We start from the raw sequence: 224,897 nt of genomic DNA on the forward strand, positions 1-224,897 counted from the left end.
ATTCCGTTTTCTAGTACATTTCCTCTTACAGATAATACGGAGCAAGAGGAATCAATCATATCTGCAACAGGGAGCAGATCTTGTTCTGTACCTCCTGTACCATGCAACAGCAATAAAGTCGGTTTCGTCTCGTCCGTCCCTTTTTTAAAAATATGTTTCACGTATATCCACTCCTTTTAAATATCTCGAATTAAAGATAATTTTATTATAAGAACTTTCGAAGCATTTGTAAAGGAACCACTGTCAAAGAAATACCTGTATGTTTTGCTGGCAGTATCACATAATACTGAATAACTTCATATAGCCATTGCTCATATGCAGCTAGGTATTTAATTCGTTTGACTTAGAACGGGGAAAGAAATATTCCACTTTTAGCTAAGTGCTCCCGTCAAAAGGTGGATAATGATTAAAACTCACCCGTCCTCCGTCGTATAAAAAGTGCCCTAGTCTGATAAATTAGTTAATTTTTGCTTTATTTCGTTACTTTCAACAGATATCAGCATTTATACCCGAACGTGCTAAATCGTATTTCGTATACGTGTTATAACAACTTTTTTCTATGAGAAACAGAACGTAAAATACCAGCTTGTTTTTTCATAAAGGGGAACAAAGCCCCGAATGGTGCTTTATACGACTTTATTTGACAAACACAAATTTATGGGTAAACTAAGTTCAGATGATTGTATTTCACTTCGTTTCAGTTTAATAAAAAAACGAAGCATCTGCGAGTAAGCAAAAAATAACTGCGTAAAGAGCTATTTATGTCAATCATCTTATACCCTAAAAACTTACCTGCACTTGAATAATAGCCTTTATAAAACTTAGCGCGTCAGCTTGTGAACGTTAATACTTTATCATCCATCTCTCTGTTAAAAGATTGAATGGGCCAACAAACTTTAGCATTCTTTACATAATGACCTTGTAAAGACGAAGAATGTAGCTATGTGTGAACATGGAATTATTACTTAGTGGAGTGAACCAACATGAGGAAATTTATTTTAGCCTTTTTAGTCGTTGTTTTAATTGTAATGCTAGGAGTTACCTATGTATTAAAGCAATTTCAGCAAACGGCTGATTTATCTTACTCGAAACTGCAGTCGGTTCAAAGTACGGTAGTCTATGACAAAAATGACCGTAAGATTGACGAATTGTATAAAACCGTTCCCCGTCAAAATGTTTCGAGCAATGAAATTCCCGATTATGTAAAAATGGCGTTTGTTGCAACGGAAGACCGTCGTTTTTACAAGCATTTTGGGATTGATTTACAAGGTATTGGTCGCGCCCTTTTTACGAACATTGTAACAATGAGTAAAGCTGAAGGCGCAAGTACCATTACGCAGCAGTTAGCAAGAAATCTGTATTTATCTAGTGATAAGACCATTAAACGTAAAGTAGATGAAATGTTTCTATCGCTAGGCTTAGAAAGACAATTTACAAAAGATCAAATCTTGGAATTATATTTAAATCAAATTTATTTCGGAAGCGGTGTATATGGTATTGGTGCAGCTTCTCAGCTTTATTTTAATAAGCCTGTATCAGATTTAACCGTAGGCGAAGCTGCGCTTTTAGCAGGACTGCCAAAAGCGCCGAGTACGTATTCACCAAGCAATAGTACAGAAAAAGCGACAGCCCGCCGAAACGTTGTATTAAAACTGATGCATGACCAAAACGTTATTAGTGACACGCAGTATCAGCAAGCACTAAACGAACGTGTTGTAAAGCCAAGCATTCCGGTCAAAAAAGCAAACCAAAATCAGGCCTTTATTGACTACGTCATCAAAGAAGCTGCTCAGCAGTACGGCGTATCAGCGGATGATCTTTATGAAGGCGGCTATGCGATTTACACAGATTTTGATCCTAATTTACAGGAATCGATTAATAACTCTGTAGCAAATCATACGTTCCGAGATGATGACATCAACAGCAAAGTAGAAGTAGGAATCTCAGCTGTTAATCCTAAAACGGGCGCCATTTCGGCTATGTATGGAGGACGCAGCTATGAACGGAACGGTTTGAACCGCGCTACTAGCGGCTATCAGCTTGGATCAGCTATTAAGCCGTTAGCCGTATATGGTCCTGCGTTAGAAACTGGAGACTATACGCCAACTTCACTGTTAAGTGATGAACGCCAGGACTTTGGCGGCGGATACAGTCCTAAAAATGCAAATGGACAATATCAAGACCATGTTACAATGCGCCAAGCGCTTACTCGTTCGCTTAACGTTCCAGCCGTTTGGCTTTTAAATGAAATAGGCACTCGCACAAGTGCAAAATTCATGGAAAAAGCTGGGCTTCCTCTTGAAGATGACGATAAGTCAAAATTAGGACTTGCTCTTGGGGGAACGACAACAACGTTCTCTCCCCTTCAGTTAGCACAAGGATACACGACTTTTGCTAACAAAGGCATTATGACTAAACCATACGCGATTCGAAAACTCGAGATGCGCGGCGGTGCAGTGAAGAAGCCGGACATTCAGACAGAGCGAGTAATGAGTGAAGAAAATGCAGATACGATGACATCCATGCTCCAAGATGTTATTGAAAAAAGCTATGGAACAGGTGTTAACGCTCGTTCTTCACGAGATGCTGCAGGTAAAACCGGTACAACCAATGATGACAAAGATGCTTGGTTTGTCGGGTATACCGATGATGCAGTCGTCTCTATCCACGCTGGCTTTGATAACGCCAATTCTACGCAAAAAACGAAATACTTATCAGGCGGCGGCGGACAAGATCCTGCTACACTCTTTAGTTCGATTATGAATAATTGGTAACCAAAAAACCTCCAACTTCACTGTTGGAGGTTTTTTTAAGATAAATGCGTTTTATGCTTAAGTGAAAAAAAGGAAACGTTAATGACTTTGCAAATCGTTACATAATGCAGAACGGTCAAGACAACCACGCCACAGTTCATCCCGATAATAATTCCCTGCATGCCAATATTTGTTTGTGATCCTAAGAAAAACATCAGGGAAAAAGATACAATATGAGACCAAATCGTATGATAAAAAGCATCTTTTACATAGCCAAGGCCAATTAAATAAGCTTGAAGCGGGACGGCAAAGAAGTGAAAAAGAAAATACGGCCATAAAGCCTTTAGATAGTACACGGCTTCTGTAGAATGAAAAAACAAGTTGGTAAGCGGCTCAGCAAAGAAATACATCGCCACTATAGACGGAATCCCATATAAAAATGTCATTTGCATACTTTGAGTCAAAAGTCTTTGAAGCTGTTCTTCCTGATTTTTCGCATGAGCTTCAGATACAGCGGGTATTAGTGCTACTAAAAGAGAATGAGCAAAGAAAGCCGGAAAAAAGCCGATCGACATCGCTACCCCTGTTAGCATACCAAAATGCTGCGTTGCCCCGGTTAAAGTCATTCCAGATAAAACGAGCGCGTGTTTGATTAAAAACGGCTGAATAGCATTGCATACCGCATTAAATAAACGCAGTCCTGTGGTCGGAAGTGAGACGCCTAACAGCTTTTTCCGAATCTCACTTGGAGAAAGCAGAGGTCTGTGCCCTCTTGATAAAACACTTATCTGAGTAACATACGTGATAAAAAAATAAAGCAAAATAACAGCTTCGGTCCCAATTAGCGTACAAATCGCAATAAACAGTGACATTTTAACATCTGTGAAAGCAAACATTTGAAAAACAACAAATAAAATCGTTAGCTGAAAGGCTTTGCGGATAAAATTAGAAACAGCGATAGTCGTCATATTATTTTTACCCGTAAAATATCCACGAAGCACCGCTGAAAATGAAACAACCGGAATGAAACATAGTACAACCCATTTTAAGTAAGGATGATAGTGACTAAAAAATGGAAAGGCTGCTAATACGGCCAGTGTAATAAAAAAGATTCCCAAGCTCACAGCAGTAGCAAAAATGGTGGCATGCTTCATCATATGCTGATGTTCTTTGCGATGATGTTCAGCAAGAAATTTAGAAATAGAAATAGGCAGTTCTAAGTTAGCTACGGTGGCAATAAGAAAAATGATAGGAAGAACAGTCATGTACATGCCCATGCCTTCCCTTCCTAATTCTCTAGCAAGTACCATATTTACAAGAAATTCAATTAACTCTCCTGCAAAGGCAGCACCTGCTAGAATAAACGTTCCTTTCAAAAAAGTGTTCATCTCGTTATCTCCTCTATTTCCCGTCCTTTTTCATCACTACCTCTTCTCTCTATGTATATGACAAGCTCGATACGAATTATTTGTCTAATTGTATTTTTCGGTGTACAAGTTCTTGTATAATGTTCAACCTATGTGAAAAAAAACCGTTATATACCTTTTTTACATAGGAAATTCATTCATTTCTTATATTTTGGCTCTTGAAACTTGCATAGAGAAAACAGGAGACCCAATGAGCCTGCTGATTGCTAACGGGAATAGAGCATGTTGTTTTAATGTAACAAATTCACATATTAGTTAAGCGTCTTTATTCACCATTTCCTGTGTATGCACTTCTTTTTTTGATACCGAGGCGTTTTTGCCTAGTACAACCGAAAAGACAACAATTATTGCTATAGCAAGAGTAAAAAGTGTAATTGATTCGCCTAGAAATAGAGCTGCAAACAGAATCATTAAAAATGGCTGTAAATATTGAACCTGGCTAACTCTGGCTATTCCCCCCATAGCCATCCCGCTGTACCAAGCAACGTATGCTAAAAATTGACTAACTACTGAGAGATAAATCAAACTAACCCACGCTTGTAAAGGCGCATGAAGCATTTCAGCTGTAATGCTTAGTCCCACTGGAATCATAAAAAATGGCGCACCGATGATAATGGCCCAAGCAATTACTTGCCAGCTGCCTAATGCTCTTGCTAACACCCCTCCTTCTGCGTAGCTCAGTCCAAGTATCAGCACCGCTGCTAGTAAAGCTGCATCGGCAAACTGCAGTTGACCAAATCCGAGGTGAAGAGCATACACGATAACAGCTGCCGAACCGATTATACTTGAGATCCAGAATTTTAAAGAAGGACGTTCACCTGCTCTAAACATAGCAAAACCGGCTGTGGCTAATGGTAAAAGAGCGAGTTCAACCGCTCCGTGAGAAACAGGCAATGATTTCATTGCCCAAGAAGTGAGCAGAGGAAACCCTAAAACTGCGCCTAAAGCGACGATCAGCAGACTTTTAAATTGACGAAGAGAAGGAAATTTTTCTTTTCGTACAATCAATATCACTGCTACTAAAATAGCAGCTACAGCTGTTCTTCCTAAACCGGCGACTGTCGTTCCGAAATACTCGACTGCAATGCTTGTAGAAGGAAGGGTTAAGCTAAAACAGATAACGCCTACTAATCCCAACAATACGCCCATTTTCTCTCTAGTTTCTTTTTGCATCTTACCCTACCCCTATCTTTTTATTTTTCAGAACTGTACCATTTTTCTAAAAAAAGTTCTGATATAATTAAAAGGATAGCGCAGGACAACTACTAAAATAAATCATTCTTTTACCTATCTGTACGGGTACAAATTAAAGGAGCAGGACCTATGAGTTTGAAATATCTAAAAATTATGGAAGAAATTAAGCTTGGCCTAGCAAATGGATCACTTATTGCAGGTGGTAAACTCCCTTCTGTTCGCCGACTATCCCAACATTTTTCGTGCAGCAAGAATACCGTTATCAAAGCGTACAGTGAACTAGAAAAAGAGCATTTAATTTATTCTGTTCCTAAAAGCGGCTACTACGTTGTGGCAGAATTTCAACATAGGACGAATGAAAATGAAGTGATTGATTTCTTGTCTGCTGGTCCAGATAAAAACGTTATGCCTTATCTTGAATTTCAGCATTGTATAAACCAAGCGATTGAACACTACAAAGAAGAGCTTTTTACATACTCTGATCAACAAGGCTCTTACTCATTACGGGTACAGTTAGTGAAACACTTGCAGAACCTACAGGTGTTCACTCAAGCTGAAAGGTTAGTTGTTGTATCCGGGTCTCAGCAAGCTCTTCACTTATTAGTTTCTATGCCATTTCCAAATGGAAAAAATAATATCCTGATTGAACAGCCCACTTATTTCGGTTTTATCGAGTCTCTTACGCTGCACCAAGCTACTACTTTTGGGATCGAGCTATCGATGGAAGGGATTGACCTTGATCGTTTGGAGTACATTTTTCGAAATAATGACATAAAATTTTTCTATATTATTCCAAGGTTTCACAATCCTCTTGGGCATTGTTATACAAATTTTGAGAAGAAAAAAATCGTGGAGCTAGCCGAAAAATACGATGTATATATAGTGGAAGATGACTTTTTGGGTGACCTTGATCCCGATACAAAATCAGATCCTTTATTTTCTTTTAATCCTTCTGGACGAGTCATTTACATTAAAAGCTTTTCGAAAATCTTTCTTCCTGGGTTACGCATTGCTGCTATCGTGCTTCCTTCGTTAATGAATAGCAACTTTTTACGATATAAATTCAGTTCAGATTTTAATAGTTCAGCGCTTTCTCAAGGTGCTCTTGAAATTTATTTAAAAAGCGGCATGTTTACTAGTCATCTTAAAAAGATAAAAGAGGTATACCATACCAAAATGCAAACCCTTGTAGAAGCATGTGATTCATTGCTACCGGCTCATACACATTTTTCTAAACCAACTTCAGGATTCTATTTATCCGTTAGTTTACCTGAGAATGTGACAGCAAAACAGATCGTTCACATGCTAAACGAGCAGCACATATATGTTGATGATGCTTCTAGATTTTTTTTACCAGAATACAAACGAGACGCTCTTCTCCGATTAAGCATCTCACAAGTAAATACGAATACTATCAAACGAGGCATTGAACAGCTGGCTCAGTGCATTACTTTAATTGATGATAGAAAAAATCATCCTATTCCAAATAACCTTTTCCCCTTGTAGAATGGGAATTTAATGGACATACTAAACGAAAAGAAGCCAAGGAATTAGAATCCTTGACTTCTTTCATTTAACCGTAACGGTTATAAGAGGCATGTTATGCGTCCCTTTTGCAGAAACATGTGATTGCACGGTATATGTGCCAGGCTCAGAGAAAGATGTTTGTATCTCGTATACACCTTCTCCTACTTGTTTAGGCTTTAACATCTTCCCTTTCCCTTCGCCATCTTTTTTCTCTATTTCAAATTCAATCATTTCAACATCATCATTTTTCACTTTTTCGTCTCCATATGTAACTTCGGCTTTGTAGTTACCGCTTTCATTTTTCTGTAACGCCTCTGGGCCTTGAAGATTTACGTCCAACGGTTTTGGTTGCTCAGCATTTTTGCTTTGAGCAGGTTCCTGACCACAGGCCGTTAAAAGTAAACAAAGACTGATTATAGATATACTTATTCTTTTTTTCATGTATTCATCTCCTTTTTAAACCCTTTGTTTAACTATAACGCGTATTGCAAAGAAAAAAATGAATTTTTCTAAAAAAGAAGGATTTTTAAAGATTTTTTAAGAAAAAAGTTCATACTGATACTAACTATTTTTTTCCAAGGAGGAAGAAAATGAATTCAGCTAAATCTCCAGCTAAAAAATCATGGCTACAGACATTAATCAAAAATAAAAGTGAGCGCAAAAAAGTGATCTTTATCTTTACTATCTCTTTTTTACTAGTTGTAGCAGGGCTTATTTACATCCCTATTTATAAACATTCCCTTCCGCTTGATTCTAAAATATATGAAGGGAATTTTAAAGAGCTTGGTTCAATCGCACGAATTGGTTTCTTTGCAGCTTTAGCCATTTATCCTATTTTTTTATTATTAAAATGGAAACCGTTATCGCACATAAAAAAAGGAAATTTTGAGTTAAAACCGCTTATCCAATTTTTAGCCAAGTACGTTCGTCAGTGGCACGTGCCCATTGCTCTTATATCAACTGCCTTGATTATTTTACATGGTTATATGGCTTTAATAAAAGGATTTCAAGCAAATTTTACGTACTTTTCAGGAATTATTACGATGGCTGTTCTAGCTTGTTTACTCGTGATGGGCGTGAAGCGCTATAAGCGTACAGATAAAAAGTGGCATCTTAAATTTGCTATTTCCTTTTTGATTTTGTTTATGATTCACGCTACCTTTTCATAACTTGCCATTGTTTAAAGTTTTTTTATATAGGGTACAGTTCACAATGAATACATGATATGTATCACTATACGTTTTACATCACTTAGGAGGTATAAACATGGCAAGAGTGTTAGCTGTATTATCAAGCGGATACGAAGAGAAAGATTATCACACAGGTTGGTGGGCAGAAGAATTATTTGCTCCGCTGCAAAAGCTTGAGGACGCAGGGCACACCGTTGATTTAGCCTCGCCTTTTGGAGGTAAGCCGGAAGTAGACGTTCGAAGTATTTCAGAAGACTTTGATCCAGACGGAACGTATAAGAAATTATATGAATCAGGAAGAGCGGATCAGACAATGAAACTTGAAGAAGTAGATGCTGAGAACTATGACGTTATCTTAGTAGTAGGCGGCCACGGCGCTATGTTTGACTTAGCAAAAAATGTGGACTTGCATGCACTTATGAACAAAGTGTACGACAACGGAGGTATTTTAGCAGCTGAGTGTCACGGACCTTCTGTTTTTGCTTTCTTGAAAGGATCCGATGATGAACTGTTAATTAAAGGACTAGACGTAACCGGTTATCCTGATGAAATTGAACCGGAAGAAGTACTTCCCTTTTTACCATACAGTTTAGAACAAGAACTTCGTGAAGTGGCTAACTACATCCCTGAGATGGATAAAAAAGCATATGCCGTTTGGGCAAATGATCAAATTGTCACAAGCCGAGATCCTTTTTCTTCTGAATTAATGGGTGATGAATTAGTTAAAAAGCTAAATAAATAAACTAAAAAAAGACTGCTTGAAAGCAGTCTTTTTTTGTTTGTTCTATAGGGATGTTTGAAACTGCTGCTCTACCAAACGCCGGTAAAAAGAATGAGAGGCTAACAGCTCTTTATGCGTTCCGCTTCCTGTAACCTGCCCTTCCTCTATTACAACAATTTGGTCCGCATTAATGACCGTAGATAGACGATGGGCAATGACGAGTGATGTGCGTTCTTTCATTACCGTTTCCAATGACTCTTGCACAAGCTTTTCTGATTCGGAGTCCAAGCTAGCTGTCGCTTCGTCCAGTAGTAAAAACTGGGGATTGCGTAACAGCGCTCGGGCAATTGCAATACGCTGTCGCTGTCCTCCTGAGAGATTAATACCTCTTTCTCCAATCATTGTTTCATATTGAGCTTCAAAGGACTGAATGAAATGATGAGCATTCGCTAACTTCGCTGCTTCTTCTATTTCTTCATCCGTCACATGCCTCTCTAATCCGTAAATGAGATTTTCTCGAATTGTTCCCGCTAAAATCGGAGAATCCTGCTGAACATAGCTAAACAGGTGACGCCACGAACGTAAGTTGACGTTTTGACTGTCTGTTCCATCCAAGAATATGTGCCCCGATGAAGGCTCATAAAAGCGTTCGATAAGCGAAAAAACAGTAGATTTTCCAGCTCCGCTAGGTCCAACAAAAGCGGTAACTTCTCCTTTTTTAGCAGAAAATGAAACCTCCTGCAATACTGGTTTATCTTCATATTGAAAAGCAACTTTATCGAACCTTAAACTCCCTACCTGTTCAAGCACTTCTCCATTTTCATAGTTCTCTTCTTTCTCAGCTAATATATCAAAGATTCTTTCTGAAGCTCCTTTGGTTTGCTGAAAGCTCGTAACAAATCGGGTAAGTGAACCAACCGGAACCATAATTTGAAAAAGGTAAAGAACAAAAGCCACCAGCTCTCCTGCAGTGATAAATCCCTCACTCACCCGGTATGCACCAAACCCGACGATGGCAATCATAACAGCGGTCATCACCGTGCTAATAATCGGGGTAATGATGGCTTCAATTTTAGCTCTCTTGACACCGAAGAGGTAGAGTGACTGAAACGATTGTAAGCCGGAATCAACTTCTTTTTTCTCTGAACCGGATACTTTAATCAAGCGGATTTCACTCAGCATTTGAGCTAAAAAAGCCGTAAGCTTGGACATTTTATCCTGCTGCTCACGTGAAATTTTATGTATTTTTCGCGCTAGCGGCATAACGAGTAGAAACATAACGGGAATAACCGCTAGTAAAATGAGCGTCATCGGTACATCAAGCGTAAATAAAATAACAACGGCAATAATAATAGATAAAATATTTTTTACAAAGTCAATCATTTCTGTTGACAATAAATTCATCACAATGGTTGTATCATTTGTAATGCGGCTTACCATTTCACCTGAACGGTTCTGGTCGTAAAATGAAACCGGAAGCTTTATGAGCTTGTTCCACACTTTATGTCTGAGTTCTTTTACAACACCTTGCCCTACTTGAGCAAGGAGATAAAGAGATACTGCGCTTGTTACCATTTGAGCAGCAAATAAACCAAGGAGTCCTGCTATAAGCTGCGGTGAAACGCCCGCTGCAATTTTCTCCATCACTTCTTTAATGACAAGAGGAATAGAAAGAGACGCTCCGGTATTAATTAAGGCCAGTATAAACGAAATGAGTAGCTTTCCTGTCGGAGGGTTCGTTAGCAACCATAATTTTTTAAATGAAAAATGAATTCCTTTTTGCGTATTCATCTTAGTTCCTTTCTAATTCTTTTAATAGGTGGTATACACACTGTAGGCAGACACCACACACTTTACCTTCAAAGTTCTATCTTATTTTACACCATTTCCTTTCTCAACCTGAACTTCTAAGCTTTTACCTATTTTTCAAACTCGTCTATACGAAAATGACAAGCAGGTCATATACTATGGTACACGGAATTCTTTTACTAGATGAGAGGTTGAATAAGAATGTCTGTTTATATTAAATCTATTTCTATTGGAACCATTTCTGGTGGTATCGTTATTTTTGGAAATGCAGGGAATATATCACCTTCAAGCGGCTCTACATCCGGATCTGGCTCTACTTCTAATTCTCAAATGCCGATGCCTCCTTCTCCGGGAAAAGGCCCGAGAGATAACACAGCTTTTAATGGCTAATAAAAAAACAGTGAGATATTTCTCACTGTTTTTAGACTTGAATACTTGTCATCATCGCAATATAAAAAGCAAAAACAAACAAACCCGCACTTAATACGCTAAGCCATACTGTCTTTTTGTAAAAACAAATAAGTAAATACACAAAAAACAGCAGTGCGACAAATAAGAATAGAATTCCTACAACCGTTACGTGAAACGTTAGAGGGAGCGTCACTTGTTTCCCATAGATAAACGGAAGAATCGATGAATCCATTGCCATATGACTTATATTAGTTGGCGGCGATTGCGTCACCATGATAGCTGTAAATAAAAAAATGATAAGCAAAATAATGCTTTCTGCTCGAATCCACATCACGGGCTTATATTCTGGATGTTTTATCGCTTTTTTCATAAGAAAACCATTGATGACGGCAAATGCAAGCAGTGGAATAATCGTAATATGCTTTAGTAAAAGAGACTGCCCGTAATCTGTAGCCCATGAATTTACATAGTTGGACAGCCCCATGATAATGACCATCGAAATGAACCCGCTTAATGAAAGAAGCACAAAACAAGCAATTGCAAAAGGAGTAAACCAGCTTAAGAAACTTTTCCAATTGGAGGTTTCTTTTGAAAAAGCGGCAACAATCAGAACCACTCCTCCCCACAGTCCAACTGCTAAAATATGAAGGGAATGAGAAAGCATCCCACTAAGCGCAGAAACGGATGCTGCGTGACTTGCATAGGCAATTCCTCCAACCAACGCCACAGTCAGCAATGTATACATATGAGGGTGACTCTCTATTGAAACAGCAACCATGCATAAAACAGCAATCAGCACAACAAAGATCCAGGCGTGTCCCGTTCTTGTTTCCAATAATACAAGACGAACTGTTTCACCTAACCCTCTTATTTTTGAAAAAGATAAAATAATCTCAAGCGAATTTCCAACCGAAAAAATAGCGACAGCCGCTGCACTTGCAAGTAGCCATCGCTTTGATAATAAAATTGTTGGCTTTTTTGTAAGCGGCACATATTGCAGTACGGCAAATCCTAATAATAAGGAAAGACCTACGTATGTGAACCACTCAAAAACAGGCAACAAAATACTCATCTTTTTAAGCCTTTTTCTTTCTGAAGATTAAGAGTAATGCTCCAACCACCACTACAATAGCAATAATCATGATAACAAAAAACGATGAAGAATCATTGTTCTCTGTTTTTTCATCATTTGCTACTGCACTTTTTTGGTGTTGTTCAGATTGCGTGGCTCCTTGCTTTTTTTCACTATCTTTTCCGGCTGCTTGAGTATTCTCTTCTTTCGCTTCATCTTTCACATCTACTTTAAAAGCAATGGAATCCTTCATTACATGACCATCTTCCCCTACAATTTCCCAGTTCACTGTGTAAGATCCGTTTTCAAGAGGCTGATCGACAGAAGCTATTAAATCATGACCCTCTACTTTTTGCGATGCAAGTGAAATTTTTTGTCCATCTTTTGTAACGGTTACAGTACTGATTTTCTCGATGTGTGTTTCAAAGGTCAATTTAATTTCTTTTAGAGGAGCTGTAACAGTTGCACCATTTTCAGGCACTGTTGTTTGCACATGTGTATGAGCAAAACTAACGGTCGGAACAGCTAAAAAGCATGCTAAAAGTAAACCTATTATTTTTTTCATATTTATGACTCCCTATCTCTTTTTTCTTTTTTCATCATATCCAAAAATGCTTTTATGTAGACGTTTCCGAACACGATCTATTTTCCTAGTAAGTGTACTCCTTTTTTACTCAGTCTCACAATAACTATTACCAATTCGTTATAAAATGTTCACAAATCCTAGGGAAGGTGCCGCCGCAATTTTTTGAATATTCTTTCAGACTATCCTTGAATATAGTAAAATAGTTAAATAAGATGGCTGACTTTTTTCTAGCTTAAAATCCCATACAGAAAGGATAGAAACAATGAAAAAGTATACATGCCCTTGCTGTGGTTATCAATCGTTAGACAGTGATGGTGACTATGATATTTGTGAGATATGTTTTTGGGAAGACGATCCGTACCAAAAGCTGAATGCCAACGAATTAGGAGCCAACTCTATTTCTTTAATAGAAGCTCAGGAAAATTTTATAGTTTATGGAGCGTGTAATAAAGAAAGCTTACAGCACGTGAGAAAGCCTTCTGTTCAAGATGTAAAAGATTTCAACTGGAAACCTATTATAAGTCACGAGTAGCGAAACTAGTTTATAAAAAAAGAATGCTTGCGAAAGCATTCTTTTTTGGATTCAGTAAGAAGTGGAAACAAACGTAGAAAGCACATTTGTAAACCTACAAAAAGTTTGAGTTTTAGACGAAGCTCTTCCTTTTGAAGTGAATGAATGAAACATAGCACTTCGCAGCGGTTGGCTAATCTCTAATTGAATACTTTTCCCGGTACGATTTTTATTTGCAATATTTCCAGGGTTAATGCCTGCAATCTCATCGTGCCCTTTTGTAATCAGTTCCGCCGGAAATCCATTTTGATTTAATAATTGCGTTAATTTTTTTGCACGCTCCCGATCAGTTCCCCCCACAAAAATATGTTTTTCGTTCCCAGAATACCCGTGAAGAGATAAAACATTATCATACTTGCTTACCATCTTACGCGCTGTGGGCTCATCAAAATGAGTGCTTGTGAGGTGCAGGTCTCGTGACCCTTTCGACTTTAACGATTCGAATAGGTAAAGAGCATTTTGTTTGCCAAGCTCTTGGGCAATTTCGCTTGTCCCCCCTTCAATTCCTCCACCGTGTGGAGCAAAGATAAGGACAGGGCTTTTCGTTTCTTTGGTCGTCACTTTATAGCTAGCTGAAGACTCGTGCTGTGAGAGCTGCTTGAAATTTTGATATTTATCAGTTGACGCACTAGATGTATCTTGAAAAGGTGAAATGAATAAAACGAATAGACAGATACATAAGGTAGAGAAACTTACTAAACGATAGCTTTTCAATTTGTACTCCTGCTTTCTATTGTGTAATAAGACCTAAAACATTAGAATCCTAAAAAATCCAAAAATAATATCTATAGTAGTCTTATTTACTTATCGTTACAAATTATAATTTATTTAATAGTTCTTAATGCTCATTTATAATATTTAAAAAAACTTCAGCGCATATCCACTGAAGTTTTTTTACTTTTTTTGTTTTTATTTATTTAAAGCAAGCGCCAAACTAATTTTATCCAGCCAAAGAAGGCGATCCATAAAGGTATGCTCAAAGATGTTCCCCACGCTAAACCAATTAAGAAGTTTCCTCTTTCAATCATACAAACCACTCCTTATGAACATTGTAGGTGAACAAGTACAATTCTATACCTTAACTATAACAGAAAGCGCTTTCATTTAATAGTCACTTACACGTTTTTAGTGCTATATTCATACAGAAAACCGGATTTCAAGTAGATAAAGGGCGATATATAAGAAAATGAATAATTACAAGGGGTAAAAGTATAATAAACTACTTTAAAAAAAAGAAGCCTTCTTTGAAGGCTTCTTTTCTAGGTGTTTTTTATTGTTCGCCGCTGCGCTGCAAGCGATTCTCAATAAATAGGCGCTCAACAAATTTATTTAGCTGGGCTTGATACAAACGGCGCTCATCTAGCGTTTTTGCGTCTTGTATTTGCTGTTTAAAGCGTTTGATTTGCTGTCTTTGTTCAACCGTTACATGATGAGAAAGAAGCATAGGTCCCCCTCCATTTCACTAACGTTTGAATTAAGTAAACCAAGGTTTACCAAAACAAACAACAAACCTGTTAGCTTCCCTTACATAAATTTTTTACTCAGCCTCTTTAGCCCCAACTAATGCTAAACCTGGACCGTACGGCGTTGTATGAACATCTAACATTAATTCATTTGTATAAGGCACAATAGAAGCTTCCATTGCTACTTGTACTCCGTCGACTTCATACATTTCATCATTTTCAAAAGGCTCTTCAAAAGCTAACCCAATATTAGGGATTTCACAGCTAATTCCTTTGAAATACAAGCGAATTCCTGTTATCTCCTGCTCTTCAAGTATATTGTTAATTAATTGTTTTGCTTCTGGTGTAATATGCATGACTAACCCTTCTTCCTTTCAATACTCTTGCTCTATCCTATCATATCTTTAGAGTTTTTAAAGAGAAGAACTGCAATTTAAAAGCATTCTTAATTATTATTTAATAATAATTATAAAAAAGTATTGATTTTAATTTGATATTTGATATAATATAAACATAAGATAACAACAACTCATTAGGAGGCTATTAACTATGAATTTAGAAAACGTATTGAACCAACAAATTGCTGATTTTAACGTATTGTATACGAAGCTACATCGCTTTCACTGGTATGTAAAAGGGCCTCAATTTTTTACGCTTCATGAAAAATTTGAAGAATTCTATAATGAGACGGCGGACTATATAGATGAATATGCAGAACGATTACTAGCCATTGGAGGAAGCCCAATTGCTACAATGAAGCAATTTTTACAAGCAGCTACTCTTTCTGAAGATGGAAACGAGCAAACGAGTGAAGAAATGGTAGAAACCTTAATTAATGACTATATGCTACTTGTTAAAAACTTAAAAAATGCAGTTGAAAAAGCTGAAGCAGCACACGATCACGTAACAGCTGACTTATTCATTGGAACAATCGGCAACATTGAAAAACATATTTGGATGCTAAAAGCTGCTTTACCTGTAAAAACATCCGTAAACGCATAAAAAGAGCCTAACCGGCTCTTTTTTACGTTTGTTGATTTACTTTTTTTTGTCTTTGCAGCCACATAAAAAAAGACATATCATCGTGAATGTCGTCTTCTAGCACAGCCTTATAGACATGATCACTCGTATAATAGCGATTATATCCGCTTTGCTGCATGAAAAATAAAATGCATTCCCGCTTCTTTTCAGTGAGAAGTGATTTTAATAACTCTTGTTTCTCAACTTTGTCCTTCACGATATTTTCTGGAAGCACGGAAATATCAAGCTTCCACTCTTCTCCCTTCTGAATCATATACACACTCCACTGATACTTATCTTTTTCATTAGCAAATATCATCTTATAAGGGTTAAAACGCTTTGTAAGCTGATACCCCATGTGAAAAATAGATTCTTCATCCATTTCATCATTTCCTACGTAAAAATTAATGATGCGATTTGTCATGACATTTAACTCAAAACTCTCCCCTGAGAGAGGACAACCATATTCTCTTAACAGATCCAATAAATGATTGGATACCACCAGTTGATTTGCTTCGTGCTTTAATTCACTTGAGTATGACAGCAGCTCATTCATGTTTTTTGATTCCCCTATCTATAGATCGTGAATTGTTATTGATATTCGCTTTTTTTTCATAAAACCCTTTCACTTTTACCTTTTAATTAAAATAACTAGATGTAAATTAAGTTATGTAGGGCAACATTTTATGAATAAATCAAGTTTGAGTATAAAACCTGAAGAATTTTAAAGACTATAGTCGATACCGATTTTAAGGAGGACTTAGTATGAATAATCACGAACTTCCTACAAACATGCAAACTGGAGCTGTACCCCCACAATTGAACCATGGAGGGCATGAACTATTTGACGTTCATGAAACACTTGCCGGCTCGATTAACGTAATGGATCAGTTTATGATGTTTAGGAAATATGTAAAAGAACAAGAGCTGCTTGATATCATTGATCGGCAATATCAGTTTATTTTAAATGAATATAATTTAATCGTAGAAGCTTTTTCTACTGGTCAAAAGCCGGTCGGTTCTACACATGTATATAACATGAAGCAGTCTCATACCTTTGTTTATGGCTTAAAGCCTTCGCAGCCTAAAAAGCCGAATCAGTCCGTTGAGGAAATTAATGAAAAAGGCATATCAGGTCATATGCTAGGTCTAGTTAAGTCTCAAGCATCTCTTTTAACCATGACCGCTTTAGAAATAACAAATCCTGTTGTTCGCCGAATATTCGGAGACAGTGTTCCTAATTGGATTGAAATGGCTTATGAAATTTCTCTTTATCAAAATAAACACCATTATTATCAAGTCCCGCAGCTTGCAAAAGAAGATATGCAGCAAATGATCACAAGTTTTGCAAAAGCCACTGCCTCTCCTCAGATGCCTAATAACCATAAGCTGCATTAATTAAAAAGAGGCTGGGACAAAAGTATTTTAATTAAAGGAAGATCCGAACGAATTTGATCCTTAATCAAGAACCAAATTCGTTCGGATTTTTTCATTGGTATGGTGAATATAGGTTTAATGTTAATATATTTAGAGTTGCTTCTAGCTGTTGATGGGAGGGAAAGCGTAGCCTTGCACGGAAATCAACAGCAGTGTAACCAAACGATCCATACTAGATCATTTACTCAGTTTATTCGTCTTTAGATTGTATTGATTTTGTTATGTTTCAATCTCGTTTTGTGCATATATTTCAGAAAATGACAAAAAACTATGCATTTTGAATTATTTTCTGAATATTTGTAGTATTTTGATTAATTATGTATTATAATACAATTAACTAATAGAAAGGAGTGAGAGATGCATCATATATACTCGGATTACAGTTAAAGGAGGTGTCATAACACGCTCGCAATACGTTTGCTAAAAGTCAGTTGAACTGTAGAACCGATATGTGATAGACCATGATGGTAAAGTTAAGATTAATTCCCCTAAATGAACATGTAACATAATAAACTGCTTCTTTTTCTTTTATAAAGATAGAAGCAGTTTTTTTATGTGCGTTTTTCTTTTCCGGATTTAATACATGTTTTCTCCACTTTGGCTAACACTTAAGATATACATTTACGTACAAGGTGGTGAATTTGATGATCGCCGTAAAATTACTATTAGTCGCAGTTTTAATTGCATTAACTGCTTTTTTTGTAGCGACAGAATTCGCTATTGTAAAAGTAAGAAGTTCAAAAATCAACCAGCTTCTAGAAGAAGGAAATAAAAAAGCTGTATCTGCCAAACACGTTATTACGCATCTAGATGAATATCTATCCGCTTGTCAGCTTGGTATCACCATCACGGCTCTCGGGCTTGGTTGGCTTGGTGAACCGACGCTAGATCGGTTGCTTCACCCTCTTTTTACTACCTTCCATACGAATGAACCGCTTGCTGGTATTTTATCTTTTGTCATTGCATTTGTTGTTATTACTTTTTTACATGTTGTCTTGGGGGAATTAGCTCCTAAAACGTTTGCTATTCAAATGGCTGAACAAATTACGCTGAACTTTGCAAAACCGATTATCGTGTTTTACAAACTTATGTATCCGTTCATTAAAATATTAAACGGATCAGCTCGTATGTTGACCAAGATTTTTGGTATAACGATGATTTCAGAAAATGAAGCTGCTCATAGTGAAGAAGAGCTTCGCATTTTGTTATCTGAGAGCTTCGAAGGCGGTGAAATCAATCAATCCGAATATCGATATATGAGCAAAATTTTTGATTTTGATGATCGTTTAGCTAAAGAAGTAATGGTCCCTCGTACGGAAATTGTGAGTGCTTCCAAAGACGACGTCGTAGAGGTTTTTTTGCAAATCGCAAATGTCGAAAAATATACGCGCTATCCAATTGTTGAAGATGGGGATAAAGATAAAGTAATCGGTCTCGTTAATATTAAAGAAATTTATAATGATATTGTATTCAACGAAAAAGACGGCACCAATACGTTAGAGTCATACGTCAAGCCTATTTTTAAAGTAATTGAAACCGTACCCATTCATGACTTGCTTGTAAAGATGCAAAAAGAACGTATTCAAATGGCTATTCTTTTTGATGAGTATGGCGGAACCGCTGGGCTTGTCACAGTAGAAGATATTATTGAAGAAATTGTGGGAGAAATTCGAGATGAGTTTGATACGGACGAAATTCCTTATGTACAAAAAATTAAAGACGATCATTATATTCTTGACGGAAAAATGCTCATTAGCCAAGTAAATGATTTACTCGGCACAGATATTAGCGACGAAGAAGTAGATACCATTGCCGGGTGGGTGTTAACCGAAAAGTTTGATGTGACCAAAAATGATATCATTCAGCATGAGCAATTTTACTTTAAAGTTCTGATTATAGAGGATTTTCACATTAAGTATATAGAAGTAAAAAAAAGAAAGAAGAAAGAAAAAAAGGATGATCATCATTAATCATCCTTTTTATTTATTCAAAATCCCTTTTACCAATCGTCTCCTCCATCAAAAAAATCTCCATCCAACAGATCCTCCCCGGCTTCTTCAATATCTTCTCCAATTTCACCAAGCGCCGAGTCTTCAAACATATCATCCATCAAATTCTCAATGAGCAGCCCGCCTAACATACCGGCTGCAAAGCCTCCCATTGCTCCTCCTAGCCCGCTCATACGTGGGTGGTGTGAATGCTGATCATAGTGAGAAGGCTTATAATATTCATAGTCTCGAGGATTTTCCATCATCTCTTCCATCGCTTCTTCCAGCAAACGAGCGATAGTGGATGGCTGGCTTAGTTCATCATTTGTAAAAAAGAGTTCATTTTTTATTTCCCTCTCTCGGCCGAAAGAAGGCAAATCTAGCTCCAATAGCACGCGGATACCTTCTCGTTCAATGGCTACCTCAAACTCAACCTCATTTACATATCCCTTTAAGAAGTCTGTAGGAAAAAATGCAAATTCTTGTTTGTATCCGTTAAATTTTCCTGAATGATGTTTTTCTCTAAACCCAAGTGCTTCAAAGCCCTCTACTAGCTGATATAAGCTTTTTGGAGCTTTAATGCGCACCGGGTCCCGGTCTGTTGAGTCAACTCCCCCTTCAATATCTAAGTGTGTCTTAAAGAAATAGCTAACGTTGCTCGCAGAGATTGGAAGATCCAATGGTAAATGATATGTAAATGGAATTTCTTTTTTCTCGCCTTCATTAATTGTAAATGAAGAAGCTGCGCGCAGGCTTTCCACACGATGTGTATGCATTTGACCGCTTTTCAATTGAACTTCAAGCCAAAATTCAACATCAATTAAATTAATATGTTGCTGAACGTTTCCACCTTGGATGACAATAGCTCCTTCAATTACATGACCGAGCGTATAGGCCGTTTCATTTAATCGTAAATCCACTTTGGCAGCTCCAACTCCAATTTTAGCAAACATTTTTTTAAACATTTTTTTTCCTCCTCCAAAATGCTCTTACTATATATACGAAGTATACCGTTTATAAGTTTCAACTTACAAAAAAAGAACTCAATTTCTTGAGTTCTTTCTGCTAAATCAACGCTTCATTTTAATTCAATTATTTATTAAATTAAAACACCCAGCCCCAACAGCAGCGACGTCTTTTACAACCACCGTGATTACCGCCGTGGTTACCGCCATGACCTCCGCCATGACAACCACCGTGATTACCGCCGTGACCTCCGCCATGGTTTCCACCGTGATTACCGCCGTGGTTGCCGCCGTGGTTTCCGCCGTGACCTCCGCCATGACAGCCATGATCTCCGCCATGGTTACCATCGTGACCTCCGCCATGGTTTCCACCATGATGGCATTTTTTATGTCCAGAACGATGATCATCATCATGTTTAGGACAATGATCGTTATGCTTATAATCGTTATGACAGCATTTTCCTTCATGGCTACTCTTTGGATCGTAGCCAGAAGTTTTGTAATAATACTGATTAGAACACCAGCAACACTTCTTTTTATTGTTGTAACTCACATAAACCATCCTTATCTATAAATAAGATTTATATAGGCAATTTTATACCTATATATAAATAGATTATGTAAACTAGTACAAGGAAGTGCATTGCTGTGGGCCATGACCTAAGCCTGTTTTTAGGAGTATGTACGGGGCAGATAAGACAAGAAAAAAAAGCCATCTAGAGATGGCTTTTTTTATATTTGATTTTTCACTTTACTTGCGCTTTCTGCATAAAACTCTAGAATTTCTCTTCTTCTCACAATTCCAATAAATACACCTTGATCATCCGTTACAGGAACAAAATTTTGGTCAATTGCCTTTGAAAGGATGTTTTGAACTTCATCATATATAGCAACTGGGTTATAATCTTGATAGCGGTCAATCTCTGTTAATTTAATATTTTCCGTATCTTGAAAGCGATAGTCTCCTAGGCTTTTTAACTTCCAAAGAAGATCTCCTTCAGTAAGAACGCCCACATATTTACCATCATCGTCAACCAGCGGAACTGTAGAATAGCGATGATACTCCATTTTTTCAAGAGCCTGCCTTAACGTGGATTGAATATTTAGTGTTACAACATCACTTTTTGGTACTAAGAAAAATGCAATATTCATTTTTTAATCTCCTTTTCCTTACCCGCTCATCTTACAATTTCTATTTATTTTTTCAGTTTTCGGCTTATTTTAATGTTTTAATCATACAAAATGCAGCTCGCAGTTATCTTACATTTACAACTATAAGCTGTCAATCCTAAGCTATGTAATTTTGGCTTCTTATTTTCTTTATTACAGTACCCGTTTTCTAAATAATCAAATCCTAATTTTTAGAAAAACACGTCTAGTTAAAATAATGGTTCCTGCAGCTGCTTCTTTATACTAATAAGGGCCGGAAGAGCTACTTTCAGCTCTTCTTCTCTGCGATAAGAACGCAACTGAACCTCATTATATGCTCTGTTTATACTTTTTGACTCATGAAAAAGTCCCACATGATTCGACTAGCGTTGGGGCCTTTAGGATCTGTATAGCTGCCCGCTGAATTTCCCCCTGACCATGCATGCCCCATTCCATTGATAATATATTTATCAATAGCCAATTCTCCCTTACTGCTTTCGTAGCGATATGTTGTATAATCCCGTCCAAAGAGAATTTTTTCTTCTCTCGTTTTAACCGGGCTATCTTGAATCCATCCATCTATTCTTCCGTTATAAGCAAGATTATTAGTTGTAATCCACTGGTGAACCACTTGATCTGCATTGGCTACATTTACCGTAGAATCAGCGTTACCATGAAATACAATGAGCGGCAGTGGCTTTGCCCGTTTTCCCATTTGCTGATAAGCAATTCTCCCTTGTTTAACGGGGGAAGGACCTTTACTGGCCATGACAGAATACGCATTAAATACGTTAAGAGCCGCCTGATATTCGATACCTGCTGACACACCTATTCCAGCAAACAGTTCTGGATACGTTACCCCCATAACGATGCTCATTGCTCCTCCTGCTGACAGACCGGCAATAAACACTTTATTTTTCTGAATAAAGTGCATGTTTTGGACTTTTTTTACAATCCCTGCAATAATAGCTGGCTCGCCAAACCCTCTAATTTGATGAAGAGGTTCAAACCAATTCCAGCATTTATTCATATTTGAGTTAGAAGACTGCTGTGGATATACGACAATAAATTCCTTTTCGTCGGCGAGCTCATTCATTTGGGTGCCTATCGCAAAATCATCTGCATTTTGTGTACATCCATGCAGCATAACCATTAGTGGGTAAGATTTTAAAATATGATAGGATTTAGGTAAATAGACCTTGAATTTTTTTCCTTTATGAGTATATGTTTTAAATGATTCAGATGACGCTTCTTGTTGTTCACTTGAAGACACAAGCGTTGACGTATTTATAACATTAGGTAGTGAACCCAACATGGTACCCCTCCTCTTTTTGTCAACGTTTTCATTTTTCTTCCCAATTACGTCCTGTATTACAATACTACATATTATTTCGTTTTTTTGCACGTTCTACATACTCTAAGAGTACAACTTGTGTTGGTTTAAGCCGTTTTTTATGTTCTTGAAATTTGGGATTTTTTTGCTATATATATACTTTATTACTATATATGAAAATTGTCACTATAATCATGAAAAAAGGACAAACATGCCGTTTGCCCTTTTATTTGGACCTTGATGTTTAAATACCCTTTGCCGAATTAAGCCTCTATACTTTTATTATATGATGCTCCCTATCATTTATATGAATTTATTGCTCTTCATGTTTAAATCTGTAACCTTTACTATTTCATACTTTGCTTTTTATTCACCAAGTTTATCGTAGCAAACGGCAAGCTGCAGGTGCGGACGCCACGTTGAAAAAGAAGAATCTTGAAGATCAAATGTTTTCGTTTAACCTCTTCTTCGTTCTTAACAATCATACAAAGGCTGATTGTAATCGCTTTTTTCCCCTCCTTTTGCTTAAATAGGTATAGCAAAGAGATGCTATTAGAGTAGATTCCTTTATTTTGCATACATTTTTTAGAAAACTATGGTAAAAATAAGGCTTATCATATGGAGGTGAATAAATTGGCAAATATCCCAAAGGATACTGAGCCCTACTGGCGCGATTATTTAAAGTTTCCAACATACCCATCTCTTTCAGAAAATCGAAAAGTTGATGTAGTAGTAGTAGGAGGCGGTATTAGCGGTATTACAACAGCTTATTTATTACAAAAAGAAGGACTGAACGTGGCGTTAATTGAAGCTGATAATATTTTAAATGGTACAACCGGTCACACAACAGCAAAGATTACAGCTCAGCATGACGTTATTTACGACGAGCTGCTTTCACACATTGGCGAAGAGAAAACGCTGCTTTATTATAAAGCAAACGAACAGGCTCTGCAGTTTATGAAAGACTTAATTCAAACCGAAAATATCGACTGCGACTTTTCCGTACAAGATGCTTACCTGTACGGAGAAACGCTGGAGTTTGATCATCGAGTTCGTAAAGAGTTTAGAGCCTATCAGCGACTACATATTCCATGTGAATTTGCAACAGAGATTCCTTTTAATTTTGATATCAGAGCAGCAGCTATTATGAAAGATCAAGCTCAGTTTCATCCGTTAAAATATCTGCTTCATTTAGTAAAAAAATTCACAGAAAGCGGCGGATTGATTTTTGAAAACACCGTAGCAACGGATGTAGAAGAAAGCACGTCGCCCACCGTTGTCACAAGAGACGGACATCGAATTTCTTGCAAATATGTAGTGGCGTGTTCACACTTTCCATTTTATGATGGGGCGGGCTTTTACTATACGCGCATGTATGCCAAACGTTCGTATGTACTAGCAGCAAAAGTTGAACAAGCTTACCCTGGAGGCATGTATTTAAGTGCTGATCAGCCTACTCATTCGCTGCGTTCAACAAAAGTTGACGGAGAAGAACTCATCTTAATTGGTGGAGAAGGCCACAAAGCTGGACAAGGAATTAATACTATGTTCCACTATGAGTCCCTTCAGAGGTTCGCCGAAGAAAATTTTACTGTTCAACATTTTCGTTACAAATGGTCTGCACAAGATTTATTTACGCTTGATAAAATTCCATATATCGGTCCCATTAAAGAAAGCAAGCCGAATATCTTTATTGCCACCGGATTTAAAAAATGGGGGATGACTCATAGCACCATTGCAGCACATATTATTCGAGATGCAATAACCGGAAAAGACAACCCATATGCAGAGTTGTATAATCCGTCTCGTTTTTATGCGGACCCTAGTCTTAAGCATTTCTTTCGTCAAAATCTTGATGTGGCTGAACACTTTATTACCGGTAAGTTTTCAATGCCTGAAAAAGGACTGGATCAGCTTCAAAATGATGAAGGGTCGGTCGTATATGTAAACAGCAAACGTACGGGGGCTTATAAAGATCCTCAAGGGAAGCTTCACTGCGTCGATACTACATGCACGCACTTAGGATGTGAAGTAAATTGGAACGCTGGTGACCGCACGTGGGACTGCCCTTGTCACGGTTCTCGTTTCTCTTACGACGGATCTGTGGTAGAAGGCCCTGCTAAAAAGCCGCTTACACCAGTGGATGTCAATTCAAGCGATAAAAAAAGCACGCCGTAGGGCATGCTTTTTTTATCATTATCAATGGATTCACATTTGAGTTTACTCTTTACATCCTTCTTTTCTAAAGTATCGATTATACACCAAAACCATTGCATAAATGACTAAAAAAGAAAACGTAAAGATAATTAACCTTCCAGATTCAGGGACATGATCAAGATAGTCTGTTTCAAAAAACATAACAAACATCAAAAATGGCAATAGAAACAAAAACCAAATAAAATCTCGATCCATAAACATTTTTATAAAAAATAAAATGGCCCCGATGTAGACAATCATCAAAAACATAATCATTCACCAAATTCTATTTAATACTAGAGGTGTTGTAATGATTATATCGGATTTCTCCGGCGAAATATAGAGTCATTGGTTTTAATTTTATAAATTCCTTATAACTTTCAAACTGCTATTTTAACATAATAAGGGAATTTACTGCTGTAAAGACTCTAAGTGAGCAAAAAACTGCGGGTAAGAGACGGATACCGCGTCACGATTTTCAATAATTGTTTCCCCTTCTGCAATACAAGAGGCAACAGCGAGCATCATACCGATACGGTGATCTCCGTGGCTGTTTACATTTGCCCCATGAAGTTTTGTACCTCCGTGAATAATCATTCCATCTTCCGTTGCTTCAATGTTAGCTCCCATTTTGGTTAACTCATTCACTACCGTATCAATACGGTTTGTTTCTTTGACTTTTAACTCTGCAGCATCTTTAATAACCGTGATTCCTTCTGCTTGTGTGGCAGCTAGTGCAATAATTGGGATTTCGTCAATTAGGCGTGGAATTAAGTCTCCTCCTACTTCTGTACCTTTTAAGTGAGAAGCTTCTACAACTAAATCTGCATAGGGTTCCGCTGTTTCTTTTGTTTCTTTGACTGTCTCGATCGAAGCGCCCATATTTGAAAGCACATCTAAAATACCCGTTCGAGTCGGATTCATCCCAACTTTTTGAATTTCAATGCGGCTGTTTGCAATAATAGCCCCCGCTACTAAAAAGAATGCAGCTGACGAAATATCACCAGGCACTTCTACATGCGTTCCTCTTAACGTTTGACCGCCTTCAATTGAAACGGTTAAGCCTTCTTCTTCCACTTTAACACCAAACGCCTCTAGCATACGTTCTGTATGATCACGCGATTTCGCCGGTTCCGTTACAGAAGTTGTTCCTTCCGCCTGCAGTCCAGCAAGTAAAATAGCTGATTTTACTTGTGCGCTTGCAACGGGAGATGTATAGTGTATACCTTTTGCTTTCCCACCTCGAATAACAAGCGGTGTAAAATTAGCGTCTTTTCGGCCGTCTAAATGAATATTCATATCACGAAGTGGACCAGTCACACGCTTCATGGGGCGTTTGGCAATGGATTCGTCTCCAATTAACGTTGAATGAAAGGGTGTATTTGCTAAAATCCCCATCATGAGACGAATCGTGGTGCCCGAATTTCCGACATCTAAAATATCAGATGGCTCTTTTAGAGCTTGTATACCTTTTCCTTTTACCACAACGCTTTGTTCATCAATCATCTGAATATCTACACCTAGTTTTTGAAAGCAGCAAATGGTGCTAAGGCAGTCGTCTCCTGGCAAAAATCCGTTAATCGTTGTGGTTCCTTCTGCGATTGAACCAAACATAACGGAACGGTGAGAAATGGATTTATCTCCTGGAATTTGAATCGTTCCTCGTAAAGCTTTTACTGTCACAATCTGTCTCTCCTTTTATGCGTGAAGCGAATCACGAAATTCTTTGGCATCTGAAAAGTAATCAAATAACTCGTGTCCGTCACCTTTTTCTACTAATAGTTTTACTTGTTCCATTTCTTTCATCCAGTCATCAAGCAATGTTAAAAGCATAGAACGGTTTTGTTTTAATATGTCTCTCCACATATGAGGATTGCTTGAAGCAATTCTGGTAATATCTCGAAAACCGCCTGCCGCCATTTCTGTGACAAGATGATTATTTGCTGAATATCCTTTGACTTGTCTTACAAGACTGGTCGCAATCACATGAGGTAAATGACTGACAACTCCAGTGATTTGGTCATGAGTAGCTGCATCAAGCGGTACAAATTGTGCACCTGTAGGCTCTAGCAAATGCATAAGCGCATCTATTTTTTCTTTTTGCTCATTTTCAAACGGCGTTAAAACATAGCGCGCCGAACAAAATAAATCCGCTCGTGCATTGACTGCACCGCTCGTATGAGAACCAGCCATCGGATGCCCGCCAATAAATGAAATACGTTTCTTATTCAGCGCTTGGGCTGCTTTCATAATTTCACCTTTGGTACTTCCGACATCCGTTACGATAACCGTTTCTTTAAGCTTCCAAGTAGAAAGGTCGTGTATCCATGCTGTCGTGTACTCTACTGGAGTAGCAAGCACGATATAATCTGCTTGGGCTGCTTCTGTTTTTATATCTTCAGCTACATAATCAACGATACCTAGCTGGTTGGCTAATTGTACTTCATTTGTATTGATATCAGCTCCAACGACCGTGACGTGACGATGCTTCTTCATAGCTAGCGCTAATGATCCTCCAATAAGGCCGACGCCAATAAGTAATACACGTGTTTTCACCTTTCATTCTCCTCTATTCATTAAAATTGCTTTGCGTATTCTTCATGTTTTTTTACGTTTTCTTGAATTAACTGAATTCGATCTGCCCCAAATTGCTCGATAATAGCAGATGCTAGTTCCCAAGCAATCACTGATTCTGCTACAACCGCTGCCGCCGGTACTGCACAGCTGTCTGAGCGTTCAATACTTGCAGCAAATGGCTCTTTTGTATCAATATCTACACTTTGCAGCGGCTTGTATAAGGTAGGAATAGGTTTCATGACGCCTCGCACCACAATCGGCATCCCTGTTGTCATGCCTCCTTCTAAACCTCCTGCATTGTTCGTTTTACGCGTATAGCCGTTTTGTTCATCCCATAGAATTTCATCATGGACTTCACTTCCCGGTCTGCGAGCTGCTTCAAAGCCTACGCCGATTTCAACGCCTTTAAACGCGTTAATGCTCATAATAGCAGCAGCTAGCTTTGAATCTAACTTACGATCATAGTGCACGTAACTTCCCACTGCAGTAGGCATTCCTTCTACTACTACTTCCACTACGCCACCAATGCTGTCTCCATTTTCTTTTGCATCATCGATTGCTTTCATCATCTTCTGTCCCGCTTCTTCATCTAAGCAGCGAACAGGTGACGCTTCTGTTTTTTCCTGAAGTTCTGTTAGGGACTCATATGCCGTTTTTTCAGCTTTCACACCGCCGATTTCAAGCACGTGACACGCAATATTTACGCCTACAGCTTTTAGTACTTGTTTGGCAACTGCGCCTGTGGCTACTCGTACCGTCGTTTCACGAGCAGATGAACGTTCCAATACGTTTCGCATATCTCTGTGACTGTATTTAATCGCTCCATTTAAATCCGCATGACCTGGACGAGGTTTTGTAATTTGTCGCTTTACTTCTTCATCATGATCAACTGGATCAGCACCCATAATATTTCTCCAGTGAGTAAAATCTTTGTTTTCAACGACTAAAGCAATGGGTGAACCAAGCGTCTCACCGTGGCGAACCCCGCCTTTAATCTGAACTTGATCTTTTTCAATCTGCATGCGGCGTCCGCGCCCATGTCCCTTTTGTCTTCTCGCTAAATCTTCATTAATATGTTCGGCTGTTAATTCAAGCCCTGCCGGTACTCCTTCAATAATCGCTGTTAATTGAGGTCCGTGCGATTCTCCTGCTGTTAAATATCTCATATTATCGATTCCTTTCTGTTATAAAAAATAAAAAACTCGCCCCTACGTCGTAGGGACGAGTTTTTCTCGCGATACCACCCTAGTTGCAAACATTGCTTGCCACCTCGAATTGTTAACGATCCGCTGACCGCTCTGTAAAAGAGTACTCAAAGAGTGTAATTCGCTCACATTTTTGTACTGACTTCCACCAACCGTCAGCTCTCTGAGACAGGGAAATGTTTGCTACTAGTTTCTTATCACTGTATCACTATGAAATTAAGATAATTTTACTGCTGCACCTTTTAATTCTTCCATGAATTTGTGGAATTCAGGAATGTTCATTTGCTGTGCTGAATCTGATAGTGCTACTGCTGGGTCTGGATGAACTTCTGCCATTACAGCATCTGCGCCGATAGCAATCGCTGCTTTTGCACATGGTAATAGTAAGTCTTTGCGTCCTGTTGAATGCGTTACGTCTACTACAACTGGTAAATGCGTTTCTTTTTTCAAGATTGGAACAGCTGAGATATCTAATGTGTTGCGTGTTGCACGCTCGTATGTGCGGATACCGCGTTCACAAAGAATAATGTTTCCATTTCCGCGAGACATAATGTATTCAGCGGCGTTAATGAATTCTTCAATTGTTGCTGCCAATCCACGTTTTAAAAGAATCGGTTTGTCTACAGAACCTGCAGCTTTTAATAGCTCGAAGTTTTGCATGTTACGTGCACCAATTTGAATCACATCTACGTAATCTAGAGCCGTTTCAATATCTTGAGGAGAAACAATTTCACTGATAATTGATAGGCCTAGCTCATCTCCTACTTGACGTAAGATTTTTAACCCTTCCACTCCAAGACCTTGGAAATCGTAAGGTGATGTACGTGGTTTGAACGCTCCGCCGCGCATTAATGTAATGCCTTGTTCTTTAAGCGCTAAGCCCACTTCTTTTACTTGTTCGTAGCTTTCTACTGCACATGGTCCCATTACAAATTCTAAGTTTCCAGGACCTACTTTTGTACCGTTGATGTCAACGATTGTATCTTCAGATTTCTTTTTGCGAGATACAAGAAGTGCTTTACGGTGATCGTCTTCTTGAAGCTCTAAGCTTGCTTTGAAAATTTCTTTGAAAATATGCTGAATTGTTGAAGCTTCGAATGGCCCATTATGGTTAGCTAAGATTTGATCTAACGATTTACGTTCACGAACTGGATCAAAGCGATTCACACCTTGTGTACCTTTTACTTTTCCGATTTCTTGTGCGATTTCACCGCGTTTGTTTAATAATTCTAAAATTTCTAAATTTATTTCGTCGATTTGTCCTCGTAATTGTTCTAGTGATTTTGTCATTTTAAAAATCCTCCTTTGATTTTATAACCTTGAACGGATCTTCTGAATTAGTTTGTATTTAAAAATCCGTTTTACACCTACACAGCCGCTTATGCGGATATACAAAAAGTCCCTACTGATTGTATCAGTAGGGACGAATTGATCGCGGTACCACCCTAATTGCAAGCATTGCTTGCCTCTTCATTAAGATAACGGCTATTGCCGCTTTTGACTATCGCCAAAAGAAAGCTCCAAGAATGTAATTCGCAATCTCTTTTGTACTGATTCGCACCAACCATCAGCTCTCTGTTACAGGGAAGATTTTGCTACTATGCTCTTTTCATCGCTTGTAATGGATATAAAATTATAATGGACCGAAATACAAAAAGTCCCTACTCACCCTTAAGATTTTTCTTAAGAGTCAGTAGGGACGAAAATTCGCGGTACCACCCTAGTTGCAAGCATTTTGCTTGCCTCTTCATTAAAATAACGGCCAGGCCGTCTTTTCCTACTCGGAAAAGATGCTCAAGGAATGTACTTCGAAAAAATCTGTGTTCTGACTCGCAGCAACCGTCAGCTCTCTGATACAGGGAAATTTTTTCTACTAGTGCTCCTATCAACGCTCAGTATTGACTATGTATGTGTACTTGGATAATCAGTTCCGATCGTTTGAAACTGTTTGTCGCTTCCAAGTTGTGTGTAATGTTGTGTGATGTTGATTTGTATTATGAATGGTTTTTTTATCTTCGTCAACACTTTTTATTAATTTTTTTATTTTTTAAAAACCATTGCTCCTGCAAACCCATCTCTATCAAGAGTTTTGTCACTTTAATTTTTTTCAAACACGTATTCCATTTCAGAGTCATATTCAATAAATCCGTGTTTTTGATACAAGCTTTTTCCTGCGGATGAAGCGCTTAACCATATTCGATTCACACCACTTTTTTGGCAGTACTGCATCAAATGCTTTAAAATTGCTGAAGAATAGCCTTGTTTTCGGTAATCAAAAGCTTTATACATGTTCATAACATATGCTTCTTTTCCTTGGAGGTTACTCGGTGAAGGCGGACGTATAAAAAAGACGATGCTTCCTGCTGATACAACTTCTCCATCGGCTTTTAAAATAGCCGTATAATTAATTATTTGGGTTATTTATATTTGCAGTAAAATATTCTTCTGTCGCTTTTTGAAACAGCTTCTCACTCCCATTTAATTCTCCCAGTTCTTTCATGAGCAACATTCGCAGGTTAACCAGATCCTGAACGTTTTCTAACACCGCTTTTTCAACCATCGCTCTCCCTCTTTTCGTCTCTTTTACAAAAAAAAACTCTCATCATTCGAGAGCTTCATTCACGCAAGAAAAACAGCTCCGTATACGAGTGCTCCGACAATAACGAACGCTGGATGCACGCGCAATTTTTCTAATAAAAGAAAGCTGGCTGCTACTAAAAATAAAGTTTGCCATATACCTGAATCACCGTATGAATTCATAAAAAATTCATATGCCATCAAGCCCAGTAAAATGGCGATAACGGGACGAATGTAGTTCGTCATTTTCTTAACATTTGGCGAATCTTTATACTTAAATAATATTCGAAGTAAAATAACTAAAAGTAAAACCGACGGAGCAATCGTTGCAAAAAGAGCAACCACCGAGCCCAAAATCCCTGCCTGCTGATATCCGATAAACCCCGCCATTTTTGTTGCAATCGGACCGGGCAGCGCATTTCCAATTGCTAGCATTTCACTAAACTCTTTGACCGTAAGCCAATGGTAGTGATCCACGACTTCTTTTTGAATAAGCGGAATCGACGCAGGTCCGCCTCCATAGCCTAAAATATTTGAAACAAAAAACGCCATAAATAGCTGAATATAAATCATACCGATTCCCTCTTTTGCTTGTGTTCAGCACTTTCGCCTTTTTTTCCTTTTCGTTTTAGCGGAATCCAAGCTGCTGCCATAAGAACAATAATAATGACCGCTGGATGGATATGGGCAAATTCCATTAGCCCTAAACTAATAATCAGTAAGATAATAGCTGGCGTCCACCCCAGACCAGACGTTGATTTTTTAAAAAAGTCCCACGTCATAACCGCGAGCATAACTCCTACTACAGGAACAACTGCTTTGGTCATGCCCATAACCCACGGCTGATCTTTAAATTGCGTTAAAGTTGTTAACAGCAATACCATTAAAAAAACGGTTGGAATAACGGCTGCAAATAAAGCTGTCCCGAGACCCAAAATACCGCCGACTCGATAGCCGATGTATCCAGCCAGCTTTGTAGCAATAGGCCCAGGCAGCGTATTGGCGATTGCTAATAAATCGCCAAATTCATCGTCATCCATCCACTTGTACGTATCGACCACTTCTTTTTTCACGAGGGGAATAGCTGAAGGTCCTCCTCCGTAGCCGAGCATACCTGAGCGAAAAAACGCTATAAAAATATCTAATTGTCGCATTTCTCGCGCTCCTTTCTCTGTGATCTAATAAGCAACGACCGCTCCGTCCGTTCGCGCTTCTGTGCCACCGTATAATACACCTGTTTGTTTATCTCTTAAAATAATCTGTCCTCTTCCAAACGTATGTCTGCTCGTAGCCACATGAATATCATGCCCTTTACGTTCTAATGCTTCTACAATATGTGAAGGCATTTCTTTTTCCACAAGAACCTTTTTATGCTCAATCCACTGCCATCTTGGTGCATCTAAAGCTGCCTGAGGATTTAGATGGAAATCGATCATATTCATGACGACTTGCACATGTCCTTGAGGTTGCATAAATTTGCCCATTACACCGAATGGACCTACAGCGCTTTTATTCTTTGTTAAAAATCCAGGAATAATGGTATGGTAGGTTCGTTTTCCAGGCTCTAATCGGTTATGGTGCTGTGGGTCTAACGAAAAATTATGCCCGCGGTTTTGCAGGCATATGCCCGTATTAGGCACGACAAGTCCTGAACCAAAATCCATGTAATTACTTTGAATGAATGATACCATGTTTCCTTCTCCATCAGCTGTCGCTAAATAGATCGTACCGCTATGAGACGGCTGTCCGGCTTCGGGAACAAGTGCTTTTTCCCCAATCAGCTCTCTTCGCTTATTTGCATAAGAATCATTCAACAAATCTTCAACTGCTACTGTCATTTTATCAGCATCTGTAATGAATTTTTGTCCATCTGCAAACGCTAGCTTCATCGCTTCAATTTGCTTGTGGTATGTATCGACAGAATCTTTGGCATCAAATGAAAAGCCTTTTAGCGTATTTAAAGCTAAAAGTGCAATAAGGCCTTGGCCGTTGGGTGGAATTTCCCACACATCGTATCCTCGGTAAGAAGTTGAAATTGGCTTCACCCACTCTGCTTTAAAAGCTGCTAAATCTTCTTTTGCTAAAAATCCACCGTATTTTTTCGAAAAAGCTGCTATTTTATCAGCTAAGTCCCCTCTGTAAAAAGACTCTCCGTTCGTTTCGGCAATTTCCAGCAGCGTCGCAGCGTGATCTGGTGATCGCCATATTTCCCCTACTTTAGGAGCAGATCCATTGTTGGTAAACGTCTCAAACCAGTGCTTATATTCGTCACCTTTTAACGCGTGTGTAAATCGTTCAAACGCTCGTTCCCAATTGTACCCTAAAATTGGGGAGATTGGGAACCCTTCTTGCGCATAAGAAATAGCAGGCTGCAGCACTTCTTTTAGCGACAGCCGGCCAAAGCGTTTTGACAGCTCCGCCCACGCGCTCGGAGCACCTGGAACCGTAACAGGAACAAAACCGCGAGCCGGCATCTCTTTTATCCCCATGGCACGCAGAGCCTCAATAGAGATAGAAGCAGGAGCAGGACCGCTCGCGTTGAGTCCGTATAGCTCTTCATTTATCCACACGAGAGCAAATGCGTCTCCGCCAATTCCATTTGACGTAGGCTCTACAACCGTTAAACAAGCTGCGGAGGCAATAGCAGCATCTACCGCATTGCCTCCTTTTTTCAACATTTCAAGACCCGCCTGAGCGGCAAGAGGCTGACTAGTTGCTACCATTCCGTTTTTTCCAAACGTACACGTACGCTGCGATGCATAGGGGTGTGTAAAAAAGTATTCGCTCATAGAAAATCTCCTCTTTTCTTTATATGATGAATAAAACGAATCTTTACAGACTAGACAACGCTACTTCTTCCTCGTAAACTTCTAATACTGCTTGCAAAGCAGAACCTGCATTCACGCTTGCCCCGTTTCGAATAAGCACTGCTTCAAGACCAGCCAATGTAAATAGAACGTTGTCTTTTCGACAGCTGTATCCCATTGTACCGATACGCCATATTTTTCCGTGCATCGGCCCAAAAGAACTTGCAATTTCAATCCCAAATTGTTCAAGAAGCGTAGAACGAACTGCCTCTCCGTCAATCCCTAGTGGAATTAACACACACGTAACGGTTGGAACTTTTGAATTCTCATCGCCGAATAAAGATAATCCCATTGCTTTAATACCAGCTACAAGTGCTTTTTCGTGAAGGCGGTGCCTTGCAAACCTTTCCTCTAACCCTTCTTCTAAAATAATGCGCAGCCCTTCTCTTAAAGCATAGAGCATGGAAGTTGCTTCCGTGTGATGATTTAGCCTGCGCTCACTCCAATAGTCTTGAAGCTGACTTAAATCAAAATAGTTGCTGATAATATTAGGACGCAGACGAACAGTTTGAGCATCCGCTTTTGTTGCGATTCCTTTTTCAACTTTTTTACGTTCCATAATAATTTTTTCAATACGATCATTGTACGTAATAGGTGCCATGCCCGACGGAACAGATAAACACTTTTGCGTACCTGCAATCAATGCGTCGATGTTCCATTCATCTACTTTTACATCCGTACCGCCAATAGTAGCTACTGCGTCGACAATAAATAAGACATCTTGGTCGCGACATGCAGCACCAATTTCTTTAAGAGGCTGAATTCTCCCTGTAGACGTTTCACCATGAACCATTGCAACAATTTTCGGATTTACTTTTTTTATTTCACGGATAACTGTTTCAGGGTCAAACACTTCTCCCCATTCGCATTCAATATTGTGTACATCAGCTCCGTAGCGCTCGGCAATTTCCGTTAATAAATAGCCGAAGCGGCCGAAAATCGGGACGAACACTTTATCGCCAGGCTCAACTACACTTGCAAGAACTGCTTCAATCCCGGCTCTAGACGTTCCATCAACGGGAAAGGCCCATTTGTTTTTAGTTTGAAATAGTTCACGAAGCATTTCCATCGTTTCATTCATAATGCGCGTAAATGCGGGGTCAAACTGACCTAAAATAGGCGTTCCTAATGCTCTTAATACGCGTGGATCTGCTTCTACGGGTCCAGGTGTCATAATCGTACGCGGGGGTGTATGAAGCTGTTTTGTTATGGTCATATCAAATTCCTCCTAGTAGGCAAGCTTATATAATAGTTCTATTAAGACCTTTACTCCTTTTTCTAACTGTTCTCCTTTAGTGAATTCCTTTGGGGAATGGCTGATTCCATCTTGGCTCGGTACGAATAGCAAACATGTGGGAACTCTTCGCCCGAATACTTGCGAGTCGTGTCCTGCACCGCTTACTAATTCTCGGGAGGAGATATTCTTTTCCGAGGAAATAATTTTGGAAAGTTCAGATAATTCTTCGCTCATGGCGACAGGTTTTTCATCCATCCAGCAGTCGATATTTACTTCTAAGTGCCCTGCCGTTCGCTTTATAATCTCCTTCATTTCTCGTTCCGCTTCTTGCAAAACTTTATACTCATGATGTCTTATATCTACCGTGAATTCTACATATCCCGGTATTACATTCGGTACATTTGGAGTGATTGTCATCTTACCAACCGTTACATATAAAGAATGCTGATATCTCTCACTTAATTCAATAAATTCTTTAGCAAGCTTGCAGCTCGCATAAAATGCATCTTTCCGGACGTTCATTGGCGTTGTGCCCGCATGGTTACTTTCGCCTTTAACAGATACTGTAAATCGTTTCTGCCCGACGATACTAGAAACAATTCCGATATCACAATGGGACATTTCAAGCTGCTTTCCTTGCTCAATATGCAGTTCAATAAAAGAAGCGATGTCCGTACGGTATGGCTCACTATGAAGGCCTTCGCCGAATTTGAGATGTTTCATTGCGTCCTCCAGCTTAACCCCTTCTTTATTTATAACATGTTTTGCATCACTTTTGCTGTGTAATCCATTCATATTACCCGATCCCCAGTACGTAAGCGGAAACCTGCTACCTTCTTCTTCACAAAGTGATACGACCTCTAAGGTTTTTGTAGGGGTACCGTAATGTTCGTGTAGGTACTGCAAAGCAATGATACCAGCCACAACACCAAACGCCCCGTCATATTTTCCTCCGTTTATCACAGTGTCGATATGTGATCCTGTTAAAATAACTTGTTTTTCTGGACTCGTTCCTTGCAGACGTCCAAATAAATTTCCTACATCATCGTAATACGTCTTAAGGTGAAGTGTTTTCATTTTTTCTTCTAATGCTTTTTGAGCTGCATTCCACTGTTTCGTATATAAAAGCCTGGTGACGCCTTCTTTTCCATCTAATCCAAACTGTGACAACCAGCTGATGTTTTCTTCGATTTGCTGACAAAGCTTAGATTTCCCCGTCATATCTGCGACCATTGCTATCCCTCCTGCTATCTTCATTTTAAAAAAATGACTGATTGTTTTCATTAACACTTTCTACAATGATTTGGTGTTTTTTTGGCTACTATCACTAAATATGAAAAGTCTTATATACGTCACTTTTTCTAACATTATATGTTATTTATTTTATCTTACAGGATTAAATACACTTCTTCATTAACAATTTATACATTTTTTTCTGAAAATTTTATTTATTTTAACTAAACTTTCTTATAAAATAAAAGATAGATAAAGATACGCGCAGGGAAATGTGAGAATTTTTAACAAAAGGAGTAATGAATAATGGAACTACAAACTCTTTTACGCATTCCAATTTATGAGAAAGCATCTGTAGTAGCCGGGCAAAAAGGAGTCACCCGCAAAGTACATAACGTCAATATGATGGACGCACCCGATATTTTATCTTTTTTAAAAGAAGGAGAGTTTTTAATTACAACGGGTTATCACTTCAAAGAACATGAAGAAAGCTTAGCAAAACTTGTAGAAGGAATGGCTAAAAAGAAATGTGCAGGATTGGCCATAAAAACGAAGCGCTTTTTCGAACACGTGCCTGCTTCTATTTGTCAGCTAGCTGATGAACTTCACTTTCCGATCATTGACTTCCAAACAGACGAAACGTTAGGCGCGGTTATTAACGAATCTCTCAGCTTTATTTTAGATAAAAAAACAGCCGAGCTTCAGCAAGCGATGGTCACACATCAGCTATTTTCCTCGTACATCTTACAAGGAAAAGGCATTGAGAAAATTATGCAGTCCATTCAAACGTTATGCAATGCTCACGTTGCCCTTTTTGATACCCATGGCCATGAACTCTTTTATACAAACAGACGCGAACCTTTTTCACTCCCGATGGAAGAAGCGGTAGCAGGCGCTAAGCAGCTGTTTTTACGAACGTCGAAATATACAACCTTTTCCTTTTTACACACCAAAAAAACCGTTACGCTTTTTCCGATTGCTACTCATACAAGAAAGTACAGTTATTTACTTATTGAACACCAAGTTTCTTTATCCGATTCAGAGCTTCTAACGATTGAACAAGCGACAAACGTTTTATCTTTCGAAATGATGAGACAGCAGGCTTTGTATGAAGCTGAACGGCGACGAAAAAACGATTTTTTCAATCAGCTTGTTAACAATTATTATAAAACGCTTGAAGATGCTTCCTTTCAAGCACAGATAATGGGCTTATCAGCAGGAAACAGCTATATTTGCGCCGTTGGGAAAATCCACTCTACATTCACGCCTTACAGCGATGATGATATGATCTATGAGCTCCTTCAATATGAGTTATCAGCAGATCATACAGAGGCCGTTTTGTTTTTCTATGACAATCTTTATATTCTTTTGTTTACGCCTCATTCTCAACCTATGATTATAGAATGCTTGCATCGCTTGCAGGAAGCTGTTTACCGTCACTACGATAAGCGAATGTCATTTGGAATTGGAAACCAAAGCCAATCCCTACTTACAATCGCTGACTCATATAAAGAAGCTGTTGAAGCTCTTGAAACCATCCATTTTAAAGATCAGTCGAAGCTTATTCAATTTTATCAGCCAAAACAGTTTAAAGAACTGCTGAGGTTGCTTCCAGCAAACGATTTACAGGATTACTATTCTCAAACATTAGAAGGTTTGCTGCAGTATGATAAGAAAGATCGCTCCATCTTACTTGACACGCTTGAAACATATCTAAATTCCAATTGCCAAATCTCAGAGACTGCTAAGCAGTTATTCGTTCACCGGAACACAGTGATCTATCGAATCGAAAAATGCGAAGAGTTGTTAAAAAGACCTATTCACACGTCGGAGGAAACCCTTCGGCTGCGCGTAGCTTTTCAAATTTTTTCTCTTGTGCATGCTAATTAAGTATAACTACAATAAAAAACGCCTGAGTGGATACTCAAGCGTTTTTTATTGTAGTGCATATTATTTATTTCGCTTTTAATTTAGACTGTACTGATTGTAATTTCCCAGCCATGGTATGATTTTCTTTATCACGGCGATCATCAATTCGTAAATTTGTACATACGCGCTGAATACCATTTTCAAAAGGTACTTCATGCATCTCTTGAACAATTTTTAGCAGCGTGCTTAATTCCCCTTCAATCAATGTATTCATAGGGGTTAATTGATATGTAATTTCATCTTCATGCTTGGCCAACACTTTTTGAATATCAGCTACGTACTGACTCACGCTTGGCGTTTCCGTACCTACCGGAATAATAGTTACATCTACAATAGCCATGTTATACACTCCTTTTATTTGTTCCCTAGTTATCATACCAAATCGCGCAAAAATTTCCTACTTTTACGTTTATGGTGCATAGAAAAAAGGAATAGTTCTACAACTACTCCTTTTTGTTACACTCTTATAGGTAACGCTTTGCTCCTAAGTAACGTTTTGACCAGTAAGAGTTGCTTAGCGATGTGATTGTTACACCTGTTGAAGAACCTGCATGCATGAATTGACCGTTTCCGATATAAATTCCAGCATGACTAGCTCCTGGTTGGTACGTTTCAAAGAAAACGATATCGCCAGGCTGAGGTGAACTTACACGCGTACCAGTTTGATAGATGCTAGCAACTGTACGAGGAAGACTTACACCTACTGCATTGCGATATACATAGTTAAGGTAACCACTGCAATCAAATCCTCCAGGCGCAGCTCCGCCCCAAACATAAGGTGTTCCCATAAAACGTTTACCGTATGAAATAACTTTTGAAGCTGAGCTTGAGCTTGTGCTGCTTCCTGTTGATGTTGAAGGTTTTGAGCTGCTAGAGCTGCTTGAATTTAATTTATTCAACGTATCTGGACCCGCTTCTCCGTCTACTAATAAACCATTTGCACGTTGAAATGATTTTACTGCACTTGTTGTAATTGAGCCAAAGTAGCCTGTTACACCAGCTGAGAAGTAACCTTTATTTTTTAGTTTTTGCTGAAGGCTGCTTACTGCTGAACCTTTCATACCTTGACGTAAAATAGTTGAGCTGCTAGAGCTAGAACCGCCAGTTGAAGCGCTAGAACCGCCATTTTTTAATTTACTTAACGTAGCTGGACCCGCAATTCCGTCCACAGACAGTCCGTTTGCACGTTGAAATGCCATTACTGCATTTTTTGTAATTGAACCGAAGTATTGAGTCGTAGTTCCTTTAAAATAGCCTTTATTCTTTAGCTGTTGCTGTAAAGATTGTACGTTTGGTCCAGTTGAACCAACGCGCAGCAATGAACTTGAGCTAATTGATGAACTTGATGAGCTTCCGCTTCCTAGCAGCTTATTAAATGTAGATGGACCTGCAATACCATCTGCAGATAAACCATTTGCACGCTGAAACGACTTTACTGCGCTAGTCGTGATTGAACCGTAATAGTTTGTTGTTGTACCGTATGTAAAATAACCTTTGTTTTTTAATTTTTGCTGTAATTCTTTCACATCTGAATTACTTGTTCCTGGGTGTAGCGTAGCATCTCCTAAAGCAGCTTCACTAATTGTAGGTACTACTGTTAAAGATCCACATAACGCTAACGAATATATCAACTTTTTCATAAAAAAAGGTTCCTCCAATGCCATAATCTACTAATCTATAAGACGTTTACATTGTAACAACACATTATTACAAAATAACATCACTAATATTACATTTATGTTACAGGAAACGACAGTAGCGCAGCTGTATGGTGTATATTGTCGTAGTTTCTTGTCGTTCAACACTTAATAAGTTCGACAAAAAAGCTAATATATTCCAATATTATTCCTTTTCCTACACTAATAATAGGTACAAAATCACCCGTAACATTATCTTTATATTTCAAAAAAAACAATTTATTTTTTTTTGAAATATGAAACTTTTTTAAAATTTATTCGTTTAGCGAATTTGCTACCCTCTTTAGTAAAACAGCTTTTCTTCTAAAAATTTATATTATTTCCATATTAATGAATAAAAAAGCGAAGGCTGAAAAAATAGTCTTGTTTATGTTTTAAACAAGGAGGATTATTTTATGAGCCATAAAGGCATTCATGGTACAAATGTTAGCGGATCAGGTGACTCGGAAGACAAACGCTATACAGCCGGAGAAAACGAGCAAACGCTTACTACGCGTCAAGGTCACCCCATTCGTGATAACCAAAATTCTCGAACGGTAGGCAACAGAGGACCTGCTACTCTTGAAAATTACCAGCTGATTGAAAAACTTTCGCATTTTGATCGTGAACGTATACCAGAACGTGCTGTTCATGCCCGAGGAACGGGAGCTCACGGGTATTTTGAAACGTACGGAAAGCTTGGTGACGAGCCCGTTGAAAAATACACCCGCGCAAAAGTTTTTTCAGGAGCAGGCAAACAGACGCCCGTTTTTGTCAGATTTTCTACCGTAACTCATGGAAAGGACTCTCCAGAAACAATGCGAGACCCAAGGGGGTTTGCTGTAAAGTTCTACACAGAAGACGGAAACTGGGACTTAGTAGGAAATAACCTTAAAATATTTTTTATCCGCGATGCTATTAAATTCCCTGATTTGATTCATGCTTTTAAGCCCGATCCTGTGACAAATCGTCAAGATACCGAGCGTATTTTTGATTTTATTTCTCACAACCCTGAGGCTATGCATATGATTACTTTTTTATTTTCACCTTGGGGAATACCTGCTAACTATCGGCAAATGCAAGGTTCCGGTGTTAATACATATAAGTGGATAAACAAAGATGGCGATGCGTTTCTTGTGAAATACCATTGGGAACCAAAACAAGGAATTAAAAATTTGACCCAAAAGCAAGCAGAAGAAATTCAAGCTAAAAATATCAGTCATGCCACTCAAGACTTGTATGAAGCAATTGAGAGCGGCAACTACCCCGAGTGGGAACTTTGTATACAAATCATGGAAGATGGAGAGCATCCTGAACTGGATTTTGATCCGCTTGATGACACGAAAATTTGGCCGGAGGATCAGTTTCCATTTCTTCCAGTGGGTAAAATGGTCCTAGATAAAAATCCAAGCAACGTATTTGCTGAAACGGAGCAAGTCGCATTTGGTACGGGTGTGCTTGTAGATGGGCTAGATTTTTCTGATGATAAAATGCTGCAAGGGAGAACGTTTTCTTATTCCGACACGCAGCGTCACCGGGTGGGAATCAACTACTTGCAGCTGCCTATTAATGCACCGAAAAAACATGTAGCAACAAATCAACGCGACGGTCAAATGGCCTATCATGTAGATGCTGCTCCAGGTCAGAACCCGCATGTGAATTACGAGCCTTCTTCTCTTGGAGGTCTTCAAGAAGCGCATGACCATCCAAAACCTCATCAGCCTTATGTTGAAGGTAATGTAAAAAAAGAAAAAATTGATCGTACAAATGACTTTAAGCAAGCTGGTGAACGCTATCGTTTACTAGAGGACTGGGAACGTGATGAGCTTATTCAAAATTTAGTAGACGGCTTAAAATGTTGTCACCATACAGTTCAAACAAAGATGATTGAGCTTTTAACTCAATGTGATTTTGACTACGGCAATCGAGTAGCAAATGGCATCGGTCTTCTGATGCATGATGATGGTTCTTTAGAAATTGAAATGGGAGCAGAAATGACTCCTACATACGGGAAATTGCCAAAAGAAGGCGGTTCACCATTAGGAAGCAACAAAGCTGCTGATGCGGTAGAAGAAGCTAATGAAAAAGGAAATGATGCTCATCCTTATTAACAAAAAACATCCTGCAGCGACAGCAGGATGTTTTTTGGGTTAAACGCTTATGACCAAGTAACGGCAAACACGTGGTAGTCATTTTTTAACTGTGGCGCATCAATGGGTGTCCCGTGCTGATATCCTTGTTTAACTCTTTTAGGATGTAAGGGTTGAACCCACTCTTTCACTTGCTGTTTTGTACCATTTGCTAAAATATATACACAATCAGAAAATGCCCCGTCATTGTTTGGACTATCAACTTTTAGTACTTCCACTAACACATCTTGGACACACGTTTTTCTCTGAATACACATAAGCGTATGGTAGATGATATCAGCGGACACATCGTTATTTAAACGAAAGCCCACCTTTTTTTGTTCAAAAAAAGACGAGAATGAGACGATTGGTAATGTCTTTTTTTGTTCATACGCTTGAGATAAAATCTTGACAAGAACTTCTCCACTCAAGATGATCCCTCTTTCTAAAAAACGCTTCATCACAACATATGTGAGCATTGATTATGCTCATAGGATAATATATTATCATAGTTTAATTCTGTGGTGTTAGTCTTTTTTGGGGTTTTTACACTGGGAATTATCCCCGCTTATTTCTTGCGTTTCCCTGACGTTCTCGCTACTAGCAAAAGAATTATTAATAAAATAAATACCCCTGCTCCTACAAACATATCATACAAGAAATCAAGCATCATACTCCTCCTCTTCCTTCAAAAAAAACGCTGTTAAAACCAAGCGTTTTAACAGCGTTTTTTCGTTAGATAAAGCCTAGCATATTAATAAATACAATGATAATTAAAACAGGTGCGATATATCGAATGGCAAGAAGCCATAAAGAGAACCAGCGCTTCACATTCGTTGAACCGTGCTTAAATTCTTCAATTAGTACATCTTTTTTCATTTTCCAAGGAACAAAGATGGCAATTAAAAGAGCACCGAGTGGCATAAGGATATTACTTACAAGAAAATCGAAAGCGTCAAAGATGCTTTTTCCAAAGATCGATACGTCACTTAATAAACCATACGATAGCGCTGAAGGTATTCCTACCACGAAGATTAGCAAGCCCGAAATCCAAGATAGCTTTATACGCTTCTGCTGCTCTCCTTTGGCTAATGAAGCGACAATAATTTCTAACATCGAAAACGCAGATGTCAAAGTAGCAAACAAAAATAGCGCCAAAAAGAAAGTTTGAAACACAATTCCGAACGGAAGCTGTTCAAATATAGAAGGTAATACGATAAATAAAAGACCTGGTCCTTCCGTGGGTTTTACACCCATTGAGAAAACCGCAGGGAAAATTGCCAGTCCTGCTAGTAAAGAAATCAAAATATTTAACGCTGAAATTGAAATAGCCGATTTTGGCAAGTTTTGCTGCTTAGATAGATACGAACTGTACGTAACCATAACTGAAACGCCTACGCTAAGCGAAAAGAATGCTTGTCCCATCGCAAACAAAATGGTTTGGGAGGTAAGCTTTGAAAAATCTGGATACAAAAAGAAAGATACGCCTTCCATCGCCCCGTCTAATGTTAAAGAACGAATAATGATAATAATAAATAAAATAAAGAGAGCAGGCATTAAAATTTTGTTTGCTTTTTCAATACCATTTTGAATGCCTCTTGCTACTACAACAATTGTTAAAAGAAGAAAAACAAATTGAGAGATAACAGCACTTGTTGGATTAGCAATGGTCGAGTTAAATAAACTCCCGTAGTCACTTACTCCATTCAGCTGACCCGTGACGCTTGCAAAAATATATTGTAAAATCCATCCCCCTACTACACTATAGAATGATAATAAAATAAAACATGTGATCACACCTAAATACCCGATTCCTTTCCATAGAGAACCGGGAGCAACTGCATCATAAGCACGAATTGCTTCTTTTTGTGTATGTCTACCTAGTACAAATTCAGCAAGCAAAAGCGGCAAACCAATAATTGCTGTAAACAAGATAAACAGTAAAAAAAAGGCCCCTCCTCCGCTTGTTCCGGCTACATAAGGCAGTTTCCAAATGGCTCCGATTCCAATTGCTGAACCGGCAGATGCCAAGATAAAGCCGAGTTTTGATGTCCATTGTTCGTTTTGACTCATTTTTTCTCACCATTTTTCTTTATTTATTCTGATTTGTCATACTATATCACACAACCCTTCTGTCGAAAAGGGTTTTTGTTGTTTTAACCCCCATCATGTGTTATGAATAGTATGTAGGTTTCCTTATTTATTTTCGTAACTAAAAAAAGTTTGACAGTTAGAGGTACAAAAAATGACAAATCAGCAAGTAATACAGCAGCAATTTTTAGATAAGTTCCTTGACTTTATCTTAGTAAAATGTCCAAACTGCGAACTATGTGCGCGAGTTGTAAAACTGGATAAAAAATTGAGCGGGTCAACGCACTCATGCACGTGTCCTCACTGCGGCTATCTAGATGTCATCAACGCTGATAGCCAAGGACCGTTAGAACTTTCTGAAGCAGTAGATCCTTTTTTTCAGCTTCCGCTTTACTTAGAAACAATATGCCCTGAACGTCGACTTTGGGCTTATAACTTAGATCACCTTCAGTATATTGAATCTTATATTGAAGTTAAAACATGCGGGGCTTGTTTCGACGAGCTGTCGGTTGAACACTCATTGCCAGATTGGGTAATTCATAAGCAGGAAGAAGCATTAAGCGAAATTCAACGTTTAAAAGACACGGTCTTTTGCACATTCAAATGAAGATAGAAAAGAAACGTTGCCGAAGAGGCAACGTTTCTTTTCTTACGAAGAACTTTCTTCGGTAAGTTTTCTTCGATAGTCCCCGGCCTTGTCGAACTCTTTTGCGGTGCCGACGAAAAAGTAGGTTACCGTATGATTTTTGTTACCTTGAGTCGTTCCATGAATCATCTTCCCCTGCTTCAATTGCTTTCGCTCTCCATTTTTATTTACATAGAAATATTTATTTCTTGCCCAGCCGCCGCCGCTTAAAAGCGTTTTGGTTTTTCCAACTCCCTGGTCATTTACTTTAAATACAGTGTAGTCTCCTTCTGTCTTGCTGGGATTTCCGTTATCTTTATCGTATTCGACCACAACCCATCCTTTGTACCCTTCTGGTATAAGGAAAATGCTCGGTTGAGACGTTTCATCTGGGCGTCCACATCCAGCTGCGATTATAATCATTAAGCACAAAATGAGCCACCTTTTCACTTTTTTCAACTCCTTTCTCAATAAAAGACGTGCCTCTATACTGCTTTTAGTTTTTGTTGAAGGTAAGATTATATTCTTTTTGCATCCCTCAATTTTTCCCAGTTCACCCAATCAAATATGCTATATTTACGTATTGTTTGTTACATACTATTAGCAGGCTTTTACAATTTACATGGGAGGATAACAAAAATGAGCTATGTTTTTTTATTTATTTTGCTCTTTGTCATTCCGCTTTACACACAGCAAAAAATTGTTCGTGCCGACCGTGAAAATACACGTACATTATTACTAAGTGAACACGAGCAATCTGGACATAAAAAAAGCGATTCCCCGTAAAACAGGAATCGCCTTCTTTTAATATGTTAAGCTTCCGGCCACAATAAGGCCGACGGCAACCGACGCTGCAAAAAGAGTTACTCCAACCGCTACATTTCCTTCTTCTACTTTTTTGGCTAGGCTCGTTTTAGGCGTCATGATAAATTCAATAATCCAATATGCCACTACTTGAGTAATGATACCTACTACTCCCCAAAGAGTTGCATCTAACAAATTTAAGCTGTTGCTCCATACAGTAAAAATGACAATAGCAAGCCCAATTCCTTTTCCCCATAACTTCAAAGCGACCGCCACATTGCCTTTTTTTATGAGTTCACGGTCATTAAATTTTGTTGTTAATTCAAATACCATAACTCCGATAAATAATAGCCCTAACCCTACCGCTACGTGAGATAAAAAACTCCCTATACTAGCCCAATCAATCCATTGTGTCATTTTTATTCCCCTTTTCATTTTAATCCAATCGGCAAATAATACGATTCGTTATCTGTAATTTGATTTCCAGCTCGGATTCCTACTGCGCTTGCTTTTCCATTCAATAAAAAGCATCCGTACATGATATGAGCCTCTATTGCTTGCGTTTGCGTGTTCATTTTTGCAGTTGGCAAATGAATAAACTGTTGATACACAGCAGTGTATTCTTGATATGTCTTATGCTGATCTTCTTCTATTTTGATTCCATATTCATTATAAATTTCAACGGTATCTCCCTCACGACCAAAAGATGGTTTCTTCACAAATGCTTGTTTTCTTTCAATAAATGTATCTTCTTCTAAATACGTTGGTAAAAAGTACGTTTCAATGATGTGATGCTCTTCTTTAGTGAAGAAAGGATGATGTTGTTCATGCAAAGCCCAAATGAGTGCTTGCACGGCTTTGGACTGCAGCAAAAATGCAGAAGGCGGATTGATTATGGCTACTTGTTTTTGCTGTGCCAATGTTAAAAGCATGTGTCCGACTTTTTCATGCGTGCTCGGATCTTCATCTTCAATTAAATGTTCAAGCGGATAAGTTTGGCGATAGAGTACGTCTATTTTTTGTCCATATTGATCATATACGCCCGCTTCTATATATTCACCTTCTTCAACTGTAGAGGAAGGGACAATTCGAAGCTGCGATAATGGAACGTATGTAGCATCTACATCGGCTAGCTTCATTAAATAAAGAGTCGTTAGCTTATCTTCTTCATGTGTATCATGAGAAGAAAAAACGACGTTTGGATAGTTCGTTCTATCGAGCTCGTTATAAGCTTCAAAAATGGCGTGTTTTAATGCTAAAGCAAGCTTTTTTTCTTCAAGCTTATTAGGGTTTTGTACTTGAAAATGACGACAGACTAACTCATTTACATGAAATAATTCTTTAATGAACGTAGGCGTATCCGCATTTAGTTCTAAAAGCTTGATTTGATCAGTCGTAACAGCAAAATCAAGGCGCGAAATCACACTTTCTGTTTCCATCGTTTTCAGTCGTAGGTACGGGAGACTGTCTTTTGGAAATCCTAAAGAAAAAAGCGTCTGATCATCTAACGAACGAAGTAAAGGTGCAGTTTTAAAAAATAATTCCCCAATTTGATTTGCAGCTTCTTTAATAGAATCAATGATATGAGAAGACTCTATATGTACGTCATAAAGAGCATACTCTGTTCCGTATAAATCGTGCCAAAAATCTTCAATTTCTTTATAAAACATTTCTCGCTTTTCTTTATGCATTACCCGCCAAAACCGCCTTTAGAGCCGCTCCCAATTCCAGATTTATACGAGCTGCTTGATTTAAATGATTTATAGGCCGATGATGAGATCAACTGTTTTTTAGAGCCGTAGTAGCGGCCTCCGTGATAATATGAGCCGCTGTGCGAGGAAGAAGAATCTGAACAGTAGTACGTTTGGGTATCTTCATCCCATTTCCACCTGTCACACGATTTATCTTTCGGTTTAGCCGGTCTTGCCTGATCAGTTGAACCACAGGCAACGAGCGATGTCATTAAAGCTGTGGTCAAAACCCCGGCCATCATTTTTTTTGTTTTTGACATTACGCCTTCCCCCCTTCATACGTTACGCCTGTTTTTGTTACATATAAACTGTACACGCTGCGATCTTCATCAATTTCCGCAGAGTCTCTTTCCCATTCCCATCCATTGTAGTATGTATAAACTGTTCCGATATAGCTTAATACGTCCAAATGCGTATAAAATGAAGAGACGAATAAAATCGGGTGTCCTCGAAGAGAATTTAGTTCGCGGACTTCTAACGTAATCTCTCTGTTATCATCTTCGACTTGCTCTTTCGGTCCATGTTCATGTTCTTTTACATAAATAATATGTATATCCTCTTCAACTGCAGATGAAGTTTGTTTATACGTTACTCCTTCTTTAACAAAAAATTCGCATTCTCTTCTTGCTAAAATTTGTTCAAGTTCAATAGATTGATAGTGATAAATAGATACAAACGTATCATCAGGGTTTAGCAGTCGGTATTCTAACTTTCCCATTGTACAACTCCTTTTGTGACTTTTTTGTGAACGTTCTTTAATAAATACGCACAGATTTTCAAAAAGTTTCAATTTTTCTCATATAAAAAGGCTTAGCTTTAAATAAGCTAAACCTTTATTTTTTTATTACATCTGTCACAACTTCATAACCGCCTGTGTATGGGTCGAATACATATTCAAGCATGCCATTTCCACGATTGACTTTAAATAGATAACGGTATTTTTTAGGGCTGTCTTTTGCTGGATATACGTATTTTCCTTTTTGGAACTGACTTAGCAAGAGCTGTTCTCTTTGCGCAAGCATTTTTTTTGCTTCATTATAACCATACAGCGGGAGATTTTTGGCATAGAGAACCGGTACGAATACAAGCACAACGACTGAAATCGTAATAAGCCCTTGTTTAAACCACCGCATAAATCTCTTTGGATTTCGCGAAAGTAACATCGTTATGACAATTACTATTAACAAAGGAACAATATATACTTGAACATACGGAATGTTTGCAAATACAGGTCGATTAATCAATAAGACAATTACTTCGATAGCTGCTACTAATACTAAAATAAAATAGACCACTTACTCTTCACACCTCGACGATTCAATGAATTTTATATGTGTTAGAAAGTATTCCCACTCATGAATGAACTCGTCTATTGTATCACAAGACGCAAAAAAAATATCTACGCTCGTCTATTTTACGGAATTCAGATAATAAAAGAGATTAAGACATAACGAAATCACCCCAATCTAAAGACGAACAAATGGGATAAATGCGCTAGTATGGATCCCTTGTTACACCGCTGTTGATTTCCATGCAAGGCTTCGCTTTCCGCGGGCGGCCGCTAAGCCTCCTCGCTTTCGCTCCTACGGGGTCTCATCTGTGCCGGAGTCTTCGCCTTGCCCTCCAATCAACAGCTAGAAGCCACTACATACATGAAACCTACACTCACCCTAACCATAAAAAAATCTGAACGCATTTGATTCTCCATCAAGAATCAAACACGTTCAGATCTTCCTTTAACTAAGCTACTTTTATTCCATCCTCTTTATTACGAAACTTCTACGTTTCGATTTTGATTATATTTTTTTCCTTGTAACAGTGAGTAAATGATCGCTGCTGCCCACACAATAAGTATGAATGCATATACAGCTATCTGAGTTGAGCTGCTTGATACCCATGTATTTAAGAGTGTTCGAGCATTTGTTAAAATGATAAACCCACCAACAAGTGAACCAAGCAAGTGAGCTGGGATAATACGAACAAACCATGCAGCAATCGGAGCTGCGATAATTCCGCCAATCATAAGGGCGCCTACCCAGAACCAGTTTACCTGCTCCCAGCCAAGAGAAATTAAAAAGCCAAGTGTAGCCGAGACGGCAATAGCAAATTCACTTGTATCCACGGTTCCGACGACTTTCCGTGCTGTTGTGCCTTTTTTAGCTAGCAATACAGGCGTTGCTATCGGCCCCCAGCCGCCGCCGCCTGTAGCATCAGCAAATCCAGCAATTAATCCCAACGGAATGGACTGCTTCGTCGATAAAGGTTTGGTGCTCTTTTCTTCATTTGTTTTAAACGTAAATAAAAAACGAAATAACACATAAACTCCTAGGAGCAATAAGAATGTTGAAACGTAAGGCCTTACTGCATCTCCAGGTAAATTACTTAGAAAGCAGGCTCCTACAAAAGCTCCGATGGAACCTGGAATAATTAGTTTTAACACCATCGATTTATCTACGTTTCCAAATTTAATATGCGAAACACCAGAAGCTGCTGTTGTTACAACTTCTGCTAAGTGAACAGATGCGGAAGCCACAGCTGGTGCAATTCCAAACGTTAAAAGTAGCGTAGTTGATGTCACCCCGTATGCCATTCCGAGTGATCCATCAATTAACTGAGCTAAAAAGCCAATAAGTGCAAACGTAATTAACTTTTTCATGTTGTCCCTCCACTTTCATCTTCTGTTAGAAAGCACAAAAAGGCCTCCAACAGTTGTTTGCTAGAAGCCTTCGGTATGTCCGATCAGCTGTCCGTTTTATGAATAAGTTGTTTATATTGTAATCCTAACTATTCCTAGAAGTCAACTGTGTTTTTAGTTTTTTCTTTTAGTCTATGTATACTGCTTGGTTATAGTATCAGTAAAATAAAATTCTTCTTGTTAAGTCAACAACATAAAAACGACCGCTCACTTAATAAGGGCGGTCGTTTTTATGCATGTCTTTCCAATGAGCCAGCACTTCAGGAGGCAAACTCACATCTTTATCTAATGACGTCACATCCATAGAAGTGGGCTCATCGCTATTTATCACTTTTTCTACCCAATCTGGCTGTACGACTAATGCTTGTTCAATCGTAATTAAATCCAGACCTTGCTCAAAAGCTTCTGCTACTTCTGTTGCCGTAAGTCCTCCTGTACCCACAAGAGGGACCTGGTGATTGACGTGCTTAATAATCGAAGAAAGCAGTGAACGATTTTCTTCACTACTTAAGGTAGGTTCATGCAAAGCACTGATATGTAAATAATCAATTTCTGTACGAACAAGACGATCAATCCACTCAAATGTATCTTCCACTTTATTTCCTAAATAGCCTTTTTCTTTGGGCGCTAATGTATACCCCACAATAAATGGTTTGCCCGCATGTGCTGCTCGACGCGTCACTTCACGAATAACTTCAAGTGCAAAAGTGAAGCGGTTTTCTGCGCTTCCTCCATAAGAATCACTTCGTTCATTGGCTTGCCTTGATATAAACTGCTGCAGTAAACATTCATTTCCTCCGTCAATTTCTACTCCATCAAACCCTGCTTCCATAGCTCTTGTGGTAGCTTCGCCAAACGCTTGAACAATATAAGTTATATCGCGCTCGGTCATTTGAACAGGCTTTTTGCCTTTACGTTTGTGAGGCTTTTCACTCGGGCTAATTGCTTGCCACTTATTTTCCATTTCTACGCATTTTCTTCCCCCGTGCGATAGTTGAAGAATCGCTTTAGCTCCTCTTCTATGAACGATTTGAGTCAATTGATGAAGCTTTCGTATTACCTGATCACGATGAATGCCGATTTGGCCATGTGCTACTTGGCCATTTTCTGTGATAAATGCGGGGCCGATAATTACCGTACTGACGCCCCCTACTCGTTTTTCGTAAAAAGTCAGATCGATATCGGATATTTCCCCGTTTTCCCGTGAAGCGTATGTGAGTATAGGTCCCATTGCTAATCGGTTTTTCATCTCAAGAGCATCAACAAATTTAAAATGTTTGAATAATTTTTCATAGGCCGTCTTCAATTGGTTCACACCTTTTTTCCTTTAGCTTGCCCATCTATAGGCGGAGTAGACATAGGCATAAAAAAAAGAAATACCTTTATTGGCATTTCTTTTTACGTTGTTTTTCTTATTTTTTTGACGGGATAAAATACAAATTCGCTTTTTCCGACAATCCGTTTCTCATCAATAAGACCTAGACCATTGCGGCTATCCATACTGTACAGACGGTTGTCACCCATTACAAATACTTCGTTTTTTGGTATTTGAACGGGTTCAAAATCTCCTGTAAGCTCCATATCCATGTTGTTGGCAATTTGACGATTCGTTTTTAAATAAGGTTCACTTACTTTTTTATCATCAATATAAAGCTGATCTTTTTTCATTTCGATTTTTTCACCTGGCAGACCGATTACTCTTTTTACATAATGCTTATTCTTAGCCTCATCTTTAATAATCACAATATCTCCGCGGCGAATATCATGGAGCGAATACGACAGTTTATTCACAAACAAACGCTCTCCGTTATGCAGCGTTGGGTTCATTGAAGCGCCTTCTACAATATACGGAGAAAATAAAAATGCGCGAATCATAAATACTAGAGCGATAGCGAAGATAATAGTTTTGAATATGCTGCGTAATTGATCGCTTTTTGTTTTTTCCGTAGTCAATATACCTTGTCTCCTTTGTACAGCTCACTTTTCTTATGTAAAAAAGCAAGAAACCTCTTACTTTAACACTTATTCTAACTTAACCATAGAAAGAACTGAAATCAAATGTTTTATGTTATGTAAAAAAAGAACCTCTAACAAATGTTAGAGGCTTACATTACGCAAGTTTCGTCTTTACATCTCTTATTATAACATTAATTATATAAAAAGAGACTACCTTTTATGTAAAAATTATGTTTTTTACGCAAACTTAACTAAACCTTCACATTTAGAGGCGTTTCTCCATGTATAAAAAGTTGAGAGATACAATACTCTATAATCTCTCTTCGCCGCACGAGTCCAATAAAAATATTTTGATCATCTACAACTGGTACAAAATTTTGTTCAGACGCGCGTGACAAAATACTTTCCATTTCATCATTAATGGTGATAGGTTCATAATCGCGATGCCTTGGGACCTCTTCAATTCGTAGGTGTTCTAGCTCATGAAGTTCTATATGTTCTAGGCTTTTTAGCTTCCATAGCAAGTCTCCTTCTGCCAAAGTCCCTACATATTCTCCTTTTTGGTTAATGAGAGGTACAGAAGAGTAGCGATGATACTCCATTTTCTCCAATGCTTGACGGATAGTTGACTGTGTCGATAGTGTAACGACTTCTTTTTTAGGGAGTAAAAAGAACGCAATATTCACTCATATTCTCCTTTTATTATACATCCATTTTATTGTTATTGCTTTGCTGAATCTGAAACAATATGAATGTCGATGTTATGAGTCTGTCTCATAATCGTATTCACAATAGACCCTTTTCGAATCTCTTCCCACCTTGTCCTCGCTGATTGCCCTAGTAAGATTTGAGTAACACGATACTGCTTGGCTACGTTCACAATCACTGCAGCTGGTTTTTGCTTTTTAGCTTCTTCAACAATTAGCGATGCGTGAAAGCGATCAGCAAATTCCTGCCACTCTTTGATTTGTGCTTTTTGCCTTTCAGTTTGCTCGCCTGTAAAAACATGAAGCAGCAGTAAATCTGCTTTCAATCGGTTCGCCATTCTCCAGCCTCGTCGAATTAATTTTTCAGCTGTTTCACTGTATTGAATGCATACTAAAATGCGTTCACAAATACCTGTTACGCCAATTTCATGCGCATGAATCAGCTTGCCGTCCACTTCATCCGCTACTTCTCTGAGCGTTAATTCACGAAGTGCATGGAGATTTGCGAGCTTAAAAAAAGACTGCAGGCTTTGTTCAATTTTATGGACTTCGTATATTTTTCCTTCACGAAGACGCTTTTGCAGCTGTTCCGGTGTGACATCGACAAGCTGAATTTCATCTGCTTGCTGAATAAATAAATCTGGCACTGTTTCACGAACTTTTACCTGGGTAATAGCATATACAAGATCATGCACACTTTCCATATGCTGGATATTCATTGCTGACATGACTGAAATGCCTTGGTTGAGCAGGTAAGAAACATCTTCAAAACGTTTTTTGTTGCGGCTTGTCGGAATATTTGTATGAGCGAGTTCATCGATAAGAACAACTTTTGGCCGCCTTCTTACAATCGCCAGCAAATCAAGCTCTTGTAATTCTTTTCCTTTATAAAAAACGGTTTCTCTTTGGATTACTTCTAGATTTCCGATCATCGCCTCAGTCTCATTCCTGCCGTGTGGTTCTACATATCCAACTACGACATCTACGCCTTCTTTGACTAAATCGTGCGCATCTTGAAGCATTTTATACGTCTTTCCTACTCCCGGCGCCGCACCGATGTAGAGTTTAAGCTTTCCGCTCTTCTGATCATGAAGTTCACGCAATAGTTCTTCCGGGGTTTTTCTTCGAAAGTATGGATGAGCTTCTTTTTCCTTCATTGTTCGGGCCCCTTTATCACACTCGCTTCAGTACGCGAAGCGAGTGCATGTAATTAGCGTTCTTGTTGAACAGCTAAATTTAGCTCTACTACATTTACCCGTTTTTCACCAAAAGCTCCTTGCTGAGTATGTTCTTTGATCAGCTCTTTTAGCGTGTTGGTGTTAATGTGCGCTGCTTTTGCTATGCGCTCTACTTGTGCATATGCAGCTTGTGGAGTAATATCCGGGTCGAGTCCAGAAGCCGAATTTGTGACGGCATCAATTGGAATTCCGCCTTTTGGTACCTCATTTTCTTTTTTCCACGCCGCTACTGATTTCTCGATATGGTCCGTAAGATCTTTATTTGAAGGTGCTAAATTCAACGAGCCAGACCCTGCCCCGTTATAATCAATACTAGAGACTCTGCCATGAAAAAATGCATTGCTTGTAAACTGCTGCCCAATCAGCTTAGAACCGATAACTTGATGCTTGTTTGAATAGATTAAGCTGCCATTTGCTTTACTTGGAATAGTCATCTGAGCAATGCCTGTCATCACAACAGGATAAATAAGACCACAAAGAATTATCATCATAATTGTTAAGCGAACAATTATGCTTCCCGTTCGTTCTGTTTGTATCATCGTTTCTTCTCCTCTACATTACAAATGAAAGTATAAAGTCAATCGCTTTAATCCCAATGAATGGAACCAACACCCCACCTAACCCGTAAATGAACAAATTTTTTCGCAGCAGGGCGTTAGAACTCATCGGCTTATACGCAATTCCCTTCATGGCTAAGGGAATTAACAGCGGGATAATTACCGCATTAAAAATAAGCGCTGACAATACGGCAGATAGAGGTGAATTCAGCTTCATTACGTTAAGAGCCTCCATTTGCGGAATCGCCAAGGTAAACATCGCTGGAATAATAGCGAAATATTTAGCAATATCGTTTGCGATACTGAATGTAGTTAAGGCACCCCTTGTCATTAATAGCTGTTTTCCAATTGAAACGACTTCAATGATTTTAGTGGGATCAGAATCTAAGTCCACCATATTTGCTGCTTCTTTAGCAGCTGAGGTTCCGCTGTTCATTGCTAAGCCAACATCAGCTTGAGCAAGTGCAGGGGCATCGTTTGTTCCGTCACCTGTCATGGCAACTAGCTTTCCTTGCTGCTGTTCGTATTTAATCACTTGAATCTTGTCTTCTGGCTTGCATTCCGCAATAAATTCATCTACTCCAGCTTCTTTTGCAATGGTTGCTGCGGTTAGCGGATTATCTCCTGTACACATAACTGTTTTAATGCCCATTTTACGAAGTTCATCAAAGCGTTCTTTCATTCCTGGTTTTACCGTGTCTTTTAAATAAATCAAGCCATAAATTTTATCATCAGCGGCGACGGCAAGCGGCGTGCCACCAGCTCCTGCAATTTCGTTTGCTTTTTGCTGTAAATCAGAGGGAACCTTCCCCCCATTTGACTCTACCCATGTCGTGACGGCGTCCACTGCCCCTTTTCGTACAGATACATCCTGTAAGTCAATGCCGCTCATTCGCGTTTCAGCTTTGAATTCAACAAACGTTCCTTCGGTTTTTCTAAGATCATCCACTCCGATGCGAGTTTGAATAAAATCAACAACTGAGCGCCCTTCTGGTGTTTCGTCATAAAGAGAAGAAAAAAACGCCCATTTGTAAAGTTCACGTTCGTCTATGCCTTCTACAGTCGTTAATTGATGAGCCATTCGGTTTCCAAACGTAATGGTGCCGGTTTTATCTAAAATAATTGTGTTGATGTCACCAGCTGCTTCTACTGCTTTTCCTGACATAGCAATCACGTTAAACTGCGTGACTCGGTCCATCCCAGCAATTCCAATGGCCGATAATAATCCTCCAATTGTCGTAGGAATGAGACAGACGAGCAGTGAAATTAAAATAGCCGTGTCGAGTTGAAAATGTAAGTAGTTTGTAAATACAGGAAGCGTCACAACAACTAGTAAGAAAATAATCGTCAGACTTGTTAAAACCGTATTTAGCGCAATTTCATTTGGCGTTTTTTGACGCTCTGCTCCTTCAACAAGCAAAATCATTTTATCTAAAAACGATTCACCTTGCTCACACGTAATTTTGATTGTAATTTCATCGCTGACAACTCTTGTACCTCCAGTTACAGAGTTAAAATCCCCGCCTGCTTCTTTCATAACAGGTGCCGATTCACCGGTAATGGCCGATTCATCAACAGATGCCAGTCCTTTAATGATTTCTCCATCTCCAGGAATCATTTCGCCTTGTGAAACGACGACGATATCCCCCTTTTTTAGTTGCGATGCCGAAACTTGTATCATCTGCCCGTTTTGAAGTTTATTAGCTGTAATATCACCTTTAGATTGCTTTAACGAGTTTGCCTGTGCTTTTCCACGTCCTTCTGCTAATGCTTCTGCAAAATTAGCAAAAACAATTGTAAAAAATAACACGAGGGATACGGCAATATTAAAGCCTGCGCTTACTGTACTTTCGCCGAAAAGATCTGGAATAATAGCTAAAAAAAGCGTAATAACAAACCCGATTTCTACTACGAACATGATAGGGTTTTTTATCATCGTTCTTGGGCTTAGCTTGATAAAAGCCTGCTTTACTGATTGAATAAAAATCGATGAAGTTTGTTTATCTACAGAACCTTGAATGTGGCTGTTACGATCCAATTCAAGATTATTTGTAAAATTCCGTTTATTCATTATAATCCTCCGCTTTCTTGATTACAGTGTCAAATACTCAGCAACCGGCCCAAGTACAAGCACTGGGAAAAACGTAAGTGCCCCTATAATAACGGTAGTTCCAATTAAAATGCCGCTAAATAAAGACGTATCCGTTTTAAATGTCCCAGGTGTTTCAGGAACAAGCTGCTTAGATGCTAGTGAGCTCGATACCGCCAGCATCGTAATTAGTCCGAAGTAGCGTCCAATATACATAACAATTCCCGTAGACATATTCCAAAACGGAGTTGCGTCACCGAGTCCTTCAAAACCGGATCCATTATTTGCTGCTGACGACGTAAATTCATACAGTGCCTGACTTAACCCGTGAAAGCCTGGATTTGATATACCTTCCATTCCTAAATGAGTAGTGAGCGCTACGGCTGTTCCTCCTAAAATTAGCAGCGGCTGCAGGATAAGCGTCACGGCAATGAGTTTCATTTCTTTTCCTTCAATTTTTTTACCTACGTATTCAGGCGTTCTTCCAACCATTAAACCAGATAAAAATACGGCGATGATGACATACATCATGACATTCATAAATCCTGCTCCGACCCCGCCAAATACGGTATTTAACATCATATTTCCAAGCGTTAATAACCCGGTAAGAGGCGTAAGGGTATCGTGCATGGCATTGACTGCGCCTGTTTCACTCGCTGTCGTCACGATGGCGTACAGAGTTGACATGCCGACACCAAAACGAACTTCTTTCCCTTCCATATAACCGCTCACTTCATTTAAATGAAAAGCATCAAGTCTAGGGTTGCCGCCCCACTCTGTTACAAACGCTGTACTTAAGATAACAATAAACAGCATACTCATCGATATAAACAAGATGCGACCTTGTTTACGCTGTCCGATCATTTTTCCGTACGTAAAAGGAAGCGCTGTTGGCAATAAAAGCATAAGGACGATTTGTAATACATTGCTCCACGCATTAGGATTTTCAAATGGATGAGCTGAATTGACACCAAAAAATCCCCCTCCATTGTTACCTAGCTCTTTAATTGAAAGAAAAGAAGCAACTGGCCCCCTTGCTATTTGCTGTGATGCCCCTTCTAATGTATGGGCAGTCACAGTCCCGCTTAGCGTTTGAGGGACACCTAAAAACGCAAATAAAATGCCTGTTATAAAAGCGATAGGAAGTAAAATACGCGTAATTGATTTTACAAAATCAACAAAAAAGTTTCCCATTTCCTTTCCTGCTAGCCCTCGAATAAAAGCGTTTGCTACTGCAAGTGCTGTTGCTGGTGCAGCAAACATCATAAATACAACGGCGGCCATCTGCGAGAAATAGGACAAACCTGATTCACCGCTGTAGTGCTGCAAGTTCGTATTTGTCATAAAACTAATGGCCGTGTTAAAAGCAAGGGCCGGATCCATTCCTTTAATGTGGCTTGGGTTAAGCGGCAGTACCCCTTGAAACCGGAAGATAAGATATACCACAAAAATCATAAACGTGTTCGCCAAAACGAGAGCAAGTGCATATTGCTTCCACGTCTGATTATGCCCTTTAATTCCTGCCGCTTTAAACATCACCGTTTCTATCTTTCCTACCAAGCTAGTGTTTTTATCGTTTGAAAACACATTCGCTATATAAATGCCTACGGGCTTTGCAATAAGCGCTACAAAAACAAGCAGCAGCGCAACTGATAGTAGAAAAATCCCCACGTTTTATTCCTCCGCTTATTAAAATTGTTCTGGATTTAACAATACATATACTAAATAAATTAAAACGAGAACTGAAATACCTAACAAAATGAACGACATGTTCACTTCTCCTCTCTTTCGTCTACTACATGAGACGACCAGCAAATAATTCCGTACATAGCAGCTGTTAATAGAGCAAGCGTTCCAAGCATGATCATATCCAAGTTGCTCCCTCCTAACTGTTTCTTACCACCAATGATAGTCTAAGTTTAGTGACTGTTTCTGTGCGTAAAGCATCACGTCCAAGTGAGCTAGCTGCGAAAGGTTATCTTTGATTGTTTAATCCTCACGTATTGTTGATCTCCTTTTAAAAGCCCTACTATATCCTCTTCAAGGTGCAGACATAACCTGCTCTCCTATTTTCCCCATTAAAAAAACCGCAGAAGAGAGTCCTCTTCCGCGGTTTAATGCACGACAAATAAGCCGTGATCGACACGAATTTTTTTACTCCCAAAACGCTTACGGAGTTAGCTGTCGGATTCGGGTTATGGAAGTAACCCTACTCAGTTAAGAGATTCACCCCTAGTACATACGTACAAAATATTGGGTCCCCCGCTCATAATTGATTAAGCGTATATTTGTTATTTAATTTTTAGACTTAATTATGTTTTTTACTGCTGCGTTTAAAACTTTGATTAGCTAACGTAGACAAATAGCGGTTTGCTAGATCAAAAGATTGCTGATCGCATATTGCTCGATATTCAATCATTTGAATCATTTGCTTAGGTAAATGCATGTTGACGCTCCTTTCGCCTATATTTTGAAAGGAACGCGCTATCCGCTATTATAGAAAACGGCCACGATTACACCATCCTCTCTCTTAACGCTTACGAAGTTAGCTGACGGGTTCGGGTCAAGAAAGTAACCCTACTCAATTATGAGATTCACCCCTAATAATTGGGTCCTCCGCTCTTTCCCTCTCTTTCAGGAAAGACTCAGCGTTTCACTGTGGAACGTTTCATGAGAGTAATCTTACTCCTGTTAAAATTTACTGTCAACAACATTTTTTGAAATTTTAAAAGCTTTATTTTTTTATGTGTATTCATTATTTTAAAATAATAGATTCGAAGAAAAAAAGGTTGTAATATAACTAAATGTATCCCATCTAAAGACGAACAAATGAGATACATGAGCTGAACCGCTTGTGACGCTGCAGTTGATTTTCATGCAAGACTTCGCTTTCCGCGGGCGGCCGCTGAGCCTCCTCGTCGCTTGCGCTCCTGCGGGGTCTCATCCCTGCCGCTTTTCCCGCAGGAGTCTTCTTCTTGCCCTCCAATCAACTGCTAGAAGGATCTGAACAGGTGAAACCTACGTTCACTCTAACAAAAAAAACGAACCACCAATCAAACATGTTGATCAATGGTTCGTTTTTCACTTCGGCTAAAATACGTTTGTCCCAGCCTCTTTTTTTAGATCATTTTCTCAATTTCATTTACAAGAATTGAAATGGCATCCGTTTTTGTTGCTTCACGCATTGTACGCTTCATCGTACTTGCCTGCTGCTGAAGCTCATTTACTTCACGCAAAAACAATTCTTTTGTTAACTGTTCTTCTTCCACAACCATACAGTAGCCTTTTTTCTTAAAGGACTGTGCATTTAAAATTTGGTCTCCTCGACTTTGTGCTTTTGATAAAGGAATAATCATCATCGGTTTATGAAGGGCTAAAAACTCAAAGATGGCATTTGATCCGCCGCGTGTAATCACATAATCAGTCGCCGCTAGAACATCTGGAAGCTGTTCATTTACATATTCTAACTGACGGTAGCCCGGCTCTTTTTCAAGGCTTGTATCAACATTGCCTTTTCCGCATAGGTGTACAATTTGAAATTTCTTTTGCAGTTCAGGCAAAGACTCTCGAACAATTTCGTTGATGCGGCGTGCTCCTAAACTTCCGCCCATAATGGTTAAAATTGGGCGCTTATCATAAAAGCGAAGCCAGCTTTCCCCGTTCGCTGCGCTTCCGCTAAATAGCTCTTTTCGAATAGGTGAACCAACAACCTGCACTTTTTCTTTTGGAAAATAGTTTGCAGCTTCATCAAAAGAAGTGAAAATTTTAGTGGCAAATTTCTGCGCAATTTTATTTGCCAGTCCCGGTGTTAAATCACTTTCATGAATGAACACGGGAATGTTTAGCGATTTAGCAGCCATTACAACAGGAACTGTGACAAAACCGCCTTTTGAAAACACAAGAGAAGGCTTTAACTTTTTCAGCACGCGACGTGCATCGCCAACTCCTTTTGCTACTCGAAATACATCTTTTACATTTTCCATATCTACGTAGCGACGCAGCTTCCCGCTTGAAATCGCATGATATGAAACGTTTAATTTTGTAATTAATTCTTTCTCAATACCATTGTGAGAACCGACATAATGGATATCCCATTTTTCACTGTCTAATTCTTTCATAATGGCAATGTTTGGTGTTACGTGTCCAGCTGTTCCGCCTCCGGTAAAAACGATAACTTGCTTACTCATTTTTTCTTCCTCTCTTTACTTCACTTAATCGATCTGTTTTGACATCAATTTTTATCTGATCTTTTTAGCATGCAATCTGACATGTAAAACGATGGTTTTATTATAGCATTTTTCTTTTTACATATGTATGATAAGGCGTATAAAAGCATGCTATACTTTTCGTAAGGAGTGATTGTAATGAACAAACCTGTACCTGCGGTAAAAGGTGATACAGTAGATTCAGAAACGCGCTGCACGCACTATCATACTGATAAAGATATTATTGCAATAAAATTTTATTGCTGTAATACATATTATCCATGCTATCAATGTCATAACGGACATGCTGATCACGACATTAAAAGGTGGCCAAAAGCTATGTTTAATGAAAAAGCTATTCTTTGCGGAGTATGCAAACATGAGCTATCAATTAATGAATATTTGGCCTGTAACTCGACTTGCCCTCACTGCCGTTCTTCCTTTAATCCCGGATGCAGCCTGCATGGACACATTTATTTTGAACAAAAAAGCTGAACGACACATCGTTCAGCTTTTAAAATAACTGCTCATCTATATTTATAATGGAAGGAATCAGCCCTGGAAATAATTCCTCAAGCTCTTCTAAACGCAGGGAATAATAGTGCTGCGTACCTTCTATACGTAGTTTGATAATTCCAGCTTCGCGAAGTACTTTAATATGATGTGATAGCGTTGATTTTGACACATTTAATTTTTGATAATACGAACAGGTCTGCTCCTTTCTTGTCGCTAAACACTGTACAATTCGCAGCCGGTTAGGATCACTCAACGCGTGTAAAATAGGCGTTAATTTAATTTCAGATTTCGGTGGTTGATAAGGTTTTCTCATGCTTAAAATATAACATAGCTTCTTTTGTGTATCAATGTTCGATAACTTTCGAACTAAATTCCTTGCACTGTTATTTAATCGGTGTTATAGTTTCATTGTTCGATGATATTCGAACTTATCTTCATTTTAATGATAAATTGAATGAAAGATCAAAAACAAAACAAATAATATAAAGCACCATCATTATTAAAGGAGGAATCATCAATGATTCATTTACAAGCTTCAATGAAAGTTAATCCAGAAAAAAGAGAAGAATTTTTAGAAAACGTACAAGAACTTATTAAGCATTCTTTACAAGAAGAAGGAAACAGCAACTATCAGCTATTTGAAGATGCTTTTACACCTAACACATTTATGATGATTGAAGAGTGGAAAAGCGAAGAAGCAATTCAAGCACACAATAAATCAGCTCACTTCCAAAGCTTTGTAGCATTTGCTCAAACTGGAGTACTTGTAGCACCTTTAGATGTAAAAACATTACAAGGTTAATAAAAACTTCGTTGAAAGGATGACGCATCATGAATGAAGCAATTCGTACAATTCAAGATCATCGTTCTATCCGTCAGTATACAGACGAAACGGTAAGCGACGAGCATTTAGATACTATTATTCAATCTGCTCAGTCAGCCGCTTCTTCTATTAATGGACAGCAAGTGACTATTATTAGCGTCCAAGATAAAGAAAAGAAGAAAAAACTTTCAGAGCTTGCCGGCAACCAAGCGTGGATTGACCAAGCTCCTCTATTTTTAATCTTTTGTGCAGATTTTAATCGTGCTAAGATTGCAGCTGAACTTAACGATGCCCCTCTTGGCGTAACCGATGGGCTTGAATCAATTTTAGTCGGGGCAACCGATGCTGGAATTTCTTTAGAAGCCGCAACAGTTGCAGCAGAATCACTCGGTTTAGGTACAGTCCCAATCGGAGGAATTCGCAGAAAGCCGCTAGAAGTCATTGAACTGCTAGATTTACCGGAATACGTATTCCCAGTAAGCGGCCTTGTGGTTGGACATCCGGCAGATCATTCTGCGAAAAAGCCTCGATTGCCACAAGCTGCTGTGCACCATCGTGAAAGCTATAATCACGACTTAAAGTCATTGATTCAAGACTATGATGCTGAAATGGCAGAGTATATGAAAAAGAGAACAAACGGTGCTGATGACCGCAACTGGTCACAAACTGTATCAGCTATTTATAAAACCATTTATTATCCAGAAGTTCGAGCGATGCTTGAAAAACAAGGATTTAAATTCGAATAACCAAAAGCTGCGATGAACATCGCAGCTTTTTTATCTAATTTAACAGCGTGCTGAATAGACTAAAAGTAATACTCAATAAATGAGGTGTTTGTATGGAGTTTATTTTAATTTGTAATTTTCTTTTAGGTGCAACCGCAGCGTTTTTATTGGTACCGGCTTTTACAAAAAAGCACGCCCTTCTCGTGACTTTGCTGTCTCTCCTTTTCCTCCTTTCAATTGTCCCGACTTTTCTTCTCGCTAATCCACATATCGGCGTTTTACCTTGGGCTATTCGAGACGGTCTTCTATTGTTCGCCGCTTTACTTTTCTTTTATTTAACCTTCACTTTAAACAGATGGAAAACGCTTTTGTTTTTTCTTCTATTTTTACTGTCGATTGCTCCTCTTGGCTACGTCGTATATGATGACTTCACGCATACGTATATAGATGCCAATATTGGGCTTGGCCTAGGCTTTTTATTGACATGGCTCTTAACAGCTCTGTACAATATTTTGGCTATTCTTCGATTTTTTCGTCAGAAATCTCAGTAAACACGTCAAAAGTTAACAAACAAACGAATAGTTGATTTTATTTAGTATACGCTAACAACTGCACAGTCCTTCTCTTTACATAAAGCTGTGTATACTAAAAAAGGAGTGATACTTGATGAAACGACTATTCGTAATGGTAGCAGTGATTGCATTCTTGGCCCTTAGCCGCATGTTAGTATTTGCTGCTGAAACACCTCCTGCTGCAGATGAGCGAACAGCTCAAAATGCAGAAGTTCGCATCGTTCATGCTTCACCGGATGCTCCGGCTGTAGACATTTTTGTGGATGACAAAGCTTTAGTAGAAGGAGCAAAGTTTAAAGATGTCTCCAACTCCCTGCCTTTGTCAGCTGGCTCTCATAAAGTAGAAGTATACGAAGCGAAGACAAAAGGAACAAAAGATTCCATCATCGAAGCTACCCTTGTTGTAGACGGTGGAAAATCGTATACAGTAGCCGCTGTAAATAAAGCAGAAAATCTTGAACTACAGGCTTTCACGAATAATAAGCAAGGAATGGATGGAAAGGCAAGCTTACGTGTTGCTCATTTATCTCCTGATGCTCCTGCGGTAAACGTAGGTCCTAAAGGTGCTGCTCCTTTATTTAAAGATCTGTCTTTTAAAAGCATTTCAGGTTATCAAATAGTAAATCCGGGTTCGTATGATCTATCTGTTTCCACAGCAGATGGAAAAGAAATACTAAGTCTTCCTGGAACAAATCTTCAAAGCGGTAAAAACTATACGGTTCTCGCAGTAAATACTGCTGACAAGCTTGAGACCATTGTTTTACAAGATAATTAATTAAAAAAACGTCATTTCAATTGAAATGACGTTTTTTATAGACTGCGCTGAATGAATTCCTCTTTTTTGTACTCATAGGTAGAAATATCGTTCCACAGTCGTTTTGAAAGCTCGTATTTCATACCTTCATATTTTTTTCTAGCACGTTCGCTCGAGCGTAACTGCTCCCTGAAATTAATTCGTTCATTCCAGTAAGGTGATTCACTGACCGTTACGTATACATGACTTCTTCTGGCATCATGTGGAATGAGCCTACGGGCATTTTTAGCTGTCATAATTGGAGGGTAGTGTGCAGCTGGAACGCCTTCTTTTAATAAGACAAACATCTCTTTTTCTGCTACATATACGTGAGATTTATTTTTTAATATAGCGCGCACTTCATTTATGTCTTCTTCGCGTTTGACTCCGATTAAAATATCAACGATTGGCGAACCTGCCAATCCTGGAACGGACGTGCTTCCAATATGTTCGATGTCTACTGAAAAATCTTTTAGTGTATTAAGCAACGCTTCTTTTTCCATTTGATACAAAAGCGACCACTTTGTTTCATACTGAACAATCTTTCGCATATCAGTTTCCACCCTTTCACTTTTTTATACTGTACCATGTTTCAAAGTAAAAAGAAAGAATTTTCTAACTATTCACTTTTAGTTTATGCTACGAGCTTTACAGCATATAGACAGGCTTTGTATTATTTTATATATTTTTGTTATTTTTATTCTAAATGTTTCATAATTGTGGATGTTTCCTCCTCCAAAAGATAGATACGCTTTTATCTGCTATCTCTCCTCTATCATATTCACATCCGGCTGCTTTATACTATTTTACATTTTTTCTAGTATAAAACATGTCCTCAAAATGTCGATAAACAAAGGACTAAATGCCTTTAATATCTCTAAATTCCATCTTTAACATAATTATATTTTACATTAATGTAAAATTTTATCGGTAAGGATGGCAGATAGTTCAAATTCATTATACAATTGAATTTCGACATATAGTATGATGGATAATATCGGTATTATGAGATAATAGTAGATTTCACTCAAAATTTTGGACTATTTGCCGATATATGCTTTGTATACCAATAAACTTATGTTGAAATTTGTAATTTGCAAGGAGGAAAAAATGAATAAAAAACATGTCATGTACACAGCCGTTTCTTCTGTTCTTTTAAGCTCTTCATTGCTTTTGCATTCGATTGATGCAGATGCAGCTGAATCGGCCAAAGTAACTGCTACATCGTTAAATGTACGTGCAACGCCTAGTACAAGCGGTGCCATCGTTGGAAAAATAACGAAGGGAAACACCGTTGATATAGTAGATGAAAGCAAAGGATGGGCTAAAATTACCTATAACGGTAAAGAAGCTTGGATTTCATCTCAATACATAAACAAAACGCAATCAAACAGTACGTCCACGGCAAATTCGACATCCAAGTCAGCAGTCGTTAATGCCAGTTCATTGAACGTTCGCTCTTCTGCAAGCACAAGCGCGTCCATCGTAACGAACTTACCGCGTAATTCAAAAGTAACGGTGTTAAAAGAAAGCGGATCTTGGTCTCAGATTAAAACGGCATCGGGTCAAACAGGCTGGGTAGCGAGTCAGTACTTACAAGCAGGCTCTGGTTCTTCTGCGCCAGCTAAAGATTCTGGGTCCACGTCATCCAAGTCAGCGGTCGTTAACGCTAGCTCATTAAACGTTCGTTCTTCTGCAAGCACAGGCGCGTCCATCGTAACGAACTTATCGCGCAATTCAAAAGTAACGGTGTTAAAAGAAAGCGGATCTTGGTCTCAGATTAAAACGGCATCGGGTCAAACAGGCTGGGTGGCAAGTCAGTATTTAAAAGCTGATTCTGGACAGTCTTCACAACCAGCCCAGTCGATTCAAATTACAAAAGCTTCAAATTTGCGCAGTCAGCCGAGCTTAAGTGCGGGAATTATTCGTGTAGCAAAAGCAGGTGAAAGATTCAAAAAAGTAAGCGAAACGAATGACTGGGTGCAAATTCAGTACTCTGCAAGTCAAACAGCATGGGTCTCAAAAGGGTTAACAGCTGCGGCTGGTTCTACAACTTCAGCTAGTTCGCCTTCCCCATCTGCTTCTTTAAAAGATAAAATCATTGTAGTAGACGCTGGGCACGGCGGATATGACCCTGGGACTTCAGGAGGATCATCAATTGAGAAGAATCTAGCGTTAACAACAGCAAAACTTGTTGCAAGCCGCTTAGCTAATGCTGGAGCAAATGTATTTATGACGCGTTCAAACGATACTTTTATTTCACTGAGCGGACGGGTGAATGTTAGTGAAGCAAAGCATGCAGATGCATTTATCAGCATTCACTATAACGCTTCTACTTCATCTTCTGCAAACGGCATCGCATCATTTTATTACAGTGAATCCAAAGATAAAGAATTAGCAAAATACATTCAAGAAAGCATGGCTGAAAACGCGCCTTCTATGAAGGATATGGGGGTTCGTTTTGGAGATTATTATGTTACTCGAGAAAACAACCAGCGTGCTGTACTTCTTGAATTAGGCTTTTTATCAAATGCTCACGATGAGCAAATTGTTTCTTCTAACGCGTATCAGCAGCAAATATCTACAGGTATTTACCAAGGAATTGCTCGATATTTTGCAGCTAATAAATAATAAAAGCCCTCATTATGAGGGCTTTTATACTACCAGCTTGCTTTTTTAACACCTGGAATTTGTCCTTTGTAGGCCAATTCCCTAAAAGCGATGCGTGACATTTCAAATTTTCTAAGATAGCCTCGCGGACGACCGGTAACGCGACAGCGACTATTTAAGCGCGTCGGTGAAGAATCTCTAGGCAATTTTTTTAACGCTTCGTAATCTCCTTTTTCCTTCAGCTCTTGGCGTAATTGCGCATACTTCGCTACCATCTCTTGACGCTTTTGTTCTTTTACAACTTTTGATTTTTTAGCCAAACTCTTTGTCATCCTTTCGTTTTATTAATTTTTTATTTGAAATACGTAATCATTACGATTTAATTATTTTGAGCAAGTTACTTTTAAAATTTAATCATATTTTCTTCATTCTTTCAACTTATTTGCTTCCACGCTTACATGCAGCCTACCCCAAGCTGCTGCATAAACATAAATAAAATTGTATGTCAAATGTAATTAATTCCTTCATCTCCTATATCATACAAAGAGCCCTACATATTCCATATTGTAGGAGGATTTGTATTTACAGATAATATTTCAATAATATTACAGTTCATTTACATATTAATAACTTCGACAAATTTAGCGGTTATCTAGTATATAATCATCTTAGAAATTCCAAAAATAATATTTTGCGTACTCAATAAAATATAAAAGTAAAGGTGATTAAAAAATGAAATCGACTGGTATTGTAAGAAAAGTAGATGATTTAGGTCGTATCGTAATTCCTAAAGAGTTAAGACGTGTTCTTGAAATAGATGTAAAAGATCCTGTTGAAATTTTTGTTGAAACAGATCGAATTATTTTGAAGAAATATGAGCCGAACGGTGCTTGTGCGATTACTGGCGAAGTATCTTCTGACAACGTAACAATCGCAGATGGCAAATTAACTTTAAGCCGCGAAGGTATGGAGTTATTACTTGAAGAGTTAAAACAACGTAATTTCTAATAATAAGAAAAGCAGCTGCTCACATGCAGCTGTTTTTCTTTTTGTTAAAGTTTTTTCTTCGCTTTCTGATTTTCAGATGCTATACTCAGAAGCGAAATACATAATAAAGGAGCCTTTCATCATGACAGTTGAACAAATTACCCATCACTTTTTAGCACATCGAAACGTAACTAATGAATTAATCAACAAAATTGAAGCAGGTCACTACGAATACAAGCCTGCCCCGACATCTATGTCCGCTTTTGACTTATCTACGCATATTTTAACATCTTTTTATGCATTTGCATCAGTGGTAAAATCCGGTGATTTATCTCCACTTGGACAAAAAGCTGATTTTAGCGGTAAGTCATTATCGGACCTTGCAGCTGAATATACGAAAAAAACAGTAGACGTATTACGCTCACTTAGCGAAGATGATTTAAACAAAACAATTGACGCAACTGCAGCGTTTGGAAGAAAGCTTCCCGGAAGACAACTTTTACAAATGGCCATTGACCATGAAATTCATCATAAAGGAAATTTATACGTCTACGTACGTGAGATGGGTCATACAGATCTTCCTCTATTTGTTCAGTTCGGTTAATAGCTATAAAATAGTTCATGCTTGTAAGCGCCCAAGCTAAAAGTTTGGTGCGCTTTTTCTTTGCAGTTTTCGGCATAATAAGTGAGATATATGGTATAATTCTATCAATAACTTCATATCTACTATTCAAAGCTTGTTTCTTCTTATAAAACGATAGTCATCATCTTTTACAAAGGAGGAATCACTTCATGAGTCAAACTGTTAATCAACAAAAAATTGCTCAAGTGTATCATCTTCCGTTTGTTTCTTCATTTGGAGGAAGTGCTATGAACCTTCTTTCTCCTCAAGCTGGCGAACATATTTTAGATATTGGCTGCGGCACTGGCGAATTTATTTCGCAGCTCAATAAGCTTCATGTCCGTGCAACGGGCATCGATTGCTCTGAAAATATGATTGAACAGGCTCGTCATCAGTACCCAACTCTATCCTTTGAACAGTTAAATGCCCTTAACCTTCCTTATTACGAACAATTTGACGCAGTTTTTTCCAATGCAACTTTACACGACATCCGTCCCCCTCACCTTGTCATTAAAAACATTTACAATGCTTTAAAACCAAATGGCCGATTTGTAGCAGAATTTTGGGGAAAAGGAAACATGGACGAAATTTTCACAGAAATCATTCGTCAATTTAAAACGTTTGATATCCCGTATAATGATGAAGATTTCCCATGGTACTTTCCTTCTGTAGCTGAATATTCTTCTCTTTTGGAATCACAGAATTTTCAAGTCACCACGGCTATCCACTACAGCCGTCCCTTCTTGTTAAAAGGGGAAAACGGCTTGCGTAATTGGCTGGAAACAAATGCAGCCCCTCTTTTTGCTCACGTGACGACAGAAACAAAAAATGTCCTCATTACGCGCTTAGAAAATCGAATGCAAGACAAACTATTTCAAAATGGATCTTGGCTAGCAGAAGCTAAACATATACGTGTACATGCTGTAAAACGAGATTAAAAAATGGACGTGATTCTATTCACGTCCATTTTCGTTAAAGTGCAGCCAATATCCTTTTCCTCGAATCACTTCGATTTCTAAATACGTTCCTATTTTTTTACGAACCCGGTAAATCAGCGCATTCAGCTCTTCCGCTGCTACTAGAATTTCTCCATTTGACTCTACTCGTTCAGGCCAAACGCTTTTTTTTAATGCTTCTTTTGAAACAAATTGATTGTTGTATTCTAGAAGATAAGCTAAGCACGCGTATTCTTTATCTGACAGAATATACGTTTCCTCTTTTACTTTTACTTTCTGCAAAATTGGATCTAATGTGTAAAATGGCTTATTTATTTGTTTTAGCAAAGGTCCTAAATCGAGGGTTGCATCCATATCATCATTTCTAAATACTAAAGCTGCCTCCTCATTTGCTAAGGTAATGACATCCTGCTCTTTCAATAAACGAGGGGTTCCAGGCTGTAACTCTTCTCCGTTTACTTTAGTCCCGTGTTTACTAAACAAGTCTGTAATGAAAAATGCATTGCTTTCGTACGTTACTTCAAAATGCTTGCGTGAAATGTAAGCACTTTGAAAGGCCAGATAAGGCTCCCATTCTTCACTGCTTCGTCCGATAATACAGGCTTTATCTTTTGGAATAGGCACGGAAGCTCCTTCATAAAAAGGAGCACCGTTCCGAATAATCAACATACCGTTCATTGTTTGCTCACACTCTTTTTTTAAAATTTTCTGACTCTTATCATGTAATTATAACACTCACATTTATTGAGATTTCTTCCAACTTTGGATAACATCATAGTATAGTCAGTTATATGATAAAGGTTGTTGTCATGTAAGTAAACCTTTAGAGCAGTCCTTTTCTAACTGGAAAAATACGTATTCTTTGCCCTGCTGTAACGGGGATACAATTTTTTTGTAAAATAATTTGATTTTTAGTAACTTTGACATATGTCCTCTCTTTTTAAAGCAGAGTAAAATAGGAAAATACGTGAAATATTTACATAATGGAGGAAGACCAATGGGACGTTTGCCAAAAGATAGAGAAATTCAAGCGATTAAACGACGCGTTGCACTGGTATTGTTAATTATTGGATCATTTATTTTAACAGGTGCTAGCTTTAGCATTTATTGGTTTATGATGTTAAAAATATAAGATTTTTTTATAAAATAAAGAAAAAAGACATGGTTTTGTTCCCATGTCTTTTTTAGGTTTATTCTTTCTCAGACACTCCCGCAGATTGAAACGTGGCCATATTGGCAATCATCAGTGAAGCTGAGTGCAGCAGCGGAAATGTAACAGCAGCTCCACTTCCCTCACCTAACCGAAGATTGAGATTGAGAAGCGGTTTCTTGCCAAGAAGCTTCATTGCACACGAATGACCTTGTTCAACAGATTGGTGACTAGCAAACATATAGTCTCTTGCTTGTGTATTGATTTCTGTCGCTAGAAGGGCTGCAACTGTACAAATAAAACCATCTACTAAAATAGGAATACGGTGAGCAGCTGCCGCCAACATAGCACCTGTCATCCCGGCAATTTCAAGGCCCCCTATTTTACTAATAATATCAATCGGATCCTGAGGGTTAATGTGCCTGTTTTGCAGCGCTTCTTCAATCACGTTCACTTTGTGGCGCAGTTGTTCGTCAGAAATTCCTGTGCCCATTCCTGCAAGCTTAGAGACTTTTTCTCCTGTCAATACAGCTAAAATAGCCGTGCTTGACGTAGTATTTCCGATGCCCATTTCTCCTACAATCAAACATTTAATTCCTTGGGCAATAAGCTCTTCAGCTTCTTCATATCCGACTTGAACAGCCAATTCTGCCTCACTGCGCGTCATCGCGTCTTCTTTATAAAAACTTGCCGTGCCCAGCTTCACTTTGCGTTGTACAAGGTCCTTATGGGAAAGGTCAGAAGCAATGCCGATGTCAATCAGTTTGAACTGGGCATCTATTTGCTGACTAAACACGTTAATAGCTGCTCCTCCCTGCAAAAAATTCAGCGCCATTTGTGCCGTTACGTCTTGCGGATAAGCTGAAACTCCTTCTTTTACAATTCCATGATCGCCTGCAAAAACGAGGACTCCCGGCGGCGTGACTGTCGGAAAAACTTCCCCGGTCATGGCCGCTAATTCAACTGCTATTTCTTCGAGTCTTCCAAGGCTTCCTATTGGTTTGGTTAATGTATCAATATAGCGTGCCGCTTTTTCACCAGCGCTTGTTTGAAGCGCTGGAATATAAACGTTTATCATATGTACAGCTCCTTTATTTCAGCAAATGTCTACCGTTTAATTTAACAGGATTTTGTTTATTCTGGCTAGTCTTTTTTAAAGTAGATAATTGGATAGAGTTCCCAAGACTTAGTTATACTAGTAAGAGTTGCGTATAGGCAGTATTTTGAAAGGAAAGATTTTATGACAACGAAACAGCACAAAAAGGAAAAGGCAGGTCGGCTCATTTATCGCTACATTATGATGTTAATTGGGGCTTCCCTGGCTGCCGTTTCTATCGAATTATTTTTAGTCCCAAATTCCGTAATTGACGGCGGTATTATCGGTATTTCTCTAATTTTAGTTTACTTAACGAAATTGCCGTTCAGTCTTCTTATCATCATCTTTAATCTCCCTTTTTTATATAGTGGATACAAACAAATTGGTCGTAACTTCTGCTTTTCATCTATGTTTGCAGTTGTTGCTTTATCCATTGTAGAATCTCAATTGCACCATGTTCCAGCTGTAACATCTGAACCGCTTCTTGCTACTGTATTTGGCGGGCTGCTGTTAGGAGCAGGTGTAGGAACGGTCATTCGTCACGGCGGAGCGTTAGATGGAACTGAGATTTTAGGTATTTTATTAACAAAAAAAATCCCGTTTTCTGTGGGCGAATTTGTGATGTTTTTAAATATCTTCATTTTTGCTTGGGCAGGGTTTGTGCTAGGTTGGGAACAGGCCATGTACTCTATCCTTACGTACTATATTGCTTCTAAAACAATCGATGCGATTATTCAAGGGCTTGATGAAACAAAAGCAGCTTTTATTGTTTCAAATCACTATGAAGAGCTATCAGACGCTATTACGCATCGTCTAGGCCGCGGCGTGACGAAGCTGTATGGTAAAGGTGGATTTGAAGGTACAGAAAAAGAAGTCATATACGTAGTTGTGACGCGTTTAGAAATTACCAAGCTTAAGACCATTATTTCCGAAATTGATCCGCATGCATTTACAACCATTATGGATACCCAAGAAGCGCATGGCGGTAAATTCAAATCAGCCATCCACTAACTTATACATAAGCGTGGATTTCTCTGAGCATGCTAATAGCTGACTACCCGTAAAGGAGCTCACCACAATGAAAGAACAAATGTCCAACTTATTTCACCAATTAAAACAGTCGGTTTCCGATGTATCTGATAAGTTATATGACAAAGTACATACGCTGCAATCATCACCAGGAGTGAGTGTGTTTGAACTGTATGAATGGATTAAAGAAAATCCAAGCACAAGCGTACAAAAGCAAACGCTGCTCGGGATTTCGTACTCTTTCTATACACTCCACGCAGACGGCGTTTTTTTCTATATGGAAACGAAATATGATTATTTACTTTACATGACTATTTATAGTCCAACACGTCATTATTTCACCTATCATTCTTACAGAGATTCTTTATCAACCGTGACTCCCTTGACGTTTCCTATTACTAAATAATAAAAAGCTCCTCAATCGAGGAGCTTTCTTTATATGGTTATCTTCCTTTTCGGACTTTAAAGATAAACAGCGCAAGTAAAAAACCGCTCGTCGCAGTTACTATTTTCCACGCGTTTAAGATTGGATTTTTTTTCAAGGTCCTGCTCCTTCCTTGCGGCTATACTAAAAATAGGATGGCCGCCTTTCAAACAGCTAGTCCAACTTCTCCCTACTATTGATACGATCATCTAACATATAGCCCACCGACATTTTCATCAATTTCACTTTTCATACTATAACATATTTTTGCCATTTAGTAGAAGTCTTAAAAGTAAAAGCTGCACTTCTCTTAAAAAAAACGGTATTGAATCCCTGCATTTTCTTTACCGTTCATTTTGTGATAAAGGTTTTGAGCAACTTTATTTTCACTGCTGCACTCAGCGGTCATACCTGCAAACTCATACTTTTGAGAATAGGCAAGGCAGATCTTAAACAAACGTTCACCAATTTTATTTCCTCTGTTTAAAGGAGATACGTACAAGTCTTTTAAGACGGCTGTTTCTTTAAAATAATAGGTGTTCCACGATACGTACACCGTCGCAAAACCTACTAGTTTCCCTTCCAATTCAGCAACAAACTGGATACCGTAGGAAGGATTATTCAATAAGCGCTTAATATGTAAAGTTAAAGCTTTCCGGGAAGGGTCAGGCTGCTCACAGAATTTTACTATATATTCTTGCATTAACGTAGCCAGTCGCTCTCGATCAGTTTCAACCGCTTGTCGAATGACAACCATTTAATCACTCCTTTTAGCTCAACGCTCTTAACATAATTCGATAGCCATACTTTTTTTCCTTTCGTTTTCGTGAAAAGCTTCCTACTTTTACAAAAGGGGTATTTAAAAAACAACCTTATACAGCTTATGCTTGAGGGAGGAAAATGCGGTGTTTCTAAAAAAAAGGTTGCACAAAGCAACCTTTCTTAGCCATAAAGCGCATAATTTCGTAAGAATAAACCTACACAGCCGCTGATTACAACCAGTCCTCCTGCTGTTAGAAACGCCGCCGTCACATTTAGCGAAGCAACAGCTCCAAGCAGCAGCACCGAAAGCCCAAACGTCACATATGAAACGCTCAGCGTAGCGGAAAGTACCTTAGAAAGCTTTTCTAAAGGAACGGCCGTTTGTGTAAGCGTGTAAGAACACGTAGCGCTTATTTGAAGGGCAATGCCAATAGCAAAACTAAGTAAAAGTGAAAGAAAAGGAGCAGACATCACTCCGAACAACAATGTAAAGAAACCTGATAAAAGGCTGCCTAGTGTTACGATATGATAAAGACTTTTCTCTTGTTCAACTGAAATCTTCAACAAAATGAAACCTCCAAGAACCGTTCCAACAAAAAAACTGCTGTTGATATAGCCCCACCAAGCTTCATTTTTATTTAATATCTCTTTCACAAACACGTAGACAATAGCTGATGCCCAAACGCCGGCAGCCATCCCCTCTAAAACCTCCATGACTAATAAAACCCGCAGGCGCGGATAATGCCAAATTAGCTTCCATCCCTCTTTTAACCCTTGTTTTTGCTTCGTTTTAGAAGAATGAACGTTAATGCGAATGGCCTGCATGAATACGAGTGACAAACTGTATAACGAAAATGACAGCCATAAAAGGCCAGTAGCATCCCAGCTAATGATCAGAAAGCTTCCAAGCGGATAGGCTGCAATTTGAATCGTTTGATCCGTGACATTAAACATACTGTTCCATTTTAACAGCTTCTCTTTATCTACTAAATGAGGAAGCATAGAGCTTTGAACCGGAGCTGCCCACCCATCGAAAAAAGCAATAAGCGCCACGCAGCACAGCATGCTGATAAGCGACATATGCCACAAGAAAAACATAGACAAAACACTGGTTTTTAACAGCTGAGACACAACAAGAATACGCTTAGCCCTGTAGCGATCTATAAGAAAAGGCACAGTAAAACTGCTCAAAAACTTAGCAGTCGTAATGGTAAACGGAATGCATGAAAGGAGCACAGGAGAACTATTTTGAGCGTAAAGAATGCTGATTAACGCAACAATATATAATACATCTGCTAAATTGGCTTGGCTTTGACCAAACCATAAAAAAAGTACGGAACGATTTTTCACGACAATCCCTCTTTCTTTTTAGTATGACTGAAAAGAAAGAGAATCCTACACGTAATCAACCCCTTTATATAGCGGCTTGCTCTTATCGACTTATTACAATCGTATGCTTTTTACAGAATACAACTTTTTTATATATTAAAAAATACAAACAGTTAAACAGTATTGTAAAAAATCAAGAAATTGTCGTGAAAACGAAGTTAGATTAACTATAGGATATCAGAGTTATAGAATCAATACTTTTTACATAATTTTCTTTTTTCTTCTTCTTCTTTACTTCTAAATAACCTAAGCTTGCCATATACATAGATGGACGAGTACTCCTATTAAAATTTAACGTATAGGGTGAGGAATATTTTTTCGAGAGTGGTTTCGATTTGCTGTGGCAGCTTATTAATTGGACTAGGGCTAAACGGATTTATTGCTCCGTATCACTTACTAGACGGTGGACTTATAGGATTTGGGCTTATCGTATATTATGTGTTTGGAACTCCTATCGGAATGTCCATTTTCTTTTTGAACGTACCTGTCTATTTATATGCTTTTTTTCGTCATCGTCAAAACTTTTTTTATGGAAGTATAGGTTTATTTGTTTCTTTTTTTATGACAGAATGGCTGTCTATTCTCGAAGGCACGCTGGAGCTTCCTTTGCTCTTTAGCTCATTGCTTGGAGGCGCACTCGTAGGAATGGGAATAGGACTGATGCTTCGCTACGGCATCAGTTCGGACGGGCTTGATTTAATTGCCATTATTGTATCGGAAAAATGGAAAATCAATATAGGAATAACCATTTTTATCTTAGACAGTACGATTATGATAGTGGGCTTACATATTATCGGATTTACTGCTTTTTGCTACTCCATGCTTGTTATTACGATGAGCAGCATAATGATTATGCTCTTTACTTCTCCGCGATGGCTGTCTTCATAAAAAAACGCTGGAAGTTCCAGCGTTTTTTTATCTGTTTCCTACTATCATATTTATGTGATTGGGGAGAACCGTAATCGTTGAAGGTGTTGTCGTTTCTTTTTCTCCATCACAATCTACCGTTTTTTCAGGAGTGGTTTCGATATGGACTTCTTTTGCACGAAAATGCATAAGGTTGCTTTCAGGATTAAGCTGTTCCTCATCAGGGCTTGTTTGTAACCATGCCATAACCGGCTCGATTCCCATTTCTTTAATAACGAATACATCTAATAATCCGTCTTGAAATGAGCTGTTTCCTAGCATAGCGCGAGTTCCTCCTAAAAAAGGACCGTTTCCAATTAACACCATAACAGCTTCTCCTTCATAGGAAGCTTTTTCGCTCGTCATTTTTAATTGAAAAGGCTCTGCTTGATTTAAAGTTCTACCTACGCTCATGTAGTAAGAGAGCTTACCAAATTTCTCTTTATTTTCTTCTAAAATATTTTCAGATACATCAGCTACGAGGCCGATTCCCCAAAAGTTTAAAAAATAATCTTCGCCATGTTTTCCAACATCCACTGCCTCCGTCTGCTTTTCTATAATTTGCTCCACTGCTTTTAAAGGATTTTGATTCATTCCAATTGCACGCGAAAAGTCGTTGCACGTTCCTCCAGGTAAAATAGCAAATACAGGACGTTGCTGCAGCGGAGCAAGAGCATTGATGAGTTCATAAATTGTCCCGTCTCCTCCTGCTCCAATAATGACATCCGCTTTGCCTTCCAATTTTCTTACCAGATCGGCACCATCTCCAGGTTGCTCCGTTTTATATAAAGTAACCGTCTCAAATGCTGTGTTTAACCGATCACATATAAAGTCAATTTCATTTACTAATTTTTTGTTTCCTGCGTTTGGATTCAAAATCACTGCTGCCTTCATCTTTCTCTCTCCTCTATTCATATCATCCGTTTCACCTTTTTTCCCTTTCTTTTAAAAAAACAAACCTTTTCAAATATGAACGTTTTATGAAACCATTCCAATAGTACTTTTTTTACTTTCAAAACCTGCTATAATAATTTTCGGACTTGTATTAACAAAAGATGGTTATTGAGAGGAGCTTTCTATACGTGTCAATAAAATGCATGACGCAGCTATTTGCAAGTTGTTTTGTTTTTTTACTTTCCTCAGTCGCTACTTGGTATAACGGCTCTTCGATGCTTGAAGGACCTTTATCAGCTAGTTTGACCGGAGGGCTAACAAAGTCCTCGGCGGTTCATCACTATTCTCACATCGATTATTTGTTATATACAATTAAATTCCACCCTCAGTTTCCAATTATGATGATGGTGAGCGGAATTTATTTGATTGTATTACTATCTATTATTGGCTTCAAAAAGCGGTATGGGTTGATTAGCTCCTGCTGTTTATGTATCACAGCTCTCTTATGCTACAGCAGCTATAAACTTTCACATACCCCTACCGAAGGTGAGCATGCCATGATTACCTCTAGCTTAGCTGCAGCAAGTTTATGCTTAGCAGTCGGATTATTCTATTTATTAAAGCGATTTTATTCTCAAGAGGAATATATTTAACCATATGAAAAAAACGTCGGATCTACCGACGTTTTTTATGTGAAATCAAGTTTATTATCATTGATTTTGTTCAACTGGCGTATAACCTATATACGCAGACTGAGGTCGGTAAATACGATTATTTTCTGACTGCTCTACGACATGAGCTGTCCAGCCAACTACACGGCTTGCTGTGAAGGTTGGAGTGAATAGTTCAGACGGAAGCTCAACCGCTTTCATAACCGCTGCAGCGAAATATTCTACATTAGTATAAATGCCTCTACCCGGCTTGTATTCATTTAGTAATTCAATGGTTTTATCTTCAATTTTAACAATTAAGTCAAATAGCCCGTTGTCTCCTGAGATTTGTTTTGATACTTCTTTTAATGCTTCTGCTCTTGGATCATGTGTACGATAAACGCGATGACCAAATCCCATAATTTTCTCTTTATTATCTAATTTTTTACGAACCCAAGGCTCAATATTCTCTTCATTTCCAATTTCATCAAACATGGTAATAACACCAGAAGGAGCTCCTCCGTGAAGCGGACCTTTCATCGCGCCAATTGCTCCGCAAATAGCTGAAACCATGTCAGATTCGGTAGATGAAATAACGCGTGATGAGAAGGTTGAGGCGTTCATCCCATGTTCAATTGTCAAAACAAAATATGCGTTCAGCGCAGTAACCAAACTTTGATCTGGAATTTCTCCATTAATCATGTATAAATAGTTTGCTACATGATCCAAATGCTCGTTAGGCTCTACTACTTCTAAATCATTCATTTTACGATACCAATAGGCAATAATGGTAGGTGTTACCGATGTAATCGCAAGCGCCTGCTCTTTTGTCGGTGGCCAGCTGTATGAAGGGTCTCCTAATGCTGATATACATGTGCGAAGCGCGCTCATCACTTCTGTATCTTTTGGCAAACAGTCCATTAACGCAACAATATTAGCCGGAAGCGTACGATGAGTCACCATTTTTTGTTTAAATGCTTTTAACTCATCATGATTTGGCAGTGTGCCGTTCCAAATTAAATAAGAAACTTCTTCAAAAGAATAATTGATCGCCAAATCTTTCGCCCAATATCCGCGATAAATCAGCTGACCTTTCTCTCCATCAACATGCCCTACTTTTGTTTCAGCTGCAACGATTCCTTCTAATCCTTTAACGTATGCCATCTCAATCACTCCCCCAATTATTTTTAACAAACTGGCCCTTTTTTCTATGTACGGCTCGTTTGCAGAATGAATAGACTCACCTTAGTGGTGCACTATACCATTTTATTCCTCTTTCTTAATTGTCAGAACAGTATACAAAGTGAACATTTCAACACGTGTTATTTCTGCGCTTGCGGCTTTGTTTTACGGGAGAAAAAAATATTTTTCTAGGATTTTCTTCGAGGATGCTTTTTTTGTTAACGCTTACAAATATGCGGGTTTCTAACGTATTTAGAGGAATTTGATGTACTATTTTTAGATGAATCACTATTCACTTCCTTATGTAAGAGTTTACATTTATTTGAATCATAAGTAAAATAGATAAATAGAATAAATAGTATGAAAACTAAGAATACTAGTGAGGAGAATTTATGGATATTCGAGAACTGCAACATTTCATGGAAGTAGTTAATCAAAAAAGTTTCACGAAAGCAGCAGCTGCAATTCACTTGTCTCAGCCAGCATTAAGTAAAATTGTAAAAAAACTAGAAGAAGAACTCGGCGTAGATCTTTTTGATCGCTCTACTCGAAAGCTGACGTTAACCGATGCAGGACAGATTGTGTATGGGCAAAGCCAAAAGCTGGTATCCACTCTTCACGAGCTGCATGCTCTGTTAGATGATTTACGGAATCTGCCTACAGGAGATATTAAAGTAGGAATTCCTCCTTTAGTAGGGACTGTTGTTTTCCCAATGATTGCAAAAAACTTTACATCAAAACATCCTCAGGTGAAATTAGAGCTTGTGGAGCTTGGCGCAAAGCGAATTGTCGAACTTGTAGAAAACGAACAAGTAGACCTTGGCATTATCGTGTTGCCTATTCAAAACCCTCTTTTTCACGTCTATCCGTTTATTGAAGAAGAGTTTAATTTATACATTCATCATGGGCATCCGCTGGCAGCTAAATCAATCGTTGCTTTGAGCGAGCTGAGAGAAGAGCCATTTGTCCTGTTCAGCAAAGATTTTTCTCTTCATGATCGCATTATTCACGAGTGCATTCAAGCTGGTTTTCATCCGAAAATAGCGTATGAAAGTTCGCAATGGGATTTGATTATTGAACTAGTCGCTTCTGAATTAGGTATTGCAATTTTACCAAAGTCCGTGTTTCCGAAGATCAATAACCCTTTTATTAAAAGTATTCCAATTGCCGCACCTACTCCAATGTGGGAGCTCGGCATCATTTTGAAAAAAGATCGCTATATGTCATATGCTACACGAGAACTTTTATCCTTCCTAGTAGACCAAGACATCATTTTGCCGTCTCATACGATGTCAGCAAACTCTTAACAAAAAAGCCTCTTCTTTCATTAGGAAGAGGCTTTTAGTCATCTTTAATATCTTCTTCAATCCTTTTTGTCATCCGATTGACTAAAAACAAGTCAGCAAATGGCGACTTGTTTTACAGCTGCTTTTTGAATAGCACACCTTTTTTAAAATGTACTCCCAAAGCTTCACGATTGGCCATAAACACTCCTATTAAAATAAGAAGGCCTCCGCCAATAATAGAAGGCGTGATAGCTTCATTTAAGACTACATAACCGATTAACACCGCGATTAAAGGAGATACATACAACCAAGTAGATGGAAAAACCGGATTTGTTTGAGCTATTAGCCAATAATATAAGCCGTGTCCAGCAATTGAACCAACAAAAATTAAATATACAATAGACCATACTGCGTTCCAAGGCATAATAGTGGAAACATGGATCTGCTCTGTACATAAAGATAGCACCAGTAGAAATATTCCCCCGTAAAACATTTGAATACCGTTAATTAAAAATGGTGACACTTCTTTTAGTTCATTTAACAAAGCTTTCGAATAATTGCTGCCTATGCCGTAAAATACCTCTCCTACTATGATAATGATACACCCTAACGTCCACGAATAAGACATAGTGGCTGTAACATTTGGAAGTGAAATGCAAATAACACCGGTAAAAGCCAGAAGCAAAGCGAATAACTGCTCTTTTTTTAATTCCATTTTTCTTTGCATCACTTGAATAAGCAATATCATCATTGGGCCAGTAGCAGATAAAACAGCTGCAAGACCCGATGTCACATGTTGTTCTGCCCAATAGAGTGTTGAAAATGTCATAAAGGTCAAACAAAACCCTACCATCATCACTTTTTTTGAAAATAATAACGAGCGTCGAACGTCTTTTTTATATGCAAAGTACGAGATTACTAATATTCCTGCTAAAAGAAAGCGAGTTCCAGCTGAGAAAAGTGGAGGCATTCCTGCTTCAATCCCTAATTTAATAGTTAAGAATGTCGTGCCGAAAATAAAACAGATAAGTACGTAATTAATAATAATCATATATCTTCCTCCTTTAAACATGCCACGAGTATAAAAGAAAGGAAGTATAACAGTAAAACCTTGACTATAACAGTTGCTGTTTTTCCAGTTGCGCCCATGCTTATTTTGAGGTTAACTAAAGAAAAAGAATAGTTAGGTGACACAATGAGATTTAATGTACATAAAAAATCTTCTACCCCCATTTATCAGCAAATCTATGAGCAGATTCGTTATCGCATCCAAACGAGCATGATAAAACCTGGTGATCAGCTCCCTTCTTTACGCAAGCTATCACAAGAGTTAGAAATAAGCTTATTAACGGTACGAAAATCGTATCAGCTCTTACAAAAATCAGGATTAATCGTAATACAGTCAGGAAAAGGAGCTTTTGTTAAAGGGGTTACTAAATGTTCTTCCAAGGTATTAAATAATTTTTCATGGCAAGATGAATTAAACGTAAATATCACGCGCTCTCAGTATAGCTTAAATCGTGATCGTAAATATTATGATTTCTCTCAGGCTATTCTTTTCCCTCGTCTCCTTCCTAATCAGTTTTTAGCGCAAGAAATGCAAAGTCTGTTACGTACCAATGAGCTTGTTTTAGCCACATACGGTCCAATTCAAGGAGATCGTGAGCTTCGCATAGAGCTTTCTTCTTATTTACAGAGAGAGCAAGGAATAAAAGCTGATCCTCATGAAATTATGATTACAAGTGGCGCTCAGCAAGGTATTGATTTAATTGCTCAAACGCTTTTAAAGCCAGGGGATACGGTTATAGTAGAGAGTCCATGCTACGGAGCTGCAATTGATGTCTTCACCAATAAAGGTGTTAACGTCATTTCAATTGAACTAGATGAAGAAGGAATACAATCTGATTTAGTAGAAGAAGTCTGCAAAAAAATAAAGCCTTCGCTTTTGTACGTGAACCCTTCTTTTCAAAACCCTACAGGTATACTAATGAGCAGACAGCGCCGCAAAGAACTAGTTGATTTGGCCGAATTGTATCACTTTTTTATTGTTGAAGATGATTCGTTTGGAGAGATTTATTTCGATGATATATCGGTGCCTCCACCGATCAAAACGTTTGATAAAAATGGGCATGTTTTGTTCTTGAAGGGGTTTAGTAAAACTTTGGCTCCAGGACTTCGAATTGGATTACTTTATGCACAAGGTTCTGTATTTGATTGGCTATATGCGGTTAAAGCACTGATGGATATTGGTAGTCCCTTGCTAACTCAAAAAGCCGTGCTAGCTTTTTTACGCACTGAGCGAATGAAACATCACATGGAAAAACTGAGGACCGCTTTGCAACTGAGAAGAGATCATGCAAGCGACCTGCTTTCGTCTCTTTCCGAATCCGTTCAATTCCAAGTTCCTAAAGGAGGATTCAACTTATGGTTAAAACTGCCTCAAAAAGTAAACACATTTGGGTTATTAAAAAAAGCCCAGGAGCACAATATCTGCTTTTTACCTGGTGAAGCTTGTTTTGTTCACAAACCGCTTCATGCTTACATTCGAATAAGCTATTCCCTCCTTAGTGATACTGATTTGAACACAGGACTTCAACGTCTTAACGCCATTCTTTCAGCTGAAATATAAAAAGATTCTTTAATAGATGTTTAATTGTAAGAAAAGAAGTGTATACAGAAAGAGGAGAAGAAAGTTATTCTTTCTTCTCCTCCACCCTTTTAACTCACATTTTTATTCACAGCAATAATTTCACTGAGGTTATTCATATAAATAATTTGATCACCAAACGTTCTATTTTTCAAAGCAGCCGTATGGTGCGGCTTCATGCCAATAATATAGCATGTGATACCCATGAGGTAGAAGGACTGCATAAAGCCTGCAAAAGCTTGAATTCCTTCGGTCGTTAATATATCTAGTCCCCCAAAGTCAAATAGAAGCGTGGTGTAATTTCCTTCATGCGCAAAGTTTTGCAAAATGGACGTATTTTCAGCTACAAGAGCTGTATCTAAGTCCCCAAAAAGAGGTATAAGTCCTACTTTAGAGGATAATTTAATAAAAGAAGCGGACAACTGCTTAATTTTTTGTAACGATTTTTCAAGACGTTCTTTTTGTTCAAGTAGTTCAAAATCTGTATCTGCTAATCGTTTCCGATGGTCTTGGACAAGGTTTGTCAGCTCTTGGATACGTTCATCTTGGCGAATACAAACTAAGTGACCTACATCACCATCCCATTGAATTAAGCATTCAAACAGTGAATAAGGTGAATCATTGGTTTGCACCACAAGTTCTACTTTCTGAATAGCCTGCCCTCGACTTTGGACAAGCGTTTGCTCATCATGAGGTTCGTCTACCGACAGTTCTCTAGAATCTTTTTGACGCAAGCTTAAAAATTTTCTCGCCTTTTCTTGACTGAATACATCTACAAGATCTAAAAAATTAGCTGAAGGCTTAAATAAATGACCTGATTGTTGCGACCATTCCAAAATATTAAATTCAGTATCCACTAAAAAGTAAGGAATTGGAACATATTCAAGCATCGACATTAACTTCCACTCCTTTGTGATAACTGACTAACCAGTTATTTAGTTGGTGAAGATCCGGAATTAGGCGTGTATGCTCAGAACAGTAAGAACAGAAATCAATTTGAGAAACTAAGCGTCCTCCTACCATTACCGTTGGCCTTGGTTCTAATTTGTCCAAAGTTTTGGTATATTCAGCAAGCCTCTCAATATGATAAGGGATGCTGACAGATAATCCTACCATGTGCGGCTTCCATTCTATAGCCATTTTCTCAGCGTATTCCAGAGGCAGATTGGCCCCTAAAAAGCGAGTATTCCAACCATGTTCCTCAAACAATAAAGCCACCATCTTTAAACCAATAAAGTGCTGTTCTTGTTCCAAACATAGAAGCAGTGCCTTTGGAGCGATGTCTGAAGCGTGTCCCTGAATTTTTTTATAAAAGCGATAGCGAGTTAGCACATAATCACATGTCGTAGTGGCGACATGCTCATCAGCTACAGAAATGATATTTTCTTCCCACATATCTCCAGTTACTCGCATTGCGGTTGTAATTAAATTTTCATAAATATCTAGGCTGTTCTTTCCTTGTTGGAGTTCTTCTAGCACAACTTCCCAAGCGCTGTCTTGATCACCAGCTAATAAATAGCCTACAAATTTTTTTACTTGAGATTTCATTGTTTCACCTCGGTAAACGTAAAGCTTTTAAGAAACTTTGATAAAAGCTTCTCGTCTTTCTTTTTCAAGATCGCCTAAAATGTATACCACTTTTAGACTAACACATGTTGCCAATAGCAACAACCTAAAAATAGAATAATAACTTTTTATTCTACTACAATCAATAAAATATGACTAGCATTTCTCTAAATATTCTCCTTTCCCTTTTATTTATGAAAAACACCTCGGCATTTTTTACCGAGGTGTTTTTCTGGTTGTCATCATTTTGGCTAAAAGAATGTAAGTCTGTAACTGTCTCTTTTATGCATATCTGTTTATTTTCCACTTTCAATAGACTTTTAAACATATGTATTTATGACTCTTCTGCTCCGACCATAATACTGATAAGATAGAGCGCTGTCATAACTGAGCCGATTGTATTCCATATCAAATGAATATATTGGCTGGTCGTCATAAACAAGTATACGCTTAACGACAGCAGCATCGTTCCGAACAAAAAAGACCATTTAAATAATGACAGTGGACGTTTAAACTTTAGATGCAAACAAAAAATAAAAATGAAGCCTACTAGTGCCATCACAAAGAAACTAACATTAAATAAATTGATGGTTATCACATTTGTTCACACTCCCTTTGCCCCTGAAACTATTATAACATATTTTTCCTTATCCTTATTCTCTCTCTACCAGCAAACGCGTCGAAAATTGTTTTTTTGACGTGTTTATGTCACAATATTTTTATAAAAATTCCAAGGAATGAGGGAATGCATTGACTACACCTGAAGCTCAAGATTCAAAATGGTCCATTTTAAATAAAGCCCTTCATAGCTCACAATCTGGTATTATCGTGACAGACCCTTCTTTGCCTGATAACCCAATTATTTACCTCAATCAAGGGTTTTCCCTTATGACCGGCTATAAGGAAGAAGAAGTATTAGGGGAAAATTGCCGTTTTCTACAAGGTCCTCTTACAAACCCGCACCACGTTGATGAAATTCGCAGCGCTATCAGCCGCAATCAGTCAGTCTCTGTCACGCTTGTTAATTATCGAAAAGACGGTTCTTTCTTTCATAATCAGCTAACGATTGACCCGACATATATAGAAGAAGATAAATACTACTTTATCGGTGTTCACAAAGACGTAACAATAGAAATTACAGCCCAGGAACAGCTTCAGCAAGCTTTGGAAGAAGTGGAAAGGCTATCCACCCCTATCGTGCCAATAGAGGAAGGAATCTCTGTTCTTCCATTAATCGGAACGTTAAACGAACGGCGTATAGAAATGCTATTTAATAGCTTCACCTCGCGTAACACAAGCAGCAAAGATCGTTATTTAATCCTAGACGTCTCAGGGTTAGCGCAATTTAATGATTCATTCGGCCGTGATATTCTTAATATTTACAATTGGCTGAAGCTCATGGGAACTCAGCTTGTTTTAACAGGAATTTCTCCTAACATGGCCATACATATGAGCACTATAGAAGATGATATGTCCTTTATTTTAGTCTATCAAAGCATTAAAGATGCCTTACCGAAGCTAAAGCTATAAGCACAAGAAGTGGTTCTTTATGAAAAATAGTTAAAATGCATGAATATGCTAGTTAAAAAATGTTTATTTTTTAATAAATTGGGTTTGAGAGTATACAGTTAGGGAAAACAAGGCGTATAGGAAAATAAATGCGCTTCATAATGGATTTATTTATAAGCATCCTCACTCTAGCTCAGGGGATGCTTTTATGCCTTTATTTATAAATCAATTAGACTATACATATATAAGGAGAGTCTTCATGCATAAAAATCAGGACTTATATCATTTTTTCAAAGAACATTCTCTTCAATTAACTGAAGACTGGTACAATCAGCTCGACGATGAAAATGAGTTCTCTGTCTATTCGAGTAAAAATCCAGCAATTGTGAAAGAACTGAAGCAGCAAAATCAAGATTATTTCCAGCATTTATTTGACGTATTTATAAAGGATGAGGAGTATTTTTTTTCAGATTTTCAGCAGTGGTCGATAGAACTAGCGCGTGATCCAAAGCATTTAAATACGCCTCTTCACTTTATTATTCGAGAATATTTTAATTCACAAAAAATTGCCGTTAATTATTTAAAGAAGTTTATCTCCTTGCATTCGAATGAGGTAAGCGTAGATAAGATATTTATGTGGTATGACATTATTGTTAAAGCTTTTGATCTATCTATTTATATCTTTATTCAAGAATATCATAAAAATACGCAAGAACAGCTGAACGCTCAGAAAGAGTTAATTAATGAATTAAGTTCTCCTGTCATCATGCTTCAAAACAAAGTTGCACTTCTGCCTCTTGTGGGGGATATTGGAACGGTCAAAAGTCAGTTTATTTTAGAAAATACGCTTCAGCAATGCTCGGAAAAAGGCGTTGAACATTTATGTATTGACCTGCTCGGCGTAGCTACGATTGATACGATGATGGCACAGGAGATTTTTAATTTAGTAAAAGCTCTTCGTTTAATTGGTGTGCAAACAATTTTATCTGGAATTCGACCGGAAATTTCTCAAACTGCAATTCGTTTAGGGCTTTCATTTGAACATGTTAAAACTACTTCTTCTCTTGCACAAGCACTTAATTCTATTAGTTAAGCATATGGCTCTCTATTACAGCATAGAGAGCCATATCTATGGCGTTTCAAATTTTACTGGGGTGTAGTAGACACGCCCGATTAACTTTTTTCCTTTGCTATCTTTCCAGTCCGCTACGAGTATATACCGATCACTGCGAGAGGCAGAATCTACTGTAATAGCAGATGTTTTTTTTATGTCCTTTTTTTCTACTATGTTTTCATAAATAGACTGATTGCGAATTTGTTTGTAATAAAGCGCATTAGGTTTTTTACCATCTATTTCAACGGACACTTGACCACCTTGAGAGACGGGAATACTATCTTTCATAACAATTTGTCTAAAATTTTTTCGTTCGCCAAAATCAGCTTCACATTCGGTCCAGCAAAAAAATAAAGGCTTGATGATGGCTTCCTTGCCTTCTGCTATTATTTTTATAGCGGGTGGATAAGGACCTTCAAGCGTTTCAGCTGTAGGAACCTGATATGCGGCTAATGAAAACACACTAAATAGGATAACCACCACTTTTTTCATACTATGTCCTCCCTTTTTGTGAACGTGGTGCACGTAAGTGAATGAGTGCATAGTATACTCTTTCGCCTGCAACCAAAAGATTCCTTTTATAATCAACAAAAAAACAGCTGCCTATTTGTTTAGACAGCTGTTTTGTTCTATTTACTTAGCATGCTTATTTCTTTTTTCATATCTTTTTCTACATATTCCATTAAATCAGATACGTAGGTTTGAAGCGGTTTTGTTGCGTCTTTATGATCATTCATCGTTAATTCATAAATGCTATCGATATTATCAATCATCAGTTCCATATCATCGATGACGCCCGTATGCTTATACATCGTTTTCATCGTAGGATCAAGGGAAGCTAATTCATTATATTCATAGTTTATAGTATTTGAAATATCATCGAGTTCATTGATAAATTGCTTTTTGGTTTTTTTTTCGGCCATAAGCTGATTATACTCTTTAAAAGCAGTTTGAAGGTTTTTCTGAGAGGCAGTCAATACTTTCAGCTGTTCTCGTCCTAAATAATAATCATAAATACTAGTAACAGTAAAATATCCCCCAAATGTGAGCGCGATTCCGACAACCAAACCTATCCAAAACGTGCTCGTTTTAAAAAAATGTTTCATAATGACTCCTTTTATCTGTGTTCTATGTACAACACTAGCTCATGCTGCTGCTTTTTCCTAGGATACACCAAAAACGAAGTGGAAGCTACACTTTTTTAAAAGATTTGTCGAAATTTGTCTCTTTTTCACAAACTGCCGCACATTATGTTCCATCTCTATTTCTCCATCTATATACATCAAATTCGTTAACCGCTGTAAAACCAAGTTTTTCATAGGCTGGCTTTCCTGCACTTGTAGCATGCAAAATACACGTATCCACCTGTTTTTTTGCTCCAGTAAGAACTTCCTTCAAATATGCGGTGGCCAGGCCTTTTCTTCTCATATGTCTAGCTGTAGTGATACAGTACAAACCCGCTGTACCGTCATAAAAAAAGAGAGACCCAGCTACAGCTGGCCGGTTGTGATAAAGGCCCAGATATAACTGATATTGGTCAGTGTGCTGCATAAGCTCCCTAAACCTTTCAAGAAAGTCAGCTTGATATTCTTCTGGTTTTTGATAGCCGTCTATGTATACCGTTATCCATTCTTTCAATTCAGCTTCTGTGTGCACTCGCTTACATTGAAACCCTTCTACTCCTGTATGTACGTATTCTTTTTCTTGAATGTGCTGAATCATTCCGATCCATTTTTCATAAGGAACAAATCCATTTTTATGAAGAACTGGCCCAAGGTTATCATATGAAGATGGACCAACAATCCATAGAGGTTCCTCCCCTTCCGGAGAGCATATCCCTAACGCAGGCTCAATATGACGGGTTCCTGCATATATACCGCGATTGTAAGGAGATGCAGAAATCCATTTAATTTCTGGCGTATCCACCTTCACAGATTTCTTCGTATGCTGAAAATACATCCAGTGCTGAATCAAGTGCTGTTCTACTACATCGCTTTGATTTTTTATTTTCACTTCATGTCTCCTTTCTTTTCTAAACTATGTTCCTTTTTCTATTATATACTAGTTAGTCTATTTTCTATGACTCTATCGCAGTTCTTAAATCCTTTTACAAGTTTATTTTATTTTTTTTGCTATTCTATGAATAGTTTTCTTTTAAGTGGGGTACTAACCTATATAAGCAATACATCATTAAAAAGGAGGATGATATTTATGTCATTTTTATGGGCACTTATTGTAGGTGGTATTATTGGGTGGCTTGCCGGATTAATTACAGGAAGAGACGTTCCGGGAGGTATTATTGGTAACATTATTGCCGGTTTTATCGGTTCTTGGTTAGGTTCAGCTATCTTTGGAAGCTTCGGACCAGTTGTAGGTGGATTCGCTATTATTCCTGCTATTATCGGATCAATCATTTTAGTGTTAATCGTAAGTTTCATTATGAGAAAAATGCGTGGTAATCATAAACATGCCTAATAAATTATTATATTAGAAAAAGAATCTCTGTTGAAAAAGAGGTTCTTTTTTTATATGAAAAATTCTTAAAATTTACTATTTTTAATTTCATAATATTGAAAGATAAACCCATTAATGTTAATTTAACCATAATCACTATAGAAAAAGAGGAATTAATATGCTGCTTTCAACCCACCCAAAAGACAAATCCATGTACCAAATACTAATAGAAGAAATCGAACAGACACGAACGTTAATGATTCAAACGGCTGTCCGTGAAGGAATGACAAGTCCTAACACACTTCAAGTTAGTCGATCATTAGATGCTTTATTAAATAAACTTCAAATTTTCTTCTACCAATAAAAGCCCATGAGTATGTAACCATATCATGGGCTTTTATTTTGTATTAGTCCGCTTGATTAACGTATTCCACTGCTTGGTGAAGGCTACTGAAAGTCGTAATGTCAGCCAAATCTAACCCTAAGTTCACCATCGTCTGAGCAATTTCAGCACGAATCCCGCTTAAAACCACTTGAATTCCTAATAATCTTAAAGCACCGATTACTTTAAAAATTTGGTCCGCTACCATCGTATCAATAATTGGAACCGCGTATAAATCAATAATCAACCAATTTAGCTTGTAGTCGCTGCCGTGTTGAAGCGCATTTTCCATTAAAATTTGAGCGCGATTTGTATCTAAATCGCCAACAAGAGGAATCACGCCAATTTCTTTCGTAATGCGTACCACAGGAATTGAAAGTTCATCAATTGCATAGCGAGCGGATTGAATTTTGTTTGCAAAGTCCGTCATATATGATTTACTAACCCAGTGTACAGCCTTGTCTACTACTACGTTGAAACGAGAAATAACTTGATAGAAGGCATCAAACGTAAACGTCTCAGCTTTTGCTTCTTCTTTAATAATTTCTCCGATAACATTTCGGTAATAGCTGATTTCTTCTAATGCTACATCCAACGGAAGCTGAAGGACAACGAGTAAATTCGCTACTTCTCTTCCCCATTCCTCAAGCACTTCAAAGTTTTTTGTATCATTTGTTGAGACAGAATCAGCATATATTTGAATTAAATGAACGCGCCACGGTTCTAACTGTTGTTGAATATCTTTTTCTTCATATTTTTTTTGTTTTGAGAACTCTTCTTTTTTTTCTAGAATTAAATTCGTAATGTGTTTAAGCTTTTTATCTAATAATAATGACTCCATATTGTTCTCCCGTTAAGAATTTGTTTACTTAAAATGATATCACAAATACCGTTAAAAAAAGTAAAACTAAGGGAAAAAGCTTTAAAAAATGAACCGGATGTCCCCTTTTACGAATAGAATGAGCTAAATTGAATCTAAAACGTACACGAGCTGAACTTCTCTCCTTCATTTTATCGTTACTTTCACAGTGGATTCTCATACATAACTCTTCAATTTAATGTTGGGCTATCTTAGCATATATGATAAATAGATGAAAAAATGTAAAAGGGTTTGCAACAAGCATGTCGCATGACAAAGTGTGTTTTAGGAAAGACTGAAAAGGAATTCCCTATAAAAAGGAGGTTAGGTATATGTCATTTATTTGGACGCTTATTGTTGGAGGACTTATCGGCTGGCTTGCTGGTGCGTTAACGGGACGAGATGTTCCAGGTGGAATTATCGGAAACATCATCGCTGGGTTCATTGGAGCATGGTTAGGCTCTCTAATTTTTGGAGATTTCGGTCCAGAGATTGGCGGATTCGCAATTGTTCCTGCTATTATTGGTGCTGTTATTTTAGTCTTAATTGTGAGCTTTGTTTTACGCAAAATGCGCGGAAATAATAATCATCGACATGCCTGAATAAAAAAGAGAAATCAGCGTCTTGATTTCTCTTTTTCCCTTAATCCTTATAGCAAAATGTTTAACAATGGAGCTACCTGTAAGTGTAATTCTTTATTGCTACATTTAAAAATTGCTGCTTGTCACCTCTCACATTTAATACTTCTACACCCTCATATCAAGCGCGTTAGTAATGAGCAGCTCTGTACCTTCGAGATCATCAAGCATATCGGTGAAGATAGCTTCAATATGAACGGGTGCAGTTTTAGCTTTCATTGGACATTGTTTTATAGTTGCTTTCTATTTGGGCTCTACTAATTCAATAAATGATCTTGCTTGTTTGCCCTTTAACTGTGCGTAGTGTGTATCTGTAGCTAATTCAACGGTTTCGTTTCCTAAGTTGACCCACATCCGATAAGATTGTATCTTTATATCCTTTTTTGTTTCCACCGGTTCAAAGTGAAGAATGTAGTTAGGTTTTCGAATCATTTCAGCTTTTTCTTCTCTCCATGATACATCTTTTAACCACTGCTGTACTTTTTGCACTTGATTTTGGTCTTTCATTTTAACCGCATGGCCATATTGATTATCGGCTATGTATTTTTCGATTACGAGCTTTTGCTCAACAGTACCGCTTGAAGCACTGCTTTGCTGACATCCTGTTATCACCCAACAAATAGCAATGAGAACAACTAATCCAGACCATACTTTTTTCATTTACATCTACCTTTCTTTGTGTAATTGAAATGAGATGTTCTTGCTGAATGATGCTACCAGCTGCTCGTTTTTAAATCTCTTTTTGCATTCTCTTTTCTTCATATAAATCCCTGCTTCATTTGCTCAAAAAAACTGAATCCCCGAAAGGATCCAGTTTTTCGTTACGATTCGACATCTTCTATGACATGAACAGCGCGAATAGCGGCGTTTACTTTTGTATGTTGAATGCGCTCAGTCGTTCAGTAAATGTGTTCATAAAAAAACGGCTTCCTTATGGAAGCCGTTCTATTTACTGACGATCAAACAATGAACTTCCTGCAATACCAGGGTTCGTCATTTCAAATGGATTTAAAATGAGATCTAATTCCTCTTCTGTTAACACATCGTATTGAAGGCAAAGCTCACGAATTGGTTTTCCTGTTAAAATCGCTTCACGCGCAATACGAGATACGACTTCATAGCCTAAGTGAGGGTTAACAGCTGTAATAATCCCTACGCTTTTTTCTACATATTCTTTCATGCGCGTTTCGTTTGCTTCAATTCCTGCTAAACAGTGATCTGTAAAGCTTCTGAAACCGTTGTTCATGATGCTGATTGATTGAAGCAAGTTAAACACAAGCACAGGTTCCATGACGTTAAGCTCCATCTGACCTGCTTCTGAAGCAAGAGAGATCGTTTGGTCATTTCCCATTACTTGAAACGCAATTTGATTGATTAATTCAGCCATAACAGGGTTTACTTTTCCTGGCATGATTGAAGAGCCAGGCTGACGAGCAGGAAGGCTGATTTCTCCTAGACCTGCACGAGGTCCAGATGCCATTAAACGCAGGTCATTTGCAATTTTAGACATATTTGTCATACAGATTTTAAGCGCTGCAGATACTTCTGTATAAGCATCTGTATTTTGAGTAGCGTCCACTAAATGCTCTGCATGCACAAGCGGCAGACCGCTGATATCCGCTAAGTGTTTGACCACATTTTCAATATAGCGAGGATCTGCATTTAAGCCTGTTCCAACAGCTGTCGCCCCCATATTTACTTCATGCAAGTGGTCACGCGTTGCGCTGATACGCTTAATGTCGCGCGCTAAAACACGGCTGTATGCTTCAAACTCTTGACCAAGACGAACGGGTACAGCATCTTGAAGGTGCGTACGGCCCATTTTAATTACATGATCAAATTCTTGCGCTTTTCGTTTAAACACATCATGCATATCATTCATTGTAACAAGAAGTTTATTTAATAAGTTCAGCGTTGAAATATGGATAGCCGTTGGAAATACATCATTTGTTGACTGAGACATATTAACATGGCTGTTAGGACTTAATTTACCATACTCCCCTTTATTATTTCCCATAATTTCAAGAGCACGGTTTGCAATAACTTCATTAGCATTCATATTCATTGATGTTCCTGCTCCGCCTTGAATAGGGTCCACAATAAAGTATTCATGCCACTGACCTGCTAAAATTTCATCAGCTGCTTGCACAATCGCATTTCCAATACCTTCATATAAGCGCTTTGTATCCATATTTGCAAGCGCTGCCGCTTTTTTTACAATAGCAAGCGCTTTAATCATTTCTTCATGTACTTTATAACCCGTAATCGGGAAATTTTCTACGGCACGTGCGGTTTGTACACCGTAGTATACGTCTGCTGGGATTTGTTTTTCTCCTAGAAAATCAGCTTCTGTACGATATCCTGCTGTTTCTTGTTTCATAGCTGTACCTGCTTTCTTTTTAATTAATATCTTCTGCAATCGACGTTTCCATCATCTTTTTAACTTGGTGAGGGTCTTTCGTTTGTCCGAGCACCCACATTAATTTAGGAACAATGGCTTCTGTGTTCATGTTTTTTGAGCGCACGACGCTGTCATGATTAATCATTCGGCCTACTTCATAAATGCCCATGTCTTCTCCTTCTTCAAGACACTGAGTCGTAATGACAACGGATACACCGTGGTTTGTTAACTCAACAAGCTTGGCTAAAATGTTGCGAACTTGAAATGGAATACCTCCACTTCCATAGCTTTCAACAACAACGCCTTGATATACATCCTTTAATCCATCGAAAAATTCAGGTTTAATGCCGGGAAACAGTTTAACAACTGCTACATCCGTACAAAGAGATGTATTAACCGTCAACTCTTCTTTACTAGAGCGAACGGGTTTTGTATATTCCACCGTATTATCATGGATAGACGCCACGTATGGATAATTAATGCTTTCAAATGCATCATAGCTTTTTGTACGAAGCTTGATTGCTCTTGTGCCTTGAATCACACGACCGTCAAAGACTACATAGACTCCGCCTGTTTCTTCACAAGCAAAGCGAATCGCATCTGCAATATTGCGCTTCGCGTCCGTTTTACTAAATGAAATAGGAATTTGAGATCCTGTAATCGCAATTGGTTTTTTAGAATGCTGAAGCATGTAAGAAAGAGCTGCCGATGTGTAGGCCATTGTATCAGTTCCATGGGTGATAACAAAACCATCGTATTCATTATAATGCTCTTCAATCGCTTTTGCCATCTCTATCCAACATTCTGGCTGCATATTTGTACTATCAAGATTCATAAGAGATTTGCTGTCAATTTGACAGTGTTCATTTAAATCAGGTATGTAGCTTAGTAATTGATCTGGCTCCATTCCAGGAACAAGTCCATTTTCACCTTCAAGTGAAGCGACCGTTCCACCAGTTGATAACAATAATAGTTTTTTCAAAACCGACATCCCCTTTGCTTAATTTTTGTAAAAAAACCTGACAATCTATCAAATAAATTATATTCATTTCGCGTACTTCACCTGTAATTATAGTAACCAAAAATCAATAAATCAAGAGAAAAATTATTCGTTTCGCGTACACTTTTCTCTGCAGCAATGATATAATGAATAAAAATGTAAATTAGCTCACGGTTTGATTACAAAGATCTGCGCGCGAGCTGAATGCCTCGGTTTTTTACATACTACACCTACAAAGGAGCGTCATGAATGTTAAGCAGATTAGCTCAACTCAGGAAAGAAAAAAAATGGTCTCTTCAATATACAGCTGACCAGCTTGAAATTGCTAAAAGCACCTACGCAGGATACGAATCTGGCTATCGTCGTCCTTCTCTTGAAGCACTCGTTACAATCGCAGAACTATTTGATACATCAACAGACTACTTGCTAGGTAAGGAAAAGGAACCTCATTCTCTTTCAGATGCACCCATCGAATTAACATCGCCTCAAACTCATACGATTACGGTTGACGGTGCGGAACTATCTCAAGAAGAAATTCAGCAGCTGACGGCTTTTATTCGTGCTAAAAGACAAATTGAAAAAGAAACTGCACCTTCTTCAATTTAAAGAAGATTAGAAGCAGAGTGCTTCTAATCTTCTAGCTGCATTTCTAAATAGCCTACTACTTCTTTTGTTATTTCCTCTTCTGTTTCTTCCACCAGCTCTCCGGTTATCTTGCTGCCTGGGAGCTTCCTCGAAGAACGGATGCCCCAAAACGTGCGTACACAGTGCCAGACAGGAATAAAAAGACCGTCTAAAAACTCATCTTTTTCCAAAATACCCACTTGAATAGTGGCGTGGTAACCGGGCTGAAAAGGATTTTCTCCTTCACGGATCACACCTACAGAAAGCTCCATCCCTTTTTTTTCAAAAGCTTCTTTATATTGTGCATATATTGATTTGAGAAGTTCTTGCATAGATCTTTCAACTGTATGTATATGTTGTTCTAACTGCGGCGTAAATTGTTTTGCGATGTATTCCATCTATCTCCCTCTTCTTTCAGTTCCCTATCCCTTATTTTAGCGATTTTCATTTTATTGTATCATAAGAAAAGCGTTTGTCTGTCTAGCAGAAAACCCCGCTTTTTTACAGAAAAGCGGGGTTCATACATACCTTTACTAGCAATAGCTTACATTGCTTTGTCTTGTTTAGAAGATGATTTTAATTTTTTATTTTTAGTTGGATCTGGCTCATTAGAAGACATGATAATGTTTCCTTCGCCGTTGCACACTTTGCACTTTATAAATCCAAATTTCTTACCGGCTCCTTGGCATTGTGGACAAACATATCGAATTGGCATAAACTGTACCTTCCTTCTTTCTAATTTATACCTGCGCCTTGAAAGCGCCTGTGGCTAGTTTATAGTTTTATTATAAGTTGTACAATCCACCCTATCAAGACGTGCCAAATTGCACATCTTTAATGGTAAGAAATCCTTCCTTTCTAAAATTCACCTGAAAAATGAGTCGATAGACAGGAGAATTTCTTTTCTTGTCAAAAGGCAATACGTCAGAGGAAGTTTCTTATTGGATATAATTAGCGAATGTTTGCGCGGAAAATTTTGCGCTTTTTCGCGAAGTTCAAGGTTACACAACCGTTTTATCTCGAATTTCTTTTGAAATGGTTACGTCTTTCCAAAGCTGTTCGTATTTATAACCCGTTAAACTTTCACAAACCGCTTGCGCTTCAGGAGTAACGTCTTTCGCTCGGCCTCCCTTTTTTCTTCTTTGAATTTCAGCTAATAAGATTTTGTGATTTTCCGGACTTATTTTAAACCATATGGTTGCGATAATTCCAGCGAGAATCAAAATAGCAGGTACAATCATGAACAGCTTTTGTAAGCCGGCTAGCGTAGACGCTGACTGCTCGGCGTTTGGTACATAACCAATATTCTTTAAGGCAACACCAACAAGAAAAATCGCAAGCGCCTGAGAAGATTTTCGAATAAACGACATCAGCCCTGCATACACGCCCTCTCTTCTTTTTGTCGTAATCATTTCATCTACATCTGATACGAACGGCAGTACATTCCATGGAATCATAATCGCTCCAGAATGACCGCTTCCTAAGAAAAATGCTGCTAGATAAATAAGAACTAACGAGCTATCTGTTGTTAGGAAACTGAATAAAACAATGCCCGTTCCCCAAATGATCATGCTGAAGTTATAGGTTAATTTATTTCCTAACTTAATGGCTATGTACGTAACAAGAGGAATAAATAGCACTTGTGTAATTTGCACAAAGCTTAGGGTGTCTGCATAAATAGCTTCGCGCAGCATGTAATAGGCAATAAAATAAAAGAAAAGAGCATTAAATACATCCATTGCAATGTAAGATGCTAAATACATGGCAAGATACACGTTAAACGACTTATTTTTAAATGCACTTCCAAAACTGATGAAAAGCTGCTTGAATTCTAACCAAAATCCGTTTTGCTTTTTTCGTTTCACTACTTCTCCGCTATCCCATGTTCCCTTGTAGACAAAAATCCATGGAAGAGCAAAAAGAAGACCAAAGATAATTCCCATGATTAAATACCCTTGTCCACCTGGAAATTCATCAATGATTCGTTTTGGGAAGAAAGCGCCTAAAAATGAAGCGCCTTGTGAAAAGACCATGCGTATTCCCGTCATTTTCGAACGAATACTATAATCTGTAGTCATTTCTGCTGCTAGCGTATTGTAAGGAACCATGACCATACCAAACGCCGTGTTAAATAAAAGATAGGCTAAGATAAAATAGGTGTATTTGAACATATGCGAGCCTTCAATAGGAATCCACAGCATACTGAACGTGATGGCAACTGGAATGATTCCAAAAAGAAAAAAGACTCTTCTTCGTCCTTTTTTTGTCTGAAGATGATCAGATATGTACCCAATGGTTGGATCTAACAAAGCATCCCACACTTTTCCAAGAGCTACAATCGTTCCTGCTTCTACAGGAGAAAGCCCGACTACATCCGTTAAAAAAACCATAAATAATGTGCCGATAATAAAAAAGGATCCTCCGCCAAACAAATCCCCAAATCCATACGCTACCATATTACGAAAGCGCACTTGTTTTGTTTTCCCTTGCATATGCAGCCCTCCCCCTGAGTAAATAGACTAGCTTCTTTTGTTATTCACTTTTTTCTATTTTACTAAACTACCCCTTGAAAAATAAGGAATATGTCACCTTTTCTACTCAAAAGAATAAGATACTTTTTGATCATATAAATAGAAAAATGACTGGGTAAAACGTTCTTCTTTATACTCTATTATAAGTTGACTTTTTTTTCACAGCTGTTATAATTCAACCCATTGCTTGTTATTCAACTATAAAATGCAAACTTGAACATTTGACATCTGAGCTGTGACGAATAAAATAATAAGTATGAAACCTATTGATATCTTTAAAGCATTATCTAATGAAACTCGATTAAATATATTGGAGTGGTTAAAAGAACCTGAAAAGCATTTTAAAGACAAACAAGCACATTTGCCTAAGGAGGTCAGCAGCAGAGGCGGTGTTTGCGTGGGAGATATTCAGGAAAAAGCTCAGCTGTCTCAGTCTACAGTGTCCAGTTATCTTTCCATGATGCAAAAAGCAGGTTTGTTAGAGTCAATTCGGCACGGTCAATGGACATACTATCGCCGAAATGAAGAAACGCTTCAAGAGCTTTCTTCATTCTTACGAAAAAAACTTTAACGAGTTTTTTTCACTAAGTATATCTATTTTTCTAGATATACAAATATGAAGAAATATTGGAGTGATAAACGTGAAGTTGTTGGTTTATTTGGTTGCGGTTCTAGGCGGCGCTGCTTTAAGTATGGAAGGCGCTATTGCCGGAGAACTCGGAAAAACAGTGGGAAAACTTGAAAGCAGTTATTATATTTTTATCATGGGAACGCTCATTTTAGGTCTGACCACTTTATTTGCTGGAAAGGGAGATTTACCTTACGTCTTAAAAGCGCCTAAGTGGAATTTAACCGGCGGTTTATTAGGTACGGTTTATTTAACAATTCTAGTGATTAGTATCCCCTTTATCGGAATTGGCGTTTCAATGGTTGCTGTTATTGTGGGCCAAATGATTACAAGCATGATCATTGAGCATTTTGGTTGGCTTGGCAGCAGCAAAATTAAAATTAACAAAGAACGCGTAATGGCTATTGTATGTATGGGAATTGCGCTTGTACTTATTTTCTAGGAGGGTTTTACGATGAGTTTAGTGATGGTGATACTTACCCTAATAGGAGGATTAACGCTAAGCGCTCAGTCTTCTATTAACGGCACACTAAGTAAAAAAACAGGTACGTTTGAAACAGCTTTTTTAACCTTTGCGACAGGTGCCATGATTTTAACGATTGTCGTTGTATTCTTTGGTCAAGGAAACATTCTCTCTGTTTTTGATGTCCCTAAATGGCAGCTTACCTGCGCTTTATTCGGAGCATCTTATTTATTTCTAACTGTTTTAGCTGTACCTAAAATTGGTGTAACAGCAGCTAATATCTCAACTGTTATCGGTCAGTTATTTGCAAGTATGATTATTGACCATTTTGGCTGGTTTGGAAGCAAGGAAGTACCCTTTGATCTATCCCGCTGGATTGGTGTAGCATTTATGTTATTAGCTCTTTATTTTATTTTTAAAGGCAATAAGAAAACAGCAGTATAAAATGATCATGAAAATAGCCAAGTGTCCCTATGGAAAGGCGCACTTGGCTATTTTTTGTACGTAAACCGCATTTGAATTTTCAATCAATTATTTAGAACATATTTTATTTAAACTAAATTAATTTTTAATAAGGTAAATTCCACAAAAAATTGTGCATACCTTCCTGTCTTTGTTCAAAAGATAAAGATGCAGATCTAGAAAATCGGCTACATAAACGAACAGGTAAGGTGGGTTTTTTCGTGGGAAAATTTTTATTTTTAGCAGCATTTGTCTTTTTTTGTTTTACGCTTTCCATTTCCGCAGAAGAAAATATACCAGAAGAAAATATAGAATCACACGTAAGTCAGCCTGTTGTAAAAGATTTTATTTATCAATCTCTTGAACCTTGGGTACATCAAGATATTACTTCTCATTATGAGAAGGTTTACGGTAAACAGCATAAAAAAGTAAAAGTTCGCCCGATTAAAAAAGATGATATCGGGATACAAATGGGTGAAATACAGCCCGGTAAAGGCGGTAAGTTCACTCATATTGTGAGGGTGAAAATCTTAAACTTAAAAGTAAAACCTGAGGGAGAAGATGAATTTTTTGCAACGGATACGCTTATTTATAAAGTGAATATCAACGAACTTTCTGCTGAAAATGATGTAGAAAACGTCGTAAAACTACTCGAGTATAAACATCAAGAAAGATAAAGATCCAAAAAGCCAATTCTTCCCCCTTTTGAAGGTATTTATTCCTCTATTCAAAAGGGGCTTTATTATGAAGCGTGTTTTCTCTTCACATTTTTAGGGAATACAACTACCACTTATCCCCTAATTTTTTCATATTGCTAGTGCATAAAGTATGAACTTGATAACTTTTTGTCGGTTTTTATCTATTTCTGTAGGGTTTCCTGTAGGATGAAAAAGAAAGTAAAGCGCTTTAATTACCGTGACAGAAAGGTTGAGGATAGCTGTCCTGCATAACTGGAAATCAATAGGTATTAAGAACTGCATGTAACGACAAAAGTTGACAACCAAAGATTTCAGAATAATAATAATAAAGCAACAACGTTTAAATGAAAGACTTATTTTACATGAAAGGTGTTAGTCAGATGAACAATTTACATCGAAGAATGGGAACATTCGCGTTAACCATGACGGGACTCGGATCAATTATTGGTTCCGGCTGGTTATTTGGAGCGTGGCGAGCAGCTCAAATTGCAGGACCGGCTGCTATTTTATCATGGGTCATTGGAATGGTCGTTATTTTATTTATTGCACTTTCTTACAGTGAATTAGGATCCATGTTTCCCGAAGCCGGCGGGATGGTCAAGTATACGCAGTACTCACACGGTTCGTTTATTGGTTTTATTGCTGCTTGGGCAAACTGGATTGCGATTGTATCCGTTATTCCAGTCGAAGCAGTAGCTTCTGTACAGTATATGAGCTCGTGGCCTTGGGAATGGGCAAAGTGGACAAGCCACCTCGTAGAAAAAGGAACGTTAACTGGCGAAGGATTAGCTATCGCTACTGTGCTATTGATTATTTACTTTTTACTGAATTATTGGACAGTTGGGTTGTTTTCGAAGGCCAACTCGTTAATCACTATTTTTAAAATTGTTATACCGGGACTTACAATTGGAGCACTTTTATTTGTAGGCTTTCACGGCGAGAACTTCACTTCTGGAAGCAGCATCGCACCAAACGGCTGGGCTAGTGTGCTAACAGCTGTTGCTACGTCTGGAATTGTGTTCGCTTTTAACGGCTTTCAAAGCCCCATTAATATGGCTGGAGAAGCAAAGAATCCTGGAAGAGCTATTCCGATTGCGGTGGTAGGCTCAATTTTAGTGGCTACAGTCATTTATTTGCTTCTTCAAATTGCTTTTATCGGGGCAGTAAATCCTTCTGATATTGCGAAGGGATGGAGTCATTTAAATTTTAACTCTCCATTTGCAGATTTAGCCATTGCGCTTAACATTAACTGGCTTGTAATTGTCCTGTATGCAGATGCGTTTGTTTCACCATCCGGAACAGGTATTACGTATACAGCTACTACTGCTCGAATGATTTATGGTATGGAACAAAATAAATATTTGCCAAGTGTTCTAGGACGCCTTCATCCTATTTATGGTGTTCCGCGTCAAGCCATGTTTTTTAACTTAGCTGTTTCTCTTGTCTTTTTGTTTTTATTTCGGGGCTGGGGCGTGCTTGCTGAAATTATTTCAGTCGCTACGCTTATCTCTTACATTACAGGTCCTGTTACGGTTATGACGCTAAGACGAACTGGCAGCGATTTATATCGTCCCCTTCGTTTAAAAGGATTAAGCATTATTGCGCCGCTCGGCTTTATTTTTGCTTCTTTAACGCTATATTGGGCGCGCTGGCCGCTAACTGGACAAGTTTTGTTTATTATTTTAATCGGTCTTCCTATTTATTTTTATTATCAAGCAAAAGCTAAATGGCAAGGCTTTCGCCAGAACTTCAAAGGCGGCGTATGGATGGTTGTATACTTACTGTGTATGATGACTATTTCATGGCTTGGAAGTGAAAAGTTTGGCGGCCTTAATGTCATTAAATACGGATGGGATATGGGAATTATTGTTGTTGTTTCTCTTCTTTTCTACACATGGGCTTTAAGAAGCGGCTTCAAAACGGAGTATTTAGAGAATGGAAGAAAAGTAAATGACGGCTTAAAAGCAGCAGCGGCTGAAACAGCCGCTTCTAAAGAGTCATAACAAAAGCACCTTGCTCATGCAAGGTGCTTTTTAGTGAGCAGTTCTAACTTTTTTCAGCACGTCTTCGATCGTAATTTGATCTAAATGCCTGATTACGCTTTGCTCACTCTCTGTAAAAATGTCGTCCATCACTGTTTGAATGTTTGATTTCACAATACAGTCAGCGTCAGGGTCGCCGCTGCACCAGTGAGGCTTCAGCGTTCCTGTCGATATAACTCGGTAAATCAACCCAAGACTTATTTCAGCAGGACTGCAGCCTAAAGTATAACCGCCACCTAGCCCTTCTTTTGTCCGAACAAAGTTGTTTTTTCTGAGTGTACTCATTATTTTCCGAACCCGTGCAGGATTGGTACAGATGTTATAAGCAATCGATTCACTACTTGCTCGGTGATCTGGTAAATTTGCTAGGAACACTAAGCTGTGCACGGCAATGGTAAATTCACTGTTCATCTTCCATAAACCACCTTTTTTCTTTCTCTACTGTAACGTTAAGTGACACAGTTCGAAAAGTCAAGAGAGCAAGGAGGGAAAGAAGAACTGTAGCTTTATTTATTCACGGTCTTCTTTTTCTATACTTTCTACTTCGTTAGCTGAGTTGATTTCAAGGTATACCGTCTTTTCTTTTAAACTGCCCTTCCCCTCTTTCTCAAAGTCTGCGCTTTTTTGATACGTTTTTTTGCCGTTTGAAACTTTTACCGTTATATGTTTTTTGCTTTCTTCTACGAAAGTACCCACAATTTTACGTTCATTTCCGTCTCGTTCATACACGCCATTTTTGTCTGCTTTTGCTTTTGGAGTTAGTTCAATACTCGTTGCTTCTTGTTTAGCTGCGTTAATTTCAGCTTCCACTTCTTTATTGATCATATCTTTTAGATTTGAGCCTTCCACTTCCATCCCCGAGCTTTTTGGTACTTTAACGAGTTGACCATCTATATTCAGCGTCATTTCTTTTTCGGCGTCTTTTTTTAACGTACCGATCAAGTCAAAATCTTCTTCTTTCCCCTTTTTAATGTCTGGGTCGCTCGAATACTGCTGTAGCTTTGTCAATTCTTGACGGTCTTCAATTGGTTTTTCCTCTGCTTTATGATTATCAGATTTTGTCTTGTTAGCTGGTTCACCTGAACAAGCTGCCGCACTCACAATTATACATAGAGTAATTAAGAACAGGATTCCTTTTGTTAGCTGTTTTTGCATATGTATTCTCCTTTTTTCTTTTTATTTCCACCTTTATACATATGTGAAACAAAAAAGTGAGACATAACTACATCAATCCAATCTAAAGGCCAACAAATTGGATACATGAACTGGACTGCTTGTTACACCGCAGTTGATTTCCGTGCCAGAATTCGCTTTCCTTGGGAGTCTTCGCCTTGCCCTCCAATGAACAGCTAGAAGCAGCTACTACATACAGGAAACCTACGTTCATCCTACCCATGAAAAAATCCGAACGGGTTGGATTCTCTATCAAGAATCCAACCCGTTCGGATTTCCCTTCAACTAAAACACTTTAGTCCTAGCCTCTTTTTAAAGCTGCTGTTGCTTCAGTATATGATTTGCTTCTTCTAAGTAAGTCACATACGCCTGTACTTGTTTATCACCATAATTATCTAGTTCGAACAGCGCTTCTTGTACAAAATTAAAATTATCAATTATATGCTGTGTTTTCATGCCTCGGCTTGTGAGTAAATTGTTTAACCATAAGGCATAGTCCGTAAAAATTTGCAGGTTGTCTAACTTATATGTTGTCTCAAGATACTTCATATGGTAATGATTGTCCTCATGGCATCTTTCTTTGCCGCGCTCTCCGAATTTTTCGAGCAAAGAAGGTTCTAACTCGTAGATTTTCTCCGTTACTCTTTCGACGATCTTATTAACGGGAAGTGAACTCATCGTGCCACCACTTTGTACTGAGAAACTTTTGGGATGACGGCTGCCAGTTCTTGATCAGGGTACTTTTTCTCTAAATCATGAACACGCTTGAAATCTTCGCTTCGTACCCAGCTTAAATAATTCTCTTTTGTATCAAATGTAAGCTGAACGGTGAGCTCCCCTGCTCGCTTATCGTTTTGAAGAAGTAGAAAGTCTACAAATCCTGGAGCCTCGTCGACTGATTTTGAACGATTTTTATAAATTCCAATCACTTCTTCAGCTTTTTCATCCGGTACATTAAATGTTGAAAATACGGTGTACATCTTTGTTCCTCCCTTTATGATACAAAACCTGGGTTCTTTTCTCTTTATTGTACATCATATGGGAGATGAAATGGTGTTACGTTTAGATTTCACTGCGGTTACAGCAGTTCTTTAACATAAAAAGCCCTTTGAAACAGCGTTTCAAAGGGCTTTTTTATCCGTTATTAGTTTTCGATTTTTGTTAATTGTTCTGTATGTGTTTTTACACGTGCTGGATCAATTGTAATGCGGGCAACGCCTGAATCCATTGCCGCTTTTGCTACAGACTCTGCTACAGCTGGCGCTACGCGAGGATCAAATGGTCCAGGGATAACGTAATCTGCGTTTAGCTCTTCTTCTGTAATAAGGGCTGCAATTGCTTCAACGGCAGCTTTTTTCATTTCTTCGTTGATATGAGTAGCGCGAACGTCTAACGCACCGCGGAAAATTCCAGGGAATGCAAGAACGTTATTTACTTGGTTAGGGAAGTCTGAACGACCTGTTCCAATAACAGCCGCTCCTGCTTCTTTTGCAGCATCCGGCTTGATTTCTGGATTAGGATTTGCCATCGCAAAGATAATTGCATCTTCATTCATTGATTTAACCATCTCTTGAGATAATGCATCCGCTGCAGATACACCGATAAATACATCTGCGCCTTTAATTACATCGCTTAGTGTACCGCTTTCTTTGTTTACGTTTGTATAAGAAGCCACTTCAGCTTTCACTTTGTTCATACCTTGAGAGCGGCCTTCATAAATAGCACCTCTTGTATCACACATAATCATGTCACGTACGCCGTAAGAATAAAGCAGCTTTGTAATGGCAATGCCGGCAGCTCCTGCTCCGTTTAAGACGATTTTTAAGTCTTTCATTGATTTATTGACAATTTTAATGCATTTACAAGTCCTGCTACTGTTACGATTGCTGTGCCGTGCTGATCATCATGGAACACAGGAATATCTACTTCTTTTTTCAGGCGCTCTTCAATTTCAAAGCACTGTGGAGCTGCGATATCTTCTAAGTTAATGCCTCCGAATGTGTGAGCCATTAATTTCACAGTTTCCACAATTTTATCTGTATCTGTTGTATCAAGTGTAATTGGGAATGCATCTACGCCTGCAAAGCTTTTAAATAAAATTGCTTTTCCTTCCATAACGGGAAGTGAAGCCGCAGGTCCGATGTTTCCAAGACCAAGAACAGCGGTACCATTTGTCACAACGCCGACCATGTTTCCTTTCATTGTGTAATCATACACCGTTTCTGGATGTTCATGAATTTCTTTACAAGGTTCTGCTACTCCCGGAGAGTAAGCTAAGCTTAAATCTTGAGCGTTTTGAACTTCAACTTTTGATTTAACTTCTAACTTACCTTGTTTTTCTTGATGCATATGTAGTGCTTGATCACGTAGTGACATAATTGTATTCTCTCCTTTTTTTCTATACATTTAAATTTTTTAATGAATTTATTTAACACTTGCTTTTCATCTCCATAATTGTAAGACAACCTGACCGAATAAATTCACTGACAAGTGCCATTATGAAACAAGGAATATAAAAAGTAAACTATCTTGCTTAAACCACTTTTGCGCTTTGTTAATATAAAGTCTAGACGCGGCGGCGACTCATGTTTGTCTCACTTTAAGTTGTCTGATATACAGACAACTTAGAAAGCATACAACCGCTCACTATAGCGCTTTCAAATACGTTTCAGCAAAATCGACGGCTTTAGGCATTGAAAAGAAGTATGCACGTGCTGAACCGACTTTTTCAGCGTTTATTCCTTTTGCTTCAATAAACGCTTCACCTATCTCTTCAAACAGCTCTTCTCGAAACTCTAATTCTTTATACGTCTTCCATACTCGCTTTCCTGCATCCATAACTGGAGATCCTTTTTGAATCACATTTCGATATGGAATACGATATTCTGCTAGATGAAAAGAAGTATTGTTCCCAAACCCGACACCTAATAATAAAACAAAGGCATGTTTTTTGTAAAGCCTTTCAAGAGGAGAATTTTCGCCTAAACTAAATTCAAGGGGATGATCTCTTAAGATGTCTTCGCTGTCCTTTCCCCAAGCAGCGAATGAATACATTGGATGGCTGCTTCTTCTTACGCCAGGGTATGTTCGAAACGTTTCCACAATTTTTCCCATCCCGCTTGTTGGGGTATGGGCTGGATCATATGCAGGCATCGTTTCCCGAATATTTTCCCACCACTCTTTTGGCACAGCCGGATTGCCCCATTCTGATGGATCCGAAAGATCGACCGACTGTGACGGCATAATGATAGTTCCTTCCTCTGTCACTGTCTCCATTAAAGCTTGAACAACGGCTACTGAACCTCCGTTTACCCACCCTAATGAAGATAGCGAAGAATGAACCATGATAGTCATCCCTTTTGTTATGCCTAACCTGCGTAAATCTTCTTTTAATGTGTCTTTCGTTCTAGGATGATCTGTTGCTTGGACAATGTGCTTCATCGTAAGCTCCTTACTTATAGTGCTGCTAGAATGTGTTGCCGAACTCTAGCAATATATGTAAAACTTATGTTTCCATAATAGTAAGAATAACATCAATTGTCAAATTATTTAAAGTAATAGAAAAACTTAGTTTTATTCATATCAGTTATCACACAACTGACTTGTTGGTAAGGTTTACTTCTTTCAACTATCTTACTATAATAACGGCTAATGAAGATTTTTAATAAATTAAAAAGAAGAATATTCCTATAAATAAAAGAAATACTAATGAAGCTATACAATACTTATTTACCTATCACTACTTTCAGGAGGAATGTGTACAATGAGCACATCAAAACTTCCGCCGCTCACGTCCTCGGAGCTTGCTAACTTATGGATGACTTATCAGGAAAAAACGATGATTTTGAGGTTTCTAGAATATTTTCTGGAAGATAAACAAGATTACAAAGAACTTTTTGAGCTGTATTATAGCCGATCTTTAAAAAGCGTAGAGCGAATTAAAGAAATATTTGAGAACGATGGCGCTGTTATCCCAATTGGTTTTACGAAAGATGACGTGAATGTAGGAGTTCCTAAACTATATGACCACATGTTCGAAGTCATGTATATACGCTTAATGTCTCAAATTGAAACAGGACTGTTTGCTTTGCATTCGACCATGTCTTACCGAGAAGATGTCCGAAATTTCTTCGTAGAGGCAACAGCAGAAGCGCAGCACATATACAATCAATCTACTCAGATATTATTAGAAACCGGCGTTATCGCAAAGCCACCTTACGTTTCGATGCCAAAAGAAGTTCGGTTTGTCCACGAACAAAATTATATCGGAGGGTTAAGTTGGCTTAGCGAAAAAAGATCTCTTAATACCATTGAAGTGTCACTTATTCAACATGCTGTTGATACAAATCTTGTAGGAATGCAGCTGATGATTGGTTTTGCTCAAGTGGCCAACAGCAAAGAGGCACAGCAGCATTTTGTCAGGGGTATGAAGCTTTCGAAAAAAATTGAAACAGAACTAGGTGATATTTTACGCCATAGCTACATAGAACCCCCCGCTACTCATGCCGGAAAAGCGACGAATTCAACCGTTCCTCCTTTTTCAGATAAGCTGATGATGTACAATACGAGTCTTTTGAGTACGTTCGGTCTGGGAAGTAATGCTTTAGGAGGAGCCTTTAGTTTAAGAAGTGATTTGCCATTAAAGATGCTCCAGCTTGCAAAAGACATTTACAGTTTGGCGAAAGAAGGCGGCAAAATTATGATTCAAAACGGGTGGCTTGAAGAGCCTCCTCAAATTGAAGATCGCAATCAGTTAACTAAAAAATAGGTTCTTTCTTACAAGAAAGCTAGCTGCTGGACGTGCAGCTAGCTCTATTTGTTTTTTTAGTATACTGTTTTGAATACTACTATGTAACAATTATTTGCGTTATTTAGAAGCTCTTCCTCTTTTCTTCTCAGTCGTTTAGCTCATACTTCTACTTATTTATAACAAAAAAATAAAATAAAAGGGATTTTTTCCAAGCTGCCGAAATCTTTCTATATAAAATAGAAAGGAGAAAAGTATGTTCCCTATTCTTCTTACACCTCGCACTACACTGCGTGAAATAACAGAAGCTGATGCAGATGATATTTTTGACTGCTTCTCTCAAGAGGAAGTTATCAAATATTACGGGCAAGAAAAATTCAAAACTATCCAAGAAGCTTTAGTGCTAATTGATATTTTTGCTGAAAATTACAGAAATCAAAAAGGCATGCGCTGGGGAATTGAACGGCTCGATACGGGTGAATTAATTGGGACAGTTGGATTTAATCAGTGGAACCAAAAGCATAAGCGCGCCGAAATTGGCTATGAGCTCCACCCTCAGCACTGGGGTCACGGCTATGCTTCGGAAGCTGCTTCGGCTGTTATGACTTATGGATTTGATACCCTTCAGCTAGTGCGGATTGGAGCTGTTGTGTTTCTTGAAAACAAAGCATCGCAGCATGTGCTTGAAAAGCTTGGGTTTCAAAAAGAAGGAGTGTTAAAAAACTATATGTATCAAAACGGAAAAGCTCACGATACGTTTGTTTATAGCTCCCTGCCTTCTACATAACAAAAAAAGGATTCTTTTCTTAAAAAGAATCCTTTTTCGTTTTATTTAAATGCTGCATACCCATCATCAGCCATGATGACGCTACCGTTTACAGCTCCCGCTTCTTCTAAGGAAAGCAAATAAACCATATCTGCAATTTGTTTTGGTGTAGTAAGCTCTCTGCTCATCGTTTTAGCTTTCATTCTTTCAATCATACCGTTGTCTTTATAGCCTTGAATAATGGGCGTATCAACAAATCCTGGCGCAATGGCGACGACGCGAATACCGTATTTAGCGAGATCTAGCGCAGCTGATTTTGTCATCATCACAACAGCTCCTTTCGTTGCGTGATAGGCATAGGTACCTGGTGAGGCTAAGAAGCTAAAAATAGATGCCGTATTGATAATGACGCCTTTAATACCTAACTCTCTCATTTTCCTGCCCGCTGCCATAATCCCATATGTAACGCCGTGCTGATTCACATTAATAATACGGTGATATTCTTCTAAGTCTTGATCTAAAATAGATGTAGGGCGTCCAATACCTGCATTGTTAAACATAACATCAATTCGCCCGAAGCGGTTCACAGTTTCTTCAATCAGTGCTTCCACTTCTTCAAACTTTGTGACGTCCGTTTGCACAAATAAAGCGCTGCCTCCAGCTTCTTCAATTTGTTGAAGCGTCTCTTTGCCTTTCCCTTCATCATAATCAGCAATGACCACCGCGTCTCCTTTATGCGCAAACTTTAAAGCAGTCTCTTTACCTATTCCGCTTGCTCCCCCTGTAATAACCGCTATTCGTTTTTGCTGCATGTTCTCCCTCCTTGGAAAAAATTAGTCCCTTTTATATTATAGCATTCTTTTTTTCTACTAGCCTTTTCTATTAAACGCTTTATTGCTAGGAAAATAGTTAATGTAGGCGTAGTTGAACGCCTTTTTTTATAAAAATCAGCGTGTGTACAAGCAGTCTGTCATTTTTTGCATTTACTATAGTGTAAGGAGGTGATGGCTATGCATGAACACACAGGTAATGTATCTATCCCACGTCCTCCGGATGTAGTGACAATTCTGTGGGAGCGAAATCCTTTGGATAGACAAGCTCCTCGTACTGTCGTAGAAGCAACAGTAATCGGCAGCGCAAATCCTTGCGGACGCTTGTTAGCTCAAGGTCAGCGCTACCGAACTGCAGCACATTGTTTACTTGACAACGGCTTTGAACAAATTACTGCTGAAAGATTAGGGGTATTTGGAGTAGCTGTATTTGTTAGAGAATACTAAAATAGAAAAAGGGACCTTTCTGTAAGTTTAGAAAGGTCCTTTCATACGTATTATGCGTGGAAATTCGTGCCGTCTGTTACAGCTTCGATTACTCCAGCGCGGATGACAAAGTCACCAAAGTGCTCGCCTTCTTCTCTCTCTTTTGCATAGCGAGGAAGTAAGACGCGCAGTTCATTTAAAATTTCTTCTTCACTGATATTTTCACGGTACATTTTGCTTAAGCGGCTGCCATCAAATGCTGCTCCAAGATACATATTGTATTTGCCCGGTGCTTTACCAATAAAAGCAATTTCACCTAAAGCAGGACGTGCACAGCCGTTAGGACAGCCCGTCATACGAATCGTGATTTCTTTATCACGAAGGCCGTTTTCATCCACAATTGCTTCGATTTTCTCAAGAAGAACTGGGAGATAACGCTCAGCTTCTGCCATCGCAAGCCCACAAGTTGGAAGCGATACACAAGCTAATGAGCTGCGGCGAAGAGCCGAATAATGCTTGCCGTCAGTTAATCCATATTGTTCGATGAGGTCACTAATTTGCTTTTTCTTTTCAGTTGATACGTTCGCGATAATTAAATTTTGATTGGCCGTTAAACGGAAATCACCGCTATGAACTTTTGCAATTTCACGAAGACCCGTCATAAGCTTATAGTCTTCAAAGTCAGCAATACGTCCACCTTGAACAAAAAGAGTAAAGTGCCATTTTCCTTTTACACCTTTTTCCCAGCCGTAGCGGTCTCCGTTATGATCAAAGTGATAAGATTTTGCTTCGTCTAAGCTCCAGCCCAGACGATTTTCAAGCTCTTCTTTTACCGTTTCTAATCCAAGACGATCAACCGTGTATTTAAAACGCGCATTTTTACGCACAGAGCGGTTTCCATAATCACGTTGAATCGTAATGACTTTTTCAGCTACTTCTAGAATTTGATCAGGTCGACAGAACCCAATCACTTTTGCAAGCTGAGGGTATGTTGCTTTATCTCCGTGCGTCATACCCATACCGCCGCCGATTGCTACGTTAAATCCAACAAGTTTCTCGTCTTCTAAAATGGCAATAAAGCCAAGGTCTTGTGAATACACGTCAATATCGTTAGAAGGTGGAACAGCTACGCCAATTTTGAACTTTCTTGGCAAATAGAGCGGACCATACATTGGTTCTACTTCTTCTTCCACTTCCGGTGTGCTGATCACTTTCTCTTCATCTAGCCAAAGTTCGTGGTACGCTCTTGTACGAGGCAATAAGTAATCACTTAATTTTTTTGACCATTCGAATACTTCAGCGTGTACTTCTGACTGATACGGATTCGGATTGCACATTACGTTACGGTTTACATCTCCGCAAGCTGCAATTGTATCTAATAAAGAAGCATGAATTTCTTGAATCGTTTTCTTCATGTTCCACTTTAAAATTCCGTGCATTTGGAATGCCTGACGAGTTGTCAGCTTTAACGTTCCATTTCCGTATTTTTGTGCTAAATCATCCATCACTAGCCACTGTTCTGGTGTTGAAACACCGCCTGGCGTACGGACGCGAAGCATGAATTGGTAAGCTGGCTCTAGCTTTTGTTTTTGACGTTCATTACGAAGATCTCGGTCATCTTGCAAGTAGCTTCCGTGGAACTTCATCAAACGATTATCGTCTTCAGAAATACCTGAGCTTATGCGGTCTAGCATTGTTTCTCCTAATGTACCCCGCAAATAATTACTTTCATCTTTTATGCGCTCAACGTCACTTGGAGGACCTTCGGGCGCTTTTAAAATTTTGTTTACCATGTTGAAAATCTCCTTTCAATCCTCAGTATACATCACGCTGATAACGTTTTTGTTTCTTCATTTCAGCAAGGTAACCTTCCGCCTGTTCACGGCTCATCTTGCCTTCTGTTTCGATAATTTCAACTAGCGTGTTGTGCACGTCGCGTGCCATATTTGTTTTATCTCCGCACACATAAAAAGATGCGCCTTCTTCTAACCATTGGAATAATTCTTTACTATGTTCGAGCATACGGTTTTGCACGTATACTTTTTCTTCTGTATCGCGTGAAAACGCCACGTCCATTTTTGTCAGTACGCCATCTTTTAACCACTTTTGCCATTCTGTTTGGTAAAGGAAGTCTGTTACGAAGTGCTGATCTCCAAAGAACATCCATGACTTGCCTTTTGCTCCTGTTTCTTCACGCTCTTGCATAAATGAGCGGAACGGAGCCACACCTGTACCAGGTCCTACCATAATAATTGGCGTTTCTTGATCTTGAGGAAGCTTAAAGTTTTTATTGCTTTGAAGGTATACAGGAATCGTATCGCCTGGCTGCAAACGCTCTGAACATAGGACTGAACAAACACCTTTACGCTCGCGTCCATGCGCTTCGTAGCGTACAGCTCCAATTGTTAGATGAACTTCATCAGGGTTTGCTGATAAGCTGCTTGCAATCGAGTAAAGGCGCGCTGGCATTTTACGTAAAATGGCTACAAACTCTTGTGCCGATACGTTCCATGGGCCGAAGTCACGGACTAAGTCAATCACATCACGGCCTTGTGTGTATGCTTTTAACTCCTCGCGATTTTCTACAAGTGCTTTTAACTTATCGTTTCCAGTAAGCTCAGCTGCTTGCTTTAAAAGCGGTTTTGTTAAAATCGTAATTTCAAAATTAGAGATTAGCGCTTCTCTAAGAGGACGCGTTTCTCCTTCTTTATTAACCGTTACACTTTCACTTGCATCCCACTTGAATTCGTTGAGAAGAAGATCAACAAGCTCCGGGTCATTTTCAGGATAAATACCTAAACTGTCTCCTGGTTCATACGTCAAACCTGAACCTTCTAAAGATAGTTCTAAGTGTCGCGTTTCTTTATTTGATCCACGGCCGTTTAAGTTTAAGTTCTCAAGCACTTCTGCTTTAAAAGGATTTGTTCTTGAATACGGTGAGGTTCCTGCAGGAGCTTCCGCTGGAACAGCTGCCGAAGCGCTATGTCCTTTCGCTTCGCTTAATCCGTCAATAACACCTTTAAGCCATTTATTTGCGGGCTCTTCAAAATCTAAATCACAGTCAACGCGCGGATACAGTCTTTCACCGCCAAGTTCTGCTAAGCGCACATCAAATTCTTTTCCTGTTTGACAGAAAAATTCGTATGAGCTGTCTCCAAGCGACAAGACAGAAAAACGGAAATTCTCAAGTTTTGGCGCTCGACGGCCGTGAAGAAATTCATGGAAAGATAGCGCATTATCAGGCGGCTCTCCTTCTCCATGTGTACTTACGACAATTAATAAATTTTCAAGTTTCTTTAAATTATTTGGTTTGAAATCATTCATAGAAGATACAGTTACATTAAAACCTTTTGCTTCAAGCGTTTTGCCTGTATTTTCAGCAAGTCCTTGAGCATTTCCTGTTTGTGATCCGTAAAGAATCGTTACGTCTTTTGAAACTGTCTGCTTCGTTTGAGCAGGCGCTGCTGTAGAAACGTCTGGCGTTCCTTCGGCAGACGTAGATTGAGCTGCTGTTAAATAACCGCTCAACCACATTTTTTGAGCTTCTGTTAATGTCGGCAGAAGGCGATTAAGCAAATCTGCTTGTTCTTGATTAAAAGGGCTGTTTACTACCTTAAGTTGCAACACTGTCCACCTCACAAAAATATATAATTTAAATATGTATGCTTTTACGAATCATCTTCAACAACATTTAATACCTGTGTCTAATTAATCAATGATGTTTCCCTTCATACATTATTATTCCTATAGATTATATCAAATTTAATTATATAAATCATTAGAAAATTCTTATCAAATTCGTCTACCTGCATTTTATCGGAGAAGAATAAATTAGTAAAATACATATAATTGATAACTAGTATTAAGATGATTAATGATTGAAGCTTTAGTTACGTTTTTTATAAACGCGTTTCCTTCCATATTTGTTCATTCTACATCCTTCACATGAATATGAATATTTTGTAATTTTTAGAGAAGTTTTGTAGAAACGGTTTTCTTTCTCATCAGAATGTTACATAATAAATGTAACATTAATCCTTTTAAAAAACACTATACGGAAAAGACAGTATATTCTGAAATTTAGGACAGTTTATAGGTGGGCTAGCAACCTTTTATTCGATCTATTCATACACGTTGGAGAATATAAAGGGAAGCTTGCAGTACATACAATTCCCTTTTGCTCATCTCAAATGAAAGGACTGGCTTTTAAATCAGGTAATCTTTTTTAAGGAGGCTTCTTGAATGTTTTTACGAGAATTAACGAAAAGTGGGACGATAACTGTTTCTTACTATAAAGATGGAACGTTGCAAACGTGCAAAGGCCGCGTGCACAACTTAAATCTCCATCAGCAAATTCTATCCGTAAAAGACGAAAATGAAGCCGTTGTTTCCCTTCAGCTTTCTGATATTAAATCCATTCATTAGTATGTAAAATTAAGGAGGAATTCTCATGTGGAAAGATAATAAGCAAGCGCTTACAGATTTTGTGTCGGAAGATCGGTTTGAACTGAACTTATATTTAACGTATTTGCTTGATCAAATTTCGTATGACACGTCTAAACAATCCCCTTTTCTTCGTAAGCCTAATGAAACAACTAGTTAATATAGAAAAAAGCGCACAAATTTGTGCGCTTTTTTTAATGTGATGGCTCTACTTCAGCAATGCCTTCTTCTGGTTTTTCTTCGGCTTTTTTATTTGAAAGCTTGATCTGCCTTAAGAACAATGTGCATACCGCTCCTAAAATAATAAAAGCTAAGCCCATGAAAAAGACGCTGTGCAATGCGCTCATTAGCGAGGTCTTCAAAATTGGCACAATGCTGTCTGAAAGCGCAGCTGGAATACTCTTTAGCGCTTGGGGGCTAAACAGCATCTGCAGCACACTCTCAGGATTCGTATCAATCGCTTTTTTAAACCCGTCCGCAAAAGCACTTGCTTGAGCAGGCAATGTGTTTAAATATGGAACGAGTTTGTCAGTAAGAAGCGTACCTGATTTTGTATTCATTACCGCTCCTAAGATAGTAATACCGAACGTTCCTCCAATTGAACGGAAAAATTGACTTGATGATGTAACCACACCGAGCTCTTCTTTTGAAAAGCTCTCTTGAAGAGCAAGTGTTAAAATTGGCATCACAAGACCCATTCCTAAACCGATTATGGCCATATAAGAAGTGGCAACAAGCTTGCTAGTGTGAAGGTCTAATGTTGTTAATAAAAAGAACCCTCCTGCCATAATGAGCATACCAGTAACAATTTGAGGCTTGATTCCAACTTTATAAACAAGCTGTCCTCCAATAATACTTGTTACAATCATTGAAATCATCATCGGCGTCATAATGGTACCTGATTCTGAGGCGCTTACTCCAACGATTCCTTGCATAAAGAACGGAACAAATGTAATGGCTCCGAACATGCCAATGCTCATAAAAAAGCCAATGATATTTAAGAGCGTAAACGTTCGGTTCTTAAATAAATACATCGGAAGAATCGGCTCTTTCGCTTTCGTTTCCACAATAATAAAGCTTATAATCCCAACAACAGCCAGTGTAAATAGACTAATAATTTGCCAAGAGTTCCAGTCGTAGTCTTTTCCTCCAAAGCTCAGGGCCAGAAGCAAGCTCACTACTCCGATAACCATTGTGAACATACCGGCTACATCGAATTTAACAGGTCCCGTATGTTTCTTTCCTTGAAGTCCGAGCGCAATAAAAACGGTAGCGAGTATCCCTACCGGCAAGTTGATGTAAAACACCCATTTCCAGTTCAGTGAATCAACAATCCATCCGCCAATTTGTGGACCAATGACAGAAGCAAGACCGTAAATCCCTCCGAATACTCCTTGAAATTTAGCTCGTGCTTTTCCGGTAAATAAATCACCGATTACAATCATTGCCATCGGCATCATGACGCCGCCGCCAATTCCTTGTAATGCACGGAATAAAATAAGCTCTGTCATATTATTTGCCATTCCACATAGAGCAGAAGCAACCATAAAAATAATAAGTCCTGTAACATAAATTACTCTGCGTCCTACTAAATCAGCGAGCTTCCCTGCAATCGGAACAACCGTTGTCGACGTTAACAAATAGGCTGTTGTCAGCCATGTCATCATGCTCAATCCACCAAGGTCTCCTACGATTCTTGGCATAGCTGTTCCGACAATGGTTCCATCAAGTGCAGAAAAGAACATCGCAATAATTAACCCAATTAATAAGAGCGTGCGCTTTGAATTTTTTTGATTTTCCATCGTGTGTCTCTCCTCTTTTTTGTTAATACTGCTTATCTTTATAAGAAGCAGCTGACGTTGCAAGCTTTTTCGTAATAGAAGCCATCATAGAAAGCTCTTCTTCTGTTAAATGCAAAAGATAGCGGTCCATAATGGCTTTTCGACCATTCAGCACATCTTCAAGCTTGCGATGCCCAAACTCCGTTAAGGTAATATCAACGACTCGTCTGTCCTCTTTATTATGTTCTCTTACGACAAAATTGTGTTGTTCAAGACGATCTACTAAAAGAGTCACGGCGCTCGGTTTAACATCCATCAGTTCCGCAATTTGAGAAACCTTGCTGCTCCCTACTTTCTTTAAATAAGAAAGAACAAATAATTGCGTAGGAGTCATCTCATGCTCATTTAGGCTCTCCATCATTTCGGGCTGCATTTTTTCAAATAGCACTTGAAGCGATGAACGAATATCTCCAAGATACTGATTGCTTTTTGTCACATCTATTCCTCCAGGCTTGCTTATTTATTTCATATTATAAATAGTTAATGCTAATTAAATATAAATGCATATAAACTAAAAGTCAATTATTTCTTTTTTAGTATTGACCCTTACGCTGCGTTATATTTTATAGTAGATTTCAGAAGGGAGATGAAAGAATGAACAGAAAAATAAAAGAGGTTGCTGACTTAGTAGGAATCAGCGTCCGCACGCTGCATCACTATGATGAAATCGGGCTATTAAAACCTGATGCCGTTAGTGAATCCGGCTACCGGCTTTATTCACCGGCTAATCTCGATATGCTTCAGCAAATATTATTTTTTAAAGAACTTGGCTTCCCTTTAAAACAAATTCACGAGATTATAACAGACCCGACGTTTAATCGCACAGAAGCATTGATACTGCAAAAAAACATGCTGATTGAAAAACGCAGTCGGCTCGATCAAATGATTTTAACCATTGATAAAACGATTCAATATGAAAAAGGAGCGATTGAAATGAACGAAAAAGAGCGTTTTAAAGGACTGGATTTTTCGCATAACCCATACGAAGAAGAAGCACGGAAGCGCTGGGGAAATCAGCGGGTAGATGAAGCGAATGAAAAAGTAAAAAGCTTCTCACAAGAAGAACAGCAGCACATGTCAAACAAATGGGAAAGTATCTACACTCACTTAGCTTCGCTTCGTGATCTGTCACCATCCTCTACAGAAGCTCAAAAAGCTATTGCGACATGGTATCAATTTTTAAATGAGAACTTTGGAACGTATTCATTAGAAGCCTTTAAAGGTCTTGGAGAAATGTATGTGCAAGATGAGCGATTTACAACTAACATTGACCGCTATGGAAAAGGATTGGCCAAATTTATGAACGAGGCGATGAGTGTATTTGCGGACGCTAAAAAACAATAAACAAAAAGAGAGTGAGATATAACTATATCAATTCAATCTAAAGACGAACCATTGGCATACATGATCTGAACTTCTTGTTTCGCCGCTGTTGATTTCCGTCCAAGGCTTCGCTTTCCGCGGGCGGGCGCTGAGTCTCCAACCAACCGCTAGAAGCACCTACCTATATGAAGCCTATGTTCATCACCACAATAAAAAAATCCGAACGATTCATCGTTCGGATTTTCATTCACTTAACATACTTTTGTCCCAGCCTCTTTTTATAAGTGAAGACCCATAAGCATTGTATTATAGTACACGCCATTTATATAGGTGTCTTTTTCTTTTAATCCTTCTGTTTGAAACCCTAGCTGCCTGTATAAAGAAATAGCTCTTTGATTATCTTCTCGCGTCACAAGTTCGATTTTTTTTGTTTGTTTATTCGTATGTGCCCATTCAATCAGCTGTCTGCCTAACCCTAGCCCGCTATAAGATTTCTCTACTACAATACCGAGGGTCCCCACATGCTTATTACGCGGGTTTTGGGAGGAGGTGATGGATGCAATACTAATGATTTTCTCTTCTTTTTCAGCCACAACTATAAGAGAATTTTGCTCTTGTTTTACAGAAGATAAAAACAGTTCGTACTCTGAAAGAGGTGTAAGAAACTCACCTTCTCCTCCTACCCGGTTGTAAAAAGCAATCATTTTCTCTGCGTCTTTTGGTGCTGCTTCTCGAATACTGACGCCTATACCGTTCTTTAATGTACGTAAACTCATATACCTATCTTCCTTTTGGTTATTCTTGTTTGCTTAGCCCAATTTTAGCGCTGTTTTTCTCTCCACTGATCTAACCACATGCGATTTCCTAAAGCCGTAAAATCATTTTCGTCGGCGTAGCGTTCAATGACGGAAAGCGCGTTGTCCTCAAGCATTGGTGAATAGCTCATGATTTCTAAAATATGATGTGCAGCCCATAGATCAATTCGATAAGTAGGATTCGTCAGCAGTGTTGCAAACTCAAACAGCATGCCTGGATAATATAAATGAATGAGCTGCGCAATTTTTTTCATATCTTCTGCAGCTCGGTTGCCTTTTTTTACAGATTTTTTATCTCGATAATCGATTTCATAATGAATTTTTGCGCTTTTTTGATAAAGATCAACTAGCGTTTCATACGTACGGTGTTTACGCATTTCTCATCTTCCTTTGCTTCTAGATTTCCTCGTTTGAAGATGCTATAGTTCATTTTTAGGTTTCATATATTCAAATAAATGCAGCAAAAATATGATACTTCCGCCAATACACATCACAAAACTTAACGTAGCAGGATACTGAATAAAGAAACCGACAACACCAAAAATCAGCATAGCAAGCGCTCCTATCATCATAAACAGATGATAAGCCGGTGTATTTTCTTCATTATTCATACATAACTCCTTTTCACTATTTTTTTAAGTTATTAAAAAGATATGATACTTCTTTTGGACTATGATCTTTTATTTTGCTGCCGCTTTATTTCTTTAGCTTAGCACGAAGTAACGTGAGAAGGCCTCCTCCAAACATGACGCCACCCACAATTTGATACAGATGTATGTAGCTTTTTACCGTTTCAAGATACAGATCTGTGTCTGCGTTCCCTTTACTTTCTAGCCATTTTTGACCCATGGCCTGCCCTGTTGCAACGCTTTTCAACAAAACGACCAGGCCTCCAAGCATGACAACAGCGGCGATAATAAGCTGCACCTTTTCTTTGTCATCTAGCATTTTTTTGAGCTCATCTGCCATATATATCTCTCCCATCCTTACCTTGTTATGTATCTACTTGTTTGTAATCATGCTGTTTTTCTCTATTATAACTCTCAACTTGGTCATTATAACACGGTTTTGCCCTGTCTTTAGTCTTACTTTTCATAAATTAAGCCTTTTTGGGTGATACTATCTTTGAAACACAGGCGTCTTTAACATCCTTTCATCATTTTTAAAGGGTTACTAATTGAGGTTGATACATGCTTATATTTTTAGGGATTTTTTTACTTTGTGCAGCTGTTTGTTTAGTAGAAATACCTTATTTAAAAAAAGTGAACAGTAAAAAAGAAAAGCAAATTTTTTGGAGTTTGTTCATAGTAAGTATTTTAATTGTTAGTTTAAAATACGGCGGTGTGGAGATCCCTAACCCTGGAGACGGCATTGCTTTTTTATTAAAACCTTTTAGTGATTTTTTGTTCAGTCTGTTGAAATAAAAGGAAGTGAACAACGTGCATAGTCAGATGAATTTATCCGCAGCACAGTTTCGAATACTCGTCATCTTTTATAGTTTAGGCGACACCATTTTAGTCGTGCCTGGAAGCTTAACGGCTGATTCTAAACAAGAGGCATGGATTCCAGCTATTTTAGGCGTAGGTGTAGGCGTTTTTCTTGTATGGATGTATATCAAACTTTCTAGCCTTTATCCTAATAAAACGCTCATAGAACTAAACGAAGCCATTTTAGGCAAGTGGCTAGGAAAGTTTATCTCTCTTTTATTTGTCGCTTCTACTCTTCTTTTTTGCAGTCAAGTTTTGTTTTACGTGGGCTCGTTTCTAACAACTCGCATTATTATTCAAACACCTATGCTTGCTGTTCATATTTTGTTTATGGGAATTGTGATTGTCGGCGTTCGGCTTGGCATTGAAACGATTGCCCGCTGTGCTGAAATTCTCTTTCCTTGGTTTGTTATTCCGTTCTTAATCTTAGTTTTTTCGATCTTCCCTCAAATTCATTATGAGAATTTGCAGCCTTTGTTAGAGGTAGGCGTTAAGCCTATTATCAGATCTATTCTGGTATTTACAAGTATTACTTCTCTCACTTTTATTGTATTGCTAACCGTTTTCCCTGCTCACGTAGCGGAACCAGATCAGCGAAACCGCGCTTTTTTTACGGGAAGCTTAATCGGCGGAGGCATTATGATTATTGTCTTATTGCTTGGCATTCTTGTACTTGGAAATACGTATACACGTATTGCTTTATATCCAAGCTATGAGCTTGCAAGACGGATCGAAGTTGCGGATTTTCTAAAAAACATTGAAGTAATTATGGCTATTATGTGGTTTTTATCTCTTTATTTTAAAACGTCTCTCTACTATTATGCGACCGTTTCTGGACTCGCTCAAATTCTTGAATTAAAAAACTACCGAATTTTAACTCTTCCGCTAGGTATTATTGCCGTTACATTTTCACTTATCGTGTATCCAAGCATTCCATATGAACAAACGTGGGACAGAGATACGTGGATTCCGTACAGTCTATTATTTGGACTATTTTACCCTCTTGGATTATTAATTGTTGGTAAAATTCGCGTAAAACATTCTGCGTCTTTATCGAAATAAAAAGAAATTGAGACATAACGAAATCCATCCAATCTATAGATGAACCAATTGGATAAATGAGCTGGACTGCTTGTTACACCGCTGTTGATTTCCGTGCAAGACTTCGCTTTCCGCGGGCGGCCGGTGAGCCTCCTCGTCTCGTATGCTCCTGCGGGGTCTCATCCCTTCTGCTTTTCCCGCAGGAGTCTTCGCCTTGCCCTCCCAATCAACAGCTAGAAGGAGCCACATACATGAAACCTAGGTTCATCCTACCAATAAAAAAATCCGAACGATTCATCGTTCGGATCTTCCCTCAACGAAACTACTTTGTTTCAGCCTCTTTTAAAAGAACACGGTTATGCTCACTAATCCATTCCACAGCATATGTAAAATCATAGATGGGAAAATAGATTTTGTTCGATAATAAATAATGGCAAAAACAAGTCCCATGACGGTAGCTGTAATCGGAAAGCCAATATGTAAAAGACCGAATACAAGAGCGGAAACGAAAATGCCTACAAGCACGTGGTGGCGTTTGGTTAAGAAACCACACAAAACACCCCTATAAAGCAGCTCTTCTTTAATAGGCGTGATAACTGCTACACTTATAAAAAATATCCAGCTCGAAAGCAGCGTTTGATTAAAACTGCCTTGATTTAAATCTTTTTGCTGCTGATCTGCGCTTTCTACGTTTAAAAATGAAAGCATCACGTACTGCACCGCGGCTACAATTAAAAAGCCTACCACAATATATACATACGTTTTTCTTTCTTTTAATACTGAGACGTTCCACATAGGCTTTAAAAATCTGCGCACAGGCCTGTACAGCACCGCAACGCCTAGAAAAAACGCCGCGTCTACCAGCAGAGCATATGGTCCTTTTAATAAAATTCCCGTCATATTTGAACCCGTAACTTCATCGTAAATAGCTACTCCAATTCCGGCTATAATCTGCAGACCAAAGCCTAACACGATAAATAGAAGCAGCGTGAAGTAAGTAAACTCTTTTTTCTTTTTAGGGTTTAAAACCGGTTCTGAATTTGTTGATAACGTACTCAAAATAGCAACCTCCAAAAATGATTCTTTCTCTCTAGTGCTCTCAAAATTCTACCATAACCTCCGCTTAATGATGTTATTTTTTAGGAAAAAAGTTATATTTTTTCACATTTTATACACAAAGGTAGGGTTTTAAAAGATAAATGCGCTAGCCAAATTAGTTGTCAACTTCCTTATATTTGATTACGCTTGAAGAAATCTTACCGAAAGTGAAGTGAAAAAATGGCAAACATTTTAATGATCAATTTTCCCGCTGAAGGTCACGTAAACCCAACGCTTGGAATGGTAAAAGCTTTTTCAGACCGAGGTGATACCGTTCATTACATTACGGCCGAGCGTTTTAAAGAGCGTCTTGAAAACGCCGGGGCTATCGTACACACTCACCGGGACTTATTAAGCGGTGTATCCATCAAGCCTGAAACTCCTCAAGGAATCAACGCTTTTTTAAATATCCACATCCAAACGTCTTTAGATACGCTGAAGCTTGTTCATACATTATCAAAAAAAATTGACTTTGACTTTGTGTTTTACGACAAGTTTGGAGCAGGCGAATTAGTACGTGATTATTTGCGAATTCCCGGGATTGTATCATCTGCTTCCTTTTTAATGCCAAAAGAACGCTTAGCAATGATGCCTCTGCATCCGGATTCAGGCGTTCCATTTAAACCTGACGAAAAAGCTCAGTACGGGCTCAGCTTGCTAAAAAATCAGTTTGGCGTAGAACCTAAAAATCTGCTTCAATTTATGAACAATGAAGGCGAATTAACGGTCGTATATACAAGCCGCTTTTTTCAGCCGCTTCATGAACATTTTGATGACTCCTGTTTATTTATTGGGCCAAGTTTTCCAAAGCGACACAGCTCTCATGATTTTCCGTTAGAAAAGCTAAAAGACGAGAAAGTTCTTTATATTTCAATGGGAACGGTACTTCATGACGTAGAAGGCTTTTTCAACCTTTGCATCGACGCATTTAGCGACTTTGATGGAAAAGTTGTGATTGCAGCAGGAGACCGAGCTGATTTTAAAAAGATAAAAAAAGCACCAGAGCATTTTATTATTTCGCCCTATGTTCCCCAGCTTGACGTGTTAAAAGAAGCGGACGTTTTTATCACGCACGGAGGCATGAACAGTGTAAACGAAGGGATTCATTTTAACGTACCATTAGTCGTTTTACCTCATGGCAAAGATCAGCCGCTCGTTGCTCAAAGGCTCGTGGAACTAAACGCCGGGTATCGCTTAGCAAAAGAAACAGTAAATGCTTCTCTTTTAAGGAGTGCCGTTGACGAAGTTGTCCGCGACGCTCGCTATAAAAAAGGGATTAAAGAAATCAACGCAAGTTTCCAGCAGGCATCTGGCCCGGCTGCAGCAGCCGAAAAAATTGTCAATTACGTAGTAAAGCAACATTCATAAAGAAAAGGTGCACATCTGTGCACCTTTTTTTCATTAAAACAGCTATGTACAAACTGTATATACGCCAATGATTAGCAAACTGACGGCTAAAAAACTTATGAATACAAATCCATATGACTAAAATAATCGAAAATATGATTTAAATCTGTAATCTTTATGCTATGAGTGCTGTAAGCAACGATTATTTCAGCCAGCATAAGAACGAATAAAATGGCCAATAGCACCTTAACAAGCGGAAATTGTCGGAACTGAGGAGAAAAAAGCAGCTTACTGACTGTATACAAAAACAGCAGGATAAAGTAGATCATCATGGCATTTGTCGCCTGAAGGGGCACATTCCAGACAAATATGTACACGCTGAATGTCAAAATTAAAATAAACGACATTTCTTTCCCGCTAAAAAAATCACTCATTGCGTAACACCTTTTCTTGTTCATGAATGAATAAGAAATTATAAACTCACGAAACATTAACATTATTTTTACAACAGTATACACGATTTTCCTCTTGATTTCTATATACCGATGTATATATGGAGCTGCTTTTAGCGGATTGGCGTCATGTTTTTGCATGTAATAGGTTATAGTAACAGGGAAAGGCTCATAAAGGAGGTTTAGATAATATGGAAAACACAAATGAATTTGTTCAAAAGCTGAACGATAATCAAGAAAAGCAGCGTAAAAATAAGCAGGGTCAAGCTACTGGACATCCTGAGAAAAAACTTCCTAACAAACAGCATTAATGTTGTAAAAGTTGGCTGTAAAGACAGCCGGCTTTTTTTCTGGACTTTTTTCGGAAGTCGAAATGTTTGAAGATAAAACAAATCCCCTGTTACAATAAACTGAACCCGCTGCACAAACGTTCGCAGCTATACTTTCCTCTTAAGGAGCTGAATATAAAATGAGTAAATTTGAAAAATTATTCCAACCAACAAACATTGAAGCATTTAATTTACACACTCGTACAGCAATGGCACCGATGACAAGATGCTTTGCTGATCCACAGACAGGCGTAGTCGGTCAGGACGTTGTAGACTACTACCGCCGCCGCGCAAAGGATGGTATTGGCTTAATTATTAGTGAAGGAATTGTTATCAGCGAACGCGCAAAAGGAAATCCTGGCGTTCCGGGTATCTATACACAGGAACAAATTAATTCATGGAAGCCTGTAACGGAAGCTGTTCATGAAGAAGGCGGCACGATTATCGCTCAAATTTGGCACGTTGGCCGCTTGAGTCATTCCGGGTTAATCAATGGGCATAAGCCTCAGGCCCCTTCCGCTATTGCAGCACAAGGCCAAGTGCCTCGTTTCCGCAAGCCCTACGAAGAGCCTGAAGAAATGTCAAAAGAAGATATTAAAGAAGTTGTAGGACAGTACGCTCAAGCAGCTAAAAATGCCATTGAAGCAGGCTTTGACGGCGTTGAAATTCACGGTGCTCACGGATATTTAATTGATCAGTTTAATTCGGACTGGTCTAATAAACGCACTGATGAATATGGAGGCGATCTTGCACAGCGATTAACGTTCATGAAAGAAGTGATTTCTTCTGTTATTGAGGCCATTGGAAAAGAACGCGTTGTGATTCGCTTCTCTCCTCATAAGCTTGATAAACCAGACTACCGCTGGGATGATACTGAAAAAGCCATTCAAACGTATACAGAAGCATTTAAAGAAACAGGAATCGAGGTCATCCATCCGTCTATGCTGGATTTTTATGAAGATGTTCAAAACGGTCAAAACCTTTATAAAATTACGCGTAAGTACTGGGATGGACCGATTATCGGCGTAGGTGATTTAACGCCTGAATCAGCTGAAAAAGCGCTTCAAGCCGGCTGGATCGACGTAGCTGCTATTGGCCGCCCGCTAATTTCAAATCCTGATTATTTACAGCGCATCAAAAACGGAGATGCTCTTGTCGAATACGATGCTAAAAAACATTTACCAGAGCTTATCTAAAAAAAAGCGCTCCTTCCGGAGCGCTTTTTTTATTGGTTTACGTATGCCTGAACTTCTTGTTTCCAAATAGCATAGCCTTGGCCTTTTAAATGAAGACCATCAACCGTGAAATTACTTTTTAACTGATTATGTCTAGATACTTTCGAATACAGATCAATGTAAGAATCATTGTGTTTCTTAGCTAGACGCTCTAAATAGTTATTTAATGCGATAACATCTTTATTGTCCACTGCGTCGCCGCATTTTTTATTGTTCACGGGCAGTACACTTTGAATATAGACTTTTGTATTCGGTGATTCTTTATGAATACGTTCAAGAATTTCAGCGTAATTGGCTTTGGTTTTTTTTACAGATTTTTGCTCATTTAAATCGTTAATGCCGATCATTAAGAAAATCTTTTTTGGCTTAGCATCTGTAATACTTTTTAGACGATGCAATACCCCTTCTGTTGTATCATCGGCTACGCCTCGATTGACAATCTGCTTATTATGAAAAAGTTCGCTCCATTCAGAGCGCTGGGTAATGCTATCACCGAGAAATACGATTGACTCTTTAGGAATACTTAATTGCTTGAACAAAGTGGTCCGTTCAATGTAATAAGGATTATCTCTATAGCTTTGCTTAGACGAATCCTTAGATGACAGCGGATTTTTCATCGCGCTGTTGCTTGTTGCATAAAAAGCAAAAACACCTATGAAAAGGACATTTAAAATAATGGAACTGATAAATACAACTTTCTTTGTTGAACTCACGAAAACGACACTCCTGTACTTTGTATGTTTTTTAGATAACTCTATGATGATATAGTAAAGCTTCCTGTTAACACTCTTTTCCCTCCATACAAGACATTTAATCATTTTTTGTAAATAATGATTTTACATAAAAAAGAAGCGGCGCTCGAAAGCGCCGCTTCTTTTTCTATAATATAAGGGGTTAAAACGTACTTTTATTATAACATATAGTTTATGGTCATATTTTCCTCTATTAGAAAATAGTTCTTATGTCGTTTCTTTTTCCAGCTGTTTTTCTCTTTTTACTTGCTTTGCGAAGAAGAGTTCGTATACCACTGGAATAATAATTAAGGTAAGAAGGGTAGATGACGTAAGCCCTCCGATTACCGTGATAGCTAAGCCTTTTGAAATCAGCGTTCCGCTTGACGTAGTAAGCGCCAGCGGAATTAATGCAGCAATGGTAGCAAACGCCGTCATTAAAATTGGACGCAAGCGCGTTTTCCCAGCTTCAATAAGGGCTTCACGGATCGTCATCCCTTTTTGTTCGCGATTTTGGGTAATTCGATCTACAAGTACAATCGCGTTTGTTGTAACGATTCCAATCAGCATTAAGAATCCAATCATGACGCTGACAGACAGCGGTTCTTTTGCAAGTACTAGACCAACTAACGAACCGATTGGCACAAAAATGAGTGACGATAAAATGATAAATGGAATACGCGCTTTTCCAAACGTAACGAGCATCGTTAAATACACAAGGCCGATTGCTGTTAAAATGGCTAGACCAAGAGATTGGAAGATTTCGACGGTCTCGTCGCTTCCTCCTCCTCCGTCCAAGCTCACATCTTTTGGCAAGTCTAACTTTTTCACTCCATTTACAACATCTTTGGTCACAGCTTGAATATCATCGCCTTTGATGTCTGCTTCTACTCGCGCAAATACTTTGCCGTCGAGCTTTTGAATAGAAGTGAATGTATCAATTGTACGAACGTCAGCGATATCTTTTACTAATACAGGCCCTCTCTCTGTAAACACTTGCAGGTCTTTAATTTCTTTTACTGAGGCAAGGTCTTTATCGTACGAAAGCTGAACGGCTCGTTTTGTATTATCTAATTTTAAGTCTCCAACGGATACCGGTTTGGTTTGATCAGAGATCGTACCGAGCAGCTGAAATCCAGATACCCCGTACTCTGCGGCTTTATCAGGATCTACCTCTACTACAAGCTGCTTTTGCTTATCTGAGAAGTTATTTGTTACATATTTAAGACGTTTGTCTTTGTTTAAGTGGTTTTCCACTTGCTTAGCTGCCTTTTGCAAGTCATCTAAATTAGAAGAATATAAATCAACCGTCACGTTATTATTTGTAGGCGGCCCTCCTGTTGATGCTTCTTGCACATTAACCGTTGCTTTAGGTGATTCTTCTTTCGTAATGCTTTCCATTTTCTTTTGAACTTTATCAATAAACGTATCGACATTCACGCCTTCTTTTACGTTCAAGAAATAGCCAACCTGGTTCGGGCGTTTTACACCTGTTGAAAAGTCGCGTGATCCAACTTCTGTGGTCACATCTGAAATTTCGTTTTGATCCGCAAACATCTTTTCAATTTTTAAAGATACATCGTTTGTTTTTTCAAGTGATGTAGATGCCGGTAATTGAACGTTGGCCTGAAGCATTTTTTGTTCTTCATTTGGAATAAACGTAAAGCCAAGTAAAGGAACAAGCGCAAATGACCCAAACAGTAAAATAAAGGATAAAATTAAAATTTTGATTTTATGATTAAGTGACCATGCAATCGCTTTTGCATATCCGCGCTGCAGCTTTCCTTCTTTTTCTTCAGGCGGTACTTTTTTAAATGCAAACTTTGCTAGAATCGGCACGATTGTAATCGCTACAAGAAGAGATGCTAACAGTGAAAAAACAACTGTTAAGGCAAACGGCAAGAAGAACTCTCCTGTAATTCCTCCTACAAAGCCGATTGGCAAGAATACGACAACCGTTGTAATTGTAGACGAGGTAATAGCTTTTAAAATCTCTTTTGTGGACGATTCGACAAGCTCATTGCTCATGCCTTCTTCTGAACGGCGAACGCGTCTGAAAATGTTTTCAATAACAACAATACTGTCATCCACTACGCGCCCAACGGCTACAGCCATTCCGCCTAGTGTCATAATGTTAAGCGAAATATCAAGCTGGTTTAAGAAAATAGCTGATACTAACAGCGATAATGGAATCGATATAATCGCAATGATCGTGGCACGGAAGTTACGCAAGAAAATCAGCACGGCGAGTGACGCAAATAATGCCCCGAGCAATCCTTCGCGTACTAATGTTTCAACAGACTTTTCAATGCCGTCAGCTGAGTCAAAGCCGATTGCGTAGTCTAACTGATCATCATATTTTTTCAAAATTTTCATCGTTTCGCTGGCCACTTCAACCGTATTAGCATCTTGTTTTTTTGTGATGGCCATCGACAGTGCATCTTTGCCGTCATAGCGCGTATATTCGCCTTGTTCTGTTACGGCTTCGACTTTGGCAATATCGCCAAGCTTCACAGGCTTTGCTTCAGGATTCATCGTGGATTTCAGCTGGATTTTCTTTAATGCATCGATCGTCGCAACTTTTTCTTCTACTCGCACTGGAATTTGAAGCTCTTTTCCGTTTAATGTTCCTGCTGGGAATGAAACAGCTTTTTGATTAATTTGTTCTTTCATCCCATCAAGCGTTAAGCCAGCTTGAGCTGCTTTTTCTTTATCGACCGTAATTTGTAAAAGGTCCTCTTTCACGCCGCCAACTGAGACGGAGTTAATACCTTGAATTTTATTCAACTCAGGAATCACTTCATCGTTTAATACTTTTTCAAGATTTGCATCATCTTTCGCAAACAGTGAAATGTTGAAAATCGGGAATGAACCAAATGAAAAACGGTTTACGTCTACATTTGATGACTCTGGTAAATCTAATTCTTTTATCGACGAGTTAATTTGCTGTTCAACTTTATCTAAATCCGTATTAAACGGGAATTCTAAATTAATAATACCGACGTTTTCATACGATACGCTTTGTACGCTTTTAACGCCTTCAATTCCTTTCACTTGGTCTTCGATTTTCGACGTGACGCTTTCATTTACGTCATCAGGAGAAGCCCCGGGATACGTTGCTTCAATGGACAGCTGCGGAAATTCGATATTCGGCAGTAAATCAATTTTTAGTTTTGAAAATGAATATAGCCCCGCTAAAATAAGTAAAAATGAAACGATTGACACAGCTACCGCATTTTTTAAACTAAATCTCGTCAAAAAATTCATCTTTTTCCTCCGTTACGTAACTAAGTTATTTGAGAAGCCTTCATCCTTTAATAGCTGCAGACCCGGTTTATTTTTTTTAAACAATTTTAGAGTACCCGTGGGTCAGTTTTAGGCAAAAAAACCTCACCTCCTTTCATGTGCTGATGAACTGTCTATACAAACTGAAATTTGATGGTCGCACGCTCCCCCTGGCAGTGAGATAAAGGAAAAGCCGTCTTGACCATATAAATCCCAACCTTCAAAAAACGAGCTGTCGTGAAACATATCTAGCGCATACCCATTAGAAAACGTAATTCGAAGTATACCGATATCTTCATACCACTGTATAGAGATAATGTGCTGGCCAAGCAGCAGCGCTTCGACTTGCTGACGCTGCTCGGCAGAATGTAGCGATTTCCAGTCCGCTTGACCAAGCAAGATGTTGCGTTTGTTTTTTAGTCTCCATGGACATTCTGCCACAAGTCCACCTTTACTAAATCCAAGAGAAAACGGCAGGGTATTGTCTGTGTTAACCTTGGTAACGGTTTGTTCTTGAAAATATGAAAAGTTAATTACTGTGCTGCTGTTATTCATCATATCCCTCCATTATCAACCAGTACCGATGAGTCATTTTTGGGTCTCAAAATAGCAGCCTTCAATGTATAAGTTCACAATGAACTCCGCATAGTTCATGATATCTTCTTCTGTTATATCATCATCGGAAACGATATCCATCCTATACCCATTTAACATGCTGCAAAACGCTTTTGAGTGTAAAAAAGCATTTTTTATTTTCTGCTCTTCAATCAATTTAGCAACAAGCCCGTGATAATCCTCAAAAAATTGATGAAGACGCCCCATCATTTCTGGCATTTGGTGAGGGGCTTGCCAAAAAGAGTCCGGATATTTTTTAGTTTCGTAAAAAAAGAGCAGGTGATGCTTCGCAACTGAATACAGCTTTTCATGAAACGTTTGGCATTCATCCGTTCTTCGCTTTGCATGATACAAAAACTCATCAAACGAACGATTGTTCACGGCGATATAAAGCGACTCTTTAGACGAAAAGTACAAGTAAAGCGTTCCTTTAGATACACCCGCTAGTTTAGCAATATCAATCATTTTTGCTTCATAGTAACCTTTTGATCCGAACACTTCAAAAGCAGCATCTAAAATTTTCTCTCTCTGCTGTTTTCGGTTTGTCATGGTAAAAAATCCTCTCATACGTTTTCGATACTATACATATAAAATAATTAAAATAACTTGTCAACACGTAGTGTGCTCTTTTATCCATTGCATCACAAGAGTATGTCAGTTTTTCAAACAAAATACTTCTATAGAGCAAATTAAAGCGTTTTCGACTTTTTTGTGACAGATACAAATGATGCTTGTATATGAAGAGCTCGCTATGGTACATTTTTGTCATTGATACAGAAATTTATTCCGTCGTTACGGGAGGAGAAAACATGGTTCTTACATCACCAATCGGTCGCCTGCGTTTAGTAGGCATTTTAGAAGGAATTTCATTTTTACTGCTGCTGGGCATTGCTATGCCGCTAAAATATGCAGCAGGCATACCCGAAGCTGTATCAGTTGTAGGCGCAGCACACGGTGCACTTTTTGTGCTGTACGCTCTTGCAGTCGTTCATGTGAAATTCGCGCATAAATGGTCAATCGGCCGCTCTTTATTTGCATTTCTTATGTCGGTTATTCCGTTTGGTCCTTTTATTTTAGAGCGCCAGCTGAAAAAAGAACAGTAAAAGAAAAGAACGTCACGGACATCATGTTTCCATGACGTTCTTTTTCCTTACTGTTCCGCACTGTTTTCGCTAAAGTGGTCAATCGTTTTCCACCACTTCAGTGAGTGAGGTTTTAATAACATTCCAATTTCTTCTGGGCTAATTTGCTGATCTATAATCATTTCATGCATTGCTTGAAAGAGTCCCGTTGTAACCGCTTCTTTCACATCAGATTCACCTTCTATATACAGCTGTTCAATCGCTTCAAACACATCCGGTTCACGTTCGAGCTGGCCGTTATATTCAAGAGAGATCAAATGACCCGCTACTCGGCTTAATTCATGCTGCAGCTCCTCTTTATCGTTGAGGTCGATTTCTTCGCTTGGCTCAAAAGATGGGCAAGCTTCTTTTAGTAATGGAATAACATTTTGTTTTGTAATCATATCTAAATTCCCTGCCTTTGCATGTGTGACAAATTCTCTATTCTCTACCCTTTTCTCTTTTTCTATAAACTTGTTTTACAAAACTTTTCCGTTTTCTACAACTACTTCTCCTTTTTTCACTACGCAGTCAATATGATTTAAGCCATACTGATATTGAAGGGTTCGATAACTAGAGACATTAAAAATCGCTAAGTCAGCCTGTTTTCCGGCTTCAATACTCCCAATCTTATCTCCTTGATTAATAGCATGAGCTGCGTTAATAGTTGTGGCTACAAGCACTTCTTCAGGACTCATGTTCATATTCATACATGCCAGGTTCATCACAAATTGCTGTGAAGTCGTTGGAGATGAACCTGGATTGCAGTCTGTAGAAAGAGTAACCGGAACTCCTAAGTCGATCATTTTTCTAGCATCTGGCCACTTCATTCCAACAAATAAGGAATTCCCGGGTAAGAGTGTGGCTACGATCCGTTTTTCAGCCAGTTTCTTTAATCCTTCATCAGAAGCATACAAAAGATAATCTGCTGATATCGCTCCTACCTCTGCTGCGAGCTCCGCTCCTCTGCAGTATTCAAAGGGGTCGGCATGTATTTTAGGAAGCATGCCATATCTTTTCCCCGCTTCGAGTATTTCTTGGCATTGTTTGAATGAAAAAGCATTTGGAAGGCATACAGCATCATTAAATGCTGCGAGCTTATAAGAAGAAATTTGAGGAATCATTTCGTGAATAAGTAAATTGACGTATTTCTGCGTATCTCTTTTATATGCAAAAGGTACCACGTGTGCTCCTAAAAAGGTACTTACCACATCAACTGCGTGTGTATCATTCAGCATTTTAGCGATTTGCAGCTGCTTTAGTTCTGTTTCTAGTTCTAAGCCATACCCGCTTTTCACTTCTATAGTTGTGACTCCGTGAGCTAGAAAAGACGTAAGACGCTCATAGCTCTGCTGATAAATTCGGTACGCATACTCTTCCTGTGTTTGAACGACAGTGGAGTGAATACCTCCACCTTCTTCTAATAAATCCAAGTAAGAAGTTGGCCTTTCAAACCGCCTATAAAATTCTTCTTCACGCGAGCCAGCGTACACAGCGTGTGTATGGGGATCAATCAGACCCGGAGTTACAATTTTATGTGAAGCATCAATAATCGTTGCTTCATTCCTTTCCCTTTCATATTTTTGTTCTAGCTCTTTTGTTGTACCTACGGTCACAATTTGATCTCCTTCTATCCAGACTGAGCCATTTTCAATCACCGTCAAGTTTCTCATTTCTTTTCCAGCTAAAGGACCTTTATTTTCTTTGGCTGTTACAACTTGCGAAGCATTTTTAATCCATAGCGCTTTTTTTGACATCGCTGAATTTCCCCCTTTTCTAGCGTGTACCACGTTTTGGGGCTCATGTTTACCGTAAACTCATTTAGATTCACCTACACATTTCGCACCTCTGCCTTCTTTCTTGTAGGTAGAAATTTGAAAAAGTATGTCCATGGTCTGAAAAGCGTGTTTTTAAGTCTTTAAAGCTAGATAACTTATACTTTTTTCAATTATATACGCTTTTAGACCCTTCTTTTCTCCGTTTTCTTACTTATTGATTCTCATTTTATACAAATATATCCTTATATACTAAATCTTTTATCACATGTATTTTATAAACATCACGGCGTGTTCCCCTCAACAGGATAAATAATAGATTTCTAGGAAGAGAACGTTTATAATATTCTTTGAAGTTTTACTTTTAGAAAGATTCACTAATGGAGGAAGAAATATGATTGTCAACTATAAAAACCAAGCAACCGGTCATCGCATGAATAACGGCTGGAATCTTTTCTATGCGTCAAACTTAACGATGTGGCGCAAAGATGAAAAGTATTTGCTTTTAGATGAAAACCAAGATGTAGTGATGATCTTTGGCTTTAAAAAAGACGAAATCATTCTAGATAAATTGCAAACGTGGGGCTATACATTTGGTGTCCATCCAGAGAAAAAACAAATTTCCTGCTTGCAGCGTCAAGAAGAAATTGGTGAATAAAAAGAGGGCTGAATTTCTTCAGCCCTCTTTTTTATTAATGGGTTTGTTGAAACATAGCGCTCAGCTGTTTTTTTTCAGATGGTTTGACAACATAATACCATGTACCATCTACCATTTGTCCTTCTCCTTTTACCGTTACCGTTTCGAAGTCAGGCCGGCCATTCTTAATGACGTTATACATCGTAAATGCATCGCTGACATCAATATTCGTTCGAATATGCTTCTTTGCAAGCGTGAGGAGACTTGGAATATTTTTCACCGTTGACATGCCCATTCCTTTATCTAATAGAGCTTCCACTACCTGGCGCTGGCGATTATTTCTTCCTAAATCTCCTTTTGGATCTTCGTGTCTCATCCGCACATAGGCAAGAGCTTTTTCGCCGTTCAACGCATTTTCTCCTTCAGGAAAGATAAATGAATCAAACACAAAAGGAAACGGGTTATTAACGTTCACTCCGCCAAGTTCATCTACTACATCTTTAAAGCCTTTCATATTTACTTTCACGTAATAATCGACATCGATATCTAAGAAGTTCTCAACCGTGCGCACGGTTAAAGGAATGCCTCCGTATCGATAAGCATGATTAATTTTCTCATCCGTTCCTTTTCCATCAATGTGCACGCGCGTATCTCTAGGGATCGGCATAACTTTTGCTTTATTGTGGCTCGTATCTAAGTTGACCACCATTAATACATCTGAGCGGCCTGTATCTCCTGGCCTTTCATCTACGCCCATAACCAGTACATTAAACGAGTGAGGCTGCTCTTTAGCAGATGTTTGATGTTGATAGACAATTCCAAATCCAGCGGTTCCTAAAAGCAAAATACATGCCGCTAAGATCCCTATTTTGTATTTTTTCATTCATACGGTCTCCTTTACACATCACTTACTCTCTATATGCCTTAATGAATGAAAATTTATACCTTTTTAGGGGAATTTAAGCACACGTCAAAAAAGCCTGCTTGTTGGGAAGCTGGCTTTTCACTAGTAGATTTTAGCTTGATTTTTGATGCACATCACGCTGTGCCCATTCACTTTCTAACATACTCATTTCAATTAAGCTCCAGTACTGTCCATCTACAAGCCGAACATCTCGAAGAAGGCCTTCGCGTGTAAAGCCAATTCGTTCATAGGACTGAATTGCCCGCTCGTTAAAATCAAAGACGCCGAGCGAAATTCGATGAAGACCCAGTTCTTCAAAACCGAAAGCTAACACTTTTTCAAACATGTGCGAGCAAAGCCCTTTTCCTCTATACTTTTCACCAAGCAGCACTCGGCCAATTCTTCCTGTTTTATGATAATAATCAATATGAGCCAGAGAAATATGCCCAATAAGCTGTTCATTTTCATCTATGACGGAAAAAGCATAGGTAGAAGCACCATCTTCATTTGCATATCGAATGTAGTGTTTTAACTGCCTAGGAGTAAGCGGAAAAGAAAAGCTAGAGCCGCTCCATTGCACCATAAATGACTCGGAGGGAATCCAATCCATTAGCTGTTTAAAGTCTTTTTTGGAGAACGATCGTAGAGCTATCACATAATTCTCCCCCTTATTATTTCTGACTTTTCTAAATATATTACATTTATCATAATAAACTGTCAACTGTCTATGTAAAAAAAAGCCATCATTTCGATGACTTATAGCTGTAATGCTTTTCTGAGAAGAGTTAAATCATGAGTAAATTCAAAAAAATAGGTTCTATTTTCATTGTCAAATACCATCATGATTGGCTTTTGATTCGGCTCAAGAACAAAAATAACTTCACTTGCCAGCGTGTTGACCGCACTATTTTCAATTTTCACGGCTGGATCAAGAGGTACTTTAACAAGATAGCCTTTTTTAGGAAGCGGACTTGCCTTTTTATATAAACCAGTAATGGACGCAATACTTTTTTCAGCTTCTTTTTGAACACTTGGAGGTTTGAGCGTTGAACGAACGACTTTGCCCGTTTCAATTTGAAATACCTCTACTTTTGGCTGTTCAGCACTTACTGCCTGCGGAAAAATAAAAGCAGCGAATACGACACATACAGCAACCCATTTTCGTATCATTTTTAGCACCTCTTTCCATTGTGGATGAGATGGAGATAAGAATGGTCGTCTCTTCTTATACTATGACCTATTTATATATATTTATTTCACTAAATGAATGCCTATACTTCCATGTTTTTGTCATGTTCTCAGAACTTCCTCTATACACTACTAATAAGGACACGCTGTATGAGGTGATAAGATGTCGTGGTTTGAAGCATTTATTTTGGGAATCATTCAAGGGCTTACAGAATTTTTACCGATAAGCAGCACGGGGCATTTGTATTTAGGGCGTCACTTATTTGGCTTAGACGATGCAGGATTGTATTTAGATACGATGCTGCATATGGGCACTCTGCTTGCTGTGTTTGTATTTTATAAGCGTGAGCTATGGCATATTATTCGTCATCCGTTTAGCAAGCTTACAGGGCTTTTAGTGATAGGAACGATTCCTGCAGTTGCAATTGGTCTTTTGTTCAAAGACTATTTTGACAGCATTTCTAAATCTGGCTTAACGATCGGCTGGGAATTTCTTGCGACGGGACTGCTGTTATGGTTTGGTGATTCCGTAAAAAATGGCTATAAAAAAATGGATCATATTTCATACGGAGATGCCTTTTTTATCGGCTCGTTTCAAGCAGCTGCTATATTCCCTGCTGTGTCCCGATCGGGCTTAACGATGGTAGCTGCGTTAATGCGAAAATTAGATCGTGAAACAGCCGCTTATTTTTCCTTTTTATTGTCGACTCCGGCCATTTGCGGAGCGGTGTTACTTCAGTTAAAAGATGTAGTCACAGGTGAAGTCGAGCAGCTTTCCGTTTTCTTTTTATTCGTCGCCACCCTTTCATCTGCTTTATTCGGTTATGTAGCGGTAAAATGGATGATCAATTATTTAAAGCATCATTCATTAAAAACGTTTGCGATTTACGTTTGGATATTAGGTGCAGTCGTGCTGGTTTGTCAGTTTACGGGGGTGTTTTAAGATGAAGGTAAAAGTCCGGACGCTTTTTTTAGTATTGTTTTTTTCAGGCATTTTAGTCGTGACAAGCTATGTTGATAACAATTCCCAGCATTCGTTTGACAGCTTATCTCACCTTTCCCTTGATGGAGGAGCTGTTGAAACCTCTGCTGATGAAGACGAAGCCGAACAACTAAATATGTCAGTCAAAGAAGTTCATGTTAAAACAGAAAAAAGAGGCGGATACCGAATTGAAGTGTATGAACAAGTAAATGTTTATAGAGATGATAAAGGAAAAGTAGTAAAAAAAGTTCCCACGGGAGAATATCAAACGTTGAAATATAAACTGAATGAAAAAAAATAAACCACTTACCGAAGTAAGTGGTTTTATTTTTAATGGTTAAAGTGAGCTGCAAGAATCCACAGGGTACCAACAACGATACAAAGTGCAATAAAGAAACTGTAAAGAATATTTGCAACCTGTACTTTACCATTTTCACTTTCAGTCATGTGCATGAACATTACTAGCTGCATTGCTGCTTGTAGTAACGCTAGGATCATGATAAGAGTCATCGTAATGCTTCTTGATAGATCAGCTAGCACTACTAAACCAAGCGCTGCGAATGTTAAGGCTAGTGAAAGGATAAGCCCAAATACATGACTAAGCGGAAAACCTGCTTTTTGGCCTTGTTTATTTTCCATGTCTTATCCCACCAATCCGTTCAAGTATACAAGCGTGAAGATGAAGATCCATACAACATCAAGGAAATGCCAGTATAAACCGATAATAAATACTTTACGAGCAGTAACAGGTGTTAATCCTCGTCTTACTAACTGAATAATAATACTGATTGCCCAGAATACACCGACTGTTACGTGAAGACCGTGCGTTCCAAGAAGTGTAAAGAACCCTGATAAGAAGGCGCTTGTTTGCATTGTTGCACCTTCGTGAACTGCGTACATGTAAAACTCACGAATTTCGTAGAAAAGGAATCCTCCACCAAGGACAAGCGTAATAACAAACCAAACTAAAAGTCCTTTTAAATCATTATTACGCATTTTAAAGATGGCAATTCCCATCGTGAAACTACTGAATAGTAGTAACAGCGTTTCGATCATAAAATCTTTAACAACGAACAGTTCTTCTGCAGTAGGGCCACCCGCTGTACGCATATGGTACGTTAAGTACGTTACGAACAGCGTAGAGAACAACGCGATCTCGGCACCTAAGAAAATCCAGAATCCAAGGATATTCAGGCGACTTTGTTCTTCTTGGTATTCTAACGGCAATGATTTATCTAAATGTCCTGCCATTATTTGTCACCCCCTGTAATTCCTTCAACCTTCTTAATTTCATCTACTTTTACATAGAAGCCCGGATCATAATCAAATGAACGAGCAAGCATACAAGCAAAGATACCTGCTAAGCCTAAGATTGCCATTGGCATCCATTCAAATACTAAGCCAAATCCACCGATAAACCAGAAAATACCTGAGATAAACGGCACGCCAGAGTTGCTTGGTAAGTGAATTGGTTTTAAGTCTTCTGCTTTAATTTCTGTTTCATTACGTTTTTTCATGTGCCAGAATGCATCCATTTCTTTCACATGAGGAATTACTGCAAAGTTGTAAGCTTGAACTGGTGATTTAGTCCACCACTCAAGTGTACGACCATCCCAAGGATCGTTTGCAGTGTCGCGTTTGTTTTTCCATGCACTGTATAATAAGTTAACTACTAATACGAAGAAGCCAAGACCCATTAAGAATGCACCGATTGTTGAAACTAAGTTTAGTCCGTTCCAGCCAAGGTTGTCTGCATAAGTTTGCATACGACGAGTCATACCGTCTAAACCTAGGAAGAATTGTGGGAAGAAACATACGTTAAATCCAACAACAAAAATCCAGAATGAAATTTTTCCTAATTTTTCGTTCAACGTGTGACCGAAAATCTTTGGATACCAGAAGTATAAACCTGCGAAACAGCCAAACACTGTACCAGAGATTAATACATAGTGGAAGTGAGCGATTAGGAAGTAACTGTTATGATATTGATAATCGGCTGATGCCATCGCAAGCATAACCCCTGTTACCCCACCGATTACGAAGTTTGGAATAAACGCTAATGACCAAAGCATCGCAGTCGTAAATTTGATACGGCCTTTATACATTGTAAAGAGCCAGTTAAAGATTTTAACTCCGGTTGGTACGGCAATTAACATCGTTGTAATTGAGAAGAACGAGTTAACTGACGGTGAGTTACCCATTGTAAAGAAGTGATGCACCCATACAAGGTAACTTAAGAATGCGATACCGACCATTGATACAACCATTGCTTTATAACCGAATAAGTTCTTACGAGAATGTGTACTGATAACTTCTGAGAAGACACCGAAGACCGGTAAAATAACGATATATACTTCAGGGTGACCCCAAATCCAGAATAAGTTAGCCCACATCATTGGAAGACCGCCGTTAGCCATTGTAAAGAAGGCTGTTCCGAATACACGGTCAAGTGTCATAAGTGCAAGCGCTACTGTTAATACAGGGAACGCGAAAATGATAATAATTGATGTGATGAAGATTGACCAAGTAAACATTGGCATTTTCATCATTGTCATGCCAGGAGCACGCATTTTTAAAATTGTTACAAAGAAGTTGATACCAGTCATTAATGTACCAGCACCAGCAATCTGTAGTGAAACGGCATAGAAGTTATTCCCGATGCCCTCACTGAATTCTTTACCTGCAAGCGGGAAGTAACTTGTCCAACCTGCATCAGGAGCTCCTCCGATTACGAAAGAAAGGTTAAATAGCATTGCTCCCATAAAGAATGTCCAGAAACTAATTGCGTTTAAGAACGGATATGCTACGTCACGCGCACCAATTTGTAATGGAACGATTACGTTCATTAGTCCGATAATAAATGGCATTGCCATGAATAAGATCATGATAACACCGTGAGCCGTGAAGACTCCGTTGTAGTGATGTTCATCTAAAATGTTCATACCCGGGAATGCAAGCTGCATACGCATCATGATTCCATCAATTCCGCCGCGGAAAAGCATTAATACAGCTGAAAGGATGTACATGACACCGAGTCTTTTATGGTCAACTGTTGTTAACCATTCTGTCCATAACCATTTCCATTTCTTGAAATATGTTAAGACAAAAACGATACCGATGACCGTCATAGCGATTGCTGCATCAGCAGCGTAAATCATAGGTTCGCCAGTGACGAAAAATTCATCTAGCTTCATTATGTCTTCCCCCAATCATTACGTTATTTAGTGTAATAAATGAATGTTATTCATGATTTGAGTGATCCATGTTTTCCATTTCTTCATTACTCGTTTTTTCATCTTCTTTCATCTTGCTGTGATCATGTCCTGTACCACGTTCTAGCTCTTTGCCAGGAATGTATACATCTTTTGCATGGTCAATCCATTTTAAATGTGTACCGTTGTAAGTTTGACGACCAACAACGCCTGGGCTTAGGATTTGATCATATTTCTTTTCAGTCAATTTACCAGCTGTTCCTTTTACATCACTAACCCACTCTTTGAAGTCTTTGTCCGTTTGAGCTTGAACTTCGAACTGCATTTGAGTGAAATGTTCACCAGAGAAGTTAGCACTACGTCCCATATAAGAACCAGGCTTATCAGCTTCTAAGTATAATGGCATTGACATGTTGTTCATCGAATATTTTTGTCCGCCAAGTTCTGGTACCCAGAATGAGTTCATAGGTCCTTGAGCTGTTAACTCAAATTTCACTGGCGTATCTGCTGGAATGTTTACGTAGTTAACCGTCTCGATATTTTGTTCCGGATAACTGAAAATCCATTTCCAGTTTGCAGATGTAACGTGAATCACGATTGGATCTTTATCCTTTGATTCTGCCGGTACTTCTTCTGCAGAATAGATCGCTTTAACAGTTGGCACTGCTAATAGAATTAAGATGATGATTGGGAATGCTGTCCAAATAACCTCCATCTTTAAGTTACCTTCTTGCTCAGGTGGCTCATAGTCCATGTTTTCAGGTTTTTCACGATATTTGACAAGAACAAATATAAAAATAGCAAATACGACAACAACCACGATCAACATCATCCACATAGACCAAATGATTAAATCAGATTGCGTTTTTGCAACAGGACCTTGCGGGTTCAATACAGCAAGCTTTGAACAACCGCTCAAAAATACTAGTGAAAGCGCAGATAGTAAACCTACTAGCTTCCAAAATCCTTTTTTTGGTTTCACTTAAAACTCTCCTTTCTAACAACACATGATGCGAAGCCTATATTGATGAACATTCAAAATGCGCTATCTTTCGCTAGATAACGACATTTTTATACAGACTCTCTTCCCCCTTATTTGTAGGCCACTACTATTGTAATACAAAATGACATTTTTTTCGTCCCTTTTGCTTTATTTTTTTATATTAAAAACATTCTAATATAGTGACTGTACCAATGGGGTTAGAGTGCTTCAACCTTGCGATATTCTATCACATAATTTGGTATGAATAAATGTAAATAAAAGGATTCAGCTCCCATTTCTTAACTATTTCTTTAGGAATAACTGCAAAATTAGCTTTGTATGTTTGCTTCAACATTGATATATCAATACACATCGACATAATTGAATATTTTGTGACAAATTTTCAAAGAAAATGTGACGCCCTGTATGAACCTTATTTTGCCCGTTAATTCCCCTTTACTTTGTAGCAAATATTTGATTTTTTTGCTTAAAATTCTTTCTTTCGAAAATATGAACAAAACGTGAATTTTTTTAAAAAGCTTTTTATTATAGAAAAAAGCTGCGTGTTATTCACGCAGCTCTTGATCCATAAATTCTTTAACCGTGATATCATCCCCTGCTTTATCTAGCAGCGTTGTCGTTGCTGGAAACGGATGTTTAATATGACTCGGTATTTTTTCGTACAGCACAAAATAATCACTTTTTGGGACCGCGGCATCAATTGTATATGTATCGTGCACCAAAGCCGCCTTTACTCGCTCAATTTGTTTACTTCTATTTGTTCCTGTAAACAGCGCATATGTCCCTTTATTTGTATGGATATCATCATAATCCACTAAATTGCTCATTTTGGTACTGACTTCAATACGCAGGCGTTTGTTCCATCCTTGCTTCAATACGGCCATTCCTTCTTTATCACCAGGTATGGAGAATAAGGCTATGTATGTATTAGAGTGATCAACCCGTTTAAAATCTTGCAGCGTAATCCTTGCAGAACCATCAATACTTTCTTTATGCTCCCAATTCCGCAAATGCTGCTGCACACTTGCAGCATTGTTTTCAATCGGATATCGAATCATCTCATACGCAACAATTACAACCGCTATACAAATGAACAGAAATAGCAACCGCTTTATCTTTCGCACATCTATTCACCTTCCTTAGCTTACTCCCCTTTTATGTAATTGCCTAAATTATAACTTCCTATTAAACCTCTGTCTATGCACTAGGAGAACTACGTTTTTTTTTACCACAAAAGGGATTTTTCAAACCTTTTGTCATAAAAATACGCTAAAAGACTCAGTAGCTGTTGAACCAAAAGAAACCGATCCCTGCCCCCCTTCTTATCTTCATAACAAAAAAAGATACCCATTTTGACACAGGTATCTTTTAGCTTATATATCACAGCTTTCCAAAAGGAAACCCTATAAAGGGTCATTTGCTGTTCTTTTTATTACACACATCTTTCCGCACACATGTATCCTTTGACCTGATACCCATGTTTTTTGAGCTGCCGAATGCTTAAATTTCGGGAAATGCTGTCAGGAACAATTACGACCACTTCTTTATATGGAATTTCTGCATGCTGTCTCTCTAAATAAGGAAGCGGAATATGGATTGCTTTTTGACAGGGGTTTTGTTTCATTTCATGAAAATGACGAACATCTACATACGAAATCGTTGTAGAAGCACAGTCGACGGTCGTCACTTTCTTTATTCCTTGCACCGGCACATAGCGTTTATAAAAACTGTAACAAATTAATAAAAGTAAAATACCTATGCTCATATATAGTATCGCCATGTTTTCCTCCCAATTAATTTCTATACCCCTGTATGTATACTATATTCAAATGAAAGAATCAACACAGAAGTACTCTATCTCATTTCTCTCTGAAAGAAAAATGGTCTTTTTACACTTTATTATGAAACCACAATAAAGTGACGAAATCAATCATTATTTATTTTGATTTTTCGAAAGATTTAAATACTAGTAAACAGATCGTTTTTTCTTATTATAATGAAGAAACGCAGAATTTTTATTTTCATCTTCCCTCTTCTTTCCCATTAAAACTGAGATTCGCTTATGAGTAATACATTAGAACCAATGTTGCACAAACGTCAGAAAAATGATTCTAAAAATGAAGGATGCGAGATAGGATAGTATGAACATGTGAAGGGAGAGATATGATGTTTGATTTGTACTATGTTGTATTATTTACAGATCAAGGTGAGGTAGCAGGCACCTGCCCCATCTATATAAGTCCCGAAGAAGACGTTGAAAAAGAACTGTTAAAAAATATCACCTTGCATAAACAAAGGCTGCAGTCAAAAAAAGAAAAAGTTTTTTATTTTGACCGGGATAAAGAGGATATGACAGATTTATCGGATCACTATGCACACATTCTTACATTTACTAACAACGACAGCCAAATTGCAAAATGGCTGGAAGAAGCACATGAAAAGCTGTGCAGAACCGGTGAACTTTTTGTTGAGAACGGTTATTTTCAAAGCGCTTTTATGCAATATATTAATCAAAAAAACAATGTTTTAGAAAATTACTCGTACGAAGTTTGTGAGAAATCCGTAAAATTCGTATATCAAGCAAGAGACTATATTGTGATTGGCTCAGAAAAATACGAGTTAACTTAAAAATGCGATATACACAAAAAAAGGAAAGCTTCGGAAACGAAAGCTTTCCTTTTTTAGATTAATCTCCATCAAGGTTTGCACGACAATTATTATGAGATAAAGATGTACTTTGTGCTTCATGCTGTTTTTTCCCACCCTGCATTGTCATATCTTCTTTTTTCGTTCTCCCTTTAGCGATATGTTTAGTTTTATTTCCTTGGTTTAATGTCATGTTCATTCCCCTTTCTAGTGGATATAGTGTATGAAAATAACTCACACGCCATAAGAGGAAATGATATGAAAAAACCCCTCTTAAATTGAGTGAGCTTTCTGCCTAAAACTGCTTTTCCTTTTATTGCTGAATCCGCATGAAAGGATATTCTCTATTTTAAACGTTCGTTTCTCGTTCCTTAGTAAGCACCAAGCTTTTACGCTCTGAGGATAAATTTTATACACAATAATAAATCGCTGTGTAAAACATCCTTTATCGTCCATATAAATAATTTCAACAGGTCGTTTTGAAGAGTAGCTTTCTTGAAGTAGCTGTCGCATAGAATTCGTTCCTTTAATTCTCAGTTTATCGAACATGCGTTCTATTTTGAAGTGTTTTAAACTGAATAATTCTTTAGCTTTTACAGCTTAAAACGGGGAAAAGAGTGGGGAAAATAATAAAAACCATACAAATATTAGGTAATTGTGATATGGTAAAAGAGATTACTTAAGTTGGGAGAGGTGCATGATGGAAAGTAACATACTTAAATGGATCCCCGTTCCTTACTTTCAATTAAATCAAGAAGGTGAAATCCTTCATTTTTCTAGTCAAGCACATTCTTATTTTTCTTCAGTCTCCAGTCTGTGGAGCATTATTCATAAAGACGACCGGAAACAAGCAATGTGGATGCTGTCACAGCACTCCTCATCTAACCCCATCATCAGGCATTTGCGTTTGAGAACGAGCGATGATACATTTGTGAATTTTAAATGCACGATTCATTGGAAAAATGGTGTAGGGCATTTAGTATGTACCGAAAAGAAAAATGTCAAGGATCCATTAGATGTTGTATTATCTGCTCAATCCTATTTAGAAAACTCGGACAAACGATTAAAAGAGTCGGACAAGGTGTTAAATAATTCAGCAGATTTATTATTTAACCGATTAAAACGCTAATCAAGTGAACAAAGTCTAAGCTATATTCCATTATTTCTATCATTTTTAAAGTCATTAAGAGGCTACCTATAAGGGTGGCTTTTTGTTTTTGGCCTGCATATAAAGTCATTCTCTTTTCGCCCGCACCATTTAGTACAGAGTACATACACTAATAGGCATACTTTCCATATTTATTCTTCCTATATTTATGTTTCGCCCGGAAAAAAATTCCGAATAATCAATAAATGTTTGAACATTTTTTGAAATTGACATATATTATAAACAAACAATCATTTGAATGTTTGAATGAAGGAGGAAATCATGCCAAAAGACCGCTGTGATATTTATTGTTTTAATGAAGAAAAAGTGAATCGTATTAAGCCTGCTATCGATGCTGAAGCTGTTCAAGGTGTTTCTACCCTATTCAAAGCGTTAGGAGATGAAACGAGGCTTAAAATCGTCTTGGCTCTGTATAAAGGCGAGGAGTTATGTGTATGTGACGTCGCCAATATTGTAGGCTCTACAGTTGCGACTGCTTCTCATCACTTAAGACTGCTGCGAAATATAGGAATTGCCAATTATCGCAAAGAAGGAAAGTTAGCTTTTTATTCTTTAAGGGATGCACATATTAAACAAATAATTGATATCATGTTTGCTAAAAAAGAAGACGTAACCATTTAAGTTTTTCTTACCGTATAGGGAGTGGGACACAATGAAACACGAAGATAAAAAAAATCATCAGCATACCGGAAGCTGCTGCAGCGGATCTTCTTCCCCAAAAATTGAAAGCAAGGCCTGCTGCTCCTCTTCTTTGGAAGCCGCATCTACTGAAGAGCCTTCTTCCTGCGGCACAAAGAGTCATGAACACAGTCACAGCTGCTGTTCAGATACAATTGCGTTAACGACCGACAAAGACCAGGATTCTTGCTGCAGTGATCACGATATAGTACCAGGCGACAGTGACATAGAAGAAACGGCTGAATACCGCGTATATGGAATGGATTGTCCTTCCTGCGCTGCGACGATTGAAAAAAGTTTAAAAACATTAAACGATATTCAACACGTAACCCTCAACTATAATACAGGGAAGCTCCAGGTAGCGGCGGCAAGTGAGTCAGCTCTGTCACTCATTCCAAGCTCAGTAGAAAAACTAGGGTTTAACATTGAGCCTATCCAATCAAATAAAAAGATGAAAACGTATTTGATTGAAGGAATGGACTGCGCTGCTTGTGCGAACACGATTGTGAATCATTTAAAAACAGTTCCTGCTGTCAAAGATGTACGCGTTAACTTCTCAACGGGAAAAGCACAAATTGAGCACGATAACGAAGCCGATGACATTATCAAAGAAGTATCTAAAGCTGGTTATACGGCTACTTTAGTAACCAGCAGCAGGCATTCTGTTGAGTCGAGGCATCATAAAGGCAAAAACGGCCCGATTGTTTTTTCGGGTATTCTCATCGCATTAGGTTTTATCGGTTCTCATACAGGAATTGCTTCTTATATGACAACTGTACTGTACGCTATTGCCATGATTGTTAGCGGATATAAGCCGGCTAAAAGTGCTTATTACGGAATCAAAAGCCGTTCTTTAGACATGAATGTTTTAATGACCGTTGCAGCACTTGGAGCAGCTGTTATTGGTGAATGGCTTGAAGGTGCTACGGTCGTTTGGCTATTTGCTTTAGGTGTTGCTCTACAAGCAAGGTCGATTGAACAAACAAGAAACTCGATACGAGGTTTGATGGATTTAGCTCCTTCTGAAGCATGGGTGAAAGAAAACGGCCAGCTGATTAAAAAAGCAGCGGAAGATATTTCAATCGGCACTACGATTGTCGTAAAGCCAGGAGACCGAATTCCGCTAGATGGTGAAATTATAAACGGCGAATCCAGTATCAACCAAGCTCCTATTACAGGTGAATCTATTCCAGTTGATAAAGTAATCGGTGATGCTGTTTATGCAGGCACCATTAACGAAAGCGGATCGTTAGAAATTAAGGTAACAAAACTAGTCGAAGATACGACGATTTCTAAAATCATTCATTTAGTGGAAGAAGCACAGGAGAAAAAAGCGCCTACTCAAGCATTTGTTGATAAATTTGCAACCATTTACACGCCTATCGTCTTTATTTTAGCTTTATTCATTATGGTCATCCCTCCCCTGTTTGATGGTGCATGGAGTGACTGGTTTTACAAGGGGCTTGAATTATTAGTTGTGGCTTGTCCATGTGCGCTAGTCATTTCTACTCCCGTCGCCATTGTATCTGCGATTGGAAACGCGGCGAAAAATGGCGTGCTCATTAAAGGCGGGACGTTTTTAGAAAAAGCTGGTGCAATCAATGCGATTGCTTTTGATAAAACAGGGACGCTGACAGAAGGCAAACCAGCCGTTTCAGAGGTTGTTTCCCTTGCTGCTGAAGAAAATCAGCTTTTAGCAATAACAAAAACGCTTGAAGATTATTCGAATCATCCCATTGCCCGCGCTATCGTGGATTATACAACGGAGAAAAAAGTCGTTTCTTTAGAAGGATCAAATTTTAAAATCCTTACAGGAAAAGGCGTGCAAGCAACAATTCAAGAAACGGTTTATTACGCAGGTAATCCAAAATTATTCTCAGATTTAGGAACACCTCTATCCCACTGCTGGTCTCATATTGAAAAGCTTCAAAACGAAGGTAAAACGATTATTATTGTCGGAACAGCTAAAAGTGTTCTAGGCATTATTAGCGTAGCTGATACCATCAGGCATACAACCGTATCTGCTTTAGAAAGCCTCAAACAAAACGGAATGCAGCAAATTGTGATGTTAACCGGTGATAACGAAGGAACAGCTAAAATGATTGCCTCTCAGTCCGGCGTAGACCGCTATTTCGCCGATTTGCTGCCTGAAGACAAAGTAAAGGCCATACAGCAGCTTCAACATGAAGGGTATCAAACGGCTATGGTTGGAGATGGAATTAATGACGCCCCTGCCCTCGCAACTGCTGATCTTGGTATTGCAATGGGCGGTGCCGGTACCGATACAGCCATGGAAACAGCTGATATTGTCCTGATGGCAGACAATTTAGAAAAGCTTCCTCATACGATGAAGCTAAGCCGCAAAGCATTAGCTGTCATCAAACAAAACATTTGGTTTTCTATTATTGTTAAAGTCATTGCCTTAGCTTTTATCTTCCCAGGGTGGCTTACTTTGTGGATTGCCGTCTTAAGCGATACAGGAGCAGCGCTACTTGTTATTTTAAACAGTCTTCGCTTACTCAAAATGAAAAAATAAATGTAATCCATAAGCTTTCCAGCAGGCATTGGAAAGCTTATTTTCTAGGAGGGTTTGTGTGAATAACCGCTGGAATCAATTTATTTATAAGTGTTGGGCCCCTTTTTATGATGCGTTTTTTAATAACGGGATGTTTTATCGAGCCAGAAAAAAAGTCTTTCAAGACGTCCACTTTACATCTGAACAGCGCATTTTATTTGTAGGTGTTGGAACGGGGGCAGATTTAGCTTTTATTCCTCATGAAGTAAATGTAACAGCCATCGACTATTCCAGTGAAATGCTTCAAAAAGCAAAAGATAAATACAAAAATCCATCTATAACCTTCCACCAAATGGACGCTCAGCAGCTAACATTTTCCTCCCTTTCATTTGATGTGGTTGTAGCAAGCTTAATTCTTAGCGTAGTACCTGATGCGGAGCAAGCTTTAAAAGAAATGACAAGAGTAGTAAAACCTAAGGGAACTATTCTGATTTTTGATAAATTCGAAACCAAAAAGAAATCAGCGGCTTTTCCTAAAAAAATATTTCGCCCTTTCGTAAAATTGCTAGGAACGGATATTGGCCTCTCTTTTGAACATATGTTTGAAGCAAGCCGGGCTAATCTTATTTTGAAGGAAAATTCAAGCGTCATGTTGAAAGGTATGTATCGGAAAATTATTTTACAGAAAGTTGAGGAATGACTTCTAAGGCTGCTTATGTCTTTTTAACATGATGGATGTACATATCATTGTCTATCTTTAACTGAAGAAAGGATGAACGTGTTGATAACGAAATCAAGGTTCATAACGATTGTCCTTGCGACAAGCATGATATCGGGATGCGGAAACGAAAGTAAAGAAAGTTCAGGTAGCAAACGTACAGAAGCAACACAACATGAAGAACAGCAGCAGCACACATTAGGTGATAAACGAGAAGAAACAAAAAATAGTGAAACTCTCCCCTCTTTTTTGAGTGACAAGCCCAAAGACATGCAGCTTATTTATGCAGCCGCTGCTAAGCATCAAACCTTACTAGAAAACATTCCTTGCTACTGCGGATGTGGAGAAGAAGCTAATCATCAAAACAACTACGACTGTTTTATCTTTGAAAACAGAGAAAACGGCTCGGTGACGTGGGATGATCACGGAACAAAATGCGGCGTCTGTTTAGAAATAGCGGCTCAAGCTGTAGTAGACTACAGCAAAGGCAAAAGCATCGAAGACATTCGCCAAGAAATCGATGATAAATATAAGGAAGGCTACGCTACGCCTACTCCCGAGGTATGATGTTTCAGTATAAAAATCAGTAAAAGACTTTGATTTCTTTATTCAAAGTCTTTTTGTCATTTTATTATTGGTTGGTAAAATCTCGTTTGACCTCACCTTTTTAAGTCCTTGTAAAACGCCATAATGTAAAAATAACACATTTGGACGTTTATTTACTGAATTCTCAGGGGATATGCTTTCTAAACCCAAATATAACCATGAGAGGAGAAAAAAACTATGAGTAATTCTGTAGAAACAAATCATTCAGCAAAAGTTGAAGGAGCAATTAATTCTATGAGCGAGGAGAAAAAAGAGGATATTCTCTCTAGCTTCGAAGGATTTAAAAGTTATCTAGGGGACAAGGTCTCAAAAGGTGAAAAGTTAGGGATGAATGAAGAACAGCTGGCTAAAACAGCTCAGAAAGTAGCTGATTACCTTGCTAAGCATGAAGAGCCGCGCAATCGAGAGGAAAACCTGCTTCACGAACTGTGGAAGGTTGGAAATGAAGAACAGCAGCATCACCTTGCCCATATGCTTGTAAGATTGGTTCAATAAGAACAAAGTGACTGTAAATAAAAAAGATGACACGCTGCCGTGTCATCTTTTTTATTTACGGGTATTAAACAGCGGGAATGATAATTTGCTGACCAATTTGTAATTTTGTAGGATCTACGCCGGGGTTTGCATCCTGCAGCTGCTGAACGGTCATGCTATATTTTTTCGCAATGCTATAAAACGTATCTCCTGCTTGTACAGTATACGTAGTAACAGGAAGACCAATTTGCTGACCAATTTGCAGTTTTGTAGGATCTACGCCAGGATTTGCATCCTGCAGCTGCTGAACGGTGATGTTATACTTCTTTGCAATGCTATAAAATGTATCTCCAGATTGAATGGTATAGAATGTAACTTGATTAGAAGGTAAGTTTAAATACTTAGCAATTCCACGCGCGTGCGCTTCTCCCACTTCCCGAAGAAACGTAGCGTTTTTTAATTTTTCAGCGTCGGCTGTCGTATCGATAAACAAGTTTTCTGTTAAAACAGCTGGCATATTTGTTTCACGCAGTACAGCGTAATTAGCCGTTTTTAAACCGCGATCTGCAATCGTTCCAAATTTCCGCATGATTGTTAAAATCTCCGTATGCAGCTCTTTTTGTAAAAGAGAAGATTGACTTCCCTCTTCTGATGGATACCGATACGTTTCAAATCCAGTACCGCTGCCAGCATTGATGTGCATAGAAACAAAAATATCCGCTCCCCATGCATTAGCTCGGTTCGCTCGATCTGATAATGAAACGAACACATCGGTTGAACGAGTTACTTGAACATCTACTGAATAGTTATGTTCTAAATACGCCCGCGCGTGTAGTACAAGCTGCAGCGTAATATCTTTTTCACGCAAATTATTTCCTAAAGCGCCGGAATCTGTACCGCCGTGTCCTGCATCTAGCCATACTTTTTTCATGTGAACCTTTCCTTTCAATCATAATATGAATTAACACCGGCTTTGCCGGATGTTTTATCTCTCATTCTATATATATATGTGATTGGACAAGAAGGGTTCGTCCCCTTAAAACATTCGAGAACATTCACTCAAAAAGCTGGATTTCACTAGCTGCTCTCCGCTGTTTTTAAAGCACAAAATAAAGACGAACAAATGAGATAAATGAGCTAGTATGGATTACTTTTACCACCGCTGTTGATTTCCGTGCAAGGCTTCGCTTTCCGCGGGCGGCCGGTGAGTCTTCGCCTTGCTCTCCAATCAACAGCTAGAAGCAACTACATAGACGAAAGCTATGGTCACCATAGCAAGAAAAAAATCCGAACGAGTTGGATTCTCCATCAAGAATCTCGATTCATCGTTCGGATTTTCCTTCAACTAAACTACTTTTGTCCACGCCTCTTAATAAAGATAAAAAGCAGGTTCACCATCTTATCTCCTGCTATTTCTCACTGAAAGCAATTTTTAAGCCAATAAGCGTAAAGATAGAACCTTGCACAAGATTAAGCCGCTTAGACAGCGCCGGAGATTTTCGCAAAAACTCCCCTACTTTCCCTGCAAATAGACTAATTAACGTAAAAATAATCAGCGCTTGAACTAAAAATACAGCTCCATAAACAAGCATTTGCTGTGTGACGTGTCCGATTGAATGATTAACAAACTGAGGTAAAAGAGCAAGAAAAAAGAGCGAAACTTTTGGATTTAGCAGATTCATAATCACTCCTTTTTTATATAGCACCTTGTACTCAACGGCTTCTTTGTTTTCAACAGCGAGAGCGGAATCTTTTGCTGTAAACGTCTTATAAGCCAGATATAATAAATAAGCTGCTCCAGCGTATTTTACGATAGCAAACGCTAAAGCCGATTGATAGATAACAGCCGATAGACCCAACGTTGCCGCTGCTATATGACCAAGCAAGCCCGTACAAAGCCCAAATGAAGTCGAGATTCCTGCATATTTACCGTTTGATATACTTTGTGCTAAAACAAATAAGTTATCAGGACCAGGCATAACAGTAAGCAAAGCGGCTACGCCTAAAAAAGAAGTGATTGATACGATATCCATATGTCGTTCTCTCCTTGCATGATTTTGTCCACCATTATAGCATTGTTTACTATTTAGTATTCAAAAAATTAAAATTTATCCACAAAAGAAGAGGCTGGGACATAACTAAATCAATCTAATCTAAAGACAAACAAATTGGATACATGAGCTGGACTGCTTGTTACACCGCTGTTGATTTCCGTGCAAGGCTTCGCTTTCCGCGGCCGATGAGCCTCCTCGTCGCTTGCGCTCCTGCGGGGTCTCATCTGTTCCGCTTTTCCCGCAGGAGTCTTCGCCTTGTCCTCCAATCAACTGCTAGAAGCAACTGAAAACATGAAATCTATATTCAACATAACAACAAAAAAACACGAACTACCAATCAAAAAATAATTAATAGTTCGCATTTGACTTCAACTGAAATACTTTTGTCCCAGCCTCATTTTTACTCCTTATTTAATTTGTTTTTCTATGATCTGTTCTTTAGCTGAGGCAGTCTGGGCTTCCGCTGCTTTCATTTCATTATTAACATGGATTGCTTCTTTTAAATACTCGGTTTTGTATCCGCTTTTAAGTGCCCAAGCATAAAAGAAAAGTGCAACAATTGCAATAAGTCCCATGTCCCAACCGTATTTAATAATATTGAGTCCCCCGAATTTTTCACTTCCTATCCAGGAGATTGTCATCATACATAATAAGTAGACAATCATCCAAACGCCAGCTCGGAAGTTTTGACCAAAGCCTTTCCATTTTGATTTTGCTTGGTAATAAAAATAAATTGGCAAACCAATTAAAATAATAAATAATACCTGTCCAGTTAACGGCCATCTTGCCCAGTAAAGAGTAAGTGAAGCAAAAATAAATCCAAGAGGCGCTATTACGTTTAACCCTTTTATACGTAAAGGTCTATAAAGCTCGGTCCCCGTTTTTCTTAACGTCATAGCCGTAATAGGACCGGTTAGATATGAAATTAACGTAGCTACAGAGATAATTTCGGCTAATATTCCCCAGCCTCTAAATAAAAATAAAAAGATGAATGAGACAAATAAATTAAAGAACATTGCCTGACGCGGAACTCCATAAAGCGGATGAACTCGTCCCAGTATATTCGGCAAGTATTTATTTTTTTCCATACCATAAATCATGCGTGACGTGGTAGCTGTATACGTAATACCTGTTCCCGATGGCGATACAAAAGCATCCGCATATAAAACAATAACAAGCCAGTTAATATTTAAGGCAATTGCTAAATCAGCAAACGGCGAATTAAAGTTAAGATGACTCCATCCTTTTACGATTTCTGAAGGATTTACCGCTCCAATAAACGCAATTTGAAGCAATACGTAGATCACGGTCGCAATTAAAATGGATCCTACTACCGCAATAGGAATAGAGCGTCCCGGATTTTTCGCTTCTCCCGCCATATTAATGGGACTTTGAAAACCGTTAAAAGCAAACACAATCCCAGACGTAGCAACAGCTGTCAAAACGCTTGCCCATCCATTTGGAGCAACGCCTCCTGCAGAAGAAAAATTTCCGCCGTGAAATCCTGCGAATAAAAGAGCACCAATTGTAAGCCCTGGAATCACAATCTTAAAAACGGTAATAAGTGAATTAGCTTTCGAAAATAAGCCTACGGTCCAATAATTTAAAAGAAAATAAATGATTAATAGTCCTGTAGCAATAGCCAAACCTTTTCCAGTAAGAATCCCGTTTTCTACTAAACTGCCTGTCCATTTCGCCCACTCCCATGGCCATGAACTCATATACTGAACAGAGGCAACCGCTTCAACAGGAATAACCGATACGATTGCAATCCAGTTTGCCCAAGCCGCAATAAAGCCAAGAAATGAGCCGTGCGAGTATTGCGTATACTTAACCATACCTCCTGCTTCTGGAAACATAGACCCTAGTTCACTGTAAGAAAGAGCTATAAATAAAATAACAACCATTCCAATAATCCAAGAAGCAATTGCTGCGGGGCCTGCAATTTGAGCAGCTCTCCATGCCCCAAACAGCCATCCTGATCCAATAATAGATCCAAGGCCGACCATCATGAGAGAAAACGTTCCCATTTTTCTATGTAAGTTATTCATGTATCTAACACCTTTCTTCTATATTTTCTGAGAAGTGAGTTATTAAGCGCTTTCATTGAATAAAAAAATAAAATTCATTTTGAACTCTAAAAATCCTGCTTAAAAATAATGACCAAAAGCTTTTACATCCATTCACGCGTCCCCCTTCTTCATTTATTATTTGTTATTATATCATCATCAAGTTAAAAAGTACGCGTTTTGAATAAAAAATATTTTTATTTTTAGAATTTTGTACGTTTTCTCAAGTAAAAGTGCGCGATTTGAACACTATCATTAATAAGAGCTGCCTTTCCATTAAAGTGATATACAAACGATCGTGTTGCAATAACCAGAAAAAAAGCAAGATAAAATGAAGCGCTCATTTTACCTTGCTTTTTTAAGTTATTTCACAACAGCTAATACCGTTTCTTTAAAGCTGTTATAAACATACGACCAAAGAGCCGGTTCTTCTTTATATCTTGTTCGTAACGAAGAAAAGACTTCTTTTTGTTTTTCTTCAAACGAAGGATCTTCTTTTGAAGGAAGCGTGGCACGAAGCTCATCGACAATTTGCTGAACTTCAGGAGCACGAGGACCCCATTTTCCCAGTAAATTCCCTTCATTATTAAAAATTAAAATAATCGGAATAGCACGGCCGCCGTTTGTTAAGTGGCGATCAATTAATTCGGTGTCCGCATCTCGCAGTGCAACGCGCACATCGATACCGGCAGCTTCAGCTACTTTACGAATGATTGGGTTAATCATCATCGCATCTCCGCACCAATCTTCAGTAATCGCTAAGAAGTGAAGCTTGTGAGCCTTTAATTTGTCAGCCAGTCCATCTTTAGGAAGCTGAAATTGTTCATAAACAGCTAAACTTTCCTCTTTTAATGTACTCATGTCGTTCATATATGTTTGAATTGATTTTCCTTCTTCAAAATACTGCTGTTCTGTTTTCATGAAAATCCCTCTTTCTTTTTTGTATACGAATAGATGAGATGTAAAAATTCGGTTTACTCTTTTCTATACGCACTACTAGTATAGCTTTTAAGCACAGTGAATCAAAATATAAAAGTCAGCGTGTTCAATTTAATCCCGTTTTTTAGCCTGCGACAGGATTTACAAAACTTCAATTTAAAAACAGCACATTGAGATGTTATAAAAAAAGAGAATGGGGTACATGTACACTATCAATGTAACAAATTTTAAATCTTTGTGAATATTTGAGAATGTTTATTGTGTAACCGTCATCTTTTGATTATGATAATGATATGTTAGCTACTTGACTAAATATGGAGGATGAGGCAAATATGAATCAATCCCCGCATGAAAAGCGAAAAAAACGCAAACAGTTTGTAGAACGTTTAAGGCTAAAAGGAATCAAAATAGAGCTGACAAAACCGCGCTCTCACTTTTCTTCACTATCCTTACTAAAATCATAACTCGTAACCACCTTTTTCTAAAGCGGAACGGTATCGAATTTCAGCTATCTATGCTAAGGCTTACATATCATTTCAAAAAGAACAGCTTCTAAGTGCTGTTCTTTTTTGATACTTATTTATATTTCTGCCTCTGTTAAAAAAAATTATAAACCTTTTTCTTTATTTCCTCCTTTTTCTATCTAGGTCTTTCCACTCCCTTTCATACGGGGTTCTCAAAATCTATAGTTCTATAAATCCCTTAAATTACCACTATATTCAAGGTATATATAATATAAGTATATATTGTAAATTTATAACTCTTCCTATATAATCTTGTAGAAAACGTAAAAAAAAGGAGAAAATTGATGAAAAAACTGGGGGCAATTTTATTATCATTTTTGCTGTTTGTTGGCGTATTTCCAACGTCTTCATTCGCAGCAGCGTCAACATTTGACGCAGATTTCAGCAAGTATTTAAAATCGGTAAGCCAAACGCGAGGCTTTGAAGTAACCAAAGACGACGTTGAATATTCACTTTCACTGTATGACGATAGTCTTGAAAACTACGATACAATCGCAGATTTAGAAGAATTTTTAGGTGAACCAATTGCAGCTGACTTACATAACCTGCAAGATGTGTATGCAGATTTTGACTTAGACAAAACAAGCTTAAATGCGTTATTAAAAGAGAACGGCCAAAGCTTAGACGATTATGTGTACCTAGATGATTTATACGATGATGTCGGCTTCTATCAAGAGGGCGACGACTGGTATGAAGATGATGAGTCATATGACGAAGAGGACACTTCTTACGATGATGAATTAAGCGAAGAAGATTTAACCGGCTTACTATCATTTATGCAGTCTGAATTTGGCTTAACATCTGAAGAACTAGATCGAATCGAAGCACATTTTACATCATTAGAAGATGAGCTTTCAAGTGAAGCAACACTCAACCGCTTAGATCAATTAGGCGAGCGCTTAGCGGCATTCGAAGATTTTGATACAGCAACAGAATTATCTGCTGATCAAATCGCGGAATTAATGTCTATTTATAAAGAGCTGCTATCAATCTTCCATTTAGACGCTAAATTTTCACTTGTACAAGGCGGAAATGAAAAACCGCTTTCTCTTACTGATTTAATCAACTTAGAAGAATTAAAAAATGCAAGTCTAAAAATTTCTCTTTATACGACAGACGGTAAATTTTTAGCAGACATGGTGATCACAGGCGATATGTTCAATTCTGATATCATCACAGACACAGGAAAAGAAGTAGAAAAATCTGCTGAAGCTGTAGCAAAACCAGCTCAAGTGCAAAAACCAGCAGTAGAAAAGAAACAAGAACCAGTAAAGAAACAAACGAACAGCCCTGTACAAAAAACTGTTAAAGGTGCAAAACTTCCGGAAACGGCTTCTAATTATGTAACGAATACATTAATTGGATTAGTACTTGTAGCAGCTGGCTTTGTTCTTTTCCGCAAAGTGAGACGCGCATAAAATGGAACCAAGAAAAACAAGAAGAACAATCAATCGCAAAAAGCGGTTGATTGTTCTTTCCCTTTTAGCCGCCATCATTTGCTTTGGTCTTTGGTTTACGACCACAAACGCCTATAAATTTGCAAGAGGCTATTTGGCATTTAAAACAATGGATACAGAAGAACCAGCCGCAGCTTCAGTTTCTAAAAGCAAGGACTCTTCAACAGCAGACTCTTCTGCTGAAGCTTCTTCTGTTGAATCTAAAAAAGCGGTACACTCTCGTACTGCTAGCTCGGAAAAAAAGCCGAAAGTGTCAAATGTGTCTTACCCGAAACAGCCAAAAATCGGTGATTTAATGGGAGAATTATATATTCCTAAATTAAACGCTAAGCTGCCGATTTATCACGGTACGAATGAAGATGAATTAGAAAAAGGCGTGGGTCATTTTGCAGGAAGCGTGTTGCCTGGTCAAAACGACAATTCTGTTCTATCAGGACATCGCGATACGGTTTTTCGTAAGCTTGGCGATGTGGGTGAAGGCGATTCGCTCGTGGTGAACACGGCAGCAGGCACCTTCACATACAAAGTGAACAAAGTACGAATCGTTGATGCGGATGACCGGACCGTTATTGTGCCAAAGCCTAGAGCCACTTTAACTGTCAGCACCTGTTATCCATTTAACTACGTTGGTTCAGCACCTGAACGCTATATTTTAGTCGCTCACCTTGTGTCATCAACAACAAAATAAAAAAGCTGCCCTTAAAAAGGCAGCTTTTTTTAATGAATAGATTTCATTAGTAAATCAAACCATATTTTCAGCGAAGTCGCCGTAATAACGACCGCTAAGATAACTTGCAGCGACGCTACCTTCGTCTTTTGCCCGACAAAAGCGCCGATCGGAGCTGCTAGTAAGCTTGCTCCAATAATCATAAGCGCCGGAAGCAAAAGGACTTGATGCGTCATTACTTTACCGAATGTTGTTCCCATAGACGAAATAAACGTCACGGCTAATGAGCTTGCAATCGTTACGCGCACAGGAATTTTTAACACGGTAATCATAATAGGAACAAGTAAAAATGCGCCTCCTGCTCCGACAATCCCCCCGCAAATTCCAACTAAAAACGCCAGAGCTGCTGCCAAAGGTTTTGAAAACGTCACTTCGAATGAATCGGCCGCTGGATTATTTTTTTTTGGCATAAACATTAATCCTGCAGCAATTGTGGCCATCACGCCGTAAATGAAATTGATCATTCCTTCTGAAAACGAGTTTGATAGCGTTGAACCAATGAGACTGCCAACTAAGACGCTGATACCCATATATAAAATTAACGGTTTATTCAAATAGCCGCCCTTTTTGTAAGCAAGAGCTCCTGAAACAGAGGCAAACAGCGACTGTACGGCTCCTATACCAGCTACTTCGTGCGCGCTGAATATTCCCACTCCTACAAGAGGCGGAACAAATAGCAACAGCGGGTACAAAACAACTGATCCTCCAATTCCAAGCATACCTGCTAAAAATGACCCGAAAAACCCGAGTGCAAATACCGTTATTAATAGTTGTACATCCATGTTTTTACCACCTGCTTTTATCAATCCAATATCATGTTTGTTATAAAGTATGTATAAATACAACGCCTTATCTCTTCTTCCATTGTATCACTGTATATGCCTCTTTTCTGTAAAAATATTGATAAAAGTACTTTCAATTATTAATTTTTTTAATCATTAAAATCCTATCGACTTTATGCGTTATTTACTTTTAGCTCAAACTTCCTCGTTCTCCCTTCTGTTACTTGTGGTAGAATAAAGAAAAAATAGATGTTAGAACTGCCTACACGCTACGCTTATCTCAGCAGGCCCATCATCACAGGAGGCTTTCGTATGTTTGAATACAAAATTGATGACGAAGTTAGTTTGCATTTGATTGAATCAACTGACGCTTTCCCTTTGCTTTCTCTTATTAACGAGTCAAGACCTTACCTAAAAGAATGGCTCCCATGGGTAGATAGCATGCAAAGTATTGCTGACTATGATGAACTCATCCCTGAATGGAGAGCTCAATACTATAATAACCAAGGGTTCCAGGCCATCATTCGGTACTACGGAGAAATCGCCGGGATGATTGGTTTTCACGGAATTAATTGGGGAAACAAAAGTACAAGTCTCGGCTATTGGATTGGACATGATTTTCAAGGAAAAGGTATTATGACAAGAGCCGTACACGGATGCCTGAACTATGCATTTAATACGTTAAACCTTCATCGAGTCGAAATACGCTGCGGCGTTAATAACGAAAAAAGCAAAGCCATCCCTACGCGTCTAGGTTTTACAGAAGAAGGCATTTGCAGAGAAGGTGAATATCTATATGATCACTACCATGACCTTGTGATTTATGGCATGTTAAAACACGAGTGGAAGCAAGTTCCTTATGCTCCTTGGCTTCTTTCTTAAAAAACAGGATCATTTGTACAAGCTATCGTTTGAACTGGCTATAGTGAAAAGATTAAAAGAGGCTGGGACAACAATATGTTAGTTGAAGGGAAATCCGAACGAGGTTGATTCTTAATGGAGAATCAACCTCGTTCGGATTTTTTAGTTGAAATACTGAAGCTGTTCGCGGCGAAGCTTATCTTTTTGTTTGTCCGAAATCGAGTAGTCGTAGTTATAAATAGCTCCTTCCCAATCTCCATACATTGGATCTGGAAATACGATTAGCTTTTGGCCAAACGCTTCTTTTTGCTCTTCTACAAGCTTATTTCGATCAGTAATGGACTTTTTATCAAAGCCGCTAAAATCAGATAAGTTATCACCAAACAGCAGGACTACATTATGATTCGTCGCTACTTTTTGACGGCGCGTTTCTTTTCCTTCATCTTTTGGACCCGTTAATAGCACATGGTCTTTGGTTGCTTGAGGAATATGTAAATTCTTTAGGTTTTTAATTGTTGCCTCAAGCTGAGAAGTTGTACGGCCTGAAATATAGTAAATATCTACGCCTTTTTGATTCGCATACGTCAAGAAATCAACAGCACCTGGTACTGCTTTCGCTTTTGCTGCTTGCACCCACTCATCCCACTTATAAGGAAATCCTTTGCCGGTTTTGATTGCTGATGCTTGAAATGGACTATTATCAAGTACGGTCTCATCTAAATCCAAAATAATGGCAGGCTTTTTATCGGTACTTTTTGCAAGCGCCTCATCTAAACGAAGCTTTCCTGTATTATAGCCTTGGTAATACAAAGCTTTCATTTCGCCGGATGTTTGGTACCAAGCGTCCGCCATGATTTGCTGTTCAGCTAGGTTTTGAACGGGTTCTTTTTTCTCAGCAGACACTTCTTTTTCCTGCTGAGGGGCACATGCTGTAAGTGAAAAAGCAAGTACAGCCACCCCTGTCAACGCTGATAATTTCTTATTCATTTCGCATCCACTTCCATCTCTACATATTTTCATGCTAATAATATTATATATTACCTTAATTGAACAAAAAATTAATACAAAGACGAATTATATTTTAATTTTTATTATAATCGTTCGTTTTAACTAATGTTTTCTCCCTTTTTTTAACCATTATCCAAATATTTGTTTATACATTTTCCAAAATCCGTTTTTCTCATTCTTTCTTTGTAATCTTTTTTTAGAAACATATTGGTTTATCAATCATTCGCTTCAAAAGAACTTGATAAATCTGAATTATCTAACTTTTAATCTTGTGTTAGATTCTCTCACAAAAGTGCTTTTTTTTGAAAAGATATATAGTAAAATAGATTTTGTGAATTAAAAGACGGTGTTTTCTATCGGAAGTATTGTATAAATATACAAAAGGGGATGGAGATATGAATCACGTAAAACAATGGGGATGGATTACCTTTGGCTGTTTGTGCGTTGCCATCGGAATTCAATTTTTAACCGCTTCTAACCTCGTTATTGGCGGAACAGCAGGACTTGGAATCGTCCTGCAGCATTTAACCGGTATTTCATTTGGGGTATTGTTCTTTATTATCAATTTACCATTTTATTTCATGGCTCTTACGCAAATTGGACTTCAATTTACGATAAAAAGCTTCATCAGCGTTAGCCTGATGTCAGTGATGTCCGATTTATTAGCTGCCAACTTTTCATTTGCGCTTCCATATCCGCTTGTAGCTGCGGTTGTGGGCGGCATTATTGTCGGCATTGGACTGATCTTTTTGTTTCGCCACGGTTCTTCTCTGGGCGGAATCAACATGCTATGCGTGTTTCTTGATAAACGCTTTGGCATTAATCCAGGTAAAACAATGCTTTTGACAGATGTGTTGATTGTAGGCTCTGCAACAGTGGTATTCGGCGTAGTTCAAGTTCTTTATTCGTTAATCGGTATCTTCATCATGACAGGACTGCTTGGACGCTATCACAAACGCTCGCCAATCGAACGAACTGGTGAACATATTGAAGAAGAAGCGAAACAACAAACGGCTTCAACTATGTAAAAAAACCGTGCGGGAATGATCCCGCACGGTTTTTTACGATTATTCTGCTACTTTTACAAGCTGTTTTCCTAAGTTTGCTCCTTCAAATAAACCAAGGAACGCTTCAGGCACATTTTCAAAACCTTCTACAACGTTTTCGCTGTATTTGATTTTTCCTTGCTGCACCCATTCGCCTAACTGCTTAATGCCTTCAGGGAATTTGTCTGCATAGTCGGCTACGATAAAGCCTTTCATTAACGCACTGTTAATTAATAAAGGTGTTTGAACACGTGGTCCAACATCTTGTTTTTCTAAGTTATACAGTGAAATTTGGCCGCAAAGCGGAATGCGCGCAAATTTATTTAATAAGCTAACAACTGCATCTGAAATCTCTCCGCCGACGTTTTCAAAGTAAACATCAACGCCATTAGGACACGCTTCTTCTAACGCTTCTTTCACATTTCCTTTTTTATAATTAATCACTTCATCAAATCCGAGCTCATCTTTTAAATAAGCAATTTTATCTTCAGAACCTGCGATGCCGACAACACGTGCGCCTTTAATTTTAGCGATTTGACCAACAACAGATCCAACAGCACCTGCTGCACCGGAAACGACTACTGTTTCACCTTCTTTTGGCTGACCGATTTCAAGCAGTCCAAAGTAAGCTGTGAGACCAGGCATACCCAGAACGCCGATAGCCGTTGTAATTGGCGCTAGCTCTGGATCAACTTTCTGTAAGTTTTTTGCTTCTGCAGCTGAATAGCGTTTCCAAGGAAGCATACCCGTCACGATATCGCCTTCTTTAAAGCGATCTGATTTTGATTCCGTTACGCGTGCTACAATGCCGCCTGCAAGCGGTGCGTTTAGCTCAAATGGAGGAACATATGATTTTGTATCGTTCATGCGTCCTCTCATATACGGATCAACAGAAAGGTAAAGTGTTTGAACAAGTACCTCGCCTTCTTTCGCTGTAGGCATTTCAATTTTTTCGTATTTAAACGTATCTTTTGTTGGCATTCCCTTTGGGCGTTCTGCTAATAAAATTTGTTCATTCATCGATATCGCTCCTTTTTATTTCTCTGTTTTTTGTAAAATGTGCTAAACTTACCTTTGTTATTTTAAATTATATATTGTGCACAACGCAAAAAATATGATTGTGCAATAACACCGAAGGAGAAAAAGACATGGAGCTAATTCGCTGTAAAGAAGATGTTGTTAAAAAACTAAACGAGTTTGTTGAAGTAACTCCCCCCGTTATTTTGTTTAAAAAAGGCAATATGTATCCGATTAAAATGGATATCAACTACAACTGGATTGCCACGGACGAACAAGGTCATGAGCATATTGTCGCTTCAAACACAAAGAATGTGCAGGACGACTACTGGTTTAACTACCATTTTGACTTATATTAAGGAGTTTCCCGGATTTACTCTTCATAAACGTTATATAAATAAAGTGTTGCATTAGTAAAAACAGCGTGCGAATTCCCACGCTGTTTTTATGTAATAATTAGAGTATCTCAAGCATGTGTTTGAAGCTTTGCTCATGTTCCATTTTCTGCATCGATATCTACTTAAGATTATGTTACAATCACGGTAAAGTAATTTATGATTGATAGAATAAAAGCTAGAGCTTGAAAAATTCGAGGTGGATTATGCAAGGTAAAGTTGTATATAAAGAAGGATTTTCAGTGATAGGCATAGCAAAAAACGGAGAGTATCAAAAAGAGAATCTTTTGAAGCAAATACTTAAAGAAAAAGAAATGATTACCTCTTCAAAAGAACCTCATATGATTACAGGCATTTGCATGGCTCCGAAAAAAGAAAATTATTTTTATATTGCAGGGACAGAAGTGGCTGATACTGCTTGTATTCCAAACGGTATGAGCGTTCATACGTTTCCTTCGTTTACATACCTGCAGTTTAAACACAGAGGTCCCATTACATCGCTTGGGTCGACGTATAACAGCATCTGGAATGAATGGCTGCCGAACTCTCCTTACAGCATGATTGAAGGTCCTGCTCTTGAAATTGTAAATACAGCTATACACAGCAATTTATATAGTGATACATATGAAATGGAGATTTATATCCCCATAAAGCTCGGACAATAAAAAAGGTGAACTTAAGTTCACCTTTTTCCTATTTTTGCAGCTGTTTATATAAATGATAAAGAGTAAAAACGCACTCTGGATGACGCTCTTTATGGTTAAAAAAGCCATGGGGAAACATGAGTGAAAGATTCCCTTTTTCAATTCCGGTCACATACTTGTTTTCCATAAGCGGATATTCTTTCACAACCCAGCGCGCTTCGTCAATAGTAGATGTAACCACTTCACCAAAGTATACGCCCATACACTCTTCGAATTCTTCTTTTGTCATCGAAAAATAGTCAAAACAATTGCTGTCTTCTAGATCATAGTAAAGAAGCTCTAATATTTTCAAGCTTTCATCTGTAAAATCAACGGTGAATTCATCTACCGCTTTGCTTATTTCATGAATGTGATTCATGCACTGTTCGCGCACTTGATGATAGTAATAGCTAGCTTCAAACTGATGTTCACACGTCACTAACGATTCTCCGTATGATGCTGTTAGATCATGATGCTTGTTCATGCTGACACCTCCACGCTAAGCTTATGGAGCAAGTATAACATTAACCAAGCAGCTATTGAGCATCTTCCATTAACAACCTATTCGCGGCAATATTAGGTTCACTTTTTGCTCATTATTCTGCCGTACACAAATCCTCCGCTAACAAGAAGAATGCCGCTAATTAATACGCTGCTTAAAAAGATTTGCGAATGCATCAAGTGATTATACATCATCCACACGCTCATTTCGTCATCTCCTTTTGGCTTTTTTAACTAGTATCCCCGATTTTCTTACCGTACATGCCGGCGTTTTCACTGTTTTTTCATCAAGTTTCTATATAGTTAAAGCCGTGAAGCCAACTATCTTTTTTCATCGTTTTACTCCTTAAAAAGCCTGCTTATGACTCTAAAGCAGGCTTTTTTTATATGGTGAAACAAGTAATTAAGCCGTCTATCCCCACTAATTGTGCATAGTAAGGTATAATTAAAGATAGTTTCACTTTTCTAAAGTGAGAAATACATATGAGGCATCAAAGGAGACATGCAAATGACAGAACTCGAAAAAGCGAAAATTCAGCACCGAAAGCTGTCCAAGGGACAGGTATTTGGAAGGGCCATCGCCATTGCGATCGGTGCGCTGCTCATGGCCACAGGACTTGAAATTTTCCTTGTCCCAAACCACGTTGTCGACGGAGGAATTACCGGTATTTCCATCATGCTTTCGCATCTTACTGGAGTAAATCTAGGAATCTTTCTTTTTGTACTAAATCTTCCGTTTGTATTTATCGGGTACAAGCAAATGGGGAAAACATTTGCCCTTTCCACTATTTTTGGCATACTGGTTGTATCCATCTTAACTTCTATGTTTCATGATGTCCCCGCGTTTACCGCAGACGTTCTTCTTGCTACCGTTTTTGGAGGGATTATTCTCGGAATTGGAATTGGACTCGTAATTCGCTACGGCGGAGCGCTTGACGGTACAGAGATACTTGCCATTTTAATCAGTAAAAAAATTCCGTTTTCTGTAGGAGAAATTGTGATGTTTTTCAACTTCTTCATTTTAGGAGCAGCGGGATTTGTGTTCACGTGGGACCGCGCCATGTATTCCATCCTTGCGTACATCATTGCAGCTAAAGCCATTGATACGGTTGTAGAAGGATTGGAAGAATCAAAATCAGCTTGGATTATTAGTGAATATTCCGACGAAATTGGCGATGCGATTAATGCGCGTCTAGGTCGAGGCGTTACTTATTTGCACGGTGAAGGTGCTTATACGGGCGATGATAAAAAAGTGATTTTCTGCATCATTACGCGCCTTGAAGAATCAAAGCTAAAAACCATTGTTGAAGATTTTGACCCTACTGCCTTTTTAGCCGTTGCGGATATTACCGAAGTCCGCGGCGGACGCTTTAAAAAACGAAACATTCACTAAAAAAAACGCGCAGAAAGCATGATACTTTCTGCGCGCTTTTTTATATAAGAGATACTTTTTGAACCCGCTTAAACCACTCATAACAAAGAAGCACAATTAAACATAAGTCGATTAAATCGCCTCCGTAATACATCAGCATAGCCCCTTGCTGCGCCCCTTCCGCCGAGACGTGCATAGGCGGGTGAGCGTACACATATTTTGATAAAATACCGTGAGCTGCAAGAGCAATTATTAATACGGAAGCTCGGTGCGTAAAACTTTTCTGATGCGGCGAAGGATCGATTGAAATCATCGATACGGTGAATAAATAGCCGGCTAAAAATACGTGAATATGTACAGCGACATGCACGAAAAAAGAGTGATGCATCATGCCATACAGACTTGTTGTATAAAGAATCCAAAGTCCTCCTATGTTAAGAACAGAAGCTGTCACCGGACCGCTGATGAACCAAACAAACCGTCCTTTTAAAAGTTTTGACACTTTTCTGGCTGCCTGAACCGGAAGTGTGCGAAGCAGCAGCGTAAGAGGTGCTCCTAACGCCATTAAAAGCGGAGCTAGCATACCTAAAAGCAAATGCCCAGTCATATGCGCGGTAAAGTCCATATGAGCACGGGCTGCGAGCGGTCCTGCTACAGAAGATATGGCGCATAAAATACCAAGTGTCCAGCTGGACGTCCTATATAATGACCATTTTCTATACGTTGCATTCGAAGACGCTACAGCCCACATGTATAAAAAAAAGGCAGCGACAAAAGGCAGGGCTAATAAAAGCTGAGATAATATTTCATATTTAATCATGATGTGCACCTTGTTTACGTGTAAACCATGTTAAAATGATGCCAATAAGCAGCATCAAACATGCAAGTACATTCCACGTAATGTCGTAAGGTGCAATCTTCACTCCGTATCGGATTTGATGAAGTCCCATAAGCTTATGCTGCACGGTCCCGTCATAAAGCTGAAACGCCCCGGCTCCAAGCAATACTCCTCCTATCCACCTTTTCACCCACCAGCCGCCCCGGCGCCTGAGATCTGCCACCATAAAAAGTGATGCAATTGTAGCGAACCAGCTGAATGCATGAAACAAACCGTCCGACACTAAACCAGCAGCCGTTGTGGACTTATCATAAAAATGATGCCAATGAAGCAGCTGATGAAACACTGCTTCATCAATAAAAGCAACTAACCCTACGCCAAACAAAAAGCCTGACCAGCTATTTCGAGTGCGGTGAACCACGCGCTGATTTGTAGTTGCTTCGTGTTTCTTTTCCATATATATACCTCCCTGCCAGTTCTTTAAGTTTATATCGATTCTAATGAACGTATACCCTATTAAAGAGAAATGAATCTATAATATGGAAAAATAGGAGCTATATCCTAATATCGCTTTCACTATCTTTTCACCATAAAGGTATAGGATAGTATTTGCGAAGCCAATTAGCATATTTTTTCATAGTTTTACTCCTTTTGAAGATCTGCTTCCCCAGAGCAGGTCTTTTTTTATATCCAGTTTCTCTTTTCATCATTTTTTCACCATAAAGGTATAGGATAGTATTTGCGAAGCCAATTAGCATATTTTTTCATAGTTTTACTCCCTTTCTAATGACCTGTTTCCCCAAAGCAGGTCTTTTTTATATCCCGCTTCTCTTTTCATCGTTTTTTCACCATAAAGGTATAGGATAGTACTTGCGAAGCCAATTAGCATATTTTTTTCATAGTTTTACTCCTTTTGAAGATCTGCTTCCCCAGAGCAGGTCTTTTTTTATATCCAGTTTCTCTTTTCATCATTTTTTCACCATAAAGGTATAGGATAGTACTTGCGAAGCCAATTAGCATATTTTTTCATAGTTTTACTCCCTTTCTAATGACCTGTTTCCCCAAAGCAGGTCTTTTTTATATCCCGCTTCTCTTTTCATCGTTTTTTCACCATAAAGGTATAGGATAGTACTTGCGAAGCCAATTAGCATATTTTTTCATAGTTTTACTCCCTTTCTAGTGACCTGTTTCCCCAAAACAGGTCTTTTTTTATTTTTTCTAAAAGCTTCCATCTTTTCACCGTTTTTTCACTTTTCTTTTGTATACTAAGTTTGTCAAAGCAATTTCATCATTTTTCATAAATGACCCCTATTTATTCCCCGCTTTTTGTGAGCGGGGCTTTTTTTATAAGAAAAGCATATTTTTCCCTTATTTTTTAAAAAAGCTTTTCTCTTTTCACCGTTTTTTCACTTTTCTTTTATATACTGTTCTTGTCAAAACAATTTCATCATTTTTCATAGATGTACCCTATTTGCACCCGCTTCTTATAAGCGGGACTTTTTTTGTTTCCATACAAAAAAGCTTAACCCGGAGGTTAAGCTTTTTTCGTCTGCTTGCGAAGAACAAGCATCATAATCGTAATGATGGTAAACGCAATAAACGCTAAAAAAGGAATGGTGATAAACCCAAGCCAGTTAATATATTGACCTGAGCAAGGAACACCGCTTGTACACGTTTCAAATGCTTTAAGAGCCGGTATCTTCTGCAGGCAATAATGATAGCCAGAAAGGGCCATACCAATCACAGAAAACGGCAGGACATATTTGTAGATGAACGTATCATTCCGATACACGGCTACACCTAGCACAATCGCGAGCGGATACATTAAAATTCGCTGATACCAGCAAAGTTCACACGGGATAAAGTGAAGAACTTCACTAAACATCAAGCTTCCAAGCATCGCGATAAGCGCTGTAATCCACCCGAAAACCAAAGACTTGTTCATTATTTGTTCTCCTTAGCCGCATCTTTGACCATTTGATCGAAGTCATCGATTGTTTTTCCTTCGAATTTTTTGCCGCCTACATAAATCGTTGGTGTACCCGTAATGCCTAAGTCGTTGGCTATATTCATGTCTTGATCAAACGCATCTTTTCCTTTTCCGTCTTTAAATGCATTTGCTACTTTTTTCGCATCAGCATCGCTAGATACTTCTTTCAGTGTGGTTTCTAAGTAAGATTCCGTTAAGACATCTTTCTTTTCATCCGCTGCGTTTTGCTTTTTATAAAGAAGTTCATGGAATTTCCAAAATGTATCGTTTCCAAGCTCTTTGTATACCGTCTCGGCAAACTCTGCTGCGCGAGAGGAGTCGTTGTTGATAAACGCATAGTTCATAAAGTAGAACTTCACTTTACCTGTATCTACATAATCTTTTTGAATCAGCGGGAAAAAGGATTCCGTGAAGTTTTTACAAGCCGGGCATTTGTAATCTCCAAACTCTACCACTTCTACCGGAGCTGACTCTTTTCCAAGATACGGCTGATTATCATATGTAAGAGCGGCCTTTTCATCTCCTCCGCCCTTTGACATATTAGAAAGGACGATTAACCCTAAAATACAGACCGCAATAATTCCAATCACCCAAAAAATCCACTTGCTCGAGGACGTTTGCTGATTGGGCGTTACTTTTTTCTTTTTCTTTGCTTTTGACACAATCTCATCTCCTTCTTTTCTTTCTCTCTTACAAACTTACAAAGCTGTTAGAGCTGTAAAAATTAGCGCACACAAAATAAAAAACACGTATAGCGACGTCAGCGTTAAAACAACAGGAGGCTGCATCGGCATTTTCGTTTCCGGATTTAAAATATATTGAATGCGATAATTAACCGACGTATCAGCAAACGATACGTGCGCACACGAAAGACTTGTCTGTCCCGTTTTAACCATTTTTAAAAGTGCGCTGCCGATGTGAGCAGACGTGCCATTTTTCACAATTGCATCTTGATCAGCCAGCACTTCACGCATGACTTTGAAACGTTTATGGCTCCATTTAATAAACGGAATATACCATAATGCAGAAGCAAGCGTGCTTAGTAAAAATGTTTTGAGCGGATCTTTGTTTGCAACGTGTGACTGCTCATGGTAAATAACAGCTTCTAGTTCATTTTCATCAAGCACCGAGAGCAATCCTGTAGACAGAACAATGTGCGGTGTAAACAACCCCATTGTTAATGCAATGGGCTGATCTGTTGTTAAGACTGTTAAATCCTTTCCGTACGCTTTTTGCAGGTGAGCCGTTGTTGTTTCATTTCGCAGCTTCATAATCATTTTACGGACTTTCCGCATTTGAATCACTTGCTTTACAGCTTTAATGAACAGTACAAACATCGTATGAAAAATAACCGCATTCAGCATGTATTCAATAAAAAACAAGCCGAAAAAGTGGGCTACTTTGTTACAAAGTAAAATTAAGTTAAACGATAAATTCCATCCAAACAACAAATGCAGCACATACATGCCCATTTGCATAAGCAACGTCACGGCAATAAAAAAGCACAGGTTAAAAATAAGCTTAGAACGCTTTAGTATTCCTTGATTCATTGATTATTCATCCTTTTTTAACTGTTTGACTTTTGATTCGAGCATGCTTAACAGTGAATCATCGACTTCTTCTAACGCATCAAGCATATGAGTAACAGCAAGCGAGCCAAATTCATCGATCAATTCGTGCGTTAACTCTTTCGACTGAGCATCGATAAATTCCTCTTTAGAAAGAATCGGCTGATACATCGACGTACGTCCTTTTAAACGCTTTTGCAATACGCCTTTTTCCACCAATCGATTCATAACGGTCATAACGGTGTTGAAGTTAACTGCTTTTTCTTTCTCAAGCACGTGCTGCACATCTTTAATGGACATTTCACTTCCGTTCCATAAAGCCGTCATAATTTTTGCTTCAAGCGGGCCAAAAAAGCGATTAAGGCCGGTTTCGTTAAATTTGAATTTTTCAATTTTCATATTTGACACCTCACACTACCAATTGTAGTGTGAGGTGTCAAATCCGTCAACTTTTCCATGACAACTGCCTTACAATTGTCATAATCACTTTTTTACTTCATCGGTTAAATGCTGAATGGATAGCACAACTGTATCGAGCTTGGCTTCGATTCGGTGAAGTAAATAAAGCGTCACCACAACAGGAAAACCAACGTCTGAGACAAGCGTAAACCACTCTGTCATCTTCCTCTCTCCTTTTAAAAAAGTCCTTCGCACCGAAGTGGAAGGACTTTCATTTTTAAATCGTAAATTCGGTTACATTTCGCTCAACAATTTGGGCGCCTTTTCTGGCAACGAGCGCTCCGCCGCTTGAAGTAAAGACATCGCTTGCGATCAGCGCGTTCATTGCTGCTGCAATGGCTGCTGCGTCTAACGTATCTTTTGGTGATTCAATCGATAGGCTTACTGCTTTTTGTGACTCATTCAAAAACTGCATCGTTAAAGTTTTCATACTCTACCTCTTTTCTTATTTTAAAAGTGAAAACGTGACAACTTCGTTGATTTCAACAAGCGGAAGCGACTGCAAGCTGGCGATGGTTTCGCTTGCTGTAATGAGTGCATCTGCAGAACTTCCAGGCTGAATGTCCATATAGGATTTTGTCTTTAAATCGGGTTTTCCATCCTCTTTTATTCCTTGTTCTAATACTAAGCGAAGCTGGCTTGAATGCTGAATTTTTTCTGCCATCTTTTATTCCCCCTTTCACTTTATATATAGAAATTGAAATAGGAAAGAGGGATGATGGAAACATAAAAATTTTTGGTTTATAATGGGAGATAGTCTGAGTTAGAAAGAGGCTTTGGTAATGAGAAAGTGGAGCTTTTTATTTTTTGTTCTAGCATTCATGCATCCAGCTTCAGCACTTGCTGACGAAGGTGCAGATGAAAAAAAGCTTGGTCCGTTTTACTACACGGTTTCTCATGATTATAGTCGAGAAAAATGGGATGTAGGGGTGTTAAACCAGCAAGACAAAACGAACATTCCTGAGACTGATTTGAACGATGAAACGCTAAAATTGTTTCAGCGTACGGTTGATGATTTAGCAGACCTCGCGATTCGATTTGCTGCTATGAGCGTACTGCTTGTATGTTCACTCGTTGTTTTTACGTACTTTCGCATTCAAAAAAAACGCCCTTTTCTCCGCTTGTTTTTTGTTTTTTCAAGCGTTGGCTTTCTATTTTGCGTCTATACATCATTGGAGTTATTTAAAAAAACTGAACAAGCAAAATCTTTATTTTACTTACTATGACTTGAAACCAAAAAAACCAGCCTATTAGCTGGTTTTTTCATGCATTTCTTACGGTTATGTACTTCTGTTCATACGTCATTTCTTCCGTTTGCTTTTGCTGCTCCAAATGGTAATAAGCAGCGCATACTCCTCCTAACCCAGCCAGTGCTAGGACAATTAGAAGTATGGATGTCGCTTTTTTCATTGCTTTTTCTCCCCTTATGTTTAACCCTACCTAGCAACGGCATCCGTAAAAAAGAGTCCCCTTTCTCTTCTTCACTTGCTCATTACTTACGAAAGATATTATCATACTTTTTTTCACTTTTGTCATTTTTTTAGTTATTGTCAAAAAATTGTATATTTTATCCTTGATTTAATGAGTGTTTAAGAAAGTCAATGGACTGGTTTTTTGAAAGGCCAAACGCTGTTACGATATAATCAACGTAGGCAAGAAGCTCCAGATTCTCTCCTAATTTCGTTGTTTTAAATGATCGATTAAATCGATACTGCTTTTTATCTGAAAAGACGAGCCCTTCTTTCTCTAAAAATGCTTGAAACTGCTGATGGGGAAAGTAAAGCACATCGTTTCGAACGTTTTCTAAATCAATCACAATAATCATATCTTCCAGCTCTGCTTTTAATTCCATCATACAATCGATGTATCCGCCGATGCAGCTGATTAAAGATGTGAGAAAAAAGGGTCCATTTATATATTGAAACTGCTCAAAAATTGTCTCATCAATGTAACTTGAAATACTCGACTTTAGTACGTCATGAATTTGTTTTGATTCTTCCATATATGGAATAGGAATATGAAACTTCGCTGATCCGTTATAAAACTGCTCCCACGCAATTGTTTTATCATACGCATCAATCACATCTGTGCTTCGAAAAATGATGGATTCCGCTGAATAAGAGGCTTTAACAAACGGTGTATGCAGCATCACCGTACTCTCGTCATCCAAGCGATAGTGTTTTGGTTCGCTAGACTTGCTTAAAATATATTGTTTTAACCGTTCTTCTTCCATTTGTTCAACTAAATGCAAATCATATAGTGGCAGCACGTACATATTACACATCCCGTAATGAATATAGCTTTTCCCGTGCATAGGCCATTTTCTGTTATAGATAGACAGTTCTTTTGTGCAAAATTCCTCTATTCGCTGCGTTTGATCCTCGGATTTTTGATAGAGTCGATCTAAATGATAGCGATCATCGATTTCCGTAACGGGAGATGTGCCGCTTCCAATTCTTCTGTAAATTTTCCCGTAAGACATGTACGGAGGGTTCGGACCTTCGGGAATCCAAATAACAAAAACACCTTGCCCGGGGTGATCTTCAGGTGATAAAAAACGCGTAACGATACGAGGAATGGGATTGGTGACATCTTTAAGCATATTATTAATAAACAGCTCATATTCCTTGCGCTCAAGCAGGTTAATGGAATGGTCGTCTTCATCTACGCCAAAAATAAGCCACCCTCCTTTTTCATTGGCAAACGAAGCGATGATATTTGGGATTTTCCGTTTGACCGTCGAGCTTACTTCGCGCTTGAACTCAAGCTGATAGCCTTCTTCTAAATGTTTTTCCATCATGCGCTGCACATCTGAAAACTCAACTTCTCCAATTGTTTTTTTCTTTCCGCCTTCGCTTATAAATGGTGAATAAAACGATTCTTCGTTCACTTGTCTTCCCCTCCTCATCACTTCTATTTAACTTATCCATATGATGAGAAGTAAAAAGACAGTCATATTTCTTTGATTTTTTTCAAAAAACAAATTTTTTATCAAACTAATCCTGTTTTATATTATGATAGAAAAAGAGGTGAAGAATATGATCGAAGCAATATTTTTAGACCGAGACGGAACAATTGGCGGCAGTAATGAAATACAATATCCAGGTGATTTTCAGCTGTTCCCCCAAGCAAAGCAAGCGATTATAGACATAAAGAAACAAAACATTCCGCTGTTTTCCTTTACGAATCAGCCCGATATTGCAAAAGGAAAGGTAAAGAAATCACAGTTTATCTCCGAGCTTTTAGCTTTTGGATTTGATGATGTTTACCTTTGTCCTCATGAAGATTCGAACGCCTGTTCGTGCCGAAAACCAAACCCCGGCATGCTGTTAAAAGCAGCCGAGGAGCACAGCTTAAATTTGGCTAACTGCATCGTGATTGGCGACCGGTGGAAAGACCTCGTAGCGGCCAGTGCAGCAGGGGCTCAATGTATTTTAGTGTTAACAGGTGCTGGGCACGACACGTTAAATGCACGGGAAAAATGGGCTGGTGTACAAGCAGCCTTTATTGCAGCCAATATACAGGAAGCTGTTGAATTTATCTTTACATCACTGAGTTCACAGCCGATACTACCGCATTCACATACTCGTTAAACAGCTGATTATCCTGTAATAATTGTTCATACTGCGGAGTGGTTATTTCAAGCTGCAGTCCTTTATGCCGCTGATTACCGTTTGCGATATTTCGAGGTGAAACGCCTTTTAAATGTACGGGCGTTTCACTGATCGGAAAACCTGAGAGTGCATGACGCACCGCTTTTTCTAACTCTTCGTCTCTTCCTCCGATATAAGTCGTGCAGACGTCGCTGTAGGCACCGTGAAGAGAAATCGTGACCGCTGATTTTTTAACAAGGTGACGCGCCATTTCTTCATCGTAGTTCGCAGACGTAACATGCAATTCAAACGGATTTTCTGTTTTCAGCGTTTTAAATACGTACACCGTTGCGTTCAGCTTTTCTGCTATTTTTTCCGCTACTTCTTCTGTCCCAATTTCCATCGTTCCTCCGTGAATAGCAAGCACGACAATTTCTCTCCGGCGAATGACACATTCTATTTCGTAATCAATTCCCGCTCGTTCGCACTGTGATAGTTCTTGAAAACTTTGATACACATCCCTCATCTGTTTCTTCACACCTTTCTTTTATCTTTCATATACCCAGGCTTTATTTTTTCTTTTTCTTCATATAGTAAAGGTAGTAAAGGGATTAACCCCTTGTTTACTCGTTTATTTTTGTTTTTATACTTTATATTTTAGTGTGCACAAAAATTTTTTTTGAAATTCGAAATAAAAGTATTGCCAAACAAACCGTCCAGACGGTAAAGTATTCTAGGGAAAATCAAAAAGGAGGAAATTCATGTGTCTACATTTGATGATATATTGCTTGCAGCTACGCAGGTTGTACAGCGCGACGGCGTTGGAAATTTAACGCTTGAAAAAGTAGCAAAAGAAGCCGGTGTCAGTAAAGGCGGTTTGTTGTATCACTTCTCTTCAAAAGATGAATTGATTAAGCAAATGCTGTATTCAGTCACAAAGAAATATGATGACGGACTAAACGTACAAGTTGAACATGACGATTCTCCTGGCAAATGGAGCCGGGCTTATCTTGCTGAGACGCTTCATGATCTGCAGCGTGAACAAGTGATGAGCGCGGGGTTACTTGCAGGTATTGCAACCAATCCTGAACTCCTGCAACACTTTCAAAAACAATACGAAAAATGGCAGCAGCATATTGAACAAGACGACATTGATCCAGTACTTGCTACCATTGTGCGCTTAGCAGCTGACGGATTATGGTTCAGTCAAATGTTTGGGCTCGCACCCGTGGATCCAGACATGCAAAAACAGATTCAACAACAACTTCGGAAATTAACAGAGGAGGGTTTTCGATGAAAGCCTATTTATTTTTAGCGATTGCCATTAGTTCAGAGTTATTTGGTACATCTATGTTAAAAGCATCAAACGGATTTACAAAATTTTGGCCTAGTCTTGGTGTTTTATTAGGGTTTGGTCTTGCTTTCTATGCGCTTTCCACATCGCTTCAGCACATTCCACTCAGCGTTGCGTATGCCATTTGGTCTGGCGTAGGAACTGCTGTGACAGCTGTGATTGGCGTAGTCATTTGGAAAGAAAGCGGCAGTCTCACGATGGTATTTGGCATCGTATTAATCATTGCAGGAGTCATTCTTTTAAATTTAAAATCAGTGGCTCACTAAAAAAAAGAGCCAGTAAATACTGACTCTTAAGCAAAGGAGGAAAATCGACTGTCTACTTATGAAAGTAGTATGTATCGTTTTCCTTTTTTTATACTCTTTTATAGATTAAACGGATCTAGGAATTTAACAGATGGATATTTGTCCTGGAACAAACGCCATACAAAATCGTTTTCAAACATAAGAACGGAATGCTTATCACGATCTTCTACTAGCATCACGCGAGAATCTAGCATGCGATCTTCAATTGTTGATTTGTCTACCCATTTTGCAATGTTATGAGACATGCGCGTGAATTCAAGATCGACATTGTACTCACCTTTCATGCGATGTTCAAACACTTGGAACTGAAGTTCACCAACTGCTCCTAAAATATAATCTCCAAAGAACGGCGTACGGTAAAGCTGTACGGCTCCTTCTTGTACAAGCTGATTAATCCCTTTTTCAAAGTGCTTAGATTTCATTGCATTTTTCGCACGAACTTTTACAAACAGTTCAGGCGGGAACTTTGGAAGAGCATCAAATTCGAATACTTTTCCCTCTCCTACAATTGTGTCACCAATTTGATACGTGCCTGAATCATATAAGCCAATGATATCTCCTGGATACGCTGTGTCTACTGTTTCACGGCTTGATGCCAAGAACTGATGAGACTGCGCTAGCTTCATTTTGCGGTTCGTTCTTGCTAACGTCACGTTCATTCCACGCTCGAATTTTCCTGAACATACGCGTACGAACGCAATGCGGTCGCGGTGAGCTGGGTTCATATTCGCTTGAATTTTAAAGATGAAACCTGAGAAGTTTTCATCCGTAGGCTGAACGGTGCCATTCGTTGATTCACGAGGCTGCGGCGGTGATGTTAATTGTAAAAATGAATTAAAGAAAGACTGTACACCAAAGTTTGCAATCGCACTTCCGAAGAAAACAGGTGTTAATAGGCCTTGCTTTACTTTTTCAATTGAAAAATCATTACCTGCTTCGTCTAATAGAGATAAATCATCCACTAAGCCTGGTAAATACATTTCATCGACGTGTTTTTTAATTTCATCGTCGATATTTTCACCGTCAAAGTCTGCAAAATATGACTCTTTGTTTCCTTGGTATACTTCAATTTGTTTTGAAAAACGGTCATACGTTCCTTGGAATCGTTTCCCCATGCCAATTGGCCACGTTACAGGGTATGATTCAATACCGAGTACATCTTCAATTTCTTCAAGCAGCTCAAGCGGCTCTTTTCCTTCACGGTCTAATTTATTGATAAACGTTAGGATGGGAATACCGCGCATACGACAAACTTTAAAAAGTTTAAGCGTTTGTGCTTCAATCCCTTTTGTTCCGTCAATAACCATGACCGCACTGTCTACAGCCGTTAAGGTACGATACGTATCCTCACTGAAGTCTTCATGTCCTGGTGTATCCAAGATGTTAATAAAGTGATCTTTATACTCAAACTGCATAACACTTGATGTAACCGAAATCCCACGTTGTTTTTCGATTTCCATCCAGTCAGATGTAGCAAACTTGCCTGATTTTTTTCCTTTAACCGTTCCGGCTGAACGAATCATTCCGCCCAGTAACAGCATTTTTTCTGTTAACGTTGTTTTCCCGGCATCCGGGTGAGAAATAATGGCGAATGTACGACGTGAATCGACCATCGTTTCTTGAAGTTGGTTGCTCATACGTTTTAAAATCCTTTCTGCTCTACAATTCCTATTTTCATCATTTCATTATACGCTTTTTTTATACTGCGTGACTAGTTTTTTTCATATTTGAATACTTCTACAAAATCAAAGAAATCGTCAACAAGGTGTAAAAAGCGAACAAGAAAAGACCCCTTTTATAAAAGGGGCCTTCTCCCAGTTTAGTTTAACGAACGACCAGAGAAATGTTCTGCTGATCGGCTTAAACTTTATAAAAAAAATTACTTTTGAACGTTAGCAGCTTGTGGTCCACGGTTGCCTTCAACGATTTCAAATGTAACTTCTTGACCTTCTTCTAAAGTTTTGAAACCTTCGCCTTGGATAGCAGAGAAATGAACGAATACATCGTCTTGTCCTTCTACTTCGATGAAACCGAAACCTTTTTCAGCGTTGAACCATTTTACTTTACCTTGTAACATATCTCTTTTCCTCCTTGTGTGACAATCCACACATTGTGTATTACTCTATTCCTGCTCTTACAATAAGTCAAGACGAACACTTCGAACTATCCTTACCGAACAAAAATAAGCACCTTTATTGTAACAAATCCTCCAAAAAATTTCAAAGGAATTTGCACATTCTTTTTGTTTGCTTTTTTCCCTTACCTACAGCCTTTCTGCCCCTTTTTAAGCAGCCGAATGTGAACGCATTATCCGCACTTCTTCTTGATGTTTTTTCTTGTATAACGATCTTTTAAATGGATAACGCTATAGAGATAGATCTCTTTCTATTTATGAGAAAGCAGGTGACATCATAACCTATGGAAGACATTCTCACGTCCCTTCTTAGAACCTTTGTTTCTTTTATTATCTTAAGCATTACAACTTTCCTGATTGGAAAACAAATTAACACGCATAATAATCATTTTACATTTGCGATGTCCATCATTATTGGGTCGTTCATCGCAAATATGGGATTTGATTTAAAATTAAAATTTCTGCCGATGTTCGCTTCTTTTGCTTTTCTTGTGGCCATTCATTTTCTTTTAGCATCAACAGCTCTAAAAAGCAGGCGCTTGCGAAAATGGATTACAGGACGCCCGACGGTTATTATGGAAAAAGGAAAGCTTCTTGAAGCAAATATGAAAAAGCCAAATATTCTATTGACGACTTGAATCAGCATTTACGAGAACTAGGTACGTTCAACATTGCTGAAGTAGAATTTGCTGTTTTAGAAGTAAGCGGAAAATTGTCGGTATTAAAGAAAACTGCTTATCAAAACATTGCCAAACAGGACGTTTTGTCTAAGCCGTTTAAAGATATGAATTTACCGGTAGAACTCATCATGGACGGAGAAATTATTCATAAAAATTTAACATCTCAATATACCGAACAGTGGATCAACCTTGAGCTTTCAAATCGTCAGCTTCAGTTGAACCAAGTGCTGTATGCAGTTGTGTCAACAAACGGCATGCTCTATGTAGATGAGTATAAAGATCAGCTGTCCGCTCCTACAGACAGAGAATGAGATTGAGACATAACTAAATTACGCCAATCTAAAGACGGACAATGAGGCGAATGAGTTCGTATGGATCGATTGTGACACCGTTGCTGGTTTCCTTGCAGGGCTTTGCTTTCCGCAGACGGCCGGTGAGCCTCCTCGTTGCTTCCGCTTTTCCGGCAGGAGTCTTCGCCTTGTCCTCCAATCAACAGCTAGAAGCAGCTACATACATAAAACCTATGTTCACCATCACCATGAAAAAATCCGAACAAGTTTGATTCTCCATCAAGAATCAAACTCGTTCGGATAAAATACGTTTGTCCTAGTTTCACTGTGCCATCTCTTCAACGGTTCCTTCTTTTAAGCCGTAGTAGTTCCGTTCAAATCGCTTTATTTCTTGATCATAGCGGCGTACTTTTGCATCGGCTAGCTGGCGGCTTTGTTTTGTTTCTTCAAGCAGCTCGACCTGCTGATTAATTTGAAAAATAGTCGTCGTCAGCTCGTCTTGATAATCATAAATTTCATTTTGAATATCCACGCATACGGGCAAGCGATTTGCTAAAATAAAATCCGTCATTTGCATAAGCACTTTTTTACGCTCTACTTCTTTCACTTTGCTTTTGACGGCTCGTTCTGCAGAACGGAACGTCAGCCTTACTTTAGAGAAGAAGTCACCTTTAATCGAAAGCTTGCGCTGCAGTTCTTCTACATCTTGTTTTAATGATTCATGCTCTTCAATCATTTTTTGAAGCACAAGCCCTCCGTTTAACGATGTGAGCTCCATTTCATCAAGCTGATGGCGGATGGCTGTTTTGAGCGTTTCAATTTGCTTCACCGTCTTTTTCTCCGTAGCGCGGAGCTGCTTAACATACTGCTCTGTTTTATAAATAAAGCTGTCTAACCGTTCACGGTCAAACAGTGACTGCTCTTTCTTTTTCATATAATCTTGATACGCTGTGTGTACAGATGACCACTTGATCAGCAGAGACTGATAATTCAACAGCTCATCCTGATGCTCAAGCTTGTACGTCCACATCAGCTGAACAACTACTAATAACAGCGGTAAAAAAGTTCCAGCTTCTTTGCGTTTTGCAATAATTTCATGACTTTCAAAGCTCGCCATTAAAAACAGCGGCGCATTCATACTAAATAGCAGTGCTGGCGGGTAATTAACGGGAATAAAGATACTCATTACGGTTGCCATAAGGCCTGAAATAGCAGGGTATGCGTGCGGAGGAAGCTGTTTGTATAGATCGATTGTCCCTTTTTTTTGCAGCAGTTTCACAAGCGCTTCCTGCTGATATTCTCCTAATGCATCAATCATTCTTTCCTGATACATGGGGGGCAGCTGTTCAATCCAATTCATCAGCTGCTGCTGAAACACAGCTTGCTGACGATTTGTAGCAATCATGTATTGCGAATCAATTAGATGAAAGAACAGTCGGATTTGATGGCGCATTACGTCTTCTAGCGTATGACAGCGTGCAATTGAAAACAGCTCATTGTATTTAGATACAAGCAAATTTCCAATGTTATCGCTTAACTCGTACAGCTCGCCATTTGTTGTAGCATGAGAAACAGGAAGTTCAAAAAACTTCGCCATTTCAAGCAAAATATGCAGATGCATGTCTACTTCAGGCTGTTTTTCAAGCAATTTCATTTCTTCTACCAATGATGCTTGAAAATCCGTATGCTCCGTTTGCTGATACTGTGCTGACATTTCCGTATAAATGCGGTGGTCACATAACACATAAGCAGCTCTTAGGATATCGCCTTTAGACGTAAGCAACCCATACAATAACTGTTGTCCGTTCATCTTCACACCGTCCTTCATTAAATTTTCTTACTATAGCTTTCTATCATTTTATACTTTTTCTATAAATTCGATGCAATAGTTCAAATTTCCTGTTATCTTTCTTCTTGCTTCCTTAATACAAAGAGTGCCGTCCAACATGACATCAGTGCAGGCGGAATGGTCCAAGTCATATATCGCCACTCACCCGTCACAAGCGCCATAATGAGAAAGATGAGCGGAAAACCTATTAGTACTATGATAACACGTGCTCGGCTTACCGATTTTTTCATAGTGCATCGCCCCTTCTGTTCGTCCCTTATTCCTATAATACCCTTTCGCTTCTATAGCATTAAACACCTTTATAAACCGTTCGTACATTTCTTTGTTTTCTAGACAGTCTATGACATAAGTTTTAAAAAAGAACAGAGGATACCTCTTACTTTGATGAATCTCGTAAGCAGTTTTTATGTTTTGACAAGCTAAATCGAGAAAAATGTGTTATGGTAAAAGAAAATTTCGTTTTTACTACCTACATTGAAACGAAAGGGTTGATCGTATGAACATTTTTTTGATTGGCGCAAGCGGCAGGACCGGACAGGAAGTGATCAAGCAAGCGATTAAAAACGGACATTATGTAAAAGCTTTTGTGCGAAATCCATCTAAGCTTAAGATAGCGCATGCGAACGTACACATCATACAAGGCGACGTGCTTGATTATTATGAAGTATGTCAGGCCATGCGAGGGTGTGATGCAGTAATTTCTTGTCTTGGAACCGAAAATCTAGGGCATTCTACCCTTTTAGTAGAAACGACAAATCTGCTGATTCAATGCATGAACGAAAACGGGATTCAGCGTATCGCCTACACGGCTTCTGCCGGAATCGACGGAGAAATTCCAGGCATGACAGGATGGCTTGCTCAGCGGATTTTAAAAAATGTGCTTCGCGATCATCACGAAGCCGTGAAGCTCTTGAAGATAAGCGGACTCGACTGGACTGTTGCTCGACCAATGGGGTTAACGAGCGGTCCATTAACCACGTATTATCGTATAGGAGAAGCTAGCATACCAGAAAACGGACGCAACATCAGCCGTTCTGACGTCGCTCATTTTCTCCTTCAAGCCGTAGAAAACAACAGGCACATAAAAAAATCACTAAGTCTTTCGTATTAAGTGTTCTAAAGGAGTGTTGATAGTGAACCTATCAAAAATTTTTCTAAAAATAAGTCTTGTACTTTTAATGGCATGCGTCTTTATTGAAGGTAATTTTCAGGTGGCGCTTGGCATCTTTGCTGCTGTTTGCATGCTTGTCATTATTTTTGCTAAGCCTCTTTCAAAATCACTGCTGCCTGCTAATAAAAAAACAGGAAAAAAAGATCGCGAAACGTTAATGATGGTCATTGGTGTCATCGTTTTTATTTCAGGAAGCTTTTTTATTGCGTAGTAGCATTGTAAAGAAAACAGGCTTAAATCCACATTTCCAATCATATAAAGGGCTGTGCTGTAAGTCGAATGTTCGGCTTATGACGCAGCCTTTTTTTGGTTTAATGAGGTCTCTTTTAGCAATAGCTTCTGTCCTTTTATATACATACCATTCCATTATTTAAGCAAATTACCTAACAAACCCTCTTATGCTTTTTTCATCAGCTCACATAATATATGTAGAAGATGTCATAAGACAAGCGTCAAACGATTTGTATCTAGAAAAAGGAGGAAGATAAATGAAATGCCCCCATTGCGCTTATTCTAATCTAGAAGGGGTAAAATTCTGCTTAAATTGCGGCCATGAAATCGTGGACCACGACGAAAACTACAGCATATTCTACTTGTTTGCCCATCGTGTTGATAAAATTCCAAGAAATGAACGTTCGGTTGAACCTAAATTTCGAAATATATTCTCTCGAGTCTTCCGACAGCACAGTGAAATGGAAGCTGAACGGCTTTTTATTGTAGGAACAGGGCTTACGACTCCTAAAATAGAAGAAGTTGTAAATACATGGCCAAAGCCATGGCTTTTTGCAAGGGTCTTTCTTATTGCGCTTGTCGCATACTTAGGGCTATATCTAGGCGTAAGCTTGTTCGAAAACATCAACTTCATACCCGGTCTTATTGTAGTCGGTGCTTTTGCAGTGCCATTTACTACTCTCATTTTCTTTTGGGAAATGAACGCTCCGCAGAATATTGCTATTTACAAAATTGTTTATGTCGTTTTTATTGGCGGAATCCTCTCACTTTTATTAGCACTTGTGTTTTATGATATTCTTGGAAATAACACAAACGTGATCGTGATTGGAATATGTGAGGAACTGGCTAAAGTTATCGCGGTTATTTATTTTGTACGCAATCTTAAATATAGATATATCCTTAACGGACTTCTCTTGGGAGCTGCAATAGGAGCTGGTTTTGCTGCTTTTGAAACCGCTGGCTATGCTTTACGGGCACTTCTTTCCGGCAGCTTTCACATGCTTTATTCTACAATACTTTGGCGCAGTATTTTTGCTCCTGGAGGACATGTAGCTTGGGCTGCCTTGACAGGCGCTGCCGTCTGCATCGTACAAGGAAATAAGAAATTTCAGTGGAGCATGTTGATAAAACCAAAATTTCTCGGTGTATTTTTGCTTGTCGTTTCTATGCACGCTCTTTGGGACTCACCTATACTAGGTATTTTCCCCGCTGGACATACAATTTTAACGGTTATATTATGGATTTTAGTATTCAGTATGATTCGTATTGGGCTAAAAGAAATCGCAGATAAAAAGCTGGAGTTGACCTACTGCAAAGAAAATCCTACACCCTCATAGGAAATGTTCAGCTTGCGTTAAGCTGCTCGTTTTAACCTTTTATTACCTTTATGTTTCATTTTGAAAATTGTTGTTACAAATTGTAAAAAACAGCATTCAAACTACCTGTACATGGTATGATAACCTTAATAACATGAAAGGGTGACTTGGTGGATGAACCTAACTGAAATTAAGCACATGATAGCAAATTTAGTAAATTATAAGGATAGCGACATTACTCATACTCTTGCCAATAGGTTTACACTAAGTTATTCAAAACAATTAAACAGTTTTCAAATCTGTGATATTGAAAACGATATCATTTATCGTTATGAAGAACCAGAAACAACTGCGTTAGCTCTGTTTAATATGATCCATAATCTTCCTGAGGCCATTTATAGACATACTAATTCGTTTGAACAAGTTTAAAGCGGACAAAAAAGCTCATTTAGTAACTAACATGAGCTTTTTTGTAGGTGTCTATCTATTTTAGTTATTTATAACCTTCTTCAAAAGAAGAATATCCTTTTTAATTGCCCGTCTAATTTCTTCAACTTTACAGCGTTTGTATTCTTGTACTAAGCGATAGAGCTCTCTTTTAAATAAAAATTCATCTTGTTGACTACTCATAGCAGAATGCCCCTTATTAGCTTTCTATTACAAGCGATTAAAGAAAGTATTCCCTTTTCTTCTTGTAAAAAACAATTAAATTCGCAAATAGATGTAGAAAAAGCACTTTATCACGCGCTCACAGGAATGGCGAGATGTGCTTTGCGCTGGAAAAATGAAAGAATTTAGCTAAAATAAATAAAAAAAGCATTGACTACTAGCTCTCAGTCAATGTTTTTTTATTTATTTTAGCTTTGTTTAATTAAAGTCGATTCACATACTTTTATGCATTCATGTCTCCTAAACCTGGAGCATGCTCATTTGGCATTTCAGATAAATGAGGGACTGGAAAAGCTTCCGGTGGAGGTGTTACGCTCAAGTCTCCGCCATTTCTGCTTGGCGTCTGCCCTTGGAATATTTCTCCCATTCGATGCGGATCTAACCTAAAATCAAATTGCGTGTTATGATACCCCATCTCGACAAATTTTCTGCATTCAGGATATTTGTTAATATCATAATTTGGTACAGGGAATAGCTTGCCCCAGTCCACCCCTAATGTTTCAAGGGCTTTTGCAAACGCATTTTGATGAGCATTATCTCGAACAATTAAGAAACCTAGCGTTTCTCTTAGCGTCTGGTTAGAACTCATTTCGTATATTCTTGTTTTTTGTAAAACACCGGTTGATTCTAACACGACGTTATTGAGCAAATCAGCTACTAGATTTCCATGATTATAAACCCACGAGCCGTTCCATGGATTCCCGCCCGCATCCACTGGAAGTGAACTTTGAGCGCCCATAATATAGTGATGAGGATTAGCGTGTTTTACAGCTTCATCAAGAGGAGCCTGATCTGAACCTTGACTTCCTACCCCGGCTCCGCCAGATTCATCTAACAATGCATTAATGGTATTTTGAACGAGTTCTACGTGAGCTATTTCTTCTAAAAAAACACCTTTCATTAAATCGCGATACTGCGTTTCTTTTCCTCTAAAGTTAGAGCTTTGAAAAAAATACTGCATCATCGTTCGCATTTCACCAAACTGACCGCCTAATGCTTCTTGAAGTACTTTCGCGGCTGCTGGATCGGGCTTATCCGGTTTAATGCCGTTAATTAATCCTTCTTTATAATAGTACATATGAAACACTCCTTTTATTGACATTGCTTGTTTTTTGAACTAGCTTATGTAGATTTTTGTCCCCTGTATGATTTTTCACTTACAGTACCTGTTTCTTTTTTTCCTAACATATTCCGTGGTGCCATCTTTCTAACATATGCACATACCTACTGTTTCCATATGCGGCTTTTTTATTCTAGATATTAAAAGATAACTTAATTGAAACACGTAGATAACACCCTTTGTTATAAGCAAAAAAAGACCTCTCGAACATATCGAGGGTCTTTCTTTCTTTTATTTAGAGAAAACTTTTTTACGAGTTAAATCATGATGCAACGAAGTATCAGGAATTTCCGGATTGGGAACTTGTCCTTTTGCTACAGGATCTTTGATATATACATATTCACCGCTTCCGTCTGGGGCACTTCCAGTAGCCCACGGTCCCTCTTCTGATTCAGCGCCTTCTGAAAGGTTCCAAAACTCATAAGCTTCTGGCTGTGATTCTTTTTCAGCCTCAGGAGGGAAAGATGCAGGAACAACTACTCCATTTTTTTCTTCTAGTTCGTTTATCGCTTCCATCCACTGATACTGGTGATAGCGATCACGCGCTAGCATTTTTCGGAATGTCGCGCGTACACCTTCATCTTTTGTCATATGGTATAACCTAGCTACTTGAAGTCTGCCTTGGCTTTCTGCATGCAAGTTCGAACGCATGTCTGCTAATAAATTGCCGCTTGCTACGATATATGAACCGTTCCATGGAACTCCATTTGAATTAGTAGGCAAACCACCAAGCCCGCTCACTAATAAATGCTGAGGATTAATTCCTCCCATGATAGCTGCTGTTGCAGGATCTTTCGCAGCTTCTGCTTGATCTTCTGGAGAGGCTCCATCAAGTAATTGACTAATAAGTGAACAAAGCATCTCTACGTGTCCAATTTCTTCTGTACCTATATCCATCAGCATATCTTTATATTTTTCTTCTCCTCGACAGTTAAATCCTTGAAAGAGGTATTGCATCATCACCGTCATTTCACCGAATTGTCCACCTAGTACTTCTTGAATCTGGCGAGCAAGCATCGGATCGGGGCGATCTACTTTGACTTCAAATTGCAGTTCTTTTTGATGACGAAACATGTTAACTCCTCCTTTAATATAATAAATTCCTTTTAGAGATTTTTTCCTCTTTTTTCCGTTCCCTCTCCCTATTCAATTAATCACTAAACTTGTACCTTTTTTCGTCTAGAACGAAAATGGATAAAAACACCTATTAATAAACTTAATTTAATAAGTAGAAAGACACCTAAAGAGAAGGAAATACCTGCACTTTGCTCTTTAGTATTCGTTCAGTTTATAACGTTTTATAGTCACAACCACTGCCAGATAGAAAAATGTTCACTAAAAAATGAGATTGAGACATAACTAATCACTTCAATCTATAGACGAACCAATTGGATAAATGAACTAATATGGATTACGCCGCTGTTAATTTCCGTGCAAGACTTCGCTTTCCGCGGGCGGCCGGTGAGCCTCCTCGTCGCTTCCGCTCCTGCGGGGCTCACCTGTTCCGCTTTTTCCGCAGGAGTCTTCGCCTTTCCCTCCAATCAACAGCTAGAAGCAGCTACAGATATGAAACCTATTTTCTCTCCACAACAATAAAAAAATCCGAATGATTTGATTAATCATTCGGATCTACTTTCAATTAAAATACCTTTGTCCCAGTCTCTCTTTTCTCTATTACTTCTCTATCCCTGCTTTGATTTCTTTAATCATGCCTGCCATTGACTCAAGGCCTCCTCCAGATAAATACCAAAGGCCTGGATCAAGATATACAACGTGATTGTTTTTCACTGCATTGACTTCTTTTACGTACTCATTTTCAACAATTTGTTTAGCGGATGATTTTTCACCAATTGCGGCGCCGCGGTCAACTACGAATAAGTAGTCCGGGTTTTGCTTAACTAAATATTCGTATGCAATGCTTTGACCGTGCTTAGCCGATGGATCTAGGCTGTCGTCTGCTGCTTTGATACCGAATACGTCGTGGATTAATCCGTATTTAGAACCCGGACCAAACGCTGTCATTTTGCTATCATTTGCCATCATTACAAGTCCTTTTTTATCTAGTTTGTCCGCTTGTTTTTTCAAATCTGCAATTTGCTTATCAATCGCTGCTAGCTCTTTTTTCGCTTGATCTTCTTTATCAAAAATTTGTCCTAGTACTTTTGTATTTTCTTTAAATGACTTCATATAGTGCTGGTTGTCTGTATCGATATAGATCGTCGGCGCAATTTTTGAAAATTCATCAAATGAATCTGCTTGGCGGCCTTGAATAATAATTAAGTCTGGCTTTAATTCTGCAATTTTTTCAAAATCAGGTTCTTTTAATCCACCTACATTTGCGTACTTATCATCTTGATATTTTGATAAATACTCAGGGATCGCTTGTTTTGGTAAGCCCGCTACTTCAACCCCTAGTTTATCTAGCGTATCAAGTGCACCCATGCTGAATACTACAACTTTTTTAGGGTTTTTCTCAATTTTAATTCCGTCTTTATTGAACTGATCGGTTACTGTTACCGTCTCTTTTTGCTTACTTTCTCCACCTGTTGTTTCTTTTGCTCCTTGATTACCGCAAGCAGCTACAACAATCGCAGTTAAGACTGCTACAAACATTAATAACACTTTTTTCACTTTCGTCACCTCATGAATAAATTTTATGAAAAATACACGCAAATACGCTGTCCGCCAACCGTTTCGATTGGAATATCCATATCGTATATATCCTTTAATACAGACGTTTGAATGATGGTTTCTGTTGGGCCTTCACGAATCACTTCACCATTTTTAAGCGCCACGATGTAATCCGAATAGACGGACGCAAAATTAATATCGTGAATGACAATCACAATGGTTTTGCCTAAGTCTTCTACGAGACGTTTCAACAGCTTCATAATTTCAACAGAATGCTTCATATCTAAGTTATTGAGCGGTTCATCTAAGAAGATATACTCCGTGTCCTGTGCGATGACCATAGCGATAAAAGCTCGCTGACACTGTCCCCCGCTCAGTTCATCCAAGTATTTATCTTGAATACTTTCAAGCTTCATATAACTCAGCGCCTGATCGACCGCTTGTTCATCGCTTTTTGTTAACCGGCCTTTTGAATAAGGAAACCTTCCAAAATTTACAAGTTCACGTACGCTAAGCCTGATATTCAGCTGATTGGACTGTTTTAAAATGCTCATTTTTTTGGCTAAATCTGAGCTGTCAATATTCTCTATGTTTTTCCCTTCTATTGATATTGATCCTGAGTCGGCTTTAATGAGACGGCTCATAATTGAAAGCAGCGTACTTTTCCCCGCTCCGTTCGGGCCGATAAATGACGTGATTTTCCCTTTTGGAATCACGACGGATGTTTTTTCTAAAACGGTTTTTTCTCCGTATGTTTTACTGACATTTGTTACTTCTACCATGATTTATTCTCCTTTAGCAGCAAATAAATAAAGTAAATTCCGCCGGCAAAGTCAATGATGACGCTCAGCGTGGTGCTGAAGGTGAACACTTTTTCAACGATAAATTCTCCTCCGACGAGGGCTATAACACTAAGCAGCAGTGATCCCATCATTAAATAGGTGTGCTTGTATGTTTTGAACAGCTCTCTCGCAAGGTTCACAACAAGCAGTCCAAGAAAGGTAATCGGCCCAACTAACGCTGTAGCCACTGAGACAAAAATGGCGATTACAATCAGCATTTTTTTGACGAGCCTGTCATAATCAATACCTAAATTTACCGCATGTTCTCTTCCTAGCGACAATACATCAAAAATGGATGTAAAGCGCCACACGTAAATGCCAAGCAGGGTAAATATGACGGCTGCTATGTATAGCAAATCGGTATTAACATTGTTAAAGCTTGCAAATGATTTATCTTGTACAACTTGAAATTCATTCGGATCAATCAGCATTTCCATAAATGAAGACATGCTTTTAAATAACGTGCCGAACACAATTCCAACCAGTAAAATAAAGAAAATATTCTTACCGGCTTTTTTGAACATCAGTATGTAAAGCAAGACCGAAAAGATAATCATCAGCGAAACGCAAAGAAGAAAATTAAGATTTTTGTTCATGATGACAATATTCGTTGAGCCAAAGATGTACACAATAAACGTTTGCAGAAATAAATACAGTGAATCTAGTCCTAGAATACTAGGAGTTAGAATTCGATTATTGGTAATCGTTTGAAAGATAACGGATGAAAACGCAATGGCTCCTCCAGTTAAAACAATCGCGGCAACTTTTTCAATTCTTCGCGGCAGCGTGTACTGCCAATAGCCTAAATCATAGCCAATAAACAGTGCAGCCGATAAAATGGCCAGTGCGGCAAGAATGATGATTTTATATTTGTTATGCATAACGACCTCTCCTTATCAGCATAAAAAGAAAGATCGCACTTCCTATTACACCGACCATTAACCCAATGGAAATTTCATAAGGAAAAATAATGATTCTTCCTAAAATATCACACGCAAGTACGAACACAGCTCCAAGCAGCGCTGTATGAGGCAGACTTTTTCGTAAATGATCTCCACGGTAAATTGATACGATATTTGGAATAATCAATCCTAAAAAAGGAAGCATGCCAACGGTCAAAATCGTAATCGACGTAATAAGCGAAACAATGACTAATCCAATGTTTACGATTTGTTTATATTTCACGCCTAAATTGATTGAAAAGCTTTCTCCCATACCAGCAACCGTGAACTTATCTGCGTAAAGATAAGCAATTATTAAGAGGGGTATACTCAGGTATAAAAGTTCATATCTCCCTTTGACTACTAGCGAAAAGTCGCCTTGCAGCCATGAAGAAAGGTTTTGAATCAAATCGTATTTGTAGGCGATGAAGGTAGCTAAGGAACTTACGATACTACCGAGCATTAAACCGACTAGTGGAATATAAATCGTATCGTTAAATTTAATTCTGTCTAGTATTCTCATAAACAATAGATTGCCCGCAAGTGAGAAAATGAAAGCAATGCTCATTTTTAATAGAGGACTTGCTGAAGCAAATACTAGTAGAGAAATTAATACACCAAGTCTTGCCCAGTCCATCGTTCCTGCAGTCGTTGGAGATACAAACTTATTTCGCGTAATTTGCTGCATAATTAATCCGCAAATGCTAAGGCTCATTCCCGCCATAATAATGCTCAAAAGCCTTGGAAACCGACTGAAAAACAGCGTTTGGCTTTCTTCTTTTGTTAAATGAAACAGATCTACTGCTGACAAATCTTGTACTCCTATAAAAAGAGATGAAACTGCTAGTACAGCAAACACAAGAATTAACTGATAAAACTTCAACTTTCCTTGCTCCTTTCTTTCCGCTAGAAGTCTAGTTATCTCCTCCTCTATCATATGTAAATGATTATCATTATCAATTGACTTTCTTTATCATATCATTATTCTCTAAATAATCAATGGTTTTCTTAAAATTTAAGCAAAAAAATACCTTAACAGATGGATCTGTTAAGGCATTTTAAGGTTCAATTAGACTTAAAAATAGCTATTTCTCTCTTCATATAAAAGAGGATTGAGACATAACTACATCAATCCAATCTAAAGACGAACAATTGGCATACATGATCTGAACTTCTTGTTCTGCCGCTGTTGATTTCCGTGCAAGGCTTGGCTTTCCGCGGGCGGCCGATGAGTTTCCTCGTCGCTTACGCTCCTGCGAGGTCTCACCTATTCCGCTTTTTTCGCAGGAGTCTTCGCCTTACCCTCTAATCAACAGATAGAAGTAACTACGTACATGAAATCTACGTTTACCATAACAACAAAAAATCCGAACCATTAATGACTATTAATGGTTCGGATTTAACTTTAACCAAAATACTTTTGTGGCAGCCTCTTTGTATCAATATTACATATATATGAAATATATGTTTATATTTGAAAGAAATCTACTTATTTTGCAAATACATGGTTTCCGATAACTGCCGTTACTTGCTGCGTTGCAACCCATTGGCTTTCAGCGATTTTCGGATTATAGAAAAACAGCGCATCGTTTTCATGCGGGTTTGCTAACGCTTCGCTTACCGCTCGTTTTGATTCGTCTGATGCAGGCTGATTAATTGCGCCGTTGGCTACTGGTGAAAATTGATATACGCCGTTTCCTAGCTGCTGATAAATAACGTCGTGAATGTTATTTGGGAATTCCGGTGAAGCTACACGGTTTAATACCACAATTGCTACCGCTACTTTTCCTTGGTACGGCTCCCCTTTTGCTTCTGCCTCTACTAATCTTGCTAGTAAATCTTGGTCTTGTGCAGAAACCGATGTAGACGGAGCAGTTTGTGCCGGCGCCGGTGCTTCTCCTTGAAGTTTTAATGTTTGTCCGATGGTAATGATATCACTTTGTAAACCGTTAACAGCTTTTAACTGATCCACAGTCATGCCGTTTTGTGTTGCAATATGATATAACGTTTCGCCTTGTGCTACTGTATGTACAGATGTTGCCGGACTAGCGGCAGGTTGTGCTTGTCCCTGGTCAGGAATCGTTAATGTTTCTCCAACGTAAATCATGTCGTTTTGGCGGTTATTAGCACCTTTCAGCTCATCTACCGTAACCCCATTTTGTTGGCCAAGCCCCCACAAGGTATCTCCTTTTACGACTTTGTGCGAAGCTGCTGCTGATGCTGTTCCTTGACTTGCTAGAAATGCTACAGACGCTGCAGAAGCAACTGCCCATTTTTTTACACGTTTTTTACTCACAAAAACTACCTCCTAAAATTTGAACCTGTTATTACCTTAGCACATAGATTCGCCTTTTCATTAAAAAAAACAGTAACATTTGTTCTAATTGGATTAAGTTTCTTACAGTGCCATTCATTATGTTACAACTTTTACATGCCCCTTAAAGAATATGTAGAAATATGACAATTTCATTGCGAAACGAGCTTTTTATCTGTTTACTTACATTCCTCTTTCTGTAAAAAACTTGATTTTATTATGATTAATCGCAGCGATAAAAAGGAAAACAGCAGTCAAATAGAGAAATAGTGTAACTATTGAGGAATGATTCAACGCTTCTTTGTCAATTTACATTTGTTTATTAATAAAGGAGGTCTATTTGGATGTGTGCAAATAAAATGTATGTGACGTATAACACAGAGAAACCGGCTATTACAATTCAAGGAGCTTTTTATCATACGGGAGGAACGCAGGAAGAGTTTTTGCGGGAATTCAAGTACTGGCTTGAATCTCACGGCTGGTCATTTATGGGCGTAACAAATGAAACGACGATGACAACGGCGAACAAAGAGTTAAAAGAAACGATGGAACAGCATAAAATAGAAGGCAAAAAAGTTCAAAGACTAGAAGATTTATAACGATTGCTTCTATGACCCTTCACACATGTCCAAACGCCAATACGTAAAAAAGCCTTTAGATGAGCTAAAGGCTTTTTTACATTAACGAGAAAGTGCGACCACCTTCTGATTTTCTACTCTCTCTTCAGCAGGCTTTCTCATTTCTTTTTCCGTCCATACGCCAATGCGTTTTTGTCTTTTCCCAAGGGGCTGTTTTTCACATGCATAGCAAATTTCTGAAATATCATCAAAATGAGCTAACGACATCTTTATCCCTCCTTTTCTAAATATACACAGGCAAGTTAGTATGCTTCTTCCCTTATTTTCCAAAGCTAAACTGCTTCCTCTTATATTTAAACAATTTATAAACAAACGGAATAAATAATTTCTACTTCATTATCATTTAGATTGTTTTATTTAGATATAGACGGGTAAACAGAAACTATCCCACCTCACACCCTGAAGTTTGAAACTGTCACGTAAAAAAGCTGCTTTCTATACATTACATGTATAGAAAGCAGCTTTTTTATGTTTTTTTCTTTTACTAGCTGTAAAATCTAAGGATACTCTCAGAAAACGAACGGCTATACTTTTATTGATGCTCTCCTATTCCAAATACTTCTGCTACATGATTTTCTAATTTATGCTTGTAGTGATCAATGTTTGGATGTTTGACTACATCATGAATAGAGTATGTTGGAAGTGGGCTCATACCGACGTACTGATTCATTTTATGCAAATGCATAATGGCTTCGTCTAAACTTTTTCCTTCATAGAAAGCTTCGTCATTGTTAAAAATAGCTTCCGGCGCATTCCATGTAAGAGAAAACATGTATTTTTTTCCCGTTAATAAGCCGCCTCGCCCGTATTGATTTGAGCCTTTAAAGAAAATGTTATCCATATACACGCGATCAATATATTGCTTAAACTTTCCGGGAATGCTGAACCAGTAAATAGGCGTCTGCATAATCACAACATCAGCCCATAGCCACTTTTCAACTTCTTCTTCTACTTCGTAGTCTTTATCAACCACCGTTGTTTTAATGTCAAATTGATCAGCGAGTAAATGCTGCATTTCGTTAAAAATCGTCTGATTTAACTCTCCTTTTGACTTTTTATAATACTCGTGTCCATTAATGATTAATACGTTTTCATGCTGACCTGCTCCTTTCCAAAATCCTTGCTTCTTTATCCTCATATATCTGTATACCCATAAAAACTGCTTACCTATCAGCACCTACTCTTACTTTGAAGTAACATAGGTACCTAGAAGTCCCTTTTTAAACACCCTTATGATTTCCTAAACAAAGAAGAAAACAAGGTCTAATTTACTAATTCTTTAGAAGATGTTTAACTCGCATAAAGCAAATCGTTTTTTAAAATCAGTTCTTTTAACCCAATAAAAAAGACTGGCGAATTAAATTCCGCAAGCCTTTTTTCCTTTTTATTTCGGTTCGCCTACTTCATTTAACGGATAGTAGCGAAACTGCACTTTTCCGATAACTGATTTTTGTGAAATAAAGCCAAATGCTCGTCCATCATGACTTACAGGACGGTTGTCTCCCATGACAAACAGTGAATTTTTCGGCACCTTCACTTTGCCATCAGTTGCAGGCAGCGTTTGAAGCGTAAAATCTTCCGTGAATTTTTCATTAGGTGCAAGAGATTTTTTAGATTCTTTTAAATACGGCTCTTTATAAGCTTTGCCGTTAATATACAGAACGTCGTTTTTCATTTCTACCGTATCTCCTGGCAGTCCAATTACACGTTTAATATAATTTTCATCTGCATCCGGTGCATGAAATACAATCATATCAAAGCGATCAACATCACTGATTTTATTTAAAATGACGCGGTTTGAATCTTCAAACGTTGGATACATCGATTCACCGTGAACCGTAGTTGGCGCAAATAAAAAATGGCGCACTCCCACTACTATAACCAGTGCAATAACAATGGACTTAATCCATGAAAACACTTCTTTTTTTACATTATTTTTGCTCATCTCAAAACATCCCTTACGTCAAAATATACTTTCATCATAGCATCAAATAGAGGGAAAGTATAATAATAACCGAATAATCTTATTTATTAATCACCGTTTGTCACTGTGCCTTGATGGAAAAACAAACGCCACTTTTCTTCTCTTTTTCGCCAAATAGAACTGCGAAGCGTCTTTTTTTCTGCCGTATGGTTCATAAGATGATAGGTAGTTAATACGCAGTCAGAAGACAGTACGTCTACATGAAAATGAGAGATTTCAAATACATCTGGCGAAAGTACATGATTGTTATTGTAATCTTTTCGTTTCCATACCCTGCCTGAACTGCCAAACTCCACGTAATCATCTGCAAGAATGTTTGAAAGCTCTTTAGCAGAGGTTCGTACTTCTGATTTTAAGTGCATGCATTCTAATTCATAAAATATTTGGGTAGCGTTTTCCATTTTTTATTCATCTCCTCTTACGCCTATTATAAAGAAATAATGCGTTATTTTCACACAAACAAACCATACTCATATCCCGTATAGATATGAGTATGGTTTGTTTAGCTGACGCTATAGCGTCTATTCTTACCTGCAATCCAATCGCTAATGATTTTCACCACAAGTCCTATGACAAATACTGTGAGAAATGAATAAAACATTGTGCTTTACTTTTTTACATCCATATCCTCCTAAAACACTTTGTATCTATTTATCGTTTTCTATCCGTCTAGTAAAAATTTTTCGTAAGAGCTATCCTTTTCATCTCAGAACCTATTGACTATTATTTTCATTTCATACAAAATTAACAATTGTGCATGGTTTACATGTTAATACAAGCAAAAAGGTACATATTTTGCAACATTAAAGGAGGAACAACATGAATATTGGTACGATTAAAAGAGAAGCTAAAGCTTCTTTAAAAAATCGCTGGGGACTAGCGATTTTACTGACGGTGGTGACGTACGGAGTATATACGCTTCTACCTATTCCATTTGAAATTGTGGCAAGCGGCGGCTATGAAAATTGGATGAAAGATGAATCTGATTCGGCCTCATGGATTTCAACTGCCTTTGCTATTGTCTTCTCGCCTCTTCTCATGGCAAACTACTGGGCATTTTTAGGTTTGGCGCGAGGCGAATCTGTTCAAGTCGGGCATTTGTTTAAAACATTCCAAGATTTTGGTCTTTACGTTAAGTCGTTAGGGATTTATGTGCTAATGACTCTTTATGTGATGCTGTGGTCACTGCTTTTACTGATTCCTGGAATTATCAAAGCACTGGCATATTCACAAACGTATTTTATTTGTAAAGATAATCCCGCTTACTCGATGAATCAAGCGATTACAGAAAGCCGCAGGTTAATGAATGGTTATAAAGGACAGTACTTCCTGCTGCTGCTAAGCTTTCTTGGGTGGTTTTTATTAAGCATTATCACACTAGGAATCGGCTTTTTATGGTCTATTCCATACCTTTCTGCTTCACTTGCTCATTTTTATGAAAATCTGTTAAACGAACGCTCATCACATGCTGAATAATAAAAAAACCTCTTCGCGATGAAGAGGATTTTTTTCATAAGAACACTGCTTGCATAAGTGAAGCTCCTATGTCATAAAGCTTACTAAGAAACTAGAAGAAAGGCAGGAGCTTATATGTATACCACAAGTGAGATTTGTCAGCAGTTTGGCCAGATTTTAAATGCTAAAAGTAAAGTTAGTCCAACAGGATGCTCAGTGTCGCTTAAAAGGAGCTTTCAAGCTTCTGTTCAAGGGCGGAAAAGCAGCTCTGTTGTTCCTGTTGGTGTATCATTTGAGGCGATAGACGCACAGGGCAACGCGTTAAACTTAGCTGAGATTGCTATTTTACAAGAAGAAATCCCTCGTTTTACAGAAGCTGCTGCTCGGCAAGGTCTTATCGTAAGCGCTTTGCATAACCATTGGCTTTTTACAGAACCGGTCCTTATGTATCTTCATATTCAATCTGTAGAGCCTCCTTTACATTTTGCGAAAAAAATAGCTTTTTGTTTTTCAACGCTCAAAAGTCTTCCCGTTCCGACGAACGAATAATTTATTAAACGCATCTCTCGAGTACACTAGAGCGGTGAGAGATGTTTTTTTGTACCTAATTAATATAGCTAAAGGAAACCTCTTTACCTTTTAAGTAATTAACAAAAGGGCGCTATGTATTTTTGAGAAGCTACATAAAAACAAAAACCCAGCACTTTCCTATAGTGCCGGGTTTCTGCTTTACCTATTTTTCCGTATATCTTTTTCAATTTTCCGCAATGCTTTTTTTGATCCTCGCTGCAGATCATGCTGCTCTTTCCGATCTTTATAGCTAATAAATAACGAATCGAGGTCATAGCCTTCGGGATATAATTCAGCAGCTTTGATTTCAAGAGCTACTCGCTTAACGTTTACTTCAATTAACTCATTCTGATAGAGTACGACTATATTGTTTGTGTTGTCTTTAGACTTATACACAATCGCATGATTTTCATAATCTAACAGTTTTACTCGATCTCCCATTTGATATTCAACACTGTCTTTCTTCTTTTCCTTCAAAACAGTTGGTTTTTTTATTTTATTTTCTCTCACGACTTCTGTATCATACGATTTGCTTTCCATATAGAACTTTGCTTTTTGTAAAATCTCTTCTTCTACCTTCATCTTCTTTGAAATCCAAAGCGCATTGCTTTCTCCAGATGTTCCAATTAACAGTTGATACAGCGGTTCTAATGTTTTACTGTTGAACTGCATCGCGGCATTCATAAAGTCAGGATGAATTTCTGAGAAACGCTTAATTTCTCCGTAATGCGTGGTCGCGACCGTTATGCAGCCCATATGATAAAACTTTTCTAAAATCGCAATCGCAAGTGCAGCTCCTTCATTCGGTTCGGTGCCGCTGCCGATTTCATCGAATAGGAGCAGCGTATTGTTCGTTGCTTTTTGCAAAATAGCCGATATATTCTTCATGTGCGAGGAAAAGGTGCTCAGCGCATTTTCAATACTTTGGTTGTCGCCAATATCGACAAAAATGTGCTCAAACAATGCAATTTCTGTTCCTTCATCAGCTGTAATATGAAATCCTAACATTGTAGCGAGCGTCAGTAGTCCAATCGTTTTTAAGACAACAGTTTTTCCTCCTGCGTTAGGTCCCGTAATAATTAAGCTTCGATAATTCTCGCCAATTTCGAATTGAAGCGGGACAATTTCACCCGTTAACAGCGGGTGATATGCGCCTTTTAAATGGATATATCCATAATCATTAATTTTAGGTTCGATTCCATCTGCCTGTTTACTGTATTTTGCTTTGGCAAACACCATGTCGTATTGGCTAATTAGCTCTAAATTAATATGAATATCAGCTAGCTTCTCTAACACAAATCCTGTTAAAGACGCTAAAATTTGATATTCTTCTACCTCTTCTTCTGCTTTCAAAATCGCTAGCTCTGCATTCAGCTTTGTAATAGATGCAGGCTCTATGAACACTGTTGACCCTTTAGAAGATGTTTCAACAATTGTTCCTCCAACGTGATTTTTATAGGAGGCCTTGATCGGAATCGTATAGCGGTCTCCTTTTTTACTGATGAAGAAGTCTTGAATATACTCTTTGTTTTTACTGTTTCGTAAAAATTCCGCAAGCTGTTCTGAAATCTTAGCTTCCGTTCCTTCCATATGTCTTCTGATACGCTTAAGCTCTTTGCTTGCCGCAGCGTCTACTTTTCCGGCTTTGATGGCAAAATTAATTTCCTCTTCTATATTTGTCAGTTCTTTCATCGAATGGGCATAGGAACTTAAGAGCGAAGCAAAAAATTCTTTATCCACCATATATTGTTTTACTTTTCTGCAGCCTTTTAAAAAATCGGATACGCGCATTAGCTCTTCGGGCTCTAAAATCATGCCTTTTTCAAGCTTTTCGATGACTCTTCCTATACCTGAGACACCCGATAGCGGAAGTGATTTCTCAGCATCTAGAAGTCTTCGTGCTTCTGTTGTTTCTTTGAGTCGGTTTTTTACTGTTTTTAGAGATGTGCTCGGCTGAAGTTTATCCATTAATTGTTTTCCAAGCTCACTTACGCAGTGAGACTTTACGATTTCTTTTAATTCATGATACTGCAATTTTTCAAATGTCATCGTATTCATGGTTTTTCTCCTCACTATGATTTGTCATCACATATGAAGATACCTATTTATTAGAAGGCAATGAAAAAGGTAAACGAAAAAAAGCTGTGGTGATCCCACAGCTTTTTGCGTTCATAAGGTGTCTAGAGCACATATCACAAAAGAAAGCTCTGTAAAAACAGACGCCTCTCTCACGACAAATACTGAACCCTTTATAAAGCATTGTAGGTATCTTCATAGGCAGTGAAATAAATCCATAAGCAAATAAAGGGTACCTTCATTTTTCAAAAATACCCATCTTACTTATTCAATTCATTTCATTCAATTGTTCCTATTTAGATACTACTCCGCTCATAAAAGCACCTCATCTATATTTTTGTTTTCATTGGCTTCTAATTTACACTCTTATCATACTATATGAAAAAGCGTACGTAAAGGAGACAGTAAAAAAGCTCAAGAGCATAACTTGAGCTTTTATGACAAAAGAAAAAAACGAAGCAGCGCCATCATCCCAACTCCGCTAATAACGGTGATGGATAAGCTTTTTGTTTTCAGCGCAATCAGTAAGGTTGGAATGACTACGATAATGACAGGCCAATTAACCTTTACGCTGTCATTCGTTTGAATGATAAAGTTTTCTACAACAAGTGCGGTTAAAATACAAATGGGAATATAGGATAGCCATTTTAATACGGGTTCTGGCAGCGCGATGTTACGTACAACTAAAAACGGAACAATGCGAGGAACTACGGTAACAAGAGCACACCCTAAAATAATGATGAGTGTTGGGTAGTGGATACTCATTTATCCGTCACCACCCCAATTGTCGCTACAATAATCGTTGAAATCAATACAGCCACATGTGAAGGTACGAAAAAAGACAGCACAATCATAATAATCGCCATATAAAGAATCAAACGTAAGTAATGATTAAGCTTTGAAGGTAACACGCTTTCGATTTGTAAAACAAGCAGAGCTAAAAACATAGCGGTTAAGGCAAAATCAAACCCAAAAGCTTCCGGGTTAGATAGCAAATGGCCAAAAATAGCTCCTGCTGTACAGGCGATAATCCAGCTGACGTAAGCCGTTATATTTAATCCGTTCATCCAGCGGTCATTAATTGGCTCACCTTTTGCAATTTTACTTGAAGACACCCCAAATGATTCATCCGTTAGAAGCGCTCCAATTCCAACGTTTTTTAATAACGAATATTTTGTAAATTCAGGCGCGATCGTAGCGCTCAAAAGAAAGTGTCGTAAGTTCACAATGAATGTTGTGAGAATAATAGCTGAAATCGAGCTATTCGCAACCATCAGTGCACAAATAATAAACTGTGCTGCCCCGGCATACACGAGCGCTGATAATAAAGTAACCTCCATAACGGAAAGATGCGAGGACACTCCAACGATCCCGGCAGCAAGCCCTATGCTTATGTAGCCGAGTAGCGTAGGGATACAATCCTTAACCCCTTGTTTGAACGTTAAGTCCACTTTTTCTCTTTGCTGTACTGCTTTTTCTGCAATCACCGTACTCCCTCCTTTTCTGCTATATTATACATCTATACGTTATATTAAACAACGGTATGTTATACTATCTTTATAATAATTAAAGGAGTACAACAATGGACGCGATTCAAGATATTATTGCTAAAAATCTTGTTAAATTACGAAAAAATCGAAATTTGACGCTTGATCAAGTTTCCGAATTAACGGGTGTTAGTAAAGCAATGCTTGCACAAATTGAAAAAGGTAAATCCAGTCCGACGGTTACCACGCTTTGGAAAATCGCCAACGGTCTTCAAGTCTCTTTTTCCGTTTTCATGAAAGAAGACACCCCCGATGTACAGAAAGTAAGCATAAAACAGCTGGATCCTATCACCGACAACAAAGGTGATTATTTAGTGTATTCTTTCTTTCCTTATCACCCGGAAAAAAAGTTTGAAATTTACATCGTCACGTTAAAGCCTGGATGCGTGCACGAAGCGAAAACTCACTTAGGAGATGAATACTTACTTATTAAAGAAGGCGAATTAACGGTTCGTTTTGAAAATGAAGAACATGAATTAGCCTCAGGAGACGCTCTGCATTTTTCAGGAAATACCTCTCACAGCTATATCAATTCTTCTGGAGAAGAAGCAAGCTTTTTTTTGCTCATGCACTACCCCGAATCATAAAAAAAGAGCGTACGGATCATCCGTACGTTCTTTTTTTTAAGCTGCGTGGGCTTGTTCTTTTTTCATTTTTTTGTTTTTCATGTACCCAATGCCTACAACTGCAATGGTTAAGATAACTTGAACAGCGAGATGTAAAGCTGTACTTGGAACAAATCCGCCGATAATTTTATCTTCAACAATCATTTTTCCAGCGGACCATGCAAGCATCGCCGCTCCAGCGTAAATGATAATCGGAAATTTTTCCATTGCTTTCATAATAAAGCTGCTTCCCCAAATAATAATCGGAATTGAAATTAATACACCAATCATAATTGGGACAAATTCGTGAGCTACACCTGCTAGAGCTAATACGTTATCTAATGACATGACCGCATCTGCGATAATGATCGTTTTAACCGCACTCCATACCGTTGCTCCACCTTGAGGATTGTCGCCGTGATCGTGATTGTCCGCTAATAATTTATATGCAATCCATACTAGCATCAAACCGCCCACCGCTCCGATTAATGGAATTTTCAATAAAGGGACAATAATAGCCGCAAATAATAATCGAAGACCAATCGCGCCGCCTGTTCCAATTAAAATCGCTCTTTTTTGTAAATCTTTTGGTACGTTACGAGCCGCCATTGCAATAACAATTGCGTTATCCCCGCTTAAAATTAAATCAAGAAAAATAATTTGCAGCAAACCTTGCACTGATACGCCAATTAGTTCCTCCATAGTTACCTCCACCTTCTCTTTTTATGTAACGTTTCTCCTCTAAATGTCCGAGCCTTTTCCTCCTTTTTTATAATTGAATACAAAAAAGACCCTTACCAAATAAGCGGTAAAGGTCTTGCTAACAACATAATGTCGCCAACAAAGCCGAGAGATAATCTCTGTAATGACGACTTTGCTGTTAAAGCTACTCCCCTTTAGGAGATACGTTCAATTATTTGTTTGTATTTACACCACTTATACTATAGCATCTCCTACATTCTGTCAATCGTTTTTTATTCACTTTCAATTTAGTGAAATTACTGTCGCTTTTCTAGAAATGATGTCGAAAAATGAATATGAAAACCTGTAGTTGTATCCGCTTTCTTATAGTATGATAGATTCAGTTCTATAGTCTTATATTTTGAAGGAGGAAAATAAAAATATGAATAAAAAAGGTATAATATCCCTAGTTTCTGCTGGTTTATTAGCATCAACACTATCCGTTCAGTCTGTTCAAGCAGATACCAACAAAAATGAAAGTGTTTCAAAAAAACTAATAGACCAGCATATGGACAAGCCTCTTCAAAAAAAGAATCTGAATCAACGTGTACTTGATGATTTAAAAAACGATGCAACTCATTCTTTAGAAAAAGCTCCTTCCCTTTCTTCATCTCAGAATTCAAAACAAATGAACAGCTCCTCTTCAAACGATGATCCGCTGTTTGAAAAAGAGCCAAATAACGATTTTAACAAAGCTAATAGTTTGCCAAATGAAAAAACAATCATCGGTCAAATGCTTCCTATGTATGACTTTGATTTTTATAAAGTGAATGTCCCTGCTAAAGGCGCACTGCTTGTAGCTGGGACGACCAATTCTCCAGCAATTGACCTTGCCTTTACAGCAGCTGAAAAAGACTTTAAAGATAACAAGAATTTAATATACCAAGGCTCAGACTATAGCGATGGAGTCGAAGTTCAAGTCTATCAGGTAAATAAACCAGGAACATATTACATAGGCGCCACTGATTATGAGTTTGATGATCATTACGACGATAATACCGTGGATGATCTATATGCTCTGAGCACAGCATTCGTAGACAACGTCGCTCCAGATAAACCAGCCATAAACAGAGTCGGTAATAATGATAAAGTGGTTACGGGAAAAGCGGAGGCTTCTTCTACGGTAACAGTTAAGGCTGGCAGCAAAACGCTTGGATCTGCCAAAACGTCTTCTAAAGGCACATTTTCTGTTAATATAAGCGTTCAAAAAGCCGGAACGACTCTTACCGTAACGGCTAAAGACAGCGCCGGAAACGTAAGTCCAAGCGTTTCCACAAAAGTAGCCGATGTCGTAGCGCCTAGTAAGCCAACTGTCAATAAAGTCGATGATAATGATAAAGTGGTTACGGGAAAAGCGGAAGCCTCTTCTACTGTAACAGTCAAAGCGGGCAGTAAAACGCTCGGATCTGCCAAGGCTTCTTCTAAAGGAACGTACTCTGTAAAAATACCAGCGCAGAAAACAGGCACTACTCTTACCGTGACGGCCAAAGATGCTGCGGGGAATGTTAGCAGCGGAGCGACAACAAAAGTCGTTAAGCATTAATCAAAGAAGGAGGTGACTATGGTCACCTCCTTCTTTGATATAGTTAAAAAATCGTTTTTTTATGCAAAGCGATGGTCAACGCTTTCTCTTTCAATCAATTCATAGTTAGAAAGTGTAAGCTTTTCGACTTCTTCTCCGTTGACTAGCTTAATAATTCGCTGTGCCCCCATTTGTCCCGCTTCTTTATAGTAATATTTTACGGTTGTTAAGCTGGGATGAATCACACCTGTAATTTCATAGCCTCCAAAGCCGGTAATGGATACATCTTCAGGAACGCGTAGTCCGTTTAAATAAGCTGCCTTTAACGTACCAAGCGCAATGTTATCGGTCGCACATACAATAATGGACGGATTAAATTCTTTCATCACAGCCGTAGCGGCCCCGATTGCATCGCTCATGTTAAAGCTTGTTTGATAACAGCGGATCTCGCAATCTCTGTCTTTAAGACCTTGCTTTACGCCTTCTTTTCGCTTTACACCTACAGCTATGTCTTTTTCGGTTACGCCTAAAAAAGCGATCTTTTTATGCCCTTTTTCTCCTATGTACCTTCCAATGTCGCATGCAGCCTCGTAGTCTTGGTGAATTAAACTGTGGACTTCTTCATGCTGCTGTCCAATTAGCAAAACGGGAATTGAAATTGTGCGGAACGCTTCCAAATGAGCTTTTGTGATTTGAACGGCAAGAAGAATAATACCTGCTACCTTCTGCTTAGCCAGCGTATAGATATTTTCGATTTCTCTTTCTAAATCTTGATTAGAATTGGAAATAATCATTTGATAGTGGTGGTCTCTAAGTTCTTGGTCAATACCATCTAATGTGCGGGAAGTCGCAAAAGAACCCATGCGCGGAACAATTACACCAATGATGTTTGTTTTTTTTGCTTTTAAGCTTTGAGCAAAAGCATTTGGACTATAGTTTGTTTCTTTAATAATCTCTTCGATTTTTCGTTTCGTCGCATCGCTCACAGACCCTCCGTTAAGGTAGCGGGATACAGTGCTTTTTGCCACTCCTGCAAGCCGAGCGATATCTGCAATAGTTGTCATTCTCTCATCTCCGTATTTTGTTGCTGTTTCTTTCACAGTATACACGAATATCACGTGCATATTAAGTAACTGCTTTACTTTTTGCTTCATAAGCGGTATGATAACCCAAACGCGGATAATCATTATCCGCATTGTACACATAAAGCAGGAGATGATGTTTTTGCATATGAAAACAGGCGTTGAGCAATCGGTGTATGCCATTTTGCTGCTTACGTTTTTACCTGAAAAAGCTGTGTTGCCAGGAGATGTCATCAGCACTCAGCTTGGGGGTTCGCCTACGTATTTTCAAAAGCTTCTTCGCAAGCTGGTTAGCGCTGATTTACTTGCTTCCGTTCCTGGTAGCAAAGGTGGATTTCGCTTAAAGAAAACGCCGGAAGAAATTCGTATTTATGACGTATACGTAGCCATTGAAGGTAAGCAGTCTCTTTACTCATCAAGCGGTATTTTTCACGATATGCTTAACTTAAAAGACAAAGATATTTGCTTATTATCCGATTTAATGGAAGAAGCCGAATCTTCGTGGCAGTCTATCTTAAAACGGCAAACCATTGCTACGCTCACAAATGAAATTAACAAAAAATGTCCGAAAGAAAACCTGGACATGCTAAAAGCAACAGTAGAAGAAAAAATGGTGCTGTAGCACCCAAAGGAGATTATCATGGAAAACTTAAATAGATATTTTGATTTATTCGATCAATCACGTACAAGCGAACAAGCATTTGAAGAATTAGTGGGCCTTTTTTCAGACGATATCGTATTTGTCTTAAACGGCCACGAAAAGCAAGGCATTGAAAACTGGAAGCTGTTTGTGAAAATGGTGTTTAAAGAAAATGCTGATATTAAGCATATGTTCGAAGGCTGGAAAGCAGTTGAAGGTACAGATAAGTTTGAAACGCCTTGGGCAGTATGCGGGAAACGTGCATCTGGCAGCGTATTTACTCAAACAGGAAAAGATATTGCTAAGCTAGATGACAGCGGGAAAATCAGCTATTTAGAAAACGTACCTGACGATACAAACATGTTTGATACGTATAAAAACTAATATAAAAAAAGAAGGGCTCTTCTGGCCCTCCTTTTTTACGGGGCAAACCCCTCTTGAGAAAGATAAATCATCGAAGAAGGATAAAATTTTTCAAAATAACGAATGGCTTTGGTATGAATGTCTTTGTCATACCAGTCTAGGAAACCGTGCTGCTCAAATAGTTCCGGCATCCCTAGCCTTTTAGACGTTTTACCCAAGGAGCCATCTCCTAAGTACAAGGTATCAATGCAAATCCGGTCCATCATTCCTTCTATTTTTTTAGGAAATTCAGGCGTAAAAGGAAGCATTGGAGCAATGGTTACTTGCGTTGAAACTCCGCTTTCTTTTACTTTTTTTAACGCGTTCATACGAAGTTTCATCCCCGGAGCATAAGGAGAAAAAATTTGTTTTACATCTTCTCGGTCCGTTTCAACAGTCATCGATACGCGAAGATCACATACTTTTTGAAGCTGTAAAAGCAAATCAATATCCCTCGTCACAAGGGGCGACCTTGTTTGAATCAATAAAAAATCAGGCGGATGATTGATCATCGTTTCTAAAAGGGCACTCGTGATGCCTGCTTTACGCTCAGCCGGCTGATAGGGATCTGTCGCTGAAGACATAAAGATGCGCACCGGCTGCTCTTTTTTTCGCAGTTTTTGTATTTCTTTTTGATAGACTTCAGCTGCGTTGACTTTCAGCTCTAGCCATGTCCCCCACTCCATCTCTTTAAAACGCTGAATTGGCAGCTCTCGCACGTAGCAAAATTTGCAGGAAAATGCACATCCGGCATACGGATTTAAACTATGAGTATAACCAGATGCCAAAAAGCCGGTCGCTTTTGTTAAAATACTTCTCGAAACCACGTCGCTTTTGTTCATCTTTCTCACCTCTTTGTCCAATAAGTATATCAAGTTCACAAATGAAAAAACTACTTTCCACATGGAAAGTAGCCCTTTATGTTTTCAATTCATCAACTTTGATTTTCTTTCTTTTCACTTGTCATTTCAAGTAAAGAGGTTAAATATGAATTTAACTCAAATTGGTCCTTTTCAATAAAATCAGATAATACCGGTTGCTCTTCTTTTCTCATCTTTCTCCACTCCTTTTGTTTTTTATGTATGTGTTTTCATTCATCAATGGATAAAAGTAATGTACTTAACTCTACCCGTATCTAAACAAAAATAATCATGGTATTTTATACTATTTTTTAATTTATGCACGTTTTATTTGTATATTTTTTACAATATCACGCACATTAATAGCAAGATTAGCAAGCGTATATATTTTACTATGCAACATGAGAGGATTTTCATCATGACGATTAACAAATCAAACGATTGTTCTAGTCTAGCTGAAGTAGTTGACCGCATCTTAGATAAAGGCGTGGTAATTGACGTATTCGCTCGTATTTCCGTTATTGGTATTGAATTAATTACCATCGAAGCTAGAATCGTGATTGCCAGTGTGGACACATGGCTGAGGTACGCCGAGGCAATTCGGCTGCTTCATAATGAAAGAGAAGATTTTCTTTCTTCGAATAACAGCGGAAAAAAACTTGAACAGCTAAACCTTTTACAAGATTTAGATTTATAAACTCATAAAGGTGGATTAGAGAAGTGAAAGTAGCCGAAATCATGGAATCCGTGACTGATTTTTTTAAAGAACACGTCGCTCCTCCTCACCGAATTATTTCGTATGAATCGATTCAAAATGGAGGATGGAAAATAACACTTGAAGCATTTGAAGAACAGGAGTATATGAGGCGCTATGCAAAGGATGAACTGCTCGGTATCTATGAAGTGCTGGTCAATAAGCAGCATAACATTACGTCTTTTTCACGCACCAGCCTGCGCTATCGAAGCTCTCCAGCAGAGAAGTAAGCTGATTATTTTAATGGAAAGGAATGAAACAGAAATCGATGAGTGAAGAAACGGGCATTTATATTTTTTGCAGTATTCCCGCCACCGAGGCGCATACGTTTGGCAGCGTCACGATTGATCATCAAGAAAGAGCTACTTTTACCATTCATTACCGAGATGCAGCTATAGTGGCTGCTGCCTTTCCTCTTAAAATTTATCGCCCTACAAAAGAGAACGTCACAGCGCACCAGCAGGTGATTTCCAAAGTAATGAATGAGCATGATTCAGTTATTCCAATCAGCTTTGGCAATGTGTTTCATAGTCAACAAGATGTTGAAATGCTGTTAGAAAACTTATACCCACAGTTCGCCCCCCTTTTCCCACAGTTAAAAGGAAAAATAGAAGTCGGACTAAAAGTAATTGGGAAACCGGACTGGCTGAAACAAAAAGTGAATCAAGACTCTTCTTTGCAGCAAGTACGAAACCCGCGTTCTGCCAGTGCTGATTTTTATAAACAAATTGCGCACGGAGAAACAGCTCAGAAATTCTTTTTAAAGCTTCAGCACGACTGTAAAAAAGAGCTCTATCAACATTTAGAACCGATGGCTGAAGCGTCGAGACTCAATCCTCCTATTGTCGAAACGATGCTTTTGAATGCTTCTTTTTTAATTGACCGAAAAAAAGAAGCAGCGTTTGATGAACGTGTAAATGACCTGTATGAAAAATGGAAGCACAAAGCGGATTTTAAATATTCCGGACCGTGGGCTGCTTATAACTTTATCAATATTCAACTAAAAGTAGAAGAGAATGTATGATTCATAAACTGCTGCTGTCTCCTGTCACGCTCATTGTAAAAGTCGGACAGAAAATCAAAGAAGAAGCGGATAAAGAACTTTACGATGTCTCTTTTATTCAGCAAAAAATCGTTCATCTTCAAATGATGTATGAGCTTGGAGAAATACCAGAAGATGCATATATGGAAAAAGAAAAAGAACTGCTGCTGAGGTATGAAGCAGCAAAAGAATATGAATTAAAAAGATGGGAATCAATGACGAAGAAACAAAAGTGAGGTTAAAAGATGGAAAAGCTCATTTATTTATATGGTCTAGTTCCAACCGAAGAAGCTAAGGAAATGCCCATTCCTTCCCTTGAAGGAATGAATCAGAACAACCCTATCTATGCTCTTTACTTTGATGACATTACCGCATTTGTATGCGACTTGCCAAGCGATGAGTATTCAGAAGAAATGCTGAAAGAAAAGATCGAGCACGATATGAAATGGCTGCAGGACCAAGCCATGCATCACCATGAGACTCTTCTTTTCTTACAAAGTCACTACACGCTTCTTCCAATGAAATTTTGTACGGTCTATAAAAGCAAGGAAAGCTGTCAAGAAAGTATTGTCGATAACAAAGAAAAAGCCCTCTCTTCTCTTCAGCTTTTAAAAAGATCTGAAGAATGGAATATAAAAGTGTATGCCCATACGAATTCTTTAAAGAACTATCTGCTAACCCATAATGAAACTATCCAAAAGAAAAAAGAAGAAATAACTACGTTGCCTCCGGGCAGGCAGTTTTTCGAACGTAAAAAGATAGAAAGGCTGATTGAAGAAGAAACAGAAAAAGAACAGCTTTCGCTTTGTGATCACTTGCACAGTGAGATAAGTCCTTACGCCGCTTATCATAAAATCAAAAATAACTGGAGTCAAAAAATAACCGGCGAGAGCTACAGCATGTGCTGGAACAGCATCTACCTTCTTTCAAAGAACAATGTGGAATCGTTTCTAAAAGCCATTAGCGACAATCAAACGTTTTATAGTGAAATGGGACTGAACATTGAAGTAACCGGACCATGGCCTGCTTATCATATCGACACTCTGCGCTCGGAGAAAGATGCAGGATGACATCGCTGCGAAAACAAACGCTCGAGCAAAAAGACATCGCCCTCATTGATATATTAGATGTGATCCTCGATAAAGGAATTGCCATTAAAGGTGATTTATTGATTTCAATTGCTGGAATTGATTTAGTCTATCTTGATTTGCGGGTATTGATTTCTTCTGTAGAAACGCTGATAGGCTCTCATGATCGTCAAATCATTTCTTCTCAGCAGTTCGAACAGGAAACGGAGGCGTTGCGAAATGGAAAATAGACCCAAACGAAACGGTCGCATTGAGCTGAGTGCGGAAAATGCTGAACAAGGCCTAGCGCAGCTTGTTTTAACCGTCATTGAATTACTGCGGCAGCTCATTGAAAAACATGCGATTCGCCGAGTCGACAGCGGAAACCTGACGGACGCTCAAATCGAAGATCTGGGCGTGGCGTTGATGAAGTTAGAGAACAAAATGGAGGAGCTAAAATCAGTGTTTAACTTTACAAATGAAGATTTAAATATTGATCTAGGTCCCCTAGGAAAAGTGTTATAACAAGGAGTGAAAAAATGGCGGCGGAACATAACGGGCAGCTGGGCACCATTGTAGAAGTATTGGAAAAAGTATTAGATAAAGGTCTTGTCATTGCTGGAGATATTAAAGTGCAAATTGCTGATGTTGAACTCTTAACAATAAAAATCCGGCTGCTTGTCGCTTCTATTGATAAAGCAAGAGAAATTGGCATGGACTGGTGGGAAACAGACCCTTACCTATGTTCAAAAGCAAATCAGTCTTATCAAAAACTCCAGGCGGAAAATGACAGTTTAACGCAGCAAGTGGCATCTTTAACGCAGCGAATTCAAGATGATTTGCTTTCGCTTGATTAACAGCTCACTTTATATAAGGAGGAATAACAAACATGAATCATGAACAAAAATCTACGCTGTCTCCTATTTCACAAGAGCAGCAAAGCCCCGATACTCAACTAACGGAAAAAGAAGAACGCATGCCGGAGTATACGCATACTTCGCTTAATCCAGATTCATAGAACCAAAAGAGAAATGCCGCGGCATTTCTCTTTTTAATGTTTTTACACTTTTCCTTATTAATCATGACATTGAAACAAATGGAGGTAAATACAATGAACATAGCGAATGAGTACCATTATCTATCAATTACAAAGGAGAACGAGCATGAAGAAAAAAGCATTTGGAGTAGTCTATGCTCTTTTAACGTTGTTCATTTTAGGTGCCTGCAGTACCGAAGACGTCGTGAACAAGGAGTCGGAGGCGGAAGTTTCCATTTCTACTACAGTTAAACCGCTGACAAAAAAAGAATTTAGTGAAGTTGAAACATCAGAGTTAACAAATCCTTCTAAAGAAGATTTTCGCAGCGTACGTATGATTCTTACGTTACGCGGTACCGATTCTCTGTCAGATATTCAAGTTAAGCTACCTCACTATAGAGAAGCTTTTAATAACATCAAAGATGATCAGCAAATAAGATATTGGTTTGGCAGCGGTGCAGATGAAGAGCAAGAAAATAAAAACATCTATACAAGAGAATTTGTCCTTTATACGAAAGGCTTAAACGATAAGCAAATTAAAGAAATTTTAGCAACAGGTAAGATCAAGACGTCTTGGGTATTAAAGGATACAAAAACGAAGGCGCAAGCGGAATTCGATGCCGGTGAAAACATAGAGTATGAAGCAAAATAAGGAATGTACAATTAGCAAAAGCCCCCTTTATTAAAAGAGGGCTTTCTCTTATTATATGAAGAACGACTACCTTGTCACCTGCAGCTAAAGGTTTGGATTTGAGGCCAGACTTTCAGAATGCAGCATATTTTCTAAGCTATCTACCCGTTATAAACGCTAGCGCATGTTCCGGATTTCGGCTCATAGTAACAGTGATTTTTGTATTGACCGGAAGCGGGTTGACCGTACCAGGTTGGAGGGCATGGAGCGTATGGATTAAAGTACCACAAGGCATATTTCCCCGGGTGTTCTCTCCAGTAATCCAAATTCTTTTTGGCTAGCCTTTTTTCAACACTTCTTGCTCTTTGGTAAAATACGTTTCCTTTTTGAACAGCTTCAAACGAATAGTTGCCTCCCTGCACCTGATAAATAACTTGCGGAACTGATCTTAAATTCTTAAAATCTAAACAGTTTGCTTTAAGACGATTTACAATGACATTTCCAACATACAGCATGCCTTGTTTTCCTTCGCCTTCAGCTTCTGCTCTCATCATCCTTGCCATTAAAGCAACGTCTGAATCTCGATAACTTACTCTTGGCATTTTTTCACCCCAAAAATATACTATGAGAAAAACCCGGTCTTGATGTCACTGTCCCTAAAATAACAATATTTGGATGTTAAATGCACGCTGAGCACACTGACACTACAGAAAGAGTTTCTATTACGAAGAGCTTATCATTTTTCATAATAAAGCTGAGCAATTTGCCCGTACTGTTTTATATCGGTAAGCTTCAAGTTCATTTCTGGAATCCCTTGCTTAAACAGCGGAATACCACCCCCAAGCAAAACGGGAATGACCGATATGATAAATTCATCCACCCTATTTGCTTTTAAGAAATCAGCGAGAATATCAGCACCTCCCACTAGCCATATTTTTTTCGTATCTTGATTGAGGTTGTTGAGAAATGACGCCAAGCTTTCGTTTATAAACTCTACATACTGATCTTTTCCTTGAGCTGAGCGGCTAAACACGTAGCACTTTTTATCGTGATAAGGAAAATTTGATGTGAGCTTCAGCACGTGGTCGTACGTAGCCTTTCCCATAACGACGGCATCACACGTTTGATAAAACGCTTCGTAGCCATTGTCTCCCTCTCCTTCTACGCTTTCCAGCCAGTCAATCTCTCCGTTTTCTCTTGCAATATACCCGTCTAAGCTTGCCGCAATATATACGACGATTTTTTTCTTCATTTCTTTTTCTCCTTTCAACTTTACTGTTTCTGTATGATATCATCTTAATACGACACTTTTTGTCATATTAAAAGAAAAAGGTGAAAATAAATGGCTAAGTCTAGACGGCTTGTTGATATGCTCATGTTTATTAATACAAAAAGAACGTTTACGGCAAAAGAACTAGCGGAGGAATTTGGTCTTTCCGTGCGGACCGTTCAGCGCTATTTACTGGACTTAAGTGAATTAGGACTGCCTCTTTACAGTGAAAAAGGACGGAGCGGCGGTTACAGAGTGTTAAAAAATTGTATTCTCCCTCCTATTTTGTTTACGGAAGAAGAAGCCATTTCTATCTTTTTTGCTTATCAAGCTCTGCAGTATTATCATGACCTTCCGTTTAATGCAGAAATTCATGCAGCTCTTCAAAAATTTTATGTGTACCTGTCTGAGGAAACAAAGAAAAAAGTAGATAAAATGAGTGCTCATATTGCGTTTTGGAATCCTAAAAGAAACCTAGACACTCTTTACTTAAAAGAGCTGTTAGAAGCAAGCTTTGCAGGAAAATATATTGAATTTCTTTATGATTCAAAGTCCGGTCAAACAAGAAAACAAGTCAAACCCCTTGGGATTTATGCTCATAACGGTTTATGGTACTGCCCTGCCTATTCCTACGATAAGCAAAAAGTATTATTGTTTCGAGCGGATCGTATTCACTCGTTAAAGGTTTTAGAACAAGACGAAAATATGTCCCTTACGTTAAAGGAATGGCTTGACACAGAACCGGTAAACACACAGCCGATTTCGTTAAAAGTAACCTTGACACACGAAGGCGTTCGTCAGTGTAAAGGCGTTCCGTGGCTTGAAAATCATGTGAAGGTAACGGATGACGGGGGCGGCTATATCAATACGACAACCGATGGAAATGAACTAAGCTACATGGCTTCTTTTTTCTATACCTTAGGGGCTCATGCTCTTATTGAAGAACCTAAAGAACTAATTGAAAAAATCTGCTATCATGCAGAAGAAACGCTAAGGCGCTATAAAAATGAGGTTGGGCCAAAAGACGAATAAATGGGAGAAATGAACTCGTATGGCTTGCATGTGACACCGCGGTTGATTTCCGTGCAAGGCTTCGCTTTCCGCGGGCGGCCGGTGAGCCTCCTCGTCGCTTCTGCTCCTGCGGGGTCTCACCTGTTCCGCTTTTCCCGCAGGAGTCTTCGCCTTGCCCTCCAATCAACCGCTAGAAGCCACTAAATAGATTAAATGCATATTCACCCTACCAATAAAAAATCCGAACGATTCATCGTTCGGATCTTCCTTCAACCAACTAAACAACTTTTATCCTAGCCGCTTTTTAATTTACCCAGCCCACACGTCTTTTGCGTATCGGCTTTTTTCTTCTAACTGCTGCAGCCATAAGCGAGCGTCTGCTTCACTCACTTTGTGAACTTCAGCGTAGCTTTTCATAAGCGTTGCTTCAACGTCAGGTGCCATTTGGCTTCCGTCTCCGCAAATATAGAAGTGCGCTCCTTGGTCAAGAAGTTCAATCAATTCCTTACCGTCTTGTTCCATAACGTGCTGAACGTATGTTTTCGGCTGATTTGGTACGCGAGAAAAAGCGGTATGAAGCGTAATGATGCCTTCATTTTGTGCGTTTTCAAGCTCTTCTTGATAAAGATAGTCTTCATGAGGTGAACGGCACCCAAAGTATAAATGCGCTTCTCCAAGCGACTGTCCTTGTTCTTTTAGCTGCTTGCGAGCCTGCACAAAACCTCTAAACGGCGCAACGCCTGTTCCTGGTCCCACCATAATAAGCGGTGTTTCAGAGTCTTTAGGCAGCGTAAAACCTGACTGCGGTGTGGAAACAAAGCACGTAATCGTATCTCCTTCTTGCAGCTCGGCAAGGTAGTTTGACGCAATTCCTTTGTATTCTCCGTATCCGCTCCACGCTTCTCCTGAGACAACGCTGACCGTGATGCTTGCTTGTTTTTCATTCACACGAGGTGATGAAGAAATTGAGTAATAGCGCGGACGCATACTTGGAAGAAGGGCGATAAATTCACTGAATTCCATTTCACACGCCGGATATTTTTCAAGCAGTTCAAGCATCGTTAAGCGTTTTGCCAGCACTTGTTCTTTGTACGCTTGCTTTTCAAGCAAGGCTTCAAGCTCCACTTTATGAGGCGGGCAGACCGTTTTAGCAGCCATTGCGCGAAGCTGCGTGCGCGTAACGGCATCTTGAAGCTCCACGTATTGCAGAAGCTCTTCTACTGATACCGTTTTGCCAAGTGGCAAATGAGCTAATTTTTCTTCTTCAGCTTCCAAACGGATTTGCTGTGATGCATCTAGATCGAACCTTGCTGTTACACGATTTACTATTCCTTCATAGTTGCGAGGAATAACACCTAAATGATCTCCTTCTTGATAAGAAGCTTCTTTTGGAAGTTCAATTTCAAGATGACGCGTGCTTCGTGCACTGCCTGGCTGTTGAAGTTCTTTGCTTGCTACGACGTTCGCTGAAAACGCACGGTGCATTTTCGCAAGCGGCATGTCCGCAGCGCTGTCAACAAATTGAAGTGAAAGCGTAGACGCATTTTCTTCGCTGTTTTCAATGTCTAAGTTAAAGTAGGCTGCTAAGTCACTCCACATGTGTTCACGCCATTCTTCGTATGTGCCTTCAAAGTCGTCACTTGCATCTGCTTCACCGCGTTCAGCTATGTTTTCTGCCCCTTTAGCGGCAAGCGTTTCATCAATAAAAGCAGGCACTTTTTGATACGTTGCCGCCCAGTTTTTATCACCGCATCCAAATACGGAGTAGCGAACGCCTTTTACTTCATCAGCAGACGCTTGGTCTAACCAGTCAACAAATTCCTTTGCGTTATCAGGGGGATGACCGTTATAAGAAGCCGTTACGATTAAAACAGCTCCTTCAAGCGGAAGATTTCCTGCGTGGGAATCAAGCGTTGCGACTTGCGGTGCGAATCCTTTGCTCATCGCAATATCCGCTAAATCACGCGCCGTTCCTTCGGCTGTTCCCATATTTGAACCGTATAGCACAAGAAGCGGCGTATTATGAGCGTTTTCTACGGTTTTGCGCTCTTTTTTAGCTGACTGCTCTCGGCTTGGTGAAGGAATGCCGCCAAGCGGAATTTGTTTCGATTTTGCTTTTACAACAAAGCCTTCAGGTTTTAACGTTAAGGTTTCTTTAATATCTAGCTCGTAGTTTGTATGGTCTTCAAAATCAAAGTGTTTTAGCATCATACCAAGTACAAGCGTTGCTTCATGAAGAGCGAACTGCTGACCGATACACGCACGCTGACCGTTTCCAAATGGTTTAAACGCATGCTGCGGAATCGCGCTTGGGTTTTCAAAACGCTCTGGGCGGAACTCTTCTACATCGTCTCCCCAAATCGTTTTATCACGGTGAAGCTGAGGAATCAGAACCATCAGTTCATCACCTTTTTCTAAAGGATATTCTCCTCCAAGCACCGTATCTTCTTTTGCATATAGGGAAAACGCAGGAGCCGTTGGCCATAAGCGCAGCGCTTCGTTTAAGACCATGCCCACATATTTAAGCTGTTTGACTTGTTTGTAGCTTGGAACAGGATCTACTAGAATTCGTGCTGCTTCTTCTGCTGCTTTTTGTAATACATGTGGATTTTTCACTAAGAAATACAGCGCAAATGATAAAAGACCGCTTGTTGTTTCGTGTCCCGCAATTAAGAACGTAATAATTTGATAGCGAATGTTCTCGTCATCCAGCGGCTCACCTGTTTCTGGATCTTTTCCGTTTAGCATATGCGTTAACAAATCATCGCTTTGTTCACCGCTTGCTTTGCGGTCTGCAATAATTTTATCTACTAAGTCGTTCATCACCTTAATGTCGTCTTGAAACTGGCGCTTATTTTCATCGTAAGCTGGGTCATCTGGATTTGCTCGCTGCAGCTTGTTCATCGCTTCATCTAGCGCACGTACCATACTTGTAATAAACGGATGAGGCTGATCTCGATAAAAGCTGTTAAAGCGGTAGTTAAATCCGCAAAGACCGATTGTATCAAGCGTTAAGCGCGTCATATCTTCCGGTACTTCAATATGCTCATCTGCATTTAGACGCTCCCACTTTTGAATAAGCTGCACGGCGATATCGACCATCATCGCATGATAGCCTTTCATTGCCTGCTGACTGAAGCTTGGAAGTAAGATATTATGCGCTTTTTTCCAATTTTTTTCGTGCGTCCAGCTTGTAAATAATCCGTCTCCTGCAAAATCACGCACAAATTTAAGCGCTTGACTTAAGTTTTTATCAAAGCGTGATTCATCGCATGCTTCCTTAATTAGACGCTGACTTGATAAGTAGCGCGTTACACGGCCAGGCGCTTCAAATTTAAAGATTTCTCCTAGTTCATCCGCAATTTTCATCAAAGCTTGAACTGGTTTATCTGTGTTTAATAACGGTAAGTTTTTAAGCTCTCCAAACGTTTTTGGCTGAGGCATTTCTTTAATTGTCATATTATCCCTCTTTCACTTGTTAAGTTTCATGATTGTCTGCTAAGTGCTGCCCAAAGACTTTCTTCTACGTCTGTAAGTAATTGATTCGTTAAATTTAAATAGTCATTTTCAATTAGTTCATATAACTCCATAAAGCTTCCAAATAAAATAGCAATTAGCGCATTTTCAGGAAGATTTCTAATCACACCTTGCTTTTGTCCTTCTCTGAAGAACGTGCAAACAAATCCCACCAGCTTTTGATATGCTAAGCGGCTCTCTTCCGTTAAAAAAGCTCCTTGGCTATGAGTTTTGATAAACCCAAGAGCCCGAGGATGATTTTTAGTAAATGTCACCATACCTTCAAAGATATGATGAAACCCATCTCGGTATCCTTCTCTTTCGTTTGCCAGGCCGCTTTCAATGCACTGTAAAAACTCATTGACATGCTGCTGAAATAATTCATTTACAAGGCTTTCTTTATTTTTAAAGTAGCGATAAATTGTTCCTGCTCCTACTTTGGCATTCTCTGCAATCATTGGCATCGTTGTTGCATCAAATCCTCTTTCTGCAAACAGCAGAAGCGAAGCAGAAAAAATCGCTTTTTGTTTTGTTGGAGTAGATTCCACTTTATCACCTCTTTTCAAAAACGGAATGAACGTTCATTCCGCTACAATTACAAGTATAAAAAACTGCATCTTAATAGTAAAAAGATAACTAGAAAAGTGGAAAGAAAAGGTTCTTTCATTCTAATTTTATACCATTTAAAGGTAATTAACCGAGTCTTTCAGAATCTTTTGTGCTTACAGAAAATCAGTCCACTTATCCCCTCTATTAACATAAATTAACACAATTTATTAAGGACAGAAGTTTAAAGGAAAAGCAACGTGGAAATAGAAAAGAGTTACACAAGGCGTAAAGGAGGGTAAAAAATGAACCAAGCAACAGTTATAGAATACGAAGAAATGCTTCGCTCAGCCATGCTTTCTAATAACATAGAGCTATTAGAAGAATTACTTTCAGATGAACTTATTTTTGTGAATCACCTTGGGGAATGGTTGTCAAAAGAAGAAGATATAAATGTTCATCGTTCAAAAAGTCTTGATATAGCGGGCATCGAAGTGTTGGAACAAGAAATTAAACTGTTTCAAGAACTTGCCGTTACGGTTACAAAAGTAGCGTTAAATGGGGCGCTGGCAACTGGTGAAGCTCTTGGAGGAGAATACTGCTATACGCGAGTTTGGAAAGATGTTGAAGGGAAATTAAAGGTTGTTTCTTGTCACTGCAGTTCTAGCGCGTAACCAACGCAGCCACAATAAAAAACATCCCTCCTTTCGTTTGCATTCGCCAAGGGGGATGTTTTTTTGCTAGTTAAAAGATTTTCTTCCTGTCTCTGTCATCTTTTAAAATCTCCACGGCCTCACGGAACCGCTGTGAGTGAACAATCTCTCTTTCTCTTAAAAATCTTAAGCTGTCGTTTAAATCAGGATCATCTGATATATCAATTAACCATTGATATGTAGCTCTTGCTTTTTCTTCTGCAGCTATGTCTTCATAAAGATCTGCAATCGGATCTCCTTTTGCCTGTATATAAGTAGCTGTAAACGGAACCCCAGCAGCATTATTATAATAAAGCGCACTATCATGGTTCACATAGTGTTCTGCTAATCCCGCTGCCTTCAGCTGCTCCGGCGTTGCATCTTTTGTTAGCTTATAAATCATCGTAGCAATCATTTCAAGATGAGCAAACTCTTCTGTCCCGATATCGTTTAGTAATCCAACAACTTTATCGGGAATCGTATAGCGCTGATTTAAATAACGAAGTGCTGCTGCAAGCTCTCCGTCCGCTCCCCCGTACTGTTCCATTAAATATTTGGCAAGCGTTGGATTACACGTGCTTACTTTCACTGGATACTGCAATTTCTTTTCATACACCCACATATAGTTCCCGCCTTTATCTGCTTATATTTGCCATGGCCAAGGGCTTGTTCCCCAGCTCCACTTCCCGTCGGTATAGCTGTTTCCATACTGCTGGAGCGGCCCGTACTTTGTTTCAAAGTTTCTTTTTAACTGCATAGCCTGCTGCGCGTATTCGTTAAACTGCTGCATAGCCTGCTGGTCATTTGGATGGGTATCTAAATACAGTGTTAATTCTACTAGTGCAAAATCAATCGCCTGTATTTCTTCTAAATCCTGATAGTACTCCGGAGGTAGTTTTTTCATTCTTCATCCCTCTTCTTATCTTTGTATGGATTTTCATAGTAGTCCCAAAAAGCCGGCCACAGCGTTCCTTTTTTTAGCGCTTCTTTCGGTGAAAACTGCTGCAGATTCGGCGGCTGAAATCCCATGTATAATTGAGGCGGCGTAGAATAATATTTAACTCCTATCGGCCGGCAAGGATCATAGATACTGTGGAAAGGTTGATAGGTCTTAACCGGTGTAAACATCTTTTTTGGATTGTTATCCATGAAAAGTCCTCCTCTAAAAACACACTCTGTTTTATCCTATTCAGCTTTTATCGAGTTCATGAAGGAATTTATTTCCGACTTAGGAACCAAACTTTTCTTCATAAAAAAGACCTATGTAAAAAACGTTATAGTTGCCTAATTCCTCTAGGCAGCTTTCTCATACTTTATAAAATAGTGATAAAAAAATAGGGGTGATTAAAAAATGGACATTAATTACATGGATTTTTATTCTTACCCAGCAAGATTTCCTGGACCTCAACTCCTGCCCGGTCCACCTAGACCACCAGGCGTTTTACCTACACCTAACCTGCAGCAAGCCCCAACTTCCCCTCCGCCGGCATTTATTCCAGCTCAACAAACGGCAACTCCATTTGCCGTTGACCCAGGAGCCATTTCTCTATGTCTATTCCGCAATACGTTCATATGGCTTAGAAACGGCTCTAGCTTCTGGTATTTTCCTATTTTTGTAGGACCGCGATCGGTTGCAGGATTTAGATGGAACGGACGTTTTTGGACCATTTTCGGTGTCGATACACGACAAATTATTTCGTTTACGTGTTTTTAAACGTAAAAAAAGCCTTATTTTTCAATAAGGCTTTTTTGCTTGCTAACTACTATTACACTATTGTTTTTATCCCAAAACCAATCAGCAGCACTCCGCTGCATTTCTGAAAAGCTTTTTGAAACACCGGTTTTTTAATCCACCTTTTCACGTAATCTATTACATACACCAAGATTAAAAACCACCCTACCGCGATGAACGTAAGAATAAAACCAAGCATCAGCAGCTGTTGATTCGTGTGAGCATCCACATTAATAAATTGGGGCATGAATGTAATATAGACTAATACCGTTTTAGGATTAAGAAAATTACTAAGAGCTCCCTGTATGTATGATTCTTTATAGCAGTGATTAGATGAAGGCTTAACAGCTTTTTGTTCTTCTGAAATGTGCTCCAATGAGAGCGTGTTTTTTGTCAGAAATACCCTGATGCCTAAGTAAAATAAGTACGCTGCACCTATATATTTAATGGTGTTAAACAGGTACACAGACTGAGCTATAGCAACAGACAAGCCAAGCACAGCAATGAACGTCCAAAACGTGAGACCTGTAGCCATGCCGAGTATGGTAAAACGTCCTGCTTTTGCTCCATGATGAAGCGTATTTTTCATGATAAGAATCGTATCAGCACCAGGTATCATCGACATAACCAGCGCCATCAGCATGTAAGCAGCTAAATGATCCACAGTATTTCTCTCCCTTTTAAGCTATTACTAGCATCCTGTTTTCTTTTCATTTTCAAATATTTTTATATATTGTTTTGGCGTTAACCCAACCTGGCTTTTAAAAAATTTAGTCAAATGGCTTTGATCACTAAATCCCGTTAAAAAGGAGACGTCAATTGGCTTCTTCCCCTGCTCTAGCAGTTTTTTAGCCTGATTGATTCGAATCGTCTCTAAGTAGCTGTATGGAGAGATACCTTTTTGCTTTATAAAAGAGCGCAGTAGCCGATATTTACTCCATCCAATTAGCTGACTTAATTCATCCAGCGTGATCTTTTTTTTATAGTTTTCTTCTAAATAGCTGCAGATTGTTTTGATTTCATCAGATGTGTCAGCAGCTGACGAAAAAGAAGAAAGGTTTGAATGATCGTGCATAAGTTCTTCTAGCAAATATAAAAATAACTCTTCTTTTTTGAACTCATGCTCACCATTTAAAATTTGCAAATGAAGCTCTTTTAAACTAGATACAACTTCACTTGCTTGCACCACGTTTCTGTTGAAACGCGGAAGACTTTCACTGCCGTTAATGTCAAAAACAGCTTTTTTCATCACGTCTGGCGTCACATTAATACAGCGATAATCAAGCGTTTTGCCATCTATTTGCTCACAGCTATGCGTATCATACGGATTAAACAGCAGCAAATCTCCTGGGTTAATGATGTATTCTTTGCCTTGGCAAATTAAATGGCGCTGACCTTCTTCAATAAATCCAATCACATAATACTCGTGAAAATGAGCAGGAAACTTTTGCATAATTCCTTTAAAGCGGTAAGCTTCAATATGTAAAGCCGCATCAACGTGCGCTGTCCGAATTTCTTTTGTCATCGATGAATCCCTCCTTGTCACATACTAAGTCATTTAACCATACCATTTACTTTAGGGTTTTTCTTGTATGATATTGCAGATAAAGCTTTTTCCCATTAATTTCATTCAATCGAGAGTTACATCCAATCACCCTTAAGAGTGATTTCTCGTCTTTCCTCTAGCAATTTCCTGCTCAAATGATAAAATATAGACACATTTTATGAACGAAAGAAGGGCTAACGTGAAGTACAGACAAATTAAATGGCTCATTTTACTTCTTCCGACTTTGACCATCGCGCTTTGGGAGTATATTCGCCATGCTTTTTTGCTTCCATATATTTCAATGGATATGGGAAATGTCCTTTCTCCGCTGCTTGTCTTTTTTGTAACGCTCGTATTTGTCCGCTATTTATTTTCTGTTTTAGAAAAAATACAAGAGGAGCTAAGACAAGAAAAAGAAAAGAAAGCAGCGCTTATTGAGCGTGAAACATTAGCTCGTGAACTGCATGACGGCATTGCACAGTCGCTTTTTCTCCTATCCGTCAAAATGAATAAATTCGGAAGAAAAAACAAATTGGAGCAGGATCCTGATTTTATCCGGATGAAGCAAACTCTGCAGCATGTTCATGACGATACGCGTCAAGCGATTACGAATTTAAAGCACTCTCCGTCTGACTCTTCCGAAAGCTGGACCGAAAGCATTCATCAATACGTCGATGATTTAACACATACTCATTTTCTGGATGTAAATCTAGATTGGAGACTGTCAGAAACAACGCTGTCGAGAAAAGAAAAGAATGAGCTGTTTGCCTGTGTAAAGGAAGCGGCTATGAATGTAATCAAACATGCAAAAACGAATAAAATCTGGATTACAGCCACTGAAACGGCGGGGGGGTGGATTTGTGAAATTACAGATTTCGGTACAGGTTTTACGGCCGACTCTCTCAAGTCCGGTCTTGGTTTGCAAATTATGAAAGATCGTGCAAAGGATATGAACTGGGACTTTTCCATTCAGCGAAAACAGAACCAAACCATTGTTAGTATTAAAAAGGAGGTTATGTAAATGCAGCCGTTTCGTATTTTAATTGTAGATGATCATGCTCACGCAAGAGAAGGCATTCGTGATATTTTAGAAGAATATGAAGATTTTATAATTGTTGGTGAAGGAACCAACGGGCAAGAAGCAATTGAACTAACCGAAAAATTAATGCCTGACATTGTGCTAATGGATATTGGAATGCCCGTGATGAATGGATTAGAAGCGACAAAACAAATTAAGCTTCAGTTTCCGTACGTTAAAATTGTTGTCATCACGGTTTCAGACGATATTACGGATTTATTTGATGCGCTGAAAAAAGGCGCACAGGGCTATTTGTTAAAAAACCTGCAGTCTGAAGTATGGTACGACTATTTGCGTGCATTCGCTTTAGATGAAGTTCCTATGTCAAAAGAAATTGCGTTTCAAATTTTAAAAGAGTTTCCGCAGGAAACATCGATTACAAAACCCGACACTCCCCTTTCTGCACGAGAGCTTGAAGTACTTCAATTAGTGGCTAAAGGACTGTCAAACCGCGATATCTCCGCGCAGTTATTTATTTCTGAACACACGGTAAAAAGCCATTTAAAAAACATTTTAAGCAAGCTTCATTTAGAAAATCGCGTGCAGCTGACAAGCTATGCGTTTCAAAATGGCTTAATGAACTAACAGCTTTCACGAGCTGTTTTTTTGTGTCTTGGTAGATGTGAAACATTCTATTTTCTATAAATTATCTGAAAACTATAATGAAGTTATTAGCGTCTGGATATTGAAAATGAGAACGAATTCTTATAGGATTTTTTAGAAGTAAGAATTAATATGTAATAACTACCTGGGGGATGCCATGAATTTTTTAAGAGCGCTTTTTAAACGAAAATCTGTATGGTTTATTTTGATAGGAATCGCTGTTTTTGTATACATAAACAATAGCTCTTTATTGACAAAAAGAAGCGGACAGCCTCTCCTTCTTGCTCATAGAGGCGTAGCTCAAACGTTTAATATAAAAGGTCTTCAAAACGATACGTGTACAGCGGAACGCATCTACAAACCTGAGCATTCTTTTTTAGAAAATACGATTCCTTCTATAAAACAAGCCTTTAAAGACGGAGCTGATATTGTTGAGCTCGACGTTCATATTACAAAAGACAATCAGTTTGCTGTGTTCCATGATTGGACTCTCGATTGCCGGACGAACGGAACAGGCGTAACACGAGATTACACCATGGCAGAATTAAAAAAGCTTGATATTGGGTACGGCTACACGGCAGACGGAGGAAAAACGCATCCTTTTCGCGGCAAAGGAGTTAACCTTATGCCTTCTCTAGCCGAAGTGATGAAATACTTTCCGCACAAATCCTTTCTTATTCACGTAAAAAGCAATGATCCTGAAGAAGGAAAAAAACTAGCAAAGTACTTGTCACAGCTCTCTAGAAAACGCTTAAAAAACATCACTGTGTACGGAGGAGACGAGCCTATTGATTCGCTGAAAAAAGCGATGCCCAACCTAAAAGTTATGTCAAAAGCAACGATGAAATCTTGTCTTATTCCGTATATAGCAACCGGGTGGACCGGATACGTGCCTAAAGCATGCAAAAACACTGAACTACATATACCTGAAAAGATCGGACCTTTTCTATGGGGATGGCCAAACCGATTTTTAAACCGAATGGATCACATCAATACCCGGACTATTATTGTAGGCGGAAACGGAAGCGAATTTTCCACTGGATTTGATTCTGCCAAAGACATAAAACGCCTTCCGGATAATTATTCAGGTGGAATTTGGACAAATCGTATTGACCGTCTAGGTCCTTATTATAAAAAGAAATAAATGAAAAAGCATCTGCCCTTTCTACGTCAAGCAGATGCTTTTTTTATTAGCACCTTCCTCTTATAAGTCCCAACAATCACTCTCAGGGGTGATGGCTAATCCTCCCTTTCCTTCTATAATAAAAGCACGCTAGTTAGTAAAAAGGAGGAAAAGAGAAAAAATGATGCAGGAAAAGCAAGAAGAGACAAAGAGTACAAATAAAAAAAGCACGGCGCGTTCTCAAGGTCTATACAAAGCCATATGGCGCTGGCATTTTTATGCAGGTTTAGTGTTTACTCCGCTTCTTCTTATATTAGCTGTTACTGGCGGCATGTATTTATTCAAGCCTCAAATTGAGGAAAGACTGTACCACGACTTGTATCATGTGCAAGTTCAGTCACAGTACGTATCTCCTTCAGCACAAGTACAGGCTGTAAAGGAAAAGTATCCAGGCGCTGACGTGTTGACTTATAAGCCCAGTGATCGCTCCACTCGTTCTTCAGAAGTAGGAATTTCATTAAAAGACCATACATATACGATTTTTGTTAACCCTCACAATGGTCACATCATAGGAAAATTAGATGATTCGAGTCGCTTAATGAATCAAATTGAAGAATTTCACGGAGAGCTGATGGCAGGAACAGCCGGTGATCGTATCGTAGAACTTGCGGCCTGCTGGGCGATTGTCTTAATTGTAACCGGCGCCTTTTTGTGGTGGCCACGGAAAAAAGACAAAATAAAAGGTGTGCTGATTCCTCGTTTTTCAAAAGGTAAAAACGTGCTTGCACGAGACCTTCATGCGGTACCGGCCTTTTGGATTTCAGCCGGGATGCTTTTTCTCGTACTAACGGGACTTCCGTGGTCAGGACTGTGGGGTAATGCGTTTCAGCAAATCGCCACAAACGCAGGCGTTGGGTACCCTCCGTCTATTTGGGTAGGCAGTGCTCCTACTTCAACCGTGCAAACAAAAGATGTAGCGGACGTGCCTTGGGGAGCTGAAACGTTAGAAGTTCCAAGCTCCACAGCTCAGCAATATACAAAAGTATCGCTTGATGACATTGTCACGATTGCAAAAGAACGGCATATTCACGACGGCTACACGATTTCTATACCGCAAGAACCTCAAGGTGTGTATACGCTCTCTGTTTTTTCACCAAAAGCACAGGATGAAGCAACCATTCACCTTGATCAATATACCGGCGCCGTTTTAGCAGATTACCGGTACGGCAATTATGGATTTATGGGCAAATTGATTGCGCTTGGCATTACGCTTCATAAAGGCACACAGTTTGGATTTATGAATCAGCTTATTGGTCTTATTATGTGTATTGGAATTGCTGGTATCGTGATCAGCGGATCCTTCCTGTGGTGGAGGCGAAAACCAGCTAAAAACATGGGGGCTCCTAAAGTTCCTGAAGGAAATGCAATGCGAATCGT

Annotated in this window: 263 protein-coding genes, 4 pseudogenes, 2 riboswitches and 3 other annotated features (2 of these 272 only partly in view); of the genes and pseudogenes, 104 read left to right on the top strand and 163 right to left on the bottom strand. The window is 38.7% G+C overall.

Going from position 1 to position 224,897, the window contains the following annotated elements:
* Window positions 1-161 carry the beginning of an alpha/beta hydrolase gene (locus tag LIS78_RS15540; protein ID WP_252283961.1) on the bottom strand. Its footprint begins 442 nt before the window's first position, so only the first 161 of its 603 coding nucleotides appear in the window; the start codon lies at window positions 159-161; its stop codon lies beyond the left edge, outside the window.
* Window positions 162-983: 822 nt separating this feature from the next.
* On the opposite strand from LIS78_RS15540, the gene LIS78_RS15545 reads away from it, so the two are divergent.
* A complete protein-coding gene (locus tag LIS78_RS15545; protein ID WP_195782783.1) occupies window positions 984-2,774 on the top strand; it encodes a transglycosylase domain-containing protein in 1,791 nt (596 codons plus the stop codon).
* 35 nt (window positions 2,775-2,809) lie between these two features.
* On the opposite strand, the gene LIS78_RS15550 is transcribed toward LIS78_RS15545, so the two are convergent.
* Together LIS78_RS15550 and LIS78_RS15555 are read right to left on the bottom strand one after the other, a co-directional pair.
* Window positions 2,810-4,141: a polysaccharide biosynthesis protein gene (locus LIS78_RS15550; RefSeq protein WP_252283963.1), complete on the bottom strand. Its 1,332-nt coding sequence runs from the start codon at window positions 4,139-4,141 to the stop codon at window positions 2,810-2,812.
* A 294-nt stretch (window positions 4,142-4,435) separates the two neighbouring features.
* A complete protein-coding gene (locus tag LIS78_RS15555) occupies window positions 4,436-5,353 on the bottom strand; it encodes a DMT family transporter (RefSeq protein WP_195782782.1) in 918 nt (305 codons plus the stop codon).
* 150 nt (window positions 5,354-5,503) lie between these two features.
* On the opposite strand from LIS78_RS15555, the gene LIS78_RS15560 reads away from it, so the two are divergent.
* Window positions 5,504-6,880 (top strand): aminotransferase-like domain-containing protein, encoded by a 1,377-nt coding sequence (locus LIS78_RS15560; protein ID WP_252283964.1) that lies wholly within the window; start codon window positions 5,504-5,506, stop codon window positions 6,878-6,880.
* A gap of 63 nt (window positions 6,881-6,943) precedes the next feature.
* Here LIS78_RS15560 and LIS78_RS15565 read toward each other — a convergent pair whose 3' ends face one another.
* Window positions 6,944-7,342: a FixH family protein gene (locus tag LIS78_RS15565; protein WP_195782780.1), complete on the bottom strand. Its 399-nt coding sequence runs from the start codon at window positions 7,340-7,342 to the stop codon at window positions 6,944-6,946.
* A gap of 149 nt (window positions 7,343-7,491) precedes the next feature.
* Between LIS78_RS15565 and LIS78_RS15570 the strand changes: the two genes are divergently transcribed.
* Together LIS78_RS15570 and LIS78_RS15575 are read left to right on the top strand one after the other, a co-directional pair.
* Window positions 7,492-8,070: a hypothetical protein gene (locus LIS78_RS15570; RefSeq protein ID WP_209150043.1), complete on the top strand. Its 579-nt coding sequence runs from the start codon at window positions 7,492-7,494 to the stop codon at window positions 8,068-8,070.
* 97 nt (window positions 8,071-8,167) lie between these two features.
* Window positions 8,168-8,833 (top strand): type 1 glutamine amidotransferase domain-containing protein, encoded by a 666-nt coding sequence (locus LIS78_RS15575; protein WP_013083773.1) that lies wholly within the window; start codon window positions 8,168-8,170, stop codon window positions 8,831-8,833.
* Window positions 8,834-8,875: 42 nt separating this feature from the next.
* Here the strand turns inward: LIS78_RS15575 and LIS78_RS15580 are convergent, their stop codons facing one another.
* On the bottom strand, window positions 8,876-10,603 hold the full coding sequence (locus LIS78_RS15580; protein ID WP_209150044.1) for an ABC transporter ATP-binding protein: 1,728 nt from the start codon (window positions 10,601-10,603) through the stop codon (window positions 8,876-8,878).
* Window positions 10,604-10,822: 219 nt separating this feature from the next.
* Between LIS78_RS15580 and LIS78_RS15585 the strand changes: the two genes are divergently transcribed.
* Complete coding sequence (locus tag LIS78_RS15585) at window positions 10,823-11,011, top strand: hypothetical protein (protein WP_195782777.1); 189 nt, start codon at window positions 10,823-10,825, stop codon at window positions 11,009-11,011.
* 31 nt (window positions 11,012-11,042) lie between these two features.
* Here the strand turns inward: LIS78_RS15585 and LIS78_RS15590 are convergent, their stop codons facing one another.
* Window positions 11,043-12,104, bottom strand: coding sequence for a copper resistance D family protein (locus tag LIS78_RS15590; RefSeq protein WP_252283966.1), 1,062 nt, complete (start codon window positions 12,102-12,104; stop codon window positions 11,043-11,045).
* A 4-nt stretch (window positions 12,105-12,108) separates the two neighbouring features.
* Window positions 12,109-12,669 carry a copper resistance CopC family protein gene (locus LIS78_RS15595; RefSeq protein WP_195782776.1) on the bottom strand — a complete coding sequence of 187 codons (561 nt, stop codon included), beginning with the start codon at window positions 12,667-12,669 and terminating at the stop codon, window positions 12,109-12,111.
* Window positions 12,670-12,952: 283 nt separating this feature from the next.
* Between LIS78_RS15595 and LIS78_RS15600 the strand changes: the two genes are divergently transcribed.
* Window positions 12,953-13,222 carry a CPCC family cysteine-rich protein gene (locus LIS78_RS15600; RefSeq protein ID WP_013057680.1) on the top strand — a complete coding sequence of 90 codons (270 nt, stop codon included), beginning with the start codon at window positions 12,953-12,955 and terminating at the stop codon, window positions 13,220-13,222.
* Window positions 13,223-13,273: 51 nt separating this feature from the next.
* Here the strand turns inward: LIS78_RS15600 and LIS78_RS15605 are convergent, their stop codons facing one another.
* From LIS78_RS15605 to LIS78_RS15615, 3 genes are all read right to left on the bottom strand, one after another.
* Complete coding sequence (locus LIS78_RS15605) at window positions 13,274-13,975, bottom strand: poly-gamma-glutamate hydrolase family protein (RefSeq protein ID WP_195782775.1); 702 nt, start codon at window positions 13,973-13,975, stop codon at window positions 13,274-13,276.
* A 556-nt stretch (window positions 13,976-14,531) separates the two neighbouring features.
* Entirely contained in the window at window positions 14,532-14,705 is a 174-nt protein-coding gene (locus LIS78_RS15610; RefSeq protein WP_013057683.1) for a hypothetical protein, read from the bottom strand.
* Window positions 14,706-14,798: 93 nt separating this feature from the next.
* Window positions 14,799-15,080: a hypothetical protein gene (locus LIS78_RS15615; protein ID WP_013057684.1), complete on the bottom strand. Its 282-nt coding sequence runs from the start codon at window positions 15,078-15,080 to the stop codon at window positions 14,799-14,801.
* Between the two features lie 193 nt (window positions 15,081-15,273).
* Here LIS78_RS15615 and LIS78_RS15620 point away from each other — a divergent pair, with 193 nt between their 5' ends.
* The gene (locus tag LIS78_RS15620; protein ID WP_028409135.1) at window positions 15,274-15,726 is read left to right on the top strand and encodes a Dps family protein; all 453 of its coding nucleotides are present in this window, start codon (window positions 15,274-15,276) and stop codon (window positions 15,724-15,726) included.
* 22 nt (window positions 15,727-15,748) lie between these two features.
* Here LIS78_RS15620 and LIS78_RS15625 read toward each other — a convergent pair whose 3' ends face one another.
* Entirely contained in the window at window positions 15,749-16,300 is a 552-nt protein-coding gene (locus LIS78_RS15625; RefSeq protein ID WP_195782773.1) for a hypothetical protein, read from the bottom strand.
* Window positions 16,301-16,509: 209 nt separating this feature from the next.
* Between LIS78_RS15625 and LIS78_RS15630 the strand changes: the two genes are divergently transcribed.
* Window positions 16,510-17,142, top strand: a complete 633-nt coding sequence (locus LIS78_RS15630; protein ID WP_195782772.1) for a spore coat protein — start codon at window positions 16,510-16,512, stop codon at window positions 17,140-17,142.
* Between the two features lie 683 nt (window positions 17,143-17,825).
* Window positions 17,826-19,151, top strand: a complete 1,326-nt coding sequence (locus LIS78_RS15635) for a hemolysin family protein (protein WP_028409138.1) — start codon at window positions 17,826-17,828, stop codon at window positions 19,149-19,151.
* Between the two features lie 29 nt (window positions 19,152-19,180).
* Here LIS78_RS15635 and LIS78_RS15640 read toward each other — a convergent pair whose 3' ends face one another.
* The 4 genes from LIS78_RS15640 to LIS78_RS15655 form a co-directional block, all read right to left on the bottom strand.
* A complete protein-coding gene (locus LIS78_RS15640) occupies window positions 19,181-20,134 on the bottom strand; it encodes a sporulation protein (RefSeq protein ID WP_195782771.1) in 954 nt (317 codons plus the stop codon).
* A gap of 139 nt (window positions 20,135-20,273) precedes the next feature.
* Window positions 20,274-20,687 (bottom strand): hypothetical protein, encoded by a 414-nt coding sequence (locus tag LIS78_RS15645; protein WP_252283968.1) that lies wholly within the window; start codon window positions 20,685-20,687, stop codon window positions 20,274-20,276.
* 179 nt (window positions 20,688-20,866) lie between these two features.
* Complete coding sequence (locus tag LIS78_RS15650) at window positions 20,867-21,286, bottom strand: CBS domain-containing protein (protein ID WP_013057690.1); 420 nt, start codon at window positions 21,284-21,286, stop codon at window positions 20,867-20,869.
* Between the two features lie 340 nt (window positions 21,287-21,626).
* Window positions 21,627-22,598 carry an extracellular catalytic domain type 1 short-chain-length polyhydroxyalkanoate depolymerase gene (locus LIS78_RS15655; RefSeq protein WP_016764703.1) on the bottom strand — a complete coding sequence of 324 codons (972 nt, stop codon included), beginning with the start codon at window positions 22,596-22,598 and terminating at the stop codon, window positions 21,627-21,629.
* Between the two features lie 651 nt (window positions 22,599-23,249).
* Here LIS78_RS15655 and LIS78_RS15660 point away from each other — a divergent pair.
* Complete coding sequence (locus LIS78_RS15660) at window positions 23,250-24,794, top strand: FAD-dependent oxidoreductase (protein WP_209150048.1); 1,545 nt, start codon at window positions 23,250-23,252, stop codon at window positions 24,792-24,794.
* 42 nt (window positions 24,795-24,836) lie between these two features.
* Here the strand turns inward: LIS78_RS15660 and LIS78_RS15665 are convergent, their stop codons facing one another.
* The 12 genes from LIS78_RS15665 to allC all read right to left on the bottom strand — a co-directional run bounded on the left by LIS78_RS15665 (window position 24,837) and on the right by allC (window position 36,508).
* Complete coding sequence (locus tag LIS78_RS15665) at window positions 24,837-25,082, bottom strand: hypothetical protein (RefSeq protein ID WP_013057694.1); 246 nt, start codon at window positions 25,080-25,082, stop codon at window positions 24,837-24,839.
* A 141-nt stretch (window positions 25,083-25,223) separates the two neighbouring features.
* Window positions 25,224-26,495 (bottom strand): 3-phosphoshikimate 1-carboxyvinyltransferase, encoded by a 1,272-nt coding sequence (gene aroA, locus LIS78_RS15670; RefSeq protein WP_252283969.1) that lies wholly within the window; start codon window positions 26,493-26,495, stop codon window positions 25,224-25,226.
* A 15-nt stretch (window positions 26,496-26,510) separates the two neighbouring features.
* Window positions 26,511-27,368 carry a prephenate dehydrogenase gene (locus LIS78_RS15675; RefSeq protein WP_195782767.1) on the bottom strand — a complete coding sequence of 286 codons (858 nt, stop codon included), beginning with the start codon at window positions 27,366-27,368 and terminating at the stop codon, window positions 26,511-26,513.
* A 20-nt stretch (window positions 27,369-27,388) separates the two neighbouring features.
* Entirely contained in the window at window positions 27,389-28,555 is a 1,167-nt protein-coding gene (aroC, locus tag LIS78_RS15680; protein WP_252283970.1) for a chorismate synthase, read from the bottom strand.
* A gap of 48 nt (window positions 28,556-28,603) precedes the next feature.
* Window positions 28,604-28,804: a binding site (T-box leader), on the bottom strand.
* A gap of 6 nt (window positions 28,805-28,810) precedes the next feature.
* Complete coding sequence (locus LIS78_RS15685; RefSeq protein WP_013057698.1) at window positions 28,811-29,884, bottom strand: bifunctional 3-deoxy-7-phosphoheptulonate synthase/chorismate mutase; 1,074 nt, start codon at window positions 29,882-29,884, stop codon at window positions 28,811-28,813.
* A 126-nt stretch (window positions 29,885-30,010) separates the two neighbouring features.
* Window positions 30,011-30,216 (bottom strand) — a binding site (T-box leader).
* A 70-nt stretch (window positions 30,217-30,286) separates the two neighbouring features.
* Window positions 30,287-30,492 (bottom strand) — a binding site (T-box leader).
* A gap of 199 nt (window positions 30,493-30,691) precedes the next feature.
* Window positions 30,692-31,015, bottom strand: coding sequence for a GNAT family N-acetyltransferase (locus tag LIS78_RS15690; RefSeq protein ID WP_342394284.1), 324 nt, complete (start codon window positions 31,013-31,015; stop codon window positions 30,692-30,694).
* The gene (locus LIS78_RS15695) at window positions 30,999-31,154 is read right to left on the bottom strand and encodes a hypothetical protein (RefSeq protein WP_245210597.1); all 156 of its coding nucleotides are present in this window, start codon (window positions 31,152-31,154) and stop codon (window positions 30,999-31,001) included. Before LIS78_RS15695 ends, LIS78_RS15690 begins: the two co-directional genes overlap by 17 nt.
* Window positions 31,155-31,213: 59 nt before the next feature.
* A complete protein-coding gene (locus tag LIS78_RS15700) occupies window positions 31,214-31,744 on the bottom strand; it encodes a chromate transporter (RefSeq protein ID WP_013083789.1) in 531 nt (176 codons plus the stop codon).
* A complete protein-coding gene (locus LIS78_RS15705; RefSeq protein ID WP_013057701.1) occupies window positions 31,741-32,325 on the bottom strand; it encodes a chromate transporter in 585 nt (194 codons plus the stop codon). Before LIS78_RS15705 ends, LIS78_RS15700 begins: the two co-directional genes overlap by 4 nt.
* A 24-nt stretch (window positions 32,326-32,349) precedes the next feature.
* A complete protein-coding gene (gene ggt, locus LIS78_RS15710) occupies window positions 32,350-33,960 on the bottom strand; it encodes a gamma-glutamyltransferase (protein ID WP_252283972.1) in 1,611 nt (536 codons plus the stop codon).
* Window positions 33,961-34,003: 43 nt separating this feature from the next.
* Complete coding sequence (locus tag LIS78_RS15715) at window positions 34,004-35,254, bottom strand: pyridoxal-phosphate-dependent aminotransferase family protein (protein ID WP_252283974.1); 1,251 nt, start codon at window positions 35,252-35,254, stop codon at window positions 34,004-34,006.
* A gap of 12 nt (window positions 35,255-35,266) precedes the next feature.
* Window positions 35,267-36,508, bottom strand: coding sequence for an allantoate deiminase (gene allC, locus LIS78_RS15720; protein ID WP_245210717.1), 1,242 nt, complete (start codon window positions 36,506-36,508; stop codon window positions 35,267-35,269).
* 306 nt (window positions 36,509-36,814) lie between these two features.
* Here allC and LIS78_RS15725 point away from each other — a divergent pair, with 306 nt between their 5' ends.
* Window positions 36,815-38,398 carry a PucR family transcriptional regulator gene (locus LIS78_RS15725; RefSeq protein ID WP_252283975.1) on the top strand — a complete coding sequence of 528 codons (1,584 nt, stop codon included), beginning with the start codon at window positions 36,815-36,817 and terminating at the stop codon, window positions 38,396-38,398.
* 64 nt (window positions 38,399-38,462) lie between these two features.
* Here LIS78_RS15725 and LIS78_RS15730 read toward each other — a convergent pair whose 3' ends face one another.
* Together LIS78_RS15730 and LIS78_RS15735 are read right to left on the bottom strand one after the other, a co-directional pair.
* Window positions 38,463-38,777, bottom strand: a complete 315-nt coding sequence (locus tag LIS78_RS15730; RefSeq protein ID WP_013057706.1) for an MTH1187 family thiamine-binding protein — start codon at window positions 38,775-38,777, stop codon at window positions 38,463-38,465.
* A gap of 124 nt (window positions 38,778-38,901) precedes the next feature.
* Window positions 38,902-40,077, bottom strand: coding sequence for a C40 family peptidase (locus LIS78_RS15735; RefSeq protein ID WP_028409153.1), 1,176 nt, complete (start codon window positions 40,075-40,077; stop codon window positions 38,902-38,904).
* Between the two features lie 452 nt (window positions 40,078-40,529).
* Between LIS78_RS15735 and LIS78_RS15745 the strand changes: the two are divergent.
* Window positions 40,530-42,054: pseudogene (locus LIS78_RS15745) on the top strand (catalase); the annotation flags it as partial.
* A 217-nt stretch (window positions 42,055-42,271) separates the two neighbouring features.
* Here the strand turns inward: LIS78_RS15745 and LIS78_RS15750 are convergent.
* Window positions 42,272-42,673: a YfbO family protein gene (locus LIS78_RS15750; protein ID WP_013057709.1), complete on the bottom strand. Its 402-nt coding sequence runs from the start codon at window positions 42,671-42,673 to the stop codon at window positions 42,272-42,274.
* Window positions 42,674-42,977: 304 nt separating this feature from the next.
* Window positions 42,978-44,315, bottom strand: a complete 1,338-nt coding sequence (locus tag LIS78_RS15755; protein ID WP_195782759.1) for a sodium-dependent transporter — start codon at window positions 44,313-44,315, stop codon at window positions 42,978-42,980.
* A 172-nt stretch (window positions 44,316-44,487) separates the two neighbouring features.
* Between LIS78_RS15755 and LIS78_RS15760 the strand changes: the two genes are divergently transcribed.
* Window positions 44,488-44,940: a hypothetical protein gene (locus LIS78_RS15760; protein WP_195782758.1), complete on the top strand. Its 453-nt coding sequence runs from the start codon at window positions 44,488-44,490 to the stop codon at window positions 44,938-44,940.
* A gap of 42 nt (window positions 44,941-44,982) precedes the next feature.
* Here LIS78_RS15760 and LIS78_RS15765 read toward each other — a convergent pair whose 3' ends face one another.
* Window positions 44,983-45,408 carry a DUF6843 domain-containing protein gene (locus tag LIS78_RS15765; protein WP_195782757.1) on the bottom strand — a complete coding sequence of 142 codons (426 nt, stop codon included), beginning with the start codon at window positions 45,406-45,408 and terminating at the stop codon, window positions 44,983-44,985.
* Between the two features lie 189 nt (window positions 45,409-45,597).
* Between LIS78_RS15765 and LIS78_RS15770 the strand changes: the two genes are divergently transcribed.
* A complete protein-coding gene (locus LIS78_RS15770; RefSeq protein ID WP_016764718.1) occupies window positions 45,598-45,744 on the top strand; it encodes a hypothetical protein in 147 nt (48 codons plus the stop codon).
* An 18-nt stretch (window positions 45,745-45,762) separates the two neighbouring features.
* Here LIS78_RS15770 and LIS78_RS15775 read toward each other — a convergent pair whose 3' ends face one another.
* The 16 genes from LIS78_RS15775 to murG all read right to left on the bottom strand — a co-directional run bounded on the left by LIS78_RS15775 (window position 45,763) and on the right by murG (window position 60,942).
* Window positions 45,763-46,179 carry a DUF350 domain-containing protein gene (locus tag LIS78_RS15775; RefSeq protein WP_209150058.1) on the bottom strand — a complete coding sequence of 139 codons (417 nt, stop codon included), beginning with the start codon at window positions 46,177-46,179 and terminating at the stop codon, window positions 45,763-45,765.
* Window positions 46,180-46,193: 14 nt separating this feature from the next.
* Window positions 46,194-47,453: a glutathionylspermidine synthase family protein gene (locus tag LIS78_RS15780; protein WP_252283979.1), complete on the bottom strand. Its 1,260-nt coding sequence runs from the start codon at window positions 47,451-47,453 to the stop codon at window positions 46,194-46,196.
* Window positions 47,453-47,773, bottom strand: coding sequence for a hypothetical protein (locus LIS78_RS15785; RefSeq protein ID WP_195782754.1), 321 nt, complete (start codon window positions 47,771-47,773; stop codon window positions 47,453-47,455). Before LIS78_RS15785 ends, LIS78_RS15780 begins: the two co-directional genes overlap by 1 nt.
* Window positions 47,773-48,231 (bottom strand): hypothetical protein, encoded by a 459-nt coding sequence (locus LIS78_RS15790; RefSeq protein WP_195782753.1) that lies wholly within the window; start codon window positions 48,229-48,231, stop codon window positions 47,773-47,775. The genes LIS78_RS15785 and LIS78_RS15790 overlap by 1 nt, the downstream gene beginning before the upstream one ends.
* Window positions 48,232-48,346: 115 nt before the next feature.
* A complete protein-coding gene (locus tag LIS78_RS15795; protein WP_013083806.1) occupies window positions 48,347-48,808 on the bottom strand; it encodes a hypothetical protein in 462 nt (153 codons plus the stop codon).
* Window positions 48,809-49,281: 473 nt separating this feature from the next.
* The gene (locus LIS78_RS15800; protein ID WP_013057718.1) at window positions 49,282-50,169 is read right to left on the bottom strand and encodes a sulfite exporter TauE/SafE family protein; all 888 of its coding nucleotides are present in this window, start codon (window positions 50,167-50,169) and stop codon (window positions 49,282-49,284) included.
* A 250-nt stretch (window positions 50,170-50,419) separates the two neighbouring features.
* Window positions 50,420-51,523 (bottom strand): oxidoreductase, encoded by a 1,104-nt coding sequence (locus LIS78_RS15805; RefSeq protein ID WP_252283981.1) that lies wholly within the window; start codon window positions 51,521-51,523, stop codon window positions 50,420-50,422.
* 83 nt (window positions 51,524-51,606) lie between these two features.
* A complete protein-coding gene (gene lepB / locus LIS78_RS15810) occupies window positions 51,607-52,161 on the bottom strand; it encodes a signal peptidase I (protein ID WP_028412768.1) in 555 nt (184 codons plus the stop codon).
* Between the two features lie 254 nt (window positions 52,162-52,415).
* On the bottom strand, window positions 52,416-52,850 hold the full coding sequence (locus LIS78_RS15815; protein ID WP_252283983.1) for a CBS domain-containing protein: 435 nt from the start codon (window positions 52,848-52,850) through the stop codon (window positions 52,416-52,418).
* 35 nt (window positions 52,851-52,885) lie between these two features.
* A complete protein-coding gene (gene kdpDN / locus LIS78_RS15820) occupies window positions 52,886-54,028 on the bottom strand; it encodes a KdpD-like non-kinase potassium sensor (RefSeq protein ID WP_252283984.1) in 1,143 nt (380 codons plus the stop codon).
* A 53-nt stretch (window positions 54,029-54,081) separates the two neighbouring features.
* Entirely contained in the window at window positions 54,082-54,648 is a 567-nt protein-coding gene (gene kdpC, locus LIS78_RS15825) for a potassium-transporting ATPase subunit KdpC (protein ID WP_252283985.1), read from the bottom strand.
* 13 nt (window positions 54,649-54,661) lie between these two features.
* Window positions 54,662-56,737: a potassium-transporting ATPase subunit KdpB gene (gene kdpB / locus LIS78_RS15830; RefSeq protein WP_252283986.1), complete on the bottom strand. Its 2,076-nt coding sequence runs from the start codon at window positions 56,735-56,737 to the stop codon at window positions 54,662-54,664.
* A gap of 21 nt (window positions 56,738-56,758) precedes the next feature.
* On the bottom strand, window positions 56,759-58,420 hold the full coding sequence (kdpA, locus tag LIS78_RS15835) for a potassium-transporting ATPase subunit KdpA (RefSeq protein WP_252285349.1): 1,662 nt from the start codon (window positions 58,418-58,420) through the stop codon (window positions 56,759-56,761).
* Window positions 58,421-58,444: 24 nt separating this feature from the next.
* Window positions 58,445-58,525: a K(+)-transporting ATPase subunit F gene (gene kdpF, locus LIS78_RS31600; RefSeq protein WP_063611563.1), complete on the bottom strand. Its 81-nt coding sequence runs from the start codon at window positions 58,523-58,525 to the stop codon at window positions 58,445-58,447.
* A gap of 382 nt (window positions 58,526-58,907) precedes the next feature.
* Window positions 58,908-59,048: riboswitch (cyclic di-AMP (ydaO/yuaA leader) on the bottom strand.
* 15 nt (window positions 59,049-59,063) lie between these two features.
* Window positions 59,064-59,201: a hypothetical protein gene (locus tag LIS78_RS15840; protein WP_195782748.1), complete on the bottom strand. Its 138-nt coding sequence runs from the start codon at window positions 59,199-59,201 to the stop codon at window positions 59,064-59,066.
* A gap of 72 nt (window positions 59,202-59,273) precedes the next feature.
* A riboswitch (cyclic di-AMP (ydaO/yuaA leader) is annotated at window positions 59,274-59,416 on the bottom strand.
* Window positions 59,417-59,874: 458 nt separating this feature from the next.
* Window positions 59,875-60,942 (bottom strand): undecaprenyldiphospho-muramoylpentapeptide beta-N-acetylglucosaminyltransferase, encoded by a 1,068-nt coding sequence (gene murG, locus LIS78_RS15845; protein WP_209150064.1) that lies wholly within the window; start codon window positions 60,940-60,942, stop codon window positions 59,875-59,877.
* Window positions 60,943-61,119: 177 nt separating this feature from the next.
* Here murG and LIS78_RS15850 point away from each other — a divergent pair, with 177 nt between their 5' ends.
* Window positions 61,120-61,455: a CHY zinc finger protein gene (locus LIS78_RS15850; RefSeq protein WP_209150065.1), complete on the top strand. Its 336-nt coding sequence runs from the start codon at window positions 61,120-61,122 to the stop codon at window positions 61,453-61,455.
* A gap of 19 nt (window positions 61,456-61,474) precedes the next feature.
* Here the strand turns inward: LIS78_RS15850 and LIS78_RS15855 are convergent, their stop codons facing one another.
* A complete protein-coding gene (locus LIS78_RS15855; RefSeq protein ID WP_182004852.1) occupies window positions 61,475-61,789 on the bottom strand; it encodes an ArsR/SmtB family transcription factor in 315 nt (104 codons plus the stop codon).
* Between the two features lie 204 nt (window positions 61,790-61,993).
* On the opposite strand from LIS78_RS15855, the gene LIS78_RS15860 reads away from it, so the two are divergent.
* From LIS78_RS15860 to LIS78_RS15875, 4 genes are all read left to right on the top strand, one after another.
* A complete protein-coding gene (locus tag LIS78_RS15860) occupies window positions 61,994-62,278 on the top strand; it encodes a putative quinol monooxygenase (RefSeq protein WP_209150066.1) in 285 nt (94 codons plus the stop codon).
* A gap of 29 nt (window positions 62,279-62,307) precedes the next feature.
* Window positions 62,308-63,045, top strand: coding sequence for an oxygen-insensitive NADPH nitroreductase (gene nfsA / locus LIS78_RS15865; RefSeq protein WP_195782744.1), 738 nt, complete (start codon window positions 62,308-62,310; stop codon window positions 63,043-63,045).
* A 92-nt stretch (window positions 63,046-63,137) separates the two neighbouring features.
* Entirely contained in the window at window positions 63,138-63,575 is a 438-nt protein-coding gene (locus tag LIS78_RS15870) for a hypothetical protein (RefSeq protein ID WP_252283987.1), read from the top strand.
* A 115-nt stretch (window positions 63,576-63,690) separates the two neighbouring features.
* Window positions 63,691-64,371, top strand: coding sequence for a DUF4397 domain-containing protein (locus tag LIS78_RS15875; protein ID WP_209150068.1), 681 nt, complete (start codon window positions 63,691-63,693; stop codon window positions 64,369-64,371).
* A gap of 35 nt (window positions 64,372-64,406) precedes the next feature.
* On the opposite strand, the gene LIS78_RS15880 is transcribed toward LIS78_RS15875, so the two are convergent.
* The gene (locus LIS78_RS15880; protein ID WP_013057733.1) at window positions 64,407-64,940 is read right to left on the bottom strand and encodes a GrpB family protein; all 534 of its coding nucleotides are present in this window, start codon (window positions 64,938-64,940) and stop codon (window positions 64,407-64,409) included.
* Between the two features lie 559 nt (window positions 64,941-65,499).
* On the opposite strand from LIS78_RS15880, the gene LIS78_RS15885 reads away from it, so the two are divergent.
* On the top strand, window positions 65,500-67,020 hold the full coding sequence (locus LIS78_RS15885) for an N-acetylmuramoyl-L-alanine amidase family protein (protein ID WP_209150069.1): 1,521 nt from the start codon (window positions 65,500-65,502) through the stop codon (window positions 67,018-67,020).
* A gap of 29 nt (window positions 67,021-67,049) precedes the next feature.
* Here LIS78_RS15885 and rpsN read toward each other — a convergent pair whose 3' ends face one another.
* Complete coding sequence (gene rpsN / locus LIS78_RS15890) at window positions 67,050-67,319, bottom strand: 30S ribosomal protein S14 (RefSeq protein WP_195782739.1); 270 nt, start codon at window positions 67,317-67,319, stop codon at window positions 67,050-67,052.
* Window positions 67,320-67,731: 412 nt separating this feature from the next.
* On the opposite strand from rpsN, the gene LIS78_RS15895 reads away from it, so the two are divergent.
* The 3 genes from LIS78_RS15895 (at window position 67,732) to LIS78_RS15905 (ending at window position 69,546) form a co-directional block, all read left to right on the top strand.
* Window positions 67,732-68,007, top strand: coding sequence for an AbrB/MazE/SpoVT family DNA-binding domain-containing protein (locus tag LIS78_RS15895; protein ID WP_013057736.1), 276 nt, complete (start codon window positions 67,732-67,734; stop codon window positions 68,005-68,007).
* A 121-nt stretch (window positions 68,008-68,128) separates the two neighbouring features.
* Window positions 68,129-68,590 carry a DinB family protein gene (locus LIS78_RS15900; protein WP_014459413.1) on the top strand — a complete coding sequence of 154 codons (462 nt, stop codon included), beginning with the start codon at window positions 68,129-68,131 and terminating at the stop codon, window positions 68,588-68,590.
* Window positions 68,591-68,778: 188 nt separating this feature from the next.
* Window positions 68,779-69,546, top strand: coding sequence for a class I SAM-dependent methyltransferase (locus LIS78_RS15905; protein ID WP_209150070.1), 768 nt, complete (start codon window positions 68,779-68,781; stop codon window positions 69,544-69,546).
* Between the two features lie 15 nt (window positions 69,547-69,561).
* On the opposite strand, the gene LIS78_RS15910 is transcribed toward LIS78_RS15905, so the two are convergent.
* Window positions 69,562-70,242 (bottom strand): FHA domain-containing protein, encoded by a 681-nt coding sequence (locus LIS78_RS15910; RefSeq protein WP_013083820.1) that lies wholly within the window; start codon window positions 70,240-70,242, stop codon window positions 69,562-69,564.
* 289 nt (window positions 70,243-70,531) lie between these two features.
* Between LIS78_RS15910 and LIS78_RS15915 the strand changes: the two genes are divergently transcribed.
* Window positions 70,532-70,696 (top strand): hypothetical protein, encoded by a 165-nt coding sequence (locus LIS78_RS15915; protein WP_155727968.1) that lies wholly within the window; start codon window positions 70,532-70,534, stop codon window positions 70,694-70,696.
* 58 nt (window positions 70,697-70,754) lie between these two features.
* Here the strand turns inward: LIS78_RS15915 and cobT are convergent, their stop codons facing one another.
* Window positions 70,755-71,792, bottom strand: a complete 1,038-nt coding sequence (gene cobT, locus LIS78_RS15920) for a nicotinate-nucleotide--dimethylbenzimidazole phosphoribosyltransferase (protein WP_209150071.1) — start codon at window positions 71,790-71,792, stop codon at window positions 70,755-70,757.
* Between the two features lie 162 nt (window positions 71,793-71,954).
* Here cobT and LIS78_RS15925 point away from each other — a divergent pair, with 162 nt between their 5' ends.
* Window positions 71,955-72,821: a YitT family protein gene (locus LIS78_RS15925; protein WP_013057742.1), complete on the top strand. Its 867-nt coding sequence runs from the start codon at window positions 71,955-71,957 to the stop codon at window positions 72,819-72,821.
* A gap of 67 nt (window positions 72,822-72,888) precedes the next feature.
* Window positions 72,889-73,245: a hypothetical protein gene (locus LIS78_RS15930; RefSeq protein WP_013083823.1), complete on the top strand. Its 357-nt coding sequence runs from the start codon at window positions 72,889-72,891 to the stop codon at window positions 73,243-73,245.
* 328 nt (window positions 73,246-73,573) lie between these two features.
* Here LIS78_RS15930 and LIS78_RS15935 read toward each other — a convergent pair whose 3' ends face one another.
* Both LIS78_RS15935 and LIS78_RS15940 read right to left on the bottom strand, forming a co-directional pair.
* A complete protein-coding gene (locus LIS78_RS15935) occupies window positions 73,574-74,020 on the bottom strand; it encodes a GNAT family N-acetyltransferase (RefSeq protein WP_195782736.1) in 447 nt (148 codons plus the stop codon).
* 185 nt (window positions 74,021-74,205) lie between these two features.
* Complete coding sequence (locus LIS78_RS15940) at window positions 74,206-75,375, bottom strand: MFS transporter (RefSeq protein ID WP_209150072.1); 1,170 nt, start codon at window positions 75,373-75,375, stop codon at window positions 74,206-74,208.
* A 363-nt stretch (window positions 75,376-75,738) separates the two neighbouring features.
* On the opposite strand from LIS78_RS15940, the gene LIS78_RS15945 reads away from it, so the two are divergent.
* Window positions 75,739-76,302, top strand: a complete 564-nt coding sequence (locus LIS78_RS15945; RefSeq protein WP_252283988.1) for a YitT family protein — start codon at window positions 75,739-75,741, stop codon at window positions 76,300-76,302.
* A 27-nt stretch (window positions 76,303-76,329) separates the two neighbouring features.
* Here the strand turns inward: LIS78_RS15945 and LIS78_RS15950 are convergent, their stop codons facing one another.
* Window positions 76,330-77,214 (bottom strand): diacylglycerol/lipid kinase family protein, encoded by an 885-nt coding sequence (locus LIS78_RS15950; protein WP_229754574.1) that lies wholly within the window; start codon window positions 77,212-77,214, stop codon window positions 76,330-76,332.
* A gap of 188 nt (window positions 77,215-77,402) precedes the next feature.
* Between LIS78_RS15950 and LIS78_RS15955 the strand changes: the two genes are divergently transcribed.
* Window positions 77,403-77,867: a DUF4306 domain-containing protein gene (locus LIS78_RS15955; RefSeq protein ID WP_229754573.1), complete on the top strand. Its 465-nt coding sequence runs from the start codon at window positions 77,403-77,405 to the stop codon at window positions 77,865-77,867.
* 57 nt (window positions 77,868-77,924) lie between these two features.
* Here the strand turns inward: LIS78_RS15955 and LIS78_RS15960 are convergent, their stop codons facing one another.
* On the bottom strand, window positions 77,925-79,028 hold the full coding sequence (locus LIS78_RS15960; protein WP_195782733.1) for a citrate synthase/methylcitrate synthase: 1,104 nt from the start codon (window positions 79,026-79,028) through the stop codon (window positions 77,925-77,927).
* A 410-nt stretch (window positions 79,029-79,438) separates the two neighbouring features.
* On the opposite strand from LIS78_RS15960, the gene LIS78_RS15965 reads away from it, so the two are divergent.
* The gene (locus LIS78_RS15965) at window positions 79,439-80,353 is read left to right on the top strand and encodes a LysR family transcriptional regulator (protein ID WP_195782732.1); all 915 of its coding nucleotides are present in this window, start codon (window positions 79,439-79,441) and stop codon (window positions 80,351-80,353) included.
* A gap of 112 nt (window positions 80,354-80,465) precedes the next feature.
* Here LIS78_RS15965 and LIS78_RS15970 read toward each other — a convergent pair whose 3' ends face one another.
* A complete protein-coding gene (locus LIS78_RS15970; RefSeq protein ID WP_050689866.1) occupies window positions 80,466-81,383 on the bottom strand; it encodes a DMT family transporter in 918 nt (305 codons plus the stop codon).
* A 144-nt stretch (window positions 81,384-81,527) separates the two neighbouring features.
* On the opposite strand from LIS78_RS15970, the gene pdxR reads away from it, so the two are divergent.
* Entirely contained in the window at window positions 81,528-82,961 is a 1,434-nt protein-coding gene (gene pdxR / locus LIS78_RS15975) for a MocR-like pyridoxine biosynthesis transcription factor PdxR (RefSeq protein ID WP_195782731.1), read from the top strand.
* A gap of 89 nt (window positions 82,962-83,050) precedes the next feature.
* Here the strand turns inward: pdxR and LIS78_RS15980 are convergent, their stop codons facing one another.
* The 3 genes from LIS78_RS15980 to LIS78_RS15990 all read right to left on the bottom strand — a co-directional run bounded on the left by LIS78_RS15980 (window position 83,051) and on the right by LIS78_RS15990 (window position 85,143).
* On the bottom strand, window positions 83,051-83,875 hold the full coding sequence (locus LIS78_RS15980) for an STAS domain-containing protein (RefSeq protein WP_195782730.1): 825 nt from the start codon (window positions 83,873-83,875) through the stop codon (window positions 83,051-83,053).
* Entirely contained in the window at window positions 83,862-84,527 is a 666-nt protein-coding gene (locus LIS78_RS15985; protein WP_195782729.1) for a cobalamin B12-binding domain-containing protein, read from the bottom strand. The genes LIS78_RS15980 and LIS78_RS15985 overlap by 14 nt, the downstream gene beginning before the upstream one ends.
* A gap of 352 nt (window positions 84,528-84,879) precedes the next feature.
* On the bottom strand, window positions 84,880-85,143 hold the full coding sequence (locus LIS78_RS15990) for a hypothetical protein (protein ID WP_209150073.1): 264 nt from the start codon (window positions 85,141-85,143) through the stop codon (window positions 84,880-84,882).
* A 152-nt stretch (window positions 85,144-85,295) separates the two neighbouring features.
* Here LIS78_RS15990 and ytvA point away from each other — a divergent pair, with 152 nt between their 5' ends.
* Together ytvA and LIS78_RS16000 are read left to right on the top strand one after the other, a co-directional pair.
* The gene (ytvA, locus tag LIS78_RS15995) at window positions 85,296-86,075 is read left to right on the top strand and encodes a YtvA family blue-light photoreceptor (protein WP_252283989.1); all 780 of its coding nucleotides are present in this window, start codon (window positions 85,296-85,298) and stop codon (window positions 86,073-86,075) included.
* A gap of 238 nt (window positions 86,076-86,313) precedes the next feature.
* Complete coding sequence (locus LIS78_RS16000; RefSeq protein ID WP_252283990.1) at window positions 86,314-87,147, top strand: STAS domain-containing protein; 834 nt, start codon at window positions 86,314-86,316, stop codon at window positions 87,145-87,147.
* 36 nt (window positions 87,148-87,183) lie between these two features.
* On the opposite strand, the gene LIS78_RS16005 is transcribed toward LIS78_RS16000, so the two are convergent.
* From LIS78_RS16005 to LIS78_RS16015, 3 genes are all read right to left on the bottom strand, one after another.
* Window positions 87,184-87,660 (bottom strand): hypothetical protein, encoded by a 477-nt coding sequence (locus LIS78_RS16005; RefSeq protein WP_252283991.1) that lies wholly within the window; start codon window positions 87,658-87,660, stop codon window positions 87,184-87,186.
* Between the two features lie 137 nt (window positions 87,661-87,797).
* A complete protein-coding gene (locus tag LIS78_RS16010) occupies window positions 87,798-88,274 on the bottom strand; it encodes a hypothetical protein (RefSeq protein WP_014459392.1) in 477 nt (158 codons plus the stop codon).
* 142 nt (window positions 88,275-88,416) lie between these two features.
* Window positions 88,417-89,181, bottom strand: a complete 765-nt coding sequence (locus tag LIS78_RS16015; protein ID WP_209150076.1) for a GNAT family N-acetyltransferase — start codon at window positions 89,179-89,181, stop codon at window positions 88,417-88,419.
* A 198-nt stretch (window positions 89,182-89,379) separates the two neighbouring features.
* Between LIS78_RS16015 and LIS78_RS16020 the strand changes: the two genes are divergently transcribed.
* The gene (locus tag LIS78_RS16020; protein ID WP_013057762.1) at window positions 89,380-89,643 is read left to right on the top strand and encodes a GlsB/YeaQ/YmgE family stress response membrane protein; all 264 of its coding nucleotides are present in this window, start codon (window positions 89,380-89,382) and stop codon (window positions 89,641-89,643) included.
* A 157-nt stretch (window positions 89,644-89,800) separates the two neighbouring features.
* Entirely contained in the window at window positions 89,801-89,986 is a 186-nt protein-coding gene (locus tag LIS78_RS16025; RefSeq protein WP_195782723.1) for an aspartyl-phosphate phosphatase Spo0E family protein, read from the top strand.
* Between the two features lie 43 nt (window positions 89,987-90,029).
* Here LIS78_RS16025 and LIS78_RS16030 read toward each other — a convergent pair whose 3' ends face one another.
* Window positions 90,030-90,845: an STAS domain-containing protein gene (locus tag LIS78_RS16030; protein ID WP_013057764.1), complete on the bottom strand. Its 816-nt coding sequence runs from the start codon at window positions 90,843-90,845 to the stop codon at window positions 90,030-90,032.
* Window positions 90,846-91,195: 350 nt separating this feature from the next.
* On the opposite strand from LIS78_RS16030, the gene LIS78_RS16035 reads away from it, so the two are divergent.
* On the top strand, window positions 91,196-91,465 hold the full coding sequence (locus LIS78_RS16035; protein WP_013057765.1) for a GlsB/YeaQ/YmgE family stress response membrane protein: 270 nt from the start codon (window positions 91,196-91,198) through the stop codon (window positions 91,463-91,465).
* Window positions 91,466-91,744: 279 nt separating this feature from the next.
* On the opposite strand, the gene LIS78_RS16040 is transcribed toward LIS78_RS16035, so the two are convergent.
* The 3 genes from LIS78_RS16040 to LIS78_RS16050 all read right to left on the bottom strand — a co-directional run bounded on the left by LIS78_RS16040 (window position 91,745) and on the right by LIS78_RS16050 (window position 94,884).
* Window positions 91,745-92,161 carry a YhfM domain-containing protein gene (locus tag LIS78_RS16040; protein ID WP_209150077.1) on the bottom strand — a complete coding sequence of 139 codons (417 nt, stop codon included), beginning with the start codon at window positions 92,159-92,161 and terminating at the stop codon, window positions 91,745-91,747.
* Between the two features lie 289 nt (window positions 92,162-92,450).
* On the bottom strand, window positions 92,451-93,881 hold the full coding sequence (gene aspA / locus LIS78_RS16045; RefSeq protein WP_013057771.1) for an aspartate ammonia-lyase: 1,431 nt from the start codon (window positions 93,879-93,881) through the stop codon (window positions 92,451-92,453).
* 19 nt (window positions 93,882-93,900) lie between these two features.
* Entirely contained in the window at window positions 93,901-94,884 is a 984-nt protein-coding gene (locus tag LIS78_RS16050; protein WP_013057772.1) for an asparaginase, read from the bottom strand.
* Window positions 94,885-95,151: 267 nt separating this feature from the next.
* On the opposite strand from LIS78_RS16050, the gene LIS78_RS16055 reads away from it, so the two are divergent.
* Window positions 95,152-95,508, top strand: a complete 357-nt coding sequence (locus tag LIS78_RS16055; protein ID WP_013057773.1) for a helix-turn-helix domain-containing protein — start codon at window positions 95,152-95,154, stop codon at window positions 95,506-95,508.
* A 23-nt stretch (window positions 95,509-95,531) separates the two neighbouring features.
* On the opposite strand, the gene LIS78_RS16060 is transcribed toward LIS78_RS16055, so the two are convergent.
* The 3 genes from LIS78_RS16060 to LIS78_RS16070 form a co-directional block, all read right to left on the bottom strand.
* A complete protein-coding gene (locus LIS78_RS16060; protein ID WP_064471847.1) occupies window positions 95,532-95,924 on the bottom strand; it encodes a hypothetical protein in 393 nt (130 codons plus the stop codon).
* Between the two features lie 146 nt (window positions 95,925-96,070).
* Window positions 96,071-96,241: a hypothetical protein gene (locus LIS78_RS16065; RefSeq protein WP_013057775.1), complete on the bottom strand. Its 171-nt coding sequence runs from the start codon at window positions 96,239-96,241 to the stop codon at window positions 96,071-96,073.
* A 286-nt stretch (window positions 96,242-96,527) separates the two neighbouring features.
* The gene (locus LIS78_RS16070) at window positions 96,528-98,018 is read right to left on the bottom strand and encodes an MFS transporter (RefSeq protein WP_252283992.1); all 1,491 of its coding nucleotides are present in this window, start codon (window positions 98,016-98,018) and stop codon (window positions 96,528-96,530) included.
* A 295-nt stretch (window positions 98,019-98,313) separates the two neighbouring features.
* Here LIS78_RS16070 and LIS78_RS16075 point away from each other — a divergent pair, with 295 nt between their 5' ends.
* From LIS78_RS16075 to LIS78_RS16090, 4 genes are all read left to right on the top strand, one after another.
* Complete coding sequence (locus tag LIS78_RS16075; protein ID WP_013083854.1) at window positions 98,314-98,628, top strand: ArsR/SmtB family transcription factor; 315 nt, start codon at window positions 98,314-98,316, stop codon at window positions 98,626-98,628.
* A gap of 70 nt (window positions 98,629-98,698) precedes the next feature.
* Complete coding sequence (locus tag LIS78_RS16080; RefSeq protein ID WP_028409192.1) at window positions 98,699-99,127, top strand: DMT family transporter; 429 nt, start codon at window positions 98,699-98,701, stop codon at window positions 99,125-99,127.
* Window positions 99,128-99,139: 12 nt separating this feature from the next.
* The gene (locus LIS78_RS16085; RefSeq protein WP_209150081.1) at window positions 99,140-99,592 is read left to right on the top strand and encodes a DMT family transporter; all 453 of its coding nucleotides are present in this window, start codon (window positions 99,140-99,142) and stop codon (window positions 99,590-99,592) included.
* A gap of 239 nt (window positions 99,593-99,831) precedes the next feature.
* On the top strand, window positions 99,832-100,287 hold the full coding sequence (locus LIS78_RS16090) for a hypothetical protein (RefSeq protein WP_014459377.1): 456 nt from the start codon (window positions 99,832-99,834) through the stop codon (window positions 100,285-100,287).
* Here the strand turns inward: LIS78_RS16090 and LIS78_RS31605 are convergent.
* On the bottom strand, window positions 100,258-100,341 hold the full coding sequence (locus tag LIS78_RS31605; protein WP_350495077.1) for a KxYKxGKxW signal peptide domain-containing protein: 84 nt from the start codon (window positions 100,339-100,341) through the stop codon (window positions 100,258-100,260). The two genes, LIS78_RS16090 and LIS78_RS31605, sit on opposite strands and share 30 nt — an antisense overlap.
* A 347-nt stretch (window positions 100,342-100,688) precedes the next feature.
* On the opposite strand from LIS78_RS31605, the gene aimA (LIS78_RS16095) reads away from it, so the two are divergent.
* Window positions 100,689-102,311: a glutamate/serine transporter AimA gene (aimA, locus tag LIS78_RS16095; protein WP_195782713.1), complete on the top strand. Its 1,623-nt coding sequence runs from the start codon at window positions 100,689-100,691 to the stop codon at window positions 102,309-102,311.
* 30 nt (window positions 102,312-102,341) lie between these two features.
* Here aimA (LIS78_RS16095) and LIS78_RS16100 read toward each other — a convergent pair whose 3' ends face one another.
* The 6 genes and pseudogenes from LIS78_RS16100 to LIS78_RS16125 form a co-directional block, all read right to left on the bottom strand.
* Entirely contained in the window at window positions 102,342-102,761 is a 420-nt protein-coding gene (locus tag LIS78_RS16100; protein ID WP_195782712.1) for an Rrf2 family transcriptional regulator, read from the bottom strand.
* A 99-nt stretch (window positions 102,762-102,860) separates the two neighbouring features.
* A complete protein-coding gene (locus LIS78_RS16105) occupies window positions 102,861-103,505 on the bottom strand; it encodes a hypothetical protein (protein ID WP_195782711.1) in 645 nt (214 codons plus the stop codon).
* Window positions 103,506-103,835: 330 nt separating this feature from the next.
* Window positions 103,836-104,201: a hypothetical protein gene (locus tag LIS78_RS16110; protein ID WP_195782710.1), complete on the bottom strand. Its 366-nt coding sequence runs from the start codon at window positions 104,199-104,201 to the stop codon at window positions 103,836-103,838.
* Window positions 104,198-104,503, bottom strand: a complete 306-nt coding sequence (locus tag LIS78_RS16115) for an antibiotic biosynthesis monooxygenase family protein (protein ID WP_252283993.1) — start codon at window positions 104,501-104,503, stop codon at window positions 104,198-104,200. The genes LIS78_RS16110 and LIS78_RS16115 overlap by 4 nt, the downstream gene beginning before the upstream one ends.
* A 164-nt stretch (window positions 104,504-104,667) precedes the next feature.
* Window positions 104,668-105,899, bottom strand: a pseudogene (gene ystJ, locus LIS78_RS16120) (NADP-dependent malic enzyme).
* Between the two features lie 270 nt (window positions 105,900-106,169).
* Complete coding sequence (locus LIS78_RS16125) at window positions 106,170-106,964, bottom strand: AAC(3) family N-acetyltransferase (protein ID WP_195782709.1); 795 nt, start codon at window positions 106,962-106,964, stop codon at window positions 106,170-106,172.
* A 322-nt stretch (window positions 106,965-107,286) separates the two neighbouring features.
* On the opposite strand from LIS78_RS16125, the gene LIS78_RS16130 reads away from it, so the two are divergent.
* Together LIS78_RS16130 and LIS78_RS16135 are read left to right on the top strand one after the other, a co-directional pair.
* Window positions 107,287-108,291 (top strand): DUF3231 family protein, encoded by a 1,005-nt coding sequence (locus tag LIS78_RS16130; protein WP_209150085.1) that lies wholly within the window; start codon window positions 107,287-107,289, stop codon window positions 108,289-108,291.
* Between the two features lie 235 nt (window positions 108,292-108,526).
* Complete coding sequence (locus LIS78_RS16135) at window positions 108,527-109,057, top strand: GNAT family N-acetyltransferase (protein ID WP_252283994.1); 531 nt, start codon at window positions 108,527-108,529, stop codon at window positions 109,055-109,057.
* A gap of 41 nt (window positions 109,058-109,098) precedes the next feature.
* On the opposite strand, the gene LIS78_RS16140 is transcribed toward LIS78_RS16135, so the two are convergent.
* On the bottom strand, window positions 109,099-109,848 hold the full coding sequence (locus LIS78_RS16140; protein ID WP_195782706.1) for an SDR family NAD(P)-dependent oxidoreductase: 750 nt from the start codon (window positions 109,846-109,848) through the stop codon (window positions 109,099-109,101).
* Window positions 109,849-110,046: 198 nt separating this feature from the next.
* On the opposite strand from LIS78_RS16140, the gene LIS78_RS16145 reads away from it, so the two are divergent.
* On the top strand, window positions 110,047-110,313 hold the full coding sequence (locus tag LIS78_RS16145) for a hypothetical protein (protein ID WP_034650713.1): 267 nt from the start codon (window positions 110,047-110,049) through the stop codon (window positions 110,311-110,313).
* A gap of 50 nt (window positions 110,314-110,363) precedes the next feature.
* On the opposite strand, the gene cysI is transcribed toward LIS78_RS16145, so the two are convergent.
* Both cysI and LIS78_RS16155 read right to left on the bottom strand, forming a co-directional pair.
* Window positions 110,364-112,085 carry an assimilatory sulfite reductase (NADPH) hemoprotein subunit gene (gene cysI, locus LIS78_RS16150; RefSeq protein WP_195782704.1) on the bottom strand — a complete coding sequence of 574 codons (1,722 nt, stop codon included), beginning with the start codon at window positions 112,083-112,085 and terminating at the stop codon, window positions 110,364-110,366.
* A 22-nt stretch (window positions 112,086-112,107) separates the two neighbouring features.
* Window positions 112,108-113,916 (bottom strand): assimilatory sulfite reductase (NADPH) flavoprotein subunit, encoded by a 1,809-nt coding sequence (locus LIS78_RS16155; protein ID WP_252283995.1) that lies wholly within the window; start codon window positions 113,914-113,916, stop codon window positions 112,108-112,110.
* A gap of 618 nt (window positions 113,917-114,534) precedes the next feature.
* Between LIS78_RS16155 and LIS78_RS16160 the strand changes: the two genes are divergently transcribed.
* On the top strand, window positions 114,535-114,717 hold the full coding sequence (locus LIS78_RS16160; RefSeq protein ID WP_013057795.1) for a YolD-like family protein: 183 nt from the start codon (window positions 114,535-114,537) through the stop codon (window positions 114,715-114,717).
* A 25-nt stretch (window positions 114,718-114,742) separates the two neighbouring features.
* Window positions 114,743-114,895, top strand: coding sequence for a hypothetical protein (locus tag LIS78_RS16165; protein WP_013057796.1), 153 nt, complete (start codon window positions 114,743-114,745; stop codon window positions 114,893-114,895).
* A gap of 34 nt (window positions 114,896-114,929) precedes the next feature.
* On the opposite strand, the gene LIS78_RS16170 is transcribed toward LIS78_RS16165, so the two are convergent.
* Both LIS78_RS16170 and LIS78_RS16175 read right to left on the bottom strand, forming a co-directional pair.
* Complete coding sequence (locus LIS78_RS16170; protein ID WP_252283996.1) at window positions 114,930-116,537, bottom strand: MDR family MFS transporter; 1,608 nt, start codon at window positions 116,535-116,537, stop codon at window positions 114,930-114,932.
* Window positions 116,538-116,559: 22 nt separating this feature from the next.
* Entirely contained in the window at window positions 116,560-117,012 is a 453-nt protein-coding gene (locus LIS78_RS16175; RefSeq protein WP_195782701.1) for a MarR family winged helix-turn-helix transcriptional regulator, read from the bottom strand.
* A gap of 158 nt (window positions 117,013-117,170) precedes the next feature.
* On the opposite strand from LIS78_RS16175, the gene LIS78_RS16180 reads away from it, so the two are divergent.
* Entirely contained in the window at window positions 117,171-117,920 is a 750-nt protein-coding gene (locus LIS78_RS16180) for a MerR family transcriptional regulator (protein WP_195782700.1), read from the top strand.
* Window positions 117,921-118,177: 257 nt separating this feature from the next.
* Here the strand turns inward: LIS78_RS16180 and LIS78_RS16185 are convergent, their stop codons facing one another.
* The 4 genes from LIS78_RS16185 to LIS78_RS16200 all read right to left on the bottom strand — a co-directional run bounded on the left by LIS78_RS16185 (window position 118,178) and on the right by LIS78_RS16200 (window position 119,683).
* Window positions 118,178-118,675 carry a GNAT family N-acetyltransferase gene (locus LIS78_RS16185; RefSeq protein ID WP_252283997.1) on the bottom strand — a complete coding sequence of 166 codons (498 nt, stop codon included), beginning with the start codon at window positions 118,673-118,675 and terminating at the stop codon, window positions 118,178-118,180.
* 44 nt (window positions 118,676-118,719) lie between these two features.
* Entirely contained in the window at window positions 118,720-119,091 is a 372-nt protein-coding gene (locus LIS78_RS16190) for a hypothetical protein (protein WP_013057801.1), read from the bottom strand.
* A 42-nt stretch (window positions 119,092-119,133) separates the two neighbouring features.
* Complete coding sequence (locus tag LIS78_RS16195; protein WP_014459359.1) at window positions 119,134-119,325, bottom strand: hypothetical protein; 192 nt, start codon at window positions 119,323-119,325, stop codon at window positions 119,134-119,136.
* Between the two features lie 85 nt (window positions 119,326-119,410).
* A complete protein-coding gene (locus tag LIS78_RS16200; RefSeq protein WP_195782698.1) occupies window positions 119,411-119,683 on the bottom strand; it encodes a hypothetical protein in 273 nt (90 codons plus the stop codon).
* Between the two features lie 221 nt (window positions 119,684-119,904).
* Here LIS78_RS16200 and LIS78_RS16205 point away from each other — a divergent pair, with 221 nt between their 5' ends.
* Window positions 119,905-120,138: a hypothetical protein gene (locus LIS78_RS16205; RefSeq protein WP_028409212.1), complete on the top strand. Its 234-nt coding sequence runs from the start codon at window positions 119,905-119,907 to the stop codon at window positions 120,136-120,138.
* Between the two features lie 15 nt (window positions 120,139-120,153).
* Window positions 120,154-121,263: a GerAB/ArcD/ProY family transporter gene (locus LIS78_RS16210; protein ID WP_195782697.1), complete on the top strand. Its 1,110-nt coding sequence runs from the start codon at window positions 120,154-120,156 to the stop codon at window positions 121,261-121,263.
* 73 nt (window positions 121,264-121,336) lie between these two features.
* On the opposite strand, the gene LIS78_RS31430 is transcribed toward LIS78_RS16210, so the two are convergent.
* Together LIS78_RS31430 and LIS78_RS16215 are read right to left on the bottom strand one after the other, a co-directional pair.
* Complete coding sequence (locus LIS78_RS31430; RefSeq protein WP_280640289.1) at window positions 121,337-121,468, bottom strand: hypothetical protein; 132 nt, start codon at window positions 121,466-121,468, stop codon at window positions 121,337-121,339.
* 116 nt (window positions 121,469-121,584) lie between these two features.
* Window positions 121,585-122,301 (bottom strand): CPBP family intramembrane glutamic endopeptidase, encoded by a 717-nt coding sequence (locus LIS78_RS16215; RefSeq protein WP_209150090.1) that lies wholly within the window; start codon window positions 122,299-122,301, stop codon window positions 121,585-121,587.
* A gap of 219 nt (window positions 122,302-122,520) precedes the next feature.
* Between LIS78_RS16215 and LIS78_RS16220 the strand changes: the two genes are divergently transcribed.
* Window positions 122,521-123,708: a macrolide family glycosyltransferase gene (locus LIS78_RS16220; protein ID WP_252283998.1), complete on the top strand. Its 1,188-nt coding sequence runs from the start codon at window positions 122,521-122,523 to the stop codon at window positions 123,706-123,708.
* Window positions 123,709-123,803: 95 nt separating this feature from the next.
* On the opposite strand, the gene LIS78_RS16225 is transcribed toward LIS78_RS16220, so the two are convergent.
* Window positions 123,804-124,121 carry a hypothetical protein gene (locus tag LIS78_RS16225; RefSeq protein ID WP_013057808.1) on the bottom strand — a complete coding sequence of 106 codons (318 nt, stop codon included), beginning with the start codon at window positions 124,119-124,121 and terminating at the stop codon, window positions 123,804-123,806.
* Between the two features lie 209 nt (window positions 124,122-124,330).
* On the opposite strand from LIS78_RS16225, the gene LIS78_RS16230 reads away from it, so the two are divergent.
* Together LIS78_RS16230 and LIS78_RS16235 are read left to right on the top strand one after the other, a co-directional pair.
* Window positions 124,331-124,450: a DUF4023 domain-containing protein gene (locus LIS78_RS16230; RefSeq protein ID WP_013057809.1), complete on the top strand. Its 120-nt coding sequence runs from the start codon at window positions 124,331-124,333 to the stop codon at window positions 124,448-124,450.
* Between the two features lie 173 nt (window positions 124,451-124,623).
* Window positions 124,624-125,664, top strand: a pseudogene (locus LIS78_RS16235) (alkene reductase); the annotation flags it as partial.
* A gap of 29 nt (window positions 125,665-125,693) precedes the next feature.
* Here LIS78_RS16235 and LIS78_RS16240 read toward each other — a convergent pair.
* From LIS78_RS16240 to LIS78_RS16255, 4 genes are all read right to left on the bottom strand, one after another.
* Window positions 125,694-126,416: a GDSL-type esterase/lipase family protein gene (locus LIS78_RS16240; RefSeq protein ID WP_252283999.1), complete on the bottom strand. Its 723-nt coding sequence runs from the start codon at window positions 126,414-126,416 to the stop codon at window positions 125,694-125,696.
* A 246-nt stretch (window positions 126,417-126,662) separates the two neighbouring features.
* Window positions 126,663-129,701, bottom strand: a complete 3,039-nt coding sequence (locus LIS78_RS16245; RefSeq protein WP_252284000.1) for an efflux RND transporter permease subunit — start codon at window positions 129,699-129,701, stop codon at window positions 126,663-126,665.
* Between the two features lie 123 nt (window positions 129,702-129,824).
* Window positions 129,825-130,274 (bottom strand): DUF6188 family protein, encoded by a 450-nt coding sequence (locus LIS78_RS16250; protein ID WP_195782691.1) that lies wholly within the window; start codon window positions 130,272-130,274, stop codon window positions 129,825-129,827.
* 33 nt (window positions 130,275-130,307) lie between these two features.
* Window positions 130,308-130,883, bottom strand: coding sequence for a TetR/AcrR family transcriptional regulator (locus tag LIS78_RS16255; RefSeq protein WP_071273084.1), 576 nt, complete (start codon window positions 130,881-130,883; stop codon window positions 130,308-130,310).
* Window positions 130,884-131,143: 260 nt separating this feature from the next.
* Between LIS78_RS16255 and LIS78_RS16260 the strand changes: the two genes are divergently transcribed.
* Window positions 131,144-131,437 (top strand): DUF3817 domain-containing protein, encoded by a 294-nt coding sequence (locus tag LIS78_RS16260; RefSeq protein ID WP_013083888.1) that lies wholly within the window; start codon window positions 131,144-131,146, stop codon window positions 131,435-131,437.
* 47 nt (window positions 131,438-131,484) lie between these two features.
* Here the strand turns inward: LIS78_RS16260 and LIS78_RS16265 are convergent, their stop codons facing one another.
* The gene (locus LIS78_RS16265; RefSeq protein ID WP_116071202.1) at window positions 131,485-131,859 is read right to left on the bottom strand and encodes a DUF7674 family protein; all 375 of its coding nucleotides are present in this window, start codon (window positions 131,857-131,859) and stop codon (window positions 131,485-131,487) included.
* A gap of 75 nt (window positions 131,860-131,934) precedes the next feature.
* Window positions 131,935-133,212, bottom strand: a complete 1,278-nt coding sequence (gene hutI / locus LIS78_RS16270) for an imidazolonepropionase (protein ID WP_195782688.1) — start codon at window positions 133,210-133,212, stop codon at window positions 131,935-131,937.
* A 412-nt stretch (window positions 133,213-133,624) separates the two neighbouring features.
* Between hutI and LIS78_RS16275 the strand changes: the two genes are divergently transcribed.
* Window positions 133,625-133,888, top strand: a complete 264-nt coding sequence (locus LIS78_RS16275; protein ID WP_013057818.1) for a hypothetical protein — start codon at window positions 133,625-133,627, stop codon at window positions 133,886-133,888.
* A 34-nt stretch (window positions 133,889-133,922) separates the two neighbouring features.
* Here LIS78_RS16275 and LIS78_RS16280 read toward each other — a convergent pair whose 3' ends face one another.
* From LIS78_RS16280 to LIS78_RS16290, 3 genes are all read right to left on the bottom strand, one after another.
* Window positions 133,923-134,750 carry an LCP family protein gene (locus LIS78_RS16280; RefSeq protein WP_195782687.1) on the bottom strand — a complete coding sequence of 276 codons (828 nt, stop codon included), beginning with the start codon at window positions 134,748-134,750 and terminating at the stop codon, window positions 133,923-133,925.
* 133 nt (window positions 134,751-134,883) lie between these two features.
* The gene (locus LIS78_RS16285) at window positions 134,884-135,426 is read right to left on the bottom strand and encodes a GNAT family N-acetyltransferase (RefSeq protein WP_209150095.1); all 543 of its coding nucleotides are present in this window, start codon (window positions 135,424-135,426) and stop codon (window positions 134,884-134,886) included.
* Window positions 135,427-135,527: 101 nt separating this feature from the next.
* The gene (locus tag LIS78_RS16290; RefSeq protein ID WP_071273069.1) at window positions 135,528-135,941 is read right to left on the bottom strand and encodes a hypothetical protein; all 414 of its coding nucleotides are present in this window, start codon (window positions 135,939-135,941) and stop codon (window positions 135,528-135,530) included.
* A gap of 181 nt (window positions 135,942-136,122) precedes the next feature.
* Here LIS78_RS16290 and LIS78_RS16295 point away from each other — a divergent pair, with 181 nt between their 5' ends.
* Window positions 136,123-136,902 carry an undecaprenyl-diphosphate phosphatase gene (locus LIS78_RS16295; RefSeq protein WP_025751115.1) on the top strand — a complete coding sequence of 260 codons (780 nt, stop codon included), beginning with the start codon at window positions 136,123-136,125 and terminating at the stop codon, window positions 136,900-136,902.
* A 1-nt stretch (window position 136,903) separates the two neighbouring features.
* On the top strand, window positions 136,904-137,242 hold the full coding sequence (locus LIS78_RS16300) for a hypothetical protein (RefSeq protein WP_195782685.1): 339 nt from the start codon (window positions 136,904-136,906) through the stop codon (window positions 137,240-137,242).
* 29 nt (window positions 137,243-137,271) lie between these two features.
* Here the strand turns inward: LIS78_RS16300 and qoxD are convergent, their stop codons facing one another.
* The 6 genes from qoxD to LIS78_RS16330 form a co-directional block, all read right to left on the bottom strand.
* Entirely contained in the window at window positions 137,272-137,580 is a 309-nt protein-coding gene (gene qoxD, locus LIS78_RS16305) for a cytochrome aa3 quinol oxidase subunit IV (protein WP_013057824.1), read from the bottom strand.
* Window positions 137,581-137,583: 3 nt separating this feature from the next.
* Window positions 137,584-138,192, bottom strand: coding sequence for a cytochrome aa3 quinol oxidase subunit III (gene qoxC, locus LIS78_RS16310; RefSeq protein ID WP_195782684.1), 609 nt, complete (start codon window positions 138,190-138,192; stop codon window positions 137,584-137,586).
* Window positions 138,192-140,135, bottom strand: coding sequence for a cytochrome aa3 quinol oxidase subunit I (gene qoxB, locus LIS78_RS16315; RefSeq protein ID WP_195782683.1), 1,944 nt, complete (start codon window positions 140,133-140,135; stop codon window positions 138,192-138,194). Before qoxB ends, qoxC begins: the two co-directional genes overlap by 1 nt.
* A 46-nt stretch (window positions 140,136-140,181) precedes the next feature.
* Window positions 140,182-141,135 (bottom strand): cytochrome aa3 quinol oxidase subunit II, encoded by a 954-nt coding sequence (gene qoxA, locus LIS78_RS16320; protein ID WP_013057827.1) that lies wholly within the window; start codon window positions 141,133-141,135, stop codon window positions 140,182-140,184.
* Between the two features lie 566 nt (window positions 141,136-141,701).
* Window positions 141,702-142,280 carry a hypothetical protein gene (locus tag LIS78_RS16325; protein ID WP_013057828.1) on the bottom strand — a complete coding sequence of 193 codons (579 nt, stop codon included), beginning with the start codon at window positions 142,278-142,280 and terminating at the stop codon, window positions 141,702-141,704.
* A 308-nt stretch (window positions 142,281-142,588) separates the two neighbouring features.
* On the bottom strand, window positions 142,589-142,936 hold the full coding sequence (locus LIS78_RS16330; RefSeq protein ID WP_013057829.1) for a rhodanese-like domain-containing protein: 348 nt from the start codon (window positions 142,934-142,936) through the stop codon (window positions 142,589-142,591).
* A 386-nt stretch (window positions 142,937-143,322) separates the two neighbouring features.
* On the opposite strand from LIS78_RS16330, the gene LIS78_RS16335 reads away from it, so the two are divergent.
* Entirely contained in the window at window positions 143,323-143,784 is a 462-nt protein-coding gene (locus LIS78_RS16335) for a hypothetical protein (RefSeq protein WP_195782682.1), read from the top strand.
* A 58-nt stretch (window positions 143,785-143,842) separates the two neighbouring features.
* Here the strand turns inward: LIS78_RS16335 and LIS78_RS16340 are convergent, their stop codons facing one another.
* Complete coding sequence (locus LIS78_RS16340; RefSeq protein WP_195782681.1) at window positions 143,843-143,995, bottom strand: hypothetical protein; 153 nt, start codon at window positions 143,993-143,995, stop codon at window positions 143,843-143,845.
* A gap of 507 nt (window positions 143,996-144,502) precedes the next feature.
* Between LIS78_RS16340 and LIS78_RS16345 the strand changes: the two genes are divergently transcribed.
* The 6 genes from LIS78_RS16345 to LIS78_RS16370 all read left to right on the top strand — a co-directional run bounded on the left by LIS78_RS16345 (window position 144,503) and on the right by LIS78_RS16370 (window position 149,982).
* The gene (locus LIS78_RS16345; RefSeq protein ID WP_229754572.1) at window positions 144,503-144,931 is read left to right on the top strand and encodes a PAS domain-containing protein; all 429 of its coding nucleotides are present in this window, start codon (window positions 144,503-144,505) and stop codon (window positions 144,929-144,931) included.
* Window positions 144,932-145,231: 300 nt separating this feature from the next.
* On the top strand, window positions 145,232-145,591 hold the full coding sequence (locus LIS78_RS16350) for an ArsR/SmtB family transcription factor (protein ID WP_286676925.1): 360 nt from the start codon (window positions 145,232-145,234) through the stop codon (window positions 145,589-145,591).
* Between the two features lie 31 nt (window positions 145,592-145,622).
* A complete protein-coding gene (locus LIS78_RS16355; protein WP_252284001.1) occupies window positions 145,623-148,184 on the top strand; it encodes a heavy metal translocating P-type ATPase in 2,562 nt (853 codons plus the stop codon).
* 58 nt (window positions 148,185-148,242) lie between these two features.
* A complete protein-coding gene (locus LIS78_RS16360) occupies window positions 148,243-148,863 on the top strand; it encodes a class I SAM-dependent methyltransferase (RefSeq protein ID WP_195782678.1) in 621 nt (206 codons plus the stop codon).
* A gap of 72 nt (window positions 148,864-148,935) precedes the next feature.
* On the top strand, window positions 148,936-149,448 hold the full coding sequence (locus LIS78_RS16365) for a PCYCGC motif-containing (lipo)protein (protein WP_434092309.1): 513 nt from the start codon (window positions 148,936-148,938) through the stop codon (window positions 149,446-149,448).
* Window positions 149,449-149,664: 216 nt separating this feature from the next.
* A complete protein-coding gene (locus LIS78_RS16370) occupies window positions 149,665-149,982 on the top strand; it encodes a DUF3243 domain-containing protein (protein WP_014459329.1) in 318 nt (105 codons plus the stop codon).
* 64 nt (window positions 149,983-150,046) lie between these two features.
* On the opposite strand, the gene LIS78_RS16375 is transcribed toward LIS78_RS16370, so the two are convergent.
* The 6 genes from LIS78_RS16375 to LIS78_RS16395 form a co-directional block, all read right to left on the bottom strand.
* Window positions 150,047-150,892 carry an N-acetylmuramoyl-L-alanine amidase gene (locus LIS78_RS16375; protein ID WP_252284002.1) on the bottom strand — a complete coding sequence of 282 codons (846 nt, stop codon included), beginning with the start codon at window positions 150,890-150,892 and terminating at the stop codon, window positions 150,047-150,049.
* A 166-nt stretch (window positions 150,893-151,058) separates the two neighbouring features.
* Window positions 151,059-151,193, bottom strand: coding sequence for a hypothetical protein (locus tag LIS78_RS31435; protein ID WP_268241094.1), 135 nt, complete (start codon window positions 151,191-151,193; stop codon window positions 151,059-151,061).
* A gap of 177 nt (window positions 151,194-151,370) precedes the next feature.
* Entirely contained in the window at window positions 151,371-151,994 is a 624-nt protein-coding gene (locus LIS78_RS16380; protein WP_209150101.1) for a LysE family translocator, read from the bottom strand.
* A 120-nt stretch (window positions 151,995-152,114) separates the two neighbouring features.
* Window positions 152,115-152,285 carry a hypothetical protein gene (locus LIS78_RS16385; protein ID WP_195782674.1) on the bottom strand — a complete coding sequence of 57 codons (171 nt, stop codon included), beginning with the start codon at window positions 152,283-152,285 and terminating at the stop codon, window positions 152,115-152,117.
* Window positions 152,286-152,422: 137 nt separating this feature from the next.
* Window positions 152,423-154,066, bottom strand: coding sequence for a glutamate/serine transporter AimA (gene aimA, locus LIS78_RS16390; protein WP_129710513.1), 1,644 nt, complete (start codon window positions 154,064-154,066; stop codon window positions 152,423-152,425).
* A gap of 381 nt (window positions 154,067-154,447) precedes the next feature.
* Window positions 154,448-155,005, bottom strand: coding sequence for a thioredoxin family protein (locus tag LIS78_RS16395; protein ID WP_252284003.1), 558 nt, complete (start codon window positions 155,003-155,005; stop codon window positions 154,448-154,450).
* Between the two features lie 350 nt (window positions 155,006-155,355).
* Here LIS78_RS16395 and LIS78_RS31440 point away from each other — a divergent pair, with 350 nt between their 5' ends.
* From LIS78_RS31440 to LIS78_RS16405, 3 genes are all read left to right on the top strand, one after another.
* Complete coding sequence (locus LIS78_RS31440; protein WP_013057845.1) at window positions 155,356-155,487, top strand: hypothetical protein; 132 nt, start codon at window positions 155,356-155,358, stop codon at window positions 155,485-155,487.
* Window positions 155,488-155,831: 344 nt separating this feature from the next.
* Window positions 155,832-156,965, top strand: coding sequence for a processed acidic surface protein (locus LIS78_RS16400; RefSeq protein ID WP_252284004.1), 1,134 nt, complete (start codon window positions 155,832-155,834; stop codon window positions 156,963-156,965).
* A gap of 1 nt (window position 156,966) precedes the next feature.
* A complete protein-coding gene (locus LIS78_RS16405) occupies window positions 156,967-157,692 on the top strand; it encodes a class D sortase, LPxTATN-specific (protein WP_252284005.1) in 726 nt (241 codons plus the stop codon).
* A gap of 29 nt (window positions 157,693-157,721) precedes the next feature.
* Here the strand turns inward: LIS78_RS16405 and LIS78_RS16410 are convergent, their stop codons facing one another.
* The gene (locus tag LIS78_RS16410) at window positions 157,722-158,513 is read right to left on the bottom strand and encodes a sulfite exporter TauE/SafE family protein (protein ID WP_252284006.1); all 792 of its coding nucleotides are present in this window, start codon (window positions 158,511-158,513) and stop codon (window positions 157,722-157,724) included.
* Between the two features lie 312 nt (window positions 158,514-158,825).
* On the opposite strand from LIS78_RS16410, the gene LIS78_RS16415 reads away from it, so the two are divergent.
* Complete coding sequence (locus LIS78_RS16415; RefSeq protein ID WP_195782668.1) at window positions 158,826-159,395, top strand: GNAT family N-acetyltransferase; 570 nt, start codon at window positions 158,826-158,828, stop codon at window positions 159,393-159,395.
* A gap of 141 nt (window positions 159,396-159,536) precedes the next feature.
* Here LIS78_RS16415 and LIS78_RS16420 read toward each other — a convergent pair whose 3' ends face one another.
* Window positions 159,537-160,361: a 5'-nucleotidase, lipoprotein e(P4) family gene (locus tag LIS78_RS16420; protein WP_252284007.1), complete on the bottom strand. Its 825-nt coding sequence runs from the start codon at window positions 160,359-160,361 to the stop codon at window positions 159,537-159,539.
* Between the two features lie 416 nt (window positions 160,362-160,777).
* Between LIS78_RS16420 and LIS78_RS16425 the strand changes: the two genes are divergently transcribed.
* Window positions 160,778-161,410, top strand: a complete 633-nt coding sequence (locus LIS78_RS16425; protein WP_252284008.1) for a YitT family protein — start codon at window positions 160,778-160,780, stop codon at window positions 161,408-161,410.
* Window positions 161,411-161,449: 39 nt separating this feature from the next.
* On the opposite strand, the gene curA is transcribed toward LIS78_RS16425, so the two are convergent.
* A complete protein-coding gene (curA, locus tag LIS78_RS16430; RefSeq protein WP_014459317.1) occupies window positions 161,450-162,448 on the bottom strand; it encodes an NADPH-dependent curcumin/dihydrocurcumin reductase in 999 nt (332 codons plus the stop codon).
* Between the two features lie 128 nt (window positions 162,449-162,576).
* Between curA and LIS78_RS16435 the strand changes: the two genes are divergently transcribed.
* Together LIS78_RS16435 and LIS78_RS16440 are read left to right on the top strand one after the other, a co-directional pair.
* Complete coding sequence (locus tag LIS78_RS16435; protein WP_013083917.1) at window positions 162,577-162,804, top strand: hypothetical protein; 228 nt, start codon at window positions 162,577-162,579, stop codon at window positions 162,802-162,804.
* A gap of 242 nt (window positions 162,805-163,046) precedes the next feature.
* A complete protein-coding gene (locus LIS78_RS16440; protein WP_195782665.1) occupies window positions 163,047-163,505 on the top strand; it encodes a GyrI-like domain-containing protein in 459 nt (152 codons plus the stop codon).
* A gap of 28 nt (window positions 163,506-163,533) precedes the next feature.
* Here LIS78_RS16440 and LIS78_RS16445 read toward each other — a convergent pair whose 3' ends face one another.
* On the bottom strand, window positions 163,534-164,007 hold the full coding sequence (locus LIS78_RS16445) for a hypothetical protein (RefSeq protein WP_195782664.1): 474 nt from the start codon (window positions 164,005-164,007) through the stop codon (window positions 163,534-163,536).
* A 98-nt stretch (window positions 164,008-164,105) separates the two neighbouring features.
* Window positions 164,106-164,231 (bottom strand): hypothetical protein, encoded by a 126-nt coding sequence (locus tag LIS78_RS31445; RefSeq protein ID WP_016764808.1) that lies wholly within the window; start codon window positions 164,229-164,231, stop codon window positions 164,106-164,108.
* A 301-nt stretch (window positions 164,232-164,532) separates the two neighbouring features.
* Between LIS78_RS31445 and LIS78_RS16450 the strand changes: the two genes are divergently transcribed.
* A complete protein-coding gene (locus LIS78_RS16450) occupies window positions 164,533-165,417 on the top strand; it encodes a YitT family protein (protein WP_043981425.1) in 885 nt (294 codons plus the stop codon).
* Between the two features lie 40 nt (window positions 165,418-165,457).
* On the opposite strand, the gene LIS78_RS16455 is transcribed toward LIS78_RS16450, so the two are convergent.
* The 9 genes from LIS78_RS16455 to LIS78_RS16495 form a co-directional block, all read right to left on the bottom strand.
* Window positions 165,458-166,216, bottom strand: coding sequence for a cytochrome c oxidase assembly protein (locus tag LIS78_RS16455; protein ID WP_252284009.1), 759 nt, complete (start codon window positions 166,214-166,216; stop codon window positions 165,458-165,460).
* Window positions 166,209-166,691: a DUF2243 domain-containing protein gene (locus LIS78_RS16460; protein ID WP_063672049.1), complete on the bottom strand. Its 483-nt coding sequence runs from the start codon at window positions 166,689-166,691 to the stop codon at window positions 166,209-166,211. The genes LIS78_RS16455 and LIS78_RS16460 overlap by 8 nt, the downstream gene beginning before the upstream one ends.
* Before the next feature lie 1,077 nt (window positions 166,692-167,768).
* Window positions 167,769-168,179 (bottom strand): disulfide oxidoreductase, encoded by a 411-nt coding sequence (locus LIS78_RS16465; protein ID WP_063672055.1) that lies wholly within the window; start codon window positions 168,177-168,179, stop codon window positions 167,769-167,771.
* On the bottom strand, window positions 168,179-168,886 hold the full coding sequence (locus tag LIS78_RS16470; protein ID WP_252284010.1) for a DsbA family protein: 708 nt from the start codon (window positions 168,884-168,886) through the stop codon (window positions 168,179-168,181). Before LIS78_RS16470 ends, LIS78_RS16465 begins: the two co-directional genes overlap by 1 nt.
* Before the next feature lie 36 nt (window positions 168,887-168,922).
* The gene (locus LIS78_RS16475) at window positions 168,923-169,774 is read right to left on the bottom strand and encodes a M56 family metallopeptidase (RefSeq protein ID WP_209150109.1); all 852 of its coding nucleotides are present in this window, start codon (window positions 169,772-169,774) and stop codon (window positions 168,923-168,925) included.
* Between the two features lie 3 nt (window positions 169,775-169,777).
* The gene (locus LIS78_RS16480; RefSeq protein WP_013057865.1) at window positions 169,778-170,191 is read right to left on the bottom strand and encodes a BlaI/MecI/CopY family transcriptional regulator; all 414 of its coding nucleotides are present in this window, start codon (window positions 170,189-170,191) and stop codon (window positions 169,778-169,780) included.
* A gap of 84 nt (window positions 170,192-170,275) precedes the next feature.
* Entirely contained in the window at window positions 170,276-170,413 is a 138-nt protein-coding gene (locus LIS78_RS16485) for a YvrJ family protein (protein WP_013057866.1), read from the bottom strand.
* 55 nt (window positions 170,414-170,468) lie between these two features.
* Window positions 170,469-170,681 carry a DUF2922 domain-containing protein gene (locus LIS78_RS16490; RefSeq protein WP_050691548.1) on the bottom strand — a complete coding sequence of 71 codons (213 nt, stop codon included), beginning with the start codon at window positions 170,679-170,681 and terminating at the stop codon, window positions 170,469-170,471.
* A 15-nt stretch (window positions 170,682-170,696) separates the two neighbouring features.
* Window positions 170,697-170,915, bottom strand: coding sequence for a DUF1659 domain-containing protein (locus tag LIS78_RS16495; RefSeq protein ID WP_252284011.1), 219 nt, complete (start codon window positions 170,913-170,915; stop codon window positions 170,697-170,699).
* A 118-nt stretch (window positions 170,916-171,033) separates the two neighbouring features.
* On the opposite strand from LIS78_RS16495, the gene LIS78_RS16500 reads away from it, so the two are divergent.
* Window positions 171,034-171,477, top strand: coding sequence for a hypothetical protein (locus LIS78_RS16500; RefSeq protein WP_013057869.1), 444 nt, complete (start codon window positions 171,034-171,036; stop codon window positions 171,475-171,477).
* A 37-nt stretch (window positions 171,478-171,514) separates the two neighbouring features.
* On the opposite strand, the gene LIS78_RS16505 is transcribed toward LIS78_RS16500, so the two are convergent.
* Window positions 171,515-171,661: a hypothetical protein gene (locus tag LIS78_RS16505; protein WP_013057870.1), complete on the bottom strand. Its 147-nt coding sequence runs from the start codon at window positions 171,659-171,661 to the stop codon at window positions 171,515-171,517.
* 157 nt (window positions 171,662-171,818) lie between these two features.
* Window positions 171,819-173,141, bottom strand: a complete 1,323-nt coding sequence (locus LIS78_RS16510; RefSeq protein WP_195782660.1) for an AlbA family DNA-binding domain-containing protein — start codon at window positions 173,139-173,141, stop codon at window positions 171,819-171,821.
* Between the two features lie 148 nt (window positions 173,142-173,289).
* Between LIS78_RS16510 and LIS78_RS16515 the strand changes: the two genes are divergently transcribed.
* Window positions 173,290-173,844 carry an HAD-IIIA family hydrolase gene (locus LIS78_RS16515; protein WP_252284012.1) on the top strand — a complete coding sequence of 185 codons (555 nt, stop codon included), beginning with the start codon at window positions 173,290-173,292 and terminating at the stop codon, window positions 173,842-173,844.
* Here the strand turns inward: LIS78_RS16515 and LIS78_RS16520 are convergent.
* Window positions 173,795-174,370 (bottom strand): poly-gamma-glutamate hydrolase family protein, encoded by a 576-nt coding sequence (locus tag LIS78_RS16520; protein WP_195782658.1) that lies wholly within the window; start codon window positions 174,368-174,370, stop codon window positions 173,795-173,797. The genes LIS78_RS16515 and LIS78_RS16520 overlap by 50 nt on opposite strands.
* A 237-nt stretch (window positions 174,371-174,607) precedes the next feature.
* Between LIS78_RS16520 and LIS78_RS16525 the strand changes: the two genes are divergently transcribed.
* Both LIS78_RS16525 and LIS78_RS16530 read left to right on the top strand, forming a co-directional pair.
* Entirely contained in the window at window positions 174,608-175,141 is a 534-nt protein-coding gene (locus tag LIS78_RS16525) for a TetR/AcrR family transcriptional regulator (protein ID WP_034276194.1), read from the top strand.
* The gene (locus LIS78_RS16530; protein WP_013057875.1) at window positions 175,138-175,464 is read left to right on the top strand and encodes a DMT family transporter; all 327 of its coding nucleotides are present in this window, start codon (window positions 175,138-175,140) and stop codon (window positions 175,462-175,464) included. Before LIS78_RS16525 ends, LIS78_RS16530 begins: the two co-directional genes overlap by 4 nt.
* Window positions 175,465-175,562: 98 nt before the next feature.
* On the opposite strand, the gene LIS78_RS16535 is transcribed toward LIS78_RS16530, so the two are convergent.
* Together LIS78_RS16535 and cspD are read right to left on the bottom strand one after the other, a co-directional pair.
* The gene (locus tag LIS78_RS16535; protein ID WP_013057876.1) at window positions 175,563-177,140 is read right to left on the bottom strand and encodes a peptide chain release factor 3; all 1,578 of its coding nucleotides are present in this window, start codon (window positions 177,138-177,140) and stop codon (window positions 175,563-175,565) included.
* Window positions 177,141-177,382: 242 nt separating this feature from the next.
* Window positions 177,383-177,580, bottom strand: a complete 198-nt coding sequence (gene cspD, locus LIS78_RS16540; protein WP_013057877.1) for a cold-shock protein CspD — start codon at window positions 177,578-177,580, stop codon at window positions 177,383-177,385.
* 632 nt (window positions 177,581-178,212) lie between these two features.
* On the opposite strand from cspD, the pseudogene LIS78_RS16550 reads away from it, so the two are divergent.
* Window positions 178,213-178,628: pseudogene (locus tag LIS78_RS16550) on the top strand (DUF421 domain-containing protein).
* On the opposite strand, the gene LIS78_RS16555 reads toward LIS78_RS16550, so the two are convergent.
* From LIS78_RS16555 to LIS78_RS16565, 3 genes are all read right to left on the bottom strand, one after another.
* Window positions 178,598-178,810: a hypothetical protein gene (locus LIS78_RS16555; protein ID WP_252284014.1), complete on the bottom strand. Its 213-nt coding sequence runs from the start codon at window positions 178,808-178,810 to the stop codon at window positions 178,598-178,600. The pseudogene LIS78_RS16550 and the gene LIS78_RS16555 sit on opposite strands and share 31 nt — an antisense overlap.
* A 119-nt stretch (window positions 178,811-178,929) precedes the next feature.
* Window positions 178,930-180,417: a hypothetical protein gene (locus tag LIS78_RS16560; protein ID WP_195782655.1), complete on the bottom strand. Its 1,488-nt coding sequence runs from the start codon at window positions 180,415-180,417 to the stop codon at window positions 178,930-178,932.
* Between the two features lie 92 nt (window positions 180,418-180,509).
* Window positions 180,510-180,686, bottom strand: coding sequence for a hypothetical protein (locus tag LIS78_RS16565; protein WP_016764823.1), 177 nt, complete (start codon window positions 180,684-180,686; stop codon window positions 180,510-180,512).
* Between the two features lie 266 nt (window positions 180,687-180,952).
* On the opposite strand from LIS78_RS16565, the gene LIS78_RS16570 reads away from it, so the two are divergent.
* From LIS78_RS16570 to LIS78_RS16585, 4 genes are all read left to right on the top strand, one after another.
* Window positions 180,953-181,567, top strand: coding sequence for an NAD(P)-dependent oxidoreductase (locus LIS78_RS16570; RefSeq protein ID WP_209150111.1), 615 nt, complete (start codon window positions 180,953-180,955; stop codon window positions 181,565-181,567).
* 22 nt (window positions 181,568-181,589) lie between these two features.
* A complete protein-coding gene (locus LIS78_RS16575; protein WP_028414460.1) occupies window positions 181,590-181,838 on the top strand; it encodes a hypothetical protein in 249 nt (82 codons plus the stop codon).
* Between the two features lie 277 nt (window positions 181,839-182,115).
* The gene (locus tag LIS78_RS16580; RefSeq protein ID WP_195782653.1) at window positions 182,116-183,195 is read left to right on the top strand and encodes a PrsW family intramembrane metalloprotease; all 1,080 of its coding nucleotides are present in this window, start codon (window positions 182,116-182,118) and stop codon (window positions 183,193-183,195) included.
* A gap of 153 nt (window positions 183,196-183,348) precedes the next feature.
* Complete coding sequence (locus tag LIS78_RS16585; RefSeq protein WP_252284015.1) at window positions 183,349-183,603, top strand: hypothetical protein; 255 nt, start codon at window positions 183,349-183,351, stop codon at window positions 183,601-183,603.
* Window positions 183,604-183,663: 60 nt separating this feature from the next.
* On the opposite strand, the gene LIS78_RS16590 is transcribed toward LIS78_RS16585, so the two are convergent.
* The 9 genes from LIS78_RS16590 to LIS78_RS16625 form a co-directional block, all read right to left on the bottom strand.
* Window positions 183,664-183,804, bottom strand: coding sequence for a hypothetical protein (locus tag LIS78_RS16590; protein WP_221784174.1), 141 nt, complete (start codon window positions 183,802-183,804; stop codon window positions 183,664-183,666).
* Window positions 183,805-184,066: 262 nt separating this feature from the next.
* Complete coding sequence (locus tag LIS78_RS16595) at window positions 184,067-184,921, bottom strand: manganese catalase family protein (RefSeq protein WP_013057886.1); 855 nt, start codon at window positions 184,919-184,921, stop codon at window positions 184,067-184,069.
* A 273-nt stretch (window positions 184,922-185,194) separates the two neighbouring features.
* The gene (locus tag LIS78_RS16600) at window positions 185,195-186,037 is read right to left on the bottom strand and encodes a manganese catalase (RefSeq protein ID WP_016764829.1); all 843 of its coding nucleotides are present in this window, start codon (window positions 186,035-186,037) and stop codon (window positions 185,195-185,197) included.
* 348 nt (window positions 186,038-186,385) lie between these two features.
* On the bottom strand, window positions 186,386-186,508 hold the full coding sequence (locus LIS78_RS31450) for a hypothetical protein (RefSeq protein ID WP_268241093.1): 123 nt from the start codon (window positions 186,506-186,508) through the stop codon (window positions 186,386-186,388).
* A gap of 129 nt (window positions 186,509-186,637) precedes the next feature.
* Window positions 186,638-187,594: a siderophore ABC transporter substrate-binding protein gene (locus LIS78_RS16605; RefSeq protein WP_252284016.1), complete on the bottom strand. Its 957-nt coding sequence runs from the start codon at window positions 187,592-187,594 to the stop codon at window positions 186,638-186,640.
* Window positions 187,595-187,617: 23 nt separating this feature from the next.
* Window positions 187,618-188,376, bottom strand: a complete 759-nt coding sequence (locus tag LIS78_RS16610) for an iron ABC transporter ATP-binding protein (RefSeq protein WP_013057889.1) — start codon at window positions 188,374-188,376, stop codon at window positions 187,618-187,620.
* On the bottom strand, window positions 188,370-189,317 hold the full coding sequence (locus LIS78_RS16615) for an iron chelate uptake ABC transporter family permease subunit (protein WP_195782648.1): 948 nt from the start codon (window positions 189,315-189,317) through the stop codon (window positions 188,370-188,372). The genes LIS78_RS16610 and LIS78_RS16615 overlap by 7 nt, the downstream gene beginning before the upstream one ends.
* Window positions 189,310-190,260 (bottom strand): ABC transporter permease, encoded by a 951-nt coding sequence (locus LIS78_RS16620; protein ID WP_116071119.1) that lies wholly within the window; start codon window positions 190,258-190,260, stop codon window positions 189,310-189,312. Before LIS78_RS16620 ends, LIS78_RS16615 begins: the two co-directional genes overlap by 8 nt.
* 606 nt (window positions 190,261-190,866) lie before the next feature.
* A complete protein-coding gene (locus LIS78_RS16625) occupies window positions 190,867-191,673 on the bottom strand; it encodes a cell wall hydrolase (protein ID WP_195782647.1) in 807 nt (268 codons plus the stop codon).
* Window positions 191,674-192,035: 362 nt separating this feature from the next.
* On the opposite strand from LIS78_RS16625, the gene LIS78_RS16630 reads away from it, so the two are divergent.
* Entirely contained in the window at window positions 192,036-192,290 is a 255-nt protein-coding gene (locus LIS78_RS16630) for a hypothetical protein (RefSeq protein ID WP_013057893.1), read from the top strand.
* Between the two features lie 81 nt (window positions 192,291-192,371).
* Here LIS78_RS16630 and LIS78_RS16635 read toward each other — a convergent pair whose 3' ends face one another.
* The 4 genes from LIS78_RS16635 to LIS78_RS16650 form a co-directional block, all read right to left on the bottom strand.
* Window positions 192,372-192,536, bottom strand: coding sequence for a hypothetical protein (locus tag LIS78_RS16635; RefSeq protein ID WP_164795753.1), 165 nt, complete (start codon window positions 192,534-192,536; stop codon window positions 192,372-192,374).
* A gap of 325 nt (window positions 192,537-192,861) precedes the next feature.
* Window positions 192,862-193,467: an NAD(P)H-dependent oxidoreductase gene (locus LIS78_RS16640; RefSeq protein WP_252284017.1), complete on the bottom strand. Its 606-nt coding sequence runs from the start codon at window positions 193,465-193,467 to the stop codon at window positions 192,862-192,864.
* A 246-nt stretch (window positions 193,468-193,713) separates the two neighbouring features.
* Entirely contained in the window at window positions 193,714-194,274 is a 561-nt protein-coding gene (gene lepB / locus LIS78_RS16645; protein WP_028414470.1) for a signal peptidase I, read from the bottom strand.
* 86 nt (window positions 194,275-194,360) lie between these two features.
* Window positions 194,361-194,714: a nuclear transport factor 2 family protein gene (locus LIS78_RS16650; protein ID WP_195782645.1), complete on the bottom strand. Its 354-nt coding sequence runs from the start codon at window positions 194,712-194,714 to the stop codon at window positions 194,361-194,363.
* A 418-nt stretch (window positions 194,715-195,132) separates the two neighbouring features.
* Between LIS78_RS16650 and LIS78_RS16655 the strand changes: the two genes are divergently transcribed.
* Window positions 195,133-195,789 carry a DUF975 family protein gene (locus LIS78_RS16655; protein ID WP_195782644.1) on the top strand — a complete coding sequence of 219 codons (657 nt, stop codon included), beginning with the start codon at window positions 195,133-195,135 and terminating at the stop codon, window positions 195,787-195,789.
* A 114-nt stretch (window positions 195,790-195,903) separates the two neighbouring features.
* Entirely contained in the window at window positions 195,904-196,317 is a 414-nt protein-coding gene (locus LIS78_RS16660) for a DUF1259 domain-containing protein (protein ID WP_209150119.1), read from the top strand.
* A gap of 180 nt (window positions 196,318-196,497) precedes the next feature.
* On the opposite strand, the gene LIS78_RS16665 is transcribed toward LIS78_RS16660, so the two are convergent.
* The 3 genes from LIS78_RS16665 to LIS78_RS16675 form a co-directional block, all read right to left on the bottom strand.
* Complete coding sequence (locus LIS78_RS16665; protein ID WP_252284018.1) at window positions 196,498-198,396, bottom strand: endonuclease MutS2; 1,899 nt, start codon at window positions 198,394-198,396, stop codon at window positions 196,498-196,500.
* Between the two features lie 453 nt (window positions 198,397-198,849).
* Window positions 198,850-199,179, bottom strand: coding sequence for an AzlD domain-containing protein (locus LIS78_RS16670; protein ID WP_252284019.1), 330 nt, complete (start codon window positions 199,177-199,179; stop codon window positions 198,850-198,852).
* Window positions 199,176-199,901 (bottom strand): AzlC family ABC transporter permease, encoded by a 726-nt coding sequence (locus LIS78_RS16675; protein ID WP_195782638.1) that lies wholly within the window; start codon window positions 199,899-199,901, stop codon window positions 199,176-199,178. The genes LIS78_RS16670 and LIS78_RS16675 overlap by 4 nt, the downstream gene beginning before the upstream one ends.
* Window positions 199,902-199,996: 95 nt before the next feature.
* Between LIS78_RS16675 and LIS78_RS16680 the strand changes: the two genes are divergently transcribed.
* The gene (locus tag LIS78_RS16680; protein WP_195782637.1) at window positions 199,997-200,548 is read left to right on the top strand and encodes a helix-turn-helix domain-containing protein; all 552 of its coding nucleotides are present in this window, start codon (window positions 199,997-199,999) and stop codon (window positions 200,546-200,548) included.
* A gap of 36 nt (window positions 200,549-200,584) precedes the next feature.
* Here the strand turns inward: LIS78_RS16680 and LIS78_RS16685 are convergent, their stop codons facing one another.
* Window positions 200,585-201,268: a TerC family protein gene (locus tag LIS78_RS16685; RefSeq protein ID WP_016764850.1), complete on the bottom strand. Its 684-nt coding sequence runs from the start codon at window positions 201,266-201,268 to the stop codon at window positions 200,585-200,587.
* A gap of 421 nt (window positions 201,269-201,689) precedes the next feature.
* Here LIS78_RS16685 and LIS78_RS16690 point away from each other — a divergent pair, with 421 nt between their 5' ends.
* The gene (locus tag LIS78_RS16690) at window positions 201,690-202,850 is read left to right on the top strand and encodes an Ig-like domain-containing protein (RefSeq protein ID WP_252284020.1); all 1,161 of its coding nucleotides are present in this window, start codon (window positions 201,690-201,692) and stop codon (window positions 202,848-202,850) included.
* Between the two features lie 59 nt (window positions 202,851-202,909).
* Here the strand turns inward: LIS78_RS16690 and LIS78_RS16695 are convergent, their stop codons facing one another.
* A complete protein-coding gene (locus tag LIS78_RS16695; protein WP_195782635.1) occupies window positions 202,910-203,893 on the bottom strand; it encodes a LacI family DNA-binding transcriptional regulator in 984 nt (327 codons plus the stop codon).
* Between the two features lie 160 nt (window positions 203,894-204,053).
* On the opposite strand from LIS78_RS16695, the gene LIS78_RS16700 reads away from it, so the two are divergent.
* Together LIS78_RS16700 and LIS78_RS16705 are read left to right on the top strand one after the other, a co-directional pair.
* Window positions 204,054-204,533 carry an RrF2 family transcriptional regulator gene (locus LIS78_RS16700; RefSeq protein WP_043981394.1) on the top strand — a complete coding sequence of 160 codons (480 nt, stop codon included), beginning with the start codon at window positions 204,054-204,056 and terminating at the stop codon, window positions 204,531-204,533.
* An 18-nt stretch (window positions 204,534-204,551) separates the two neighbouring features.
* Window positions 204,552-204,935, top strand: a complete 384-nt coding sequence (locus LIS78_RS16705; protein WP_028409274.1) for a nuclear transport factor 2 family protein — start codon at window positions 204,552-204,554, stop codon at window positions 204,933-204,935.
* Window positions 204,936-204,970: 35 nt separating this feature from the next.
* Here LIS78_RS16705 and LIS78_RS16710 read toward each other — a convergent pair whose 3' ends face one another.
* Window positions 204,971-205,795 carry an SPL family radical SAM protein gene (locus LIS78_RS16710; RefSeq protein WP_195782634.1) on the bottom strand — a complete coding sequence of 275 codons (825 nt, stop codon included), beginning with the start codon at window positions 205,793-205,795 and terminating at the stop codon, window positions 204,971-204,973.
* A gap of 436 nt (window positions 205,796-206,231) precedes the next feature.
* Between LIS78_RS16710 and gvpA the strand changes: the two genes are divergently transcribed.
* The 10 genes from gvpA (at window position 206,232) to LIS78_RS16755 (ending at window position 210,364) form a co-directional block, all read left to right on the top strand.
* The gene (gene gvpA, locus LIS78_RS16715) at window positions 206,232-206,510 is read left to right on the top strand and encodes a gas vesicle structural protein GvpA (RefSeq protein ID WP_195782633.1); all 279 of its coding nucleotides are present in this window, start codon (window positions 206,232-206,234) and stop codon (window positions 206,508-206,510) included.
* Window positions 206,511-206,533: 23 nt separating this feature from the next.
* Window positions 206,534-206,797: a gas vesicle protein GvpO gene (locus LIS78_RS16720; protein ID WP_013057922.1), complete on the top strand. Its 264-nt coding sequence runs from the start codon at window positions 206,534-206,536 to the stop codon at window positions 206,795-206,797.
* Window positions 206,798-206,820: 23 nt separating this feature from the next.
* On the top strand, window positions 206,821-207,591 hold the full coding sequence (locus LIS78_RS16725) for a GvpL/GvpF family gas vesicle protein (RefSeq protein WP_195782632.1): 771 nt from the start codon (window positions 206,821-206,823) through the stop codon (window positions 207,589-207,591).
* A complete protein-coding gene (locus tag LIS78_RS16730) occupies window positions 207,588-207,845 on the top strand; it encodes a gas vesicle protein GvpG (protein WP_014459264.1) in 258 nt (85 codons plus the stop codon). The genes LIS78_RS16725 and LIS78_RS16730 overlap by 4 nt, the downstream gene beginning before the upstream one ends.
* Before the next feature lie 9 nt (window positions 207,846-207,854).
* Window positions 207,855-208,679 carry a GvpL/GvpF family gas vesicle protein gene (locus LIS78_RS16735; RefSeq protein ID WP_209150122.1) on the top strand — a complete coding sequence of 275 codons (825 nt, stop codon included), beginning with the start codon at window positions 207,855-207,857 and terminating at the stop codon, window positions 208,677-208,679.
* Window positions 208,676-208,927 carry a gas vesicle protein gene (locus tag LIS78_RS16740; RefSeq protein WP_033580517.1) on the top strand — a complete coding sequence of 84 codons (252 nt, stop codon included), beginning with the start codon at window positions 208,676-208,678 and terminating at the stop codon, window positions 208,925-208,927. The genes LIS78_RS16735 and LIS78_RS16740 overlap by 4 nt, the downstream gene beginning before the upstream one ends.
* Window positions 208,917-209,201, top strand: coding sequence for a gas vesicle protein K (locus LIS78_RS16745; RefSeq protein WP_195782630.1), 285 nt, complete (start codon window positions 208,917-208,919; stop codon window positions 209,199-209,201). Before LIS78_RS16740 ends, LIS78_RS16745 begins: the two co-directional genes overlap by 11 nt.
* A gap of 14 nt (window positions 209,202-209,215) precedes the next feature.
* Window positions 209,216-209,533 (top strand): gas vesicle protein, encoded by a 318-nt coding sequence (locus LIS78_RS16750; RefSeq protein ID WP_013057928.1) that lies wholly within the window; start codon window positions 209,216-209,218, stop codon window positions 209,531-209,533.
* Between the two features lie 32 nt (window positions 209,534-209,565).
* A complete protein-coding gene (locus tag LIS78_RS31455) occupies window positions 209,566-209,694 on the top strand; it encodes a hypothetical protein (protein WP_013057929.1) in 129 nt (42 codons plus the stop codon).
* Between the two features lie 145 nt (window positions 209,695-209,839).
* The gene (locus LIS78_RS16755) at window positions 209,840-210,364 is read left to right on the top strand and encodes a hypothetical protein (RefSeq protein ID WP_252284021.1); all 525 of its coding nucleotides are present in this window, start codon (window positions 209,840-209,842) and stop codon (window positions 210,362-210,364) included.
* A gap of 140 nt (window positions 210,365-210,504) precedes the next feature.
* Here the strand turns inward: LIS78_RS16755 and LIS78_RS16760 are convergent, their stop codons facing one another.
* Window positions 210,505-210,945, bottom strand: a complete 441-nt coding sequence (locus LIS78_RS16760) for a cell wall hydrolase (protein WP_209150124.1) — start codon at window positions 210,943-210,945, stop codon at window positions 210,505-210,507.
* A 134-nt stretch (window positions 210,946-211,079) separates the two neighbouring features.
* Window positions 211,080-211,595, bottom strand: a complete 516-nt coding sequence (locus LIS78_RS16765) for a dihydrofolate reductase family protein (RefSeq protein ID WP_252284022.1) — start codon at window positions 211,593-211,595, stop codon at window positions 211,080-211,082.
* Between the two features lie 90 nt (window positions 211,596-211,685).
* On the opposite strand from LIS78_RS16765, the gene LIS78_RS16770 reads away from it, so the two are divergent.
* Window positions 211,686-212,645: a helix-turn-helix transcriptional regulator gene (locus tag LIS78_RS16770; RefSeq protein ID WP_209150126.1), complete on the top strand. Its 960-nt coding sequence runs from the start codon at window positions 211,686-211,688 to the stop codon at window positions 212,643-212,645.
* Here the strand turns inward: LIS78_RS16770 and LIS78_RS16775 are convergent.
* The 3 genes from LIS78_RS16775 to LIS78_RS16785 form a co-directional block, all read right to left on the bottom strand.
* Window positions 212,560-212,811, bottom strand: a complete 252-nt coding sequence (locus LIS78_RS16775; protein ID WP_195782626.1) for a hypothetical protein — start codon at window positions 212,809-212,811, stop codon at window positions 212,560-212,562. The genes LIS78_RS16770 and LIS78_RS16775 overlap by 86 nt on opposite strands.
* A 122-nt stretch (window positions 212,812-212,933) precedes the next feature.
* A complete protein-coding gene (locus tag LIS78_RS16780; protein ID WP_286676926.1) occupies window positions 212,934-216,083 on the bottom strand; it encodes a bifunctional cytochrome P450/NADPH--P450 reductase in 3,150 nt (1,049 codons plus the stop codon).
* 26 nt (window positions 216,084-216,109) lie between these two features.
* On the bottom strand, window positions 216,110-216,688 hold the full coding sequence (locus tag LIS78_RS16785) for a TetR/AcrR family transcriptional regulator (RefSeq protein WP_195782624.1): 579 nt from the start codon (window positions 216,686-216,688) through the stop codon (window positions 216,110-216,112).
* Window positions 216,689-216,991: 303 nt separating this feature from the next.
* Between LIS78_RS16785 and LIS78_RS16790 the strand changes: the two genes are divergently transcribed.
* The gene (locus LIS78_RS16790) at window positions 216,992-217,360 is read left to right on the top strand and encodes a nuclear transport factor 2 family protein (protein WP_195782623.1); all 369 of its coding nucleotides are present in this window, start codon (window positions 216,992-216,994) and stop codon (window positions 217,358-217,360) included.
* A 70-nt stretch (window positions 217,361-217,430) separates the two neighbouring features.
* Here the strand turns inward: LIS78_RS16790 and cotJC are convergent, their stop codons facing one another.
* From cotJC to LIS78_RS16805, 3 genes are read right to left on the bottom strand one after another with little or no spacing between them, the layout of a single operon-like run.
* Window positions 217,431-218,000, bottom strand: coding sequence for a spore coat protein CotJC (gene cotJC, locus LIS78_RS16795; RefSeq protein ID WP_013083974.1), 570 nt, complete (start codon window positions 217,998-218,000; stop codon window positions 217,431-217,433).
* A 21-nt stretch (window positions 218,001-218,021) separates the two neighbouring features.
* Entirely contained in the window at window positions 218,022-218,282 is a 261-nt protein-coding gene (locus tag LIS78_RS16800; protein WP_025751042.1) for a spore coat protein CotJB, read from the bottom strand.
* Window positions 218,279-218,527 carry a spore coat associated protein CotJA gene (locus LIS78_RS16805; RefSeq protein WP_013057939.1) on the bottom strand — a complete coding sequence of 83 codons (249 nt, stop codon included), beginning with the start codon at window positions 218,525-218,527 and terminating at the stop codon, window positions 218,279-218,281. Before LIS78_RS16805 ends, LIS78_RS16800 begins: the two co-directional genes overlap by 4 nt.
* Before the next feature lie 202 nt (window positions 218,528-218,729).
* On the opposite strand from LIS78_RS16805, the gene LIS78_RS16810 reads away from it, so the two are divergent.
* Window positions 218,730-219,092, top strand: a complete 363-nt coding sequence (locus tag LIS78_RS16810; RefSeq protein WP_195782622.1) for a transporter — start codon at window positions 218,730-218,732, stop codon at window positions 219,090-219,092.
* A gap of 52 nt (window positions 219,093-219,144) precedes the next feature.
* On the opposite strand, the gene LIS78_RS16815 is transcribed toward LIS78_RS16810, so the two are convergent.
* Together LIS78_RS16815 and LIS78_RS16820 are read right to left on the bottom strand one after the other, a co-directional pair.
* Window positions 219,145-219,774 (bottom strand): LysE family translocator, encoded by a 630-nt coding sequence (locus tag LIS78_RS16815; RefSeq protein WP_195782621.1) that lies wholly within the window; start codon window positions 219,772-219,774, stop codon window positions 219,145-219,147.
* A gap of 27 nt (window positions 219,775-219,801) precedes the next feature.
* The gene (locus LIS78_RS16820; protein ID WP_252284023.1) at window positions 219,802-220,635 is read right to left on the bottom strand and encodes an AraC family ligand binding domain-containing protein; all 834 of its coding nucleotides are present in this window, start codon (window positions 220,633-220,635) and stop codon (window positions 219,802-219,804) included.
* A gap of 220 nt (window positions 220,636-220,855) precedes the next feature.
* On the opposite strand from LIS78_RS16820, the gene LIS78_RS16825 reads away from it, so the two are divergent.
* The 4 genes from LIS78_RS16825 to LIS78_RS16840 all read left to right on the top strand — a co-directional run.
* Window positions 220,856-221,677: a sensor histidine kinase gene (locus LIS78_RS16825; RefSeq protein ID WP_209150128.1), complete on the top strand. Its 822-nt coding sequence runs from the start codon at window positions 220,856-220,858 to the stop codon at window positions 221,675-221,677.
* A complete protein-coding gene (locus LIS78_RS16830; RefSeq protein ID WP_195782618.1) occupies window positions 221,678-222,319 on the top strand; it encodes a response regulator in 642 nt (213 codons plus the stop codon).
* Window positions 222,320-222,494: 175 nt separating this feature from the next.
* On the top strand, window positions 222,495-223,481 hold the full coding sequence (locus LIS78_RS16835) for a glycerophosphodiester phosphodiesterase family protein (RefSeq protein ID WP_252284024.1): 987 nt from the start codon (window positions 222,495-222,497) through the stop codon (window positions 223,479-223,481).
* A 160-nt stretch (window positions 223,482-223,641) separates the two neighbouring features.
* Window positions 223,642-224,897, top strand: the 5' portion of a protein-coding gene (locus LIS78_RS16840; RefSeq protein ID WP_252284025.1) for a PepSY-associated TM helix domain-containing protein. The gene runs 127 nt beyond the window's last position; only the first 1,256 of its 1,383 coding nucleotides appear in the window; its start codon is at window positions 223,642-223,644; its stop codon lies off the right edge, out of view.

Source organism: Priestia megaterium (genome assembly GCF_023824195.1).
Taxonomy (GTDB): domain Bacteria; phylum Bacillota; class Bacilli; order Bacillales; family Bacillaceae_H; genus Priestia; species Priestia megaterium_D.

Excerpts from the sequence above, each read along its gene's own strand:
- LIS78_RS16165 (WP_013057796.1), top strand. The coding sequence starts at position 114,743 with ATGTGGAAAGATAATAAGCAAGCGCTTACAGATTTTGTGTCGGAAGAT.
- LIS78_RS15695 (WP_245210597.1), bottom strand. The coding sequence starts at position 31,154 with ATGGTTGAAAAAGCGGTGTTAGAAAACGTTCAGGATCTGGTTAACCTG.
- LIS78_RS15950 (WP_229754574.1), bottom strand. The coding sequence starts at position 77,214 with ATGAAGGCAGCAGTGATTTTGAATCCAAACGCAGGAAACAAAAAATTA.
- LIS78_RS16485 (WP_013057866.1), bottom strand. The coding sequence starts at position 170,413 with ATGACAGAGTGGTTTACGCTTGTCTCAGACGTTGGTTTTCCTGTTGTG.
- LIS78_RS16225 (WP_013057808.1), bottom strand. The coding sequence starts at position 124,121 with ATGAGTGATTTTTTTAGCGGGAAAGAAATGTCGTTTATTTTAATTTTG.
- LIS78_RS16640 (WP_252284017.1), bottom strand. The coding sequence starts at position 193,467 with ATGAGGATAAAGAAGCAAGGATTTTGGAAAGGAGCAGGTCAGCATGAA.
- gvpA (WP_195782633.1), top strand. The coding sequence starts at position 206,232 with ATGACGATTAACAAATCAAACGATTGTTCTAGTCTAGCTGAAGTAGTT.
- LIS78_RS16425 (WP_252284008.1), top strand. The coding sequence starts at position 160,778 with ATGAATCACGTAAAACAATGGGGATGGATTACCTTTGGCTGTTTGTGC.
- LIS78_RS16275 (WP_013057818.1), top strand. The coding sequence starts at position 133,625 with ATGATTGTCAACTATAAAAACCAAGCAACCGGTCATCGCATGAATAAC.
- LIS78_RS15585 (WP_195782777.1), top strand. The coding sequence starts at position 10,823 with ATGTCTGTTTATATTAAATCTATTTCTATTGGAACCATTTCTGGTGGT.
- LIS78_RS16735 (WP_209150122.1), top strand. The coding sequence starts at position 207,855 with ATGGAAAAGCTCATTTATTTATATGGTCTAGTTCCAACCGAAGAAGCT.
- LIS78_RS16600 (WP_016764829.1), bottom strand. The coding sequence starts at position 186,037 with ATGTTTCGTCATCAAAAAGAACTGCAATTTGAAGTCAAAGTAGATCGC.
- LIS78_RS15560 (WP_252283964.1), top strand. The coding sequence starts at position 5,504 with ATGAGTTTGAAATATCTAAAAATTATGGAAGAAATTAAGCTTGGCCTA.
- LIS78_RS16705 (WP_028409274.1), top strand. The coding sequence starts at position 204,552 with ATGGAAAACTTAAATAGATATTTTGATTTATTCGATCAATCACGTACA.
- LIS78_RS16810 (WP_195782622.1), top strand. The coding sequence starts at position 218,730 with ATGGACATTAATTACATGGATTTTTATTCTTACCCAGCAAGATTTCCT.
- LIS78_RS16115 (WP_252283993.1), bottom strand. The coding sequence starts at position 104,503 with ATGTACACCGTATTTTCAACATTTAATGTACCGGATGAAAAAGCTGAA.
- LIS78_RS16505 (WP_013057870.1), bottom strand. The coding sequence starts at position 171,661 with ATGAAAAAAGCGACATCCATACTTCTAATTGTCCTAGCACTGGCTGGG.
- LIS78_RS16820 (WP_252284023.1), bottom strand. The coding sequence starts at position 220,635 with ATGACAAAAGAAATTCGGACAGCGCACGTTGATGCGGCTTTACATATT.
- LIS78_RS16685 (WP_016764850.1), bottom strand. The coding sequence starts at position 201,268 with ATGGAGGAACTAATTGGCGTATCAGTGCAAGGTTTGCTGCAAATTATT.
- LIS78_RS16520 (WP_195782658.1), bottom strand. The coding sequence starts at position 174,370 with ATGAGGGATGTGTATCAAAGTTTTCAAGAACTATCACAGTGCGAACGA.
- LIS78_RS15635 (WP_028409138.1), top strand. The coding sequence starts at position 17,826 with ATGATCGCCGTAAAATTACTATTAGTCGCAGTTTTAATTGCATTAACT.
- cspD (WP_013057877.1), bottom strand. The coding sequence starts at position 177,580 with ATGTTACAAGGTAAAGTAAAATGGTTCAACGCTGAAAAAGGTTTCGGT.
- LIS78_RS16455 (WP_252284009.1), bottom strand. The coding sequence starts at position 166,216 with ATGATTAAATATGAAATATTATCTCAGCTTTTATTAGCCCTGCCTTTT.
- LIS78_RS16280 (WP_195782687.1), bottom strand. The coding sequence starts at position 134,750 with ATGAAAAAATACAAAATAGGGATCTTAGCGGCATGTATTTTGCTTTTA.
- LIS78_RS16665 (WP_252284018.1), bottom strand. The coding sequence starts at position 198,396 with ATGAATACGATGACATTTGAAAAATTGCAGTATCATGAATTAAAAGAA.
- LIS78_RS16730 (WP_014459264.1), top strand. The coding sequence starts at position 207,588 with ATGATTCATAAACTGCTGCTGTCTCCTGTCACGCTCATTGTAAAAGTC.
- kdpB (WP_252283986.1), bottom strand. The coding sequence starts at position 56,737 with ATGAATAAACGGAATTTTACAAATAATCTTGAATTGGATCGTAACAGC.
- LIS78_RS16335 (WP_195782682.1), top strand. The coding sequence starts at position 143,323 with ATGTTTGATTTGTACTATGTTGTATTATTTACAGATCAAGGTGAGGTA.
- LIS78_RS15700 (WP_013083789.1), bottom strand. The coding sequence starts at position 31,744 with ATGATTTATATTCAGCTATTTATGGCGTTTTTTGTTTCAAATATTTTA.
- LIS78_RS16330 (WP_013057829.1), bottom strand. The coding sequence starts at position 142,936 with ATGGCGATACTATATATGAGCATAGGTATTTTACTTTTATTAATTTGT.
- aimA (WP_195782713.1), top strand. The coding sequence starts at position 100,689 with ATGAACAATTTACATCGAAGAATGGGAACATTCGCGTTAACCATGACG.
- LIS78_RS15875 (WP_209150068.1), top strand. The coding sequence starts at position 63,691 with ATGAAACGACTATTCGTAATGGTAGCAGTGATTGCATTCTTGGCCCTT.
- LIS78_RS16140 (WP_195782706.1), bottom strand. The coding sequence starts at position 109,848 with ATGCAGCAAAAACGAATAGCGGTTATTACAGGGGGAGCAAGCGGAATA.
- LIS78_RS16465 (WP_063672055.1), bottom strand. The coding sequence starts at position 168,179 with ATGAACAAGTCTTTGGTTTTCGGGTGGATTACAGCGCTTATCGCGATG.
- cotJC (WP_013083974.1), bottom strand. The coding sequence starts at position 218,000 with ATGTGGGTGTATGAAAAGAAATTGCAGTATCCAGTGAAAGTAAGCACG.
- LIS78_RS16105 (WP_195782711.1), bottom strand. The coding sequence starts at position 103,505 with ATGCAAAAACAGCTAACAAAAGGAATCCTGTTCTTAATTACTCTATGT.
- LIS78_RS15610 (WP_013057683.1), bottom strand. The coding sequence starts at position 14,705 with ATGCTTCTTTCTCATCATGTAACGGTTGAACAAAGACAGCAAATCAAA.
- LIS78_RS16595 (WP_013057886.1), bottom strand. The coding sequence starts at position 184,921 with ATGTACTATTATAAAGAAGGATTAATTAACGGCATTAAACCGGATAAG.
- aroC (WP_252283970.1), bottom strand. The coding sequence starts at position 28,555 with ATGAGATATTTAACAGCAGGAGAATCGCACGGACCTCAATTAACAGCG.
- LIS78_RS16300 (WP_195782685.1), top strand. The coding sequence starts at position 136,904 with ATGAAGGTAAAAGTCCGGACGCTTTTTTTAGTATTGTTTTTTTCAGGC.
- LIS78_RS16065 (WP_013057775.1), bottom strand. The coding sequence starts at position 96,241 with ATGCCAATTCGATATGTTTGTCCACAATGCCAAGGAGCCGGTAAGAAA.
- LIS78_RS16060 (WP_064471847.1), bottom strand. The coding sequence starts at position 95,924 with ATGGAATACATCGCAAAACAATTTACGCCGCAGTTAGAACAACATATA.
- LIS78_RS16185 (WP_252283997.1), bottom strand. The coding sequence starts at position 118,675 with ATGAGTTTACGTACATTAAAGAACGGTATAGGCGTCAGTATTCGAGAA.
- LIS78_RS16290 (WP_071273069.1), bottom strand. The coding sequence starts at position 135,941 with ATGATACGAAAATGGGTTGCTGTATGTGTCGTATTCGCTGCTTTTATT.
- LIS78_RS16350 (WP_286676925.1), top strand. The coding sequence starts at position 145,232 with ATGCCAAAAGACCGCTGTGATATTTATTGTTTTAATGAAGAAAAAGTG.
- LIS78_RS16495 (WP_252284011.1), bottom strand. The coding sequence starts at position 170,915 with ATGGCAGAAAAAATTCAGCATTCAAGCCAGCTTCGCTTAGTATTAGAA.
- qoxD (WP_013057824.1), bottom strand. The coding sequence starts at position 137,580 with ATGGAAAATAAACAAGGCCAAAAAGCAGGTTTTCCGCTTAGTCATGTA.
- LIS78_RS16035 (WP_013057765.1), top strand. The coding sequence starts at position 91,196 with ATGTCATTTATTTGGACGCTTATTGTTGGAGGACTTATCGGCTGGCTT.
- LIS78_RS16745 (WP_195782630.1), top strand. The coding sequence starts at position 208,917 with ATGGAAAATAGACCCAAACGAAACGGTCGCATTGAGCTGAGTGCGGAA.
- LIS78_RS16805 (WP_013057939.1), bottom strand. The coding sequence starts at position 218,527 with ATGGATAACAATCCAAAAAAGATGTTTACACCGGTTAAGACCTATCAA.
- LIS78_RS16585 (WP_252284015.1), top strand. The coding sequence starts at position 183,349 with ATGAACCTAACTGAAATTAAGCACATGATAGCAAATTTAGTAAATTAT.
- LIS78_RS16660 (WP_209150119.1), top strand. The coding sequence starts at position 195,904 with ATGTATACCACAAGTGAGATTTGTCAGCAGTTTGGCCAGATTTTAAAT.
- LIS78_RS15655 (WP_016764703.1), bottom strand. The coding sequence starts at position 22,598 with ATGTTGGGTTCACTACCTAATGTTATAAATACGTCAACGCTTGTGTCT.
- LIS78_RS16610 (WP_013057889.1), bottom strand. The coding sequence starts at position 188,376 with ATGGTAGAAGTAACAAATGTCAGTAAAACATACGGAGAAAAAACCGTT.
- LIS78_RS16345 (WP_229754572.1), top strand. The coding sequence starts at position 144,503 with ATGGAAAGTAACATACTTAAATGGATCCCCGTTCCTTACTTTCAATTA.
- LIS78_RS16635 (WP_164795753.1), bottom strand. The coding sequence starts at position 192,536 with ATGTCGTTAGCTCATTTTGATGATATTTCAGAAATTTGCTATGCATGT.
- hutI (WP_195782688.1), bottom strand. The coding sequence starts at position 133,212 with ATGTCAAAAAAAGCGCTATGGATTAAAAATGCTTCGCAAGTTGTAACA.
- LIS78_RS16690 (WP_252284020.1), top strand. The coding sequence starts at position 201,690 with ATGAATAAAAAAGGTATAATATCCCTAGTTTCTGCTGGTTTATTAGCA.
- LIS78_RS15565 (WP_195782780.1), bottom strand. The coding sequence starts at position 7,342 with ATGAAAAAAAGAATAAGTATATCTATAATCAGTCTTTGTTTACTTTTA.
- LIS78_RS16655 (WP_195782644.1), top strand. The coding sequence starts at position 195,133 with ATGAATATTGGTACGATTAAAAGAGAAGCTAAAGCTTCTTTAAAAAAT.
- LIS78_RS15895 (WP_013057736.1), top strand. The coding sequence starts at position 67,732 with ATGAAATCGACTGGTATTGTAAGAAAAGTAGATGATTTAGGTCGTATC.
- nfsA (WP_195782744.1), top strand. The coding sequence starts at position 62,308 with ATGAATGAAGCAATTCGTACAATTCAAGATCATCGTTCTATCCGTCAG.
- LIS78_RS15730 (WP_013057706.1), bottom strand. The coding sequence starts at position 38,777 with ATGGCTATTGTAGATGTAACTATTATTCCGGTAGGTACGGAAACGCCA.
- LIS78_RS15910 (WP_013083820.1), bottom strand. The coding sequence starts at position 70,242 with ATGAACGGTATGTTGATTATTCGGAACGGTGCTCCTTTTTATGAAGGA.
- LIS78_RS16010 (WP_014459392.1), bottom strand. The coding sequence starts at position 88,274 with ATGAAACATTTTTTTAAAACGAGCACGTTTTGGATAGGTTTGGTTGTC.
- LIS78_RS15590 (WP_252283966.1), bottom strand. The coding sequence starts at position 12,104 with ATGAGTATTTTGTTGCCTGTTTTTGAGTGGTTCACATACGTAGGTCTT.
- LIS78_RS16460 (WP_063672049.1), bottom strand. The coding sequence starts at position 166,691 with ATGGAAAAGAAACACGAAGCAACTACAAATCAGCGCGTGGTTCACCGC.
- LIS78_RS15970 (WP_050689866.1), bottom strand. The coding sequence starts at position 81,383 with ATGATTATTATTAATTACGTACTTATCTGTTTTATTTTCGGCACGACA.
- LIS78_RS16075 (WP_013083854.1), top strand. The coding sequence starts at position 98,314 with ATGAAACCTATTGATATCTTTAAAGCATTATCTAATGAAACTCGATTA.
- LIS78_RS16490 (WP_050691548.1), bottom strand. The coding sequence starts at position 170,681 with ATGAAAACTTTAACGATGCAGTTTTTGAATGAGTCACAAAAAGCAGTA.
- LIS78_RS16440 (WP_195782665.1), top strand. The coding sequence starts at position 163,047 with ATGCAAGGTAAAGTTGTATATAAAGAAGGATTTTCAGTGATAGGCATA.
- LIS78_RS15545 (WP_195782783.1), top strand. The coding sequence starts at position 984 with ATGAGGAAATTTATTTTAGCCTTTTTAGTCGTTGTTTTAATTGTAATG.
- LIS78_RS15600 (WP_013057680.1), top strand. The coding sequence starts at position 12,953 with ATGAAAAAGTATACATGCCCTTGCTGTGGTTATCAATCGTTAGACAGT.
- LIS78_RS16000 (WP_252283990.1), top strand. The coding sequence starts at position 86,314 with ATGCATAAAAATCAGGACTTATATCATTTTTTCAAAGAACATTCTCTT.
- LIS78_RS16400 (WP_252284004.1), top strand. The coding sequence starts at position 155,832 with ATGAAAAAACTGGGGGCAATTTTATTATCATTTTTGCTGTTTGTTGGC.
- aspA (WP_013057771.1), bottom strand. The coding sequence starts at position 93,881 with ATGAAACAAGAAACAGCAGGATATCGTACAGAAGCTGATTTTCTAGGA.
- cysI (WP_195782704.1), bottom strand. The coding sequence starts at position 112,085 with ATGGTAAACAAAATTTTAAAAGCGCCCGAAGGTCCTCCAAGTGACGTT.
- LIS78_RS15760 (WP_195782758.1), top strand. The coding sequence starts at position 44,488 with ATGACAAATCAGCAAGTAATACAGCAGCAATTTTTAGATAAGTTCCTT.
- kdpF (WP_063611563.1), bottom strand. The coding sequence starts at position 58,525 with ATGTCGTTCATTTTGTTAGGTATTTCAGTTCTCGTTTTAATTTATTTA.
- LIS78_RS16590 (WP_221784174.1), bottom strand. The coding sequence starts at position 183,804 with ATGAGTAGTCAACAAGATGAATTTTTATTTAAAAGAGAGCTCTATCGC.
- LIS78_RS15685 (WP_013057698.1), bottom strand. The coding sequence starts at position 29,884 with ATGACAAAATCACTAGAACAATTACGAGGACAAATCGACGAAATAAAT.
- LIS78_RS16025 (WP_195782723.1), top strand. The coding sequence starts at position 89,801 with ATGCTGCTTTCAACCCACCCAAAAGACAAATCCATGTACCAAATACTA.
- LIS78_RS16750 (WP_013057928.1), top strand. The coding sequence starts at position 209,216 with ATGGCGGCGGAACATAACGGGCAGCTGGGCACCATTGTAGAAGTATTG.
- LIS78_RS15800 (WP_013057718.1), bottom strand. The coding sequence starts at position 50,169 with ATGAAAAAGTTAATTACGTTTGCACTTATTGGCTTTTTAGCTCAGTTA.
- LIS78_RS16160 (WP_013057795.1), top strand. The coding sequence starts at position 114,535 with ATGTTTTTACGAGAATTAACGAAAAGTGGGACGATAACTGTTTCTTAC.
- LIS78_RS16085 (WP_209150081.1), top strand. The coding sequence starts at position 99,140 with ATGAGTTTAGTGATGGTGATACTTACCCTAATAGGAGGATTAACGCTA.
- LIS78_RS15630 (WP_195782772.1), top strand. The coding sequence starts at position 16,510 with ATGAATAATCACGAACTTCCTACAAACATGCAAACTGGAGCTGTACCC.
- LIS78_RS15960 (WP_195782733.1), bottom strand. The coding sequence starts at position 79,028 with ATGGCATACGTTAAAGGATTAGAAGGAATCGTTGCAGCTGAAACAAAA.
- LIS78_RS16710 (WP_195782634.1), bottom strand. The coding sequence starts at position 205,795 with ATGAACAAAAGCGACGTGGTTTCGAGAAGTATTTTAACAAAAGCGACC.
- LIS78_RS15735 (WP_028409153.1), bottom strand. The coding sequence starts at position 40,077 with ATGAAAAAGTTGATATATTCGTTAGCGTTATGTGGATCTTTAACAGTA.
- LIS78_RS16255 (WP_071273084.1), bottom strand. The coding sequence starts at position 130,883 with ATGACAAACCGAAAACAGCAGAGAGAGAAAATTTTAGATGCTGCTTTT.
- LIS78_RS16125 (WP_195782709.1), bottom strand. The coding sequence starts at position 106,964 with ATGAAGCACATTGTCCAAGCAACAGATCATCCTAGAACGAAAGACACA.
- LIS78_RS16200 (WP_195782698.1), bottom strand. The coding sequence starts at position 119,683 with ATGGCAGATGAGCTCAAAAAAATGCTAGATGACAAAGAAAAGGTGCAG.
- LIS78_RS16695 (WP_195782635.1), bottom strand. The coding sequence starts at position 203,893 with ATGACAACTATTGCAGATATCGCTCGGCTTGCAGGAGTGGCAAAAAGC.
- LIS78_RS31455 (WP_013057929.1), top strand. The coding sequence starts at position 209,566 with ATGAATCATGAACAAAAATCTACGCTGTCTCCTATTTCACAAGAGCAG.
- LIS78_RS16355 (WP_252284001.1), top strand. The coding sequence starts at position 145,623 with ATGAAACACGAAGATAAAAAAAATCATCAGCATACCGGAAGCTGCTGC.
- LIS78_RS15620 (WP_028409135.1), top strand. The coding sequence starts at position 15,274 with ATGAATTTAGAAAACGTATTGAACCAACAAATTGCTGATTTTAACGTA.
- LIS78_RS16800 (WP_025751042.1), bottom strand. The coding sequence starts at position 218,282 with ATGAAAAAACTACCTCCGGAGTACTATCAGGATTTAGAAGAAATACAG.
- kdpC (WP_252283985.1), bottom strand. The coding sequence starts at position 54,648 with ATGATACAAACAGAACGAACGGGAAGCATAATTGTTCGCTTAACAATT.
- LIS78_RS16580 (WP_195782653.1), top strand. The coding sequence starts at position 182,116 with ATGAAATGCCCCCATTGCGCTTATTCTAATCTAGAAGGGGTAAAATTC.
- LIS78_RS16565 (WP_016764823.1), bottom strand. The coding sequence starts at position 180,686 with ATGAAAAAATCGGTAAGCCGAGCACGTGTTATCATAGTACTAATAGGT.
- LIS78_RS15555 (WP_195782782.1), bottom strand. The coding sequence starts at position 5,353 with ATGCAAAAAGAAACTAGAGAGAAAATGGGCGTATTGTTGGGATTAGTA.
- pdxR (WP_195782731.1), top strand. The coding sequence starts at position 81,528 with ATGAGATTTAATGTACATAAAAAATCTTCTACCCCCATTTATCAGCAA.
- murG (WP_209150064.1), bottom strand. The coding sequence starts at position 60,942 with ATGAGTAAGCAAGTTATCGTTTTTACCGGAGGCGGAACAGCTGGACAC.
- LIS78_RS16725 (WP_195782632.1), top strand. The coding sequence starts at position 206,821 with ATGAAACAGAAATCGATGAGTGAAGAAACGGGCATTTATATTTTTTGC.
- LIS78_RS15935 (WP_195782736.1), bottom strand. The coding sequence starts at position 74,020 with ATGGTTGTCATTCGACAAGCGGTTGAAACTGATCGAGAGCGACTGGCT.
- LIS78_RS16265 (WP_116071202.1), bottom strand. The coding sequence starts at position 131,859 with ATGATTACAAAACAAAATGTTATTCCATTACTAAAAGAAGCTTGCCCA.
- LIS78_RS15855 (WP_182004852.1), bottom strand. The coding sequence starts at position 61,789 with ATGAGAAAACCTTATCAACCACCGAAATCTGAAATTAAATTAACGCCT.
- LIS78_RS16295 (WP_025751115.1), top strand. The coding sequence starts at position 136,123 with ATGTCGTGGTTTGAAGCATTTATTTTGGGAATCATTCAAGGGCTTACA.
- LIS78_RS15725 (WP_252283975.1), top strand. The coding sequence starts at position 36,815 with ATGGAACTACAAACTCTTTTACGCATTCCAATTTATGAGAAAGCATCT.
- LIS78_RS16100 (WP_195782712.1), bottom strand. The coding sequence starts at position 102,761 with ATGAACAGTGAATTTACCATTGCCGTGCACAGCTTAGTGTTCCTAGCA.
- qoxC (WP_195782684.1), bottom strand. The coding sequence starts at position 138,192 with ATGGCAGGACATTTAGATAAATCATTGCCGTTAGAATACCAAGAAGAA.
- LIS78_RS15850 (WP_209150065.1), top strand. The coding sequence starts at position 61,120 with ATGAACAAACCTGTACCTGCGGTAAAAGGTGATACAGTAGATTCAGAA.
- LIS78_RS16030 (WP_013057764.1), bottom strand. The coding sequence starts at position 90,845 with ATGGAGTCATTATTATTAGATAAAAAGCTTAAACACATTACGAATTTA.
- LIS78_RS15965 (WP_195782732.1), top strand. The coding sequence starts at position 79,439 with ATGGATATTCGAGAACTGCAACATTTCATGGAAGTAGTTAATCAAAAA.
- LIS78_RS15575 (WP_013083773.1), top strand. The coding sequence starts at position 8,168 with ATGGCAAGAGTGTTAGCTGTATTATCAAGCGGATACGAAGAGAAAGAT.
- LIS78_RS15870 (WP_252283987.1), top strand. The coding sequence starts at position 63,138 with ATGGAGTTTATTTTAATTTGTAATTTTCTTTTAGGTGCAACCGCAGCG.
- LIS78_RS16830 (WP_195782618.1), top strand. The coding sequence starts at position 221,678 with ATGCAGCCGTTTCGTATTTTAATTGTAGATGATCATGCTCACGCAAGA.
- LIS78_RS15580 (WP_209150044.1), bottom strand. The coding sequence starts at position 10,603 with ATGAATACGCAAAAAGGAATTCATTTTTCATTTAAAAAATTATGGTTG.
- LIS78_RS15790 (WP_195782753.1), bottom strand. The coding sequence starts at position 48,231 with ATGGGAAAGTTAGAATACCGACTGCTAAACCCTGATGATACGTTTGTA.
- LIS78_RS31440 (WP_013057845.1), top strand. The coding sequence starts at position 155,356 with ATGAATCAATCCCCGCATGAAAAGCGAAAAAAACGCAAACAGTTTGTA.
- LIS78_RS15550 (WP_252283963.1), bottom strand. The coding sequence starts at position 4,141 with ATGAACACTTTTTTGAAAGGAACGTTTATTCTAGCAGGTGCTGCCTTT.
- LIS78_RS15785 (WP_195782754.1), bottom strand. The coding sequence starts at position 47,773 with ATGTCAAAAACAAAAAAAATGATGGCCGGGGTTTTGACCACAGCTTTA.
- LIS78_RS16020 (WP_013057762.1), top strand. The coding sequence starts at position 89,380 with ATGTCATTTTTATGGGCACTTATTGTAGGTGGTATTATTGGGTGGCTT.
- LIS78_RS16190 (WP_013057801.1), bottom strand. The coding sequence starts at position 119,091 with ATGCGTAAACACCGTACGTATGAAACGCTAGTTGATCTTTATCAAAAA.
- LIS78_RS15715 (WP_252283974.1), bottom strand. The coding sequence starts at position 35,254 with ATGACCATAACAAAACAGCTTCATACACCCCCGCGTACGATTATGACA.
- LIS78_RS16145 (WP_034650713.1), top strand. The coding sequence starts at position 110,047 with ATGCATGAACACACAGGTAATGTATCTATCCCACGTCCTCCGGATGTA.
- LIS78_RS16740 (WP_033580517.1), top strand. The coding sequence starts at position 208,676 with ATGACATCGCTGCGAAAACAAACGCTCGAGCAAAAAGACATCGCCCTC.
- LIS78_RS15880 (WP_013057733.1), bottom strand. The coding sequence starts at position 64,940 with ATGCGAAAGATTGTTCAGTATGAAACAAAGTGGTCGCTTTTGTATCAA.
- LIS78_RS16245 (WP_252284000.1), bottom strand. The coding sequence starts at position 129,701 with ATGAATTTTTTGACGAGATTTAGTTTAAAAAATGCGGTAGCTGTGTCA.
- LIS78_RS15625 (WP_195782773.1), bottom strand. The coding sequence starts at position 16,300 with ATGAATGAGCTGCTGTCATACTCAAGTGAATTAAAGCACGAAGCAAAT.
- LIS78_RS16450 (WP_043981425.1), top strand. The coding sequence starts at position 164,533 with ATGACAGAACTCGAAAAAGCGAAAATTCAGCACCGAAAGCTGTCCAAG.
- LIS78_RS15980 (WP_195782730.1), bottom strand. The coding sequence starts at position 83,875 with ATGTCGATGCTTGAATATGTTCCAATTCCTTACTTTTTAGTGGATACT.
- LIS78_RS16370 (WP_014459329.1), top strand. The coding sequence starts at position 149,665 with ATGAGTAATTCTGTAGAAACAAATCATTCAGCAAAAGTTGAAGGAGCA.
- LIS78_RS16195 (WP_014459359.1), bottom strand. The coding sequence starts at position 119,325 with ATGAATAATGAAGAAAATACACCGGCTTATCATCTGTTTATGATGATA.
- LIS78_RS15860 (WP_209150066.1), top strand. The coding sequence starts at position 61,994 with ATGATTCATTTACAAGCTTCAATGAAAGTTAATCCAGAAAAAAGAGAA.
- qoxB (WP_195782683.1), bottom strand. The coding sequence starts at position 140,135 with ATGAAGCTAGATGAATTTTTCGTCACTGGCGAACCTATGATTTACGCT.
- LIS78_RS16230 (WP_013057809.1), top strand. The coding sequence starts at position 124,331 with ATGGAAAACACAAATGAATTTGTTCAAAAGCTGAACGATAATCAAGAA.
- LIS78_RS16680 (WP_195782637.1), top strand. The coding sequence starts at position 199,997 with ATGGACGCGATTCAAGATATTATTGCTAAAAATCTTGTTAAATTACGA.
- LIS78_RS16435 (WP_013083917.1), top strand. The coding sequence starts at position 162,577 with ATGGAGCTAATTCGCTGTAAAGAAGATGTTGTTAAAAAACTAAACGAG.
- LIS78_RS16770 (WP_209150126.1), top strand. The coding sequence starts at position 211,686 with ATGGCTAAGTCTAGACGGCTTGTTGATATGCTCATGTTTATTAATACA.
- LIS78_RS16445 (WP_195782664.1), bottom strand. The coding sequence starts at position 164,007 with ATGAACAAGCATCATGATCTAACAGCATCATACGGAGAATCGTTAGTG.
- LIS78_RS16055 (WP_013057773.1), top strand. The coding sequence starts at position 95,152 with ATGTTAAGCAGATTAGCTCAACTCAGGAAAGAAAAAAAATGGTCTCTT.
- LIS78_RS16615 (WP_195782648.1), bottom strand. The coding sequence starts at position 189,317 with ATGCATAACAAATATAAAATCATCATTCTTGCCGCACTGGCCATTTTA.
- LIS78_RS16410 (WP_252284006.1), bottom strand. The coding sequence starts at position 158,513 with ATGGATGTACAACTATTAATAACGGTATTTGCACTCGGGTTTTTCGGG.
- LIS78_RS16070 (WP_252283992.1), bottom strand. The coding sequence starts at position 98,018 with ATGCAAGGGAAAACAAAACAAGTGCGCTTTCGTAATATGGTAGCGTAT.
- LIS78_RS16835 (WP_252284024.1), top strand. The coding sequence starts at position 222,495 with ATGAATTTTTTAAGAGCGCTTTTTAAACGAAAATCTGTATGGTTTATT.
- LIS78_RS15570 (WP_209150043.1), top strand. The coding sequence starts at position 7,492 with ATGAATTCAGCTAAATCTCCAGCTAAAAAATCATGGCTACAGACATTA.
- LIS78_RS16110 (WP_195782710.1), bottom strand. The coding sequence starts at position 104,201 with ATGAGTTCACTTCCCGTTAATAAGATCGTCGAAAGAGTAACGGAGAAA.
- cobT (WP_209150071.1), bottom strand. The coding sequence starts at position 71,792 with ATGATAAACGTTTATATTCCAGCGCTTCAAACAAGCGCTGGTGAAAAA.
- LIS78_RS16380 (WP_209150101.1), bottom strand. The coding sequence starts at position 151,994 with ATGGATATCGTATCAATCACTTCTTTTTTAGGCGTAGCCGCTTTGCTT.
- LIS78_RS15615 (WP_013057684.1), bottom strand. The coding sequence starts at position 15,080 with ATGCATATTACACCAGAAGCAAAACAATTAATTAACAATATACTTGAA.
- LIS78_RS16040 (WP_209150077.1), bottom strand. The coding sequence starts at position 92,161 with ATGAAAAAAGTATGGTCTGGATTAGTTGTTCTCATTGCTATTTGTTGG.
- LIS78_RS15780 (WP_252283979.1), bottom strand. The coding sequence starts at position 47,453 with ATGCATAAAGAAAAGCGAGAAATGTTTTATAAAGAAATTGAAGATTTT.
- LIS78_RS16790 (WP_195782623.1), top strand. The coding sequence starts at position 216,992 with ATGAACCAAGCAACAGTTATAGAATACGAAGAAATGCTTCGCTCAGCC.
- lepB (WP_028414470.1), bottom strand. The coding sequence starts at position 194,274 with ATGAGCAAAAATAATGTAAAAAAAGAAGTGTTTTCATGGATTAAGTCC.
- LIS78_RS15775 (WP_209150058.1), bottom strand. The coding sequence starts at position 46,179 with ATGACACAATGGATTGATTGGGCTAGTATAGGGAGTTTTTTATCTCAC.
- LIS78_RS16475 (WP_209150109.1), bottom strand. The coding sequence starts at position 169,774 with ATGAATCAAGGAATACTAAAGCGTTCTAAGCTTATTTTTAACCTGTGC.
- LIS78_RS16560 (WP_195782655.1), bottom strand. The coding sequence starts at position 180,417 with ATGAACGGACAACAGTTATTGTATGGGTTGCTTACGTCTAAAGGCGAT.
- LIS78_RS16405 (WP_252284005.1), top strand. The coding sequence starts at position 156,967 with ATGGAACCAAGAAAAACAAGAAGAACAATCAATCGCAAAAAGCGGTTG.
- LIS78_RS16340 (WP_195782681.1), bottom strand. The coding sequence starts at position 143,995 with ATGACATTAAACCAAGGAAATAAAACTAAACATATCGCTAAAGGGAGA.
- LIS78_RS16650 (WP_195782645.1), bottom strand. The coding sequence starts at position 194,714 with ATGGAAAACGCTACCCAAATATTTTATGAATTAGAATGCATGCACTTA.
- LIS78_RS15640 (WP_195782771.1), bottom strand. The coding sequence starts at position 20,134 with ATGTTTAAAAAAATGTTTGCTAAAATTGGAGTTGGAGCTGCCAAAGTG.
- LIS78_RS15925 (WP_013057742.1), top strand. The coding sequence starts at position 71,955 with ATGACAACGAAACAGCACAAAAAGGAAAAGGCAGGTCGGCTCATTTAT.
- LIS78_RS16365 (WP_434092309.1), top strand. The coding sequence starts at position 148,936 with ATGAACGTGTTGATAACGAAATCAAGGTTCATAACGATTGTCCTTGCG.
- curA (WP_014459317.1), bottom strand. The coding sequence starts at position 162,448 with ATGAATGAACAAATTTTATTAGCAGAACGCCCAAAGGGAATGCCAACA.
- LIS78_RS16130 (WP_209150085.1), top strand. The coding sequence starts at position 107,287 with ATGAGCACATCAAAACTTCCGCCGCTCACGTCCTCGGAGCTTGCTAAC.
- LIS78_RS16570 (WP_209150111.1), top strand. The coding sequence starts at position 180,953 with ATGAACATTTTTTTGATTGGCGCAAGCGGCAGGACCGGACAGGAAGTG.
- LIS78_RS16005 (WP_252283991.1), bottom strand. The coding sequence starts at position 87,660 with ATGAAAAAAGTGGTGGTTATCCTATTTAGTGTGTTTTCATTAGCCGCA.
- LIS78_RS16630 (WP_013057893.1), top strand. The coding sequence starts at position 192,036 with ATGTGTGCAAATAAAATGTATGTGACGTATAACACAGAGAAACCGGCT.
- LIS78_RS16765 (WP_252284022.1), bottom strand. The coding sequence starts at position 211,595 with ATGAAGAAAAAAATCGTCGTATATATTGCGGCAAGCTTAGACGGGTAT.
- LIS78_RS16415 (WP_195782668.1), top strand. The coding sequence starts at position 158,826 with ATGTTTGAATACAAAATTGATGACGAAGTTAGTTTGCATTTGATTGAA.
- allC (WP_245210717.1), bottom strand. The coding sequence starts at position 36,508 with ATGGTCGCAGATATGACGGGGAAATCTAAGCTTTGTCAGCAAATCGAA.
- LIS78_RS16535 (WP_013057876.1), bottom strand. The coding sequence starts at position 177,140 with ATGAGCAACCAACTTCAAGAAACGATGGTCGATTCACGTCGTACATTC.
- LIS78_RS15840 (WP_195782748.1), bottom strand. The coding sequence starts at position 59,201 with ATGCATTTACCTAAGCAAATGATTCAAATGATTGAATATCGAGCAATA.
- LIS78_RS15905 (WP_209150070.1), top strand. The coding sequence starts at position 68,779 with ATGAGTCAAACTGTTAATCAACAAAAAATTGCTCAAGTGTATCATCTT.
- ggt (WP_252283972.1), bottom strand. The coding sequence starts at position 33,960 with ATGAGCGAATACTTTTTTACACACCCCTATGCATCGCAGCGTACGTGT.
- LIS78_RS16480 (WP_013057865.1), bottom strand. The coding sequence starts at position 170,191 with ATGAAAATTGAAAAATTCAAATTTAACGAAACCGGCCTTAATCGCTTT.
- aimA (WP_129710513.1), bottom strand. The coding sequence starts at position 154,066 with ATGAATAACTTACATAGAAAAATGGGAACGTTTTCTCTCATGATGGTC.
- LIS78_RS16780 (WP_286676926.1), bottom strand. The coding sequence starts at position 216,083 with ATGACAATTAAAGAAATGCCTCAGCCAAAAACGTTTGGAGAGCTTAAA.
- LIS78_RS15755 (WP_195782759.1), bottom strand. The coding sequence starts at position 44,315 with ATGAGTCAAAACGAACAATGGACATCAAAACTCGGCTTTATCTTGGCA.
- LIS78_RS16250 (WP_195782691.1), bottom strand. The coding sequence starts at position 130,274 with ATGAATAACAGCAGCACAGTAATTAACTTTTCATATTTTCAAGAACAA.
- LIS78_RS16755 (WP_252284021.1), top strand. The coding sequence starts at position 209,840 with ATGAAGAAAAAAGCATTTGGAGTAGTCTATGCTCTTTTAACGTTGTTC.
- LIS78_RS16670 (WP_252284019.1), bottom strand. The coding sequence starts at position 199,179 with ATGAGTATCCACTACCCAACACTCATCATTATTTTAGGGTGTGCTCTT.
- LIS78_RS16260 (WP_013083888.1), top strand. The coding sequence starts at position 131,144 with ATGGTTCTTACATCACCAATCGGTCGCCTGCGTTTAGTAGGCATTTTA.
- LIS78_RS16180 (WP_195782700.1), top strand. The coding sequence starts at position 117,171 with ATGAACAGAAAAATAAAAGAGGTTGCTGACTTAGTAGGAATCAGCGTC.
- LIS78_RS16515 (WP_252284012.1), top strand. The coding sequence starts at position 173,290 with ATGATCGAAGCAATATTTTTAGACCGAGACGGAACAATTGGCGGCAGT.
- LIS78_RS16420 (WP_252284007.1), bottom strand. The coding sequence starts at position 160,361 with ATGAATAAGAAATTATCAGCGTTGACAGGGGTGGCTGTACTTGCTTTT.
- LIS78_RS15900 (WP_014459413.1), top strand. The coding sequence starts at position 68,129 with ATGACAGTTGAACAAATTACCCATCACTTTTTAGCACATCGAAACGTA.
- LIS78_RS16395 (WP_252284003.1), bottom strand. The coding sequence starts at position 155,005 with ATGAAAACAGAACAGCAGTATTTTGAAGAAGGAAAATCAATTCAAACA.
- LIS78_RS31445 (WP_016764808.1), bottom strand. The coding sequence starts at position 164,231 with ATGAGCGTGTGGATGATGTATAATCACTTGATGCATTCGCAAATCTTT.
- LIS78_RS16375 (WP_252284002.1), bottom strand. The coding sequence starts at position 150,892 with ATGAAAAAAGTATGGCTAGATGCAGGACACGGCGGTACAGATTCCGGC.
- LIS78_RS16760 (WP_209150124.1), bottom strand. The coding sequence starts at position 210,945 with ATGCCAAGAGTAAGTTATCGAGATTCAGACGTTGCTTTAATGGCAAGG.
- LIS78_RS15885 (WP_209150069.1), top strand. The coding sequence starts at position 65,500 with ATGAATAAAAAACATGTCATGTACACAGCCGTTTCTTCTGTTCTTTTA.
- LIS78_RS16220 (WP_252283998.1), top strand. The coding sequence starts at position 122,521 with ATGGCAAACATTTTAATGATCAATTTTCCCGCTGAAGGTCACGTAAAC.
- LIS78_RS16500 (WP_013057869.1), top strand. The coding sequence starts at position 171,034 with ATGAGAAAGTGGAGCTTTTTATTTTTTGTTCTAGCATTCATGCATCCA.
- LIS78_RS15930 (WP_013083823.1), top strand. The coding sequence starts at position 72,889 with ATGAAAGAACAAATGTCCAACTTATTTCACCAATTAAAACAGTCGGTT.
- kdpDN (WP_252283984.1), bottom strand. The coding sequence starts at position 54,028 with ATGAAGGAAAAAGAAGCTCATCCATACTTTCGAAGAAAAACCCCGGAA.
- LIS78_RS15665 (WP_013057694.1), bottom strand. The coding sequence starts at position 25,082 with ATGTTTTTGATGATTGTCTACATCGGGGCCATTTTATTTTTTATAAAA.
- LIS78_RS15705 (WP_013057701.1), bottom strand. The coding sequence starts at position 32,325 with ATGCGACAATTAGATATTTTTATAGCGTTTTTTCGCTCAGGTATGCTC.
- LIS78_RS15650 (WP_013057690.1), bottom strand. The coding sequence starts at position 21,286 with ATGAATATTGCATTTTTCTTAGTACCAAAAAGTGATGTTGTAACACTA.
- LIS78_RS15770 (WP_016764718.1), top strand. The coding sequence starts at position 45,598 with ATGAGCTATGTTTTTTTATTTATTTTGCTCTTTGTCATTCCGCTTTAC.
- LIS78_RS16170 (WP_252283996.1), bottom strand. The coding sequence starts at position 116,537 with ATGGAAAATCAAAAAAATTCAAAGCGCACGCTCTTATTAATTGGGTTA.
- LIS78_RS16205 (WP_028409212.1), top strand. The coding sequence starts at position 119,905 with ATGCTTATATTTTTAGGGATTTTTTTACTTTGTGCAGCTGTTTGTTTA.
- LIS78_RS16135 (WP_252283994.1), top strand. The coding sequence starts at position 108,527 with ATGTTCCCTATTCTTCTTACACCTCGCACTACACTGCGTGAAATAACA.
- LIS78_RS16530 (WP_013057875.1), top strand. The coding sequence starts at position 175,138 with ATGAAAGCCTATTTATTTTTAGCGATTGCCATTAGTTCAGAGTTATTT.
- LIS78_RS15985 (WP_195782729.1), bottom strand. The coding sequence starts at position 84,527 with ATGAAATCTCAAGTAAAAAAATTTGTAGGCTATTTATTAGCTGGTGAT.
- LIS78_RS15595 (WP_195782776.1), bottom strand. The coding sequence starts at position 12,669 with ATGAAAAAAATAATAGGTTTACTTTTAGCATGCTTTTTAGCTGTTCCG.